General features: G+C 69.9%; 184 protein-coding genes and 1 pseudogene. 84 read left to right on the top strand and 101 right to left on the bottom strand.

Annotated features, from left to right (window positions below; genetic code table 11):
• The 14 genes from ABIC70_RS20955 to dxr form a co-directional block, all read left to right on the top strand.
• The coding region (locus ABIC70_RS20955; RefSeq protein WP_354440954.1) for a transketolase C-terminal domain-containing protein at positions 1-276 on the top strand (276 nt) is incomplete at its 5' end.
• A 311-nt stretch (positions 277-587) separates the two neighbouring features.
• Positions 588-1,337, top strand: a complete 750-nt coding sequence (locus ABIC70_RS20950; protein ID WP_354440952.1) for a pyridoxine 5'-phosphate synthase — start codon at positions 588-590, stop codon at positions 1,335-1,337.
• A complete protein-coding gene (acpS, locus tag ABIC70_RS20945; protein ID WP_043758808.1) occupies positions 1,334-1,744 on the top strand; it encodes a holo-ACP synthase in 411 nt (136 codons plus the stop codon). Before ABIC70_RS20950 ends, acpS begins: the two co-directional genes overlap by 4 nt.
• A gap of 191 nt (positions 1,745-1,935) precedes the next feature.
• The gene (gene lepB, locus ABIC70_RS20940; protein WP_100793996.1) at positions 1,936-2,721 is read left to right on the top strand and encodes a signal peptidase I; all 786 of its coding nucleotides are present in this window, start codon (positions 1,936-1,938) and stop codon (positions 2,719-2,721) included.
• Entirely contained in the window at positions 2,718-3,497 is a 780-nt protein-coding gene (gene rnc, locus ABIC70_RS20935) for a ribonuclease III (protein WP_081948668.1), read from the top strand. Before lepB ends, rnc begins: the two co-directional genes overlap by 4 nt.
• Positions 3,494-4,492: a GTPase Era gene (era, locus tag ABIC70_RS20930; RefSeq protein WP_043351189.1), complete on the top strand. Its 999-nt coding sequence runs from the start codon at positions 3,494-3,496 to the stop codon at positions 4,490-4,492. The genes rnc and era overlap by 4 nt, the downstream gene beginning before the upstream one ends.
• A 149-nt stretch (positions 4,493-4,641) precedes the next feature.
• Positions 4,642-5,547: a class I SAM-dependent methyltransferase gene (locus ABIC70_RS20925; protein ID WP_043351191.1), complete on the top strand. Its 906-nt coding sequence runs from the start codon at positions 4,642-4,644 to the stop codon at positions 5,545-5,547.
• A complete protein-coding gene (locus ABIC70_RS20920; RefSeq protein WP_043351196.1) occupies positions 5,544-6,284 on the top strand; it encodes a pseudouridine synthase in 741 nt (246 codons plus the stop codon). Before ABIC70_RS20925 ends, ABIC70_RS20920 begins: the two co-directional genes overlap by 4 nt.
• Before the next feature lie 265 nt (positions 6,285-6,549).
• Positions 6,550-7,617 carry a 30S ribosomal protein S2 gene (locus tag ABIC70_RS20915; RefSeq protein WP_012320390.1) on the top strand — a complete coding sequence of 356 codons (1,068 nt, stop codon included), beginning with the start codon at positions 6,550-6,552 and terminating at the stop codon, positions 7,615-7,617.
• A gap of 118 nt (positions 7,618-7,735) precedes the next feature.
• The gene (gene tsf, locus ABIC70_RS20910; protein ID WP_354440949.1) at positions 7,736-8,662 is read left to right on the top strand and encodes a translation elongation factor Ts; all 927 of its coding nucleotides are present in this window, start codon (positions 7,736-7,738) and stop codon (positions 8,660-8,662) included.
• Between the two features lie 457 nt (positions 8,663-9,119).
• Positions 9,120-9,842, top strand: a complete 723-nt coding sequence (gene pyrH, locus ABIC70_RS20905; RefSeq protein WP_043351203.1) for a UMP kinase — start codon at positions 9,120-9,122, stop codon at positions 9,840-9,842.
• Between the two features lie 115 nt (positions 9,843-9,957).
• Complete coding sequence (gene frr / locus ABIC70_RS20900) at positions 9,958-10,521, top strand: ribosome recycling factor (protein ID WP_043351205.1); 564 nt, start codon at positions 9,958-9,960, stop codon at positions 10,519-10,521.
• 20 nt (positions 10,522-10,541) lie between these two features.
• Positions 10,542-11,399 (top strand): phosphatidate cytidylyltransferase, encoded by an 858-nt coding sequence (locus ABIC70_RS20895; protein ID WP_354440946.1) that lies wholly within the window; start codon positions 10,542-10,544, stop codon positions 11,397-11,399.
• A 19-nt stretch (positions 11,400-11,418) separates the two neighbouring features.
• Complete coding sequence (gene dxr / locus ABIC70_RS20890) at positions 11,419-12,597, top strand: 1-deoxy-D-xylulose-5-phosphate reductoisomerase (protein ID WP_354440944.1); 1,179 nt, start codon at positions 11,419-11,421, stop codon at positions 12,595-12,597.
• 9 nt (positions 12,598-12,606) lie between these two features.
• On the opposite strand, the gene ABIC70_RS20885 is transcribed toward dxr, so the two are convergent.
• Complete coding sequence (locus ABIC70_RS20885; protein WP_278305863.1) at positions 12,607-13,245, bottom strand: TetR/AcrR family transcriptional regulator; 639 nt, start codon at positions 13,243-13,245, stop codon at positions 12,607-12,609.
• Between the two features lie 138 nt (positions 13,246-13,383).
• Between ABIC70_RS20885 and ABIC70_RS20880 the strand changes: the two genes are divergently transcribed.
• The 9 genes from ABIC70_RS20880 to lpxB all read left to right on the top strand — a co-directional run bounded on the left by ABIC70_RS20880 (position 13,384) and on the right by lpxB (position 25,119).
• Positions 13,384-14,625 (top strand): HlyD family secretion protein, encoded by a 1,242-nt coding sequence (locus ABIC70_RS20880; RefSeq protein WP_354440942.1) that lies wholly within the window; start codon positions 13,384-13,386, stop codon positions 14,623-14,625.
• 8 nt (positions 14,626-14,633) lie between these two features.
• The gene (locus tag ABIC70_RS20875; protein ID WP_043758796.1) at positions 14,634-16,244 is read left to right on the top strand and encodes a DHA2 family efflux MFS transporter permease subunit; all 1,611 of its coding nucleotides are present in this window, start codon (positions 14,634-14,636) and stop codon (positions 16,242-16,244) included.
• A gap of 166 nt (positions 16,245-16,410) precedes the next feature.
• The gene (locus ABIC70_RS20870) at positions 16,411-17,565 is read left to right on the top strand and encodes a M50 family metallopeptidase (protein ID WP_043351211.1); all 1,155 of its coding nucleotides are present in this window, start codon (positions 16,411-16,413) and stop codon (positions 17,563-17,565) included.
• Positions 17,566-17,985: 420 nt separating this feature from the next.
• Positions 17,986-20,556 carry an outer membrane protein assembly factor BamA gene (bamA, locus tag ABIC70_RS20865; protein WP_043351213.1) on the top strand — a complete coding sequence of 857 codons (2,571 nt, stop codon included), beginning with the start codon at positions 17,986-17,988 and terminating at the stop codon, positions 20,554-20,556.
• 50 nt (positions 20,557-20,606) lie between these two features.
• A complete protein-coding gene (gene lpxD, locus ABIC70_RS20860) occupies positions 20,607-21,668 on the top strand; it encodes a UDP-3-O-(3-hydroxymyristoyl)glucosamine N-acyltransferase (RefSeq protein WP_354440939.1) in 1,062 nt (353 codons plus the stop codon).
• Positions 21,669-21,777: 109 nt separating this feature from the next.
• Positions 21,778-22,254 carry a 3-hydroxyacyl-ACP dehydratase FabZ gene (fabZ, locus tag ABIC70_RS20855; RefSeq protein ID WP_043351216.1) on the top strand — a complete coding sequence of 159 codons (477 nt, stop codon included), beginning with the start codon at positions 21,778-21,780 and terminating at the stop codon, positions 22,252-22,254.
• Positions 22,251-23,069, top strand: a complete 819-nt coding sequence (lpxA, locus tag ABIC70_RS20850; RefSeq protein ID WP_043351218.1) for an acyl-ACP--UDP-N-acetylglucosamine O-acyltransferase — start codon at positions 22,251-22,253, stop codon at positions 23,067-23,069. The genes fabZ and lpxA overlap by 4 nt, the downstream gene beginning before the upstream one ends.
• An 11-nt stretch (positions 23,070-23,080) precedes the next feature.
• Positions 23,081-23,944, top strand: a complete 864-nt coding sequence (locus ABIC70_RS20845; RefSeq protein WP_354440936.1) for an LpxI family protein — start codon at positions 23,081-23,083, stop codon at positions 23,942-23,944.
• Positions 23,941-25,119, top strand: coding sequence for a lipid-A-disaccharide synthase (gene lpxB / locus ABIC70_RS20840; protein ID WP_345819505.1), 1,179 nt, complete (start codon positions 23,941-23,943; stop codon positions 25,117-25,119). Before ABIC70_RS20845 ends, lpxB begins: the two co-directional genes overlap by 4 nt.
• 9 nt (positions 25,120-25,128) lie before the next feature.
• Here lpxB and ABIC70_RS20835 read toward each other — a convergent pair whose 3' ends face one another.
• Both ABIC70_RS20835 and ABIC70_RS20830 read right to left on the bottom strand, forming a co-directional pair.
• On the bottom strand, positions 25,129-25,803 hold the full coding sequence (locus ABIC70_RS20835) for a peptidase inhibitor family I36 protein (RefSeq protein WP_279900485.1): 675 nt from the start codon (positions 25,801-25,803) through the stop codon (positions 25,129-25,131).
• 22 nt (positions 25,804-25,825) lie between these two features.
• Positions 25,826-26,458, bottom strand: a complete 633-nt coding sequence (locus ABIC70_RS20830) for a 2OG-Fe(II) oxygenase (RefSeq protein WP_043382815.1) — start codon at positions 26,456-26,458, stop codon at positions 25,826-25,828.
• 290 nt (positions 26,459-26,748) lie between these two features.
• Between ABIC70_RS20830 and ABIC70_RS20825 the strand changes: the two genes are divergently transcribed.
• Positions 26,749-27,066, top strand: coding sequence for a hypothetical protein (locus tag ABIC70_RS20825; protein ID WP_043758785.1), 318 nt, complete (start codon positions 26,749-26,751; stop codon positions 27,064-27,066).
• Between the two features lie 149 nt (positions 27,067-27,215).
• Entirely contained in the window at positions 27,216-29,327 is a 2,112-nt protein-coding gene (locus tag ABIC70_RS20820; protein ID WP_043382818.1) for an ABC transporter ATP-binding protein/permease, read from the top strand.
• A gap of 205 nt (positions 29,328-29,532) precedes the next feature.
• On the opposite strand, the gene eda is transcribed toward ABIC70_RS20820, so the two are convergent.
• The 3 genes from eda to ABIC70_RS20805 all read right to left on the bottom strand — a co-directional run bounded on the left by eda (position 29,533) and on the right by ABIC70_RS20805 (position 33,478).
• Entirely contained in the window at positions 29,533-30,168 is a 636-nt protein-coding gene (gene eda, locus ABIC70_RS20815; RefSeq protein ID WP_354440933.1) for a bifunctional 4-hydroxy-2-oxoglutarate aldolase/2-dehydro-3-deoxy-phosphogluconate aldolase, read from the bottom strand.
• A gap of 22 nt (positions 30,169-30,190) precedes the next feature.
• Positions 30,191-32,017: a phosphogluconate dehydratase gene (gene edd / locus ABIC70_RS20810; RefSeq protein WP_354440931.1), complete on the bottom strand. Its 1,827-nt coding sequence runs from the start codon at positions 32,015-32,017 to the stop codon at positions 30,191-30,193.
• Between the two features lie 339 nt (positions 32,018-32,356).
• Positions 32,357-33,478, bottom strand: coding sequence for a type II asparaginase (locus ABIC70_RS20805; protein WP_043350954.1), 1,122 nt, complete (start codon positions 33,476-33,478; stop codon positions 32,357-32,359).
• A 170-nt stretch (positions 33,479-33,648) separates the two neighbouring features.
• Between ABIC70_RS20805 and ABIC70_RS20800 the strand changes: the two genes are divergently transcribed.
• Positions 33,649-33,867 carry a hypothetical protein gene (locus ABIC70_RS20800; RefSeq protein WP_043350951.1) on the top strand — a complete coding sequence of 73 codons (219 nt, stop codon included), beginning with the start codon at positions 33,649-33,651 and terminating at the stop codon, positions 33,865-33,867.
• Positions 33,868-33,970: 103 nt separating this feature from the next.
• On the opposite strand, the gene ABIC70_RS20795 is transcribed toward ABIC70_RS20800, so the two are convergent.
• From ABIC70_RS20795 to ABIC70_RS20760, 8 genes are all read right to left on the bottom strand, one after another.
• Positions 33,971-35,290, bottom strand: coding sequence for an MFS transporter (locus tag ABIC70_RS20795; RefSeq protein ID WP_354440928.1), 1,320 nt, complete (start codon positions 35,288-35,290; stop codon positions 33,971-33,973).
• A gap of 147 nt (positions 35,291-35,437) precedes the next feature.
• On the bottom strand, positions 35,438-36,838 hold the full coding sequence (locus tag ABIC70_RS20790) for a sigma-54-dependent transcriptional regulator (RefSeq protein WP_043758779.1): 1,401 nt from the start codon (positions 36,836-36,838) through the stop codon (positions 35,438-35,440).
• A complete protein-coding gene (locus ABIC70_RS20785) occupies positions 36,823-38,286 on the bottom strand; it encodes a sensor histidine kinase (RefSeq protein WP_278305852.1) in 1,464 nt (487 codons plus the stop codon). Before ABIC70_RS20785 ends, ABIC70_RS20790 begins: the two co-directional genes overlap by 16 nt.
• Positions 38,287-38,522: 236 nt before the next feature.
• Positions 38,523-38,726 carry a hypothetical protein gene (locus tag ABIC70_RS20780; protein WP_043382839.1) on the bottom strand — a complete coding sequence of 68 codons (204 nt, stop codon included), beginning with the start codon at positions 38,724-38,726 and terminating at the stop codon, positions 38,523-38,525.
• Positions 38,727-38,863: 137 nt separating this feature from the next.
• Complete coding sequence (locus ABIC70_RS20775) at positions 38,864-39,217, bottom strand: hypothetical protein (RefSeq protein ID WP_354440926.1); 354 nt, start codon at positions 39,215-39,217, stop codon at positions 38,864-38,866.
• A 72-nt stretch (positions 39,218-39,289) separates the two neighbouring features.
• Positions 39,290-40,075 carry a YfdX family protein gene (locus tag ABIC70_RS20770; RefSeq protein WP_182591793.1) on the bottom strand — a complete coding sequence of 262 codons (786 nt, stop codon included), beginning with the start codon at positions 40,073-40,075 and terminating at the stop codon, positions 39,290-39,292.
• Between the two features lie 199 nt (positions 40,076-40,274).
• The gene (locus ABIC70_RS20765) at positions 40,275-40,598 is read right to left on the bottom strand and encodes a low molecular weight protein tyrosine phosphatase family protein (protein ID WP_053609496.1); all 324 of its coding nucleotides are present in this window, start codon (positions 40,596-40,598) and stop codon (positions 40,275-40,277) included.
• Positions 40,595-41,572 carry an ATP-binding cassette domain-containing protein gene (locus tag ABIC70_RS20760; RefSeq protein WP_274926877.1) on the bottom strand — a complete coding sequence of 326 codons (978 nt, stop codon included), beginning with the start codon at positions 41,570-41,572 and terminating at the stop codon, positions 40,595-40,597. Before ABIC70_RS20760 ends, ABIC70_RS20765 begins: the two co-directional genes overlap by 4 nt.
• Positions 41,573-42,080: 508 nt before the next feature.
• On the opposite strand from ABIC70_RS20760, the gene ABIC70_RS20755 reads away from it, so the two are divergent.
• Positions 42,081-42,422, top strand: a complete 342-nt coding sequence (locus ABIC70_RS20755) for an Hpt domain-containing protein (protein ID WP_043354763.1) — start codon at positions 42,081-42,083, stop codon at positions 42,420-42,422.
• Positions 42,423-42,443: 21 nt separating this feature from the next.
• Here the strand turns inward: ABIC70_RS20755 and ABIC70_RS20750 are convergent, their stop codons facing one another.
• From ABIC70_RS20750 to ABIC70_RS20730, 5 genes are all read right to left on the bottom strand, one after another.
• Complete coding sequence (locus ABIC70_RS20750) at positions 42,444-43,685, bottom strand: sensor histidine kinase (protein ID WP_053609494.1); 1,242 nt, start codon at positions 43,683-43,685, stop codon at positions 42,444-42,446.
• A gap of 265 nt (positions 43,686-43,950) precedes the next feature.
• Positions 43,951-45,582 carry an ABC1 kinase family protein gene (locus ABIC70_RS20745; RefSeq protein WP_043382852.1) on the bottom strand — a complete coding sequence of 544 codons (1,632 nt, stop codon included), beginning with the start codon at positions 45,580-45,582 and terminating at the stop codon, positions 43,951-43,953.
• 548 nt (positions 45,583-46,130) lie between these two features.
• Complete coding sequence (locus tag ABIC70_RS20740; RefSeq protein WP_354440922.1) at positions 46,131-46,832, bottom strand: molybdate ABC transporter substrate-binding protein; 702 nt, start codon at positions 46,830-46,832, stop codon at positions 46,131-46,133.
• Between the two features lie 119 nt (positions 46,833-46,951).
• Complete coding sequence (locus ABIC70_RS20735) at positions 46,952-47,782, bottom strand: NAD-dependent epimerase/dehydratase family protein (protein ID WP_354440920.1); 831 nt, start codon at positions 47,780-47,782, stop codon at positions 46,952-46,954.
• 355 nt (positions 47,783-48,137) lie between these two features.
• On the bottom strand, positions 48,138-49,445 hold the full coding sequence (locus ABIC70_RS20730; protein ID WP_354440918.1) for an alpha-hydroxy acid oxidase: 1,308 nt from the start codon (positions 49,443-49,445) through the stop codon (positions 48,138-48,140).
• A gap of 223 nt (positions 49,446-49,668) precedes the next feature.
• Here ABIC70_RS20730 and ABIC70_RS20725 point away from each other — a divergent pair, with 223 nt between their 5' ends.
• From ABIC70_RS20725 to ABIC70_RS20715, 3 genes are all read left to right on the top strand, one after another.
• Positions 49,669-50,709: a LacI family DNA-binding transcriptional regulator gene (locus tag ABIC70_RS20725; RefSeq protein WP_053609491.1), complete on the top strand. Its 1,041-nt coding sequence runs from the start codon at positions 49,669-49,671 to the stop codon at positions 50,707-50,709.
• Between the two features lie 86 nt (positions 50,710-50,795).
• Complete coding sequence (locus ABIC70_RS20720; RefSeq protein ID WP_053609490.1) at positions 50,796-51,467, top strand: aspartate/glutamate racemase family protein; 672 nt, start codon at positions 50,796-50,798, stop codon at positions 51,465-51,467.
• 3 nt (positions 51,468-51,470) lie between these two features.
• Positions 51,471-52,268: a hydroxypyruvate isomerase family protein gene (locus ABIC70_RS20715; protein WP_053609489.1), complete on the top strand. Its 798-nt coding sequence runs from the start codon at positions 51,471-51,473 to the stop codon at positions 52,266-52,268.
• A 16-nt stretch (positions 52,269-52,284) separates the two neighbouring features.
• Here ABIC70_RS20715 and ABIC70_RS20710 read toward each other — a convergent pair whose 3' ends face one another.
• The 3 genes from ABIC70_RS20710 to ABIC70_RS20700 all read right to left on the bottom strand — a co-directional run bounded on the left by ABIC70_RS20710 (position 52,285) and on the right by ABIC70_RS20700 (position 57,155).
• The gene (locus tag ABIC70_RS20710; protein ID WP_354440915.1) at positions 52,285-54,288 is read right to left on the bottom strand and encodes a TonB-dependent siderophore receptor; all 2,004 of its coding nucleotides are present in this window, start codon (positions 54,286-54,288) and stop codon (positions 52,285-52,287) included.
• A 619-nt stretch (positions 54,289-54,907) separates the two neighbouring features.
• Complete coding sequence (locus ABIC70_RS20705; protein ID WP_354440913.1) at positions 54,908-55,945, bottom strand: hydroxyacid dehydrogenase; 1,038 nt, start codon at positions 55,943-55,945, stop codon at positions 54,908-54,910.
• A 4-nt stretch (positions 55,946-55,949) separates the two neighbouring features.
• Entirely contained in the window at positions 55,950-57,155 is a 1,206-nt protein-coding gene (locus ABIC70_RS20700) for an amino acid aminotransferase (RefSeq protein ID WP_043761359.1), read from the bottom strand.
• Between the two features lie 202 nt (positions 57,156-57,357).
• Here ABIC70_RS20700 and ABIC70_RS20695 point away from each other — a divergent pair, with 202 nt between their 5' ends.
• From ABIC70_RS20695 to ABIC70_RS20685, 3 genes are all read left to right on the top strand, one after another.
• On the top strand, positions 57,358-58,494 hold the full coding sequence (locus tag ABIC70_RS20695) for a branched-chain amino acid ABC transporter substrate-binding protein (protein WP_053609486.1): 1,137 nt from the start codon (positions 57,358-57,360) through the stop codon (positions 58,492-58,494).
• A 224-nt stretch (positions 58,495-58,718) separates the two neighbouring features.
• Complete coding sequence (infA, locus tag ABIC70_RS20690; protein ID WP_012320343.1) at positions 58,719-58,994, top strand: translation initiation factor IF-1; 276 nt, start codon at positions 58,719-58,721, stop codon at positions 58,992-58,994.
• Positions 58,991-59,959, top strand: coding sequence for a DMT family transporter (locus ABIC70_RS20685; RefSeq protein WP_051976076.1), 969 nt, complete (start codon positions 58,991-58,993; stop codon positions 59,957-59,959). Before infA ends, ABIC70_RS20685 begins: the two co-directional genes overlap by 4 nt.
• Here ABIC70_RS20685 and ABIC70_RS20680 read toward each other — a convergent pair.
• Complete coding sequence (locus ABIC70_RS20680; protein ID WP_043382873.1) at positions 59,929-60,231, bottom strand: hypothetical protein; 303 nt, start codon at positions 60,229-60,231, stop codon at positions 59,929-59,931. The genes ABIC70_RS20685 and ABIC70_RS20680 overlap by 31 nt on opposite strands.
• A gap of 159 nt (positions 60,232-60,390) precedes the next feature.
• Here ABIC70_RS20680 and ABIC70_RS20675 point away from each other — a divergent pair, with 159 nt between their 5' ends.
• Entirely contained in the window at positions 60,391-60,996 is a 606-nt protein-coding gene (locus ABIC70_RS20675; RefSeq protein WP_043758763.1) for a sulfite oxidase-like oxidoreductase, read from the top strand.
• Entirely contained in the window at positions 60,971-61,720 is a 750-nt protein-coding gene (locus ABIC70_RS20670) for an FAD-binding oxidoreductase (RefSeq protein ID WP_081948670.1), read from the top strand. The genes ABIC70_RS20675 and ABIC70_RS20670 overlap by 26 nt, the downstream gene beginning before the upstream one ends.
• Positions 61,721-61,853: 133 nt before the next feature.
• On the opposite strand, the gene ABIC70_RS20665 is transcribed toward ABIC70_RS20670, so the two are convergent.
• The gene (locus ABIC70_RS20665; RefSeq protein ID WP_354440910.1) at positions 61,854-62,951 is read right to left on the bottom strand and encodes a calcium:cation antiporter; all 1,098 of its coding nucleotides are present in this window, start codon (positions 62,949-62,951) and stop codon (positions 61,854-61,856) included.
• 349 nt (positions 62,952-63,300) lie between these two features.
• On the opposite strand from ABIC70_RS20665, the gene ABIC70_RS20660 reads away from it, so the two are divergent.
• The gene (locus ABIC70_RS20660; protein WP_043382876.1) at positions 63,301-65,052 is read left to right on the top strand and encodes a DEAD/DEAH box helicase; all 1,752 of its coding nucleotides are present in this window, start codon (positions 63,301-63,303) and stop codon (positions 65,050-65,052) included.
• 53 nt (positions 65,053-65,105) lie between these two features.
• On the opposite strand, the gene ABIC70_RS20655 is transcribed toward ABIC70_RS20660, so the two are convergent.
• Positions 65,106-65,993 (bottom strand): hypothetical protein, encoded by an 888-nt coding sequence (locus ABIC70_RS20655; RefSeq protein WP_043382878.1) that lies wholly within the window; start codon positions 65,991-65,993, stop codon positions 65,106-65,108.
• Between the two features lie 277 nt (positions 65,994-66,270).
• Between ABIC70_RS20655 and ABIC70_RS20650 the strand changes: the two genes are divergently transcribed.
• From ABIC70_RS20650 to ABIC70_RS20620, 7 genes are all read left to right on the top strand, one after another.
• Entirely contained in the window at positions 66,271-67,752 is a 1,482-nt protein-coding gene (locus tag ABIC70_RS20650; RefSeq protein ID WP_274927729.1) for an ATP-binding protein, read from the top strand.
• The gene (locus ABIC70_RS20645) at positions 67,749-68,423 is read left to right on the top strand and encodes a response regulator (RefSeq protein WP_043346723.1); all 675 of its coding nucleotides are present in this window, start codon (positions 67,749-67,751) and stop codon (positions 68,421-68,423) included. Before ABIC70_RS20650 ends, ABIC70_RS20645 begins: the two co-directional genes overlap by 4 nt.
• A gap of 3 nt (positions 68,424-68,426) precedes the next feature.
• Positions 68,427-69,125 (top strand): TenA family protein, encoded by a 699-nt coding sequence (locus ABIC70_RS20640; RefSeq protein WP_170861868.1) that lies wholly within the window; start codon positions 68,427-68,429, stop codon positions 69,123-69,125.
• Between the two features lie 16 nt (positions 69,126-69,141).
• A complete protein-coding gene (locus ABIC70_RS20635) occupies positions 69,142-69,951 on the top strand; it encodes a DJ-1/PfpI family protein (RefSeq protein ID WP_354440907.1) in 810 nt (269 codons plus the stop codon).
• Between the two features lie 114 nt (positions 69,952-70,065).
• Positions 70,066-70,527: a tellurite resistance TerB family protein gene (locus ABIC70_RS20630; protein WP_043346719.1), complete on the top strand. Its 462-nt coding sequence runs from the start codon at positions 70,066-70,068 to the stop codon at positions 70,525-70,527.
• 15 nt (positions 70,528-70,542) lie between these two features.
• Entirely contained in the window at positions 70,543-70,947 is a 405-nt protein-coding gene (locus ABIC70_RS20625) for a CidA/LrgA family protein (RefSeq protein ID WP_354440905.1), read from the top strand.
• A 3-nt stretch (positions 70,948-70,950) separates the two neighbouring features.
• Entirely contained in the window at positions 70,951-71,667 is a 717-nt protein-coding gene (locus ABIC70_RS20620) for an LrgB family protein (RefSeq protein ID WP_043346714.1), read from the top strand.
• A gap of 4 nt (positions 71,668-71,671) precedes the next feature.
• On the opposite strand, the gene ABIC70_RS20615 is transcribed toward ABIC70_RS20620, so the two are convergent.
• A complete protein-coding gene (locus ABIC70_RS20615; RefSeq protein ID WP_354440903.1) occupies positions 71,672-72,769 on the bottom strand; it encodes an NAD(P)/FAD-dependent oxidoreductase in 1,098 nt (365 codons plus the stop codon).
• Between the two features lie 312 nt (positions 72,770-73,081).
• On the opposite strand from ABIC70_RS20615, the gene ABIC70_RS20610 reads away from it, so the two are divergent.
• On the top strand, positions 73,082-73,489 hold the full coding sequence (locus tag ABIC70_RS20610) for a Ros/MucR family transcriptional regulator (RefSeq protein ID WP_182591780.1): 408 nt from the start codon (positions 73,082-73,084) through the stop codon (positions 73,487-73,489).
• A gap of 39 nt (positions 73,490-73,528) precedes the next feature.
• Here ABIC70_RS20610 and ABIC70_RS20605 read toward each other — a convergent pair whose 3' ends face one another.
• The 3 genes from ABIC70_RS20605 to ABIC70_RS20595 form a co-directional block, all read right to left on the bottom strand.
• Complete coding sequence (locus tag ABIC70_RS20605; protein ID WP_354440901.1) at positions 73,529-76,201, bottom strand: MGH1-like glycoside hydrolase domain-containing protein; 2,673 nt, start codon at positions 76,199-76,201, stop codon at positions 73,529-73,531.
• A 103-nt stretch (positions 76,202-76,304) separates the two neighbouring features.
• Positions 76,305-77,087 carry a fumarylacetoacetate hydrolase family protein gene (locus ABIC70_RS20600; protein ID WP_179697016.1) on the bottom strand — a complete coding sequence of 261 codons (783 nt, stop codon included), beginning with the start codon at positions 77,085-77,087 and terminating at the stop codon, positions 76,305-76,307.
• Positions 77,088-77,196: 109 nt separating this feature from the next.
• Positions 77,197-77,862 (bottom strand): HAD-IA family hydrolase, encoded by a 666-nt coding sequence (locus ABIC70_RS20595; RefSeq protein WP_354440899.1) that lies wholly within the window; start codon positions 77,860-77,862, stop codon positions 77,197-77,199.
• A gap of 210 nt (positions 77,863-78,072) precedes the next feature.
• Between ABIC70_RS20595 and trpA the strand changes: the two genes are divergently transcribed.
• The 4 genes from trpA to ABIC70_RS20575 all read left to right on the top strand — a co-directional run bounded on the left by trpA (position 78,073) and on the right by ABIC70_RS20575 (position 82,355).
• Positions 78,073-78,912, top strand: coding sequence for a tryptophan synthase subunit alpha (gene trpA, locus ABIC70_RS20590; RefSeq protein ID WP_053609478.1), 840 nt, complete (start codon positions 78,073-78,075; stop codon positions 78,910-78,912).
• 80 nt (positions 78,913-78,992) lie between these two features.
• Entirely contained in the window at positions 78,993-79,889 is an 897-nt protein-coding gene (accD, locus tag ABIC70_RS20585) for an acetyl-CoA carboxylase, carboxyltransferase subunit beta (protein ID WP_043346702.1), read from the top strand.
• A 7-nt stretch (positions 79,890-79,896) separates the two neighbouring features.
• Positions 79,897-81,222 (top strand): bifunctional folylpolyglutamate synthase/dihydrofolate synthase, encoded by a 1,326-nt coding sequence (locus ABIC70_RS20580; protein ID WP_043346700.1) that lies wholly within the window; start codon positions 79,897-79,899, stop codon positions 81,220-81,222.
• A gap of 233 nt (positions 81,223-81,455) precedes the next feature.
• Positions 81,456-82,355, top strand: coding sequence for an outer membrane protein (locus ABIC70_RS20575; RefSeq protein WP_043346698.1), 900 nt, complete (start codon positions 81,456-81,458; stop codon positions 82,353-82,355).
• A gap of 120 nt (positions 82,356-82,475) precedes the next feature.
• Here the strand turns inward: ABIC70_RS20575 and trxA are convergent, their stop codons facing one another.
• Both trxA and addA read right to left on the bottom strand, forming a co-directional pair.
• Positions 82,476-82,799, bottom strand: a complete 324-nt coding sequence (gene trxA / locus ABIC70_RS20570) for a thioredoxin (RefSeq protein WP_010682902.1) — start codon at positions 82,797-82,799, stop codon at positions 82,476-82,478.
• A 204-nt stretch (positions 82,800-83,003) separates the two neighbouring features.
• A complete protein-coding gene (gene addA / locus ABIC70_RS20565) occupies positions 83,004-86,501 on the bottom strand; it encodes a double-strand break repair helicase AddA (protein WP_354440896.1) in 3,498 nt (1,165 codons plus the stop codon).
• Between the two features lie 211 nt (positions 86,502-86,712).
• Between addA and minC (ABIC70_RS20560) the strand changes: the two genes are divergently transcribed.
• The 5 genes from minC (ABIC70_RS20560) to ABIC70_RS20540 all read left to right on the top strand — a co-directional run bounded on the left by minC (ABIC70_RS20560) (position 86,713) and on the right by ABIC70_RS20540 (position 90,528).
• On the top strand, positions 86,713-87,381 hold the full coding sequence (minC, locus tag ABIC70_RS20560) for a septum site-determining protein MinC (RefSeq protein WP_354440965.1): 669 nt from the start codon (positions 86,713-86,715) through the stop codon (positions 87,379-87,381).
• A 198-nt stretch (positions 87,382-87,579) separates the two neighbouring features.
• Positions 87,580-88,308: a septum site-determining protein MinC gene (minC, locus tag ABIC70_RS20555; RefSeq protein WP_043382925.1), complete on the top strand. Its 729-nt coding sequence runs from the start codon at positions 87,580-87,582 to the stop codon at positions 88,306-88,308.
• A 13-nt stretch (positions 88,309-88,321) separates the two neighbouring features.
• Complete coding sequence (gene minD / locus ABIC70_RS20550) at positions 88,322-89,137, top strand: septum site-determining protein MinD (protein WP_043346690.1); 816 nt, start codon at positions 88,322-88,324, stop codon at positions 89,135-89,137.
• Positions 89,134-89,475, top strand: coding sequence for a cell division topological specificity factor MinE (minE, locus tag ABIC70_RS20545; RefSeq protein WP_043346685.1), 342 nt, complete (start codon positions 89,134-89,136; stop codon positions 89,473-89,475). Before minD ends, minE begins: the two co-directional genes overlap by 4 nt.
• 168 nt (positions 89,476-89,643) lie before the next feature.
• Positions 89,644-90,528: an alpha/beta fold hydrolase gene (locus ABIC70_RS20540; protein WP_043382924.1), complete on the top strand. Its 885-nt coding sequence runs from the start codon at positions 89,644-89,646 to the stop codon at positions 90,526-90,528.
• Here ABIC70_RS20540 and ABIC70_RS20535 read toward each other — a convergent pair.
• Both ABIC70_RS20535 and ABIC70_RS20530 read right to left on the bottom strand, forming a co-directional pair.
• Positions 90,518-91,954 carry a cytochrome P450 gene (locus ABIC70_RS20535; RefSeq protein ID WP_051976078.1) on the bottom strand — a complete coding sequence of 479 codons (1,437 nt, stop codon included), beginning with the start codon at positions 91,952-91,954 and terminating at the stop codon, positions 90,518-90,520. The two genes, ABIC70_RS20540 and ABIC70_RS20535, sit on opposite strands and share 11 nt — an antisense overlap.
• 77 nt (positions 91,955-92,031) lie before the next feature.
• Positions 92,032-94,680, bottom strand: a complete 2,649-nt coding sequence (locus ABIC70_RS20530; RefSeq protein WP_182591775.1) for an ABC transporter transmembrane domain-containing protein — start codon at positions 94,678-94,680, stop codon at positions 92,032-92,034.
• 429 nt (positions 94,681-95,109) lie between these two features.
• Between ABIC70_RS20530 and typA the strand changes: the two genes are divergently transcribed.
• Entirely contained in the window at positions 95,110-96,933 is a 1,824-nt protein-coding gene (gene typA, locus ABIC70_RS20525; RefSeq protein WP_043346753.1) for a translational GTPase TypA, read from the top strand.
• Positions 96,934-97,355: 422 nt separating this feature from the next.
• Here the strand turns inward: typA and ABIC70_RS20520 are convergent, their stop codons facing one another.
• The 5 genes from ABIC70_RS20520 to cysK form a co-directional block, all read right to left on the bottom strand.
• Positions 97,356-97,514 carry a hypothetical protein gene (locus tag ABIC70_RS20520; RefSeq protein WP_164706369.1) on the bottom strand — a complete coding sequence of 53 codons (159 nt, stop codon included), beginning with the start codon at positions 97,512-97,514 and terminating at the stop codon, positions 97,356-97,358.
• The gene (locus ABIC70_RS20515) at positions 97,511-97,825 is read right to left on the bottom strand and encodes a hypothetical protein (RefSeq protein WP_053609474.1); all 315 of its coding nucleotides are present in this window, start codon (positions 97,823-97,825) and stop codon (positions 97,511-97,513) included. The genes ABIC70_RS20520 and ABIC70_RS20515 overlap by 4 nt, the downstream gene beginning before the upstream one ends.
• Positions 97,825-98,004 carry a hypothetical protein gene (locus ABIC70_RS20510; RefSeq protein WP_053609473.1) on the bottom strand — a complete coding sequence of 60 codons (180 nt, stop codon included), beginning with the start codon at positions 98,002-98,004 and terminating at the stop codon, positions 97,825-97,827. The genes ABIC70_RS20515 and ABIC70_RS20510 overlap by 1 nt, the downstream gene beginning before the upstream one ends.
• A gap of 91 nt (positions 98,005-98,095) precedes the next feature.
• Positions 98,096-98,593 (bottom strand): hypothetical protein, encoded by a 498-nt coding sequence (locus ABIC70_RS20505; protein WP_179697009.1) that lies wholly within the window; start codon positions 98,591-98,593, stop codon positions 98,096-98,098.
• Positions 98,594-98,897: 304 nt separating this feature from the next.
• Complete coding sequence (gene cysK / locus ABIC70_RS20500; protein WP_075380693.1) at positions 98,898-99,872, bottom strand: cysteine synthase A; 975 nt, start codon at positions 99,870-99,872, stop codon at positions 98,898-98,900.
• A gap of 338 nt (positions 99,873-100,210) precedes the next feature.
• On the opposite strand from cysK, the gene ABIC70_RS20495 reads away from it, so the two are divergent.
• Complete coding sequence (locus ABIC70_RS20495; RefSeq protein ID WP_354440891.1) at positions 100,211-101,101, top strand: TAXI family TRAP transporter solute-binding subunit; 891 nt, start codon at positions 100,211-100,213, stop codon at positions 101,099-101,101.
• Positions 101,102-101,113: 12 nt separating this feature from the next.
• Here ABIC70_RS20495 and ABIC70_RS20490 read toward each other — a convergent pair whose 3' ends face one another.
• Entirely contained in the window at positions 101,114-101,650 is a 537-nt protein-coding gene (locus ABIC70_RS20490; protein ID WP_502916033.1) for a GcrA family cell cycle regulator, read from the bottom strand.
• A 435-nt stretch (positions 101,651-102,085) separates the two neighbouring features.
• On the opposite strand from ABIC70_RS20490, the gene ABIC70_RS20485 reads away from it, so the two are divergent.
• Positions 102,086-103,273 (top strand): patatin-like phospholipase family protein, encoded by a 1,188-nt coding sequence (locus tag ABIC70_RS20485; RefSeq protein ID WP_043382908.1) that lies wholly within the window; start codon positions 102,086-102,088, stop codon positions 103,271-103,273.
• 97 nt (positions 103,274-103,370) lie between these two features.
• On the opposite strand, the gene ABIC70_RS20480 is transcribed toward ABIC70_RS20485, so the two are convergent.
• The 3 genes from ABIC70_RS20480 to ABIC70_RS20470 form a co-directional block, all read right to left on the bottom strand.
• On the bottom strand, positions 103,371-103,499 hold the full coding sequence (locus ABIC70_RS20480; protein ID WP_043354815.1) for a hypothetical protein: 129 nt from the start codon (positions 103,497-103,499) through the stop codon (positions 103,371-103,373).
• Between the two features lie 95 nt (positions 103,500-103,594).
• A complete protein-coding gene (gene pyk, locus ABIC70_RS20475) occupies positions 103,595-105,007 on the bottom strand; it encodes a pyruvate kinase (protein ID WP_043382905.1) in 1,413 nt (470 codons plus the stop codon).
• A 139-nt stretch (positions 105,008-105,146) separates the two neighbouring features.
• Positions 105,147-105,641, bottom strand: a complete 495-nt coding sequence (locus tag ABIC70_RS20470; RefSeq protein WP_279900536.1) for an SRPBCC family protein — start codon at positions 105,639-105,641, stop codon at positions 105,147-105,149.
• Between the two features lie 134 nt (positions 105,642-105,775).
• On the opposite strand from ABIC70_RS20470, the gene ABIC70_RS20465 reads away from it, so the two are divergent.
• Positions 105,776-107,071, top strand: coding sequence for a lytic murein transglycosylase (locus ABIC70_RS20465; RefSeq protein ID WP_354440888.1), 1,296 nt, complete (start codon positions 105,776-105,778; stop codon positions 107,069-107,071).
• A gap of 7 nt (positions 107,072-107,078) precedes the next feature.
• On the opposite strand, the gene ABIC70_RS20460 is transcribed toward ABIC70_RS20465, so the two are convergent.
• From ABIC70_RS20460 to ABIC70_RS20420, 9 genes are all read right to left on the bottom strand, one after another.
• Positions 107,079-107,867 carry an aldolase gene (locus ABIC70_RS20460; RefSeq protein WP_354440886.1) on the bottom strand — a complete coding sequence of 263 codons (789 nt, stop codon included), beginning with the start codon at positions 107,865-107,867 and terminating at the stop codon, positions 107,079-107,081.
• A 94-nt stretch (positions 107,868-107,961) separates the two neighbouring features.
• Complete coding sequence (locus ABIC70_RS20455) at positions 107,962-108,978, bottom strand: 5-oxoprolinase subunit C family protein (protein ID WP_354440884.1); 1,017 nt, start codon at positions 108,976-108,978, stop codon at positions 107,962-107,964.
• Positions 108,978-109,709 carry a 5-oxoprolinase subunit B family protein gene (locus ABIC70_RS20450; protein WP_043354799.1) on the bottom strand — a complete coding sequence of 244 codons (732 nt, stop codon included), beginning with the start codon at positions 109,707-109,709 and terminating at the stop codon, positions 108,978-108,980. The genes ABIC70_RS20455 and ABIC70_RS20450 overlap by 1 nt, the downstream gene beginning before the upstream one ends.
• Positions 109,706-110,467 carry a LamB/YcsF family protein gene (locus ABIC70_RS20445; RefSeq protein WP_278305816.1) on the bottom strand — a complete coding sequence of 254 codons (762 nt, stop codon included), beginning with the start codon at positions 110,465-110,467 and terminating at the stop codon, positions 109,706-109,708. The genes ABIC70_RS20450 and ABIC70_RS20445 overlap by 4 nt, the downstream gene beginning before the upstream one ends.
• Before the next feature lie 28 nt (positions 110,468-110,495).
• On the bottom strand, positions 110,496-111,767 hold the full coding sequence (locus tag ABIC70_RS20440) for an MFS transporter (protein ID WP_053609469.1): 1,272 nt from the start codon (positions 111,765-111,767) through the stop codon (positions 110,496-110,498).
• A 43-nt stretch (positions 111,768-111,810) separates the two neighbouring features.
• On the bottom strand, positions 111,811-112,632 hold the full coding sequence (locus ABIC70_RS20435; protein WP_502916035.1) for a putative hydro-lyase: 822 nt from the start codon (positions 112,630-112,632) through the stop codon (positions 111,811-111,813).
• A gap of 159 nt (positions 112,633-112,791) precedes the next feature.
• Complete coding sequence (locus ABIC70_RS20430) at positions 112,792-113,685, bottom strand: LysR family transcriptional regulator (RefSeq protein ID WP_354440879.1); 894 nt, start codon at positions 113,683-113,685, stop codon at positions 112,792-112,794.
• A 504-nt stretch (positions 113,686-114,189) separates the two neighbouring features.
• Positions 114,190-115,056, bottom strand: a complete 867-nt coding sequence (locus ABIC70_RS20425) for an outer membrane protein (protein WP_043758726.1) — start codon at positions 115,054-115,056, stop codon at positions 114,190-114,192.
• Between the two features lie 586 nt (positions 115,057-115,642).
• The gene (locus ABIC70_RS20420; protein ID WP_354440877.1) at positions 115,643-115,957 is read right to left on the bottom strand and encodes a hypothetical protein; all 315 of its coding nucleotides are present in this window, start codon (positions 115,955-115,957) and stop codon (positions 115,643-115,645) included.
• A 707-nt stretch (positions 115,958-116,664) separates the two neighbouring features.
• Between ABIC70_RS20420 and ABIC70_RS20415 the strand changes: the two genes are divergently transcribed.
• Positions 116,665-117,366 (top strand): GntR family transcriptional regulator, encoded by a 702-nt coding sequence (locus ABIC70_RS20415; RefSeq protein WP_043389194.1) that lies wholly within the window; start codon positions 116,665-116,667, stop codon positions 117,364-117,366.
• A gap of 10 nt (positions 117,367-117,376) precedes the next feature.
• Here ABIC70_RS20415 and ABIC70_RS20410 read toward each other — a convergent pair whose 3' ends face one another.
• Entirely contained in the window at positions 117,377-117,793 is a 417-nt protein-coding gene (locus ABIC70_RS20410; protein WP_354440875.1) for a nuclear transport factor 2 family protein, read from the bottom strand.
• A 197-nt stretch (positions 117,794-117,990) separates the two neighbouring features.
• Between ABIC70_RS20410 and ABIC70_RS20405 the strand changes: the two genes are divergently transcribed.
• From ABIC70_RS20405 to ABIC70_RS20390, 4 genes are read left to right on the top strand one after another with little or no spacing between them, the layout of a single operon-like run.
• Entirely contained in the window at positions 117,991-119,172 is a 1,182-nt protein-coding gene (locus tag ABIC70_RS20405; protein ID WP_043758721.1) for an ABC transporter substrate-binding protein, read from the top strand.
• Positions 119,173-119,180: 8 nt separating this feature from the next.
• Complete coding sequence (locus ABIC70_RS20400) at positions 119,181-120,050, top strand: branched-chain amino acid ABC transporter permease (RefSeq protein WP_354440873.1); 870 nt, start codon at positions 119,181-119,183, stop codon at positions 120,048-120,050.
• 4 nt (positions 120,051-120,054) lie between these two features.
• Positions 120,055-122,523, top strand: a complete 2,469-nt coding sequence (locus ABIC70_RS20395) for a branched-chain amino acid ABC transporter ATP-binding protein/permease (protein ID WP_354440871.1) — start codon at positions 120,055-120,057, stop codon at positions 122,521-122,523.
• 12 nt (positions 122,524-122,535) lie between these two features.
• Positions 122,536-123,426, top strand: a complete 891-nt coding sequence (locus ABIC70_RS20390) for a polysaccharide deacetylase family protein (RefSeq protein WP_354440869.1) — start codon at positions 122,536-122,538, stop codon at positions 123,424-123,426.
• A gap of 27 nt (positions 123,427-123,453) precedes the next feature.
• On the opposite strand, the gene ABIC70_RS20385 is transcribed toward ABIC70_RS20390, so the two are convergent.
• The 5 genes from ABIC70_RS20385 to solA form a co-directional block, all read right to left on the bottom strand.
• The gene (locus ABIC70_RS20385; RefSeq protein ID WP_354440867.1) at positions 123,454-124,233 is read right to left on the bottom strand and encodes an amino acid ABC transporter ATP-binding protein; all 780 of its coding nucleotides are present in this window, start codon (positions 124,231-124,233) and stop codon (positions 123,454-123,456) included.
• Between the two features lie 4 nt (positions 124,234-124,237).
• Positions 124,238-125,089: an amino acid ABC transporter permease gene (locus ABIC70_RS20380; RefSeq protein ID WP_053611263.1), complete on the bottom strand. Its 852-nt coding sequence runs from the start codon at positions 125,087-125,089 to the stop codon at positions 124,238-124,240.
• On the bottom strand, positions 125,086-125,835 hold the full coding sequence (locus tag ABIC70_RS20375) for an amino acid ABC transporter permease (protein WP_053611262.1): 750 nt from the start codon (positions 125,833-125,835) through the stop codon (positions 125,086-125,088). Before ABIC70_RS20375 ends, ABIC70_RS20380 begins: the two co-directional genes overlap by 4 nt.
• A 37-nt stretch (positions 125,836-125,872) precedes the next feature.
• Entirely contained in the window at positions 125,873-126,715 is an 843-nt protein-coding gene (locus ABIC70_RS20370; protein ID WP_043348808.1) for a transporter substrate-binding domain-containing protein, read from the bottom strand.
• A 71-nt stretch (positions 126,716-126,786) separates the two neighbouring features.
• Positions 126,787-127,950: an N-methyl-L-tryptophan oxidase gene (gene solA / locus ABIC70_RS20365; RefSeq protein ID WP_274926906.1), complete on the bottom strand. Its 1,164-nt coding sequence runs from the start codon at positions 127,948-127,950 to the stop codon at positions 126,787-126,789.
• Between the two features lie 203 nt (positions 127,951-128,153).
• Here solA and ABIC70_RS20360 point away from each other — a divergent pair, with 203 nt between their 5' ends.
• Positions 128,154-129,110 (top strand): GlxA family transcriptional regulator, encoded by a 957-nt coding sequence (locus tag ABIC70_RS20360; protein ID WP_354440864.1) that lies wholly within the window; start codon positions 128,154-128,156, stop codon positions 129,108-129,110.
• Positions 129,111-129,134: 24 nt separating this feature from the next.
• Here the strand turns inward: ABIC70_RS20360 and eutC are convergent, their stop codons facing one another.
• The 13 genes from eutC to uraH all read right to left on the bottom strand — a co-directional run bounded on the left by eutC (position 129,135) and on the right by uraH (position 141,425).
• Positions 129,135-129,929 (bottom strand): ethanolamine ammonia-lyase subunit EutC, encoded by a 795-nt coding sequence (gene eutC / locus ABIC70_RS20355; protein ID WP_354440862.1) that lies wholly within the window; start codon positions 129,927-129,929, stop codon positions 129,135-129,137.
• The gene (locus tag ABIC70_RS20350) at positions 129,926-131,329 is read right to left on the bottom strand and encodes an ethanolamine ammonia-lyase subunit EutB (protein WP_354440860.1); all 1,404 of its coding nucleotides are present in this window, start codon (positions 131,327-131,329) and stop codon (positions 129,926-129,928) included. Before ABIC70_RS20350 ends, eutC begins: the two co-directional genes overlap by 4 nt.
• A 140-nt stretch (positions 131,330-131,469) precedes the next feature.
• Entirely contained in the window at positions 131,470-132,174 is a 705-nt protein-coding gene (locus tag ABIC70_RS20345) for a L,D-transpeptidase (RefSeq protein ID WP_354440858.1), read from the bottom strand.
• Between the two features lie 315 nt (positions 132,175-132,489).
• A complete protein-coding gene (locus tag ABIC70_RS20340; RefSeq protein WP_043352173.1) occupies positions 132,490-133,251 on the bottom strand; it encodes an SDR family NAD(P)-dependent oxidoreductase in 762 nt (253 codons plus the stop codon).
• A gap of 21 nt (positions 133,252-133,272) precedes the next feature.
• Entirely contained in the window at positions 133,273-134,265 is a 993-nt protein-coding gene (locus ABIC70_RS20335) for an acetamidase/formamidase family protein (RefSeq protein ID WP_053610608.1), read from the bottom strand.
• A 33-nt stretch (positions 134,266-134,298) separates the two neighbouring features.
• Positions 134,299-135,009 carry an ABC transporter ATP-binding protein gene (locus ABIC70_RS20330; protein WP_043356375.1) on the bottom strand — a complete coding sequence of 237 codons (711 nt, stop codon included), beginning with the start codon at positions 135,007-135,009 and terminating at the stop codon, positions 134,299-134,301.
• On the bottom strand, positions 135,002-135,748 hold the full coding sequence (locus ABIC70_RS20325) for an ABC transporter ATP-binding protein (protein WP_354440855.1): 747 nt from the start codon (positions 135,746-135,748) through the stop codon (positions 135,002-135,004). The genes ABIC70_RS20330 and ABIC70_RS20325 overlap by 8 nt, the downstream gene beginning before the upstream one ends.
• Entirely contained in the window at positions 135,745-136,809 is a 1,065-nt protein-coding gene (locus tag ABIC70_RS20320) for a branched-chain amino acid ABC transporter permease (RefSeq protein WP_502916032.1), read from the bottom strand. Before ABIC70_RS20320 ends, ABIC70_RS20325 begins: the two co-directional genes overlap by 4 nt.
• 4 nt (positions 136,810-136,813) lie before the next feature.
• Positions 136,814-137,686 (bottom strand): ABC transporter permease subunit, encoded by an 873-nt coding sequence (locus ABIC70_RS20315; RefSeq protein WP_043356373.1) that lies wholly within the window; start codon positions 137,684-137,686, stop codon positions 136,814-136,816.
• Between the two features lie 62 nt (positions 137,687-137,748).
• Entirely contained in the window at positions 137,749-138,996 is a 1,248-nt protein-coding gene (locus tag ABIC70_RS20310; protein ID WP_043385770.1) for an urea ABC transporter substrate-binding protein, read from the bottom strand.
• A gap of 34 nt (positions 138,997-139,030) precedes the next feature.
• Positions 139,031-139,672 (bottom strand): ANTAR domain-containing response regulator, encoded by a 642-nt coding sequence (locus tag ABIC70_RS20305; protein ID WP_354440851.1) that lies wholly within the window; start codon positions 139,670-139,672, stop codon positions 139,031-139,033.
• The gene (locus tag ABIC70_RS20300; protein WP_043385775.1) at positions 139,669-140,823 is read right to left on the bottom strand and encodes a transporter substrate-binding domain-containing protein; all 1,155 of its coding nucleotides are present in this window, start codon (positions 140,821-140,823) and stop codon (positions 139,669-139,671) included. The genes ABIC70_RS20305 and ABIC70_RS20300 overlap by 4 nt, the downstream gene beginning before the upstream one ends.
• Before the next feature lie 248 nt (positions 140,824-141,071).
• Entirely contained in the window at positions 141,072-141,425 is a 354-nt protein-coding gene (gene uraH, locus ABIC70_RS20295; protein WP_053610606.1) for a hydroxyisourate hydrolase, read from the bottom strand.
• A 339-nt stretch (positions 141,426-141,764) separates the two neighbouring features.
• Here uraH and ABIC70_RS20290 point away from each other — a divergent pair, with 339 nt between their 5' ends.
• The 6 genes from ABIC70_RS20290 (at position 141,765) to ABIC70_RS20265 (ending at position 148,050) form a co-directional block, all read left to right on the top strand.
• Complete coding sequence (locus ABIC70_RS20290) at positions 141,765-142,382, top strand: glutathione S-transferase family protein (RefSeq protein WP_354440848.1); 618 nt, start codon at positions 141,765-141,767, stop codon at positions 142,380-142,382.
• Positions 142,383-142,438: 56 nt separating this feature from the next.
• On the top strand, positions 142,439-144,502 hold the full coding sequence (locus ABIC70_RS20285; RefSeq protein ID WP_354440961.1) for a 2Fe-2S iron-sulfur cluster-binding protein: 2,064 nt from the start codon (positions 142,439-142,441) through the stop codon (positions 144,500-144,502).
• A 121-nt stretch (positions 144,503-144,623) separates the two neighbouring features.
• Complete coding sequence (locus ABIC70_RS20280) at positions 144,624-145,088, top strand: nuclear transport factor 2 family protein (RefSeq protein ID WP_075380669.1); 465 nt, start codon at positions 144,624-144,626, stop codon at positions 145,086-145,088.
• Between the two features lie 79 nt (positions 145,089-145,167).
• Positions 145,168-146,058: a LysR family transcriptional regulator gene (locus ABIC70_RS20275; protein WP_043356396.1), complete on the top strand. Its 891-nt coding sequence runs from the start codon at positions 145,168-145,170 to the stop codon at positions 146,056-146,058.
• A gap of 280 nt (positions 146,059-146,338) precedes the next feature.
• A complete protein-coding gene (locus ABIC70_RS20270) occupies positions 146,339-147,487 on the top strand; it encodes an acyl-CoA dehydrogenase family protein (RefSeq protein ID WP_179696989.1) in 1,149 nt (382 codons plus the stop codon).
• Complete coding sequence (locus ABIC70_RS20265) at positions 147,484-148,050, top strand: cytochrome b (RefSeq protein ID WP_502916031.1); 567 nt, start codon at positions 147,484-147,486, stop codon at positions 148,048-148,050. Before ABIC70_RS20270 ends, ABIC70_RS20265 begins: the two co-directional genes overlap by 4 nt.
• Positions 148,051-148,077: 27 nt before the next feature.
• On the opposite strand, the gene ABIC70_RS20260 is transcribed toward ABIC70_RS20265, so the two are convergent.
• The 3 genes from ABIC70_RS20260 to ABIC70_RS20250 all read right to left on the bottom strand — a co-directional run bounded on the left by ABIC70_RS20260 (position 148,078) and on the right by ABIC70_RS20250 (position 151,741).
• A complete protein-coding gene (locus ABIC70_RS20260; RefSeq protein WP_043356402.1) occupies positions 148,078-149,568 on the bottom strand; it encodes an HWE histidine kinase domain-containing protein in 1,491 nt (496 codons plus the stop codon).
• A 147-nt stretch (positions 149,569-149,715) separates the two neighbouring features.
• Positions 149,716-151,056 (bottom strand): LLM class flavin-dependent oxidoreductase, encoded by a 1,341-nt coding sequence (locus ABIC70_RS20255; protein WP_354440845.1) that lies wholly within the window; start codon positions 151,054-151,056, stop codon positions 149,716-149,718.
• 157 nt (positions 151,057-151,213) lie between these two features.
• Complete coding sequence (locus tag ABIC70_RS20250) at positions 151,214-151,741, bottom strand: DUF4188 domain-containing protein (RefSeq protein WP_236952971.1); 528 nt, start codon at positions 151,739-151,741, stop codon at positions 151,214-151,216.
• 848 nt (positions 151,742-152,589) lie between these two features.
• Between ABIC70_RS20250 and ABIC70_RS20245 the strand changes: the two genes are divergently transcribed.
• The 3 genes from ABIC70_RS20245 (at position 152,590) to ABIC70_RS20235 (ending at position 155,238) form a co-directional block, all read left to right on the top strand.
• Entirely contained in the window at positions 152,590-153,570 is a 981-nt protein-coding gene (locus ABIC70_RS20245) for an aliphatic sulfonate ABC transporter substrate-binding protein (RefSeq protein ID WP_182591754.1), read from the top strand.
• Between the two features lie 8 nt (positions 153,571-153,578).
• Positions 153,579-154,358: an ABC transporter permease gene (locus ABIC70_RS20240; protein WP_287091008.1), complete on the top strand. Its 780-nt coding sequence runs from the start codon at positions 153,579-153,581 to the stop codon at positions 154,356-154,358.
• Positions 154,359-154,455: 97 nt separating this feature from the next.
• The gene (locus ABIC70_RS20235) at positions 154,456-155,238 is read left to right on the top strand and encodes an ABC transporter ATP-binding protein (RefSeq protein ID WP_053610602.1); all 783 of its coding nucleotides are present in this window, start codon (positions 154,456-154,458) and stop codon (positions 155,236-155,238) included.
• 42 nt (positions 155,239-155,280) lie between these two features.
• Here ABIC70_RS20235 and ABIC70_RS20230 read toward each other — a convergent pair whose 3' ends face one another.
• The 3 genes from ABIC70_RS20230 to ABIC70_RS20220 all read right to left on the bottom strand — a co-directional run bounded on the left by ABIC70_RS20230 (position 155,281) and on the right by ABIC70_RS20220 (position 160,142).
• The gene (locus tag ABIC70_RS20230) at positions 155,281-158,448 is read right to left on the bottom strand and encodes an efflux RND transporter permease subunit (protein ID WP_354440842.1); all 3,168 of its coding nucleotides are present in this window, start codon (positions 158,446-158,448) and stop codon (positions 155,281-155,283) included.
• Positions 158,441-159,550 (bottom strand): efflux RND transporter periplasmic adaptor subunit, encoded by a 1,110-nt coding sequence (locus ABIC70_RS20225; protein WP_354440840.1) that lies wholly within the window; start codon positions 159,548-159,550, stop codon positions 158,441-158,443. Before ABIC70_RS20225 ends, ABIC70_RS20230 begins: the two co-directional genes overlap by 8 nt.
• Positions 159,551-159,743: 193 nt before the next feature.
• Positions 159,744-160,142, bottom strand: coding sequence for a hypothetical protein (locus ABIC70_RS20220; protein WP_043351879.1), 399 nt, complete (start codon positions 160,140-160,142; stop codon positions 159,744-159,746).
• 418 nt (positions 160,143-160,560) lie between these two features.
• Here ABIC70_RS20220 and ABIC70_RS20215 point away from each other — a divergent pair, with 418 nt between their 5' ends.
• Positions 160,561-161,910, top strand: coding sequence for an O-antigen ligase family protein (locus tag ABIC70_RS20215; RefSeq protein ID WP_354440838.1), 1,350 nt, complete (start codon positions 160,561-160,563; stop codon positions 161,908-161,910).
• A 144-nt stretch (positions 161,911-162,054) separates the two neighbouring features.
• Positions 162,055-162,741: a glycosyltransferase family 25 protein gene (locus ABIC70_RS20210; protein ID WP_502916034.1), complete on the top strand. Its 687-nt coding sequence runs from the start codon at positions 162,055-162,057 to the stop codon at positions 162,739-162,741.
• A gap of 346 nt (positions 162,742-163,087) precedes the next feature.
• On the opposite strand, the gene ABIC70_RS20205 is transcribed toward ABIC70_RS20210, so the two are convergent.
• From ABIC70_RS20205 to ABIC70_RS20185, 5 genes are all read right to left on the bottom strand, one after another.
• On the bottom strand, positions 163,088-163,615 hold the full coding sequence (locus tag ABIC70_RS20205; protein ID WP_236952967.1) for a hypothetical protein: 528 nt from the start codon (positions 163,613-163,615) through the stop codon (positions 163,088-163,090).
• Complete coding sequence (locus tag ABIC70_RS20200; RefSeq protein WP_354440836.1) at positions 163,612-165,756, bottom strand: M48 family metallopeptidase; 2,145 nt, start codon at positions 165,754-165,756, stop codon at positions 163,612-163,614. Before ABIC70_RS20200 ends, ABIC70_RS20205 begins: the two co-directional genes overlap by 4 nt.
• 1,161 nt (positions 165,757-166,917) lie before the next feature.
• Entirely contained in the window at positions 166,918-167,283 is a 366-nt protein-coding gene (locus ABIC70_RS20195) for a hypothetical protein (RefSeq protein ID WP_274926921.1), read from the bottom strand.
• Between the two features lie 712 nt (positions 167,284-167,995).
• Positions 167,996-168,229, bottom strand: coding sequence for a hypothetical protein (locus tag ABIC70_RS20190; RefSeq protein WP_043385796.1), 234 nt, complete (start codon positions 168,227-168,229; stop codon positions 167,996-167,998).
• 264 nt (positions 168,230-168,493) lie between these two features.
• Positions 168,494-168,859: a hypothetical protein gene (locus ABIC70_RS20185; protein WP_075380664.1), complete on the bottom strand. Its 366-nt coding sequence runs from the start codon at positions 168,857-168,859 to the stop codon at positions 168,494-168,496.
• A 443-nt stretch (positions 168,860-169,302) separates the two neighbouring features.
• On the opposite strand from ABIC70_RS20185, the gene ABIC70_RS20180 reads away from it, so the two are divergent.
• The 4 genes from ABIC70_RS20180 to ABIC70_RS20165 all read left to right on the top strand — a co-directional run bounded on the left by ABIC70_RS20180 (position 169,303) and on the right by ABIC70_RS20165 (position 172,662).
• The gene (locus ABIC70_RS20180; protein WP_354440833.1) at positions 169,303-170,556 is read left to right on the top strand and encodes a cation:proton antiporter domain-containing protein; all 1,254 of its coding nucleotides are present in this window, start codon (positions 169,303-169,305) and stop codon (positions 170,554-170,556) included.
• Positions 170,557-170,741: 185 nt separating this feature from the next.
• Entirely contained in the window at positions 170,742-170,921 is a 180-nt protein-coding gene (locus ABIC70_RS20175; RefSeq protein WP_043758682.1) for a hypothetical protein, read from the top strand.
• A 3-nt stretch (positions 170,922-170,924) separates the two neighbouring features.
• Complete coding sequence (locus ABIC70_RS20170; protein ID WP_354440830.1) at positions 170,925-172,142, top strand: acetate/propionate family kinase; 1,218 nt, start codon at positions 170,925-170,927, stop codon at positions 172,140-172,142.
• A gap of 73 nt (positions 172,143-172,215) precedes the next feature.
• Positions 172,216-172,662 carry a hypothetical protein gene (locus tag ABIC70_RS20165; protein WP_502916030.1) on the top strand — a complete coding sequence of 149 codons (447 nt, stop codon included), beginning with the start codon at positions 172,216-172,218 and terminating at the stop codon, positions 172,660-172,662.
• Positions 172,663-172,997: 335 nt separating this feature from the next.
• Here ABIC70_RS20165 and ppk2 read toward each other — a convergent pair whose 3' ends face one another.
• The 4 genes from ppk2 to ABIC70_RS20145 all read right to left on the bottom strand — a co-directional run bounded on the left by ppk2 (position 172,998) and on the right by ABIC70_RS20145 (position 179,020).
• Positions 172,998-173,843 carry a polyphosphate kinase 2 gene (gene ppk2, locus ABIC70_RS20160; RefSeq protein ID WP_043385808.1) on the bottom strand — a complete coding sequence of 282 codons (846 nt, stop codon included), beginning with the start codon at positions 173,841-173,843 and terminating at the stop codon, positions 172,998-173,000.
• Between the two features lie 40 nt (positions 173,844-173,883).
• A complete protein-coding gene (locus ABIC70_RS20155; protein ID WP_354440828.1) occupies positions 173,884-177,066 on the bottom strand; it encodes an efflux RND transporter permease subunit in 3,183 nt (1,060 codons plus the stop codon).
• Between the two features lie 4 nt (positions 177,067-177,070).
• The gene (locus tag ABIC70_RS20150) at positions 177,071-178,189 is read right to left on the bottom strand and encodes an efflux RND transporter periplasmic adaptor subunit (protein ID WP_043385813.1); all 1,119 of its coding nucleotides are present in this window, start codon (positions 178,187-178,189) and stop codon (positions 177,071-177,073) included.
• A gap of 216 nt (positions 178,190-178,405) precedes the next feature.
• The gene (locus tag ABIC70_RS20145; protein ID WP_083936028.1) at positions 178,406-179,020 is read right to left on the bottom strand and encodes a hypothetical protein; all 615 of its coding nucleotides are present in this window, start codon (positions 179,018-179,020) and stop codon (positions 178,406-178,408) included.
• Positions 179,021-179,631: 611 nt separating this feature from the next.
• On the opposite strand from ABIC70_RS20145, the gene ABIC70_RS20140 reads away from it, so the two are divergent.
• Positions 179,632-180,021, top strand: a complete 390-nt coding sequence (locus tag ABIC70_RS20140; protein ID WP_139231656.1) for a hypothetical protein — start codon at positions 179,632-179,634, stop codon at positions 180,019-180,021.
• Positions 180,022-180,360: 339 nt separating this feature from the next.
• On the opposite strand, the gene ABIC70_RS20135 is transcribed toward ABIC70_RS20140, so the two are convergent.
• The 3 genes from ABIC70_RS20135 to ABIC70_RS20125 all read right to left on the bottom strand — a co-directional run bounded on the left by ABIC70_RS20135 (position 180,361) and on the right by ABIC70_RS20125 (position 181,647).
• Complete coding sequence (locus ABIC70_RS20135) at positions 180,361-180,636, bottom strand: hypothetical protein (RefSeq protein WP_139231657.1); 276 nt, start codon at positions 180,634-180,636, stop codon at positions 180,361-180,363.
• 336 nt (positions 180,637-180,972) lie between these two features.
• Complete coding sequence (locus tag ABIC70_RS20130; protein WP_354440825.1) at positions 180,973-181,287, bottom strand: Crp/Fnr family transcriptional regulator; 315 nt, start codon at positions 181,285-181,287, stop codon at positions 180,973-180,975.
• A gap of 6 nt (positions 181,288-181,293) precedes the next feature.
• Complete coding sequence (locus tag ABIC70_RS20125; protein ID WP_354440823.1) at positions 181,294-181,647, bottom strand: cyclic nucleotide-binding domain-containing protein; 354 nt, start codon at positions 181,645-181,647, stop codon at positions 181,294-181,296.
• A gap of 185 nt (positions 181,648-181,832) precedes the next feature.
• Between ABIC70_RS20125 and ABIC70_RS20120 the strand changes: the two genes are divergently transcribed.
• Positions 181,833-182,633 carry a pentapeptide repeat-containing protein gene (locus tag ABIC70_RS20120; RefSeq protein ID WP_075380654.1) on the top strand — a complete coding sequence of 267 codons (801 nt, stop codon included), beginning with the start codon at positions 181,833-181,835 and terminating at the stop codon, positions 182,631-182,633.
• An 88-nt stretch (positions 182,634-182,721) separates the two neighbouring features.
• On the opposite strand, the gene ABIC70_RS20115 is transcribed toward ABIC70_RS20120, so the two are convergent.
• A complete protein-coding gene (locus tag ABIC70_RS20115) occupies positions 182,722-183,606 on the bottom strand; it encodes an MBL fold metallo-hydrolase (RefSeq protein ID WP_053611027.1) in 885 nt (294 codons plus the stop codon).
• Between the two features lie 140 nt (positions 183,607-183,746).
• Complete coding sequence (locus ABIC70_RS20110) at positions 183,747-184,532, bottom strand: sulfite exporter TauE/SafE family protein (RefSeq protein WP_053611026.1); 786 nt, start codon at positions 184,530-184,532, stop codon at positions 183,747-183,749.
• A gap of 215 nt (positions 184,533-184,747) precedes the next feature.
• Between ABIC70_RS20110 and ABIC70_RS20105 the strand changes: the two are divergent.
• Positions 184,748-186,429 (top strand): annotated as a pseudogene (locus ABIC70_RS20105) (bifunctional protein tyrosine phosphatase family protein/NAD(P)/FAD-dependent oxidoreductase).
• A gap of 42 nt (positions 186,430-186,471) precedes the next feature.
• Here the strand turns inward: ABIC70_RS20105 and ABIC70_RS20100 are convergent.
• From ABIC70_RS20100 to ABIC70_RS20085, 4 genes are read right to left on the bottom strand one after another with little or no spacing between them, the layout of a single operon-like run.
• Entirely contained in the window at positions 186,472-186,918 is a 447-nt protein-coding gene (locus ABIC70_RS20100) for a DUF6691 family protein (protein ID WP_354440820.1), read from the bottom strand.
• Positions 186,915-187,334 carry a YeeE/YedE family protein gene (locus ABIC70_RS20095; RefSeq protein ID WP_354440818.1) on the bottom strand — a complete coding sequence of 140 codons (420 nt, stop codon included), beginning with the start codon at positions 187,332-187,334 and terminating at the stop codon, positions 186,915-186,917. Before ABIC70_RS20095 ends, ABIC70_RS20100 begins: the two co-directional genes overlap by 4 nt.
• The gene (locus tag ABIC70_RS20090; RefSeq protein WP_075380650.1) at positions 187,331-187,720 is read right to left on the bottom strand and encodes an ArsR/SmtB family transcription factor; all 390 of its coding nucleotides are present in this window, start codon (positions 187,718-187,720) and stop codon (positions 187,331-187,333) included. Before ABIC70_RS20090 ends, ABIC70_RS20095 begins: the two co-directional genes overlap by 4 nt.
• Entirely contained in the window at positions 187,720-188,373 is a 654-nt protein-coding gene (locus ABIC70_RS20085) for a peroxiredoxin (protein ID WP_053611022.1), read from the bottom strand. Before ABIC70_RS20085 ends, ABIC70_RS20090 begins: the two co-directional genes overlap by 1 nt.
• Positions 188,374-188,791: 418 nt before the next feature.
• Between ABIC70_RS20085 and ABIC70_RS20080 the strand changes: the two genes are divergently transcribed.
• The gene (locus ABIC70_RS20080) at positions 188,792-189,346 is read left to right on the top strand and encodes a sigma-70 family RNA polymerase sigma factor (protein WP_043350396.1); all 555 of its coding nucleotides are present in this window, start codon (positions 188,792-188,794) and stop codon (positions 189,344-189,346) included.
• Complete coding sequence (locus ABIC70_RS20075; RefSeq protein ID WP_354440816.1) at positions 189,343-190,038, top strand: anti-sigma factor; 696 nt, start codon at positions 189,343-189,345, stop codon at positions 190,036-190,038. The genes ABIC70_RS20080 and ABIC70_RS20075 overlap by 4 nt, the downstream gene beginning before the upstream one ends.
• Before the next feature lie 91 nt (positions 190,039-190,129).
• Here the strand turns inward: ABIC70_RS20075 and ABIC70_RS20070 are convergent, their stop codons facing one another.
• The 6 genes from ABIC70_RS20070 to ABIC70_RS20045 all read right to left on the bottom strand — a co-directional run bounded on the left by ABIC70_RS20070 (position 190,130) and on the right by ABIC70_RS20045 (position 197,238).
• Positions 190,130-190,693, bottom strand: a complete 564-nt coding sequence (locus ABIC70_RS20070; RefSeq protein ID WP_043350407.1) for a fasciclin domain-containing protein — start codon at positions 190,691-190,693, stop codon at positions 190,130-190,132.
• A gap of 320 nt (positions 190,694-191,013) precedes the next feature.
• Positions 191,014-191,322, bottom strand: coding sequence for an SCP2 sterol-binding domain-containing protein (locus tag ABIC70_RS20065; RefSeq protein WP_051044774.1), 309 nt, complete (start codon positions 191,320-191,322; stop codon positions 191,014-191,016).
• 49 nt (positions 191,323-191,371) lie between these two features.
• Complete coding sequence (locus ABIC70_RS20060) at positions 191,372-193,162, bottom strand: acyl-CoA dehydrogenase C-terminal domain-containing protein (protein ID WP_043350411.1); 1,791 nt, start codon at positions 193,160-193,162, stop codon at positions 191,372-191,374.
• A gap of 5 nt (positions 193,163-193,167) precedes the next feature.
• Positions 193,168-195,489 (bottom strand): 3-hydroxyacyl-CoA dehydrogenase/enoyl-CoA hydratase family protein, encoded by a 2,322-nt coding sequence (locus tag ABIC70_RS20055; protein ID WP_354440814.1) that lies wholly within the window; start codon positions 195,487-195,489, stop codon positions 193,168-193,170.
• Positions 195,489-196,625 (bottom strand): thiolase family protein, encoded by a 1,137-nt coding sequence (locus ABIC70_RS20050; protein ID WP_354440812.1) that lies wholly within the window; start codon positions 196,623-196,625, stop codon positions 195,489-195,491. Before ABIC70_RS20050 ends, ABIC70_RS20055 begins: the two co-directional genes overlap by 1 nt.
• Positions 196,626-196,821: 196 nt before the next feature.
• Positions 196,822-197,238: a MerR family transcriptional regulator gene (locus tag ABIC70_RS20045; RefSeq protein WP_078947327.1), complete on the bottom strand. Its 417-nt coding sequence runs from the start codon at positions 197,236-197,238 to the stop codon at positions 196,822-196,824.
• A gap of 821 nt (positions 197,239-198,059) precedes the next feature.
• Between ABIC70_RS20045 and ABIC70_RS20040 the strand changes: the two genes are divergently transcribed.
• The gene (locus ABIC70_RS20040) at positions 198,060-199,379 is read left to right on the top strand and encodes an OmpP1/FadL family transporter (protein ID WP_274926934.1); all 1,320 of its coding nucleotides are present in this window, start codon (positions 198,060-198,062) and stop codon (positions 199,377-199,379) included.
• 1,770 nt (positions 199,380-201,149) lie between these two features.
• On the opposite strand, the gene ABIC70_RS20035 is transcribed toward ABIC70_RS20040, so the two are convergent.
• Entirely contained in the window at positions 201,150-201,413 is a 264-nt protein-coding gene (locus ABIC70_RS20035; RefSeq protein WP_354440809.1) for a hypothetical protein, read from the bottom strand.
• Positions 201,414-201,854 lie beyond the last annotated feature (441 nt).

Below are 201,854 nucleotides of genomic sequence, written 5' to 3'. Positions count from 1 at the left end.
GATCTGGCGCGGGACCACGAGGTCCTGCTGACGATCGAGGAGGGCTCGCGGGGCGGGTTCGGCGCGATGGTGCTGCACCTGCTGTCGGAGACGGGCGCGCTGGACGCGGGCGGGGTCCGGGTGCGGACGCTGACGCTGCCGGACACCTACCAGGACCACGACAGCCCCGAGAAGATGTACGCCGAGGCCGGCCTCGACGCCAAAGCCATCGTCAAGGCGGTCCTCGATGCCCTGCCCGAGCGGAAGGACGGCCGGTCGCGCCTGCGCCTCGCCTGAGTGGAGGGCCCTTCGGCCCCTTGGATGACCGGGCGGGCCGCCTGTCGGGAAGGCCCGCCCAGGGATCTTGCTCCCTCGGCGCCGCCAATCCCGGCGGCGCCAGATCCCCGGAGTGACGATCCTCGTCCCCCGGATCGCCGTCTTCCGCGATGACGGGCGCGCCAGCCGATCGGTAAGTGTCGCGGCCCCGGCCGTCTTGCCGGCGCGCGCGATCCTCCGCATATCGCCGACACGGGGTGAGGGCGCGCCGCGCCTTCCGAACCCTGCCGGTAAGCCTGTCGCATCGCGCCGACATGGGGACGAACGAGCGGATGACCTCCGAAAAGCTGCGCCTCGGCGTCAACATCGATCACGTCGCGACCGTCCGCAACGCCCGCGGCGGCGATTACCCGGACCCGGTGCGGGCGGCGCTGCTCGCCGTCGAGGCGGGCGCCGACGGCATCACCGCGCATCTGCGCGAGGACCGGCGCCATATCCGCGACACCGACATCGCCGCGCTGAAGCGCGGACTGTCCGTGCCGCTCAATTTCGAGATGGCGGCCACCGACGAGATGGTGGCGATCGCGCTGGCCACGCGGCCCCATGCCGCCTGCCTCGTCCCGGAGAAGCGCGAGGAGCGCACCACCGAGGGCGGGCTCGACATCGTCGGCGGCCGGGAGCACCTCGCGCCGCGCATCCGGACCCTCGCGGAAGCCGGTATCCGCGTCTCGCTGTTCGTCGAGCCGGAGCCCGCGGTGATGAACGCCGCCCATGCCCTGGGGGCGCCGGTGGTCGAGTTGCACACGGGCAGCTACTGCGAGGCCGCCCTTGAGGACGATGAGGGCCGCACGGCCCACGAACTCGCCCGCCTCCGGCGCGCAGCCGAGCACGGGGCCGGCCTCGGCTTGGAGATCCATGCGGGTCACGGGCTGACCCTCGGCAGCGTCGGGCCGGTGGCGGCGCTGCCGCAGATCCGGGAGCTCAATATCGGCCATTCGCTGATCGCCGACGCGATCTTCGTGGGGCTCGACCAAGCGGTGCGCGACATGCGGGCCGCCATGGATCGGGCCCGGCTCGCATGATCGTCGGGATTGGCTCGGATCTCTGCGACATCCGTCGGATCGCCCGGACCCTGGAGCGGCACGGCGCGCGCTTCACCCACCGGGTCTTCACCGAGGGCGAGCGGGCCCGCTGCGACCGGCGGGCCGCCCGTGCCGAGGGCTACGCCCGCCGTTTCGCCGCCAAGGAGGCCTGCGCCAAGGCACTGGGGACGGGTTTCAGCGCCGGCGTGTTCTGGCGTGACATGGAGGTGGTGAACCTGCCCTCCGGACAGCCGACCCTCCGGCTGGCGGGCGGTGCGGCCGCGCGGCTCGCGGAACTTCTGCCGGCCGGACACGCGGCGCGCCTGCATGTGAGCCTCACGGACGATCCACCGATGGCACAAGCCTTCGTGATCATTGAAGCTCTGCCGGTCTCTGTCGCCGGTTGAGGCGGCCATCGCGGATTAGCCGGCCCCGGTCGCGCGTTGCGGGGGGCTCGCGCATGGTCTAGACCGCCGCTCACAGCGGACACGATTGCGGCGCATTCCTCGGGCCAACCGCACATCAGCAAGCCGCGCGCGGCGGGGCTGCGCCCCGCTGGCGGCAGGTGACGAACCTCAACCAAAGACGGAACGCGCGCGTGGATTACGACGGCAAGCCGCTCAGGAAACCCGCCGAGACCGGCACCTGGGCCAGCATCCGCGAGACGCTGAAGGTCGGCATCCAGGCGCTGCTGATCGCCCTGGTGGTGCGGACGCTGCTGTTCCAGCCGTTCAACATCCCCTCAGGGTCGCTGGTGCCGACCCTGCTGATCGGCGATTACCTGTTCGTATCGAAATATTCCTACGGATACTCCAAGTATTCGCTGCCGCTGTCGGAATACATTCCGATTCAGGCCGAGGGCCGGATCTGGGGCGCCGATCCGAAGCGCGGCGACATCGCTGTGTTCAAGCTGCCCAAGGACAATTCGACCGACTACATCAAGCGCGTGATCGGCCTGCCGGGCGACAAGATCCAGATGATCGACGGCGTGCTCAACATCAACGGCAAGGCGGTGAAGCGCGAGCGGATCGCCGATTACGAGACGACCGATCCCTACGGGCAGCCCACCAAGGTGCCGCAATATATGGAGACCCTGCCCAATGGCGTGGTCCACCGGGTGATCGAGCGCGACGGCGATAATGGTTTCTGGGACAAGACCGAGCTGTACACGGTCCCGCCCGGTCACTTTTTCATGATGGGCGACAACCGCGACAACTCCACCGATTCGCGCGACCTCGCCAATGTCGGCTACGTGCCCTTCGCCAATCTGGTCGGGCGCGCCGAGATGATCTTCTTCTCGATCGACGAGGGGACCCCGGCGTGGCAGGTCTGGAACTGGCCGGCCCACGTGCGCTGGTCGCGCCTGTTCACGACGATCCATTGACCGGTCCGGACTTGGACGACGCCGCGCAGCCCCGGGCCAACGCCCGATCCCGTCGGGCCCACAAGCCGCGGCCGCCCCTGAGCGCGCTCGAGGAGCGGATCGGGCACAGCTTCGCCGATCAGGACCTGCTCACCCGTGCCCTGACCCATACCAGCAAGTCCAGCGGTCGGGGCGGCAGCTACCAGCGCCTGGAATTCCTCGGCGACCGGGTGCTCGGGCTCGCGGTCGCCGATCGCCTTTACGGCGCCTTTCCGGAGGCCGACGAGGGCGATCTCTCCCGGCGGCTCGCCGCCCTGGTCCGGCGTGAGACCTGCGCGGTTGTGGCCGCGTCCTGGGAGGTCGGACCGCACCTGATCCTCGGCCAGGGCGAGGTGATGGGTGGCGGCCGGCGCAATCAGACGATCCTCGCCGACGTCTGCGAGGCGATCCTGGGGGCGATCTACCTCGACGCCGGCTTCGACGCCGCCCGGGCGGTGGTCGAGGCGCATTTCCGCCCGGGCGAGCCGACGGCTGCGGCACGGGGCCGTGACGCCAAATCGGCCTTGCAAGAATGGGCCATGGGCCGCAGCCTGCCGATCCCCACCTATGCGGTGGTCGAACGCACGGGTCCCGACCACGCGCCCCGGTTCCGCATCGCCGTCCAGGTCGAGGGCCTCGAGCCCGGCCTCGGCGACGGCACCTCGAAGCGGATCGCCGAGCAGGCCGCCGCCCGGGCGCTGATGGAGCGAGAGGGAATCGGAGCCTCCGCGGATGCGGGGCCGACGGAGACAGCATGAACACGCACGAACCGGACGATCACGACGCGCAGGACGGCCCCGGCGCCATGCCGGGCCAGGAGCCCGCGCGCGATCCGTCCATGCTCCCGGGCACGCCCGCCGACGCCCGGGCCGGGTTCGTCGCGCTGATCGGCGTGCCGAATGCCGGCAAGTCGACCCTGCTCAACAACCTCGTCGGCACCAAGGTCTCGATCGTCTCCCGGAAGGTGCAGACGACCCGTGCGCTGGTGCGGGGCATCCTCATCGAGGGCTCGGCCCAGGTCGTGCTCGTCGACACCCCCGGCATCTTCGCGCCCAAGCGCCGCCTCGACCGGGCGATGGTGCATTCGGCCTGGAGCGGCGCCGCCGATGCCGACGCGGTCTGCCTGCTGGTCGATGCGCGCAAGGGCGTCGATGCGGAGGTGGAGGCCGTGCTCGGGCGGCTCGGTGAGGTGAAGCGCGAGAAGCTGCTGATCCTCAATAAGATCGACCTGATCCCGCGCGAGCGCCTGCTCGACCTCGCCGCCAAGCTCAACGCCGCGGCGCCCTTCGCCGAGACCTTCATGATCTCGGCGCTGAACGGCGACGGCGTGGACGATCTGCGCCGCGCCCTCGCGGCCCGGATGCCGCCGGGCCCCTGGCTCTATCCGGAGGATCAGGTCTCGGACGCGCCGCTGCGCATGCTCGCCGCCGAGATCACCCGCGAGAAGATCTACGACCGGCTTCACGAGGAACTGCCCTATCGCTCGACGGTGGAAACCGACCAGTGGCAGATCCGGCCCGACGGGTCGGTTCGGATCGAGCAGACGATCTTCGTCGAGCGGGAGAGCCAGCGCTCCATCGTGCTCGGCAAGGGCGGCCAGACCATCCGGTCGATCGGGCAGGCGGCCCGCGTCGAGATCGCCGAGGCGGCCGACGCCAAGGTCCACCTGTTCCTGCACGTGAAGGTGCGGGAGAACTGGGCCGACGATCCGGCCCGCTACCGCGAGATGGGCCTCGAATTCCCGCGCGGCTGACGACGGGGCCGCGCCCGGGAGGCTGGGCTTCCCGGCCGGTTCCGGTATAAACGCGGTGTTCCCCCGGATGAACCGAGTCGGGCGCGGGCTTGCCCCGCTCCGCCGCGGATTCGCGTTCCGGCGTTGGCTCTCCAGATCCCGAACCGTTCATGCGCCATGCCGTCTACGGCCTGCCGCCGGCCGACCTCGCTGAGGTTCCCGGCGACGCCGTCCAGCTTTCCCCCATGATCCCCGGCGCCGCACGGCTTGAGGATCTGTCCGAGAACAGCCTCGACGCGGCCACGGTGCTCGCGCCGCCCGGAACGGTCGAGCGGCGCTACGTGCTGGCCCAGGTGCTGCGCGCCCTCGGGCCGGGCGGGCGCATGGTCGCCCTGGCCCCGAAGGACCGGGGCGGCACCCGTCTCGCCAAGGAGCTGACGACCTTCGGCTGCGCCGCCGCCGACCAGCCGCGCCGGCATCACCGGATCTGCACGGCGGAGCGCCCGACAGAGCCGGCCGGACTCGCCGAGGCGATCGACGAGGGCGGTCCGCGCCATGTCGACAACCTCGCCCTGTGCACGCAGCCCGGAATCTTCTCGTGGGACCGGCTGGATGCCGGCACGGCGCTGCTCCTGGCGAATCTGCCGGCCTTCAAGGGCCGCGGCGCCGATTTCGGCTGCGGCCTCGGGATCCTGTCCCGGGCAGTGCTGGGCTCGGACGCGGTCACCGCCCTGACGCTGGTGGAGATCGACCGCCGGGCCGTCGAGATGGCCCGGCGCAACGTCGCCGACCCGCGGGCCACGATCCACTGGGCGGATGTCCGGACGCCCGGCGTGGTGCCGGACCAGCTCGACTTCATCGTCACCAATCCGCCGTTTCACGAGGCCGGAACCGAGGACCCGTCCCTCGGCCGCGCATTCATCGCCCGGGCATCCGAGGTTCTGCGGCCGGGCGGCACGCTCTGGCTCGTGGCCAACGCGCATCTGCCTTACGAGGCGCCCCTGCGCGCGGCGTTCCGGAGCGTCTCCGTCGCCGTGCAGGCGAACGGCTTCCGCGTCTACGAGGCGCGCCGGTGAGCGCAGCCAAGTCCGTCCGGCTCGACAAGCTCCTCGCCAATCTCGGCTATGGCTCGCGCCGCGAGATCCAGACCCTCGCCCGCGCCGGCGCGATCCGCCTCGATGGCGCGGATCTGGACGATGCCGGCGACCGGATCGCCCTCGCTCCGGATCTGCCGGACCGGCTGACGATCGACGGCGCGCCCGTCGATCCGCTGCCCGGCCTGTGTCTGATGCTGCACAAGCCGCTCGGCGTGACCTGCTCGCACAAGGAGGCCGGTCCGCTGGTCTACGGGCTTCTGCCGGAGCGCTGGCGCCGCCGTGACCCGCCGCTCTCGACCGTCGGGCGGCTCGACAAGGAGACCTCGGGCCTCCTGCTGCTGACCGACGATGGCGCTCTGCTGCACCGGATCATCAGCCCGAAGGCGCAGGTGGCCAAGCGCTACCGCGTCACCCTCGACCGGCCGCTGACCGGCGGGGAGGCGGCGGTCTTCGCCGCCGGCACGCTGATGCTCGAGGGTGAGGACCGCCCGCTGCTGCCGGTGCACCTCGACGTCGCCGATGCCACGCATTGCGCGGTGACGCTGACGGAGGGCCGCTACCATCAGGTCCGCCGGATGTTCGCCGCCATCGGCAACCACGTCACGGCCCTGCACCGGGATCGGGTCGGCGGCCTCGACCTGCCGGCGGATCTGGCGGCGGGGGATTACCGGGTGATGACCGCCGGGGACGTGGCGGCGGTGTTTGCGGCTGCGTGAGCCGTCCCGTGTTCGAGGGCGACCAGCGCGGCGACCGGGCAAGATTGACGCAAGACTGACGATTGCGCCGACGACGGCCGGGGCCTGGATGCCGATCGCGCGGGCCCCGTTCCGCGCCTTGCCTTCGCACCCGGCCTCTGCTAAGCGCCGGCCCATCCCACACGCGGAGCCGGCCTCATGCCTGAATGAGGCGTTTCCGGTGGTCGTCCGAGATCTCGGCCGGCCGCATCCCTCCGCGGCGGATATAACCGGAGAGTACACAGACATGGCCGTCGATTTCTCTATGCGTCAGCTCCTCGAGGCGGGGGCGCATTTCGGTCACCAGGCGCACCGCTGGAACCCGAAGATGCAGCCCTACATCTTCGGAACGCGCAACAACATCCACATCATCGATCTGGCCCAGACCGTGCCGGCGATGCACCAGGCGCTGCAGGCGGTGAGCGACACCGTCGCCAAGGGCGGCCGCGTGCTGTTCGTCGGCACCAAGCGCCAGGCGGCCGACACGATCGCCGAGGCGGCCAAGCGCTCGGCCCAGTACTATGTCAACTCCCGCTGGCTGGGCGGCATGCTCACCAACTGGAAGACGATCTCGGGTTCGATCTCGCGCCTGCGCAAGGTCACCGAGACGCTGGAGACCGGCGGCCCGGGCCTGACCAAGAAGGAGCGCCTGATGCTCTCCCGTGAGAAGGAGAAGCTCGAGAAGGCGCTCGGCGGCATCAAGGACATGGGCGGCGTCCCCGACCTGCTGTTCGTGATCGACACCAACAAGGAGCAGCTGGCGATCAAGGAGGCGAACCGCCTCGGCATCCCGGTGGCCGCCATCGTCGACACAAACTGCAACCCGGACGGCATCAGCTACATCGTCCCGGCCAACGACGATGCGGGCCGCGCCATCGCGCTCTACTGCGACCTGATCGCCAAGGCCGCCATCGACGGCATCTCGCGCGCCCAGGGCTCGTCGGGCATGGATCTCGGCGCCTCCGAAGAGCCGATGGCCGAGGAGCTGCCCGCCAACGACGACGCAGCCGTCACGGTCGAGTCCGACGCCCTCGACCCGGCCGACGTGGCGATGCTCGCCGAGTCGACCGAGCATTTCGAGCTGCTCGCCGCCCCGCGCGGCGCGCCGGACGATCTGACCAAGCTCAACGGCGCCGGCCCGCAGATCGTCCAGAAGCTGAACGACGCCGGCATCTACCACTACTGGCAGCTCGCCGCGATGACCCCCGAGGACGTTGCCAAGGTCGATGCCGACCTGAAGCTCAACGGCCGCATCGACCGCGATTCGTGGGTCTCGCAGGCCCGTGGCTTCGTCGAGGCCGCCGCCGCAGCCTGATCCATCGGGACTCCGCGGCGGCACCGTCATCGGGCCGTCGCGGTTCCAGGCATACCGGGCCCGGCCGCTCACCCGCGCGCCGGGCCTCTCGCATCCAGACCACACGAAAGGGACCGCCATGGCCAACATCACCGCCGCGATGGTGAAGGAGCTCCGGGAGAAGACCGGCGCCGGCATGATGGACTGCAAGGGCGCGCTCAACGAGACGCAGGGCGACATCGAGGCCGCCGTCGACTGGCTGCGCAAGAAGGGTCTCGCCAAGGCCGCCAAGAAGGCCGGCCGCGTCGCCGCCGAGGGCCTCGTGGCCGTCGAGTCCGCCGGCCACCACGCCGCCGTGGTCGAGGTGAACTCCGAGACCGACTTCGTCGCCCGCAACGACGCCTTCCAGGCCTTCGTCCGCGAGGCCGCCAAGATCGCGCTCAACACCGACGGCACGCTGGAGGGTCTGCAGGCCGCCCATTTCCCGGGCGCCTCCGAGACCGTCTCCGAGAAGCTGCAGAACCTGATCGCCACGATCGGCGAGAACATGAACCTGCGGCGCGTGGCCAAGCTCGAGGTCAAGAAGGGCGTGATCGCCTCCTACGTGCACAACCAGATCTCCGAGGGGCTCGGCAAGATCGGCGTGCTCGTGGCTCTCGAGTCCGAGGGCGACGTCGAGGCGCTCTCGGCCCTCGGCCGCCAGATCGCCATGCATGTCGCGGCGACCAACCCGGTGGCGCTCGACGCCTCGGGCGTCGACACCGCCACGGTGGAGCGCGAGTCGAACATCCTGCGCGAGAAGAACGCCGGCAAGCCGGACCACGTCCTCGCCAAGATCATCGAGAGCGGCCTGAAGAGCTACTACAAGGAGGTCACCCTCTTGGAGCAGCCCTTCGTGCACGACGGCTCGAAGACGGTGAGCCAGGTTCTCAAGGAGGCCGGCTCGAAGGTCGGCGGTCCGGTCACCCTGACGGGCTTCGTGCGCTACGCCCTCGGCGAGGGCATCGAGAAGGAAGAGGGGCCGGACTTCGCCACCGAGGTCGCCCAGCAGGCCGGCCGCGCCTGATCATCGTCCGCGATCGCCCGGCGCGCCGGGCCGCAGAGAGACGAGCCCCGTCCGGCGCGAGCCGGGCGGGGCTTCGCATTTTCGGGCGCGCCAAAGCGTTCCACGCCGGACCGTGTTGCGGCGCACACGCCGTTTCGCGGCGCTGCGCTATGTCGTGCCCATGCCTTTGAAACCCTTCTCCTACCTGATGATCGGCGTGTTCGCCTCAGGTCTCGTCATGACCGTTCTCGGCGCCGTCGGCGTCCTGACCGGCAGCTGAAAACCGGGCGCCGGCCTGATCCACGATCAGGCCGGCGCCTCGCCCGTTGACGGATGGTCCTCCCGGGATTGGGCCATCTCTCCCGTATGATTCGACCGATGTGCCCCGCCGGATCGGCCCGAACCCCTCGACGGAACTCCCGCGCCTGACGTAGAAGCCTCCCGGTTTGCGCGACGCGGGATGGAGCCGGGAAACCCGATGCCGGATACGACGCCGTTTCGCCGGATATTGCTGAAGCTATCGGGCGAGGCCCTTGCAGCCCCTGACGGGTACTGGTTGCATCCGCCGACCCTGGCGGGGCTCGCCGAGGACATCGCCCGTACCATCGAGGCCGGCGCCGAGATCGCCATCGTGGTCGGCGGCGGCAACATGATCCGCGGAGCGCGGATCTCGGCGGCCGGCTGGATCGACCGGGCCACCGGGGATTCGCTGGGGATGATGGCCACCGTCATGAATTCCCTGGCTATCGAGACCGCCCTGAACGCCGCGGGCGTCCAGGCCCGCACCATGTCGGCGGTGTCGATGCCGACCATCTGCGAGACCTACGCCCGCCAGCCGGCCTTGCACCACCTCGACAAGGGGCAGGTGGTCGTCCTCGCGGGCGGCACCGGGAACCCGTTCTTCACCACCGACACCGCCGCCGTCCTGCGCGCCGCCGAATTGCGCTGCGACGCGGTTCTGAAGGCGACGCAGGTCGACGGCGTTTACACGGCCGATCCCAAGAAGGATCCGAGCGCGACCCGCTACGACCGCATCACCCATGACGAGGCCATCGCCCGCGATCTCAAGGTGATGGACACGGCGGCCTTCGCGCTGGCCCGGGAGAGCCGGCTGTCGATCCTCGTCGGATCGCTCCATCCGCCGAGCTCGATTGCCGGCATCCTGTCGGGCGAGGCCCCCTCGACCCTCGTGGCTCCCTGACGACGCGGCTGTGATGCCGCCGCGACCGTTTGCGGCCCTGAAAAAATTCGTCCATTGAGGCCGCGATTGCCCGCGCCGGGCTCAAGATACCGTCAGACGTCTCGGGACGACCACCATGGCCACACCGGAATTCGATCTCAACGACCTCAAGCGCCGGATGCAGGGCGCCGTGTCCTCGCTCTCGAAGGATCTCGGCTCGCTGCGCACCGGGCGCGCCACGCCGTCGCTCCTGGATCCGATCCAGGTGGATGCCTACGGATCGATGATGCCGATGGCGCAGGTCGCCACCGTCAGCGTGCCGGAGCCCCGGCTCCTGTCGATCTCGGTCTGGGACCGCAGCATGGTCACCGCCGTCGAGAAGGCGATCCGCGAATCCGATCTCGGACTCAACCCACAGACCGAGGGGCAGACCATCCGGCTCCGCATCCCCGAGATGAACGAGCAGCGCCGCAAGGAGATGGTCAAGGTCGCCCACAAGTACACCGAGGAGGCCCGCGTCGCCGTGCGCCACGTCCGCCGGGACGGCCTCGATCATCTGAAGAAACTCCTGAAGGACAGCGCCATCTCGGAGGACGACGAGAAGCGCCAGGCCGCCGACGTGCAGAAGGCGACCGACCAGTTCATCGCCGAGATCGACGGCGTGCTGGCCTCCAAGGAGAAGGAAATCATGCAGGTCTGAGGCGAAGGGACGGGACGCGCGTGACCGCCGCCGCCGCACCGGCCGCGCGTCCCTCGGGACGGCGCGAGCTGTGGCTGCGCGTCGCCTCGGGCCTCGTGCTCGGGGCCGGCGTGCTGGCCGCACTCGTCTATGGGGGCTGGCCCTTCGCGGGGATCTGGCTCGCCGCCGGCATCATCGGATTCGGCGAGGGGATGGTGATGAGCCGCACCGAGCCCCGCGAGGTTCTGATCGCACTGGGCGCTGCGACGCTGGGCGCCCTGCTGCTCTGCCAGCGCGGCGGTGCCCCGACACCGGCCTGCATCGCTGTCCTTGTACTCGGCGCCGCCGCCTGCGCCACGGTGGCGCGGACGCCTGGGGGCCGGTTCCGCGCGTTCGCCGGTGTGCTCGGCGCGGCGGCGATCGCGGCGGTGCCCGTGGCCCTGCGCGACGATCCCGCCATCGGTCTCGTCGGTCCGGCCTGGATGTTTGCGGTGGTCTGGTCCACCGACATCGCTGCCTATTTCGCCGGCCGGAAGATCGGCGGCCCGAAGCTGATGCCCCGGGTCTCGCCCAACAAGACGTGGTCGGGGGCCCTCGGCGGCCTTGTCGGCGCGGTCGCGGCCGGGACGCTGGTCCCGGTGGTCGCCGACCTTGCCGGGATGCCTCTGCCCAGCGCCGCCTCTCTGCCGGTTGTGGCAGGCGTCAGCGCGCTCGCCTCCGTCCTGAGTCAGGCGGGGGACCTGATCGAATCCGGTCTCAAGCGCCATTACGGCGTGAAGGATTCCGGAAAGATCATCCCGGGCCATGGCGGCGTCATGGACCGGCTCGACGGATTCTTCGCGGTCGCCGTGCTGGCGGCCCTCTATCTCGCCCTTCGCGGGGGCGGTCTGATCGCGTGACGATGAGGGAGTTGAACCCGTGACCCAGGTCGTCACCGTCTTCGGCGCCACCGGCTCGATCGGCCGTTCCACCGCCGACCTCCTCGCCCAGCATGCCGACCGGTTCCGGGCCGGCGCCCTGGTGGGGGGCAAGGATCCCGTCGCCCTGGCCAAGGTCGCGCGGGAGCTGAATGCGTCCTTCGCGGCACTGGCCGATGAATCCGCCGGCCCGGCCCTCGCCGAGGCCCTGTCGGGCTCCGGCATCCCGAGCGGGGCGGGGGAGGCGGCCGTCATGGAGGCGGCCGCCCGCGACGCCGACATCGTCGTGGCGGCGGTGAGCGGGGCGGCAGGGCTGAAATCGACCCACGCCGCCCTTCGGCTGGGCCGCAAGGTCGCGCTCGCCAACAAGGAGAGCCTCGTCTGCGCCGGCGACGCCTTCATGCGCGACGCCGCGCGCTACGGCGCCACGATCCTGCCGATGGATTCCGAGCACGACGCCCTGAGCCAGGCGCTGGCCGGCCGGCCGCTCGCCGACGTCCGCACCATGATGATCACGGCCTCGGGCGGCCCGTTCCGGACCTGGACCCACGAGCGCATCGCCGCCGCCTCCGCGGCCGAAGCGGCCGCTCATCCGACCTGGTCGATGGGCATGAAGATCAACATCGATTCGGCGAGCCTGATGAACAAGGGCCTCGAACTGATCGAGGCGCACCATCTGTTCGGGATCGAGCCCGAGCGCCTGGACGTCGTGGTGCATCCGCAATCGGTGATCCACGGCCTGGTCTACTGGCTCGACGGGGCGGTGACCGCCGAGCTGGCGCTGCCCGACATGCGCGTGCCGATCTCGCACTGCCTCGGGCTCGGGGACCGGCTCGCCATCGAGCGCGGTCGGCCCCTCGACCTCGTGACGCTGGGCTCGCTCACCTTCGAGGAGGCGGACGAGGCGCGTTTCCCCTGCCTGCGGATCGCCCGGGCGGCGCTGGCCGCCGGCGGCGCGGCGCCGACCGTGATGAACGCGGCCAACGAGATCGCGGTGGCGGCCTTCATTGCCGGCCGGATCGGCTTCTACGGGATCAGCGATCTGGTCGAGCGCGCCTGCACGCACTTCGCCGGCTCATACCGCACCGCGCCGGCCGACGTGGACGAGGCGCTCGCCATCGACGCCCACGTCCGGATCTGGAGCGCCGAGGCCCTGCCGGAGCTGCGCGCCGCCGGCTGAACCTTCGCCTCAGCGCGCCGGGCCGTAGCCGGCCAGGAACACCCGCACCGCCTCGTCGATCTGATGGCGCATCTCGGCCTCGCCGGCGATGCCGCCTGCCGCGAACAGCAGGCGCGTCAGCAGACCGGCCTGGCAGAGGTGCAGGAAGTGTCGGGCCGCGAGTTCGGTGTCGGCGATGGTCAGGCGTCCCGCCTGGACCTGCGCGTCGAGATAGCGGGAGAGGCGGTCGACGCCGCAGGCCGGACCGGCCTGATAATAGACCTGCCCGAAGCGGGGAAACTTCTCGCTCGCACCGATCACCATGCGGACCAGCGAGACATGCTCCGGCCGGCACATCTCGGTCAGGAAGCTCACCCCCAGCCGCGTGAGCACGCCCGGCACGTCGGGATCATCCGCATCAAGCGTGAACAGGGCTTCGGCGAGGCTGGCCTTCTCCTGCGTCGTCAGCGCCTCGAACAGCCCCTCCTTGCTCTCGAAATAGACGTAGAGCGTGCCCTTCGAGACGCCGGCCGCGCGGGCAATCTCGCCCATGCTGGCACCGTCGAACCCCGCCGACAGGAACACAATCCGCGCACCCTCGAGGATCTGCTGCCGCTTGTCGCCCTCGTGCTGGGCCTGACCTCGCTCCAGAACCGCACCCTGAGCCATCGTCCCGCTCCGCGCCCGTGGCGCCGCCACGCTTGACCGAACCGTTCGGTCAACATAATCTGCGGCTTCTGCGGAGGCACGTCAAGCCGTGCCTCGTTATTGACCGAACCGTTCGGTCATTGAGGTCGAGGCGCTGATATGTCCCTTCGCGAGGACGCGGATCGGCTCAATTCCAGTCTTGAGGCCGGAATCGAGGCCAGAGACGAGGAGCGCGCGGAGCACCCTGCGCAGGCCTCAGTCACGGCACCTCTGCCGAAGCCCGTGCCGGACGAGGCGGTCCCGGCGCGCAAGCGTCCCGTCAGGCGGCTCCTCCTGCTCGGCCTCCTGACGGCCGCCCTTGGCGGCGGAGCCTATGAAGGGTGGCAGTGGTGGACCGTCGGGCGGTTCTTCGTCTCCACCGACGATGCCTACGTCCAGGCCGACATCTCCGTCCTCGCGGCCAAGATCCCGGGCTACCTCCAGTCGGTCCCGGTGGTGAACGGCCTCGCGGTGAAGAAGGGCGACGTCATCGCCCAACTCGACGACGGCGACTATCGCCTCGCGCTCCAGGCCGCGCAGGACAAGCTCGCCACGCAGGAGAGCACCATCGCGCGGATCGCCCGGCAAGCCGAGGCGGCCCAGGCGCAGGTCGCCCAAGCCGCCGCGCAGCTCGACGCGAGCCGCGCCGACGCCGTTCGCGCCCAGGCCGATTTCACCCGGTCGATGCAGATGCAGGCGGATTACGTCGCCAAGTCGCGCATCGACCAGACGCGCGCCGACCGCGACCGCACCGAGGCCTCCGTCAAGGCCATGGAGGCCGGCCTCGTCGCGGCCCGCGCCAATGTCGACGTCCTCCACGCGCAGAAGCGCGAGGCGGAGAGCCTCGCGGCGGAACTCCGCACCGCCGTCGACCGGGCCCGCCGCGACCTCGACTTCACGGTGATCCGCGCGCCCTTCGACGGGGTCGTCGGCAACAAGGCCGTGGAGGCCGGCGCCTATGTCGGGCCCGGCACGCGGATCGCCGCGCTCGTCCCGCTCCAGAGCGTCCGGATCGACGCGAACTTCAAGGAGACCCAGGTCGAGCGCATGCGTCCCGGCCAGCCCGTGACCGTCACGGTCGACGCCTATCCGGACCGCGAGATCCACGCCGTGGTGGAATCGTTCTCGCCGGCCTCCGGCTCGGTGTTCAGCCTGCTGCCGCCCGACAACGCCACGGGCAACTTCACCAAGATCGTTCAGCGCCTGCCCGTCCGGGTGAGGGTGCCCGAGGAGGTCGCCCGCGAGGGCCTGCTGCGGCCGGGCCTGTCGGCGGTGGTGCGGGTCGATACCCGCATCGGCGCGGACCGCTCCGTCCTCGACCGCGCTTCCGCGCCGCGGCCGGTCAACACCGCGAGCCGCTGAGACCCGCGATGGCCGCCAGTGCCGCCACCTCCGCGGGCGATGCCGCCGCCCCGACGCGCGGCGTGACGGCCCGCGCCGCCGAGCCGCCCCTCGACCGCCGCCGCATGGTGGCGTTCGTCTGCATGGTCTTCGGGATGTTCATGGCGATCCTGGACATCCAGATCGTCTCGGCCTCCCTGAACGAGATCCAGGCCGGCCTCTCGGCCTCCGGCGACGAGATCCCCTGGGTCCAGACCAGCTACCTGATCGCCGAGGTCATCTCGATCCCGCTCTCTGGCACCCTGTCGCGGGTGCTCTCGACGCGCTGGATGTTCGCCATCTCGGCGGGCGGCTTCACCCTGATGAGCCTGATGTGCGCCACCTCCTCGTCGATCGGCGAGATGATCGTCTGGCGGGCGCTCCAGGGCTTCATCGGCGGCGGCATGATCCCCACCGTGTTCGCGGCGGCCTTCACGATCTTCCCGCCCTCGAAGCGGACCATCGTGTCGCCGATGATCGGGCTCGTGGCGACGCTGGCGCCGACGATCGGCCCGACGGTGGGCGGCTATCTCACCGATCTCATGTCGTGGCACTGGCTGTTCCTGATCAACGTCGTGCCGGGCATCTTCGTGACCGTCTCGACCTGGATCCTGGTCGATTTCGACGAGCCCAATTACGGCCTGATCAAATCGTTCGACTGGGCCGGTCTCGCCTTCATGGCCGGCTTCCTCGGCTGCCTGGAATACGTGCTGGAGGAGGGGCCGAACCACGATTGGCTGCAGGACGAGGCGGTGTTCGCCTGCGCGGTCATCTGCGGAACCTCGGCGCTGCTGTTCTTCTGGCGGGTCTTCACGGCGAAGCAGCCGATCGTCGATCTGAGGGCCTTCTCGGACCGGAACTTCGCCAGCGGGTGCGTGGCGAGCTTCGTGCTGGGCATCGGGCTCTACGGGCTGACCTACATCTATCCGGTCTATCTGGCCCGGGTGCGCGGCTACTCGGCGCTGATGATCGGCGAGACGATGTTCGTCTCAGGCCTGTGCATGTTCGCCACCGCCCCCATCGCCGGCCGGCTTTCGGGCAAGGTCGATCCCCGCATCATGATGGGGATCGGCTTCGTCGGCTTCGCCTGCGGCACGTGGATCGTCACCGGCCTGACCAAGGACTGGGACTTCTACGAGCTGCTCCTGCCCCAGATCCTGCGTGGCTGCTCGCTGATGCTGTGCATGATCCCGATCAACAACATCGCGCTCGGGACGCTGCCGCCGGCGCGGATGAAGAACGCGTCGGGGCTGTTCAACCTGACCCGTAACCTCGGTGGCGCGGTCGGCCTCGCGCTGATCAACACGATCCTCAACGACCGGTGGGACCTCCATCTCGCGCGGCTGCACGAGCGCTTCACCTGGGCGAACACGGCCGCCCTGGAGCGCCTCGATACGATGCAGCGCGGCTTCGAGGCCTATGGAAGTGCCGCGTCGGGCATGGCGCTGAAGGCGATGACCAACACCGTGCGGATCCAGGGCCTGGTCATGGCCTTCGAGGATGTATTCCTGGCGCTGACGGTCCTGTTCCTGGCGATGGCCTGCGCCGTTCCCATGATCCGGCGGCCCCAGGCCGGTGCGGGCGGCGGGGCCGGCCACTGACGGGCTGCCCCGATCCCGGGCGGTCGGCGGGTGCGGAATCGGACCGCGCGTGCGACCTTCCGCAGCCGCCCCGCAGGATTGCGTTGGCGGTCGGCCCCGCCGATCTGCTAGACAGGGCGGATGGCCGGCCCGAGAAGCCGGCGCCGAGACGGCCAGGATACGGCGTATGGACTTCCTCAACGCGATGGGCGGAACCGCCGGCGGCTTCTTCGGCGCAGTGATTCCGTTCCTATTCGTGCTCACCGTCGTGGTGTTCGTGCACGAGATGGGCCACTTCCTGGTCGGGCGCTGGTGCGGGGTCGGGGTTCACGCCTTCTCGCTCGGCTTCGGCCCCGAGCTGTTCGGCTTCAACGACCGCCGCGGCACCCGCTGGAAGCTCTGCGCCATCCCCCTCGGCGGCTACGTGAAGTTCCACGGCGACGTGAACGGCGCAAGCATGCCCGATCCCGAGGCCGTCGCCCGGATGAGCCCGCAGGAGCGGGCGATCAGCTTCCCGACCCAGCCCGTGTCCAAGCGCGCGGCGATCGTCGCCGCCGGCCCTGTGGCGAACTTCATCTTGGCGATCCTGCTCTTCGCCGGCGCGATCTGGCTGGGCGGTCGCTACGAGCTGCCCGCCCGGGTCTCGTCGGTGGAGCCGAACAGCGTCGCCGCCCAGGCCGGCTTCCAGCCCGGCGACGTGATCACCGCCATCGACGGCGAGAAGATCGGCGACTTCAACGCCATGTACCGTACGGTGACCGGCAGCGCCGGGACGCCGCTGACCTTCACGGTGGAGCGCAACGACCAGCCCATCACGATCCAGGCGACGCCCGCCACCTTCGAGGAGAAGACGCCGTTCGGCCGCCACCGGATCGGCCGGCTCGGTATCCGGTCGCCCGCGGGCTCGGAAGCCCGCCTCGTGACTTACGGGGCGCTCGATTCGCTCAATCTCGGCGTGAAGGAGACCTACTTCGTCGTCGAGCGCACCTTCTCGTATCTCGGCAAGCTCGTCACCGGCCGGGAATCCGCCGACCAGCTCTCGGGTCCGATCGGCATCGCCCGCGTCTCCGGCGAAGTCGCCAAGACCGGCGGCGTCGGCGGTCTGGTCGGGCTCATCGCGCTGCTCTCCGTCTCGATCGGTCTGCTCAACCTGTTCCCCGTGCCGTTGCTCGATGGCGGACACCTGCTGTTCTACGCCTTCGAGGTGGTGCGCGGCCGTCCGCTCAGCGAGCGGGCCCAGGAGATCGGATTCCGTATCGGTCTCGCCCTGGTGCTGATGCTGATGCTGTTCGCCGCCTGGAACGACATCCTCAATCTCGGCGCCTCCTGGCGGAACACCTGATTGCGGGCCGGCGGGATCCTGTGATTCCGCCGGATCTCCACCGGAAAGGCTGCCCCAATCCCGCCGCGGTCTCGCCCGGACGCCGCCCGGATGGCACCGCTCCGACGGGGTGAAACCGGGTTAAGATCCTGTTCACGGGATCGCGATCGGGTCTGAAAACCTCCGACAGTCCAGACATTTACGTGGCGTTCACCACGATCTGCGGTTTGTCTTCATGCTGACCGCACCGTTAAGTGGCGCGAAGGCCACGACCCCCCAAAATCCCCTGACGATGGCCTCCCGCGCGTTTGCTTGGCTGGGGAATCCCGGTAAGAGCTACGCTTGGACCGAAGCCACGCTTGGACCAGGTGACGGGACGGCCGATCAACGGTCGCCTGTGACGGGCTAACCCCCGCGACCAGAACAGAAACGGGCGATTGCATGATGTCGTTGACGGGGAAGCCCCGACGTAAGTCGGTGCGGAAAACCATCGTCCTAGTCACTGCGGGTCTTGGCGTTGTCCTGAGCGGGGCCGCCCAGGCGCAGCAGATCGTCGTCCAGGGCAACCAGCGCGTCGATGCCGACACGATCCGGTCCTACGTGACCGGGACGGCGTCCGGCTCCGCCGAGGAGGCCCGCCGCAACCTGCTCGCGAGCGGGATGTTCTCCGACGTGAAGGTCGCCCAGTCGGGTGGCCGCACGGTGGTGACGGTCCGCGAGAACAACCTGATCAACCGCGTTGTCTTCGAGGGCAACAAGAAGGTCGAGAAGGCGACCCTCGAGGGGATCGTCGAGGCCAAGGCCCGCGGCCCGTACAGCGAGGCGATCATCAACGCCGACCTCGCCCGCATCCGCGACGTCTACAAGCGCTTCGGGCGCGGCACCGCCAAGGTGACCTACCGGACGGTCGACCTGCCCAACGGCCGCGTCGACGTGATCTACCAGATCGACGAGGGCGATAAGACCGGCATCCTCTCGATCAACTTCGTCGGCAACAACGCCTACTCGGAGCGGACGCTGAAGGGGCTGATGAGCTCCTCGGAGATGAACTTCCTGTCGTTCATCAAGACCTCCGACGTCTACGATCCCGACCGCATCACCAACGACCTCGACCAAGTCCGCCGCTACTACCTGAAGAACGGCTACGCCGACTTCCAGGTGGTCAGCGCCGACGCGCGCTACGTCGAGGGCGACAAGTCCGGCTACGTCATCACCATCACGGTGAACGAGGGCGAGCAGTACAAGGTCGGCGCGGTCCAGGTGGATTCGCGTCTGCCGGGCCTCGACACCACGAAGCTCGACACCGACATCGCCACCTCAGTGGGCGACATCTACAACGCCGACGACGTCGAGAAGACGCTCAACAACGTCACCCGCGAGGTCAACCGCGCCGGCTACCCCTTCGCGCAGGTTCGCCCGACCGGGCAGCGCGATCCGGCCAGCCATCAGGTCTCCCTGGGCTTCGTGGTCGAGGACGGCCCGCACGTCTACGTCGAGCGCATCAACATCCGCGGCAACACCCGGACCCGCGACTACGTCATCCGTCGCGAACTCGATATCGCCGAGGGCGACGCCTACAACCGCGTGCTGACCGACCGCGCCGAGCGGCGCCTGAACGGTCTCGGATTCTTCAAGAAGGTCCGCTTCTCCAACGAGCCGGGCTCGGCCCCGGACCGCGTGGTCATCAACATCGACGTTGAGGATCAGCCCACGGGTTCGTTCTCGGTGGCGGGCGGCTACTCCACCCAGGACGGCATCATCGGCGAGGTCTCGGTCTCCGAGTCGAACTTCCTCGGCCGCGGCCAGTACGTCCGCTTGGCCGGTACGGGTGGCCAGTACTCGCGCGGCGTCGACTTCTCGTTCACCGAGCCGTACTTCCTCGGCTACCGGCTGGCAGCGGGCTTCGACGCCTTCTACAAGTACTCCGACCTGACCCGGTACTCGCGCTACGAGACCACGGTGTATGGCGGCCAGCTCCGCCTCGGCCTGCCGATCACCGAGGAGTTCGGCATCACGCTGCGCTACTCGCTGTACAACACCGAGCTGAAGGTCCCGAACACCCTCAAGCGGCCGTACAACGACTGCTCGATCCCGATCCCGGGCTACACCGCCACCTACGCGGCGGGCACGATCGACCCGAATACGGGCCGGAACATCGGCGGCCAGGCGATCTACCCGAACTGCGCGTATGACGGCGAAGCCTCGATCGCCATCAAGGGTTCGCAGGGCAACACGCTGACCTCGCTGGCCGGCCTGACGCTCGCCTACTCGACCCTCGACGTGATTGGCGCGCCCCGCAACGGCCTCTACGCCGAGCTGAAGCCCGACGTCGCCGGCCTGGGTGGCGACTCCAAGTTCTTCCGCGTGACGGCCGATGCGCGGTACTACAAGGAGATCTTCGAGGACGTCGTCGGCTTCATCCGCTTCCAGGGCGGCCACATCTCGTCGCTCAACAACGACCCGCTGCGGGTGACCGACCAGTTCTTCCTCGGCCCGTCGCTGGTCCGCGGCTTCGCACCGAACGGCATCGGTCCGCGCGACGTCGGCATCGCCGATGCCCGCTCGAACGCGATCGGCGGTTCGACCTACGTCGGCGGTACCCTCGAAGTTCAATTCCCGCTGCCCCTCATTCCGCGGGATCTGGGCCTGAAGGGCGCGCTCTTCGCCGATGCCGGCACGCTGTTCGGTTATCACGGCCAGCGGAACTTCAACGTGAACGGCGACGCCTTCATCAACGGCATCTCGCCGACGACCGGGAAGTGCAACTTCAACGCCTTCACGATCGGCGTGGAGCCGGAATGCGTGAACGTTCGCGACACGGCGGCGATCCGTTCCTCGATCGGCGCGTCCATCCTGTGGAACTCGCCGCTCGGCCCGATCCGGTTCGACTACGCCTACGCTCTGTCGAAGGATGAGGGTCAGAAGGTGTTCGTCCCGATCCTCGGCAAGTTCGGCCATATCGGCGCGGATCAGGTCCAGGCGTTCCGCTTCTCCGGCGGCTCGCGCTTCTGATAAAAATTGCGCGCGCCGGCCGGATTGTCCCGGCCGGCGCGTTATTGAGCATGTCAGATTCCATCTTCTTCACCGCCGCCGCCGATGGCCTCACCCTGGCCGAGATCGCGGCAGCCGCCGGCGCCAGCCTCCCCGACGGAGTAAATCCGGAACTCCGGTTCAGCAGCGCGGCCTCCCTGGAGAGCGCCGGTCCGGAGCACCTCGCCTACATGGACAATGCCCGCTACGGCGACGCGCTCGCCGCGACGCGGGCGGGGGTGTGTCTGGTCTCCCCCCGGTTCGCGGCGCGTTGTCCCGCGGCCACCGTCGCCCTCGTCAGCCGCGATCCCTACCGCGCCTATGCGGCCCTGCTCGGCCGTCTGCATCCCGATGCCCTGCGTCCCGGCTCCCAGTTCGCCGTCCGCGGCGTCGCGTCCGGCGCCCATGTCCATCCGGAAGCCCGGCTCGAGGACGGCGTCACGGTCGATCCCGGCGCGGTCGTCGGGCCGGGTGCCGAGATCGGCGCAGGAACGGTGATCGGGCCGAATGCCGTGATCGGTCCCGGCGTCCGCATCGGGCGGGACTGTGCGATCGGCGCCGGCACCACGCTCAGCCACGCCCTCCTCGGGAACCGGGTGATCATCCACCCGGGTGCGCGCCTCGGCCAGGACGGGTTCGGCTTCGCCATGGGCGCCAGCCACCTCAAGGTCCCGCAGGTCGGGCGGGTGATCGTTCAGGACGATGTCGAGATCGGCGCCAACACCACGATCGACCGGGGCGCCTCGCGCGACACGGTGATCGGGGAGGGGACCAAGATCGATAATCTCGTGCAGATCGCCCACAACGTCGTGATCGGGCGGCACTGCGTCATCGTGTCGGGCGTCGGCATCTCGGGCTCGACCACCCTGGAGGATTACGTCGTCCTCGGCGGTCAGGTCGGCGTCGTCGGCCACCTGCGCATCGGCCGCGGTGCGCAGATCGCAGGCTCGTCCAACGTCAACCGCGACGTGCCGCCGGGCAGCCGCTGGGGCGGAACGCCCGCCAAGCCGGTCCGGGCCTGGTTCCGGGAGTTGACGACGCTGGCCCGCCTCGCCGAGCGCGGCGGCAAGGACCTGAGCGGCGAGGACACCTGACCGGGAAGGCCTTGCGCTTCCGGCGATTTCTTCCGAAGAGGGCGTTCGGCCCGCCAAGGGCGGCCGGATTGCAAGCCGCCCCGGGCGGCAAGTCGAGGTGCGGATTTCGATGAGTGAGGCGGCGCGCGAGACCGGCACCGAGCTGGGCATAGCCGATATCCAGACGTTGCTGGAATTGCTGCCACACCGTTACCCGTTCCTGATGGTGGATCGCATCGTCGAGATCGACAGGGACGAGTCCTGTGTCGGGATCAAGAACGTCACGGCGAACGAGCCGCAGTTCATGGGACACTTCCCGGACATGCCGGTCTTCCCGGGCGTGCTCCTGATCGAGGGCATGGCGCAGACGGCAGGCGCGATCTGCTGCCGCCACATCCGGGCGGACGGACGGAACACCAAGCAGGTGTTCTTCATGACCATCGACAAGTGCAAGTTTCGCAAGCCCGTCACCCCCGGCGACCAGGTGCGCTTCCACATGACGAAGCTGAATCAGCGCCGGACCATGTGGTGGTTCCGCGGCGAGGCCCGGGTCGACGGCAACCTCGTCGCCGAGGCCGAGATCAGCGCCATGCTGGTGACGGAGTGACCGCGCCGTTCATCCATGCGAGCGCCGTGATCGAATCCGGCGCCCGGATCGGCGACGGGGCCCGGATCGGCCCCTTCTGCCATGTCGGCCCCGAGGTCGTGCTAGGGCCGGATTGCGAACTCATCAGTCACGTCGTCCTGGCGGGCCGCACCACGATCGGCCCCCGCACCCGGATCTTCCCCTTCGCGTCGATCGGCCACCAGCCGCAGGACCTGAAGTACCGGGGCGAGGCCTCGACCCTGACGATCGGCGCCGATTGCCTGATCCGCGAGGGCGTCACGATGAATCCGGGCACCAGCGGCGGCGGCCTGGAGACCGTGGTCGGCGATCACTGCACCTTCCTGGCGAATTCGCATGTCGGCCACGACTGCCGGGTCGGCGCGCATGTGATCTTCTCCAACAACGTGATGCTGGCGGGCCATTGCAGCGTCGGCGACTACGCGATCCTGGGGGGCGGCGCCGCCGTGATCCAGTTCGCGCGCGTCGGTGCGCACGCCTTCGTGGGCGGCCTGTCGGGCCTGGAGAACGACTGCATCCCGTACGGTATGGTGCTCGGCAACCGGGCCTACCTGTCGGGGCTCAACATCATCGGGCTGCAGCGCCGCGGCTTCGCCCGCGACGACATCCACGCCCTGCGGCGCGCCTACCGCCTGCTCTTCGCGCCCGAGGGCACGCTGATGGAGCGGGTGGAGGACGTGGCCGCGACCTTCGAATCCCACGCGGCGGTCCGCGAGATCCTCGACTTCATCCGCCTCGGCGGCAAGCGCTCGATCTGCACGCCGCGCGAGATCCCGACGCCCATCAGCGCCGCCTGAGCGGCCGGGCCGTGACCGAGGCCGATCCGCACCCCGAGGGGGCCCTGGTCCTGATCGCCGGGGCTGGCCGGCTGCCGGAACTCGTCGCCGAGTCGCTGCGCCGGGCGCGCCGGCCCTTCCGCGTGATCGCCCTGCGCGGTTTCACGGGGGCGACCCTGCGGGCCAGTGCCGACGCCACGGTCGACCTGCTCGACCTCGCCGCCACCCTGAAGCTTCTGCGGCGCTGGGGGCCGGCGGTCGTGGTACCGGCCGGCGGCGTCTCACGGCCGAGCCCGGCCGCGATCCTCAATGCCGGAGCCGCCCTGCGCAACCGGGAGGCCCTGCGGGCGATCGCCGGCGGGGGCGACGACCGCCTCCTGCGCGCCGCCGTCACGCTGGTGGAAGAGGACGGCCACAGGGTCGTGGGCGTCCACGAGGCCGCGCCGGACCTGCTCTGTCCGGAGGGGCCCCTCGGGCGCCGGATTCCGGATGCCGAGGCGGCCGCCTCGATCCGCGCCGGGCGCGGGGTCCTCGACGCCCTCTCGCCCTACGATCTGGGACAGGCTGTGGCCCTGGCCGGCGACCGGATCCTGGCCGTGGAGGGGCCGGAGGGCACCGATCGCATGCTGGCCCGGGCGCGGGCCCTGGGGCGCCGTCCGTTCGGGTTCGGCCGGGCGATGCCCGCCACCGTGCTGGTGAAGGCCCCCAAGGTCGGCCAGGACCGTCGCATCGATCTCCCGGCCATCGGACCGCGCACCGTGCGCAACGCGGCCCAGGCAGGCTGCGTCGGCCTGGCGCTGGAGGCCGGCGGGACCCTGGTCATCGACAGGGTGGCCACGGCCGCGGAAGCCGACCGCCTCGGTCTCTTCGTCGTCGGCTACGGAGGGACGCCGTGACCGGCCGGCCCCGGACCATCTGGCTCGTGGCCGGCGAGGATTCCGGCGATCAGCTCGGCGCCAAGCTGATGCGGGCCCTGCGCGAGGCGGCGCCCGATGTGGTCTTCGGCGGCGTCGGCGGCGAGGCCATGGCGGAGGCGGGGTTCGCATCCCTGTTCCCCCTCGATGACGTGGCGGTGATGGGCTATCTGCCGGTCCTCGCCCGGGCCCGGACCCTGCTCCGGCGCATCCGCGAAACCGTCTGGGCGGCGGTCGACGCCCGGCCGGACGTGCTGGTGATCATCGACAGTCCGGGTTTCACCCACGCGGTGGCGCGGCGGGTGCGCAAGGTGGCCCCCGGCATCCCGATCATCGATTACGTGTCGCCGAGCGTCTGGGCGTGGCGGCCCTGGCGGGCGAAGGGGATGCGACCGTTCATCGACCACGTCCTGGCCCTGCTGCCCTTCGAGCCGGACGCGCATCTGCGGCTCGGCGGGCCTCCCTGCACCTATGTCGGACACCCGCTGATCGAGCGCCTTCCGGAACTGCGGCCCACCGCATCCGAGCAGCGGCGGCGCGAGTCCGTTCCCTACAGCCTCGTGCTGCTGCCGGGGTCCCGCCGGTCCGAGATCGAGCGGCTGATGCCGGTCTTCGGTGCGGCGCTGGCGCGGGTGGCGGAAGGCCTCGCGGTCGAGGCGGTGCTGCCCGCCGTGACGCGTCACAGGGCGCTGATCGAGCGGCTTTCCGCGGAGTGGACGGTGCCCGTCCGCATCGTCACCGGCGAGGCGCCGAAATACGCCGCCTTCCGGGAGGCCCGGGCGGCGCTCGCCGCCTCCGGCACGGTCACGCTGGAGCTCGCCCTCGCGGGCGTCCCGATGGTCGTCGCCTACAAGGTCTCGCGGGCGGAGGAATTCATCGCCCGCCGGCTGATCCAGGTCCCGAGCATCGTGCTGCCGAACCTGATCCTGGCCGAGAACGCCATGCCGGAATTCGTCCAGGCCGACTGCACGCCGGAGCGCCTGGCAGGCGCCATGCGGTCGCTCCTGGCAGGCGGTGCGGGCCGCGACGCACAGCTCGCTGCCCTCGCCAGGATCGACGGGCTGATGCGGCTCGCCGCGAATGACACGCCGAGCCGGGCCGCCGCGCGCATCGTCCTGCGCGCGGCAGAGCGCCACGCGTCCGATCCGAGGGCGTGACGGGGCCGCTCAGCCGGCGCGGCGACTGCAGCGGGTGTAGGTCGATGTCCCGCGATTACTCGACCACGTCAGGTGCTCGCCATCCACCAGCAGGCGGACCTGCGACGACCAGCGCCGGCCACGGTCGCTGCACTCGGCGGCGGCGACCCAGGCGCTGCCGACCCGTCGCATGTCGTGGAAGAGGCAGATCGTGCGGCCGGCGCGGGCGCGATCCTGCGTGATCGTGGCGGGGATGTAGCCCCGGCGCCGGGATCGGGTCCCGCAGGCTTCGGGAGTCGGACCCCAGACGCCAACATACTCAGCCGCAGCGGGGGCCGGGGCGGGGTGCGGCGCCGGTCGGGCATTCGCCGCGGCTCCCGGCATCGCGGTGGCCGTCTGGGGCGGCGGCGGTGTCGTGGGCGCCGCCATGGCGGTCTGGCCGGGCGGATCTTCCGCAGGGGCACCCGGGTCGGGCGCGTCGAGCATCACGACCCGCCGCGCCGTGGCGCGCGGACCGGCGGCGCCCCCCGCGGAGGGGCTGGCCTCCGGCGCCGTCGGGCGAAACGGCAGGTCCTCGGTCAGGTAGGCCGCGCTGTAGGCGAACAGGCCGACCCAGCCGAGGACGAGGAGCGCCGGCAGGGCGAAGCGACGCCAGGAGCCGGAACGCGCCCCGCCGCCCGGATCCGCCAGCACGACCGCACCCATGGTCCGCCCCCTTCTCGTTCGATCAGCGGCCGAAGATACCCTTCAGGAACTGCGCCGTACGGTTGCGCTTGCGCTTGCGCTCCAGTTCCGATGCGTCCCTGAGCCACGCGACCTGCACGACCCGACGCTCGCCCTCGAAGGGCTCGTGGCCGTGCCAGGAATTCTCCGCCCGCAGGAAGGCGAACATCGTGCCCATGGTGGGCGGCACCTCGACCGCGAAGGGCTCGTAGTTGCGCCCGTCGTAGAGCACCCGCAGGCGCCCCGCGGCCGGGGCGTCCCAGGCGTCGTTCATGTAGACGAGCAGCGTCAGCACCTTCGACGGCCCGTCGGTGTGGATCGAGCCGTATTTGAGCTGGCTGCGCCGCATGATCGTGGTCAGACGCGGGCAGGAGACGAGGTCGATGCCGAACTTCTCCCCGAGGATCTTGGAGAAGGCGTCGCTCTCCAGCTCGTCGATCAGCGCCTTGAACCGGCCCTTCAGGGCGACCTCGTCGACCGTGAGGTAGCCGGGCTTGGCGATCTCGGGGAAGTCGCGGCGGATGTCGTCGATCGCGTCGGGCTTCAGGACGTTGCTGCCGAGCGTGTAGGCGTAGGGCTCGTGGGAAACGGGCGCGGCGCGCACGGCGGAGATGTCGAGGATCGAGAGAGCGGACATCGCTGGGTCCCTTGACTCCGGCGCCGGTCGGCCGGCACGCCGGGCGCCGGAGACGCGTGCCGGAGGGCCGGTCGAGCCATCGTGCCCGGGTCGCCGCGCAGGCGTCCACGATCACAAATCTAAAGCGGCTTTCGGCAATCCCGGAATCTCCTAATCCGCCGATTGCGGCGGTCCGACGGCGAAAGCGGCCCGGTGGCGCATTCCGGTGACAGTCTCGGGCGGTCCGCTTGTGCAGGATGGTGCCAGACCCGCGGGCTTTCTTCCCGGGTGCGTACCGGAACCCGTTCCCGATGAGGCCGTGGGCCCTCGCCTTGCTGTTCAGCCACCTCGCCGTCGTTGCGGTCGGGTTGGAGGCCCGTGCGCAGTCGCGGCCGCCCCGCGGCTCGATGACGGCCCGCATGACCTGCTCCGAGGCCATGGCCCTGGTGAGGAACGAGGGTGATGTCATCATCGCCGCCGGGTCGGCCCCGGAGCGTTTCGTGAGCAATCCCGGCCAATGCAGCGCCTCCGAGATCGCCGAGCTGCGCTTCGCCCCCACGCGCGACAACCCGCAATGCCCGATCGGCTATCATTGCCGCGAGCCGGGCTTCGAGGAGTGGAACTGGTAGCCGCGCCGACCGCGTAAATCGCCGCACCGTCGGAACGTGACCAAAGTTTCACGCGACAGCCCGGGGCAAGTGCCACTATCTGGCCATCAGCCGGGGTCAAGGCCGCCGGCGGCGTCCCCAGTGGGCGCGCACGGATGGGGGATCGACGCGTGGCAGCACTCAGGACCGGACTGGGAATCCAGGCCGTGCTCACGGCTCTGGCCGCGCTGATCCTGCTGGCATTTCCCGGTATTCCGAGCCCGCCGCTCTATGTCTCGCTCGCCGGCTTCGCCATGGCGGGCATCCTGATCGCCGCGAACGGCATCTCGGCCTACCTGAAGGTCTTCGTCTCGGTTTACGGCGTCGGCTACCTGCTGCTGGCCGGATCGAAGACGATCGCCGCCATGGGCCTGCTGCCGCCGGTGATCGCGGCGCTTCTGCCGCCCGCCTTCGCCGCCACCGGTGCGGTGGTCTTCGCCGCCATCGTGCTCGGCATCTCGCATCTCGAGCCGATCCGGGCGATCACCAACATCGCCGACCCGTATTTCGCCAACCGCGACAAGCCCACCAAGGAGATCGGCCTGTTCCGCTGGTTCGGCACCACGGAGGGCCGGATCGGCCGCAACCTCGTGGCCCTGTCGATCTTCGTGAACTTCGCCGACGTTGCGCTGACGTTGCGGTTCAACTTCTTCTACCGCGACATCTACAACTCGCTTCAGGAATACGACGCGAACGCCTTCTGGTATCAGCTGCTCTGGGTGTTCGTGCCGCTGGCCACGCTGAACATCGCCATCGGCATGTTCGACCTGTTCGTGGATTCCTCGCTGCTGATCCGCTGGCGCACGTGGCTGACGCACAGCCTGTACGAGCGCTGGCTTGGCAACGGCACCCATTACCGGATCCCGTTCACCGACGAGGAGGCCGACAACCCGGACCAGCGCATCCAGGCCGACGTCAACAGCTTCATCGTGCAGACCACGACGCTGTCGATCCGGTTGCTGAGCCAGGCCGCGCAGCTCGTCTCGTTCATCGTGATCCTCTGGACCCTGTCGCGGGACTTCGTGGTGCCGTTCACCGACACGGTGATCCCGGGCTTCCTGGTCTGGCTGGTGATCGCCTACGCGGTGGTCGGCACGTGGCTCACCCACCTCATCGGCCGGCCGCTCATCGGGCTCGACTTCCGGCAGGAGCGGGTCGAGGCCGATTTCCGCTTCGCGCTGGCCCGCAACCGCATCTACTCCGAGCAGATCGCCCTGCTGCGCGGCGAGCGGGCGGAGGCCTCACGGCTCTCGACGCTGTTCCACAGCGTCATCGACAACTACGTCGGGATCATCTTCCGCCGCATCAAGCTGATCGCCTTCACGTTCAGCTACCGGCAGGCGAGCGTGATCTTCCCGATGGTGCTGGCGGCCCCGTCCTTCTTCGCCAAGAAGATCACGCTGGGCGCCCTCCAGCAGACCTCGCAGGCCTTCAGCCAGGTGCAGAGTTCGCTGTCGTTCTTCGTGGATTCCTACACGACGCTCGCCGCCTACAAGGCCAACACCAACCGTCTCGGATCCTTCCGCCGGGCCATGACCAAGGCCGAGGCCCTCGAGGCCGCAGGCTACGGCTTGATCCAGGGCAACGAGAGCACGGGCGACGTCACCGCGCGCGGCCTCGTCCTCGCCCTGCCGGACGGGCGCCCGATCGTGACCGCCGACACGCTGACCCTGCCGCGGGGCGGCGCGACCCTGGTCACGGGTCCCTCCGGCTCGGGCAAGTCGACCCTGTTCCGCGCGATCGCTGGGATCTGGCCGTTCGGCAAGGGCCGGGTCGACGTGCCCGCCGGGCAGTCGGCGCTGGTGCTGCCGCAGCGGCCTTACATCCCCCAGGGGACACTGCGTGGCGCCGTGGTCTACCCGAACACGACCGATCAGTTCTCGGACGCGGCGATCAAGGATGCGCTGACGGCCGCCCAGCTGCCGCACTTGGTCGACCACCTCGACCAGACCGACACCTGGGAGCGGCGGCTGTCGGGGGGCGAGCAGCAGCGGCTGGCCATCGCCCGTGCGCTTCTGTCCAAGCCGGAATGGCTGTTCCTCGACGAGGCGACGGCCTCGCTCGACGAACCCTCCGAGGCGGCCCTCTACCGGATGCTGCGCGAGCGCCTGCCCGGGACGACGATCGTGTCGATCGGCCACCGCTCGACGCTGGACGCGTTCCACGAGCGGCGCATCACGCTGGAGCCGGAGGGCGGTGTGTTCGTGCCGCGGGCGCGGCGGGAGGCGTTGCCGGCGGAGTAGCGGGCGGCGCCACAGCGCGCCTTCGGCGGCAGAGGGCTGCGAGCCTAAACGTCGCCGCCGGACGCCAGCGTCTCCGGGACAAGCGCGATCTTCATCCGCCGCACCGGCTGGCGGCGACATCTATCGGGATCGGCAGGAGACGCAGGAGACGCCGCGGCTCTACCTCCCCCGCGAGGGAGGAGGGTCGCCCTTCGGATGCGGCGATTTAGCGGTGAGCTCCTGTCCGCAGCCCCGCAGCGGCCCGGGCTGCCTGCTCGATCGCCGCCGGATCGGGCGTGCCGAGCTTCACCACCCAGCTGCCGCCGACGCAGAGCACGGACGGGAGCGCCAGCCAGTCGGGGGCGGTCGCCTCGGTGATCCCACCCGTCGGGCAGAACCGCACCGCGCCGAACACCGCCGCGTGCGCCTTCAGCGCCTTGATCCCGCCCGCAGCCTCGGCCGGGAAGAACTTGAACCGGTCGAGCCCGTGATCGAGCCCGCGCATGATGTCGGCCGCCGTGGCGACGCCCGGCAGATAGGGGACGCCGTTGGCCTTGGCGGCGTCGGTCAGCGGGTCGGTGAGCCCCGGCGAGACGATGAACTCCGCCCCCGCCCCCAGGGCGTTCTCCAGGTCGCGGGGGTTGAGCACCGTCCCGGCGCCCACAACCGCGCCCTCGACCCGGGTCATCTCCCGGATGATATCGAGGGCGGCCGGAGTGCGCAGGGTGACCTCCAGGGCGGTCAGGCCGCCCTTCACCAGGGCTTCGGCGATGGGCCGGGCCTGAGCCACGTCGTCGATCACCAGGACCGGAATGACGGGCACGGAGCGCATCAGCGCGTCGATGCTGGTCAGATCATTCATGGTCGGCACCTCCTCTATGAACTCAGAGACCGGCGGCGGCGAGCATCGCCGAGGCGCCCCGCTCCGCCGTATCGGCCCCCTGGCGCATGAACGCGAACAATTCCCGACCGGTGCCCTGCGCCGGCTCCGGAGCCTCGGCCTCCGGCCGGGCGGCCAGCTCTGCCTCGTCGACCAGCACCTCCAGCAGCCCGTCCGCCGCGCTCAGGCGGACGATGTCGCCGTCGCGGATCCGCCCGATCGGACCGCCGCCCAGCGCCTCGGGGCTCAGGTGGATCGCGGCCGGAACCTTGCCCGAAGCCCCCGACATGCGCCCGTCGGTCACCAGCGCGACCTTGTGGCCGCGGTCCTGCAGCACGCCTAGCGGCGGGGTGAGCTTGTGCAGCTCCGGCATGCCGTTGGCCTTCGGGCCCTGGAAGCGGACAACCACCACGACGTCCCGCTCCAGCTCGCCGGCCTTGAAGGCTTTGAGCACATCGTCCTGGTCCGAAAAGACCCGGGCCGGTGCCTCGATGGTCCGGCGGTGCTCCTCCACGGCGCTGGTCTTGAACGTCGCCCGGCCGAGATTGCCCTTCACCAGCCGCATGCCGCCATCCGGCTGGAACGGGTTCGCGGGCCGGCGGAGCATCGCGTCGTCGAGGCTCTCCGGCACGGCGTCCTCGAAGACCAACTCCTCGCCGGCGAGCTTCGGGTCGCGGGCGTGGTCGCGCAGCGACTGGCCCGCCACGGTGAGGATGTCGTCGTGCAGCAGGCCGGCATCCAGCAGCGCGGCCATGACGAAGCTCATGCCGCCGGCCGCCTGGAAGTGGTTCACGTCGCCGGAGCCGTTCGGATAGACGCGGGCGATCAGCGGAACCGCGCTGGAGAGGCGATCGATATCCGCCCAGTCGATCACGATGCCGGCGGCGCGGGCGATGGCCGGCAGATGGATCGCGTGGTTGGTCGAGCCGCCGGTGGCGAGCAGGCCGACCGCGGCGTTCACGATCGCCTTCTCGTCGACGCACAGGCCGAGCGGCCGGTAATCGTTGCCGGCTGCGCCGATCTCGGTGAGCCGGTGGATCGCCGCCCGGGTCACGGCCTGGCGCAGCTTGGTGCCGGGATTGATGAAGGACGCGCCGGGCATGTGCAGGCCCATCATGTCCATCATCATCTGGTTCGAGTTGGCGGTGCCGTAGAACGTGCAGGTCCCGGCGCCGTGGTAGGAGGCCGACTCGGATTCGAGCAGTTCCGCGCGGCCGACCTTGCCCTCGGCGTAGAGCTGGCGGATCCGCTGCTTCTCCTTGTTGGCGAGGCCGGAGGGCATGGGCCCGGCCGGGATCAGGATCGTCGGCAGGTGGCCGAAGCGCAACGCGCCGATCAGCAGGCCCGGCACGATCTTGTCGCAGATGCCGAGGAGCGCAGCGCCGTCGAACATGCCGTGGCTCAGGGCCACCGCGGTGGACAGGGCGATTGTGTCCCGGGAGAACAGCGACAGCTCCATGCCGGTCTGCCCCTGGGTGACGCCATCGCACATGGCCGGCGTCCCGCCCGCCACCTGCGCGGTGGCCCCGCGCTCCCGGGCGAACAGCTTGATCTGGTCCGGATAGCGCCCGTAGGGCTGATGAGCCGAGAGCATGTCGTTGTAGGCGGTGACGATGCCGATGTTCATCACCGTCCGCTCGTCGCGGATCGCCGCCTTGTCCTCGCCGGAGGCCGCGAAGCCGTGGGCGAGGTTGCCGCAGGCGAGCTTGCCGCGCCGGACCCCCGACTCGCGCTCACGGGCGATCAGGTCGAGATAGGCGCGCCGGGTCTCGCGGGAGCGCGCCACGACGCGCTCGGTGACCGCCGCGACCTCGGGATGAAGCTCGGTCATTCTCGTTCCTCCAGGCTCGGTGCCGACGGGCGCGGGGCTGAGGCCGTGATTCGGGCTCGGTCCGGCGGCCGCGTCGGTGGCTGGTATCTAAGGAGTGCACCGCGGGATGTAACCCGGGCGGCGCGCGGGAGCGCCCGGCCATTTCGGGAGCCGGCGTCCGATTCACGGCCTCATCCTGAGGCGCCGGGGCGCTCCAGGCATCGGGCGGCTCGCCGGAGCGCTCCTGCGAGGCGACGTCGCCGCACCTCAGAATGAGGCGCGGCTGATGGGACCGCCCGGGTTGCAGCGGCGCCGGAATCCGCGCTTGCGACCCGGGCGGCACGCGTCCGTCGCCGACCCTCAATACTCCCAGAAGATGCGCTGCAACTCCTTGGTGTCGGTCGTCTTTGTAAGCGCCACGGCCGCCAGGACCTTGGCCTTGGCGGGGTTCAGATCGTGGGCGACCACCCAATCGTACTTGTCGTCGGGCTGCTCGGCGTTGCGCAGGACGAATCCATCCGGCACCCGTGAGGAACGGATCACGAGCGTCCCCTTGGAGCGGATGTCCTTGAGCTTGTCGACGAGGTAGCCGGGGACCGAGCCGTTGCCGGTGCCGGCGTTGACGATCGCCTTGGCGCCCGCTTGGACCTCGGCATCGTAAACGCCCGGGATCATGTTGCCCGAGCCGTAGACGATGCCGACCAGCGGCAGGCTGTCGATCTGGTCGATGTCGAATTCGGAGCTCATGTTGTGCCGCTTCGTGAGCGAGCGGAAGAAATAGGTCTTGCCCTCGACGACCATGCCGAGCGGGCCCCATTGGCTGTAGAAGGCGCTGGGCACGATGTTGGTCCGCTTGTTCACGTCGCGGCCGGACTGGATGTAGTCGTTCATCGTCACGGTGACGCCCTGGCCGACCGCCTCCTTGCTGGCGGCGACCGTGACGGCGTCGAGCAGGTTGAGGGCACCGTCCGCCGAGATCGCCGTGCCCGGCCGCATCGAGCCGACCACCACGATCGGCTTGTCGCTCTTCACCACGAGATCGAGGAAGAACGCGGTCTCCTCCAGGGTGTCGGTCCCGTGGGTGATGACGACGCCGTCGACGTCATCCTGCTTCAGAAGCTGGGACACGCGCTTGCCGAGCTGGACGAGCTGGGCGTCGGTGAAGCTCTCGGAGGCGATCTGGAAGACCTGTTCGCCGCGGACATTGGCGATGGTGTTCACCTGCGGCACGGCCGCGATCAGCTTGTCGACCGGCACCTTCGCGGCCGTGTACGTGGCGCTGTTGGCGGCATCGGCGCCGGCGCCGGCGATCGTGCCGCCGGTGGCGAGGATCACGACGTTCGGCTTCTTCACCGCTGCGGCGGTGCCGGACTCGGGCATCTCGCGGGCGCCGAGGGGAGCCGCCCCGAATCCGCCGGCCAGGGCCAGGGCGAAGATCGCTCCGCGCAGGGGTAGGGCCGCACCGCTTCGGCAGGAGAACATCGGAAATCCTCGATGGTGGACGGGAGGACGAGTCGGACTCGACGCGGGGATGGTAGCCGCGCCTCGGTCCGAGGCAAGGATCATGCAGGGCTCGGACATGCAGGGCGCGGCGGATCGTTACGCCCGCTCGGGCGTTAGTCGGGGTTGTTGTCCGCTCGGAGGTAAGCCCCATGCTGAATCTCGCCGGCCTGCTCGAGGAACTCGAGCGGAGCGAGCCCGCACGGGCCGCGATGTCGATCCTCGAGGCGTCCCTTGCCCGCCGCTCGGTGGAAGAGCAGGGGGCCTTCTGGCGCGCCGTCGACATCTACTACGTCTCGCGGAAGGCCCCGCCGGAGGCGACCGACCCGGCTACGGCGACGGCTGCGCCGGAGCTGGCCGCGGTGTCGTAAGGCCCGGCCGACAGGAACGGCGCCGCTTTCGGCTTCGCCTGCGGCGCCAGGCATCGACACGGACGGCAGAAGCCGTCGTGGCTTCGGGGTCGAAGCGCCGCGTTCAGGCGCGCACCGGCACAGCCGGGGTCCTGCCCCCGCCGCTCTCGGGCTCGGTGCCCGCGCGCACCGCGCCACGGGTCTCGGGCATCAGTGCGAAGTACAGGACGAAGCCGAGCGCCGCGATGGCCGCCAGCGCCAGGAAGGCGGTGGAATAGCCGGCGGACACGATGATGACGCCGGCGAGCGTGGCGCTCAACGAGGCGCCAATTCCCTGAGCCGTGGCCACGGCGCCCTGGGCCGCGTTGAACCGGCCGCCGCCGCGGGTCAGGTCGGCCACCACGATCGGGAACAGCGCGCCGTAGACGCCGGCGCCGATCCCGTCGAGGAGCTGCACGCCCACCAGCCAGAACGGGTTGTCCGACAGGGTGTAGAGCACGCCGCGCAGCGCCAGGATCCCGAAAGCGCTCAGGAAGATCGGCTTTCGGCCGATCACGTCGGCCTTGGCGCCCACGAAGATCGCCACCGGCACCATCACGCATTGCGCCGCTACGATGCAGACCGCGATCAGCGACGTCGCGTGGTCCTTGCCCGACAGGTGCGTCAGGAGCTGGCCCACCGAGGTCAGCATTGCCGCGTTGGCGAGGTGGAAGATCGCGCAAAGCACCGCGAACAGGAGCAGCGCCCGGTTCTGCAGCAGGGTGGCGAGGCCCGAGGGCTTCTCCTGCGCCTGCTCCTCCTCCTCGGTCATGCCCCGGGCGAGGTCGTTGTCGATGGCGTCGGCCGGCACCATCAGCATGGCGCCGATCGAGAGCGCCGCCAGGATGCCCATCAGCCAGAACACGACCACGGGCCCGAAGAAATAGGCCAGTCCGCCCGCCAGCGCCGCGGAGACCGCGTTGCCGGCGTGGTTGAAGCCTTCGTTGCGGCCGATCCGCTTGGCGAACATTTTCGGGCCGACGAGGCCGAGGGTGATCGCGGCGAGCGCCGGAGGGAAGATCGTGCCGGCGACGTGGGCGATCGATTGGGTGGCGGTGACGAGGTAGAAGTTGGTGATGAACGGCAGGACGAGGCAGCTTGCCGTCACTGCGATGGCACCGCCGATCACCACCGCGCGCTTGTGGTTGGTGGCGTCGATCAGCGCCCCGGCCGGCGTCTGCGCTACGAGGCCAAGGATCCCCGCAATGGTCATCACGAGGCCGGTGGTGGCCTCGTTCCAGCCCTGGTCGGGACCGCGCACGGCGATCAGGTAGATGGCGAGGTAGGGGCCGAGGCCGTCACGCACGTCCGCGAGGAAAAAGTTGAGCGCGTCGAGGCCGCGCAAAGCCTTCGCGGAGGTGGTCCGGCTGCCGCGCGCGCCCGCGCCTGTCTCGATCCTGTCCATCCCGCCGCGATCCCCCGATCGACGAATGGCCCGGTCCCGATCCGGGCCGCGCCGTCGCATGCGGGGCTCGACGCCCGCGCGTGCCAACGGTTCCCGGCCGCGGCAGTCCTCACGCCGGATGTGAACGCTTCTCCGGTCCCAGAGGCGTCAGCTCGGGTCGATGTCCCGCGCAGCGTCCGGATTCCCGACAGCTTCTGTCGTCTCTTCCGACAGATCAGCCCCTGGCGCAGCGAGGCCATAGCGCTCGATCTTGGCGTAGAGGAGCTGCCGCTGGATGCCGAGGCGGCGGGCGGCGCGGGCGCGGTTGCCGTCGGCTTCGCGGAGCGCGGCGGCGATCATGGTCCGCTCCAGGCGGGCGACGGCGCCGGGCAGATCCCCGGCCAGCCAGCTGTCCGCCGTATCGCCGCCACGCCGGTCGGTCCGCATCGCCGGCAGGTCGATCGCCTCGGCCGCGATGGCGCCACCGCGCACCAGCATGGCCGCCCGCTCCACGACGTTGCGCAACTCCCGGACGTTGCCGGGCCATTCGTAGGCCAGCAGGCGCGAGGCGGCTCCACCGCTGAGGCGCTTGCCCGAGGGCACGAGGAAATGCTCGGCCAGGGGCACGATGTCGGCGAGGCGCTCACGCAGGGGCGGCAGGGTGATCGGCACGACGTTCAGCCGGTAGAACAGGTCGGCCCGGAACCGACCCTCGGCGACCAGCTGCGGCAGATCGCGATGCGTCGCCGCCACGAGGCGGACATCGACCCGGGTGGACCGACCCCCCAGCGGGGTCACGACGCAATCCTGGATCACCCGCAGGATCTTGGCCTGCATCGCCGCCGGCATGTCGCCGATCTCGTCCAGGAACAGGGTGCCGCCCTCGGCCTCGTGGAAAGCGCCGGCGCGGTCCGCGATCGCGCCCGCGAAGGCCCCCCGGACATGGCCGAACAGCGCGCTCTCCAGGGCATCGGCCGGGATCGCCGCGCAGTTCACCGGGATGAACGGCCGCGCGCGGCGCCGCGAGAAGGCGTGCAGGGCCCGGGCGACCTCTTCCTTGCCGGTGCCGGTCTCGCCCTGGATCAGGATCGTCGACGCGCTGTCGGCGACGAGGCCGATGGTCTTCTGGATCTTCCGCATGCCCGCGCTCGATCCGATCAGAACCGGATGCTCCGGCGGCGGGGCGGCGCTGCCCGGATCGAACCGGGCCTCGCGCAGCATCGCGTCGAGCACCGCGGCGAGGTCCGCGCGGCCGATCGGCTTGGTGAGGTGGTCGTGCGCGCCGAGGCGCATCGCCTCGATGGTGTTGGCCGGGCTCGCGAAGGCGGTCAGCACCGTCACGGGCGGGGGCTCCGGCAGGGCACGGATCCGCTCCAGCGTGGCCATGCCGTCGAGGTCGCCGGGCATGCGCAGGTCGAGGAGCACCGCCGCCACCGGCCCCTCGTGCAGCCGCGCCAGCGCCTCCGAGCCGGACGCGACCGGGACCGGTGTATGTCCGAGATCGGTCACCGTCTCGGCGAGCCCGTCGCGCAGGGCTCTGTCGTCGTCGACGATCAGGATGGTTGCCATGGCAGATCCAGGACAAAGGTGGTCTCGGGGGCGTCCGCGACCAGCCTGGCCTCGCCGCGATGCGCCAGGGCGATCTCGCGGACGATCGCGAGGCCGAGGCCGGTGCCGTCGGGCCGGCTGGTGACGAAGGGCTCGAACAGGCTGGCGCGAATCGCCGGATCGATGCCGGCGCCGGTATCGGCGACGCTGAGGCGCAGCCGCAAGGCGCCGTCGGCCGTGAGCCGTTCGGCCCCGAGGCGGATCCGGCCGCCCGGCGGCGCGTGCTGCAGGGCGTTCAGCAGCAGGTTGTCGAGGGCCCGGGCGATCTGCGCCCGGTCGAGATGCGGATGGTCCGTGGCGGGCAATCCGTCGGCGGCGATCGCGATCCGAACGGAGCGCGCGTGCGCCAGATCCTCGTGCAGATGCGCGCATTCCGCCAGGAGGGGCGCCACCGGCGTGGGAGTCCGGTTGAGCGCCCGCGCCTGCGTCAGGTTGAGGAGGTCGCGCAGCAAAGTGTCGACCCGGGCGATCTGGCCGAGCACCGTCTCGAGGGCGGAGGCGGCGCGGTGCGGATCGCCGCTGACCAGGGCGTTCTCGGCCTTCAGCCGCATCGCCGCGATGGGATTGCGGATCTCATGGGCGATGCTCGCCGCCAGCCGGCCGACCGCGGCCAAGCGCTCGGTCGCCACGATGCGGGACTGCGCCTCCCGCAGCCGACCGCCTGCGGCGTTGAGGGCGTCCACCAGCCGGTCGAGCTCCCGCTCGCCGGTGCGGTCGAGATGCGGCAGATCCTCGCCGTCCGGGCGCGGCGCTGCGAGTGCCGCTTCCAGGCGGGCGATCCGCCCGGAGAAGCCGTACAGGAACCAGCCCAGGAAGGCCGCCGATCCGAGCACGGTCGCGGCCAGGAAGCCGAGCCCGGCGAGGAAGCGCGTGTAGGTCGGGCCGTCGTTGACATGCGCCCGCGCCATCGCCCACGCCGTGAGGCCGGCCTCCGGCCCGTGAAGAGGGCAGGCCTGAAGCATCAGCACCTGGGTCCGGCTCGGCCGGCGGTCCGAGACCGCGTGGTCGACGCGCAGGGCCTGGGCGTTCAATGCCGCGATGGCGTCGTGCTCGGCCGCCGGAAGGTCGGTCTTCGGTCCGGTCCCCTCGTAGGTCGGATAGGCGTAGGCCACGGACTTGCCCGAGGCGCTCCAGATCCCGCCCTCGATGCCGGGGAAGCGCGCCAGCGCGGCGGACACGGTGCCGACGCGGTCGCCCTCTGTGATTCCGCGGCCGCGGGCGCGGACCAGGGCGGCGTAGCGGTCGATGATCTCGCGGCAGGCGCGGCCGACCGCGAGATCGGCCTGCGCCACCTGGACGCCGGTCGATTGATTGTACACGCCGAACATCAGGTAGGCGGTCGCAGCCGCGGAGGCGAGCAGCAGGACCCAGAGCGCGAGCAGCCGGGCGCGCAGGCTGTAGGCCGTCACGACGAAGTCCGACCGGGCATGGCGCTGGCTCCTGCGGCGGCGCCGTGCGCGCCCGGACCCATCCCTAAGCCAAGGCCCGGCCCGGTGACCACTCGAAGGCCGCACGCGGGCCGCGATGCCGAGTGCCCCGCGCGCGAGCCGTCCCGAGCCAGGCCCGGGACCGCCGGGAGAGGAGCACCGCGTCCGGTGTTCCTCTCGGTAGCAAGACAGTCAGTCGTCGACGGGAACGCGACCGCTCACTTGCGGTTCGTGATCAGGCTGTCGACGTTCTTGTTGGCTTCCTTATTCTCCTTCCGCTGCATCGCCACCTCGTGCTTGGTGTCCTTCATCGACATCTCATCACGCTTGCCCTGGGGCATCTCCTTCGGGGCCGCCAGAGCGGGCGTGATGGACCAGACGCAAGCCAGGCAAAGAGCAGCGCGAGCCGTAGTCTTGAACATGATGCCTCCTCCATTCAATAGATAGTGCAGGACGTCTTGGAGATGTCGCTGGTTCCTCATGCGTGGATCACGGACGTGCGATCCGTTGCGGCGTCGACATGGCGCGTGCAGGCGGGCGTCGCGCGGATGCCGTCGTCTCAGGGCGGACCCGACGGGTTGACCGGCAGCGCGTCGCTTCCGAGCTGCAGGCAGGTCAGCATCGCCACGTAGGATGGGGCGCCGCCGATCTGGCTCTCCGCCGCACAGGTCAGGCGCTCCGCCACGTCGAACGTGGCCCAGCGCCTGATCAGGGTGCGCCGCGCGGCAGCCTCGTCGGACAGGCAACCCCGGTAGCTCGCCCGATCGACGGCGCTGGATCCCGCCCGGTGCTCCGGCGCGCAGATCGCCCGGATATTGAAGTCCGGAACCCCCGACGCCCGCGCGGACGCCGTCAGGGTTCCGCCGAGGAGCAGTTCGAGTCCCAGGACGGCCGAGATCCAGAATCGCCGCACGCGACCCTCCCGTGTTCGTGCCGACCGGGCCGCGCCTGAGATCCATCGGGCGCGGCCGTCCTCAGCGGTCGGTCACTGGCCGGTCTTGGCACCCGCGGTCGTGCCGGTGGCCTGCGGCACGCCCTTGTCGGCCGCGGCGGCGGTCGCCTTCTGGGGCACCGCGACCGCATCGATGACGTCGAAGCGCATGTTGTCCTGGGCTGTCTTCAGAGCCGCATTCGCTTCGTAATACTTGCCCTGTCCGATCAGCGCCGCCGCCTGGTCGACATTTGCGATGGTCGTGTTCAGCGGCAGGACTGCCATCGTGAAATTGACGTCGACATGGGCGAGCTTGAGCTTCTCCAAGGCGCCTTTCTGGTCACCCTGTGCGAGGTTCTTGTTCGCCTCGGTCACCGCCGAGGCCTTGGTGGGCGTGGCCACGAAATCGTCGCCCAAGGTCAGCTGCGCGTCGACAGGCACCCAGGCGACCTGCTCCTTGGAAGCCGGCTTGGCTCCGGCCTTGTCCCCCGGCGCGGTCGCCTTGTGAGCGGCCATGTCGGCCGGCGACTTGAGCTCGGCCTCGGCCTTGGTGAACACCGCGTCGTCGGACTTGGCCTTCGCGAAGGCCGCCTGAGCCTTGGCGATCATGTCCTTGGCCTGGCCGGGATTGGCCTCGAAGATCGCGAGGCGGGTAAGCTGGAGATCCCTGAAGCCCTGCGCGCCGTCCTTCGAGAGCTTGCCGACATCCTTGTCGATCGCGGTCTGGCTCGCGCTGACCTGCGTGCCGTTGTGCTGGGCCGCCTGCTCCGCCGCGTAGGCCGTTCCGCCGACGATTGTGGTGAGCACGAGGGCCGCAACCATGGATTTATGGTAGGACATAATGAAATATCCCTCTATTGCCGGAGACAAGGCCTTCATCTGCATTGGCCTTATTCATTCCGTGTTCAGATAATAGACCGGCGATGATTTGGTGGCATGTCCGCATGATTAAAAAACGGCAATGCGGTGGACGGCATCGGAGACCGGGTGGCGATGGCGATCCGTCGGCCGGCGTCGCGGGTTCCTCCGCGGCGCGCGCTCAGCGCGGCAGGAAGCGGCCCGCGCGCGCTTCCAGCAGGCGGACCAACGCGGGCGCCATGAACGCGTAGGCGTCGGGGACATCGAGGCAGACGAGGCGGACCCCGCGCAGATGTGCCCCGAAGCGCCGCATCATCTTGCGCCGGTGCGCGGGCTCCATGACGACGACGATCTCGGCCCAGGCGAGATGGTCGACGTCCACCGGCTCGTCGGCGTCGGGCGACACGCCGGCGCTGGCCGTCTCGATCCCAGGGACGCGCGCGAAGATCTGCTCTGCAGTCGGGCTGCGGGCGCGCGCCCGGCCGCAGACGAACAGGATCCTCACACGCCCTCCGCCAGGACGGATTGCCGCTCGAACAGGGCCCGATACGCCCCGTTCGGGCGACGCTTCAGGGTTGCGTGGGGGCCGTCCTCGACGATGCGGCCGCGGTCGAAGACGAGGATGCGATCGAGGGCCCGCACCGTCGACAGCCGATGGGCGATGACGATGGCGGTGCGCCCGCGCATCAGTCGGATCATGGCCTCCTGCACCAGCGCCCCGGATTCCGAATCCAAACTCGAGGTCGCCTCGTCGAGGATCAGGATCGGCGCATCCGCCAGGAAGGCGCGGGCGAGCGCCACGCGCTGGCGCTCGCCGACCGAGAGCTTGACCCCGCGCTCGCCGACCAGCGTGGCGTAGCCCTTGGGCAGCCGCCCGATGAAGGCGTGCGCGTTCGCGAGATGCGCCGCCCGCTCGATCTCCTGCGCCGAGGTGCCGGGGCGGGCATAGGCGATGTTCTCGGCCAGGGAGCGGTGGAACAGCACCGGTTCCTGGGGCACGATGGCGACCTGAGCCCGCAGGCTCGCTTGGCTCGCCGACGCCACGTCCTGTCCGTCGATCGCCCACATGCCGCGGGAGATCTTCCGGACCGTGGAGCCCGAGAAGGTGTTGGCGTGCCACTCCGGGGAGAAGCGCTGGACCCGGCCGAAGCCGTTGCGGACGATGCCGCTCATGGTGTGCAGCGAGAGCGGCACCACCAGGCTCCACGCGACATGCCGCAGCACCGCGGTGGCGAGGCCGAGCCCGGTCATCGCCAGGAAGGCGGGCCACGCCGCCTCCAGCGCCGCGCGGCGCTCGTTGCCGGAAAGGGCATCGACCAAGCGGCCCGCGTAGAGCGGCAGCAACACTTCCGCCAGGGTGGCGAGCGTGATCGCGCCGGTGAGACCGGCGACGAGGGGCCAGCGCCTGTGCCAGCTGCGGACGACGAAGGCCAGGACGCGACGGACCGCGTCCGCCTGCCGGGGCGAGGACAGAGACATGCATGTGCCCAACGCGGGCAGGCGTCGGCTCCGAGCGACGCGGGCGCACCATCGCGAAGGATGCGCGCCGGCGAAATGAGACGGGCGTGTATTCAGGAGCGCCGGGCAGCGGGGCCGGGCGAAAGCGGGAAGCGTTTAGCCGACCCGCACGGGGGCGCGGTCAAGTCCTGCGGGGAGGACGGCAAACACAGCACTCATGCAGCTCCCTCCCGATGCCAGCGCGACAGTTCCCGAGGCTAGGAGAGCCCGAACTGATTCGCAACGCGCGGCGCACGGTCGTGCCAATGTGGGTTGCGCCGCGCCCGGAACGCTTCTCAGTCGACTGGGCGGCCGCCTCGCGCCGACCGGCGCGCCGGGATCCGTCCCGATGAGGGCGCCAACCGGTCACGCTTTGTTGAAAAGCTGACGCAGGCCGGTGTAAACATGTCTGTGCAAGTCTGGCCTCTGGCCAACGACCTGGTTGCGCGCTTCTTGATTGCTGCGACGCATCCGCAATTGGAGACGGACGGTGTCGCACTCCCTGGTGGACCGGGACGCGCTCGATGAACTCACGGCCGTCATCGGCGCGGAGAAGCTCGTCGGCCTCCTCGACCGGTTCGTCGTCAGTCTCACCACCGCCTTCGAGGGGCCGGATCGCGCCAATGACGATTACGGCCGCGAGGCGCATACGCTGGTCTCGATGTCGGGCATGCTCGGCTGCGCCGAGCTGTCCCGGGCCTGCCGCGGTCTCGAGGAATCCGCCAAGGCCGGCGACGATCTGACTGGATCGCTGATCGACCTCAGAACCCTGCGCGACCGGACGATCGCGGCCCTCCGGGACCTGCGGGCGCAGACCCGGCTCAGCGCCTAGCGCCGGGCAGCAAAGTCCGGATCAGGCCGCCATCACGGCGTCGAGGGGCGCCTCGAAGGTCAGCACCGCGCCCTCGCGGGGATAGCTCAGGTGGGCGGTCCCGCCGAAGCTGTGGGCGAGGCTGCGGGCGATGAGACGGGTGCCGAAGCCCGTCCGGGTCGGAGGCGTGACGGGCGGTCCGCCGCTCTCCTCCCACCGGAACCGGAGCGTCTGCCCGCCCGCCGCCTCCGCGACGTTCCAGGTGATGCGGACCCAGCCTGCGGCCACCGACAGCGCGCCGTACTTGGCCGCGTTGGTCCCGAGCTCGTGCAGCATCAGCGCCAGGGTCATGCCGTGCCGCGGGCCGAGCGTCAGATCGGGGCCGGCGATGCGGAAGCGGCCCGCCACGCCGTCCCCGTGGAGGGACACGGCCCCCTCGACCAGGCCCGTCAGTGAAGCCCGGGCGAAGGAGCCCTGCAGCAGGACGTCGTGGGCCTTGGCCAGGGCCAGAAGCCGCGCGGCCAAGGCCTCGCCGGCCGCCTCCAGCGAGGGCGCGTTGCGCATCGTCTGCGTGGCAACGGCCTGGACCATGGCCATCGTGTTCTTCATGCGATGGGCGAGTTCCTGCATCAGCAGCGTCTGGTTCGCCTCGGTCAGCTTCAACTCGGTGATATCGCGTGACACGGCCAGGATGCGCTCGGGCCGGTCCGGTGCCGCGCCGATCGGCGTGACGGCCACGTCCCACCACCGGATCGTGCCGCCGGTCTCCGACTGGGCCTGAAACCGGCTCGGGCGTCCGATCCGCGCCCGGTCCAGGGCCGCGGCCACGGCCTCCCGATCCTCGGCGCGCGTCCAGGCCTCGATCCAGGGCCGGCCGATCGCCTCCGCCTCGTCCGCGGCGGCGGACAGGGCCGGGCCGTCCTCGCTGGCGGTGATCAGGCACCCGTCACGGTCCAGCAGTTCCAGGAAATCGTTTGTGGCTTGCTGTGACCCCGACGGGAGCAGCCGGTCGGTGGCGCGTGGTGCCATCGCCGAGCCGAGCCCGGAAGATCCCCGGAATGTCGGCCTGTGCGGCGTCGCAATCCATTCGGCCGCCAGGCGCCCGGCTTCGACACGGCTCGCCGCTTCGACGATCCGACCGAGCCGCCGGCTCCGCTGCCGTTCCCGGTCCGCCTGCGTTGTGGCCTGGGAGAGCAAGTGGCGCAGGCGGATGTTCTCCGCTTCGAGCGTCTCGACGTGGCACTCAACCCCGTCGATCCGCGGCCGTACGATGTCCGCATCCATCGCCCGCCTTCCCCCCTCGTCGTCGCGACGGGGCGCCCGTGCAAGGCGCACCGCCGGAGGTCTCCCGATCACGCGGCGCGGCGACGCGAAGTCGGAGCCTGAGCGGCACTGGCGGTCTGAACCGCTTCTGGTGCCGTCTGGCCACTCGCAGCCAAGCGAATCGCTGGACGTGTCACGCTAGCATGGCGCGCGGGATAATCAAACGAGTACGGTATTCGGTCGCAGGTGAGACGGTTTTAATCGCCGAGTGCAGGCGCGAAGACGGTTACTTATTTCGCATCAGCAGCACGAGCCAGCCGATCCCCAGGATGAAAATAATTAATCCGATCGAGACGAAGACGGGGGTGCCGAGGTCGATCAGCCGGGGCGCGAGCTGGGTGGCGAAGGCCGCCACCACCAGGGCCACGGCGACCCGCGCGGCGGCGCGCTCGATGCCGCGGGTGACCTTGTCGAGGCCCTTCACCTCGATCTCGACGGTGACGCGCCCCTGCTTGAGGCGCACCAGCATCAGGTGGATCAGGGTCGGCAGCTCCGAGGCGGCGCCATACAGACCCACGCCCAGAGCCTCGGCCTTCTGCTTGAGGGCCGAGAGCGAGAACTGCGTCTGCATGCTGGCGCGCACCGTGGGACCGGCGGCGGCGAACAGGTCGAAGTTCGGGTCGAGGTGGCGCATCACGCCGTCGGCGGTCACCAGCCCCTTGAACAGGATGGCGAGGTCGGTGGGCATGGCGAGGTCGTTCTCGCGGGCCATGTTCATGAAGTCGGTGAGCACCAGTCCGAGATTCAGCGGAATCGACGAGTGGCTCTCCACGAAGGACTGGGCCGAGACCTGGAGGCGGGTCAGGTCCGGGTTGCTGGTGCCGGTCCAGTCGAGGAGCACGGCCATGAGGCCGTCGGCATCCTGCTTGAGCATGGCGCCGATCAGCACGAGCAGCTGCGAGCGCCGCCGCTGCGACAGCCGGCCGATGATGCCGAAATCGATGAAGCCGATCTTGTTGCCGGGCAGGGCCAGCATATTGCCGGGGTGCGGATCGGCGTGGAACACGCCCTCGATCAGCGCCATCTGCAGGAACGCGTCGGTGCCCTTCTGGGCGAGCAGCTTCTTGTCGATGCCCGCCGCGCGCAGGGCCGCCTCATCGTTGGGCGGGATGCCGTGGATGAAGTCCTGCACCAGCACGCGCTCGGAGCAGTATTCCCAGTGGATCTTCGGGAAGACGATGTCGTCGCGGTCCTCGAAGATCTGGGCCAGCAGCTCGCAGTTGCGGGCCTCGTTCAAGAGATCGAGCTCGCCGTTCAGCCCGTCGGCCAAATGGCGCATCTGCTCCCGCGGCTGGTAGCGGGCCATGTCGGGCCACTCGTTCTCGACGATGCGGGCGCCGTGCGCCATCAGACGCAGGTCCGCCTCGATGATCTTGCGCAGGTTCGGTCGCAGCACCTTGACGATCACGTCCTCGCCGGAGTGCAGCCGCGCCCGGTAGACCTGGGCGATCGAGGCCGAGGCGATCGGGTTGGTGTCGAACTCGGCGAAGACCTCGAAGGGCGAGCCGCCGAGATCGAGTTCGAGCTGCGGGCCGATCTGCTCCCACGTCACCGGGACGACCTGGCTGTGGAGCTTCTGAAGTTCCTCGGTCCAGGCCGGCGACAGGAGATCCGGCCGGCTGGCCAGGACCTGCCCGAACTTGATGAAGGTCGGCCCGAGCGCCTCGATCGCCCGGCGCAGCCGCTCGGGCTCGGACAGGCGGGTGACGTCGACCCGGGGCTGACGGCGCGGCACCAGCGGCAGGTAGCGCAGGCCGAGCCGGTCCACGACGCGGGTGACGCCGAAGCCGATCAGGATCGTGGCGATCTCGGACAGCCGCTGACGGTCGCGGGCGGCAACGAAGGCTGTCTTCAGCATGAGTGGGGCGATCCGGTCGGACGGGATTGGGCGTCCGGACAGCACGAGCATAAGGACTTTTTTGCGGTCGCGAACCCCGGGAAGCCCGTCGCGGCCGAGAGAGCCGTCGCCGCAGGCGTCAGGCGGGGGCGCGTTCCCGAACCTGCCGCCCGTGCCGGATGCGGACGATCAGGAGAGCCGCGCCGTCCGCGACAGGGTCGATCCCGTGCGCGTGCGAGTGGGGGCGCACGGGCGGTCCGACGTCCCACTGTCCAGGCGCCGTTCGGGGATGGGATGCCGGCATCCGGAACGCGTCGAACAGGCCGTCGCGGTGGCGCCCGCCGCGCAGGCCTCGGCGACGCTGTCCTGATCGCGTCGGACCGGGTCGCGCGCGCACAGTCACTCGCATGCCTTTCGCGGCCCGTATCGGCTGCGCTTCGGTTCCAGGCTCCATGGCCTCGGGATGGCCCCGGGCAGCGAGACGTTCATCCGGCCCCCCCCCTGCGCTCCGGGGCAGGTTGTGCCGACGACGATCAAGAGCTTGACCGGATCCGGCCGCATCGTGCGTTTCAGAAGGCGGGCTCCAGCCCGCTCGCCCGGTATGCCGCAGCCGCCGCCGGCGTCGTCAGGCCGGCCAGGAACCGGGCGGCGCCGGCCCGGTCGGTCGCATCGCGCAGGATCGCGGCCGCGAAGGTCGTCACCTCCTGCACCGGCTCGGGGAAGGGGCCGACCACCGCGATCCCCGGCACCACCATCAGCTCGCTGATCTGCTGGACCGCGATGTCCGCCTCACCGGAGACGAGTTTCTCGGCGGTGAAACCCTGCGGGATGATGGTCGCCCGGGCGTTGACCGCGTCGGCGAGGCCGAGCCGCGGCAGCAGGCCGGCGAAGTAGATCCCGCTGGCCCCCGCTCGGGAATAAGCCACGGACCGCGCCTCCACGAGGGTGCGTTTCAGCGCCTCGACGCTCGTGATGTCCGGATGAGGAGCGCCCGCCTTGACGGCGATGCCGTAACGCGAGCGCACGACATCGACCCGGCTCTCGGGCTCCACGCGGCCTTCCGCGATCAGCCGGTCCATGGCGTCCGACAGAACCACCACCGCGTCGGCCGGCTCACCCTCGGCGAGCGCCTTCATGATCACGGTGGTCGGCGCCCAGTGGATCGCCGTCCGGCCACCCGCGGCCTCGCAGGCCGGGATGACATGCGTGTCGAAGGCGCCGCGCACCACAAGGGCGCATTTCAGCCGTGTCACCGTCTGCCCGTCTGCCATGTCGTGTTCCATCGGGTTGCGTGGGCGACTGTCGATCCACCGATCGGATGGCCGCGCCCGCACTTCATCAGGATGCGGCGTCCGGAGGGGCGTGCCGTCGCCCGGAAGCCTGGGCGCCGTCACCGCGGTGGCGCAGCCCGTGAATAATCGATCCCCGCGAACCCGCCGCCCTGGTAGCGCTCGACCACCGGGTCGCCGCTGGTCTTGCCTTCCAGGGCCGCGGCGTAGGAATCCGCGCTGTCTTGCGGGGTCCAGCCGATCACGGCGCGCCCGTCCCGCCGCCACCATGTCATGCGGCTGTTGTTGGATGCGGCCCAGATCACCACCGAACCGGCCGGTCCGAGGCTCGGCGCCAGGGTGGCGCGGGCGATCAGCCGGGTCAGGTCGGCGTAGGACAGCCAGGTCGCCAGCATCCTGGCGTCGGCGGGCTCCGGGAAGCACGAGCCGATCCGCAGGAAGACGCTCTCCACCCCGTGCTTGTCGCGGTAGAGGCCACCCATAAGCTCGCCGTAGGCCTTGGACAGGCCGTAGAAGCCGTCCGGCGCGAGGCTGCAATCGTCGTCCAGCACCGCGGAGCGCGGGTGGAACCCGATGGCGTGGTTCGAGGAGGCGAAGATCATCCGCGCGCCCTCGCGGCGGGCCGCATCATAGACGTGGTAGAGGCCGCGGATATTGGGGCCGATCACCGTCTCGAACGGATGCTCCACCGAGATCCCCCCAAAGTGGAGGATCGTGCCACAGCCCTCGGCCAGCCGCAGGATCGCCGGCCCGTCTTCCAGGTCGGCAAGCTGGAAGCGCGCCCCCGCGGGCAGGGGGTCGGGGAAGGGGACGCGGTCGGTGAGCCGGAGGGTCCATCCCTGTTCGCCGAGGGCGCGGGTCAGCACGCGCCCGAGCGCGCCCGAGGCTCCGGTCAAGAGGACGGGTTTCTGCGGGACGGTCTCGGTGGTCATGGGATGCGGCTCCGGAGAGCGCTCTCGGCCGACGGTGTCCCCGGTGCGGCGTGGGAGAACGCGCGATCGATAGGGATAGACAGCTGCGCGCGGTGGCGGGGCCACGATACACGGCAGCGATGCAGTTCTCACCTCGCGACGCGCAGGGCCCCTCTCCCGTACGGGAAAGGGGATCCGCGCTCCGCTCGGATTCCGTCCGGTCACGCGGCCCGTTCGGAACGGACCGTGTCCCGGATGTCGGGTTTTGTCCCGCAGTCCGTGACGGTCGGCTGCAATCGGGTACGGCGATGCGAGCGGCGAGGGTGGCGGTGAGCCCCGCGGCTGCACGACGCTCATGGCCAACGGCGCCCCTGCCTCAGCCCCGCCGCGGGACGCGGCGGAGGAAATCGGGGTTGAGCTCCGACAGGCGGTTCACGCCGATCAGCGCCATGTCGCGGTCGAGCTCCTCCTTGAGGATCCGCATGGCGAGTTCGACGCCCGCCACCCCGCCCAGCGCCGCGGCGAACATGAAGGGCCGGCCGAGCAGGACGAAGTCGGCGCCGAGCGCCAGGGCCTTCATCACGTCGGTGCCCCGGCGGATGCCGCTGTCGACGATGATCTTCAGGCCGCCTTTCCGGGCGGCGATCTCCGGCAGCACGTCGAGGGGGGCGACGGCGTAGTCGAGCTGGCGGCCGCCATGGGTCGAGAGGATCACGCCGTCGACGCCGCACGACCGGGCGATCTCGACATCCTCCGGCGCCAGGAGCCCCTTCACCAGCAGGTTGCCGGACCAGCGCTTGCGGATCGCCTCCAGGTTCTTCCACGAGAGCTGGTCGCGGGCGATGGTGTTGCGCACCGCCCCCTGCGACATCATCGGCGGTCCGCGCGTCGCCTCGGTGTTCTCGAAATGCGGCGCCCCGTGCTGGAGGAAGGTCCGGGCGACGGTGCCCAGGAGCCAGCGCGGGTGCGTCGCGCTCTGCCACGCCACCTTGGGCGTCACCTTGATCGGCATGGAGAAGCCGCTGCGGGTGTTGTGCTCCCGGTTGCCCAGCGTCGGCGTATCGGCGGTGACCACGAAGGTCCGGTAGCCCGTGGCCTCGACCCGGTCGAGCAGACGGTCGATCCGGTTCTGATCCCCCGGCAGGTAGCCCTGGAACCAAGCCTGCGGGTTCTGGGCGTACACGTCCTCCAGCTTGATCAGCGAGGACGCGCTCAGACACATCGGCAGGTTCATCCGCCGCGCCGCCTCGGCCAGGACGAGGTCGCCCCGGTAGGCGATGAAGGCGGCGCCACCCAGCGGACCGATGCCGAAGGGCGCCGCGTAGGTCTGGCCGAACAGCGTCGTGGCGGTGTCGCGCCCTGAGGTGTCCCGCATCAGCCGGGGCAGAAGGGCGTAATCGGCATAGGCACCGCGGCTCTGCGCCAGGGCCGATCCGGTCTCGACCCCGCCGGCCACGTATTGAAAGATCATCGGCGGCAGGCGTTTGCGTGCGTGCCGCTCGAAATCATCGAGCGCCAGCAGGTCGCGGAACCGGTAGGGCGTGACCGCGTCGCTGCGCTTCAGGCTGGTGACGATCGCCTGCGGGGCGGCGATGCCCGCCGCCGACGCGTCGGCGCCGCCGATGGTTGGCGCCGCACGCTCGGGCGTTCTCAACTCGGACGCTGGCCGGTCGAGCGTCGCCATCGGATCCTCCTCCGGGCCGCCCCGATACACGGCTGTCTTGAAAGCGCTTTCAGATAGTCAGGAGGCGAGAGGGGTGTCAATATACTGCCGGTTCGCAGGTCCGGCCGCGTCACGCATCGACGCGATGCAGATATGCCGTCGATCCGGGATGATGCGCATCGCGCGGACCATCGATGCTGGCTGAGGGAAGCAGACGATTTCGACGCGGGAGCAGACCGGGGCTTTGCCTGGAGACATTCTCGACCCGCCATCCCGGGGCCCGGTGGCGCGGGATGTCGCCCGCCGCGCCGGTGTTTCCACCGCCACCGTCTCCCGGGTGCTCAACGGCTTCGCCGGTGTCCGGGCCGACAAGCGGGAGGCCGTGATGCGCGCCGCGCAGGACCTCGGCTTCGTCGCCAACGGGGCGGCCCGGGCGCTCTCGACGCGCCGGTTCATGGCGGTCGGCGCCGTCGTGCCTAACATCGAGAACGAAGCCTTCGTGCGTGTCCTGTCGAGCTTCCAGGACCGCCTGCGCCAGGCAGGCTACACCCTGGTCGCCGCCAATGCCGGCTACGATCTGGAGGACGAGCTGCGGGAGGCGACCTTCCTGCTGGAGCGCGGCGTCGACGGGCTGATGCTGGTCGGCGACATCCACCATCCGGACCTCCATGCGCGGATTGCCCGCGCCGGTATCCCGATGGTGCAGACCTTCAGCCTGTCCCGCGAGCGCCCCTGCGTGGGCTTCGACAACGCCGCCTCGGCGGCCCGGGCGGCCAACTATCTGATTGATCTCGGGCATCGCGGGATCGGTGTGATCTCCGGCCTGCGCAAGGACAACGATCGCGGCGGCGCCCGGGTGACGGGCATCGCGGCGGCGCTCGCTGCCCGCGGCCTCGGTCTCGCACCGGAGCACGACATCGAGATCTCCTACGGGATCGGCGGCGGCCGCGACGGATTCCGCCAGATGCTGGCCGGCGGAGAGCCGCCGACCGCGATCATCTGCGGCACCGACCAGATCGCCTTTGGGGCGATGATCGAGGCCCGGGCGCGGGGGCTCTCCATCCCCGGAGACCTGTCGGTGATCGGCCACAACGATTCCGACTTCGCGCCCTTCCTGGACCCGCCGCTCACGACGATCCGCATCCACTCCGCCGAGATCGGGCACGCCGCCGGCGACCACCTGATCGCTCGGATCCAGGGCAAGCCGGTGGTGCGCCTCACCGAGATCGACGCCGCGTTGATCCTGCGCGCCAGCACCGCTCCGCCCGGGCGTCGCGGAACCTGACCTGCGCTATCTTGCTACCCATTTGAAATCGCTTACAACACCACGACCGGCCGCGGGCCGGCGCTTCGACCAGCCCGGGACACGGCATGGCTCCCCGCATCGTCCTCCTGCACGCGACACCGGTCGCCATGGCACCGATCCAGACCGCCTTCGCGGAGAACTGGCCGGAGGCCGAGACGGTCAACCTGCTCGACGATGGTCTCTCGCTGGATCGGGCGAAGGAGCCGGCCGCGATCTCGGAGGCCATGATCGAGCGCTTCGTGCGGTTCGGCCGCTACGGCCACGACATGGGTGCCGACGGCATCCTGATCACCTGCTCGGCTTTCGGGCCGGCCATCGACCGACTGATGGAGGCCGTGCCGGTGCCGGTGCTCAAGCCGAACGAGGCGATGTTCCGTGCCGCCATCGCCAGGGGCGAGCGCATCGGCATGCTGGCGACTTTCGGCCCCTCGGTCGGCACGATGACGGACGAGTTCGAGGAATTCGTCGCCGAGACCGGACGTCCGGCGAGCCTGCGGACGATCCTGGTGGACGACGCGATGGCGCGTCTGCGCGCCGGCGACGCCGAGACCCACAACCGTCTGGTCGCCGAGCGGGCACCGGAGCTTGCCGATTGCGACGCGCTCATGCTGGCGCATTTCTCCACCTCCCGGGCGGCCGAGGCGGTGCGCAAGGCCGTGGACGTCCCGGTCCTGACTGCGCCCCATGCCGCGGTCGACCGGATGCGGGCGATGGTCGAGACCGGCGGGAGCGCCTGAACCATGAAGCTCGGTGCCTTCCAGGACCGTCTCAGCGGCCATTGCGGTTTCCTGTTCACGGAGCTGCCGCTCTCCGAACGCTTCGCGGCGGCGGCCCGGGCGGGGTTCCGTGCCGTCGAGCATCCCAACCTGTTCGCGACGCCGGCCCGGGAGGTCGCGGGCTGGCTGGAACGGGCGGGCGTGCCGCTGGTCCAGACCGGCTTCCCGGCAGGGGACGCCGCCAAGGGCGAGAAGGGCTTCGCGGCGCTGCCCGACCGGGTCGCGTACTATCGCTCCACCATCGAGCCGACCCTCGACTACGTCGCGCAGCTCGGCTGCCGGATGGTCCACCCGATGGCGGGCGTCCGTCCCGCGGGGGTCGAGCGGGCGCGGCTCTGGGACACCTACCTCGACAACCTCGCCTTCGCGGCCGATGCCGCCGGGGCGCGCGGCATGACGGTGATCGTGGAGCCGATCGGCCCCGGCTCGATCGCCGACTACGTGATCGACGACCCGCTGGTGGCCGTCGAGGCGATCCGGGCGATCGGCCGCGACAACGTCAAGCTGCTGTTCGACGCCTATCACTGCGTCTGCCTCGGCCACGATCCGGCGGCGCTGATCCGGGCGCACGCGCCGCTCATCGCCCATGTCCAGATCGCCGACGATCCCGGACGGCACGAGCCCGGGACCGGCACGATCGCCTTCGACCCGATCTTCGCCGCCCTGGAGGCGGTCGGCTATTCCGGCTTCGTCGGCTGCGAGTACCACCCCGCCGCCGGCACCGAGGCGGGGCTCGGCTGGATTCGGGCGGCGGCGGTCTAGGGTTCGGGCCGGATCCTCAGAACCGGGCGGCGACGCCGCCGATGATCGTGCGGGGCTGCCCCGGCGTCGCGTAGCGGTTCTGGAACGCGCGATCGTAGAACGTCGCGTCGAACACGTTGTCGACGTTCAGGTAGATCCGCACGCCCGGTGCGATCTGATAGTACGAGATCAGGTTGACCAGCGTGTATTGCGGCAGGTTGAAGGTCGAAAGCGCCGTTCCCGCGGCGCGCCGGCCGACGAAGTCGAGGCCGCCGCCGAGCCCGAGCCCTTTCAGGTCGCCGCTCTGGAACTCGTAGACGGTCTGGAACGCGAGGCTGTTGGCGGGCACGTTGGCGATGCGCGTGCCGACCGGCAGGGTGTTGTCGCGGGCGACGGTGGCGTCGACCCGCGTGTAGGTCCCGATCACGCGCCAGCCCGGGGCCAGGTAGCCGGCGGCGGTCAGGTCGAAGCCGCGGCTGCGGACCGTGCCGGTGGCCACGCTGAAATTCGGGTCGACCGGATCGGTGCTCAGGATGTTGGAGCGTCGGATCTCGAACAGGGCGGCGGTGGCATCGAGACGGCCGTCGAGGAGGCTGACCTTCGCGCCGGCCTCGTAGCCCTCGCCCGCCTCGAACGCGAAGGGCCGGCCGCTGCGATCCGTGCCGATATTGGGCCGGAAGGAGCGCGCGTAGTTGCCGTAGACCGCCACCGTGTCGGTCAGGTCGTAGAGCAGGCCGAAGCGCGGCGTCGCCACCAGGCCCTGCAGGCCGGTGGTGGCCTTGGTCAGGTTGTTCGTCGAGACCAGCCCGAGGTCCTCGACCCTGACGCCCACCAGGGCATGGAGACGGGGCGTGAGGTCGATCTGGTCCTGCACGAAGCCGGCGTAGCTCTCCGTCTTCTGCAGGAAATTCGTGACCCGCGCGGTGATCGGCGGCAGCGGCTGTCCGTAACGGGGCGCGAGCAGATCGAGGAGGAACGGGTTCGTCGCCACATTCGAGCGGTCGAACACCTCGCGATAGCGATAGAGCTCGTATTCCAGCCCGAGCAGGAGCGTGTGGCGGAACGGGCCGGTCTCGAACTTGCCCGCGAGGTTCACCTGCAGGTCGAGGTCGGACCACGTCAGGTCCCGCCATTCCAGCGTCCGCCTCTGGGTCCGCCCGTTCGGCAGCAGGCCGATGGCGCCGACCCCGTAGCCCGACAGGTTCCCGCCGAGCACCTGGGCCCCGGCATTCAGCACCCAGTCCTGGTCGAACCGGTGCTCGACCCGCAGCTGGCCGAGGGCGTTGTCGACATGGGCCGGGGGCAGGCCCGGCTCGCCGATGAAGCGGCTGCGCGGCAGGGCGCGCAGGTTGCCCCCCAACGGGACGACGCCGCGGTCGAAAGTCTGCGCCGTGCTGATGAAGTCACCCTCCAGGGTGATGGTCGTGTCCGCGTTCGGCTTCCAGGCGATGACCGGGGCGAGGGCGTAGCGGTCGCTGGTGACGAAGTCCCGGAAGCTGCCGTTGTCCTCGACGGCGCCGGTGACGCGCGCCAGAACCTGCCCGCTCTCGTCGAGGGCGCCCGTGGCGTCGAAGGTGCTCCGCTTTGCGCCGAAGCTGCCGTACTGCGTGCCGACCGTGAGGGAGCGCGCCGCGAGGGGTTGCTTGGTCACGATGTTGAAGGTGCCGCCGGGGTCGCCGCGGCCGTACAGGAAGGCCGACGGTCCTTTCAGCACCTCGATGCGCTCGATGGAGACGATGTCGGGGCTGTTCGGGTAGCCGCGGTTGATCGGGAACCCGTTGCGGTAATACTCGCCGGTGGCCAAACCGCGGATCGTGAATTCGGTCAGGCCGAGGCCGCCGAAATTGTTGCCGCGGCCGACGCCCGCGAGGTCGAGGGCCGTGTCGATCCGCGTGGCCGCCGCGTCCTCCAGCACCTCCTGCGGCACCGCCACGATGGTCTGGGGCACCTCGCGCACGGGCGTGTCGGTCCGCGTGGCGCTCACCGCCCGCGTGGCCCGGTAGCCGTCGATGCGGGACGGCCCGTCGCCGGTCCCGGCCACCGAGAGCTCCTCGAGCTGGACCTCCTGGGAGTTGTCAACGATAGGTTGTGCCCAGCCGGAAGTCGGAAGAAATACTGGAGCGAGGAAGAGAGAGATTCGGGCCGCGCGCCTGGAAACGCCGCGCGATGCCTGCGTGCAAGGTCTTGCACAGTTACGCCAAACCACGATGTCGACCGTTCTGTTTCGGATGGCGCCAGATACGGTGCAGAAACATTCACGGTCAAGCTTGATTGCGAAAGGGTTCGCAAAGCTAGATTTCGAATAATTACAATCTGATCGGGATCGACAGTTCGGCCGGGCTGGCGGAGCGCGCGGCGTACGGTTGAGCAGCTCCGTTGTTGCCTCGAACTTCCGGTGCTCGTGTGTGGACGAGCGAGCGGTGGATGTATCGGAGCCGTTCGGCCCCATCATCTCGGGCCGCTTCGCCGAGCCCGGGATCCGGCCCCACCGAGGCGAGAAGATCTCGCACGGACCCCGGCTCCGGATCGCCCGCCTCCGGCATGCAGCCTGCGGCAACGGGATCGCCTTCGACCCGGGATCACGGCGCGACGTCGCGGCTTAGCCGGCGTCCAATATCGACGCGGAGGCGAAGCTTCTTCAGCCCGGCACCGGCTCGCGGTCAGGCGCCGCCGAGCAGCCGAGCCCGACGCTCCAGCACGGCGGGCCAGACCTCCGGGTTGACGAGCCGCGGCGGCGTCTCGCCCCGGAGCAGGCCGATGATCTGCTCCGCGCCCCAGGCCGCTACGGTGCGCCGCGCCTCGTGGGTGACGCCGGCGGTGTGGTAGGTCGCCACCACGGTGTCGAGCTGCAGCAGGACCGAATCGAGGGGCGGCGGCTCCGGCGTCCAGACATCGAGGCCCGCCCCCGCGAGGTGTCCGGCGGTGAGCGCTGCGGCGAGCGCCGCCTCGTCATGGATGCCGCCCCGGGCCGTGGTGATGAACAGCGCCCCCGGCTTCATCACCGCGAAGGCCCGGGCGTCGAAGCTGCCCCGGGTCGTGTCGTCGAGGGGGCAGTGCAGGGAGACGATGTCGGACTCGGCGAGCAGCCGCGCCCGGTCCACCGGCTCTGCGCCGCGGGACCGGATCTCGGCGTCCGGGAGCAGGGGATCGTGGGCGAGGACCCGCATGTCGAAGCCGCGGGCCAGCTTGGCGACCGCCCGGCCGGTATGCCCGATCCCGATCAGGCCCAGGGTCGCGCCGCCGATCTCGTGGCCCATGAGCGATTCGCGGGTGAAGCCGCGCGCGGTCCGGAGCAGGCGATCCGAGACGCAGATCTTGCGCGAGACGGCGAGCATCAGGCCGATCGCCAGCTCCGCCACCGAGCGGGCATTGCCGCCCACTTGGTTGACCACCGCGACGCCGGCCCGGGTGCAGGCAGCGGCGTCCACCGTGTCGAAGCCCGCCCCGCCCGACGAGACCGCCAAAAGGTTCGGGCATTCGGCCAGCAGGGCGTCGCTCACGTGCCAGCGGAGCGGCAGCTCGTTCCGCGCCGGAGAGACGTGGAAGACGTGGGCCTGCGCCAGAAGCGCCCGGAGCTTGTCCTCCGGGCCCTGCAGGTCGCCCACCTGCAGGTCGATATCGGGCTCGGCCCTCAGGCGTTCGTCGAAGGCCGGATCGATCCAGACGTTGAACCGGCAAACGCGCTTGAGGGCCGCCACATGTTCAGCCCTTCACCACCGCGTCGATCGCATCGATGACGTGGTCGATGTTGTGGGTGTTGACCGCGGCCACGCAGATCCGGCCCGTCTCCAGGGCGTAGACCTCGTGCTCCTCGCGCAGGCGGGTGGCCTCCGCGGGGCTGAGACCCGTGTAGGAGAACATGCCCTTCTGCGTCTTGATGGCGTCGAAGCCGCGCTCGGGGTGGCGCTGCTGCAGGCTGTCGGCCATCCGCTCACGCATGGCGCGGATCCGGTCCCGCATCTCGCCGAGCTCCCGCTCCCAGTCGGCGCGCAGCTCCGGATCGGTGAGCACGATCTCGACGATCGCGGCGCCGTGGGTGTGCGGGTTCGAGTAGCTCGCCCGGACGAGGCGCTTGGCGAAGGACTCGACCTTGGCCTTCGCGGCCGGATTCTCGGCCACGATGGTGAGCGCGCCGACGCGCTCGCCGTAGAGCGAGAACGACTTCGAGAACGAGGAGGCGACGAGGAACTCCTGGCCCGACTCGGCGAAGAGGCGCACCGGCTCGGCATCGGCATCGAGGCCGTTGCCGAAGCCCTGATAGGCGATGTCGAGGAACGGGATCAGGCCGCGCTCCGCCATCAGGGGCACGAGGTCGCGCCACTCGTCGAGGCTCAGATCGGCGCCGGTCGGGTTGTGGCAGCAGGCGTGCAGCACCACGATCGACCCCTTCGGCAGATCCTGGAGATAGGCCTTCATGGCCGGATAGTCGGCGCCGCCGGTCTCGGCCGAGAAGTAGGGATAGTCGACCACGGTGAAGCCGGCCTGGGTGAACAGGGCCTTGTGGTTCTCCCAGCTCGGATTGCTCACCGCCACGGTGGCGTTCGGGAAGAGCTTAGCCAGCACGTCCGCGCCGGTCTTCAGGGCGCCGGTGCCGCCGATGCTCTGGAGCGTCGCCGCCCGGTTCTGGGACAGGATCGGCGCGCCCTTCCCGAACAGCAGCTCCTGGACCGCGTCGCGGAACGGCTTGGTGCCCTCGATCGGACGATAGGTCTTCGGCAGGCCCTTCTCGATCCAGCGCTTCTCGGCGGTCTGCACGGCGCGCAGGCGCGGCACCTTGCCGTCCGCATCCGTGTACACGCCGACGACGAGGTTGAGCTTCTTCGGGCTCGGGTCGGCGTTGAAGGCCTCGAACAGGCGCATGATCGGGTCGAGCGGCGCGTCCTGGATGCCGGCGAACAGCGAGGTCATGATCGTCAATCGTCCCAGAGGGTCTCGGCCGGCGACGCTTGGAGGGGCGCCGGCACGCCCGGCGACGGGCCGGGCCGACGCCCTTATTCCGCACATCGCGCCCGCCCGCCAGCGCTTCTGCGCGCATCAGCGTCCCGATCCGTTCAACGATCCGGTGACGTCGCTCTTCCGGATGGGGCTCCGACGGCCCTAGAGTGCCGCCATGATGCGTCGCCTCATCCCGATCCTCGCCGGTCTCCTCGCGGCTAGCCCGGCCGTCGCGCAGGCTCCGGTCCGGATCGGGCTATCGGCCCCGCTGACCGGGCCGGACGCCGCCTTCGGCCAGGGGCTCCGGCAGGGGGCCGAGCAGGCGGTGGCCGATCTCAATCGCGCCGCCGGCGGGCGCCCGCGCTGGGTCCTGGTCCCCGCCGACGACGGCGGCGAGGCCCGGCAGGCCGCCGCGAACGCCAGGAAATTCGCCGCCGACGGCGTGCGCCTCGTGGTCGGGCCGCTCGAATCCGGGGCGGTCGCGGCCGCGGCGCCCGTCTACGAGGAGGCCGGGGCCGTCATGGTGGCGCCCGCGGCGGCCTACGGGCCGCTCACCGGCCGGGGCCTGTGGAACCTGTTCCGCCTGGGCCCGAGCGACGCCCAGCAGGGCCGGGCGGCCGGAGCCTACCTGGCGAAGGCCTTCGCGGGGCGCCGGGTCGGGATCCTCAGCGACCGCTCCACCTTCGGCCGGGGCCTCGCCGACGCGGTGGCGGCGCGTCTGAAGGAGGCCGGCACGCCGGAGGTGCTGTTCGACGGCTTCGCCCGGGGCAGCCGCGATTTCTCGGACCTCGTCGCCCGGCTGAGGGCGGCGCGGCTCGATGCGGTGTATTTCGGCGGGCTCGCGCCCGATGCCGCCACCCTGCTCCGCGCTTTGCGCGCGGCCGGCCTCGGCACGACCCTGGTGGCGAGCGATGGCATCCTCGACCCGAGCTTCGCCGCGGCGGCCGGCGCAGACGGGGACGGGACCGTGATGACCCTGGCGCCCGATCCGCCGCGCCTGCCCGAACCGCGCGGCGCCCGCCCGGCGCCGCGGAGTCCCGAGGCCGAGAGCGTCGCGGCCGGGGCCTACGCGGCCGTGGAGCTCCTGACCCAGGCGACCGAGCGCGCCCGGGCGGCCGATCCGAAGACCGGCCGCATCGCCGACGGCCGCAAGGTGGCCGAGGCCCTGCGGGCGGGGCCGTCGCGGACGCTGCTCGGATCGGTGGCCTTCGATGCCCGGGGCGACCGCTCCGCAGCGCCGATCGCCCTCCGGATCTGGCGCCGGACCGCGGATGGGCGCCTCGACTATGCCGGCAACGACGCGGAGCCCTGAAAGCCGGCGATGAAAACCGGCGAAACGTGTCGATGACGGAACGGGTTCGGCGTCCGTGACTTGCGGCGGGTTCCCGCGGGGACTACATGCGGGCGGTGCTGCTGAGCTGGCGCGGGCGGTCCACCGGATCGGATCCGCGCCCTGCGGCGTTTCCCGAGCTCGATGACAGCTGAACACGCATTGCCGGAACGCCTGCTGCCGGACGGTCCGACTGGAGAAGGTGCATGGCGAAAGAAGAATTGATGCAGTTCGACGGTCTCGTGATCGAGATCCTGCCGGACGCGCGCTACCGCGTGCAGCTCGACCAGGGCCACGAGATCGTGGCCTACACGGCCGGCAAGATGAAGAAGAACCGCATCAAGACGCTGGCCGGCGACCGGGTCACGGTCGAGATGTCGCCCTACGACCTTGAGAAGGGGCGCCTCGTGTTCCGCCACAAGGACGAGCGCTCGTCCGGTCCCCGTCCGCCCGTGCGGGGCGGCCAGTTCCGCCGCCGGTGAGGATCCGGGGCGCGAGCCGGGCTTCCCCGGCCGCGTCCGCCTACCTGCTGCTGACCGTCACGGCGCTCCTCTGGGCCGGCAACGCCGTCACCAGCCGCTGGGCGCCCGGCCACGTCTCGCCCCAGGTCATCACGACGCTCCGCTGGGCGGTCGCCTGCCTGGTCCTCATGCCCTTGGCCGGCACCCGCCTCCTGGCCGCTTGGCCGGAGCTTCGGCCCCACTGGCTGCGCATCCTGCTGATGGGCGGCCTGGGCTACACGGCCTTCAACTGTCTGTTCTATGCGGCCGGCGTTCATACCGGCGCGATCAACCTCGCCCTGTTCCAGGGGGCGATCCCGGTCCTGGTGATCGTCCTGAACCGGCTCGCCTACCGGGTGCCGGTCACGCCTGGGCAGGTGCTCGGCGTCGTTCTGACGCTGATCGGCGCGGGGCTCGCCGCCACCCATGGCGATTGGTCGGTGCTGACGAACCTCGCCTTCAACCGCGGCGACGTGCTCGTCTTCGCGGCCTGCCTGCTCTACGCGGGCTACACGGTCGTCCTGCCGACGCGCCCGAAGGTGCCGGCGCTCGTGTTCTTCGCCGCGATGGCCATCGCGGCGTTCGTCACATCCCTGCCGCCCCTGGCCGTCGAGTGGGCGACGGGGCACGCCGTCTGGCCCAACCGCGCGGGCTGGATCATGGTCGCCTTCGTCGGCCTCGGGCCGTCGCTTCTGGCGCAGCTCTTCTTCATGCGCGGCGTCGAGCAGATCGGCCCGAACCGCGCCGGCCTGTTCGTCAACCTCGTGCCGATCTTCGGCGCGATCCTCGCCGTCCTGCTGGTCGGCGAGCCGTTCGGGGCGACGCAAGCGCTCGCCCTGGCCCTGGTGTTGGCCGGGATCGCCTGCGCCGAGCGCCTGAAACCGGCGCTCGCCGCGGAGGCGACTCCGGAAGCCGCTTATTCGCAGACGCGGACGCGGCGGATGTAGACGTCGCCGTAGGGATCGATGGTCCGGCGGCGCTCGAAGTGGCAGACCGGGCCGTAATCCTCCTCGACGTAGACCGGCGGCGGGGCGCGGTAGACCGGGCGGCCCGGATAGTAGCCGTTGTTGGCCGACGCGATGGCGCCGCCGACCGCCAGGCCGCCGAGCACGCCGAGGGCGGCCGCGCCGCCGGCACCGATCCCGTCGCGGGCCTGGGCGGCCGGTGCGAGGGTGGCGAGGCTCCCGACGACCAGGCTCGTCGCGAGAAGGTACTTCATGACATCCCCCTGAAAGCAGGCGATTCGCGCCGATCGATCGGCACAGTCCTGCTAGCACACCCGAGCTTTGGGGCGTTTGTTCGGCCGCACATGCCGGCTTGACGCGAGGTGCTCCGCCGCACCAAACCCGGGGGGAGAGCGAGAGGGGCGGCGACCGGCATGGTGACACGGGGCTTCGTCGGACGCAGGCAGCCGCCGGAAACGGGCGCGCGCCTGCCGCCGGGTCAGTATCTCACCGAGGATTTCCCGATCCTCCAGATCGGCCCCAACCCGACCGTTGACCTGGCCACCTGGACGTTCACGCTGCGCGCGGGGTCGCGGCCGATCAAGGCGTGGAGCTGGGCGGAATTCGAGGCGCTGCCTCGCACCACCTGGAAGGGCGACATCCACTGCGTCACCAAGTGGTCGAAGTTCGACACGACCTGGGAAGGCGTCAGCTTCGACGACCTGCTGGCGGATGCCGGGATCGAGGCGCCGACGAACTTCCTGCTCGCGGAATCCCACGACGACTACACCACGAACGTGCCGGTGGCCGACCTCGTGGGCGGTCGCGCCCTGGTGGCGACGCGCTACGAGGGCCAGCCGATCCATCCCGATCACGGCGGCCCGGCGCGGCTTTTCGTGCCGCACCTCTACTTCTGGAAGAGTGCCAAATGGGTGAAGGGCCTGCGCTTCACCCAGGTGGACACGGCCGGCTTCTGGGAGCTGCGCGGCTACCACATGTACGGGGATCCCTGGCGTGAGCAGCGCTACATCGGTGATTGAGTCGGTGATCGAGCCCGTCGTCTTCCGCTGGCACGAGGCGGAGATCACCGCGCTCTCGCCGGTCACGCCGCACGTGAGGAGCGTCCGTCTGCGCTGCAGCCTCGCCGAGGCTTACCGGGCCGGGCAGCACGTCGATGTCCGCCTCACCGCCGAGGACGGCTACCAGGCGCAGCGCAGCTACTCCATCGCCTCGGCCCAGGACGGCAGCGGCACACTGGAGCTGATGATCGAGGCCCTGCCGGACGGCGAAGTCTCGGGCTGGTTCTCGCATTTGGCCGAAATCGGCGACCGGGTCGAGCTGCGCGGGCCGATCGGCGGCTCGTTCTCCTGGGACGGCCCCGATGGCGGGCCGCTGCTCCTGGGCGGCGGCGGGTCGGGCGTGGTGCCGCTCCTGGCGATGCTGCGGCGGCGGGCGCAGGGCTGGCGGCAGATCCCGGCGGCGCTGATCTATTCGGCCCGCACCCGGGCGGAGGCCATCGCGGTGGCCGAGCTGGAGCGGCTCGCGGAAGCCGATCCCAACTTCTCCCTGCATCTTGCGACGACGCGCGAGCCCGGCGGCAAGCGGATCGACGCGCCCCTCGTCGCCGATGCCCTCGCGCGGATCGGGGCGCCCGGGAAGGTCTTCCTCTGCGGCTCCAACCGGTTCGTGGCCGCAGCCTCGGACCTGATCCTGGCGGAGGGCGTCGCGCCGGGCCTGATCCGCACCGAGCGCTTCGGCGCCTGAGCGCCGGGGCCCCGCGCCGGCATGGCGGGGCGAGGGCGGAGTCGATCGGGTCCCCGTCTTCAGGACCTGACGGAGCCCGTCACGGAGTGCGCAGAGGAAAGGCCGTCGGTGACGAACCCGATCCCCGCGAGGATCACGGGCTGAAGATCAGCACGAGGTAGACGAAGAACAGCACGAGATGCACCGCGCCCTCCAGCACGGTGGTGCGCGAACCCGAGAAGGTCTGCGCGCTGAGGATCAGCGTGACGGCGAGGAGGGTCATCTCGGTGGGCTTGAGGCCGAGCACCACGGTCTGGCCGGTGAGCAGCCCGATGGTCAGGATCGCCGGCACGGTGAGGCCCACCGTCGAGGTGGCCGCGCCGAGGCATAGATTGATCGCCCGCTGGAGTTCGTTGCGGGCCACCGCCTTCAACGCCGAGATCCCCTCCGGGGTGAAGACGATGGCGGCGATCAGCACGCCGCCCAGCGCCGAGGGCGCGCCGAGGGCCGCGATGCCGTGGTCGAGGATCACCGCGAGGCTCTTGGCGAGGATCACGATCGGCAGGACGTTGGCGAGCAGCAGCCCGATATGCTTGGCGATGCCGCCCCCCGAGATCGAGTCGGCGCCGTGGGGCGCCTCGGCGCTCTCGCGGACTTCCGCATCGATGAAGAAGTCGCTGTGGCGGCCGGTCTGGATCAGCAGAAACACGCCGTAGAGCGCGAGGGTGAACACCGAGAACGTCACCGCCTGCAGGATCGTCAGGGTGCCGTCGCTGGTGGAGCTGGTGAAGTTCGGGATGATCAGCGCGATGGTGGTGAGCGGGATGATCACCGACAGGAAGGCCGAGGCGCCCTGAAGGTTGTAGCGCTGCTGGTGATGGCGCAGGCCGCCGACCAGGAGGCCCAGCCCGACCACGCCGTTCAGCACGATCATCAGGACCGCGAACATCGTATCGCGTCCCAGCGTCGGCGCGTCCTTGGCCGACAGCATCACGGCGGAGATCAGCGCCACCTCGATGATGACGATCGAGAGGGTCAGCACCAGGGTGCCCAGGGGCTCGCCCAGACGGTGGGCCAGTTCCTCGGCCTCGTGCACCACCCCGAAGGCCGCCCAGACGATCACCGCGAGCAGCCACGCGAACAGGCCGCCGGCGAAGAGCGGCCGCGACAGGTTTCCGAGCCAGTCCTTGCCGAACCACGCGAAGGCCAGAACCGTCGCCCAGGCTACCGCCACCCGCAGGGCTGCCATCATGATGAACGTGTACTCCGGTCGGGGCGCGTCGCGGCTGCGACAGGCGAAACTTGACCGTGCCTTAGCAGGTCGCCGCACCAGAGTCGGCCCTTCGTCCCGGCTTCGTCCCGGCTTCGCACCGCTCGCAAGGACGCGGTCCACGGCCCATCGTGAGGGCGGAGGTTCGAGCACCCCGCAACCGGCGCGTCCCGGATTGAGCGCCTGCAACCGCCCCATGCTGCGGCGGGAGTGGTCAGGCGGCTCGCGACGCGTTACCGTCTTGGCACCCGAATAAAGTCCGGCGCCTGATTCCCCCGCCGCGCGATGGCGCGCTGCCGGGCGCGGCACGGCCGTTGAGAGTTTCCGAAGCTTGCCTTTCCCGACCCTGCCCGCCCCCCTCGCGCGGGCCCTGAGCGACCGCGGCTATGCCGATCCGACCCCGGTCCAGGCCGCCGTGCTTGAGGCCGCCGCCGGCTCCCGCGACCTCCTCGTCTCGGCCCAGACCGGCTCCGGCAAGACCGTGGCCTACGGCCTCGCCATGGCCAGTATCCTGATCGGGGAGGCCGACCAGCTGCCGCCCCCGGCGGCGCCCCTGGCCCTCGTGATCGCCCCGACCCGGGAACTCGCCCTGCAGGTGCAGCGCGAGCTGTCCTGGCTGTACGGGCCCGCCGGCGGCCGCGTCGCGGCCTGCGTCGGCGGCATGGACCCGCGCCGTGAAAGCCGGATGCTGGCGGAGGGCACCCACATCGTGGTGGGCACGCCGGGGCGCCTGCGCGATCACCTCGAGCGCCGCAACCTCGACCCGACGGCCCTGCGGGCCGTGGTCCTCGACGAGGCCGACGAGATGCTCGATCTCGGCTTCCGGGAGGATATCGAGTTCATCCTCTCGGCGACGCCGCCGGAGCGGGCCACCTACCTGTTCTCCGCGACCCTGCCGAAGGCGATCGAGACGCTAGCCGAGCGCTACCAGCACGGCGCGCTCCGTCTGGCGATCAAGGGCGAAACCAAGGGACATGCCGACATCGCCTACCGGGCGGTGCGGATCATGCCGCGGGAGACCGAGCACGTCGTGCTCAACCTCCTGCGCGAGGCCGATGCCGCGACCGCGATCGTCTTCTGCAACACCCGCAACGCCGTCCGCCATCTCCAGGCCAGCCTGACCGAGCGGGGTTTCTCCGTGGTGGCGCTGTCGGGCGAACTCGGCCAGGGCGAGCGCAATGCCGCGCTCCAGGCCCTGCGCGACGGCCGCGCCCGGGTCTGCGTCGCCACCGACGTGGCCGCCCGCGGCATCGACCTGCCGTCCCTGAGCCTCGTCATCCACGCGGACCTGCCGCACGATGCCGAGGTGCTCCAGCACCGCAGCGGCCGTACCGGTCGCGCCGGCCGCAAAGGCACCTCGGTGCTGCTCATCCCCAATTCCCGGCGACGCCGCGCCGAGCAGATGTTCGCCATCGCCAAGGTGAGCCCCGAATGGTCGGGGCCGCCCTCGGCCGACGAGATCCGGCGCCTCGACGGCGAGCGCATGCTCTCGGATCCGCTCTTCGCCGAGCCGCCCGCCGAGGAGGATGTCGCGCTCGCCGAGACGCTGCTCGCCGGCAAGAGCCCGGAGGAACTGGCTGCCCTGCTGGCCCGCGTCTACCGCACCCGCCTGCCGGCTCCCGAAGAGGTCAGCGATCCCGGAGAGGGCCGCGCTCCCCGGGGCGAGCGGCCGCCCTACGACCCGATGGATCCGGAGCGGATCGCCGCCATGGGGCCGGCCGTCTGGTTCCGCCTCAACCTCGGCCGCCGCGACAACGCCGACCCGCGCCGTCTGCTGCCGATGCTGACCCGGCGGGGCGGCATCGGGCGTCAGGAGATCGGCGCGATCCGGATCTTCGACCGCGAGACCAAGTTCGAGGTGCGGGGCAACGCGGCGGCACGCTTTGCCGAAGCGTTCGCCCGGAACGGCTCGCCGGATATCCAGGTCGAGGCGCTGGTGGGCGATGCGGGGCCGGATGAGCGCAGGGACCGACCGGGTGGTCCGAAGGGTTTTGCGAGCCCGCGCGCCGGGAAGCACCAGCGCAAGGTGGATCGCACCGGGCCGAAGAGCGATAAGGCCGGGCGCCATTCCGGACGGGCCTGAGCGCCGGATCGGAAGACTTGTCCGGCCCCCATGCGCGGGGCCGGAGCCGCGGGTCAGAACACGTTCTTTACGGCGTTGCCGAGAGCGTCGACGCTTTCCTTCAGCTTCCGACCGGCCGGTGCGAGGGACGGGAGCTTGATCCCGAGCACCTCGGTGTCCTCCGCCTCGGCGGGTTCTGCCTGAGCCACGGTCGCGGGCGCAGTGCCGGTGGCCTTCTCGGCCGCCCGCGCCGGCGCAGGCGCCTTGCGGGTCGCCACCGCCTTCGAGGCGGGCTTCTCGGGGCGCTCGATCTTCTGGGCGCGCTCGACCTTCTCGGCGCGCTCGACCGGCGCCGGGCGCTCGGTCCGCTCGGTCGCGGGAGCCGGATTCGGCACGGCCGGTTCAACGAGTTCGCGGGCCCGGACCGTCTCGGACGCGCGGGGCGTCTGGAGCGATGCCGTGCGGGTCGACGCCAGCGGCGCGACCTCCCGCGTGGCCGCCACCGGCATAACGGGGGTCGGGACCGGGATGCGCTGCGTCGGCGGGACCGGTGCCGCGGCGACCTTGGCGGGCTGTGAGGCGGCCGAGGGCGGGGCGGCGGGGGCCTTCGCGGGCGTCACGATGGGCGAGAAGGCCTCGGGCAGCGCGACCATCCGCAGGGCCGGCGCCTCGGGCTTGGCGGGCACCGCCGCCGCCGGCGCTGCCTGGACGGAGCCCTTGATCACGGGCAGCCCGTCCTTCAGCTCTGGCCAATCGGCGGCCTGCTTGGACGCGACGATCCGCACCGGCGTCGGCGCCGCGAGGCCGGCCATCACCGTCGAGGCGGCAACGCCGAAGCCCACCAGCGCGCCCGCGCCGGCTACGCCGAACAGCACGACCTTGAGGTTCAGCGACGGCCCGGGCTTGGCCGACGGCCTCCGGTCGGGCCGGGTCTCGGACGGGTCGAGGTTGAGATCGATCATGGTCCGGGGTCTCTGACTCGATACACGCCGCGCGCGACCGGGCTCCCCATGACCGGCCGCCACTCTTCGAGGATTCGAAGCTGGTTCGACTCTGTTGGCGATAGAGAAGCTGCAATACGGCGCAATGATGTCGGCCCGAATTGCCAGCCCAGCCAGTCGTGACCCGGCTATCCACAACATAACGCGCCGCCGCTTAAGAATCGGTATTCGGACCGCCCGTGCCGAAGCGTGCGTCGGGGTCCGCGCGGCCATGGCCCGGTCGGCCGCGGGGCGCGGCATGGACTTCGCCGGCACGGTCGCTATGCGTCACGGCGTGAATACGAGCCCGACCCTGACCCCGAGATCCGCGGTACCCGCCGCGCCGAAGAGACCCCGCCCCGGCCTTTGGCCCTGGTCCGGCTGGTCGACGCGCGCGCGGCTCGTCGCGGTGGTGCTGCTCATCGATGCCTTCGCGGCTTTGATCTCCTGCGCGGTCATCGTGCTGAACGCCCGGTCGGCGGTGCGCGTCGAGACCCGCGCCTCCCTCGCCACCGTCGAGTCGCTGGTGGCCGACACGATCCGCCTGTCCGACACGGCCTCCCCCGACACGCTGCTCCAGACGCTCGACCTCCGCTTCAAGGTCCTGCGGCATGTCCGGGTCGCGGTGCTCGATGCGGATGGCGACCAGATCGGCCGGCCGTTGCCGCCGACCCGCGCGGACCGGGAGGCACCCCACTGGTTCGCCGACCTGATCATGCCGCCGATCGAGCGCCACGCCCTGCCGATCGTCGTCGACGGGCGTCGCCTCGGGACGGCGCAGATCACCACGCAGCCGATGGACGAGATCGACGAGATCTGGGGCTATGCCCGTGCGCTCTCGCTGACCACCCTGGCGATCAACGCCGCGATGCTGATCGCCCTCTACATCGCCCTGGGCCGGATCCTCGCGCCGCTGCGGCGGCTCGGCGCCGGCCTGACCCAGCTGGAGCATCACGACTACACGGCCCGCCTGGAGCCGCCCGGTGCCCGGGAGCTGGCGGTGATCGCCGAGCGGTTCAACAAGGTCGCCGAGGCCCTGGGCGAGGTCCGGGCCGCCAACGGCCGCCTCAACCGCCAGCTTCTGACCGCCCAGGACGACGAGCGCCGCCGGACAGCCCTGGAGCTGCACGACGAGTTCGGCCCCTGCCTGTTCGCCCTGGAGGCCAACGCCGCCTCGATCGGCCGTATCGCCTCCGGCTCCGCCGAGCCCAGCCGCGAGAAGCTCGCCGCCCGGGCGGCCGAAATCAGCGCCATCGTCGGCCAGGTCCAGACGGTCAACCGGGAGCTTCTGAACCGCCTGCGGCCGCACGGACTCGGGCAGGCGCCGCTCGCGACTTGCCTGGACCTGCTCCTGCGCGGCTTCGGGCAGCGCCACCCCGGCCTCAGCTTCGTGGGCCGGTTCGACGGTCTGGCCAAGGGCTACGGCGACCTCGTGGACCTCACGGTGTTCCGCTGCGTGCAGGAGAGCGCCACCAACGCCGTGCGGCACGGCGCCGCGACCCGGGTGGAGGCCGAGGCGACCGAGGCCGAGGGCCGGCTCGACCTCACCATCCGCGACAACGGCACCGGAATCCCCCCGGAACACGGCACCGGGCTCGGTCTGTCGGGGATGCGCGAGCGCGTGGAGGCCCTCGGCGGCACCTTCGCCCTTGACAATGCCGGCCCCGGGGCGATCGTCCGGATCATGATCCCCGTTCCGCCTGACCGGGGCGACGAGACCAGCACCGCGCCGAGCGCATGAACGCCATCGCATCCCAGATCGACGCCGCCGCCACGCGCCTGCCGGTTCTCGTCATCGATGATCACCCCATCGTCCTGCAGGGCTGTCGACGCGTCCTGGAGGATTCCGGCGTGGAGACCATCGCGGAGGCGACCACCGTCGTCGGCGGCTACCGGATCTTCCACCGGCTCCGTCCGCCGGTGGTGATCTGCGACCTGACCTTCCAGGGCAGCGGCATGGCTGGCCTCGGCCTGATCCGGCGCATCCGGGCGGTGGCGCCCGAGACGCGCATCCTCGTCTTCAGCATGCACAACGACCCGGTGATCGTCGCCCGCGCCCTCGAGGCGGGGGCCCTCGGCTACGTCCTCAAGGATCACGCCTCCGCCGAACTGTTCGAGGCCTTCGCCAAGGTGCGTATCGGCGAGGTCTACCTCGACCGGCGGCTGGCCACCGAGGTGGCGATGCTGCGCGCCGACGCCCGCCGCGCACCGGAATCGCAGCTGACCCCCCGCGAGCAGCAGATCCTAGCGCGCCTCGCCCAGGGCCGCTCCTACGGCGCCATCGCGGCCGACCTGTCGGTGAGCTACAAGACCGTGACGAATGCCTGCTCGCAGATGCGCCAGAAGCTTGGCGTGCGCACCCTCGCCGAGCTGATCCACGTCGCCGTCACCCACGCGCAGCGGCAGGGCTAGGGCGTGGCGTCTCTCGGACTGGCCGAGGCGGGCGCGCCGGTCTCGTTCTCGCAGGAGGCCTGGGCGCGCAACGCCGCCGCCTACGAGACCATCCGGTCGATGCCGTTCAATGCCGAACTCGCCGCCGGAACGCTGCCGCAGGGTCGGTTCCGGCACTACATCGTGCAGGACGCGCACTACCTGATCGGCTTCGGCCGGGCGCTGAGCCTCGCCGCCGCGAAGGCGCCGGATCCCGACGCGATCGTGCAGTTCTCCCGGGCCGCGCAGGAAGCGATCGTCGTCGAGCGCGCGCTCCATGGCGGCTTCTTCCGCGACTACGGCATCGGCCCGGAGACCTTCGCGGCCACGCCCCTGACGCCGGCCTGCGATCATTACGTCTGCTACCTGCTCGCCACCGCCTATGCCGAGCCCTTCGCGGTGGTCTGTGCCGCGCTGCTGCCCTGCTTCTGGATCTACAAGGCGGTGGGCGACGACATCTTCGCCCGCGCCGCGCCCGGCAACCCGTACCGCGCCTGGATCGACACCTATGCGGGGGCTGACTTTGCCGAGGCGGTGGCGGCCATGATCGCCGCCACGGATCGGGCCGCGCGGGACGCGTCGGCGGCCGAGCGCGCGCGGATGCATCAGGCCTTCACGCAGGCCACCCGGCTGGAATGGCAGTTCTGGGACAGCGCCTACCGCGACGCGGCCTGGTCCCTGTGACCGGCCCGGCGCGCCCGTGACCGCGCCGGAGGCTCGCCGCCGGGATCTCGTCGCCGCGGCACTCGCCGCCGCCCTGGTCTGGCCGCTCCGTCCGGCGCAGGCCGCTGGCTCTGCAGACGCGCCGGACCCGATTTCGCCGGAGCCGATCCCGCCGGACCGCCCCGTCCGGATCGCCATGCTGCTCTATCCGGGCCTGACCGCCCTCGATCTCGTGGGCCCGCAGACCTTCCTGGCCGGCCTCGCTCCGGGCAGCCTCCACCTCGTCGGTGCGGAGACCGGTCCCGTCACGAGCGATACCGGCCTCGCCCTGGTGGCGACCCACAGCTTCGCGACCTGCCCGGCGGATCTCGACGTCCTGTTCGTGCCCGGAGGCGACGGCACGCCCGCCCAGATGGGCCATGCGGCGCTCCTCGCCTTTTTGCGCGACCGCGCCGCCCGGGCCGGCTGGGTCGTCAGCGTCTGCACGGGATCGCTGATCCTGGGGGCGGCCGGCCTTCTGCGAGGCTACCGCGCGACGTCGCACTGGAGCGTGCGCGACGCGGTGCTGCCGCTCCTCGGCGCCGAACCGGTGGCGGAGCGCGTCGTGTTCGACCGCAACCGCGTCACCGCGGCCGGGGTCTCGGCGGGGCTCGACCTCGGGCTGGCGCTCGCCGCCCGCCTGCGCGGGGCCGACTACGCCCGCACCGCGCAGCTCGTCGCCGAATACGCTCCGGCACCGCCGTTCCGGGCCGGCACACCGGCGGAGGCCGGTCCGGCCGTGGTCCGGGCCGCCGAGGTGATTCTCGCGCCGCTGGTGACGGGGGCCGAGGCCGTGGCGCGCCGTTGAGGGCCGCGCTGGCGATGCAACTTCGCCACGGTCGGGCGCCACGTGCGGCGCCGTGCTTGACGGAGCGACGCCGGGGACCGAACTGTTGCGCTGCACGATCCCCCCGGAGCCGCCATGTCCCTGATCGCACGCCTGCGCGCCTACGCGGCCGAGGCTCTCGGCGTCGGCAACCCCGAGACCGTGGACGAGACGCATCTCGCGGCCACGGCGCTCCTCGTCCACGTCGCCCGCGTCGACGGCATTCTGGCGCCGGCCGAGAGCGAGCGCCTGTCGCGCCTCGTCCAGGGTCATTACGCCGACGGGCCGGATGCGGCACGGGCCCTGATCGAGCGGGCCGCCGCCATGGACTCGGAGGTGCGCGACGTGGCGAGCCTCGTGGAGATGATCCCCCACGAGGCCGACCGGGCCGAGCGCGAAGAGCTGCTGACCATGGCGTGGTCGGTCGCGGCGGCGGACGGCAACGTCGACGAGTTCGAGGAGGCCCTGGTCGAGCGCCTCGGCCGCCTGCTCGGCTTCGACGAGGCCGCCATCTCGGCCGCCCGGCGGAGCGGTCAACAGGGTGTCGCGGCCGCCTAGCCCTCGCGTCCCGCCATGATCGCCAGTCTGGCGCTGATCCTGCTCGCCCAGTTGCTGGGCGAGGTCCTGGCGCGCGGCGCGGGCGTGCCGGTGCCGGGGCCGGTGATCGGCATGGGCTTGATGTTCGCGTTCCTGCTGCTGCGCGACAGCGCGGGGCTCGGCCTGTCGCGCTTCCTGCCGAAGCCGCTCACCGATGGGACGCTCGAAACGACGGCGCGCGGCCTGCTGATGAACCTGTCGCTCCTGTTCGTTCCGGCGGGGGTCGGCGTCGTCGGCCGCCTCGACCTGCTGCGGGCCCAGGGTGCCAAGCTCGCCCTCGTGCTGATCGTCTCGACGGCGCTGTCGCTGCTGGTGACCGTCCTGGTCTTCCGTGCCGTGGCCGCCCAGGTCGAACGGCGTCGACCCGACGGAGAGCCCTGACGCATGGGCGGCGATTTCTCGCTCTGGGTCTATCTCGCCAAGACGCCGCTCCTGTGGCTGACGGTGACGCTGACCGCCTACGTCCTGGCGGACCGGATCGCCGCGGCCACGGGCCGGCACCCGATCGCCAACCCCGTGCTCATCACCGTGGCCCTGGTCGGTGCGGTCCTGGCCATCACGGGCACGCCCTACGGGACCTATTTCGAGGGCGCGCAATTCGTCCACTTCCTGCTCGGACCCGCCACCGTGGTTCTGGCCATGCCCCTCTACGAGCGGCGTGCCACGGTCCTGCGCGCCCTCGCGCCGATGCTCGCGGCCCTCGCCGCCGGCTCGGCCACCACGCTCGCCGTGGTCATCGCCCTCGCGCGGCTCCTCGACATCCCGCAGCCGGTCCTCGTCTCGCTGGCCCCGAAATCCGTGACGTCGGGGGTGGCGATGGGTATCGCGGAAGCGCTGGGCGGCGATCCGACGCTCACGGCCATCCTGGTGATCCTCACCGGCATCATCGGGGCGATCCTGGTCACGCCGATGATGAACCTCCTGCGCATCCGCGACATGCGCGCCCGCGGCTTCGCGGCCGGGCTCGCGGCCCACGGCATCGGGACGGCGCGCGCCTTCCAGGTCAGCGAGGTGGCCGGGACCTTCGCGGGCATCGCCATGGGGCTCAACGCCTTCGTGACGGCGATCCTCGCCCCCCTGGCGCTGCACCTGCTGTTCTGAGGCCTCAGGCGTCCAGACGGTCGGCCACCGCCTCGGCGAGCGACAGGCTGGAGGTCAGCCCCGGGCTCTCGATCCCGAACAGATGCACGATCCCGGGCAATCCGTGCTCCGCCGGGCCGTCGATCCGGAAGTCGGCCGCCGCCTCGCCCGGCCCCGTCAGCTTGGGGCGCAGGCCCGCATAGTCCGGATACAGCGCCCCGTCCGGCAGACCGGGCCAGTACCGCCGGATCGCGCCGTAGAAGGCCTCGGCGCGCCGGGGATCGACCCGGTAATCGAACCCGTCCACCCATTCCACGTCGGGCCCGAAGCGGGTGCGTCCGGCGAGGTCGAGGGTCAGGTGGATGCCGAGGCCGCCGTCGATCCGCGGCGCCGGGTAGATCAGCCGCGAGAAGGCCGGCTTGCCGGTGCAGCCGAAGTAGTTGCCGCGGGCGAGGCGCAGCCTCGGGACGCGCTCGGCCGGGTAGCCCTCCGTGCGGGCGGCCAGGGTCGGGGCGCCGAAGCTCGCGGCATTGACGACCGCGTCGAAGGCCATTGTCCCCGGCTCGGCACCGCCGAACGCGGCCTGCCATTGCCCGTCCCGCTGCGTCAGGCCCTCCACCGGGGTGCGCAGGGCGAGGGCGCCGCCGTGATCCTCGATCTCGCCGAGCAGGGCGAGCATCAGCGCATGGCTGTCCACGATGCCGGTGCGCGGCGAATGCAGCGCCACCGTGCAGGTGAGATTGGGCTCCAGGCGCCGGGCCGCATCGCCGTCGAGCAGCTCCAGGCCCGCCACGCCGTTGGCCTCGCCCTGTCGGCGGATCGCCGCGATGGTCTCGGCCTCGGCATCGTCGGACGCGACGATCAGCTTGCCGCAGGCGCGATGCGGGACACCATGACTCGCGCAAAAGTTGTATAGTCGATGCGAGCCCGCGACGCAGTGATGCGCGCGTTCCGAGCCGCTTGGATAGTACATGCCCGCATGGATCACCTCTGAGCTTCGGGCCGACACGCCGGTTCCGAAGGCCTCCTCGGCTTCCGCCACCACGATGGCGTGTCCGCGCAGCGCGAGCGCCCGCCCGATGGCGAGACCGACGACGCCGGCTCCGACGACCAGGACCTCCATGTTTTCGGGCTCTCCATCGCGCCCCGACGGGCAGGTGAGTCTTCAATACCGCACTTCAATCGGAACCACGACGCGTCCGTTGATTCGTCATTGACCCTAAATCTCAATCCTAAGTAGAAATATCGGCGTCACAAATGCGCGTCTCGGTTGTGGCGACGGTGATCTGGCGCATAATGGGTCATTCACCGCCTCCGGCCGGGGCCGAAACCGTCTCACGAACACAGACCCGGCCGTCGGCGGCGAAGCATCCGACGGAAGCCACGAGAGCCACAACCGAACACAACCGAACAACGTCGAACCGAGGTGATGACCATGCCGACGACATCGCCGAGCGTCGAACTCGCCGCAAAGATCCTGAGCGCCTACGTCACGCGCAACAGCGTCCCGGCGGGAACGCTCCCCGACCTGCTCTCCGAGGTTCACCGCTCCATCACCGCCCTGGACCGGCCGGTCGAGCCGCAGGTGAAGCGCCCGACCGAAGCACAGATCCGCGCCTCGATCCGGCCGGACACGCTCATCAGCTTCGAGGACGGCAAGCCCTACAAGGCCCTGCGGCGGCATCTGACGATGCGCGGCCTCACGCCCGAGGCCTACAGGGCCAAGTGGGGCCTGCCGGTCGATTACCCGCTGGTCTCGGCGGTCTACAGCGCCCGCCGCTCGACGATCTCCCGCCAGATCGGGCAGGGGCAGCGCCTGCGGATGCAGCAGGCCGCGGAATAGCCGGCGCGATCCCTCGCCGGTGCCGGCGAGGGGCGACCGTCACGTCCAGTCCAGGGCCGGGACCTCGGCGCCCGCGGTCGCCACCTCCTGGATCAGCAGGGCCACGAGCCCCGACCATCCGGTCTGGTGCGCGGCGCCGACCCCGCGACCCGTGTCGCCGTGGTAATATTCGTAGAACAGGACCAGATCGCGGAAATGCGGATCCTCCTGTTCGATCCGGCTGTCCCCGTAGACGGGCCGTCGCCCGTCCGGGCCGCGGGTCGAGAGTCCGATCAGACGCCGTGACAGGTGGGCGGCGATCTCGCGCAGCGAATAGGTCCGTCCGGAACCGGTCGGTGCCTCGACCCGGAAATCCGGGCCGTAATAGTCGTGGAAGCGGTTCAACCCGGCGATCAGCAGGTAATTGACCGGCATCCAGACCGGGCCCCGCCAGTTCGAGTTGCCGCCGAACAGGCGCGAGCGCGACTCCGCCGGCTCGTAGGCGAGGCCCAGGTCGCTGCCGTTCCAGGCGAAACAGAACGGCGCGTCCGCATAGACGCGGGAGACGGCCCGCAACCCGTGCTTCGAGAGGAACTCGTTCGGATCGAGGGCGCGCTGCAGCAATGCCTTCAGCCGGTGCCCGCGCAGCAGCGACAGCAGCGCGGTCTGGCCCTCGCCGGGTTCGTTCCAGCGCGAGACCAGGGTCGCAAGGTCCGGGCGGTTCTTCAGGAAGAACAGCATCCGGTCGCGCAGCGATGGAAGCCGCTCCAGATCGCAGGCATTGATGACCGCCACCGCGAAGATCGGGATCAGACCGACCATGGTCCGGGCCCGGATCGGGAGGCGCTGTCCGTCACGGGTCTCGATCACGTCGTAGAAGAAGCCGTCCGGCTCGTCCCAGACACCGGCGCCGGTGGCAGCCGCGATGAGGAGGAAGTGCTCGAAGAACTTCTCGGCCATGTCCTCGTAGGTCGGGTCCTCGAGGGCCAGCTCGATGGCGATCCGCATCAGGTTGAGAGCGTAGGTCGCCATCCAGGCCGTCGCGTCGGACTGGGTCAGCGAGGCGCCGTCGCCCACCGGCTTCGACCGGTCGAAGATGCCGATGTTGTCGAGGCCGAGGAAGCCGCCCTGGAACAGGTTGCGGTCGTCGGAATCCTTGCGGTTCACCCACCACGTGAAGTTCAGGGTGAGCTTGTTGAAGATCCGCTTCAGGAAGGCGTGGTCCGGCGTGCCGGTCAGCGCCCGGTCCAGCTCGAAGACCCGCCAGGCGGCCAGCGCGTGGACCGGCGGATTGGCGTCTCCGAAGCCCCATTCGTAGGCCGGCAGCGCGGCGTTCGGATGGGTGTAGGCCTCGTCGACCAGGAGCAGGAGCTGGTTCTTCGCGAAATCGGGATCGATCAGCCCGAACACGATGGCCTGGAGGGCCAGATCCCAGGAGGCGAACCACGGATACTCCCAGGCATCCGGCATCGAGATGATGTCGTTGGCCCGCAGATGGGCCCAGTCGCTGTTGCGGCCGTGCCGCCGCTCCGGCGCCGGTGCGGGCTGCGCCGGGTCGCCGTTGAGCCATTCGCGCACGTCGTAGTGGTAGAGCTGCTTCGACCAGAGCATGCCGGCGAGGGCCTGCCGTTGCACGAGCCGCATCTCGGGATCGGCGATCGGCGCCTGAAGCGCCCCGTAGAAGTCGTCGGCCTCCTCTTCCCGGTCGGCGAAGACGGCGTCGAAATCCGCGAAGGGCTCGCCCGGCGCGGTCTCGGGGCGCAGGCGCAGGCGCAGGGTCCGCGTCTCCCCGGGGCCGAGATGGAGATCGTAGCGGGCGGCGCACTTGGTGCCCGACAGGGCGTTGGCGGCGGCCCGGTTTCCGCCCGCGACGCATCGGTCGATCCCGTCCTTGTAGAAGCCCTCGGCCGAACCGGTGCCGAACAGCCGATGCGTGTTCGTCTCGTTCTCGGTGAACAGCAACTCGCCCGCGCCCTCGGCGAAGAAGCGCAGGCCCGGCATCTCGGGGTGGCGCGCCCAGACCGAGCCATCCGAACCGGCCATCAGCTCCGGCTTCTGGACGCCCTGCTTCCAGGACCATGTGTTGCGGGCCCAGAGCTGAGGCAGAAGCGTCAGGTCGGCGGGGTCCGGACCGCGATTGGTGGCGGTGACCCGCATCAGGATGTCGTCCGGAGACGCCTTGGCGTAGGCGATCGCGACGTCGAAATAGCGGCCGGCGTCGAACAGGCCGGTGTCGAGGAGCTCGTATTCCGGGTCGTCGAGACCGCGCCGCGCATTCTCCTCGACCAGCCGCTCATACGGAAAGGCCGCCTGCGGGTACTTGTACAGCATCCGCATGAAGGCGTGGGTCGGGATACCGTCGAGGTAATAGTAGAGTTCCTTGACGTCCTCGCCGTGGTTGCCTTCCTGATTGGTCAGGCCGAACAGGCGTTCCTTGAGGATCGGGTCCCGCCCGTTCCACAGGGCGAGGGACAGGCACCAGTTCAGATGCCGGTCGCCGAAGCCGCCGATCCCGTCCTCGCCCCAGCGGTAGGCGCGGGATCGGGCGTGGTCGTGGGGCAGGTAGTCCCAGGCGTCGCCGCCCGGGCTATAATCCTCCCGCACGGTGCCCCATTGCCGGTCGCTGAGATACGGCCCCCAGCGGCGCCAGGCCGGGTCGGAGCGGGCCTCCACGAGACGGCGTCCCTCGGCGGTCTCGAAGAGGTTGCGCGGCACGCCGTTGGGCTTGGTCATAGGCTCGCTGCTCCTGCCCCCGCGGTCGCATCAACCGATAGTGCCGCGCCGCCGGCAGAGAAAGTCCGGGCCCGCGCCGCGGCCCGATCCGCGCGGGATCGGGTCACACGATGCGGATCGACAGGTCCGGCAGGCCCTCGATCGAGCCCGCGAGGATGTCTCCCCGCACCACCGGCCCGACATTCTCGGGCGTGCCCGAGTAGACGATGTCGCCGGCCTTGAGCTCGAAGGCTTTCGACAGTTCGGCGATCTGCTCGGCCACCGACCAGATCATGTCCGACAGGTCCGCGTCTTGCCGGAGCGTGCCGTTGACGGAAAGCCGGATGCGCCCGCGCCCCGGATGCCCGACCCGTGCGACGGGCAGGATCGGCGTGATCGGCGCGGAGTGGTCGAAGCTCTTGCCGATCTCCCAGGGCTTCTTCTGGTTGCCCATGCCGCGCTGGAGATCCCGGCGGGTCATGTCGAGGCCGGTGGCGTAGCCGTAGACGTGATCGAGCGCCTGCCCGACCGGGATGTCCCGGCCGCCCGATTTCAGCACGGCGACCAGCTCGATCTCGTGGTGATAGTTCTGCGTCAGCGACGGATAGGGATGGTCGGCGAGGCCGTTCGCGACCACCTGCACGGCGTCTGCGGGCTTCTGGAAGAAGAACGGCGGCTCGCGGGACGGGTCGGAGCCCATCTCGCGGGCATGGGCCGCGTAGTTGCGGCCGATGCAGTAGATCCGCCGGACCGGGAAGACCTGCGCCTCGCCCAGGATCGGAATGGTGACCTGTGGCAGCGCGAACAGCGTGCCCGGCTGCGCCTCCCCTGCAGCGGCCTGACCGAGGGTCCCGGCACCGCCCACGGCGACCGCCCCGAGCACGTGACGCCTGTTGATCGTGGCCATGACCTTCGTCCTTCTGCCCGGCTGCGTGCTGCCGCGGACCGCACAATTCGGTCGGCGATACGATGGGGCTGCCCCGGCCGCCAGCGGATGCGGGCCTGGTCGGGGATCCTCAGCCGGCCCGTGTCACCCGGATCCCGCTCCGGTCTGCCGCGACGCGTAGCTGGGTGTAGTCCGCGATCGCGGGATGGCCGGTCGTCACCGGCTCGTGATGGGTCGCGGTGACCACCACGATGCCTGCGCCCGCGGCTTCGGCCGCCCGGATGCCGGCCGGGGCGTCCTCGAAGACGAGGCACTCCGACGCCGCGGCACCGAGGCGTTCGGCCCCCAGCAGGAAGCAATCCGGCGCGGGCTTGCCCTGCGCCACGTCCTCGGCGGCGACCAGGAGGTCGGGGACCGGCATGCCGGCCGCCGCGAGCCGGCGCTCGGCGAGCCGCCTGGGCGCCGATGTGACGATCGCCCAGCGCTCGCGCGGCAGCGCCTCCAGGAACGACCGCGCGCCCGGGATCGCGATGATGTCGCCGACATCCTCCATCTCGGCCTCGGTGATCGCGGCGGCCTCGGCTTCGGGATCGACCCCGGGCAGGTTCAGCCGCCGGATCGTCTCCACCGAGCGCACCCCGTGGATCGTCGGCAGGAAGGCGGCCACGTCGAGGCCGTGCGCCTCGGCCCAGCGCGACCAGATCCGCTCCGCCGACGCAATCGAGCTGATGATCGTCCCGTCCATGTCGAACAGGAGCGCGGCCAGGGGACGTGTCGGGAAAAATGTCTCGGGCATGGGGGACCGCTAGGCCGCCGCCGCTGCCCCGGCAACCGACCCGCGCGCATGGCCGCGTCACGCGGGCTGGCGAGCCTCCGGTACCGACTCGGCGCGCGAGCGGCGCGCTGTCGCGGGAGCCCGGCCCGCTTCACGGGCCGATGCCTTTGGTGTAGCGCGGGTGCAACCCCGGGCCGTCGGCGGCCCTGCAACCGCGAATATCATCCGACCATGCCGAGCCGCATCGACGCCACCTTTGCCCGCGCCCGCGCGGAGAACCGGTCCGTCCTCGTCACCTACGTGATGTCGGGCGATCCCGATCCCGAGACCTCGCTGGAGGTGCTGTCGGCGCTCCCGGGCGCCGGCGCCGACATCCTGGAATTCGGCCTGCCGTTCACCGACCCGATGGCGGACGGCCCGGCGATCCAGGCCGCCGGCCTGCGGGCCCTGAAGGCGGGCCAGACGGTCGCGGGCACCCTCGACCTCGTGCGCCGCTTCCGCGCCGGCAACGACACCACGCCGATCGTGCTGATGGGCTACTACAATCCGATCCACACCTACGGCGTCGACCGCTTCCTCGACGACGCGGTGGCGGCCGGCGTCGACGGGCTCATCGTCGTCGATCTCCCGCCCGAGGAGGATTCCGAGCTGTGCCTGCCGGCCCTCGGCAAGGGCCTCGCCTTCATCCGGCTCGCCACGCCCACCACCGACGAGCGGCGCCTGCCGGCGGTCCTCGCGAACACGGCGGGCTTCGTCTACTACGTGTCCATCACCGGCATCACCGGCACGGCGACACCGGATTTCGGCAAGGTCTCCGAGGCGGTCGCCCGCATCCGCCGCCACACCGAGCTGCCCGTGGTCGTCGGCTTCGGCGTCAGGACCGGCGCCCATGCGACGGCGATCGCCAAGGGCGCGGACGGCGTCGTGGTCGGCTCCGCCCTCGTGGACACCCTGGTGCGCTCCCTCGACGGCGAGGGCCGGCCTCAGGCCGGAAGCGTCGCGGCGGTGACGGAGCTGGTGCGGGAACTCGCCGCGGGCGTGCGGGCGGCGGGCGTCGGACGGGCCGCCTGACGGCCGGATCGGGGACCCCTGGCGGCGGCGTGCGCCGCACCTGATATCTGCGCGGGCTTGAAGCGGACGGACGCAAGTCGATGGTCGAACCGATGAACTGGATCTCGGAGGTGGTGCGCCCCCGGATCAAGACCCTGTTCAAGCGCGAGACGCCCGAGAATCTCTGGGTCAAGTGCCCGGATACGGGGCAGATGGTGTTCCACAAGGAGGTGGAGGCCAACCACTGGGTCATTCCCGGCTCCGAGCATCACCTGAAGATGGGCGCCCAGGCGCGCCTGAAGATGATGTTCGACGAGGGCACCTGGATCGACGTGGCGCTGCCGGAGGTCGCCACCGACCCGCTGAAGTTCCGCGATGAGAAGCGTTACGTCGACCGGCTCAAGGAGGCCCGGGCCAAGACCGGCCTGCAGGACGCGTTCAAGATCGGGTTCGGCCGGGTCGGCGGTCTGCCGATGACGCTCGCGGCGCAGGAATTCGGCTTCATGGCGGGCTCCCTCGGCATGGCGGCGGGCGAGGCCTTCGTGCGCGGCGCCGAGACGGCGCTGGAGAAGCGCACGCCCTACGTGCTGTTCGCGGCGTCGGGCGGTGCGCGGATGCAGGAGGGAATCCTGTCCCTGATGCAGATGCCGCGGACCACGGTGGCGGTGCGCCGGCTCAACGCGGCGCGGCTCCCCTACATCGTGGTGCTGACGAACCCGACCACCGGCGGCGTCACCGCCTCCTACGCCATGCTGGGCGACGTCCACCTCGCCGAGCCGGGCGCCCTGATCTGCTTCGCGGGACCCCGGGTGATCGAGCAGACCATCCGGGAGAAGCTGCCGGACGGTTTCCAGCGGGCGGAGTACCTGCGCGAGCACGGCATGGTCGATCAGGTGGTCCATCGGCACCAGCTCAAGGAGACGATCACGCGTCTCTGCAGCCTCCTGACCCAAGCGCCCCAGGCCGCCGCGCCGGCGGCACCCTCCGAGGCGGCCTGACCCGGCGATGGCCTCGTCCGATGCCCTGATGGCGCGTTTCCTGGCGCTCCACCCCCGCACCATCGACCTGTCCCTGGGCCGGATCGAGCGGTTGCTCGCGCGGCTCAACCATCCCGAGCGCCGCCTGCCGCCGGTGATCCACGTCGCCGGGACCAACGGCAAGGGCTCGACCATCGCGTTCATGCGGTCGATCCTGGAAGCCGGCGGGCTGGCTGCGCATGTCTACACCTCGCCGCACCTCGTCCGGTTCCACGAACGGATACGCATCGGCGGGATCGGCGGCGGCCACTTCGTGGACGAGGATCGTCTCGCCGACGCGTTCGCCCGCTGCGAGACGGCCAATGCCGGCGAGCCGATCACGATGTTCGAGATCACCACGGCCGCGGCCTTCCTGCTGTTCTCCGAGAGCCCGGCCGACGTGCTGCTCCTGGAGGTCGGCCTCGGCGGCCGGCTCGACGCCACCAACGTGATCGACCGGCCGGCCTGCGCGGTGGTCACGCCGATCGGCCGCGACCACGCCGAGTATCTCGGCGACACGGTCGAATCGGTCGCGACCGAGAAGGCCGGGATCTTCAAGCGCGGCTGCCCGGCGGTGATCGCCGCCCAGGATTACGCCGAGGCCGATGCCGTCCTCTGCCGGCGTGCGGAAGCCGTCGGCGCCGGGCCGGTGTTCGTCGGCAACCAAGACTTCTCCGTGCACGAGGAACGCGGCCGCCTCGTCTATCAGGACGAGACCGACCTGTTCGATCTGCCGCGGCCGCGCCTCGCCGGGCGCCACCAGCTGGTCAATGCCGGCACGGCGATCACCGCGCTGCGCGCCGCCGGATTCGGCGATATCGGCACGGCGGCCCTGGAGCGGGGCCTCACCGAGGTCGATTGGCCGGGGCGTCTGCAGCGTCTCGGCCGCGGCCGTCTGGCCGCCCAGCTCGATCCCGGCACCGAGCTGTGGCTCGATGGCGGCCACAACATCGACGGCGGCCGGATCCTCGCGGCCGCCATGGCGGATCTCGGCGAGAAGAGCGACGTGCCGCTTGTCCTCGTGGTCGGCCTCCTCGGCACGAAGGACGCCGACGGGTTCCTGCGCAATTTCGTCGGACTCGCCCGCGCCCTCGTGGCCGTCCCGATCACCGGGACCATGGCCGCGCGCCCGGCCGAAGAGGTCGCGCGGATCGGCGAGGAGGTGGGTCTCTCCACCTACGCGGCGCCGAGCATCGAGGCCGCCCTCGCCCTGGTGCGGGACATCGCCTTCGAGCGCCCCCCGCGAATCCTGATCTGCGGATCCCTCTACTTGGCCGGCATGGTTCTCGCCGCCAACGACACGCCGCCGGTCTGAGTCGTCTCCAGTGCGGCCGACCTGCGCGCGGCCGCCGTATCAAGTGGCGGGAACGCCGGACATCTGTGAAGTCCGGATTTTGCATTCGAAAATCCGTCGAATCGCCGCAATCGCGCGGACGGAAACCCGTCCACGGCCACGCTTTCCTCCCGCTGTGGCAGCTAAGCTACATCCTCCCGGGGCTCGATCGCATAATTTCATCGGCGATCGGGCTTATGCTGGGGATCACAGTAATGAAGAAGCTTCTCACGTCTCTCGCGGCTTTCACCGCACTCACCGCTGCCGCTTCGGCCGCCGACCTGCCGCGCCGCGCTGCGCCGCCGCCGGTGTTCACGCCCGTTCCGGTGTTCACCTGGACCGGTGCCTACTTCGGTATCAACGCCGGCTACGCGTTCGACGCCAGCAGCAACTCGACCCGCGGCTTCGTGCAGACGCCCGGCAACCCGGTCGCTCTCGTCCCGGGCGGTCTCGTTCCCTACCAGGCCCTGCTGCCGAACGGCTCGTCGCTGATCTACAGCAACGACAGCCGCGAAGGTTTCTCGGGCGGTGGCCAGATCGGCTACAACTGGCAGCTGACCCCGGGCTCCGGCGCCGTGATCGGCTTCGAGGCTGACGCCCAGTACCTCGACTTCGGCCGTCGCGCTCGCTTCGCCACCAACGCCGTGGCGATCAACCCGGGCTTCATCCCGGTCAACGGCACGCTCAACACCATCGACTTCTTCGGCACCGTCCGCGGTCGTCTCGGTTGGGCCTTCGACCGGACCCTGGTGTACGCCACCGGCGGTTTCGCCTACGCCACCGGCACGGATGACGGCGCTCGCGTCGGCCTGCAGAACTTCGCTGGCCGCCGGAACGACTTCAAGACCGGCTGGACCGTCGGCGGCGGTGTCGAGTACGCCCTGCCCACCGACTCGTTCCTGAACTTCTTCCGCTCCTCGGCCGTCACGCTGAAGGTCGAAGGTCTGTACGTGAACCTCGACAACAACAACGGACGCGCCCAGGCGCCGCTGGTTGGTGCTGCGATCTCCCCGGTCGGCCTCGTGCCGGTGTACTCGCTCTCCGGCATCAGCCGGAACGAGAACGCCTTCGCCGTCGTCCGCGCCGGCCTGAACTACAAGTTCGGCTCGTACTAAGACCTGATACCGGATCCCGGGCTCGACCCCGGGATCCACCAATAATCTTGGGCTCGAAACCGAGAAAGCCCGGCCTCGCGGCCGGGCTTTCTTTTTTATCGTCTAGGTCTTGGGAGTGGCTCAGGCGGTCTGGGCGCCGATCCAGCGCGACAGGTCGCCCTTCGGGGCCGCGCCGACCTTCTGGTCCACACGCTCGCCGTTCTTGAACAGCAGCAGCGTCGGGATCGAGCGGATGCCGTACTGGGCGGCGATCTGCGGATTCTCGTCGACATTGACCTTGGCGATCTTCACCTTGCCCTGCAGGTCGGTGGCGATCTCCTCGAGCGCCGGACCGATCTGACGGCACGGGCCGCACCACTCCGCCCAGAAATCCACCACGACGGGCTCGGCGGACTTGAGAACGTCCTGCTCGAAGCTCGCGTCGGTTACCTTCACCGTCGCCATAACGTTACCTTTCGGAAGCCGCCGTCCGTCGGACGGCGTCGAACGGGCAGGGGCCCGTGCGGTCCCGCCAGAATTGGCGACGCCCCGGCGCGCGGTCAAGAAGTCCGACCGACCCGGCCCGGCGGCCGTCGCGGTGGGCGCACCACCCATGTGCGGTGCCGCATGCCGGTCGCCGTGCTCGCCCGGACGGCCGGAACGGACCATTCACGCCTCGATGCCGACCCGGTCCAGTGCCGCCGCAACGTCGTCGGGGCCGAGGGTGCGGATCACCGGGCCCGAGGTCCAGACGAGGATCGGCTGGATCGTCCGGCCCGGATAGATCTGCGCGAGAAGGCGCGCATAGAGGGCGATCTGGCCGGCCTCCGCCGCGGGGAGGGGGGCGTCGGGTTCGGGCGGGCGGCCGGTCTTGAAATCCGCGATGCGGACGACGTCCGCCGTCACAGCGAGGCGATCGACGCGTCCCTGAACCGCGCGCTCCGCGCCGGCCGCCCGGACACGCCCCGACAGGGCCACCTCGGCGCGGGCATCCGGGCTGAAGAGAGGCGCGAGATCCGGGTCATCGATGATTCGAAGGACCGCCCGGACGATCGCGCGCGGGGCCGCGCGCGGGAGGCCGGGCGCCCGGGACCGCACGAAGGCGAGCCCGGCCGCTTCCCGGCGGGCGGGCTCCACGCGGGGCAGGTGCTGGAGCAGGGCGTGGATCAGGATCCCGCGCCGCCGGGCCTGCGCGTCCGCGAGGCGCGGCGGCGGTACGCGCGCGCCGTCCGCCGCCTGGAGTGCGCCGGACGGGCTCAGGGCCTCGACCTCCGGTTCCGGCGGGACCGGGCTGCGCAGCCAGTCCGGCTCCGGCTCCGGAGACCGCGCAGCCGCGGAGGCCGCCGCCGCCGGGGCCGGCATCTGCGGGGCGCCATCCTGCCAGAACGTCGCCGGTCCGTAGGACAGGTCCAGCGTCCGGCCGGCCCCGAGCGCCGCTTCCAGGCCGGCATGGATCATCCGGCACCACGCCGCCTCGCTCTCGCGCTCGTGGCCGCGGAAGGGCGCGACGATGAGCCGGTCGGCGGCGCGGGTCATGGCGACGTAGAGCAGGCGGTTGTGCTCCTGCCGGGCCTTCGCGAGCAGGGCCGCCCGCGCGGCGTCGGTGGCGGCGCAATCCTGGGTCCGCCCGCCCGACCAGACCGGCGGCAGGGCGATCTCCGTCGCCGGGAGCGGCAGGAGGGGCGGATCGTTGCGGCCCAGGGGCTCGCAGCCGTCGAGGATCACCACGACCGGCGCCTCCAGACCCTTCGCGCCGTGGACCGTCATCACCCGGACCTCGTCGCGGCCCGATTCGAGGTCGCGTTTGACGGTGTGACCGGCCTCGGCACCGACGTAGCGGGCGAGGAAGCCGCCGAGGGACGGCGCGTCCTCGCCGGTCTCGGCCTGGGCGGCGGCTGCGAGGAACACGTCGATGGCGTCCCCCGCCTCGCCGCCGAGACGGGCCACAAGCTTCGCCCGGCCCCCCTGCGGTCCGAGAAGCCGCGCGTAGAAGCCGAACGGGCCGTGGAGCCCGGCCAGCGCGATCCACCCCGACAGGGCCTCGAGCCCGCGCCTTGCGGCCGGGTCGCCGGACGCGGCATGGCGGTGCAGGGCGTCCTCCAGAGTCTCTGCGAGGTCGCGGCGGGTGGCGATCCGCACGAGGTCGTTGTCGGTCAGCCCGACGAGCGGCGTCTTGAGGGCGGTGGCGAGGGTCAGGTCGTCGGCCGGCAGGAGACCCGCACGCCCGGCGGCGACCAGATCGGCGACCGCGATATGGGCGGAGACCTCCAGCCGGTCTTGCCCGGCGACCGGAACGCCCAGTCCCTTCAGGGCGCGGATCACCTCCTCGAAGGCGGGCCCGCGCTTCCGGACCAGGATCAGGACGTCCCCGGGGCGCCAGATCCGACCGGTGGCGTCCCCCGTCGTGGTCCAAGTCCGCACCGCCTGCGCAACCCGGCGGGCTGTGACGATCGCCGGGGCGCTGGTCTCCGGCGCGTCGACGGGAGCGGTCCAGGCATCCGGCTCGGCGGCGGGCTCCGGCTCGGCGATCGGCCACAGCTCCACGGCGCCGTGCGCCCCGGGCCGGGCGCTGGCATGCACGGTCGTGCGCACCGTGTCCTCGAAGGACAGGCCGTCATTGTGCGCATCGATGGCGAAGACCGCGTCGACGGCGCGCAGCACGAGGTCGGTCGAGCGGAACGACAGGGTGAGCGGCACGTCCTCGAAGGTCAGCCCGGCCGAGCGCGATTCCGCGATCCAGGATGCGCGGGTCAGGGCGAATTCCCGCGGCTCCGCACCCTGGAAGCCGTAGATCGACTGCTTGGGATCGCCCACCGCGAAGCGCGTGCGGCTGCCGGTCCGAGCGCCCTCGCCGGCGGCGAATTCCTGCGTGATCGCCCGCAGGATCGCCCATTGCTCCGGATTCGTATCCTGCGCCTCGTCGACCAGGACGTGGTCGATCCCGCGATCGAGCTTGTAGAGGACCCAGCCGGCCCCGACCCGTTCGAGCAGATCCAGCGCCTTGTGGATCAGGTCGTCGAAATCGAGGGCGCCGAGGCGCGCCTTCTGGGCCTCCACGCGGCGGTGGATCTCGGCGGCGATCCGGAACAGGGCCCGCGTCCGGGCATGGGCCCGGGCGGCGCGCAGGCGGTCGAACAGCGGCTCCAGCCGATCCCGCTCGGCGAGCAACGCCGCCTTGGCATCGGCCGGCACGCTCTTGGTCCCGAGGCTGCTGTCGGCCTTGGGCTCGTCCTTCTGGGTGAAGAAGACCGCGCGGTAGAGTGCCAGGGCCTCGGACCGGTCGGGAAGATCCGCGGAGCCGGCCCGCTCGGCCTCGGCGGCCGCCAGGGCGTCGGCGAGCTTCTCGTCGTTGGCCTTGCCGGTGCGGAGTGCTGCGATCAGCGCTTCCCGATCCTCCGGACGGCACCCGGGGCCGCCGTCCAGGATCCCGGCCTCGATCCGTTCGGCGGAATCCTCCGGCGCCAGGCCCAGCGCCCCGTGCAGCCGCCCGAAGGCCTTCTCAAGGCCTGCCGCGTCGCCGATGAAGCTCCGGGCCCGCATGGCCGAACGGATCGCGGACCGCAGGGTGTCGCCCGTCGCCTCGGGGGTGATCCGCGCCAGGGCGGCGCTGAGGGGCGTGTCGCCGTTCGCCACGGCATCGGCCAGCACGTTGGCCATCTCGATGTCGAACAGCTCCTGGGCCTTGGACTCGTCGAGCACCACGAAGCGGGCCGGCACGTTCGCCTCGAAGGGGAACATGTGCAGCAGCCGCTCGCACAGGGCGTGCAGGGTCTCGATCTTGAGGCCGCCCGGCGTCTCCACCGCCCGGGCGAAGAGGCGGCGCGCCAGCCGCAGGCGCTCGGGCCCGGCGCGCTCGCCGGTGAGGTCGGCGAGTTCGGCGGCGAGGGTCTCGTCGTCGAGCGTCACCCAGCGGCCGAGGAGCCGGAAGACGCGGATCGCCATGTTGGCCGCGGCGGCCTTGGTGAAGGTCAGGCAGAGGATCCGCCCGGGCGGGGCACCGTCGAGGAGCAGCCGCACCACCCGGTCGGTGAGGACCTTGGTCTTGCCGGCGCCGGCATTGGCCGAGACCCAGGCGGAGGCGCGCGGATCGGCCGCCCGCCGCTGGTTGGCGCGGGTGAGGTCATCGACGACGAAAGGGGCGGGGGCGTGCGAAGTGGAGCTGCTCAACGGTCCAATCCGGCTCGGCTGCCGGGTCTCTCTACAACAGAAACGCGCCCGCGGGCCCGCCAAGGCGTCACAGCGGGCATTGCGGGATTGCCCCCGGCGCGGCGCCGTCCCATGGATGCGGACGATCCTGTCCGTGACACCGAACACGCCCGTGACCCAGCCGACATCCGAGCCGGCGCGCCCGCCGATCCGCTTCCGCGGCCGCTCCTTCATGGCCACCGTCCTGGCGCCGATACCCCCGGTGGCCGAGTGGTTCGGCGACCTGGACGCCCTCAATCGCCGCGCCCCGAACTTCTTCGCCGGCCGGCCTGTGATCCTCGACCTGTCCGGATTGCGGCTCACCCGCGAGGATCTCGACGGGCTGCTCGCCGAACTGGCTGCGCGCAACATCGCCGTTCTGGGGATCGAGGGCGCTGCGCCGTCGCTCCTGGGGGCGGGCGCCCCGCCGGCCCTCGCGGGCGGCCGGCCCGCGGGCGAGGTCGCCACGCCGGACGAATCCGCCTCGGACGCGTCCGCGTCGACCGAGCCCCAGCCCAAGGAGACGGCCCGCTCGCTGATCCTCGACGCCCCCGTGCGCTCCGGCCAGACCGTGCTGCATCTCGAGGGCGACGTCACGGTCCTGGGCGCCGTCGCCTCGGGCGCCGAGGTCATCGCCGGCGGCTCGATCCACGTCTACGGCGCCCTGCGCGGCCGCGCGATCGCCGGCGCGGCCGGAAACCCGGCGGCGCGGATCTGGTGCCGCCGGTTCGAGCCGGAGCTGGTGGCGATCGACGGCCTGTACCGCGCCGCGGACGACCTCGACCCGGCCTTCAGAGGGCAAGCCGTCGAGGTGCGGCTGCTGGAGGATGCGATCAAGCTCAACCTGTTCGAGCGGGGTTGAGCGGCGTTTCCCCGCCGACGTTCGGGCCGTCGGTCGAAGGACGGGGCGCCTGACTCCGCTCGCGGTCGAGCCGTGAAAGCGTCCTCCGCTGCTCCGATACAAGGATCCCGGCAGAATTTGCCGACCGGATCAGAAACTTAACCCTTCGGTAACCATACCCGCCGTCAATGGTCCGGTAAGGACTCTTAACGGGCGGACATGAGCGAGACCCACCCCGAGCCGATCGATCCGGAGACCGCCCCCGCGGCGGCTCCTTCCGCGCCCCGGCCGCTCAGCCTGCGCGGACGGGCCTTCAAGGCCCTGGCCCTCTCCCCCGAGCCGCCGCTTCCCGAGTGGCTCGCGGGCCTCGACGCGGCGCTCAAGCGCTCGCCGACCCTGCTGAAAGGCCGGGCCGTCATCCTGGATTGCGCCCAGCTCAAGCCCGAGCCGGACGCCCTCGAAATGTTAATGAACGAACTCAAGGCCCGCGGCATCGCGGTCCTGGGCATCGAGGGCGCCGACACGGTCCTGGACGGCCTGCCGCCGCTTCTCGTCAAGGGACACCCGTCCGAGAAGGTCGAGATCCCGAGCGTCCCGGCCGAGCCGGAGCCGCAGGTGGTCACCTCGATCACCGTCGAGGGCTCGGTCCGCTCCGGCCAGAGCGTCATCAATCCCACCGGCGACGTGACCGTGATGGGTTCGGTCTCCTCGGGGGCCGAGATCCTGGCCGGTGGTTCCATCCACGTCTACGGCGCCCTGCGCGGTCGCGCGATCGCCGGAGCCGCGCGCAACCCGCGCGCACGAATCTACTGCCGCAAATTCGAACCCGAGTTGCTGGGGATCGACCGCCTCGTGCGGACGGCGGAGGACATGGGCACGGCCCTGCGCGGCAAGGCCGCCCAGGTCTGGCTCGATGGCGGCAACATCCGAATGGCAAGCCTGGATTAAGGGAGATCGACGCGTGGCAAAGGTTCTCGTCGTCACATCGGGCAAGGGCGGCGTCGGCAAGACGACGACGACCGCAGCCCTCGGAGCGGCCCTCGCCCAGGGCGGGCAGAGCGTGTGCGTCGTCGACTTCGACGTCGGCCTGCGCAACCTCGACCTCGTCATGGGCGCCGAGCGCCGGGTCGTCTACGACCTCATCAACGTGGTCAACGGCGACGCCAAGCTCCCGCAGGCGCTCATCAAGGACAAGCGGCTGGAGACCCTGCACCTGCTGCCGGCCTCCCAGACCCGCGACAAGGACGCGCTCACCGACGCGGGCGTCGCCCGGGTGATGGACGAGCTGCGCGACAAGTTCGACTGGGTCATCTGCGACTCCCCGGCCGGCATCGAGCGCGGCGCCCAGCTCGCCATGCACCACGCCGACGTGGCGGTGGTCGTGACCAACCCCGAGGTCTCCTCGGTGCGCGACTCCGACCGGATCATCGGCCTCCTCGATTCCAAGACCGCCAAGGCGGAGAAGGGCGAGGACATGGAGAAGCACCTGATCCTCACCCGCTACGACCCGATGCGGGCCGACCGCGGCGACATGCTCAAGACCGAGGACGTGCTCGACATCCTGTCGATCCCGCTGCTCGCGATCATCCCGGAGAGCCAGGAGGTGCTGCGCGCCTCGAACCTCGGCTGCCCGGTGACCCTCAACAACCCGCTCTGCGCCCCGGCGCGGGCCTATGCCGATGCGGCCCGCCGTCTCAAGGGCGAGACCGTTCCGATGAGCCTGCCGGTCGAGCGCAAGTCCTTCCTCGACAAGCTGTTCATGCGGAGGGCGGCGTGAGCATCCTCGGACTGTTCCAGAAGCGCAGCTCCGGCGCGGTCGCCCGCGACCGCCTGCAACTGATCCTCGCCCACGAGCGCGCGGAGTCGGGTCGCCCCGACCTCGTGATCCAGCTCCGGGAGGAGATCCTGGCGGTGATCGCCAACCATGTCGCGGTCGAGCCCGACAAGGTGAAGGTCACCCTGGAGCGCGGCGAGGGCGTCTCGACCCTCGGCCTCGACATCGAGCTTCCGCTCGGTGCCTCGGCCAAGCTCGACGCCAAGCTGGCGGCCAAGCTCGCCGAGGTCGCGGCCAACAAGGGGTCGGCCAAGCCGGCCTCCTCCAAGAAGGCCGCTTGAGCCGGGCGGGGACCATCCCCGCCGGCACGGTAGACCGCAAGCCGCGCTCGGCCCGCCGGGTGCGGCTTCGTCGTGCCGGTCCCCTGTCGATCCGCGACCTCGGCTCTCGACCGGGCGCGCCGTCGCACCATGTCGCAAATCTCGGGGGAGATTGGTGAAAGGGTAGCCATGCCGAGCGCCGCGACGGATGACGGGATCCGGCTCCACTACGAGGAGAGCGGTCGGGGTACGCCGCTGATCTTCGTGCATGAATTCGCCGGCGACCATCGCAGCTACGAGGCGCAACTGCGCCATTTCGGAAGGCGCTACCACGCGATCGCGTTCAACGCCCGCGGCTACCCGCCTTCCGACGTCCCGGAGGCCGTCTCCGCCTACTCGCAGGCGCGTGCCGCCGACGACATCCTGGCCATCCTCGACCATCTCGGCGCGCCGAAGGCCCATGTCGCCGGCATCTCGATGGGCGCCTTCGCAACCCTGCATTTCGGCCTCCGGCATCCCGACCGCGCGCTGTCGCTCTGTCTCGGCGGCTGTGGCTACGGCGCCGAACCCGAGCGGCAGGCGATGTTCCGCGCCGAGGCCGACGCCACCGCGGCGATGCTGCGTCGCGACGGCATGGCCGCTTTCGCCGAGCGCTACGCCGTCGGGCCGACGCGGGTGCAGTTCGAGGCCAAGGATCCGCGCGGGCATGCCGAATTCAAGCGGATGCTCGCAGAACACTCGGCCCTCGGCTCGGCCAACACCCAGGCCGGCGTGCAGAAGGGCCGCCCGTCGCTCTACGATCTCACGGACGCCTTGCGCCGCATGACCGTTCCGACCCTGATCGTCGCCGGCGACGAGGACTGGCCCTGCCTCGCCCCGAGCCTCATGCTGAAGCAGGTGATCCCGTCGGCGGCCCTCGCGGTCCTGCCCAATACCGGCCACGCCCTCTCCGTCGAGGAGCCGGATGCCTACAATCGACTCCTCGACGAATTCCTGGCGCAGGTGGAGAGCGGCCGCTGGCCGATGCGCGATCCCCGGGCGATCTCGGCGACGATCACCGGGATCAAGGGCTGACCGGATCCCGGGGGATCAGACGGAATCGCGCCGGCCGGTCCGGCTGCGTCGTCACCACCGCCTGGGGCAGGACCGGTTCGCGCTCGTCGAGCACGAGCCGGAACCGCGCCAGCAGACGCGCCAGGGACAGGACGGCCTCGCTCAGGGCGAACTGCGCGCCGATGCAGACCCGGGGGCCTGCTCCGAAGGGCAGGTAGGCGAAGCGCCGCGGCGCGGGGGCGCCCGGCAGGAAGCGGCCCGGATCGAACGCGTCCGGATCCGACCACAGCGTCCGGTGCCGATGGAGCACCCAGGGGCTGACCATGACGATGTCGCTCGCCTTCACCGCATGCCCGGCAACCGAATCGGGACCGAGTGCCCGCCGGACGACCACGAACGCCGCGGGATACAGGCGCAGCGTCTCGTCGATCACCGCGCGGGTGAGCGGCAGGCGCCCGTCGCTCTGGCAGCCGGTGGGATCGGTCAGGTCGGCGCTGCGCGCCTCGGCGGCGACCCGCTCCTGCATCTCCGGAGCGAGGGCCAGCAGGTAGGCCGCCCAGAACAGCGTGCCGGCCGTGGTCTCGTGGCCGGCCAGGATCATGGTGGCGACCTGGTCGCGCAATTCGTCGGCGGTGAAGGCGGCCCCCGTATCCGGATTGCGCGCCGCCGCGAGCAGGTCGAGGAGGTCGCCCGCGTGCGGCCTGTCCCGCTCGGCGTCCCGGCGCGCCGCAATGATCCGGTCGAGGAACGGGATCCAGCGGCGGCGGAACCGCGCGCGGGACCAGTCGAGGGGCACCGGCCAGCCCGGGGGGATCACGATGTCGAGGAGATGCGGCCGGCCCATCCGCTCGGCATATTCGGCGATGAACCGGCGCAGCTCCGCGCCGTGCTCGTCCATGCCCACCGAGAACATGGCGCGCCCGGCGATCTCGAGGGCGAGCCTGTAGAACGACGTGAACAGATCGACCGGCCCCGTCGCAGCCTCGGCGGCGATCCGATCCATCCCGTCCGCCACGGCGGCGTCGATATGGGGCACCAGCCCGTCGATGGCCCGTGGCGTGAAGGCGGGCGCAAGGGTCCGGCGCTGGTGCCGCCAGGCCGAACCCTCGCTGATCAGCAGTCCGTCGCCGAGGATCGGGCGCAGGATGCGGGTCGTTCCGGTGGTGCGGGCGTAGTTCGCCTGATTCTCGACCAGAACCCGGCGGATCGCCTCCGGGTCGCTCAGGACGAAGCTCGACCGTCCGAGAAGCCCCCGGCGGGTGACCGGCTCCTCGAAGGCGCGCCGGGGGAACCCCTCCAGCGCGTTGTCGCGGATCGAGCGCAGGTAGGCGGCGAGCGGCAGCTCCCGCTCCGGTGGCGCACGGTGCGGCGGCACCACGCGCGGCAGGCCGGCAAGGCTCGGGGTCGTCCGGTCCGGTCTCGCGCTCGCGTCCGAAAGTATGGGCATGTGGCGCCATCCTGTGCCGAAGACGGGCAAGCCTGTAAACCGCCGCCCGCACGCCGCGCGGACCGGTCACGCCTACGTCATTCCGCCGCCGTCCGCAGGCGCGTTTCGGCACTTCCGAGCGCCAATCGCGCGGGGAAGCGGGCCGGATCCGAGTCCGTCGAGAGGCTGGCCACCAGGCTGGCACGGGGCAGGGTGGCTTCCGTCACGTCGAGCAGCGTCCCGACGCCGTGCTCCAGATGCTCGTCCACCCGGTCGACCACGAGGATCTCCGGCTCGCGCAGGATCGCCCGGGCGAGGCCAATACGCACCCGGACCCGCTCCGGCAGGAGCTGCCCGCGATTTCCGACCTCCTTCTCGAGGCCGCGCCGCTGGATCGGCCGCTCCAGGTCGAATTCCCGGAACACCGCGCGGGCTTCCCGCTGGATCAGCGTCTCGCCGTGCATCCGCACCGTGTCGATGCGGCCGAACAGCAGGTTGTCCAGCACGGTGCTGCGCGGGTTGATCCGGTTCGGATCGTAGGATTCGACGTCGTATCCGTCGTCGCCGTGCATGAAGCCCTGCACGACACCCCGTGCGCCGACGATCCGCTTGGTTAGCGGTTGATTGAGGAGGCCGAAGCGCATCCGCGGCTCGACATAGGCCAGGGCCAGCGCCAGGAAGGCCACGCTGTCGGCTTCGCTGAGGCGCCCCGCCGCGGGCAGGCGACCGAGGCGGCGCAGATAATCCGGCAGCGCGTCCGGGGTGATCAGCGAGAACCGCCGGAACAGCGGGTGGCCCGGCGGCACGTCGGCGAAAATGTCCTTCAGGTTGCTGGCGATGGCGACGCCCATCCGGTCGAGTTCGTCGAGGAGCTTCACCTTCTCCAGCGCCTCGCGGAACATGGGCACGCCGGCGAGACGGCGCGGATCCGTCAGCGACGTATCCCGGGGGACGCCGAACAGCAGGTTCTCCGCCACGGTCGCCTGATCGTTGTAGCGGCCCCGGGCGAACGGGATCACGAGGTCGGCGAGGCCCTTCTGGGCGAAATGCTCCCGCAGGTGCTCCCGCGCCGCGATCATCCGCTGGCCCACCGGCGTGTCGTGGGCCACCGAACTGAGGGCGCCGAGCCCGAACCTGTAGAGATCGTCGCCGAGGTCGAGCCGGCCGAGCAGGTCGAGCAGACGATCGTCGAGATCCAGGGCGTCGCGAACCCCGAGGCGTCCGAAATCGATCCAGGGATCGTCGACGCTGTCGCAGGGATTGCCGGTCTTCACCGCCTCGTTGATCCGCGTCTTGCTGAGATCGAGGATGTGCGTGCGCAGCGGCTGGACGCGCAGCCCGTACAGGACATTGTCGCGCAGCGTTCCCGGGAACAGCACGGGTTGGATGCCGGCATACGCGATGCGGTGCGCGTGATCCCGTCGCGGCAGGGTGGACAGGTCGTGATCGCCGATCCGGATCGTGCCCCCGGGCGGTAGCTGCAGCCCGGCCAGGACCCGGGCGAATTCCTGCGCCACCGGGCCGGCCGGCACCAGGGCAAGCCGCCCCGGCAGGCGGATCTCGGCGTCGCCGACCTCGATCGGGGCGCCCCCCTGCGGATCGCGCAGGGACAGGCCTTCGAGACGCAGCGGGCTGCCGAGGCGTGGCGGCGGCAGCTCGGCTTCGCGCTCCACCGGCCGCAGGCGGTGCGGGCCGAAATGGGCCGCCACGGTCTCGTACTTGACCTCGACGTCGAGGCGCTGCTGATCCCAGTCGATCAGCTCCTTGAGGGGCGGGGGCAGATCGCGATAGGCGGCGAGCACCGCCACGAGCTGGCCGATGTCGAGCTCTCCCTTCAGGGCGAAGTACCCGCCGATCGCGTAAAACAGGAACGGCGTCACCTGCGCGAGCAGGTTGTTGAGGTACTTTACCGCGAACTTGCGGCGGTAGATTTTCAGCCGCAGGTCGTAGAGGTCGTAGAGCCGTCCGCCGATCTCGGCCCGCTCCCAGCGGCCGGTGTCGTTGAGCATCACCGCCTGCAGCCCGTCGAGCACTTCGGCGACGCGGCCGGCCAGGGCCCGGGAGGCGATCTGGCGCTGCCGGCTCAGGCGGATGATCTCCCGTCGCAGCCGCGGAATCACGATCATCTGCACGGCGACCATGCCGCCGGCCGCGATGCCGAGCCAGATGTTCTGCATCATGATGAAGGCCAGCGCGGTGGCGGCCTGGCAGCCCTGGAACACCGGCACCACAATGGCGTCGCCGATGAAGGCGCCGATCGGCTCGACCTCGTCGCGAATGATCGTCGCCGTCTCGGAGGATTTCACCTCCCGCTGCGTCTCCGGCGAGAAACGCAGCATCAGCGCGAAGAGCTGGAAGCGCAGGCGGCGCAGCATCCGCTCGCCGAGCATGCCCTTCTGCAGGTTGATCCAGAACTTGAACGCGCCGTTGATCAGGACGAGGCCGAGGAACAGGCTCGACAGGCTCAGGAGCAGCTCGAAGCGGTCGAGCTGGAAGCCCTCGAACAGGTGCGTCGTGCCGCCGCCGAGCGCCGCGGGCCAGTCCACGGTGAGTTCGAGGAATGGGGCGGTCGCCTCGCCATGCGCGTAGGCCTTGCCGGTGATCGCGTCGTTGACGATGCGCTTCGGCAGGTCGAGGGAGGCGAAGTAGAACGGGAGCGACGCCAGCACGACGGCGCAGATCCTGAGCTGATTGCCCTTCGAATAGCGCCAGATGTACGGGAACAGCCGCGGCTCAAGCGCGCGCATCGTGTCCTTCCGACGAAAGCCCGCCCTGGCGGCCCGAGGGCCGAATCGCCGCAGTCGGACGCTTGACCCTGGTCGATACGCTACCCGAGGGATCCGGTTTCATCCAATACACCCCGATACGGACGGCGGCGCGCCGGTCGCGGCGTGATCGCGCCGTCATATAGGGTATCCTGCGATGCGGGGGGCATGCAGATCTGCCCTGCAACGGCGGCTCGCGCCGGGCCCAGCCGCAGGCGTGGCGCCGGTGCCGCAGTCGAGAGCCGCCCCCAGCAATCCGGCCCGCGCGGTGCGCCCATGACGTCAGCGGCCTTGCTCAAGAGCGCGCGTCCTTATATTGCGACGCAACCACCACGACTCCGTACCTGAACCGGCGCGGACGGCCGCGCCGCGCGGCCGCCAGGGAGCCGGCACAACCCGTTTCGGGCCGCCATGAATCTGCGCAACATCGCCATCATCGCTCACGTCGACCACGGCAAGACGACGCTCGTCGACAAGCTGCTGGCTCAGTCCGGCACCTTCCGCGAGAATCAGCGGGTCGAGGAGCGGGCGATGGACTCGAACGACCTCGAGAAGGAGCGTGGCATCACGATCCTCGCCAAGGCGACGTCGGTCGTCTGGAAGGACACCCGCGTCAATATCGTCGACACCCCCGGCCACGCCGATTTCGGCGGCGAGGTCGAGCGTATCCTGTCGATGGTCGACGGCGTGATCGTTCTGGTGGATGCGGCCGAAGGGCCGATGCCGCAGACCAAGTTCGTGGTCGGCAAGGCGCTCAAGATCGGCCTGCGTCCGATCGTGGCGATCAACAAGGTCGACCGGCCGGACGCCCGGATCAACGAGGTGGTGAACGAGGTGTTCGACCTGTTCGCGGCCCTCGACGCCACCGACGAACAGCTCGACTTCCCGATCCTCTACGGGTCGGGCCGTAACGGCTGGATGGCCGACAGCCCGGAGGCCGACCCGTCGGTGGGCCTGGAGCCGCTGTTCGACCTCGTGCTGAAGCACGTGCCGCCGGCCAAGACCGAGGATGGGCCGTTCCGGATGCTCGGCACCCTGCTGGAGGCCAACCCCTTCCTCGGCCGGATCATCACCGGCCGGATCGCTTCGGGCTCGGTGAAGCCCAACCAGTCGATCAAGGTCCTCGACCGCACCGGCAAGGTGGTCGAGACCGGCCGCGTGTCGAAGATCCTCGCCTTCCGCGGCCTTGAGCGTGCGCCCATCGACGTGGGCGAGGCGGGCGACATCGTGTCGATCGCCGGCCTCATGAAGGGCACCGTGGCCGATACCTTCTGCGACCCGCAGGTCGACACCCCGATCCAGGCGCAGCCGATCGACCCGCCGACGGTGACGATGTCGTTCATCGTCAACGACAGCCCGCTCGCGGGCACCGAGGGCGACAAGGTCACGAGCCGCATGATCCGCGACCGCCTGTTCAAGGAGGCCGAGGGCAACGTCACGCTCAAGATCGAGGAGGCGGCCGACAAGGACTCGTTCTACGTCTCGGGCCGCGGCGAGCTGCAGCTCTCGATCCTGATCGAGACCATGCGCCGCGAGGGCTTCGAGATCGCCGTCTCGCGGCCGCGCGTCGTGTTCGAGCGCGACGAGGCCGGCGGGCTCCTGGAGCCGATCGAGGAGGTCGTGATCGACGTCGACGAGGAGCATTCCGGCGTCGTCGTGCAGAAGATGTCCGAGCGGAAGGCCGAGATGCTGGAGATGCGGCCGTCGGGCGGCAATCGCCTGCGCCTCGTCTTCCACGCCCCGACCCGTGGCCTGATCGGCTACCAGGGCGAGCTGCTCACCGACACCCGCGGCACCGCGATCATGAACCGGCTGTTCAAGGCCTACGAGCCCTACAAGGGCGAGATGCCGGGCCGGCGCAACGGCGTGCTGATCTCCAACGACCAGGGCGAGGCTGTCGCCTACGCCATGTGGAACCTGGAGGACCGCGGCCCGATGATGATCGAGCCGGGCTGGAAGGTCTACCAGGGCATGATCGTCGGCGAGCACAACCGCGAGAACGATCTCGAGGTGAACGTGCTCAAGGGCAAGAAGCTCACCAACATCCGCACCACGTCGAAGGACGAGGCCGTGCGCCTCACCCCGCCGATCCGTATGACCCTGGAGCGCTCGCTGGCCTGGATCCAGGACGACGAACTCGTCGAGGTGACGCCGAAGTCGATCCGCCTGCGTAAGGCGATCCTCGACCCGAACGACCGCAAGCGGGCGGAGCGCTCCAAGGAAAACGCCGCCTGAGCTGAACGACCGGCAACCGGGCGCTCAGGCCCGGTTGCTGATGCAGCCCTTATGTCCGGCTGATCTCGGGCCCATCGAACCCTTATGCCGGGGACAATACCTCGGTGCGGCGGACCCGAGAGGCCCGCGTGAACCCCGTGACACCGATGTCCGTCGCGTTGAATCCAATCCCGTCGCTCCCGCCTGCCGCCTCTGCGCCGCCCTCCTATCTCGTCGGTCAAGACGGCGAGGGGCATTGGGTGGCCGTGGAGGCTGGTGGGCGTGCCGGAGGCATCTTCCGCAGCCGTCAGGATGCGATCCGCTACGCCTGCCTCGAGACCGGCTGCCGCCCCGGCGACGTGCCGCTGGCGGTCGGACCGATCCCTCTCCGCCTCTCCTGAGCCGCGAGCAGCCGCACCGCGTCGCGGTGCGGCTCTGTCGCGTCAGCTGCCGCCGGGATCGGTCTCGTCGTTCTGCGTGCCTCCGGAGGGCGTGCCCAGGCCGGGCTTGCCCTCGGTCTTCTCGTTCGGGTCCTTCACCGCGTCGGGGGCGACGTTCTTCGGCTTCTCCGGCTGCGGATCGGTCTCGCGGCGCTCGGTCATTCCTGGGTCTCCTGCTCGGCGCGTGAATGGCCGCCCGCCACTTTGGTGTCCGCGGCCGGGCCCCGCGAGGCTTTCTGGTCCGAATGGCCGCCGGAAGAACCGCCGATGGCGGGCGGCGCGCGTCCGGGCTCGCCGGTCGAACCCCAGCCCTCCTTCGGCTCGCTCCGTGGCGTTCCACCGGATCCCATGTCGGTGATCGCCGCCTGCTCGGGTGTTTGGTGACCACCCCCGGCCGGCGGGGTTCCGCGCGACCCGACCGCGTCGTCAGGCTTGCGGGTGACCGTCTCGGACTCGCTCGTCGCTCGGCTCATCAGCGCTTCCCGTCGTCCTGACCGACGGCGGCGGTGGCACGGTCGATGGCTTCGCCAAGGTCGGTGCCACTCCTGGCCTGGTCTTCCATCTGGCCGAGCTTCTCGCGCGAGGTCCCGATCTCACTGGCCTTGTCGGCTTCAGGACTTTCCCGCGGCGTCTGTCCGGTCTGCTCTGTCATGGCTCGCCTCGCTGCCTCTTCGAGGGACAACGGAGGCGGCGCAGGAGGGTTGCGGGGGCCGAGGCGATCGACCGCCGGCGGTCCCCTGATGTCAGGGGCCGACGATCCGCGGCAGGACGGCCTCAGTCAGGCGACGCACGGAATCCTCGGCAGCCCCGCGATCCGCCGCGCGGGCCTCGATCGTCAGCAGATCGCCACCCCGGAGGATGACGGCGGTCGCGCCCGCACCGCGTTCCAGCGCGTAGACACTCAGCCAGCCGATCGCCGGGCCGGCCGGCAGGGCCGAGAGTCGGCAATCCGGGTTCCGCCGAACGCAGAGCGTCTCGAGCGCGCCGAGGGACGTCCTGCCGGAGCGCACCCGCTCTTCCGTCCCGTCGGTCAGGCGCCCGAGCTGCAGCTCGATCGTCGGCGCACCCCTGCAGGACGAACAATTCACGCCGAGATGAAGCGGTGCCGCCTGCGCGGCGGCCTCCGGCCCGAGGGCGGTTCTGGAAGCTTCGGCCAGCCCGGTCAGGTCGTGCAGCGCGAAGCCCTGCGCCAGCGCGGCCTGAGCCCAGAGGCTGAGCAGAAGGACAAGGAGACCGCGCATCAGAGAATCGCCACCCGATCGACGGGTCTGGCGTTACCGGAAAGGCTTTTCCGGATCTAGATGCGGCGCTTTTCGGAACGGCGCGAACTATATCAATTGGTCTGTAGTGTTTATAGGCAAAATGGACGGAACTGAAGTTTCCAAAGATCACTTTTACTATTCGAGGGTTCTATTGGCGTAGTGGTCCCGTTCAGGCGGTGCGCCAAATCCAGCGTCTGTGGGGTATATGTCTCGCGCCGAACGGTGCCGGCGCGATTCCCGGGACACCCGTGTTGGAGCGGCCCGAGGGCCGCTCCGATAGCGCCTAACCGATTCCGTCGAACAGGGCCGACGAGATGTAGCGCTCGGCGAAGGAGCAGGCGACGGTCACGATGCGCTTGCCCTGGAATTCGGGCCGCTTGGCCAGTTCCAGCGCCGCGGCGACGTTGCCGCCGGTGGAGATGCCGCCGGGGATGCCTTCCAGGCGAGCGAGGGCCCGGGCGGTCTCGAAGGCGGCCTGATTGGTGACCTTCAGGACGCCGTCGAGGATGTCGGTGTGAAGGTTGTCCGGAATGAAGCCGGCGCCAATGCCCTGGATCTTGTGCGGGCCGGGCTGGCCGCCGGAGATCACCGGGGAATCCTCCGGCTCCACGGCGAAGACCTTCAGGTTCGGCAGGCGCGGCTTCAGCACCTCGCCGACGCCCGTCACGGTGCCGCCGGTGCCGACGCCGGCCACGAACGCGTCGAGCTGGCCGCCGGTGTCGCTCCAGATCTCCTCGGCGGTGGTCTTCCGGTGAATCTCCGGGTTGGCGGGGTTCGAGAATTGCTGCGGCATCACGGCACCCGGGATCTCCTTCAGGAGTTCCTCGGCCTTCGCGATCGCGCCCTTCATGCCTTGTGCGCCGGGGGTGAGCGCCAGCTCCGCTCCCAGGAAGGCGAGCATCTTGCGCCGCTCCAGCGACATGGTCTCGGGCATCACCAGGATGAGCCGGTAGCCGCGGGCGGCGGCCGTGAAGGCGAGGGCGATGCCGGTGTTGCCCGAGGTCGGCTCGACCAGCGTGCCGCCAGGCTGGAGCTTGCCGGAGGCCTCCAGCGCGTCGATCATGTTGACGCCGATGCGGTCCTTGACGCTGGCGATCGGGTTGAAGAATTCGAGCTTGAGCAGGATCTCGGCCTCGACCCCATGCTCCTTGGGCAGCCGGTTGAGGCGCACCAGCGGGGTGTTGCCGATCGTCTCGGTGATCGAGCCGTAGACCCGGCCGTGGCCGACCTTCGCCGGTGCGTTGATGGTATCGGCCATCGGGGAACTCCTGCGCGTGTTGAAGGATCTGACAGATCTCGGGTCCGGGACGGGCCGCGCCAAGGGATCGCTCACGCGAGGCCGGCCCGGCCGGTTCCGGACGGGAGGCTGCGATATCGCGTTGCCGCGGCCGGAGCAATCGGGCTAAGTGCCCTTACCGAAAGTTCTTTTCATTATTTCAAGGGCATTGGCCCCCGGATGGAAGGTCTATATCGATTGGTCCAAGCCTGATGGAATTTCATTCTCCAGCCCCCGTCGAGACGACCGGCGGGATCGGCGCGTCGTCCGCATCGGGAGGGCTGGGACGGCCCCGAGGGCCGACTCGTCGGGTCGCTCTGTTGGCTGGCTTCGGGGTGATCCTGGCACGGCCGACCTGGGGGAGCGAGGTGGTCCGCCTCGTGCTCGCCACCGCGACGCCGGGCGGCGGCTTTCCAGCCTTCGGGGAGACGCTCGCCCACGCCATCGCAGCCGTCGACCCGACTTTGGCGATCGAGCGGCGTGCCACCGGCGGGTCCGCCGAGAATGTTGGCCTCCTCCGCACCGGCCGGGTCGATCTCGGCCTCGTACAGGGCGCGTACGCCTATCCGGCCCTCGCCGAAGGCGGCGACCTGACCGTTCTGGCGCCGATGTACCCGACGCCGGGCCTGTTCGTGGTTCCGGCCGGCAGTGCGATCCGCTCCGTGTCGGATCTGCGCGGGCGCAGGGTCGTGCTCGGCACCCATAATTCGGGGCTCACCGTCATGGGCCGGAGCGCCCTCAGCGCCTCGGGTCTCGATCCCGAGCGGGACATCAGCCCGATGCTGCTCGACCGGGCCGGCGACGGTCCGGCCCTGGTGCGGGAGGGCCGCGCCGACGCGCTCTGGGGCGGCGGCCTCGACTGGCCGGGCTTCCATGCTCTGGCCGCCGATCCGGGCGGAACCCGCTTCTTCGGGCCGTCCGAGGCGGGGATCGCGCGCCTCGCGCAGCCGGGCGCGGCGACGCGGCGCCTGACAGTACCGGCGGGCAGCTTCGCCGGCCAGACGGACCCGATCGAGACAGTCGGATCCTGGAGCTTCGTGCTCGCGCGGCCCGGACTCCGCGAGGACGCGGCCTATCGCGTCGCGGCGGCGCTGGCGCGCACGGACTTGCCCACCGCCCAGCCGAAGAACCTCGTCGGCCTCGTCCCGGCGGACAGGATCAATCCCGGGACCGCCCGCCTCCTCCGCGAAGCGGGCGTGAGCCTTCGCTGAGTCCGCCGGGCTTCAGCGGAAGGAGGCGACGCGGCGGTCGCGTTTCCGCTCGGCTGCCGGCTGGTAGGCGATCTCGGCGTGGTGGGTGCAATAGGGCAGCCCGGTGATCGACCGGGCGCCGCAGAACCGGAATTCCGGGGTCGTCGGATCGCCAAGCGGCCAGCGGCACATGGATTCCCGCAGGTCCATGATGGTCACGCGTTGCGAGACCGCCAGAGCCACTGGCTCCGGAGCCGGCACGGGCGCGGGCGCGGTAAATTCGGGGGCCGGACGATGGGCGAGGATCGCCACCGGCTCGGGCGCCTGTGTCTCGACCACCGCGATGGCGGTCTCGATCTCGACGGTCTTGGACGGTGGCGCGGCGGCGGGAGCCTCCTCGCCACCCCGGGCACGCCCGGCCAGACCGAGGCGATGGACCTTGCCGATCACCGCATTGCGGGTGACGCCGCCGAGCTGCGCCGCGATCTTGCTGGCGCTCTGCCCGTCCTCCCACAACCGGCGCAGCAGCGCCACGCGATCATCCGTCCAGCCGAGAACCGGTTCCATCATCCCCTCCGCCCCCTGCGGCTCGGCTGCGTTCCCGAAAGCGAGGCCGTGTGTTCAGGCCGCCGGACGCCTTATCTCGGCCGACCGTGTCGCCGCGCAGACCGCGCCCTCGCGCGCCGGCTGCCGCACTGCGTGCGACACCCTGTCTCGCCAGGCCACGGGGGAACCCTAGCGCGGCGTTCGCGAGCGTTGCAAGGGCGGCCGGTCCCCCGATGCGGGCCGCCGCGGCGCCTGTCCACCGGCAATGGCGGCGGCCGATGGCCCCTCGGCCGTGCGATCGAGGCGGCCACGCTTGTGCCCGGATCCCGTGGAAACGTGACCCCTCCGCAACAGCGCGGCCATATCGTCCTGCTCAGCCGGCTATGGTGGAACAGGCTGTACGGCCAAGCTCGTTCCGTGTGGCAGAGTGGGCGCGTTACGCGGTTCAAGGAAGCGACGATGGGTTTTCGTCAGGTCAGCCTGCGCATGGCAGTGGCGTTCGGGCTGGCGGGGCAGGTCGCGGCGTGCGGCAGCGTCCCGCGGACTCCGTACAGCGCCGAGCAGGCCGCGCTGGCGACCATCCCCGGCGTCCCCGGTGCGCGCGTCTTCGCCGACGCGTCGGTGGACACGATCGCGGCGCTCGCCGCCAATCCGGAGCGTCGCCTCAAGGGCTTCACGTATCTGGCCCTGTCGGGCGGCGGGGGTGACGGCGCCTACGGGGCGGGCGTGCTCAACGGCTGGACAGCCTCCGGCAAGCGCCCGGAATTCACCCTGGTGTCCGGTGTCTCGACCGGCGCGCTGATCGCCCCCTTCGCCTTTCTGGGACCGGCCTACGATCCCTATCTGACCGAGTTCTACACCAGCGGCGTCGCGGGTGAGCTGGTGGCCTCGCCCAACCTGGCAAACGTGCTGTTCGGCTCCGGATTGTTCGGTGACGGACGCCTGCGCAGCCTGATCGACCGCTACGTCACGGCGGATCTCCTCAAGGCGGTTGCCGAGGAGCATGCCAAGGGGCGGCGCCTCCTCGTGGTGACGACGAACCTCGATTCCCAGCGGGCGGTGATCTGGAACATGGGCGCCATCGCGGCGAGCGGCGTGCCGAACGCCCGGGAGCTGTTCCGCGACGTGTTGGCGGCCTCGGCCAGCATTCCGGCGGTGTTCCCGCCCCAGTTCATCGACGTTTCGGCCGGCGACACGCGTTTCCAGGAGATGCATGTGGACGGCTCGGTGGTGACGCCGGTCTTCACCCTGCCGCAGAGCCTCCTGTTGCGCGACGGACGGATCCGTACGGGCGGCAAGGCCGAGATCTACGTGGTGATCAACGGCCGTCTCGAGCCGGATTTCGAGGTCACGAAGGACAACACGCTCTCGATCGTCGAGCGCTCATTCACGACGGCGAGCCGGGCGCGCTCCCGGGCCACGCTCACCGCGACCTACGCGCTCGCGCGTGCCAACGGCATCGGCTTCAACCTGACATACATTGACGAGAACGGCCCCAAGGCCTCGGCCGCCAAGGGCTTCGACACCGCCTACATGCGCGCGCTCTACGATGCGGGCCTCGAGAAGGGCCGGAGCGGCACCTTCTGGCAGCATACGGTTCCGGCTTCGCCGGTCCTCAGAGAGACCGCGAGCGTCGTGGCGCACTGATCGAACGGGGTTTTGCCGCGCGCCCGGCAGGGCGCGCGGTGGACGATGTCAGGTCCCGGAGCCGGATTGCCGGCGCAGGCCCGGTCCTGCCGACCTCTTATTTGCCCAGGATCTTCGTCACGAGGCGGCCGAGCGGGGTCGCCGAGCTGGCGTTCCGGTCGTCGCGGTACACGGGACGGTTCTCGTTGCCGAGGATCTTGGTGACGATGCGTCCGATCAGGTTCATGGCTCGGCCCTCCGTTATCGCGCCCAAATGGCGCAGCTTCCTATCAACGGGTGAGATGTGGGCCGCGTTCCAGATCACGCTCCCGATCGGCCGGCTCAGATCTGCATCAGGCGGATGTTGTTGGTGTTGCCGGCCGAATGGAACGGGATGCCGGCGGTGACCACGATGATGTCGTTCGGCTTGGCGAAGCCCTCGTCCTGCGCATGGTGGCGGGCCTTCGTGGTCATTTCCTCGTAGCTGTCGACATCCTCCGTCAGGACGCTGTGCGCACCCCAGAGCAGGCTCAACCGCCGCGAGGTTGCGACGTTCGGGGTCAAGGCCAGGATCGCAGCGGCCGGACGCTTGCGCGCCACCCGTGCCGCCGTGGTCCCGCTCGCCGTGTAGGCGACGATCGCGGCGGCGCGCACGGCCTCGGCGAGATCGGCCGTGGCGGTCGCCACCGCATGCGGCGGCGTCTCCTCCTCGCCCGGCTCCGAGGCCGCGATGATCGAGTGATAGAGCTTGTGCCCCTCCACGCTGCGGATGATCCGGTCCATCATCGCCACCGCCTCGACCGGGTAGCGGCCGGTCGCCGATTCCGCCGAGAGCATCACCGCGTCGGCGCCGTCATAGATGGCGGTGGCGACGTCCGACGCCTCGGCCCGGGTCGGCGCCGGGGCGTTGACCATGGAATCGAGCATCTGGGTCGCCACGACCACGGGCTTCACGGCCAGCCGGCAGGCCCGGATCAGCTCCTTCTGCCGCGCCGGCACGTCCTCGTGCGGGATCTCGACGCCGAGATCGCCGCGGGCGACCATCACGGCATCGGAGAGCCGGATGATGTCGTCGATCCGGTCCAGCGCCTGCGGTTTCTCGATCTTCGACATGATGCCGGCGCGGTCGCCGATGATGCCCCGCGCCTCGATCACGTCGGAGGGCTTCTGGACGAAGGACAGGGCGACCCAGTCGACGCCGAGATCCAGTCCGAAGGCGAGGTCGGCCCGGTCCTTCTCGGTGAGCGGCGAGAGATCCAGCAGGGTGCCCGGCAGGTTCACGCCCTTGCGGTTCGAGATCGGTCCGCCGGTGATCACCTCGGCGGTGATGGAAGTCCGCTCGGGCCCTGTGACCCGCACCCGCACCCGCCCGTCGTCGATGAGGAGTTCCTGGCCCGGCACGACGGCGTCGAAGATCTCCGGGTGGTGCAGCGGGATCGCCTGCTTGTCACCGTCGGCGCCCTCGAGGACGAAGCGCACCGTCTCCCCGGCCTGAAGATCGAGCCGGCCGCCTTGCAGCGTGCCGATCCGGATCTTCGGTCCCTGGAGATCCTGCAGGATGCCGATCGGCCGGCCCACCTCCTTCTCCAGGTCGCGGATCGCCGCGTGGACCTTGGCGTGATCCGCCTGGACGCCGTGGCTGAAGTTCAACCGGAACGTGTCGACGCCGGCGAGGAACAGGGCGCGGAGCTGGTCCGGCGTGGAGCTGGCGGGACCGACGGTGGCGACGATCTTGGCGTGGCGGTGACGGCGCATGCGGGTCTCGCCCTCCTGGGGCTGTCTCTGGGAATCGAGCCGGGCGCTCGGTCGCGCCGCCGCCGCACATAACAGTGCCCGGCACCGCCGCGGCTCCGGCCAGGCGATGTTTGGCGCGGCGGACTGATTCGGCCGGCGCCTATCTGGCCGTCTCCCGGGCGATCCCGGCAAGCCCGGCGTCGAACACGCCCGTGATGTCGGCGACCGCGTCGGCGTCGCTCATACCCTCGGCGTCGAAGGTCGCGCTCCAGATCACCGTGGACCCTTCACCGTTGGGGCGGACCGCCAGTGTCGCGTTGTAGGCGCGCACCGGCAGGGGGCCCTGGATGAAGCTGTAGCTGTAGCTCATGCCGGTCTCGTCGCGCGCGGTCTCGACTTCCGCGATCGTGCCCAGGCCGCCCTTGACGACGAGGCCGCGGATCTGCGCGCGGATGCCGTCGTCGTCGTCCTCGCCCGACAGGATGCAGCGCTGGACCTGCGGGTGCCAGTTCTGGATCGCGCAGAAATCGCCGATCAGGGCCCAGACGGCAGCCGGCGGGGCCGGGATGTCGCGGCTGCGGGTGACTTCCAGGGCGCTGGCTGGTCCGGCGGACAGGAGGGCCGCACCAATCGCCGTGAGATAAGCACGTTGCACGGTTCGGTCTCCTGGCGTTCGGGCTGACGTGACGCGACTTGGGGCGGAGCCGCCGTCGCGGCGAGTCCCCGTTGAAGGTGCCGTCGCGGGCTCGGTGTGCTACGTCGCGCGCATCTGGATCACCGGAGATGCCCATGGACGATCGCGCTGCGCCGATGCGGCCCGCGACCTGGAGCGGCCCCCTGCGGACGGTCCTGACGACCGGAGCCTCACTTCTGATCGGTCTGGTGGCGCCGACGCTCGCCGCCGCGGGGCCGGACCAATCCCCGCCGGCCACGCCCCAGCCCTTCGAGACCTGCCGGGCCGATCTGATCACCTGGGTCACGGCGCGGGCCGTGCCGCAGAGCCTCGCCGAGGCGCAGCTCGCCACCCTGACGCCCGATCCGGACGTGCTCGCCGCAACGCAGAGCCAGGGGGAGTTCGTCCGGCCGATCTGGGACTACATCGAGGCCAGCGTCACGCCGGCCCGCATCGAGGCCGGTCAGCGCAAGCTCGCCGAGCACGCCGACACGCTCGCGGCCATCGAGGCCCGGTACGGGGTCGACCGCCACATCCTGGTGGCGTTCTGGGGCGTGGAATCGAGCTACGGCGCCGTGCTCGAAAACGCGGCAGTGGTGAAGCCGGTCGTCCGCTCGCTGGCGACGCTCGGCTGCAGTGATCCCAATCGCGCCACCTACTGGCGCGACGAACTGACGGCAGCGCTCCAGATCCTGGCCTGGAACCAGGCGCCCCTCGACCGGATGCAAGCGGGGCTCACCGGATCCTGGGCCGGCGCCATGGGGCACACGCAGTTCATGCCCAGCGTCTACCAGCGCGAGGCGGTGGATTTCGACGGCGACGGACGACGCGACATCTGGACCTCGGTGCCGGATGCGCTCGCGTCGACGGCTCATTACCTCATCACCCACGGCTGGAAGCCCGGAGAAAGCTGGGGCGCCGAGGTGGCGCTGCCCGAGAATTTCGATGCGGCCCTCGCCGACGAGACGACGGTCCGCACCATCGCGGCATGGCGGGCGCTCGGCGTGAAGCCTGCGCGTGACCGCGCGATGCCGGACGAGGCCGAGGCGACCCTGGTCCTGCCCGCCGGAATCCGCGGCCCCGCGTTCCTGCTGCAGCCGAACTTCGCGGTGATCCTGCGCTACAACACGGCCCTGGCCTACGCGCTCACCGTCGCGCTCCTGTCGGATCGCCTGAGCGGCGACCCGGGCCTGGTGCACGACTGGCCGCGGGGCGACCGGCCGCTCACGGCCGACGAGCGGCGCGATCTGCAGACCCGGCTCACGGAGCGCGGCTTCGCCACCGGCGGGGTCGACGGCAAGATCGGCCCCAAGACGCGGGCGGCACTGCGCGCCTTCCAGGGGTCGATCGGATTGCCGGCGGACGGCTATGCCGACGCCACGCTGCTGGACCGGATCCGGGCGACGCCCTGAGTGGCGTCTACGCCAGGTAGGCGGGCTCGTCCCGGGCCAGCACCCGCTTGACGCTCTCCAAGTGCAGCCGCGCACTCTCGGCGCGTCCCGCCGCCTCCTGGGCCGCCACGTGCCTGACGATCGCCTCGGGCACGGTCTTGAGCGTGCGCCCCGTGCTCATGGCCAGGACCTGCGCCTGCGCGGCGCGCTCCAGATAGTAGAGATCGTCCCAGGCCTCCGCGATGGTCTCGCCCAGCACCATCACGCCGTGGTTCTTCAGGAACACCACGTCCGCCTCGCCGGCGCTCTCGGCGATCCGCCGGCCCTCGGACGCGTCGAGCGCCAGCCCGTTGTAATCCTCGTCCACGGCGATCCGGCCGTAGAAGCGCAGGGCCGTCTGGCCCGCCCATAGCAGCGGCTCGCCCTCCAGCATGGCGAGGGCCGTCGAATAGGGCATGTGGGTGTGGAACGCCGCCCGGGCGCGGGGCTTCAGCCGGTGCAACTCGGCATGGATGTGGAAGGCGGTGGCCTCGGGCTGACCTTCGCCCTCGACGACGTTGCCGTGGAAGTCGCAGAGCAGAAGGCTCGACGCGGTGACCTCCGCGAAGGCGAGGCCGTAGGGATTGACCAGGAACAGGTCGGGCCGCTCCGGCAGCACCGCCGAGAAGTGGTTGCAGATCCCCTCTTCCAGACCGTTCCGGGCGGCCCAGCGCAGGCAGGCGGCGAGGTCGATCCGGACGCGACGCACGCTGTCGGCGTTCAGGGGCTCGTTGCTGCGGGCGGGCGGGCTCCCCGGGGCGGTAACGGCGTGCGCCATGCGTGCGGGCTTTCCTGTGTCTCGGGATCGGGCCGGGGACTCGGCCGGTGCCGCACTCTATCTGCTTGCGCCCTTGAGCGCAGCCGATCTGCGCTCAGCTGCGGCCGTCGGTGACGCCGCCGACGAGGTTGAGGCCGAGCAGGAAGTCCGACGCGAAATCCGTGCGGATGACCGGCTCGCGGGACACCGCCTCGCGCAGGAGATCGCGCTCGGCGCGCCGCGCCGCGACCGCCTCCTCCACCGACACGCGCCGGAACGACAGGCGCGCCCCGCCCCGGACCTGCGCCAGCCGCCCGAGATCCGGTCCGATGACCGTGGCGATCTTCGGGTAGCCGCCGGTGGATTGCCGATCGGCCATCAGGATGATCGGCAGGCCGTTGCCGGGGACCTGGATCGCCCCCATGGCGACTCCGTCGGAGACGATGTCGTGGCCCTTGGCGTGCTTGAGCGGCGTGCCGTCGACGAAGCAGGCCATCCGGTCGCCCCGCGGCGAGACCGTCCAGGGACCCGCCAGGAAGGCCTCGATCTGGTCGGGGGCGAAATAATCGTCCTGCGGGCCCAGCACCACCCGGATCACCCGGCCGTCGCGGTCGAGCCAGGGGGCGACGAGCCGCTGCGGCGCCCCGTCCAGGGTCCGGCCCTCGGCGACGGGCAGGCGGTCGCCCGCAGCGAGGCCGCGCCCGTCGAGGCCGCCGAGCCCCGAGCGGGTATGGGTCGCCGCCGATCCGAGGACCGGCGCCACGTCGAGCCGCCCAGCGACCGCCAGATAGCCCCAGGCGCCCGCATCGCCGGCCCGCACGACGAGCCTCTGGCCGGGTTCCAGGGTGAGCGCGACCGTATCGGGCAACGGCACCCCGTCCAGCGCGACGCGGAAACCCGGCGCGAGCAGGACGATCCCGACGGGTTCGTCCTCCGCCGAGACGGTGACGCCGCCGGTGGAGATCTCGACGGCGGTGGCGTCGAGGGCGTTCGATGCCGCCCGGTTGGCGGCGGCGTGCATCAGCGGGTCCATGGGACCGGCGGCCGTGATGCCGTAGCGCAGGTAGCCGTGCCGGCCCCCGTCCTGCAGGGTTACGCCGGGTCCGGCGGACTCGATGACGAGGGCGGGCATCAGTGGGGCTCCCCGCGCCGGGCCACCGGCTCGCCTGCCGCCTCCCGGGCCGTCAGGGCGTCGAAGGTCGCGGAATCCACCGGCTCGAAGCGGATCTGGTCACCCGCGGCGACGAAGAAGCTCGGGTCGCGCTCGGGCGCGTAGAGACGGGCCGGCGTCGCGCCGAGCACGTACCAGCCGGTCGGCATCGGCACGGTCGCCACGGCGGCGAGACCCCCGCCGATCATGACGGCGTTGCGCGGATGCGGCGGCCGCGGGCTCGCGCGCCGGGGCACCGCCAGGGCCTCCGGCAGGCCGCCGAGATAGGCGAAGCCCGGCGCGAAGCCGTACATGTAGACCCGGAAGGTCGTGGCGGAATGGGTCGACACCACCGCCTCCGGCGACAGCCCGCTGCGCTCGGCGACCTGCGCGATGTCCTCGCCATGCGGAGAAGCGTAGCAGCAGGGCAGGGTCCACAGGGTCGGACTGGACGCGCGCGCGGTCGCGCCCGACACCAGCGCCCGGACCCGTTCGGCGAGCGTCGCGCGGTCGAGCACCAGCGGATCATAGTGCAGCATCAGGGAGCGGTAGGTCGGCACGCGCTCCCGCAGCCCCTCGGGCGGATCCGCCCCGAGGGCGTCGTCCAGCGCCAGGACCCGGTCGCTGATCGCCGGGTCGACCGTGCTGCCGAACTCGACCACGAGGGCCGCCTCGCCGGCGTCGAGAAGCCGGGGCTCCGCGACCGCGCTCACGGCCGGAACGGCGCCAGCGTGACGCCCGCGCCCTCCAGTCGGGTCCGCACCGCGCGGGCCGTGGCGACGGCGTGGGCGGAATCGCCGTGGACGCAGATCGAGCGGATCGGCGTCGGCAGCGTCCGGCCGTCCGCCGTGAAGATCGCGCCCGCCTCGACCATGCGCAGGACCCGGTCGGCCGCCTCGCCGGCATCGGTGATCATCGCGCCGGGCTGGCTGCGCGGGATCAGGAGCCCGGTCGGCGTGTAGCCGCGATCGGCGAAGATCTCCTGATGCACGTCGAGGCCGCAGGCTTCGCCCGCCGGCACCTGGGCGGTCAGCGCGATGGCGAGCAGCGCGAGGTCGCGGTCCACGGCACGGACGGCCCGGGCGATGGCGTCGGCCACCGGCCGCTCCTCGGCGGCGACGTTGGCCAGCGCCCCGTGCGCCTTCACGTAGGTGATGCGGTGGCCGGCATAGGCGGCCAGCGCCTGGGCGGCGCCGATCTGGTAGGCGACGAGCCGCTCGATCTCGTCCGGGCTGAACGGCATCCGCCGCCGCCCGAAGCCCCAGAGGTCGGGGAAGCCCGGATGGGCGCCGACCGCGACGCCGCGCGCCTTCGCCAGCGCGAAGGTACGGGCCATGATCTCGGGGTCGCCCGCATGGAGGCCGCAGGCGACGTTGGCCGAGGTGACGATCCCGAGGATCGCCGCGTCGTCGCCGCAGGCATAGGCGCCGTAGCCCTCGCCGAGGTCGGAATTCAGGTCCACGCTGGTCATCGCCGCCGCTCCGCGTGCCGATCGGGTCTCATAGGGCCGCAACGGGCTCCGGCTCGCTCGGATCCGCGCTGCAAGAATCGAGCGCGCGGCCCGCCGTCTCGGGCAACAGAAGCGCCGCGACGATCACGAGGCAATAGGCGCCCGCCGCCACGACGCCGATGGCGATGCCGAGTGTCAGCGAGCCGCTGAGATGGCCCACCACGGCCGGGCAGATCGCGCCCGTGGCGCGCCCGAAATTGTAGCAGAAGCCCTGTGCGGAGCCGCGGATCCGGCTCGGGAACAGCTCGCTCAGGAAGGCGCCCATCCCGGAGAAGACGCCGGAGAGGAAGAAGCCGAGGGGGAAGCCGAGGACCAGCATCACCGGATCGGTGATCGGAATCAGCGTGTAGGCCAGGACGAGGAGACCGGCGCAGAAGCCGAACAGGATGAAGCCCAGGCGGCGCCCGATGCGGTCGGAGAGCCAGGCGCTGGTCAAATACCCGACGAACGATCCGAAGATCAGCATCAGCAGGTAGCCGCTGGTGTTCAGGACCGAGAGGTTGCGCTCGGTCTTCAGGTAGGTCGGAAGCCACGTGGTCACCGCGTAGTAGCCGCCCTGCATGCCGGTCGCCAGCAGGCTCGCCAGCACGGTCCGGCCGATCAGCGGCCGGGAGAAGATGTCGAGGAAGCTGCCCGTATCTCCGACGTCCCGCATGGCGGCGCGCGTCTGCCGGTAGACTTCCGGATCCTCGATGTTGCGGCGGATCCAGAAGATCAGCACCGAGGGGAGGGCGCCGAGCCAGAACAGGATCCGCCACGCCACGGCGGGCTCCGCCAGGGCGAACACGGCCCAGAAGGCGATCGCCGCGCAGGCCCAGCCGACCGCCCAGCTCGACTGGACGAGGCCCACCGCCTTGCCGCGGTAGCGGGCCTGGATCGTCTCGGCGATCAGCACGGAGCCCACCGACCACTCGCCGCCGAAGCCGAAGCCCTGCAGCGCGCGGGTGACGAGCAGTTGCTCGTAGGAGTGCGTGAAGCCGCTGAGCACCGTGAACAGGGTGAACCACGCGACGGTGGCCTGCAGGACGACCACCCGGCCGTAGCGGTCCGCCAGGATCCCGGCCGCCCAGCCGCCGATGGCCGAGGTCACCAGCGCGGCGGTGGCGATGTTGCCGGCCTCGACCTTGGTCAGGCCCCAGACCACGACCAGCGTCGGGATCAGGAAGGTGTAGACCATGTAGTCGAACGCATCGACGCCGTAGCCCGCGAAGGCCGCGCCCAGCACCCGGCGCTCCGCCGGACTCGTGTCTTTCACCCACATGGCGCAACTCCTTGGCGGACAGGCCGTCATGCGGCCGGGAGGGTCACAGGAACGGCAGGTCGCGGTTGAGGAGGTCGGTGATCAGCATGTGACCGGGCGCGTGGGTGATGCAGAGCGGCAGCCGCGCCGCCATCGCCACCGCCTGGGGGGTGACTCCACAGGCCCAGAAGACCGGGAGCTCGTCGGGCTCGATCGGGACCGGATCGCCGAAATCCGGCCGCGCGATGTCGCGGATACCGATCAGGCTCGGGTCGCCGAGATGGATCGGCGCTCCGTGGACCGCCGGCATCCGGGCCGTGACCTGCACGGCCTTGATGGCGTCCGCCGCCTTCATCGGCCGCATGGAGACCACCAGGGGGCCGTGGAACGGGCCCGAGGGCCGTGTGGCGATGGAGGTCCGGTACATCGCGACGTTGCGGCCGAGGGCGACGTGGCGGAGCGGGATGCCCGCCGCGATCAGGCCGGCCTCGAACGAGAAGGAGCAGCCGAGGACGAAGGTGACGAAGTCGTCCCGCCACACGCCGGTCAGGTCGGGCAGCTCCGCCACGAGTTCGCCGCCCTCGTAGACGCGATAGCCGGAAACGTCGGTGGCGAGGTCGAGATCGGCGCCGAGCGTCGGAAGCGTGCGGGCGCCGGGCTGCGAGACGCCGAGGATCGGGCAGGGCTTCGGGTTCTGCTGGCAGAAGCGGTGGAAATCCTCCGCCATGGCCCGCGGCAGGATCATCAGGTTGCCCTGCGCGTGGGCGGGGACGAGACCCGAGGTGTGGCCCCGGAACTGACCCGCGCGAATCGCGCGCCGCGCTTCCGCCGCATCGGCGAAGACAGGTGCTGCGCCGTCGGCGCCCAGGTGCTGGCTCACCGCGATGATCTCCCTGGCTGGTTGTCGAGCGCCGGGCCGGCATCGTCGGCAGCCCGGATTCCGCAAGATCCCGATCGCTTCAGCGATTCATGTCCTGCCGCAACGATTTCATCGCGCCGCAGGGCACGCCAATCGTGATTGCGAATGAGGCGCGATAAACCAGTCTTATCGGCCGGCGGCCCAGCTTTCGGCCACGTCCTGGGCGAGGCGGGCCGCATCCGCCACGAAATGGTGGGCCGGCCGCTTCATGTGCATCGCCGTGAAGGTCAGCTCCGAGAGCAGCGGCTCGGCCGGCAGGACGCGGAGGGTGCCGGCGCGGATCTCGGCCTCGACCACCGCCGGCGGGATCACGCAGATCCCGAGGCCCTCGATGCCCATCTTCACGATGGTGGCGAGCGAGGCGCTGGTGTGGATCTGGCTCGGCAGGAGGTTCTCCTGCAGGACGAGGTCGCGCAGCTCGACATAGGGGCTGGTGTTGCGCGGGTAGGTGATGAGCGGATGGTGCAGGAGCGCGCCGAGGCTCAGGGGCGCGTCGCCCGGCAGCAGGCCCGGCGCGGCGATCCACGCGACAGGGGTGCTGAACAGGGCACGGTTGACGAAGCTCGGCAGGGTGATCGGACCCACGAGGAGTGCCAGATCGATCTCGTCGGCGACGAGGGCGGCCTGCATGTTCGGCGAGATGTCCACGGTGATGTCGGCGCCGATCCCGGGATGGGCGGCGCGCATGCGCTCGATGAAGCGCGACAGCCACAGATGGACGATCGTCTCGGACACGCCGAGCCGCAGGGTGCCCCGCGTGCGTCCGGTCTCGTGAAGGGCCGCGCTCATCTCGTCCTGCAGAGCCAGGAATCGCTCCGCGAAACCCAGGAGGAGACGCCCCCGCTCCGTCAGGGCGACGTCCCGGCTTCGGCGCTCGAACAGCGTGCCGTATTCATGCTCCAGGGCCGCGATGCGCTGGGAGACGGCCGGCTGGGTCGTGTTCACCTTCTCGCTGGCGCGGCGAAAGCTGGAGAGTTTCGCAACCCAGTAAAACACCTCTAAGCTGCGGAAATCCGCCATCCCGCGATTGTCCCGCTCCGCCGTCGTGGCCGATCATATCGCGCCCTCGCGCGCTGGCATGCAAGTTGTCGGCTGTCGCGTGTCGGCGCGGGATCACCCCGTCCTGCCGCGAGGTCCGCCCGCCCGCCCGGATGACAGCGGCGCGGTTCAGGGCGATGGAAAATCCGAAAGCCTGGCGCTCCCGTGGCGCTTCGGGCGGCATCGATTAGCGCAGGCGCGAAGCCTGAGGGCCTCGTGAAATCCCTTCCAGAGGCACCGACGAGGGCCCGACATCGCGAGCGCAATGGTCAGGTGTGGGCGCAACGGTTTCGGGTGGCCCCACACATGCGGAAACCCCGGGAGCGGAATGCTCCCGGGGTTTTGTCGACCTCGCGACCAGGTTGATCGGGCTGGGATGCAAGGGTCGAGCGAGGGGCATCGCCATCCCGCGGCGACCGGCATGCAGAGGACCAGTCCCATGCCAAGTCTCCGCGAGGGGCGATGGCCCCTCGAGTCACGCTCGGCTTAGTACGAGCCGAACTTGTAGTTCAGGCCGGCGCGGACGACGGCGAACTCGGTCTTGGCGGCGGCGCCGTTGAGGTAGGCGGTGCCGTTCGGGGGCAGGAGGTTGCCGTAGAAGACGCCGCCGGCGGAGTTCTTCTGGCGGTCGAGGCTGACGTACAGGCCTTCGACCTTCAGGGTGACGGCCGAGGAGCGGAAGAAGTTCAGGAAGGAGTCGGTGGGCAGGGCGTACTCGACGCCGCCGCCGGCGGCCCAGCCGGTGCGGAAGCTGTCGCGGAAGCGGTTGCCGGAGAAGTTCTGGTCGTCCTGGCCGGAGCCGTAGGCGAAGCCGCCGGTGCCGTACACGAGGGTGCGGTCGAAGGCGTAGCCGAGGCGGCCGCGGACGGTGCCGAAGTAGTCGAGGCCGTTGCCGCTGGTGGCGACGAAGGCGGGCGGGTTGGAGAAGGCGACGCCGGGGAAGCCCAGGAAGCTGTAGTTCTGGGTGGCGTTGGCGCGGCGGGCGAAGTCGACGTATTGGGCGTCGGCCTCGAAGCCGATCACCACGCCCGAGCCCGGCGTGAACTGGTAGTTGTAGCCGATCTGGGCGCCGCCCGAGAAGCCGTCGTTGTTGTTGCGGTTGTTGACGCTGACGACGCCCGAGGTGCCGGGGGAGTTGATCAGCGAGCCGCCCGGCAGGGCGTAGCTGGTGGTGTTGCGGCTGTTGGCGTCGAAGCCGTAGCCGGCGTTCACACCGACGTAGAAGCCGGTCCAGGTGAACACCGGCACCGGCGTGAACACCGGCGGCGGCGCAGCGCGGCGCGGCAGGTCGGCGGCAGACGCCGCAGCCGTGAGAGCGGTGAATGCAGCCAGAGAGGCCAGGATCTTGGTCATGTCCGTGTTGGTTCCGTTAGCAGCGTCTGCTGATCTCGACGTATCAGGCGCGCGATCGGGAAGATGTAGCTCGCCGGCAACACTTGGAAATTCGCGCGCGTCCCGATCTCGGCATCCTTAACGGTTCTATACCGCAGAAATGTTACTCAAAGACGAACAGGAAGATCTGTCGTCGTCTACGGGTTGTCCTCCGAGCCGCGGCGCGCAGGATTGCGCCGGCCTGCGTTTGGTCGGCGTGCCTGACCAAGCAGCCTGGAGGCCTGCGGCGAAGATTTTTGACGAAGACCTGCGCGGTGGCGCCCGGACGCACGTCGCCGGTGTCGCCCAGGGTCAGCCGCACGCCGTCCGTCCGCGGTCCGGCACGACGGCCCCTGGCGTACGTCTCGACGTACGCGGACGGATCGAAAGCTGCTCGATACGGTACGGCCACTTTGCGATTGCAGCTTTCGGGATCGGATCTCGTGGCGGCGTCGCGGGCCGCGGATGCGGCCGATCGCCGGCCGGCGGCGCCTCGACCCTGTCCTGCGGTCTCCGAAGCGCTGGGATAGAGGTGGGCGCCCCGCGATGACGATGCGCCGGGGTCGACTTACCGGCGCGGGGGCTGCGGTTCGAAGTCCAAACCGCATCTCTTCTCGACAGAGGCCTGCTCCAATGCCTTCACCGCTCCCTTGCGGCGCGTGAGTTCGGCGGTCTGATGGTTGTCGCCATCGATGAAGAGAAGGGCCGGCAGGACGATGACCGCACCGACTGTCGTGGCGACTTGGTCGCTGCGGCGCTTTTCATCCTGCGGCCCAACCGCCTGTGCCGCCCGCGCGGAGACCCGTCCCGCCTCTTCGCGGATCTGCGCACAGGTTAAATGGCTGAGCTGAATCGGCGAAACCGACGTCGCCGCGACCTTCACGTCGTAAGTTTCTGCGGAGATCCTTAAGATACGGTCCAAATATCGGCTATGGCGTCGTCTGCACAAATCGGCCGTTATCAAATTACAGGGACGCAAAGGACCGGACCTGAAATAGAAATTTATGTCGAAGAAAGTTTCGGCCGGGTCGATCTATCGCGATCGTGTGACCGATCGCACGGGTTGCACCGGGACGGTTGGACCGATGACGGATGACTTCCAGACAATGTTCGGGCCTCCGAGCGGCATTCCCGCGGCTCCTCGCCGGTTGCGACGCGGACTGTCGTTGCGCGGACCTCGATGGGCGGTCAGGCTCATCGAACATGGCGCGTGTCGAGGGGGCATATCCGGGGACGAATCGGAACGCCCCGGGCTTCGCCGTCGACCCGCCCGCCGGCGGCCCGCCCCTGCCGCTCCGTGATCGTTCGCGGCTCGATCCGGGCCGCCGGCGGGCGGGCGCCGCCTGCGGGATCGGACCTGAGCGCCGGACGCCCCGTTCCGCCCGGATCCCCTCGGCGTTCGGCGCAGCCCACCGCGGTTCCGCTGCCACCGATCCGGTGGCGCTGGCGTGACCGTTGCACCTGAAGGTCTCCATCGGCAAAGACCCTGCCGCGATACGTCTGCGAACGCATCGAAGCGTCTCGCGACCGAGAATGGACCATGACGCACCAATGCGCAGAGGTATCGGCGATCGGCCGCGGACGGCATCGATGAAGGCGGCCGACGAAGGCGATCGCGTGGGCGCCATCTGCCAAGCCCTGCGCCGGGCCATCGTGGAACGCGCGCTGGCCCCCGGCGACCGCCTGCCCGAGGATGCCCTCGGCGAACGGTTCGGCGTGAGCCGCACCATCGCCCGGCAGGCCCTGTTGCGGCTGGCCGGGGAAGGCCTGGTCGACCTCCGCCGCAATCGCATTGCCGTCGTGGCGACGCCGAGTTGGGAGGAGGCGCGTGACACCTTCGACGTGCGCCTCGGTCTGGAGCGGCTCGTGGTGCGCCGCCTCGCCGGACAGCTCAGCCCCGAGCAGCGTCAGATTCTGCTGGATCAGATCGCCCGCGAGGAGGCCGCCCGGGGCGGGCCCGAGGCGCTCTCGATCCGGCTCGCGACCGAATTCCATCTGATGCTCGCCGAGATGACCGGCAGCGCCGTGCTGACCCGGTATGTCGCCGAACTCGGCTATCGCTGCGCCCTGATCCTGTCCCTCTACAGCCGGCCGCATTCCTCGGACTGCGCCGTGAGCGAGCACCGCGACATCGTCGCCGCCCTGGTCGCGGGTGATGCCGAACGCGCCGCCGCGCTCATGGACCACCACCTCGATGCGGTCGCCGAGCGGGCGCGCATCGTGCCCCCGACCCCGCGCGAGCGCGATCTCGGACGCCTGTTGGCGCCCTACGTCGCGGGCGGCGGAGCCTGAGCCTTCGGCGTCAGGCCGTGAGGCCGTGCTTCGTCAGCAGACGCTCTGCGCTGTCGTTCCAGACCTCCATCCCGACGATCAGGCCGTCGCGCACGGTGAAGCGGTCGACGTAGCGGTTGCCCTCGAAGGGCGTGCCGTCCGGCCAGGCGCCGTAGAGCGTCCCGAGGCTGTAGACCGTTGTGACGCCGTCGCCCGGGACCACGTCCAGCCGCTCCATCCGCTTCTTCACCCAGGCGTAGCGCCGGGCATTGAAGGCCGTGACCTCGGACGGATGGTTGAAGACCCGCGCGCCGGTGAACACGATCCGGGTGCCCGGCGCCATGTAGCGGGCGGCCGTCTCGGGGTCCGGGACCATCGAGGCCTCGAGATAGGCGGTGACGTTGGCGGCGTCGCGCGCGGTCGCCGCGCTGTGGGTCACATCGGTCATGGCAGGCCTCCTGTCGGCCCTAACGTGCCGCAAAAGGCCGGTCCGTGCATGCAGGAAGTGTATGCACTTTGACACGTGATTGAGCACAATATGCCTCCGAGGGTGCACGCACGCGGCGCCGGGAGCGGCCGAGCACCGGAATCTCGCTGGCATGGAGGTTGCGGTCTTCTGGGGCGACCCGCCCTCGGAGACACGCCATGGCCTCCTTCCTGCCCCCGACCCTGCGCCGCTTCGCGGTGACGACGAGTGCGCTGCTCGGCCTCGCGGTCTCGACCGCGCAGGCGGCCGACACCGTCAAGATCGGCCTCGTGACCGCCCTGAGCGGCCAGTCCGCGAAATCCGGCGAGGCCATCTCCCGCGGGATCGGGCTTGCCATCGACGAGATCAACGCCAAGGGCGGGGTGCTCGGGCGTCCGCTCGAGCTGGTGGCCCGCGACGACGAGGCCAACCCGTCCAAGGGCGTGCTGGCGACCCGAGAGCTGATCCAGCGGGTCGGCGTCGTCGCGGTGGTCGGCGGCCTCGACACGCCGGTCTCGATGGCGATCGTGCCCATCGCCAACCAGATGAAGGTGCCGTTCATCGGCCCCTGGGCGGCCGGCACCGGCATCACCCGCAACGGTGCCGCCGACAATTACGCCTTCCGGGTCTCGGCGGTCGATGCCCTCGTCGACGAGGCGCTGGTCGCCTACGCGGTGAAGACCTACGGGGCGAAGAAGCCCGGCATGATCCTCGTCAACAACGCCTGGGGCGAGTCGAACCAGAAGGGCCTCAAGGACGCCCTGCAGGCGGCCAACCTCCCGGCGGCGGGCATCGAGAAATACGAGGCCAACGACGTCGACATGGTGCCCCAGTTGTCGCGGCTGAAGGAGGCCGGGGCCGACGCGCTGTTCCTCGTCGGCAATGTCGGCCCCTCGGCCCAGGTGGTGAAGTCCCTCGACCGGATGGGCTGGTCGGTGCCGGTCGTCTCGCATTGGGGGCCGGCAGGCGGCCGCTTCGACGAGCTCGCCGGCCCGAGCGCCGCCAAGGTCCACTTCATCCAGACCTTCACCTTCGCGGGCAACACATCGCCGAAGGCGAATACGGTGCTGGACGCGCTCAAGGCCAAGTACCCGGCGATCAAGTCGATGGCCGACGTCACCCCCGCCGTCGGCATCGCCAACGCCTACGACGCCACGCACCTGCTGGCGCTCGCCATCGAGGCCGCGGGTTCCACCGAGGGCCCGAAGGTCCGCGACGGCTTCTACAAGATCGGCACCTATCCGGGCCTGATCAAAACCTACGACAAGCCCTTCGCCCCCGGCCAACACGACGCACTCGGCCCGAACGACTACGTGTTCACCCGCTTCAAGGACGGTGAGATCGTCGCGGTGACCAACTGAGCCCCGCGATGCTGACCTCCATCCTCGTCAGCGGCCTCGGCCTCGGCAGCATGTACGGGCTCGTGGCGCTCGGCTTCCACGTGACCTACGCGGTGTCGGGGACCGTGAACTTCGCGCAGGGCAGCGTCGTGACCCTGGGCGCGGTCCTGGCCTATGCGCTGGGCGTCACCCTCGGCTGGCCGATGCCGGCCGCCATCGTCCTGGCGCTCGCCGGCTGCGCCCTGTTCGGCCTCGTGATCGAGCGGGCGCTGGTCCGTCCGTTCGTGGCCCGCGGCTCGGATGCGTGGCTCCTGGCGACGGTGGCGGGGGGCATCGTCCTCGACAACACCGTGCTGTTCACCTTCGGCAAGGAGCCGCGCAGCCTGCCCTCGCCGCTGGCGACGAAACCCGTTGAGATCCTAGGGACCGGCATCTACCCGCTGCAGCTCGTGATCCCGGTGGTCGGGATCGCGCTCGCCTTCGCGATCCGCACGGTGTTCCGCCGGACCGATCTCGGCCGCGTCCTCCTCGCCGTGGCGCAGAACGCCGACGCCGCCCGCCTGATGGGGATCGACGTGCGCCGCACCGTGGCCTGCGCCTTCGCGCTCTCGGCGGTGCTGGCCGGCATCGCGGGCCTGCTGATCGCGCCGCTCTTCTCGGTTTCGGCCGAGCTCGGCACGCTGTTCGGCATCAAGGCCTTCGCGGTGGCGATCCTCGGCGGCATCGGCTCCGCCACCGGGGTGATCCTGGCGGGGCTGCTCTACGGCCTCGTCGAGGCCGGCGTCACCGCGACCCTCGGCTCGACCTACACGCAGCTCGTGGTGTTCTCGGTGATCGTCCTGGCCCTCACTCTCCGCCCCGACGGCCTGCTCGGCCGCGCCGCGGTCAACAAGGTCTGACGCGATGCCGTACCTGCGCTCGGCTCCGGCGATGCGGCTTGGCATCGCCGGCCTCACCGCCGCCGCGCTCGGCCTCGTCGCGCTGACCGCGGGCTACAGCCACTTCGTGATCGCCCTCGTGGCGCTGACGACGGTGGCGGGGGTCGGCCTCAACGTGCTCCTCGGCCTGACCGGGCTGATCTCGTTCGGCCATGCCGGCTTCTACGCGATCGGCGCCTACGCGAGCGCGATCCTGACGCTCCACGGCGTCAGTTTCTGGCTGGCACTCCCGGCGGCGGCGCTGATCGCGGCGCTCGTCGGCGGCCTCGTGGCGGTGCCTGCGATGCGGGTGAAGGGCCCCTACCTCGCCATGCTGACGATCGCCTTCGGGTTCATTGTCGAGCACGGCCTGATCGAGGGCGGCGAGCTGACCGGCGGCCAGAACGGCTTGGTCGTCACGGACGCGCCGACGCTCCTCGGCGAGCCGGTGAGTGCGGCCGGGCTCGCGGTGCTGGCGGTGCTCGCGGCCGGCGCGAGCCTCGCCGGGTTCGACCTCCTCGCCCGCAGCCGCCTCGGCCGGGCGATGCGCGCCGTGCGCGACGCCGACGTCGCGGCCGCGGCGCTGGGCTTCGATCCGGTCCGGGTGAAGACCCTGGCCTTCGCGATCTCCGCGGCCCTGACCGGCCTCGCGGGCGCTGTCCTGCCGCCGCTGATGCTGTTCATCGCGCCGAGCTCGTTCCCGTTCTCGCAGTCGATCCTGTTCGTCCTGTCGGTGATCGTCGGCGGTGCCGGCACGGTGCTCGGCCCGCTCCTCGGGGCGCTCGTCACCGTGCTGCTGCCGGAGGCGCTGTCCGGCCTCGCCGAGTACCGCCTGCTGTTCTTCGGGGTCGCGACCCTGGCGGTGCTCTGGCTGGTGCCCTCGGGGCTGGTCGGCAGCCTTGCCCGGCTGCTGCCCCGAGGCCGCGACGCGCCGGCCGCCGGGGACAGCGAAGAGGTGTCGCTGCCCGGCACGACGGCGCGCGATCCCATGGTCCTCGAGGGCATCGGCATCCGCTTCGGCGGCATAACGGCTGCGGAGCGGGTCGACCTCACCGCCCAGCCGGCGGCGGTCACCAGCGTGATCGGCCCGAACGGGGCCGGCAAGACCACCGTGCTGAACATGATCTCGGGCTTCTACCGCCCGACCGCCGGGGCGATCCGGCTGGGCGGACGCGACCTCGCCGGACGGCCGGCCCACGTCGTCGCCCGCGCCGGCATCGCGCGCACCTACCAGACCACGCGCCTGTTCGGCTCGCTCCCGGTGGTGGACAACGTCGCCCTCGGCTTCGCGCCGGGCCGGCTGTGGCGCCGCGCGCGGGCGCAGGACCGCGCGACGGCCGCGTCGCTCCTCGCGTTCGTCGGCTACCGGGGCGCCCTCGACCGCTTGGCCGCCGAATTGCCCCATGTCGACCGGCGGCTCGTGGAGATCGCCCGGGCGCTCGCCGGCGGCCCCACGGTGCTGCTTCTCGACGAGCCCGCCGCCGGCCTGTCGCGGGCCGACACCGACCGGCTGGCCGGCCTGATCCGCCGGATCGCCGACAGCGGCGTCGCGGTCGTCCTGGTCGAGCACGACATGCCGCTGGTGATGGGCATCTCCGACCACATCCTCGTCATGGATGCCGGGCGCCCGATCGCACGCGGCACGCCCGCCGAGATCCGGCGCGACCCGGCCGTCCTGCGCGCCTATCTCGGCGGCGCCGACACGCCCGCCCGGCCGCGAAGCACGCCGTGGCAGGGGCCGGCGGATGCCGTCCTCTCCGTCCTCGACCTGACGGCCGGCTACGGCGCCGCGCCCGTCCTCGATGGCATCCATCTCGACGTGCGGCCGGGCGAGACCGTCGCCCTGCTGGGCGCCAACGGCGCCGGTAAGTCCACGGCCATGCGGGCTCTCGCGGGACTGCTGCGCCCGGTGGCGGGATCGATCGTGTTCGACGACCGGCGCGTCGAGGCGCTGCCCGCGCACCGGATCGCCCGCAGCGGCCTCGTCCTGGTACCGGAGGGCCGACAGGTCTTCCCGGAGCTCAGCGTCGTCGAGAACATCCGCCTCGGCGCCTTCGGACGCGGGACGCCGATCGACCCGGCCGAGGTCGAGCGCCTGCTCGACCGGTTCCCGCGGCTGCGGGACCGGGCAGCGAGCCGGGCGGGCCTGCTCTCAGGCGGCGAGCAGCAGATGCTGGCCATCGCCCGCGGGTTGATGGCGCATCCGCGCATCCTGCTCCTCGACGAGCCGTCGCTGGGCCTCGCCCCGGCGATGATCAACGCCCTCTACGCTACCGTGGCCGAACTGCGCGACGAGGGCGTCACCATCCTGATCGTCGACCAGATGGCCGCGCTCGCCCTCACGGTTGCCGACCGCGGCTACGTGCTGGAGCAGGGCCGGGTGGTCGCGCGCGGAACCGCCGCGGCACTGTCGGCGGACAAGGGGCTGGAAGCGGCCTATCTCGGTGCGGCGTAACAGGGTCTCCACATGGACACGAATGCGGGCCACGGCCGCTACAGCTTCAGCGCGCTCCCGGACCGGCCGGTCTACGACTGGCCGGAGGGCAAGCGCCTCGCCGTCTATGTCGGGCTGAACCTGGAGACCTTCGCGTTCGGCGAGGGCCTGGGCGCCGAGCTGGCGCCGGGCGGCCCGCAGCCGGACGTGCTCAACTACGCGTGGCGCGACTGGGGCAACCGGGTCGGCGCGTGGCGGATCGCCGAGATGCTGGACGCCCTGGCGATGCCCGCGAGCGTGCTGGTCAATAGCAACCTCTACCGGGACTGCCCCGGGCTGATCGAGGCGTTCCGCGCCCGCGGCGACGAGATCGTCGGCCACGGGCGGACCAACGCGGAGCGGCAGGGCACCCTCGACGAGGCCGCCGAGCGGGCCCTGATCGCCGAGACGACGGCGGTGATCGCCGCGCAGGAAGGCCGCCCGCCTTCCGGCTGGCTCGGCCCCTGGATCTCGCAGTCGCGGGTGACGCCCGACCTGCTCGCCGAGGCAGGCTACCGCTACCTGCTGGACTGGGACCACGACGACCAGCCTACGTGGTTCTCGACCCGCAACGGCGGCCGGATCCTGACGGTGCCGTACCCGCAGGAACTCAACGACATCCCCGCCATCGTCGCCCGCAAGGAGACGGGTCGCCAGTTCGCGGACGCCATCGTCGACGCCTTCGACGAGATGTTGGAGCAGTCCCGGCGTGCGCCCCTCGTCATGGGCATCGCGCTCCACCCCTACATCGTCGGACGACCGCACCGGCTGCGGCCCCTGCGGCGGGCGCTCCAGCACATCGCCGACCACCGCGGCGACATCTGGCTCACCACCGCCGGGGCGATCGCCGACCACATCGTCGCGCAGGAGGCCGGGCCGCGCTGACGCGGTCCCAGTCCGGACCGGAGGGCCTCAGAGCACCTGCGAAAGGAACCGGCGCGTGCGCTCGTCCTGGGCGGAGGCGAAGAAGGTCGCGGGCGGGCCGTGCTCGACGATGACGCCGCGGTCGGTGAAGTAGATGTGGTCGGCGACGTCGCGGGCGAAGTTCATCTCGTGCGTGACGAGCATGCAGGTCATGCCCTCCTCGGCGAGTTCCCGGATCGTCACCAGCACCTCTTTGACCGTCTCCGGATCGAGGGCGGCGGTGACCTCGTCGAACAGCATCACGTCCGGCCGCATCGCCAGCGAGCGGGCGATGGCCACGCGCTGCTGCTGGCCGCCGGACAGCTCGCCGGGATAGGCGTTCTCCTTGCCGGCCAGCCGGACCTTGGCGAGGAGCGCCCGCGCCCGCGCCTCGACCTCGCGCTTCTCCTGACCGAGGACGTGGATGGGAGCCATCATCACGTTCTGCAGCGCGGTCTTGTGCGGGAACAGGTTGTATTGCTGGAACACCATGCCGACCTTGCGGCGCAGCGCCAGCTTGTCGAGCCGCGGATCGGTGACGTCGGTCCCCTCGACCTCGATCGAGCCCGCGGTGACCGGCACCAGCGCGTTGATGCAGCGGATCAGCGTCGACTTGCCCGAGCCCGAGGGGCCGATGATGCAGACCACCTCGCCCTTGCGGACGTCGAAGCTGATCCCCTTCAGCACCTCGAACGTCCCGAAGGACTTGTGCACGTCGGCGATGCGGACGATCGGCTGATCGGGCGTCCAATTCGGGGACGGGGTTTCGGCCAGGGTCGCGCGCGTCATGGTTTCAACGGGTCTCGAAGCGGCGTTCCAGGGCGGCGGTGAACCGGTCGATCGGGTAGCAGTAGAGGAAGAAGCAGAGCAGGGCGAAGCCGTAGAGCGGGGCGAACAGCTCGGGGCGGCCGCCCTCGGCGGCGTGCACCTGTGCGGTCAGCGTCAGCATCTCGGTGACGCCGACGATCGACGCCTGCACCGTCGCCATCGCGATCAGCGAATAGACGTTCATCCAGGGCGGCAGCATCCGCTTTGCGCACTGGGGTAGGATGATGCGCCACATCGTCTGCCGACGGGTGAAGGCCAGCGACTCGGCGGCCTCCCACTGGGTGTTCGGCACCGAGCGCACCGCGCCGCGGACGATCTCGGCGACGTTGGCCATGACCGGCAGGCTGAAGCCGAAGGTCGCCTTCACCCAGTCGGGCAGCGGCACGCGCAGGCCGAACACCGTGATCTGGAACGGCACGAGGAACATCACGAAGAACAGCAGCACCAGCCAGGGCACGTTGCGGAACACCTGCGTGGCGCACCACGCGAGGCGGGGCAGGATCCGCCCCTCCGCCAGCATGGCCAGCCCGAGCCCGATGCCCGCCACCGTGCCGATCGCCATCGCCATCAGCGAGATCGCGACGTTGAAGGCGAAGCCCGTGAGCAGGAGCGGCGCCCACTTGATCACGACCTCCAGCGGCGACAGCGCGGCGGCCCCGCCCTGCGCCCAGGCCGGGACGGCGACGAGGGCGAGCCCGGCGAGCAGCCAGAGATGGGCCGGGCGCAGGCGCGACGCTGCGCGGTCCTTCGGGAGCGCGAACGGCAGGAGGACCGGTAGGTCCCCCGGTCGCTGGCCCTGCGAATCTGGGGCGCTCATCGGCCGTATCCCGGGATGCGCAGGGCGCGCTCCCAGCGGTGCATGATCCAGACGAGCACGCCGACGAGGACCGCGTAGGTCGCGAGCAGCACCAGCATCATCTCCAGGACGTTCTGCGACTCGGACCAGATCTGCTTGACCGCGTACAGGGTCTCCGGGACCGCGATGGCGTAGGCCAACGTGGTGGTCTTCAGGAGGTTGATGAGGTTGTTGTTCAGGGCCGGCAGGCACACGCGCAGGGCCAGCGGCAGGACGACGTACCGGTAGGCCTTGAAGCGGGTATAGCCCAGGGCCTCGGCGGCCTCGATCGTGGTCCGGGGCACGGCCTCGATGCCGGAGCGGAAGATCTCGACGTTGAACGCGCCCGCGAACAGCGACAGCGAGATGATCGCCCACTGGACGTTGTTGAGGATCGGCGCGCGCAGGCCGTCGGCCGAGCGGATGTCCGGGAGCAGCGTCCCGAGGCCGAAGTAGAAGAAGAAGATCTGCACGAGCGGCGGCGTGTTGCGGAACACCACCACGAAGCCGTTGACCAGCGCCCGCAGGACGCGCGACGGCCCGCTCTGCAGGAGCGCCCCGACGGCGCCGATGACGAGGCTCGCCAGGATGGTGCTGATCCCGAGGAGCAGCGTCATCCGCAGGCCGGCCACGTACCGGTCCCAGTCGTAGGGATCGTAGAAGATTGTGAAGTTGAAGCCCGTGGTCTCGTAGAGCTGCTGGAACCACGCCTGGATCGTGGCGATCATCGCGGGTGAACGCCCGGCTTCGTCGTGCAGGCGCGCATCAGTTGGTCGCGTTCTTGTACTTCTCGTACATCGCCTTCGAGTAAGCGGTCGGCTCGATGCCCCACTTCTTCTCCTCGTTGACAATGAAGCCGGTCTTCATCCAGTCCTTGGTGGCGTCCTCGACCGCGGCCTGGAGCGTGGTGTTGCCCTGCGCCACCGCCATCATCCACGGGGCGTCGAGGATGCCCTTGAGCGGCAGCGCGTAGTTGGCCTTCCAGTCGTCGTCGAGCAGTTTACCCTGCAGCATGCTCTGGTCGTAAACGTAGCCGATGCAGTTGCCCTGCTTGAGCGCGAAGAGCGGCTTCTCGGATCCGTCGAAGGCGACGATCTCCGCCCCGTAGGTCCGCGCGACGTCCTTGTTGTACCAAGCCCCCGAGGTGGCGCAGACCGGCTTGCCCTTGAGCTGCGCCCAGTCGGTGATCCCGGACGACTTGGGCAGTAGGACGTTCACGAAGTCGGAATAGTAGTTCGGGTCGATCGCCTGGACGACGCGGCGGCGCTCCGGCTTGTCCGACAGGGTGGCGATCAGCAGATCGACCTTGCCCTGCTGCAGGAACTCGATCCGGTTGGCCGAGACGACCGGCACGAGTTCGAGCTTCACGCCCAGGCGCTTGGCGAGGTCGGCGGCAAGGTCGGGCTCGAGGCCGATAATCGTCCCACTCGGGTCGCGGAAGCCGAACGGCTTGTAATCCGCCTTCACGCCGACGATCAGCGTCCCGCGCTTCTTGATCGCGTCGACGCCGTCGGCGGCCGTGGCCCGGCCGGGCAGCGCGACGGCCGAGAACGCCGCGAGCGCGGCCAGCGCACCGGTCGTCAGAAGGGTGCGGATCGTGAGGCGCATCGGATCTTTCCTGCTCGGGTCAACCGATCTTGGCATGGTTTCTAGCAATCCACGAGCCATTAGCCGGCGCATCAACTGAAACGTGCCAAGGCGAAGGGCGTGAGATCGACTGTGCCGCCGGTCCCGGCCAGTTCTGCCGCGACGGCCTCGCCGATGCCGGCCGAGTGCTTGAAGCCGTGCCCCGAACAGGCGGAGACCACCGTGACCCGGTCCATCGCGGGATGCCGGTCGATGATGAAGCCGCGGTCGGGGGTCACCGTGTAGACGCAGGCCGCGGCCTGGACGACCTCCGGGGTCGCGCCGGCCACCCGGTTCGCGACGCGCAGCCGGTACATCTCGGCGGATTCGGACAAGTCGACGCGGCGCTCCACCCCGTCTGCACTGGTAATGGTGTCGTACTGCTCCGTGGCGACCTTGATGGACCCGTCGAGCGGCGGGAAGCCGTAGAGGTATTCGGTGTCGCCCGTCCCGTACATCCAGATGAAGACCGGCGAATGCGGCCCGTAGGCGGTCTCGTCCGCCAGCGCGTACCAATGCAGGAGCTGACGGCGGACGGTCAGGAGCCGGTCGAATGGGCTCCCGAGCAGCGGGGCCGTCCAGGCGCCCGCGGCCACGACGGCGCGGTCGGCCAGGATGGTCCCCTCCGCGGTGTCGATACGGACGCCGCTCCCGTCCTGCTGCAGCCCGACCACCGCGCAGTTCGTGCGGATCTCGGCGCCCGCGGCCCCCGCGCGGCCGAGCTGCACCGCGAGGCAGCGCTCCGGGAACACGTAGCCGCCGCCCGGCTCGTAATAAGCCTTCTCGTCGCCCGCGAGGTTGAGGAATTGCGGGAACCGGCGGGCCACCGCCGCACCGTCGAGCACCTCGTGGGCGATGCCGGCCCCCTGTGCCGCGCTAATCGAGCGTCCGACGAAATCCGGCTTCCCGTGATGGGACGAAGTGCCGTGGCCGGGTGCCATGACGAGGGCGCCGCAGGCGTTCAGCAGGGTCTCGCCGGTCTCGGCCTCCAGCTCGCGCCAGATGCGGTGCGAGGCGGTGACGAAGGGAACGTAGTCGGCGCCCTCACCGACCGCCTGCCGGGTGATCCGCGTCTCGCCGTGGCTGGACCCAAGCGCGTGGGGCGGCGCGAAGCGGTCGAGCCCGATGACCGCGGCGCCCCGCTTCGCCAGCTGGTAGAGCGCGGCGCTGCCCATCGCGCCGAGTCCCAGAACGGCGACGTCGTAGCGGCGGCTCACGGCCGGCACTCCTGGAGGCTGCCGGGACGGGACGCCGCCGCAGCGCGGAACGGGGGCAAGTCGGCAGGTCGAGGCATCCGGAGGCGGTCTCGCGCGGCACGGGAAGACGACACACAGGATGATGGATGCCACGCATCGCGTTTGACCAGGACGGACGGTTTCTTGCACGGCTGAGCCGTGTGAGGCCGGAGAGCGCTGGCGGAATGGCTGCAGAGACCGCGGATTCACCGCAGGAGATCGGCTTCATCCTCGTGCCCGGCTTCGCGCTGATGTCGTTTGCCTCGGGCTGCGAGCCGTTCCGCGCGGCCAACGATCTCGCCGGGCGGCCGCTCTACCGGCTGCGCTACTTCGGCGAGGCGGAGGGCCGGGTCGCCGCCTCGTCGGGCGCGGAGGTCCCCACCGAGGCGCTGCCGCGCCAGCGCGGCCATCTCCATACCCTCTTCGTCTGCGCGGGCGGCGAGCCGACCGGGTGGGACAGGCCCGAGATCCACGCGACCCTACGGCGGATGGCTCGGCTCGGCGTGCGCATCGGCGGCATCTCGGGCGGTCCCTACCTGATGGCCGCGGCGGGCCTGCTGGCCGATCACGCGTTCACGCTGCACTGGGAATATGCCGGCGCCACGGTCGAGACCTTCCCGGACGCGCGCCTGAACCGGGCGCGCTACGTCGCCGACGGCGATCGCCTGACCTGCGGCGGCGGCGTCGCGCCCCTGGAGATGGCCCACGCCTTGATCGCCGAGCGCATGGGTGAGGCCTTCGCCCGCCGCGTCTCCGACTGGTTCCTCCACACCGCCATCGGCGCCGCCGACGACCCGCAGCGGGCCTCCGCGGTCGAGCGCTATGGAATTCACCATCCGGCCCTGCTGACGGTGCTGGAGACGATGGAGAAAACGGTGGAGGCGCCGCTCGGCCGCCTCGCCATGGCGCGCCTCGCGGCGATCAGCCCGCGTCACCTCGACCGGCTGTTCCTCGAGAAGCTCGGCTTGAGCTTCTCGGCCCAGTACAAGGCCATCCGCCTCGCCCATGGACGGCGTCTGCTGCGCCAGAGCCCGCTCCGGATCGGTGAGATCGCAACCGCCTGCGGGTTCGCGAGCGCGGCCCATTTTGCCCGCTGCTACCGGTCCCAGTTCGGCTGCAGCCCGTCCGCGGAGCGAGCGTGACGACCGTTCGGGCAATCCGAGCGGTCAGTCCCGGGCGTCCGGGAGAGCCTTCGGATCGGCGGGATCCTCCCGGCGCAGCGCGACGCCGCTGGTGCCCTGGGCCAGCATCGCCCGCAGCAGCGCCTCCATCTGCCCGGCGGCCGCCTCGACCGAAAGGCCGCCCTCCCGGATGTTCGAGATGCAGTTGCGCCGGGAATCGGCTAGCCCCGGCTCCGGGCCGAACGTCACGTAGCAGCCGAGGCTGTCCGAGGCTGACAGGCCGGGCCGCTCACCGATCAGCACCACGACGCAGCGCGCCCCGAGCCGGGCCCCGATGGGATCGCCGATCGCCACCCGCCCCTGGCTCGCGACGACCACCGGGGCGAGGCTCCAGCCCGCCCGGCGCACCCGCGCCGCGAGCGCCGCGGCGGCGGGGACCGCGTTCAGCGCGACCGCCGTGGCCGAGAGCCCGTCCGCGATCACGATGGCGACGTCGAAGCCCGGCCCGTGCCCGTCGAGCACCGTGGCGGATTCCGGAGCGAGGCTGCGGCCCCGGTCCGGCCGGCGCAGGTACTCCGTCCGGTCGGACGCGGCGGAGCGGACCTCGACCGACTCCAGGCCCTGGGCCCGCAGAGCTGCGCCGATCGCGGCCGCGTCGAGGGGCGTCCAGACCGCCTCGCGGGCGCGGGCATGGTCGAGGCCGAAGGCGAGCGCCGCGCCGGTGGGAAGGCCGGCGCCGTGCGCGCCCAGGGCGATGCGGGCCTGGGTCAGCCCGCGCAGATCGCGCAGCGTCGGGGTGCCCGCGTGGGCCGGCTTGGCCGGCTTGGCCGGGTCGCTCACGCGGCCCGCCCGGGCAGGAGCCGGGAGGCCGCGGCGAGGGCCGGGGGCAACTCACCCGTGGCGCTGGTGAGCCGGCCCTGCGCGTCCGTGATGCGCACGTCGCGCAGCCACGCCTCGAATTCCGGGGCTGGCGGACGGCCCAGGGTCTCGCGGGCGAAGACCGCGTCGTGGTGGGACAGCGACTGGTAGTTCAGCATCACGTCGTCCGCCCCCGGCACGGTGATGACGAAGTTGACGCCGGCCGCGCAGAGCAGGGTCAGGAGCGCGTCCATGTCCTCGCCGTCGGCATCGGCATGGTTGGTGTAGCAGACGTCCACGCCCATCGGCAGGCCGAGCAGCTTGCCGCAGAAGTGGTCCTCTAGCCCGGCCCGGATGATCTGCTTGCCGTTGTACAGGTATTCGGGGCCGATGAAGCCCACGACCGTGTTGACGAGGAGCGGGTTGAACTCGCGCGCCACCGCGTAGGCGCGCGCCTCCATGGTCTGCTGGTCGACGCCCCAATGGGCGTCGGCCGAAAGGGCCGAGCCCTGCCCGGTCTCGAAATACATGACCTGGCCGCCCGCCGGGCAGCGGCCCAGCGCCCGCGCCGCCTCCGAGGCCTCGCGCAGGACGGCGAGGTCGACGCCGAAGCCGGCATTGGCCTTCTGCGAGCCCGCCACCGACTGGAACACGAGATCGACGGGCGCGCCTTTCGCCATGGCCTCGATCGCCACGGTGACGTGGCCGAGGCAGCAATGCTGGGTCGGCACGTCGAGGCGCAGCCGCAGGGTCTCCAGAAGCTCGACGATGCGGATGTAGTCCGGCAGGGAATCGGTGGCCGGATTCACCCCGATGACCGCGTCGCCCGAGCCCATCAGCAGGCCGTCGAGGGCCGAGATCAGGATGCCCTCGGACGAATCGGTCGGATGGTTCGGCTGGTTGCGGGTGGCGAGGCGTCCGGGCAGGCCGATCGTGGAGCGGAAGCGCGTCACCACCGGCCGCTTGGCGGCCACCGCGACGAGATCCTGCAGCCGGCAGATCTTGGAGACCGCCGCGACCATCTCGGGGGTGAGGCCGGGCGAGAGGGCGGCGAGCGCCCGCGCGTCGGCGGCGGGGGAGAGCAGCCACTCGCGGAAGGCGCCGACCGTGAGGGACGAGACCGGCGCGAAGGCCGCCGCGTCGTGCCGGCGGGCGATCAGGTCGGAGACCTCGTCCTCCTCCGAGGGGATCAGCTCCTCGGCCAGGAAGGTCTTGAGCGGCAGGTCCGCCAGCGCGATCTGCGCGGCCAGGCGCTCGACCGGCCCGTCGGCGCAGAGGCCGGCGAGCTGGTCGCCTGACCGCTCCGGCGTCGCCTTGGCGAGCAGGCGGCGCAGGTCGGGGAAGGTGAAGCGTGTGCCTTCGATCGTCGTCGCGTAGGCCATGGCGGGCGCTCCCGGCGCGCTGTCGGACGTCAGGGAACCCGATCCTGCAGCATGTCGAGGCCGCCGGGGAGCGGGAACGGCACCGCCATCGGCGAAACTGACGCGTTCCGTCCGGGATCGCGCGCGGCGGATGCCCGCCCTCAGGCCGGGAGCACGACCACCTTCGTCTTGACGGGCGTCTGCGCGTAGAGATGGATCATGTCCTGGCTGAGCAGGCCGACGCAGCCGCTGGTGATGCCCGTGCCGATCGATTCGGCGTCGCTGCTGGCGTAGATCGTGTAGAGCGTATAGGCGCCGTTCTGGTAGAGGTGGAGCGTGCGGGCGCCGAGCGGGTTGTCGAGTCCGCCGGGCATGCCGCGGGCGTATTTCGCCGCCTCGGGCTGGCGCCGGATCATCTCCTTGGGCGGGGTCCAGGTCGCCCATTCGGACTTGCGACCGACATACGCGTTGCCGTTCCACAGGAAGCCCTGACGGCCGACATTGGCGCCGTAGCGCGTGGCAGCGCCGTCGCCCTCGATGCGGTAGACGTAATAGTTGGCGGGATCGACGACGATCGTGCCGGGCGCCTCCGACGAGGCGTACTGGACGGTCCGCCGATAGTATTTCGGGTTGACCTTGCTGATGTCGACCGCCGGGATCGGGAACTTCTCGTTCGGCATCGGCCCGTAGGTCTTCGCCGCCTCGGCCATGAGCAGGGTGTCGGTCGTCCCGCACCCGCCGAGCGAGAGGGCGCCGATCCCGAGAGCCGAGCCGGCCAGGAACGACCGGCGGCTGAGAAGCCCCGCGTCGAGTCCGGGGCGCCCGCGCTCGTCGAGCCCGCCGGCCATGCGATCGTCCGTCATCATCGCCCTGGACTTCCCTGTCCTGCAGCCCGGCGCGACCGCGCAACGTGCCTCCGTCGCGCGAACGGCCAAGCTTGAGAGTGCCGCGTGGCAGCGCGCCTGGCAAGCTTGTCTCTACAGAGCCGAAAGCAGGCGAATTGCGTCGCAAGTGTGGTCGATATCCGCGATCTCCAGACTTCGCCGCCGAACATCCGATGCGCATGGGCCGGCCGCGCGTGTCCTTCGGGACGGTGTCCCGATCCCGCCTGCCGACGCGCGGCAGACCGGTCCCGTCGCCGGTTCAGGCTTCCGGATGTCGCCTGAGGGCGTTCGAAAGCCTCAGAACTGCACGCCGCGGGTCAGGCTTCCATCCACAACGAGATTGGTGCCGGTGATGAAGCTCGCGGCAGGGCTCGCCAGGAAGACGGCCGCGCGCGCCACCTCCTCCGGACGCGCCATCCGGCCGGTCGGGTTCAGCCGGAGCGCCTCGGCGAACAGCGCCGGGTTGCCGGTCTCGATCTGGTGCCAGACGCCGCCCGCGAAATAGGTGTTGCCGGGCGAGACCGAGTTGGCGCGGATGTTTCGGGGCGCGAGCTGGAAGGCCAGCCCCTGCGCATAGTGGATCAGCGCCGCCTTGAAGGCGCCGTAGGGTCCGGCCGCGAAGTCGATCTCGCGCCCGGAGACGCTGGAGATGACGACGATCGCGCCGGCCTCGGAGCGTTCGAGGAACGGCATCGCCGCCTCGACCGCCGTGACGGTGCCCATCATGTCGACCGTGAAGCCGCTGCGCCACGCCGCCTCGTCGCTTCCGACGGCCAGCGCGCTCACGTTCGGCACCACGATGTCGAGGCCGCCGAGCTCCCCTGCGGCCTCGGCGACCCAGCCGCGCAGGGCGGCGGGATCGGCGACGTCGAGGGCGCGCCCGGTCGCCGCCACGCCCTTGGCGCGCAGGGCGTCGACCTTGGCGGCGACCTCCGCGGCGTTGCGGGCGCAGAGGGCGACCGCCGCCCCCTCGTCGGCAAGCAGGTCGACGATCGCCGCGCCGATGCCCTTGGTGCCGCCGGTCACCAGCGCCCGGCGGCCTCTGAGCCCGAGATCCATGCCATCCTCCTCCGTCGCCGATCAGGCGTGGGCGATCGCCTTCGTGATCGAGGCGCCGAGCGTGTACTTCGGATCGACCATGTTGCCGAGCCGCACGCGCCCGCACTGCGTGAGCAGCATGTAGGCGTCGATCTCGTCGAAGCCGAAATCGGCGGCGAGCCAGCGGACCAGCTCCCGGTAGGCGATGCGCGCGGCGTCCTCCATCGGCCGGGCCGAGCCGATCGTCATGTAGAAGTCGGCGGTCTCCAGCCGCGGCCAGCGGAAGGTCCAGCCCTTGATCAGGTCGATCTGCACCGTCGTGTGGGTCGGGTGCTCCACCGCTACGCCGCAGAGCTCGCCGTCGCCCTGCGCGGCGTGGCAGTCGCCGAGATACAGGAGCGCGCCCTCGGTATTCACCGGCAGGTAGATCACCGCGCCGACGCCGACGTCGGGCAGATCCATGTTGCCGCCGTAATAGTCCGGCTGCAGAGAGGAGATCGCCTCGATCTCCGGCGAGGTGCCGATCGTGCCGATGAACGGCTGGTAGGGCAGCGTGATCCGGTCGTTCCAGCGCACGCCGTTCTCGGCCGTCACCTCGAGCTTGCGCACCCGCTCGGGCAGGGACGGGTTGAGGAGCGCGGTGTCGCCGGTGGCGACGAGGCCGCCGAATTCCGGCATGATCAGCGTCGTACCGCAGGGCTGCGGGCCGCGCGGCCGGATCGAGCGGATCGCCACCGCAAGGCAGTCGCCCTTCTCGGCGCCGTTGACGTAGATCGGCCCGTTCTGCGGGTTGAGATAGGGGAAGTTCAGGATCTGCGTCGGGCTGTCGGTCTCGTGGCGGATCTTGCCCTCGAAGGCGTCGTGGGTCTCGACGGTGACCACGGCGCCCGGATCGACGGTGAGGACCGGCTCGGCGAAGGGCCCGTAGACGTAGTGGTAGCGGCCCTGCTCGGCCTCGGTGATCGTGTGCTCCTGGCCGGACTTGCCGCCGGCGACACCCTTGCGGGCCATGATGGACTGATCGAGCCACTGCATGGTCGTCTCTCCCTTGGTTGACGGATTGAGGTGTCAGACGGCGAGGTGGCGCCGGACGAGGTCGCGGTCGTCGAGGTCCCGGGCCGTCAGCTCCGCGACGATCCGGCCCTTGTCCATGACGTAGCTGCGCTGGGCCATGGCGCGGATCAGGTCGAGGTTCTGCTCCACGAACACGATCGTGACCCCGGTACGGCGGTTGAGATCGACCAGGGTGCGGCCGATCTGCTGCACCACCGAGGGCTGGATGCCCTCGGACGGCTCGTCGAGGAGGATCAGGGCGGGTCCGCCGACGAGGACGCGGCCGATGGCGAGCTGCTGCTGCTGGCCGCCGGAGAGGGTTCCGGCCCGCTGCCCGCGCCGCTCCCGCAGGATCGGGAACGGCCCGAAGGCGCGCTCGTAATCCGGCCGCTCGCCCTTCGGCAGCAGGGACGCGCCGACCGTCAGGTTGTCGGCGACGCTCATGCGCGGGAAGACGTCGCGGCCCTGGGGCACGTAACCGATGCCGAGGCGGGCGCGCCGGTGGGCGGCGAGGCCCTCGACCGCGGCGCCCCGGAAGGCGATGCCGCCCCCGGAGGCGGGCAGCAGCCCGACGAGGCTGCGCATCAGCGTCGACTTGCCGACGCCGTTGCGGCCGATCACCGCCACGATCTCACCGGGCCGGACCGCGAGGTCGACCCCCTGCAGCACGGGCTTGCCGCCGTAGCCGGCCCGCAGGCCGGTGGTCGCGAGAAGCGGCTCAGGCATCGGCGACACTCCACAGGGGTGGCGCATCCGTCTCGCCGAGGTAGATCGCCGCCACCCGCTCGTCCGCGATGATCGCGTCGGTGGTGCCCTGGGCGAAGATGCGCCCGACATGGAGCACGGTCACCCGCTGGGCGATCTGCCGGACGAAGGCCATGTCGTGCTCGATGGCCAGCACCGCGACGCCGTCGCGGTTGAGGGCCTGTACCATCGCGCCGGTGGCGAAGGTCTCGTCCGGCGACATCCCGGCGGTGGGTTCGTCGAGGAGGAGCAGGCGCGGCTTGAGGCTGATCGCCATGCCGATCTCCAGCCACTGCTTCTGCCCGTGGCTGAGATTGCCGGCCCGCTCGGAGGCCGCCGCGCTGAGGTTGAGGAAGGCGAGCAGCCGGCGGATCTCGGCGCCGAGCGAGGCCCCCTCGAGATGATGCTGGAGCGCAATCTCCAGGTTGTGGGCGACCGACAGGCTCGGGAAGATGCCCGGCACCTGGAACTTGACGCTCATGCCCCGGCGGATCCGCGCGAAGGGCTTGAGCGCGGTGATGTCCTCGCCGGCGTAGAGGATCTGCCCCCGCTCCGGCGTGTACTCGCCCAGCAGCAGGCGGAAGAAGGTGCTCTTGCCGGCGCCGTTCGGCCCGATCAGGCAGTGGATCTCCCCCGCCGCGAGGGCGAAGTTCACGTCGTTGGTGACGTGGAGGCCGCCGAAATGCTTGCTGAGAGCGCGGGTCTCGAGGAGCGGAGTCATCGGCCGGCCTCCCGGTGGCGCAGGCGGCCGAGCCCGCGCATGGCTGCCACCACCAAGCCGTCGGGCGCCGCCAGCACCACCACGACGAGGAGCAGGCCCATCACCACGAGGGCGTACTGGCTGCCGTAGATCGTCAGCGCCTGGAAGCCGCCGAGGACCACGAGCGTGCCGATCAGCGTGGCCGTCAGGTCGCCGCGGCCGCCGACCGCGACCCAGATCACCGGCAGCGCGGCGGCGGTGAGGCCCATGCTGGAGGGCGTGATGTACTGGCCCCACGCGGTGTAGAGGGTACCGCTCAGCCCCGCGAGGGCCGAGCCGATCACGAAGGCGGCGAGCTGGTAGCGCCGGACGTCGTAGCCCAGCATCTCGGCCCGTTCCGGGTTCTCGCGGATCGCCACCAGAACGTTGCCGAACCGGGCGTTCACCAGGATGCGCAGCGCGAGGTAGACGACGAGCAGCAGACCCAGGAGGCCGTAATAGAGGGCGACGTCGGGAAACAGCACGATTTCGCCGTCGAACCACGGCACGGTCAGGGGCGGCATGCCGCTCATGCCGTTGTAGCCATTGAGGCGCGCCGCCCCGATCTTCCATTCCGGGCCGGCGGTCTGCGCCATGAAGCGCTCCAGGGCGAGCGTCACCGACAGGGTGATGATGCCGAGAAACACGCCGCCGATCCGGCCGAAGAACAGGAAATAGCCGAGGAGGGCCGCCATGACGGCCGAGAGGGCCACCGCCAGCACCAAGGCCGCCAGGGTGAAACCGTAGGCGGCGCCGACATTGAGGGTGAGCACCCCGTAGGCGTAGCCGGAGAGGCCGAAGAAGGCGGTCTGGCCGAAGCTCAGCGCGCCGCCATAGCCCCAGATCAGGCACAGGCCGAGCGCCATGAACACCCAGCAGAAGAAGTAGGCGGTGTTGCCGACCGTGTAGCCGTCCGCGAACCACGGATAGGCGATGGCGGCGGTGATCACGATCGCGAACGCGCTCCAGAAGGCCGGCCCGCGTCCCAGGGTCTGCGGGCCTTCGAGGCGCCGGAGCAGGGTCATCGCCAGACTCATCACCATGGCCTCACGCCCGCTCGCGCAGGATCAGGCCCGAAATGCCCCGCGGCAGCACCCGGATCACCAGGATCACCGCGACGAGGAGCCCGATCTGCCCGAAGAGCTGGCCCTGCCACGTGGTGAGCAGTGCCCGCACCGTGCCGAGTACGAGCGCCGCCGGCGCCGTGCCGAGGAAGATGTCGGCGCCGCCGACCACCACGGTGACGAAGGCCTCCATGATGAAGGTCGTGCCCATGGTCGGCACGATGGTCATGGTCGGCGCGTAGAGCCCGCCCGCGAGGCCCGCCAGCGCCGCGCCGAGGCCGAAGGTCAGGGCGTAGACGGTGCGCGTGTCGACGCCGAGGGCCTCGGCCATGTGCGGCACCTGGATGGTGGCCCGCGCCAGGGTGCCGAAGCGGGTGGCGTTGAAGGCGAGGTAGAGCCCGGCCAGCACCGCAACGGCGGCGACCATCAGGACCACGCGATAGGTCGAGTAGGAGTAGCCGCCAACCGCGAAGCTGCCGAGCGGCGTGCCGATCCCCGGCATGCTGGAGCCCAGCAGGATCAGTGTGCCCTGCGTCGCCGCGAGGCTGATGCCCCAGGTTGCCACGATCGTGTCCAGGGGCCGGCCGTAGAGGTGGCGGATGACGAGGCGCTCCATCACCATGCCGACGGCGCCGGCCGCGAGCGCCCCCGCGAGGATGCCGAGGGGCAGGGGCAGCCCGGCCCGCGTCGTCGCCGCGGTCACGTAGGCCCCGCACATGATGAGTTCGCCGTGCGCGAGGTTGATGACGCCCATCATGCCGAACACCACCGCGAGACCGCAGGCGGAGAGCACCAGGAACGAGAACGCGTCGCCGATCTGGTAGAGGAACGTGAAGGCGTGGGTCAGCAGATCCATCCAGGAGGCCCGATCATGACGGAGGGGGCCGGGGCGCACGGGCCCCGGCGGTATCGTGCGCCTCAGGGCTTGGGCGGGTTGCTCGGCGTATACTGCGCCATCGGATCCTTCTGGGTCAGGTCGCAGCCGGCCTTCCCGAGCCAGTAGGGCTGGATGTTGTCCCAGGTCTTCGGGAACGAGATCGCGTGCTTCTCGTCGACCTTGGCGAGGGAGATCGTGTGTGAGGCGTGCTGGCTCTTGGGGTCGATGCAGACCTTGCCCTCCGGCGCGTCCACGCAGACGTCGCCGGCCGCGATGACCTTGCGCAGGTCGGCCCGCTTGGTCGAGCCGTTCGCCCGCTCCACCATCTGCTTGTAGAGGTAGACCGCGAGGTAGGAGTTCTCGGCCTCCTGGTTGACGTAGGGCTCGTTCGGGAACTTCGCCTTCCACTTGGCGAGGAAGGCCTTGCTCGACGGGCTGTCGACCTCTTCGATGTAGTTCGTGGTCACGTACATGTTGGCGAGGCTCGGGGGCTGGAAGCGCTTGTGCTCGTAGCCCTGGCCGATATTGACCGAGGACCCCATCGGGATCTTCAGGTTCGCGGCCGCCGCCTGCTCGTAATAGGAGGCCTGCGCGGTGCCGACGAGCAGCGTCATCAGGATGTCGGGCTTGGCCTTCTGGATGTTCTGGATCGTCTGCGAGAACTGCGACACGCCAAGGGGGATGAATTCCTCCCCGACCATCTCGCCGCCGTTCTCCTTCACGATGTTGCGCACCCACTCGGCCGAGATCTGACCGAAATTGTAGTCGGCCGCGATCGTATAGACCCGCTTGCCGAACTTCTCCATCATCCACGGGATCAGCGTCGAGAATTGCTGCTCCGGCACCGCGCCCGTGATGACCATGTGGCCGTCGCAGACGCCGCCCTCGTACTGATTGTTGTAGAAGGCGAAGCCGTCGAGCTGGTCGACGATCGGCCTGTAGGCTTCGCGGGACGCGCTGGAGAAGCCCGCGAAGACGGCGTTGACCTTGTCGCGCTGGAGCACGCGGCGCATGAATTCCTGATAGCGCGTGTTGTCCGACTGCGTGTCGTAGATCACGAGTTCCAGCTTGCGCCCGGCGATGCCGCCGGCGGCGTTGATCTCGTCCGCGGCGAGTTGGATTCCGTGGACCTTGCCGATCGTGGCGAGGGCGAAGTCGCCGGACTGGTCCTCGAGGACGCCGAGCTTGATCGGGTCGGCGGCGCGGGCCGCGGGGGCGGCCAAAGGTGTGCTCAGGAGCAGGGCGGCCGCGAGGGCGGACAGGCGGGATCCGCGGGGCGTTCTCGGCATCAGGGCATCCTCGTCTTCGGGGGGCGAAAGAACTTCAGGAGCGGGCCAGTCGCGTCGCCACGGTGGGCGCCACGGGGGACGGCCGGGCGCGGATGAGCGCTTCGCAGTACGCTTCGAGGGGTTGGCGGGCGCGCATCGCTTCGCGGCGCAGGGCCTCGTAGGCCGCGTCGTCGTCGAGGCCGTGCTCCTGCATCAGCCGCAGGATCGCCTTGACGACGTGGCGCCGGCCGCGCCGCCGCTCCTCGTGGCGGGCCAGCTGTTCCTCGAGCACGCGCCGTCGGTTGTGCTCGTTCACCGCGAGGAACAGAGCGGCGTAGACCGAGGCACCGTGGATCGGCTTGCGCAGCAGCCCGGTGGCGCCGAGCTGGAGCAGCCCCTTGAGCCGGCTGGGCGCCTCGGCGCCGACGAGCCCGACCACGGGCACTGGCGGCAGATCGGAGACGGCGCTCGCCGCGATGCCCGGCAGCGGCAGGTCGCCGTCCACGATGACGATGTGGCGCTCGGGGTCGAGGCTCTCGAAATCGAGCCAGGGCGCTTCGCCGGCCGGGACGACCGAGGCGACCGTGAGCCCCAGCTTCAACAGGGTGCCGGCGAGAACCTCGGTGGCGGTGCCCGGCGGCGCGATCAGCAGGGCCTGCGCGCCACTGAAGTTCTGGATCAGGCGGGGATTCGTCATGGCACCACCCGCAGGCGCGGACGCCGGCTCACCGGCACGACGCGCGGGTCGCTGCGCACGAGATAGGGATCCGGCGCCACCGGCTCGTCCGCTTGCGCCACGATGCTGAAGCGGGCCGCCGCCGTCGAGAGGCCGATCCGGGGCGTCAAACAGGCATGGAGCGTGGTCTCGTCGAGACGGACCGGCCCCTGCGGCGCGTCGAACGCGTCCATGCAGGCGGTCCTGCGCACCGTCGCGGCGTCCTCCGTCCCGGCCCGCGCCAGCGCCCGCGCCAGGAGATGGACCGCGATGTAGGAGGATTCGGTATCGGCCGACGCGGTCGGCCCGTCCGGAAAGCGCGCCGCATAGGCGGCCGTGAAGGCCCGGTTTCGGGGAGAGTCGATCGACGTGAAGTAGACGCTCGACGACAGGTGACCGTCGACCGCCTCCGGCCCGATCGCCTCCAATTCCGGCTCGGCGAGGCTGCAGCTCGCCACCGGCAATGTCCGCGGCTGGTCGATGCCGCGCGCGCGGCAGGCGTTCCGGAAATCGCGGAAGAAGCGATACGCCGACGTCCCGATCAGGGTGTTGAAGACGAAGTCCGGCTTCGCGTCCAGAATCGCCTCGATCACCTGCCCGAGGGCGGTCTCGCCCACTGCGAGATAGCGTTCACCCGTGACCTGGCCGCCCGCGATCGCCAGCGTCTCGCGCAGGATCCGGTTGTTCTCCCATGCCCAGATGTAGTTGGACCCGACGCAGAAGGCGGTACGGCCGCCCCGGGCGAGCAGGTATCGGACCAGGGGGACGATGTGCTGATTCGGTGCGGCGCCGGTGTAGATCACATTCGCCGACGTCTCGAAGCCTTCGTAATGCGATGGATACCAGAGCAATCCATCCCGCTTCTCGAAGATCGGGATGATCTCCTTGCGGCTCGACGAGGTGTAGCAACCGACGACGTGGCGGATGCCCGCGCCGAGGAGCTGTTCGGCGCCGGCGACGTATCCGGCGAGGGCGCCCTGCGGGTCGCAGATCACCGGCTCGAGGGTGATGTCGCCCTGCGCGTTCACTTCCTCGACCGCCAGCCGTGCCCCGTTCAGCATGGCCCGCCCTACGAGGCCGTAGGGACCGTCCGTGGAGAACAGGATGCCGATGCTGTGATGGCTGAGGCCCATGCAATCCTTCAGAACGCAAAAAGCCCGCCAGTGCGTGAGCACTGCGGGCGGCATCGCCGGGAAAGGTCGAGACATTGTGGCGCGAAACTGGGCAGCTTTGCCCCGCGCCTGAAAACTAGGCTCTTCGGTTATGAAGCCCGTGTCAAGGCCCGCGCGGTCCTTTCGGAGGTTGCGTCCCGCCCCTCTCTTCGCGGCCTTCGACGCGGCTCTTCAGCCCTGCCACCGGTCCTGTCCGGCGCGGGACCACGTCAGCTTCCGCGATAGGTCGCGTAGCTCCACGGCGTGACGAGCAAGGGGACGTGATAGCGCCCGTCCGGGTCGCAGACCCCGAATCGGACGGGGATGACATCGAGAAAGGGTGGCGATCCGTCCAGGCCCGTCCGGGCGAAATACGCGCCGACGTGGAAGAGCAATTCGTAGGTGCCGGCCGACAGGGTCGCCTCGTCCAGCAGGGGACCGTCGGTCCGCCCGTCGGCATTGGTGACGGCCGAGGCGATAGGCTCCGCCGTCCCGTCGGCGGCGAGGCGGCGCAGTTCGATGACCACGCCGGCAGCCGGCCTGCCCGAGGTGGTGTCCAGCACGTGCGTCGAGAGATGGCCCATGGCGAGAATCCTATCGACGACCCGTCCGCGGGCCCGGCGGAGGCGAAGGCGGGTGAGACGAGCACGCGGATCCCGCAGGTGCAACCCGAAAAGAGGACGTCATCCCTCCAATCGCTCCTCACGTCCCCGAACCTTCGCGCGCGGCATCGGCGCGCCGGCACGGATCCGAGGACTGGTCGCGATCCCGGCTCTCATGCGAGGCCGGCGACAGGCGCCGATGATTATTCCGATTTCCGGAATGATGTGCTGCGCAGAACGCGCATTCCGCCGAAGCCGCGACGGCAGCATTCTACCGTCGCGGCGCGGGGCAATCCCGGCCCCCGACGGAGAACCGCCACCATGAAGCTCTACCATCATCCCCTCTCGGGCCACGCGCACCGGGCTCGCCTGTTCCTGTCCCTGGTCGGCGCGCCGCATGAGCTGGTCGAGGTCGACCTGAAGGCGGGCGAGCACAAGACGCCGGCCTTTCGCGCGATGAACCCGTTCGGTCAGGTACCGGTGCTGGACGACGACGGCGTGATCGTCTCCGATTCCAACGCCATCCTGGTCTACGTCGCGAAACGGCTCGGCCGGTCGGATTGGCTGCCCGAGGATCCGCAGGGCGCGGCGGCGGTCCAGCGCTGGCTGTCGGTCGCGGCGGGTGAACTCGCCTACGGACCGGCCGCGGCCCGGCTGATCACGGTCTTCGGCGCCACGTTCAATCCGGAGGAGGTGATCGCCCGGGCGCACACGCTTCTGGCGCGGCTCGAGGCGCATCTCGACGGGCGGGACTGGCTCGCGGCCGAGCGGCCGACCATCGCGGATGTGGCACTCTACAGCTACCTGGCCCGGGCCCCGGAGGGCAACGTGGATCTGTCGAGCTATGCGAACGTCGAGGCGTTCCTGCGCCGGGTCGAAAGCCTGCCGGGCTTCGTCCCTCTCGCGAAGACACCCGCCGGCCTCACGGCCGCGGGGTGACCGGCAGGCCTGGATGCAACCGCATCCGGGAGCGGACTCGAGCGGAGGGCGCCATGATGGATAACGGTCAGACCTTTGCGAAGCTGCCGACCTGGCATGCCGGCGAAAAGTCCATTCAGGAGACGGTCGGCGCCGCCGAACGGATGGAAATGATCGGACAGAGGGTGGTGCGGGACTTCATGCCCGATCAGCACCGCGCCTTCTATGCCCAGATTCCCTTCGTCGTTCTCGGCAGCGTCGACCGGCGCGGCGATGCCTGGGCCACGCTTCTCGCCGGCGGCCCGGGCTTCATCACCTCACCGACACCGACGGCCCTCGACATCGCCGTGCGGCCCGACCCGGGCGATCCCGCGGCTGAGGGTACGGGGGAGGGCGACGCGATCGGTCTCCTCGGGATCGAGCTGCACAGCCGTCGACGCAACCGCGTCAACGGGATCGTCCGGTCCACGGCCGGCGGGATCCTGCACTTCGACGTCGATCAGAGCTTCGGAAACTGTCCGCAGTACATCCAGCTCCGCGACATGACCGTCCTCGGGGATCTTCGCGCGCCCGTCGCGGCCCCAATCGAGGAGCGCGCGGACCTCGACGAGGCGGCGCGGTCCCTGATCGCGGCGGCCGACACGTTCTTCGTGGCGTCGTATGCCGACCGCGAGGGCCGGCGCCAGGTCGACGTCTCGCATCGCGGCGGCAAGGCGGGCTTCGTCCGTGTCGCTGCGGACGGTACGCTCACGATCCCCGACTTCGCCGGAAACCTGTTTTTCGCCACCCTCGGCAACATCCACCTCAACGGCAGGGCAGGGCTGGTCTTCACCGATTTCGCGACGGGTGATCTTCTCCACCTGACCGGCGACGCCGCCGTGATCCTGGATTCGCCCGAGCTCGCCGCCTTCCAGGGCGCCGAGCGTCTCTGGAGCTTCCGGCCGCGCCGGGTCATCCGTCGGCGGGGCGCCCTCCCGCTGCGGTGGTCGTTCCAGGCGGACGGATGGTCGCCGAACGCGCTGATGACCGGCGACTGGGTGGAGGCGGCCGATCGCGTCCGGGCGACCGAGCGTGCCGCGCATTGGCGGCCCTTCCGGGTGACGAAGATCACCGACGAGAGCCGCTCCATCCGGTCCTTCCATCTGGCTCCGGACGACGGAGCCGGACGGCTCCCGCACCGTGCGGGCCAGCATCTCCCGATCCGCGTGACGCTGCCCGGAGCGGACGCGCCGGTGATCCGCACCTACACGCTCTCGGTCGCGCCCTCCGACCCGACCTACCGCATCAGCGTGAAGCGCGACGGCATCGTCTCGCAGCACCTGCACGACCGCCTCCAGGTTGGGGACATCATCGAGGCGCGGGCGCCCGGCGGCGATTTTTCCCTCGATGCCCACGCGGCGCGCCCCGCGGTGCTGCTGGCCGGCGGCGTCGGGATAACGCCGCTCCTGGCAATGCTCCGGCACGTGGTCTACGAGGGCCTGCGCACCCGCAACATCCGACCGACCACGCTCATCTACGCCGCACGTGCGCGGTCCGATCGCGCCTTCGACGCGGAATTGTCCGAGCTGGCCGCAGCGGCACAGGGCTCCGTCCGGATCGTGCGCGTCCTGAGCGACGTCTCCGACGCCCGGGCCGGCGTCGATTACGAGGCCGCGGGCCGGATCGACATGGCGCTGCTCACGCGCTTCCTGTCTTTCGCCGATTACGACTTCTACCTGTGCGGGCCGCCGACCTTCACGCAGGCGCTCTATGACGGGTTGCGCGGCTACACCGTGTCGGACGACAGGATCCACGCGGAGGCGTTCGGCCCCTCCGCGCTGGTCCGGACGGCGGGGTCGGAGGGCGCCACGCCGCCCCGCCCGCCACCCTCAACGAAACCGGTGCCCGTCGCCTTCCTCGACACCGGCAAGGAGGCGCGCTGGACCCCCGAGTCCGGTAGCCTCCTCGACCTCGCCGAAGCCCGCGGCCTCGCACCCGCCTTCAGTTGCCGGGAAGGCAGTTGCGGGACCTGCCGCACAAAGCTGCTCGCCGGCGCCGTGACCTATCGCAAGGAACCGAGCGCCGCCGTAACTGAGGACGAAGTGCTGATCTGCTCGGCCGTGCCCGCCGAAGGCACGGACCGGGTGCAGCTCGCGCTGTGACGCCCGGCACGCTTCACCCGACTCCGTTTTCCACCTTCCGGGATCGTCGGCGGCCGATCATTGTGCGCGGCGTCGATATCGGGCCCGGGTCCCGCAACCTCGCGCACCCCAGGAGTACACCATGTCCCGTCCCCCGCTGCCGCCCTTCGATGAGCAGAGCGCGATCGCGAAGGTCCGCCTCGCCGAGGATGGCTGGAACGGCCGCGACCCGGCCAAGGTCGCCCTGGCCTACACGACCGATACCCGCTGGCGGAATCGCGCCGAGTTCCTGAACGGACGCGCGGAGGTGGAGGCTTTCCTGACCCGCAAGTGGAACCGGGAGCTCGACTACCGCCTCATCAAGGAGCTCTGGGCCTTCACCGGTAACCGGATCGCCGTGCGCTACGCCTATGAGTACCACGACGACAGCGGCCACTGGTTCCGGGCCTACGGCAACGAGAACTGGGAATTCGCCGATGACGGGCTGATGCGCTACCGGCACAGCAGCATCAACGAGCTGCCCATCGCGGAAGCGGACCGCAAGTTTCACTGGCCCCTCGGACGCCGGCCGGACGATCATCCGGGCCTGAGCCATTTCGGGTTCTGATCACCGGCCCGGCGGGTGAGGGGAGCCTGGACCGGGCGTCGGCGGCGCGGTCCGTTTCGCGAAGCCCAGGAGCGAGGCCTTGGATCGTTGGCAAACCATGCGCGTCTTCGCCAAGGTCGCCGAGACGGGGAGCTTCGCGCAGACCGCCCGCCTCCTGCACATGAGCCCGCCGGCCGTCACGCGTGCTGTGGCGGCCCTCGAGGAGACCATCGGCGCCCGGCTCCTGATCCGGACGACGCGCTCCGTGAAGCTCACGGAGGCGGGCAGCCGCTACTACGAGGATTGCCGGCGGATCCTGGCCGACATCGCCGAGGCCGAGTCGGCGGCGGCCGGCTCCAATGCGACGCCCTCGGGGACGCTCGCGGTCACGGCCTCCGTGCTGTTCGGGAAGATGCACGTCCTCCCGATCGTGACCCACTACCTCGACACCTACCCGACCATGTCGGCGCGGACCCTGTTCGTCGATCGGCCCGTCAACATCGTCGAGGAAGGGATCGATGTCGCGATCCGGATCGGCCGCTTGACCGATTCCGGATTGACGGCGGCCCGGGTCGGGTCGGTCCGCCATGTCATCTGCGGCGCCCCGGCCTATTTCGCGCGCCACGGCGTGCCGACGACGCCGGCGGATCTGAAGCGGCACCGGATCGCAGTCTCCACCGGCGCCTGGGCGTCGCCGGAATGGCGGTTCGCGGGGAACGAGCGGGTGGTCGTCCATCCCACCCTTCAGAGCAACACCAACGAGGTTCCGATCGCCGCCGCCCGGTCAGGCTGGGGGCTGACGCGGGTCCTGCACTACCAGATTGGCCCGGATCTGCTCGAAGGCCGCCTCAGGATCGTGCTCGACGAGTACGAGGAGGCACCGATACCCGTCCACGTGCTGTATCCCGAAGGCCGGCGCGCACCCGCGAAGGTGCGGACCTTCGTCGACCTCGCGGTGTCGCAGCTGCGCGCCAACCGGACTTTGAACTGAACCATCGCGGCGCAGCCGCCGACCCGGCGGAATGCGGTCGCATTGGTCGCAGCCCCGGATGAGGAAAGGGTGCTTCACTCTCAGGTTAGCTTTCTATGATCTTCCGCATCCAGTGCGGGTAGGAGGCGAGACGTGACGACATCCGAGCGCCCGACCCTGCGCAGCTGCGCTCCTGTAACGGGCCGCGCGGATCGCGATGCTAGGCGCTCAGCGTGCACGGATCGGCGGTGCGGTCTGCGCACTCCGCCGCGCCCGGCCGCGACCTGAAGGGGAAAGACGCATGGACCAGTGGACCCGTCTGGACCCGATCTACGATTCCGAGGCGGCCGCCCGAACCATTGCCGCCGCCGCCGCGGCGCGCGCGGATGCCCAGGACCATGACGGCGGCTTCCCGCAGGACGACGTTGCCGATCTCGCGCGGCTCGGGCTGCTCGCCGCCCCGGTCCCGGTGGAACAGGGCGGGGCCGGCCTGGGGACGGAGCCGGGAGCCGGCGCGCTGGCCGAGGTTCTGCGGTTGGTCGGCTACGGTAGCCTCGCCCTCGGCCGACTCTACGAGGGACACGTCAACGCCATCCAGCTCATTGCCCGGTACGGCACGCCCGACCAGCGAAGCCGCCTGTTCGCCGACGCGCGCGCCGGTCATCTGTTCGGAGTCTGGAATACGGAGCCGGCCGAGGGCGGCTTGCGGGTCGAGGCCCGCGATACCGACGGACGACTCCTCGGCGTGAAGACCTTCGCGTCGGGCGCCGGCTACGTCACCCGCGCCCTCGTGACCGCCCGGCATCCGGACCGGGCCGGCGTGGCGATGATGGTGGTGCCGCTCGAGGCCGGCACCCGGGCCGATCTCTCGGCCTGGCGCGCGCAGGGCATGCGCGCTTCGGCGACCGGCACGGTCGATTTCACCGGTCTCGCCGTCAATGCCGGCGACATCCTGGGCCAGCCCGACGATTATTTCCAGCAGCCGGCCTTCTCGGGCGGCGCGTGGCGTTTCGCGGCGGTCCAGCTCGGCGGCATCGAAGCCGTGTTCGATGCTTGGCGCGGCCACCTGAACCGGACCGGCCGGGGCGGCGACCCGCACCAATTGGCCCGCCTCGGCGAGGGAGCCATCGCGGTCGAGGGGGCGCGGCTCTGGATCGAGCGCGGCGCGCAGGTCGCATCGGACGCCGGGATGCCGCCCGCACGCGTGGTCGCCTACATCAACCTGGTCCGCCTCGCGGTCGAGCGTGCCGGCCTCGATGTCCTCCAGCTGGCCCAGCGCTCGGTCGGCTTGCAGGGATTCATGCGCGGCCATAGGCTGGAGCGGCTCGCGCGCGACCTCGCCACCTATCTGCGCCAGCCCGGACCGGATCATGCGCTCACCGCCGCGGCGTCCGAGATCCTGCAAGCCGACGCCATGGCCGGAGACCTGTGGACCGAGACCGCGGCATGACCAGCCCGATGAGCCGCGAAGCCGCGTCGCAGAGTGTCTGGCTGGACACCCCGCACCGCTACGGCCGCATCAGCCGCGGCTTCCACTGGCTGATGGCCGCCCTCTTCGCGTGGCAATTCACGGGCGCGCTGCTCTACGTCGCGATCGGTGACACCGCGCTCACGCGCCTCGTCGGCGGGAGCCACTTCACCCTTGGCTTCACGCTGTTCGTGCTCGTGCTCCTGCGCGGGGCCTGGGGACTCGCGAATCTCCACCGGCGCCCGTCGCATCCGGGCGCTCCGGGGCGCGCCGCCGTGGCCGGTCATGGCCTGATCTATCTGCTGATGATCCTCGTCCCCGGCCTCGCGCTGCTGCGTCAGTACGGTTCGGGCAAGCCCTTCGCGCCCTACGGCCTTCCCCTGATGCCGGAGCGGGACACGAAGATCGCCTGGATGATGCTTCCCGCCGATCTGTTCCATTACTGGCTGGGCTTCACGCTCCTGGCGGTCGTCCTCGGCCATGCCGCGATGGCCTTCCTGCATCGCAGGTTCTGGAACGAGGCCGTCCTGACGCGCATGACGTGAACGGCGGCGCGCCGGCGCTCGAGGTCCTCAGGCCGTTGGGTCCTCCGCTGCGGCCGGTCTCCGGTCGGGCAACGGCGCGTCCAGGGTGAAGACGACGCCGCGGGGGCGGTACTCGATTTCCGCCGAGCCTCCCATCTCGGCGGCCAGCGCCCGCTCGATCAGGCGCGTGCCGAAGCCGCCGCGGGCCGGCGCCGTCACCGCAGGTCCGCCGATTTCCTCCCAACGGAACCAGAGGTGGGCTGGCCTCGCCCCATCCACCACGTCCCAGTTCAGGATCACCCGTCCCCTGTCGTTCGACAGGGCGCCGTACTTGACTGCGTTGGTCGCCAGCTCGTGCAGAGCCATCGTGAAGGCGAGGGTCAGGCGCGGCGTCAGCCACACCTCCGGGCCGTTGATCAGGAACCTCTGCCCCGCGCCGCCGCGGAACGGCTGCAATGTGCCCTCCACGATCACGGTCAGCGTGGCGCCGATCCAGCTCTCGCGGGTCAGAACGTCGTGGGCGGCCGAGAGCGATTGCAGCCGTGCGTCGAGGGTCTTGTGCGCTTCCTCCACGGAGGATGCGTTGCGCAGAGTTTGGTGCGCGATGGACTGCATGGTCGCCATCGAGTTCTTCACCCGGTGGTTCAGCTCGTCGGCCAGGAGGGTGCGGTGCTCCTCCGCGCGCTTGCGCTCGGTCACGTCGATGGAGACGCCGGCCATGCTCAGCGGCTGGCCGACCGCGTCGTAGAAGGTCTGGCCGCGGATCTGCAGCCAGCGCAGCTCGCCACGCGGCGTGCGCGCCCGGTACTCGATGTCGTAGTCGCTGTGCTCGCGGATCGAGGTCTGCACCGCCGCCTGCATGCGGGGGCGGTCCTCGGGATCGATCGCCGCGATCAGATCCTCGTAGCTGAACGGGTCGTCGGCCGCCCGTCCGAAATTCTCCTTGCAGGTTTCGGAGGCCACCAGGCGCATGTCGGCGAGATCGAGGGTCCAGGAGCCGAAGCGTCCGGCCTTCAGGATGAAGCGCAGCCGCTCTTCGCTGCGGGTGAGGTCGCTGGTGCGACGCTCCACCTCCAGCTCCAGCGCCAGCCGGTCGCGATGCATCCGCGCGAGCTTGTCCCGCTCCAGGGTCACGTCGAACTGCGACGCGAAGAAATAGGTCAGCTCACCGTCGCGATCGAAGACCGGCGAGATCAGGAGCCGATTCCAGAAGAGCTCACCGCTCTTCTTGTGGTTCAACAGCTCGATCTCGATCGGCACCCGGCGCGCGATGGCCGCTCTGATCTTGGCGATATCGGCGCGGTTGGTCTCGGGCCCCTGCAGGAACCGACAGTTCCGCCCGATGATCTCGTCATGGGCGTAACCGGTCAGCGTGGAGAAGGCGGCATTGACGAAGACGATGGGATTGTCCGGCTGATTGGGATCGGTGATCAGCATCGGCATCCGCGTCGCCCGAACGGCGGATACGAACGGGTCGGAACTCGCGCCGATGCGCGCAAACTCCGCTTCGAAGCGGGTGCGTTCCTGCTGATCCGTCAATGCCCCGTCGCCCCTGCCACGACCTGCACATGGCGGCCTTCGACCGTGATGGCTCCTCGTATCACAGGGATTATCGCTTGTGCGCAATCATCTTAATGGCCAAGACGCCGCAGGCCGGTCGCTGCACGCGGCGACCGGCCGCCACCCCTAGGTCCTGGCTGGATGAGGCCCGAATCCTGCCGGCGGGCGCGAGCCGAGATGGTCCCGCAGGGTTCGGCCCTCGTACTCGGTGCGGAACAGGCCGCGCCGGCGAAGCTCCGGCAGGACCAGCGCGATGAAGTCGTCGAGGCCGCCGGGCAGCGTCGGGGGCATGATGTTGAAGCCGTCCGCCCCGCCAGCCCGGAACCGCTCCTCCATCTCGTCCGCGATCTGGGCGGCCGTGCCGATGATCTGCGAGTGGCCGCGGGCGCCCGCGATGCGCAGGTAGAGCTGACGCAGGGTCAGACCTTCGCGACGGGCGAGATCGACCATCAGCTGCTGGCGGGACTTGATGCCGTCCGTCTCGGGCAATTCCGGGACGGGCCCGTCGGGATCGTAGCCCGACAGGTCGTGGCCGCCGATCATGCGTCCGAGCAGCGCGAGGCCGACGACGGGATCGATCAGGTCCTGCAGGGCTTCGAACTTCGCCCGCGCCTCGGCCTCGCTGCGGCCGACGACGGGAAACAGGCCCGGCATCACCTTCAGATCGTCCGGGGCGCGGCCGAACCGCGCCATCCGCTCCTTCAGGTCGCCGTAGAAGGCCACCGCCTCCTCCAGCGTCTGATTGGCCGTGAACACGATCTCGGCGGTGCGCGCCGCCAGATCCTTGCCGGGCCCGGAGGAGCCGGCCTGCACCAGCACGGGCTGTCCCTGCGGGGTGCGCGAGATGTTGAGCGGGCCGCGCACCTCGAAATGGCTGCCGCGGTGGTTCAACGGGCGGAAGCCATCCGGCTTCGAGAATTGCCCGCTGGCGCGGTCGATGATCACCGCGCCGTCGTCCCAGGTGTTCCAGAGGCCGAGGACCACGTCCACGAACTCCTCCGCGCGCTCGTAGCGGTCGGCGTGGCGGGCGATCCGGTCGCCGCCGAAATTCGCCGCCTCGGCGTCGGTCGCGGAGGTGACGAGATTCCAGCCGGCCCGTCCGCCGCTGAGGTGGTCGAGGGACGCGAACCGGCGCGCGACGTTGTAGGGCTCGTTGAAGCTGGTGGAGGTGGTGGCGACGAGACCGATCCGACTCGTCACCGCCGCGAGCGCCGACAGGAGCGTCACCGGCTCGAAATGGGTGGAGCGCGCGGTGCGCTCGCTGGATCGGAGATCGAGGTCGCGGATGCCGGTGCCATCTTCGAGGAAGATAAGATCGAACTTGGCGGCTTCGGCCCGCTGCGCCCAGCCGACATAGCGCTCGAGGACCAGACCGCCGTCGGCTTCGCTGGAGGAATGGCGCCAGCCCGCAACATGGTGGCCGGTCGCGTAGAAGAATGCGCCGAGGCGCAGGGTGCCCTGTCTCATCGAACCGACCGTCATCGAGGCTGATCTGCTCCGTGCCGCGTGAGCGGGCCGGAGTCTAGCCGACCCACCCGTGCAAGCGAACCCAGCGTTGCACGCGCGAGGCTCATCCCGCTTCCGCTGGGACGGTACCGGCCGGCACCGGGGCCCATGGCGCGCGTCAGCGGGACACGGACGTTTCCGGCGCATTCCCCGAGGGAAGGTCGTGCAGATCGGACGTGGCATGCCGCGCGTGCCGCGTCGCCAGGGAGCCGCGCGCCTCCTGCATCGGCATGAAGGCCGAGAAACCGACCGCGCCCGGGACGGCGTTGTAGATCGCCTCCATGCCGCCGCGCATGTGGTAGGTCTCGTGCCAGATGCCGACGCCGCGCGTGTCCCGCAGGAAATCCCGCCACCAGATCCGATGGGGCTCGGATTTCGCCCAGGCGACCATGCTGTCGATGTCGCGCCAGTACCAACGCATGCCCAGATGCAGCGGGCGCAGGCTGAAGATGATGTTGTTCTCGTAGTGCAGCAGGCCGTCCGGGCGTTCCGCGCCGACCGTGGCGATCCGCGGTCCGAAGCCGAGGAGAGTCCTGACGCCGGCGAGCGTCCGGACCTTCATGCCGAGATAGATCACGACGAGATCCGGATAGCCCGAGAAGTCCGGGACCCGCTCGTGCCGGTTCGCGCCCATGCTCGTCCCCATGATCGCGCCTGTATCGCCGCGTGACTCGCCCGAACCCGTAAACCGATAATATTCACCGGCCTTTCTGCAAATCAATATTCGCGCACGAAGGGTCGGCACATCTCGTGATCGAGCGATGAATGACGAAGGCCGATCCCGACGCCATGTGCCGGGCCCCCCGGGGGGACGACGCACCGGCTCTGCCATCGACGTTACTGGAGGGTCGCATCCAATCCGACGTCGGTTCAGGCTGGGGCACGCCGGCTGCCGGACGTCCGCCCGGGATTCCGCGTGGCGCAGACCGGTCGCGATGAACCGGGATGCGCGACCGCCAGGAGGCTCGACACGCTTGCGCGCCGCGCACGTCCCCGATGGCGCCGAGCGGCCCCCGTCGTCGGACGCAGGGCGTCTCGCTGGCCTGAATGGGCGCCGAGAAGGGTCGGAGAACCGCAGTGGCATCGCCGGTCCGTTCAAGCGCAGAATATTCTCGTGCCGTCGCAAAATGACGAACATTCTTGCTTTCATCCAGCAAAGTAGAGAAAGCCGTTTCGTTGACTCCTTGGCCGACCGACAGGATCTTGTATTCACTGTCACGGTAAGGGCAGCGCAGGGAAGATGAAGACGCATGGGCGGTCCGGTCGTGTCCCCGGGACGAACAGGGACGCCGTCCGGATCGGGTGGACGGTTCGCGCTCGAACCTCGCCGCGGTCCGAAAGACCCGTCCGGCTGATCTGCCGCCGCTGCTGACTCCCCGAACGCGGCCGCCTCGAAGGAACCGGCTCGGATCGCACCGCGAACCGGGACCTGTGCTACGGCGCCGCAGACCGAACGCCTCCCGCCGCACCCACTTCAGACGCCAGGCCCGATTCATGATCCCGAACCGCCGATCCCTCCTGGCCGCCGGCCTCGCCCTGGCGTGCCTGGGCAGCCTCTTGTCGCGCGAGGCCCGGGCCGAGGATCCGAAGGAGGTCCGCCTGGACTGGGCGACCTACAATCCGGTCGGCCTGCTCCTGAAGGAGAAGGGCTTCCTCGAGGAGGCGCTGGCGCCGCGGGGCATCAAGGTCCGCTGGGTCCAGTCGCTCGGCTCCAACAAGGCGCTCGAATTCCTGAACGCCGGCGCCATCGATTTCGGCTCGGCGGCCGGCGCCGCAGCCCTCGTGGCGCGGATCAACGGCAATCCGATCAAGGCGATCTACGCCTATTCGCGCCCGGAATGGACGGCGCTCGTCACCCGCAAGGACAGCGGCATCGCCAAGCCCGCCGATCTCAAGGGCAAGCGCGTCGCCGTCACCCGGGGCACCGATCCGCACATCTTCCTAATCCGCGCGCTCCAGAGCGCCGGCCTCACCGAGCGCGACGCCAAGCTCGTGCTGCTGCAGCATCCGGACGGCCGGACCGCCCTCGATCGCGGCGACGTCGATGCCTGGGCCGGCCTCGATCCGATGATGGCCGCCGCCGAGATCGAGAACGGCGACGTGCTGTTCTACCGGGATGCCGCCGCGAACACCTGGGGCCTGCTGGACGTCCGGGAGGAGTTCGCGACGGCCCATCCCGACCTCGTCCGGACGGTGATCGCCGCCTACGAGCGGGCCCGCGCCTACGCGCTCGCCAACCCCCAGGCCCTCGCCGCGTCCCTCGTTGCGGCCACGAAGCTGCCCGAGCCGGTGATCGCCCGTCAGCTCGAGCGGACCGACCTGTCCCAGCCGGCGATCGGCGCAGCCCAGGCCCAGTCGATCAAGGCGGCCGGAACAGCCCTGCAGCAGGCGGGCGTGATCCCGGCGGGTACCGACGTGGCCGCGGCCGTCGACGGCCTGCTCGACGCGCGCTTCAATCCCGTCGCCGGACAGTGAGCGGCAGCGTGCCGCTGCTGCGGCGGGGCGGCCGCGCGGGTTTGGGGCTTCTGTTGCCGCTCGTCGCGGCGATCGGTTGGGAGATCGCGGTGGCGACGGGCGCGGCCTCCGGACGGCTGCTCCCGCCGCCGAGCCGGATCGGCGCGACCCTCTGGGAGCTCGCGGTGTCGGGCGATCTCTGGCTTCACGTCGAGGCGACCCTCGTGCGGGTCGGCCTCGGCTTCCTGTGCGGGGCGGCGGCCGGGATCATCGCGGGTGCCCTCGTCGCGACGATCCCGCTGCTGCGCTGGCTCATCGATCCGAGCCTGCAGGCCCTGCGCGCCGTCCCGTCTCTGGCCTGGGTGCCGCTCTTCATCCTGTGGTTCGGCATCCTGGAGACGCCGAAGGTGCTGTTGATCGCCGTGGGCGTGTTCTTCCCCGTCTATGTCGGCGTCTCGGGGGCGATCGCCTCGGTGGACCGCAAGCTGGTCGAGGTCGGGCGGATCTTCCGCCTGTCCCGCCTTGCCCTCGCCCGCCGGATCCTGTTGCCGGCCGTGCTGCCGGCGACCCTCGTCGGCCTGCGCACGGGGCTCGGTCTCGGCTTCCTGTTCGTCGTGGCGGCGGAACTGATGGGCGCCTCCGAGGGCCTCGGCTATCTGCTCGTCGACGGCCAGCAGTTCAGCAAGCCGGATCAGATCGTGGCGGCGATCATCGCCTTTGCCCTCGTGGGCAAGGCGGCCGACATGGCCCTGCTGACGCTGACACGGCCCCTGACCCGATGGCAGGATACCGTGCGGGACAGCCTGTGACCGCAGGATTGGGGCTGACGCGCGGCGCGGAACCGGGGACGGTCCCGCGCCGCGGTTCCAATCCGATCCCCATCCCGCGACCGCGCGAGAGACGCCCGTGCTGACCGTCGACGACCTCTCCAAGACCTATGCCGACGGCACGCGGGCCCTGTCGGCCATCGACCTGTCGGTTCAGCAGGGAGAGATCGTCGCGCTGATCGGCGGCTCGGGCTGCGGAAAGACGACTCTGCTCCGGCTGATCGCGGGGCTCGATCAGGCGAGCCAAGGCGCCGTGCAGGTCGACGGCGAGACGATCCGCGCGCCGCATCCGAGCGTCGGCGTCGTGTTCCAGGAGCCGCGGCTGCTGCCCTGGCTCGACGTGGCCGGCAATGTCGGCTTCGGCCTCGCCGACCTCCCGCGGTCCGAGCGCCGGGCGCGCGTGACCCATGCTCTGGAGCGGGTCGGCCTCGCCGAGCACGGTGGCCGCTGGCCCCGGGAACTGTCCGGAGGCCAGCAGCAGCGCGTGGCCATCGCCCGGGCCTTCGTGGCGCGGCCGCGAGTCCTGCTCCTCGACGAGCCGTTCTCCGCCCTCGACGCCTTCACCCGGAAGGGATTGCACGAGCAGCTCCTCGATCTCTGGGCCGAGTCGAAGCCGACGATCCTGATCGTCACGCACGATGTCGGAGAGGCCGTCACCCTGGCCGACCGAGTGGTGGTGATGCGGCCGCGGCCGGGACGCCTGGACGAGACCGTGCCGATCGGGCTCGCCCGGCCGCGCGAACCGGTGGCGGCGACCTACGAGGACGCCGTGCGCCGCGTGCTGGCCGCCCTCGATCACTCCCTGCGCCCGGCCTCGGCCAACCGGCCGGCCGCCCCCGAGACCCGCGCGAGCTGGTGGTAGGACCAGCGGCGACCTGCGGCGCGAGGCCGGATCGGCCCGCCGTCAGGACCCGATCGCGGTCAGCTCCAGATCCGCGGGATCCACGCGCCGGAACCGGGCGAAGCGGAGCGCCAGCACCGGCAGGATCAGCAGGTTCAGCACCGTCGAGGTGACGAGGCCGCCGAGGATCACGAGCGCCATCGGGCCCTCGATCTCACGGCCGGGCTCGCCGGCGCCGAGCGCCAGCGGCAGCAGGCCGAGACCCGTGACCAGGGAGGTCATCAGGATCGGCACCATCCGGTCCGCGGCGCCCTCCGCCGCCGTGGCCGCGTCCCAGGATCGCCCGTCCCGGGTTACCATCTGCTCGTAATGGGCGATCAGCATCACGCTGTTACGCAGCGAGATGCCCGACAGGGTCACGAACCCGACGATCGAGCCGAGCGACAAGACCCCGCCGGTCAGCGCCGCCGCGGCCACGCCGCCCACGAAGGCGAAGGGCAGGTTGACGAGCACCAGCAGCAGGTTCGCCGCCGAACCGGTCACGATGGCGAGGAGCACCACGATCCCGAAGCCGGCGAGCCCGGCATGGACGAGGAGGTCGCGGCGGGCGGCCGCCTGGGCCTCGGCAGCGCCCGAGAAGGTCACGTAGACCCCCTCGGGCAGCCGAACCTCGCGGGCGATCTTGCGCTTGGCCGCCGCCACGAATCCCGCCAGATCGCGGTCGGCGACATTCGCGGTTACCGCCTGCACGCGCTGTGCTCCGAGATGCTGCACTTGGTATCGGCCGGCGCTCTCATAGACGTCGGCGACCTGCGACAGGCGGACATAGCGCCCGCCGGGGGCCCGCAGGGGCAGGTCCCCCACCGCGCTGAGGCGATCCCGCACGCGTGCGTCGAGGATCACCAGCACGTTGAACACGGCGTTGCCGCGATAGGTCTGGCCCACCGTGTCGCCCTGGTAGGCGGTGCGCACCGCCTCCAGCACCTCCACGGGATCGAGGCCCCAATGCCGCAGATCCACCGGGCGCAGCGCCACCGTGACCTGCGGCAGCCCGGCGGGCGAGGCCTGCTGGACGTCCCGGGCGCCCTTCACCTCCGAGAGTTCCTGCGCGACCGAGCGGGCCGCCGCTTCGATCCGGTCGAGATCGCTGCCGATCACATTGACCACGACCGGTGCGGTGAAGCCCGAGACGGTCTCCTCGATGCGCTCGGTCAGGAAGGTCTTGAGCGAGAAGGCCGCCCCCGGGAAGCCGGCGATCAGCGTCCGGATGCCGGCCTCGACGCGGCGCTGGGCAGCCCCGTCGAGGCCGGGCTCCAGATCGATGTGGATCTCGCTGTAATGCGGCCCGGCGGTATCCTCGGCGGCCTCGGCGCGCCCGATCTGCGCCGCCACGGCGCGCACGCCGGGGATCTCCTTCAGATCGCCGGTGATCAGGGTCCCGAGCCGCTGCGATTCCTGCAGGGAGGTGCCGGGAATGGCCACCATGTGCAGGATCATGTGTCCCTCCTTCAGGTCGGGGAGGAACACCGCTCCGAGGGTCGGCAGGATGGCGGCCCCCGCAAGGGTCACCAGCAGCGCGCCGGCCATGGCGATCCGCGGCACCCGCCCGATGCCGGCGAGCAGCCGCAGATAGGCCGCCCGGCTCCAGCGCACCACCGGCGGGTCGGGCGGAGCGGCGCCCGCATGGCGCGTCAAACGACTGCCGAGGAGCAGGATCGCGAGGGCCGGCGTGACCGTGAGCGCGACCAGAAGCGAGGCGACGACCGCCGCGATGTAGGCCAGCGCCAGCGGACCGAACAGCCGGCCGGCGACGCCGGTCAACGCGAGGATGGGCAGGAACATCAGGATCACCGCGAGCGTCGCGTAGGCGACCGACGTCCGCACCTCGAGCATCGCGGCCAGAACCACGCGGGGGATGCTGCGCCGTCCGCCCCGCGCCTCCCGCAGGCGGCGGGAGACGTTCTCGACGCCGATCACCGCGTCGTCGACCACCTCCCCGATGGCGAGGGCCAGCCCGCCCAGCGTCATGGTGTTGAGGCTCTCGCCCCAGGCTTGGAGAACGAGCGCGGCGGTGATCAGCGACAGCGGGATCGCCGCTGCACTGATCACCGCCGCCCGCCAATCCGCCAGGAAGACGAGGAGTACGATCATCACCAGCACGCCGCCCAGCGCCAGCGCCTGGATCACGTTGCCCGTGGCGACATCCACGAAGTTCGCAGGCCGGAACAGGTCCGCCCGCAGGCTCACGCCCTCGCGCTTCAGAACCGGGCGCAGCTCGTCCAGGGCCGCCTCCAGGCGGGCCGTCACGGCGCGCGTGTCGACGCCCACCTGGGCGCCGACCATCAGCAGCACGCCGGGCTTGCCGTCCACGAGGGCCGCGCTGATCGCCGGCTCCGGGGCGGCCGTGACGGTGGCCACATCCGAGAGCACGACGCTCGCCCCGCCGTCGTTGTGCAGCACGATCTGTCCGAGCGCCTCCGGCGTGAGGGACTGTCCCTCCGTCCGGAGCAGGACACGCTGGTTCGGCGTGTCGACGAAGCCCGCCCCGCGCACGCCGGTCCCCTTTCGGGCGGCCGCCAGGACGTCGTTGAGGCCGATCTGGAAGCGGATCAGGTCGTCGGAGCGGACCTGAACCTGCAGGGCGCGCACGCCGCCGCCATAGAGCGAGACCTGGGCGATGCCGGGCACCGCCTGGAGCCGCCGGCGCACGGTCCATTCCGCGATCTGGCGCAGGTCCATGGCGTCGCGGGCCTCGGCGGTCAGCCCGACGAGGAGGACGGTGAGCGTCGAAGAGGTGAGCGGGGTCATGGCGGGGGCTGCCACGCCGTCGGGCATGCGGCCGGCCAGCGCCGCCAGACGCTCGTTGACCCGCTGGCGGATCCGGTCGACGTCGCTGCCGGGCCTGAACGCCGCGGTGATCACCGACAGGCCCTGGATCGAGGTGGAGCGCAGGGTCTCCAGGCCCGGCAGGCCGCCGACTGCCACCTCGACGGGCTGCGTGACCAGCATCTCGACCTGTTCGGAATCGAGGCCCGGTGCTTCGGTCTGGATCGTCACAGTCGGCGGCGCGAACTCGGGGAAGACATCGTACCGGGCCCCCGAGAGGACGTAGAGCCCGAAGACGAGGACCGCGCAGGCCAGCGCGAGGACCACCCGCGGCAGGCGGACGGCGAAGCCCACGAGGGCGGCCTGCAAACCGCCGCGACCGGCTGCAGGGGAGGGCTCAGTCATCGTCGTCGCCCACGACGCGGATGCGGTTCTTCATCTCCTCCGAGAGGAGCGCCTGCGCCCCCCGCAGCACGATCTCGCTGCCGTCCGGCAGGTCCTCGACGACGAAGGCATCGGCCGACATCGGGGCATCCGGCCGGACCGGATGGCGCACGTAGGCGCCGTCGCCGGTGCCGCGATACACCCAGGTGCCGCCCTCTCCGTGGACGACGGCATCCTCCGGCACGAGGACGCCCTTGACCGCGCGGGACGCCGGCAGGAACGCCATCGTGCTGGTGCCGGGCAGGAGGCCGCTGTCGCCGGAGACCAGGTAGAAGAAGCTCTGCCCCTGGATCCGCGGATCGGTCCGCGTCGCGGGCGAGACCGGCCGGAGGGCAACCCGCGCGCTCTGGGGCGGCACCTCGGCGAAGGCGGCCTGCGGCGCTTCGGAAAGCGTCTCCCCGGGCGGTAAGGTGACCTGCATGAGGAAATCGGTCCGCTCGATCAGGCGCGTCACCAGCGGAGCTCGCTCGATGATCGCCTTGCCGAGCACCGAACCCCATTCCTGGCGCGCCGTGGCGGCGAGCGTGCGCAATTGCGACTCCGCCACCGTCATCGACGCCTGATCGGTCAGGAGCGTGCCCTCGGCGGTTTCGATCTGCGCCACCGCCACCACGCCGGCGCCCAGGTTACGGGCCCGGCGGGCAGCACTGGCCGAGACTTCGACACGGGCGCGCGCCGTCTGGAGCGCCGCGACGGCGCCCGCATAGCTGTTGGTGAGTTCGGTGATCCGGGCGAGGTCGAGGACGCTGCCGTAGGCGGTCAGCTCCTGCCGGTGAAGAACGGCCGGCCGCGACTCGGCCACGAGCCCGATCCGCGCGCGCTCGGCTGCCGTCAGCCGCACCACCGTCCGTCCATCCTCGACGGCGGTGCGCGGCGCCGGAAGCTGTGCCGCTGCAGGTGGACCATCGCGCCAATCAGGGACGAGCGCCGTTGCCCGCGCCCGCATCTCCGCGATGATCGGGCCCGCATCCGCCCGCAGCCTTTCGCCCGGTGGCGTGACGGCGAGACCGGCCGCGGCGAGCACCATCCCTCCGATGAGCAGCATCGCCCGGCGACCACCCACGTCGCGCTCCTCCCCTAACCTCGATTGCCGAATCTACCCGGTTTCGATGCCAGATACACCCGAACTTGGCCGGTTCAAACCGGTTCGCTCAATCGGGAGCCAGGGTTCGCCGCGGCCGGAGGACAGGAACGAAAAAGCCCGCCTCGACACTGCGAAGCGGGCTTCCATAGAGCGGGAAAGGGTACGGTTCGGATCAGCAGCCGTCGTCGGAGACCGGAGCGGTCTGCCTGTCAGCAGCGGCCTTGTTCATGGCGCCCACCGTGCCGGGCGAGGCGGGCTGCTGGCCACCAGCCAAATTCGCGGCAGCCGGGTCCGTCGACTTCGACTTCGCACCCGCATCGGTCGGGGCCTGTCGATCCGCGGTCTGCGTCGCGCCGGCGTTGTTCATGGCGCCGACCGTGCCGGGCGAGGCGGGCTGCTGGCCGCCGGCCAGATTCTTGCTCGACTTGTCGACATCGGAGCTGTTCGGGTTGGAAGCCTGCTGATCAGGGGTCTTCGATTTTGTGGTTCCAGTGCTGCACGGGGCCGCGAAAGCGGGACCGGCAGCGACGGCCAGAAGCGCAACCGCGCCCGCCAGACGTGAGACCTTCATCAAACGCTCCTCCAAGATTCAACGAACGTCCAAGTGCCTAATCGTCCCATGAGTTCCGTGCCGATTGTCTAAGATCTTCGAAACGGTCGGGTCCGATCGGGACATCTGCGCGTTTGACGTGCCCCGAGCTGATGAAAACAGACCTTCGTCGCAGGGGGCGCGCGCATGGGGCGCCCCGCCGGGCCTGGGTGCGGCATCGTAACTCGGGCGGTGCCGCCGGAGCGTGATCCGGCGTCGGTTCGGCCGATCAACGGCGTCCGCCGCGCGAGCCGCCCCTACCTCGTTTGGTCGAGTTCAGCGCCCGCATCGGTCGGGCTAGCGTCGGATCGCGAGGGGCCGAGTCCGCGGCTGCGTCGGGCCGTAGAGGTCTCGCGCGTCCGAGATGGCACTGCCTCATCCGGGGACCCGAGATCGAACGATGGCGTTTCCACGCGACTTGGCCACCCTCGAAACCGGACATGCGGCGGGCGTGGCGTGGTCACCGTTCGGCCCGTCCGGCGTCGGTCCTCGCTGGAACGGCGCGGCGCGCGACGAAGGCGCGACCGATGCCATGCCGAAGCTCGGCGTCGCCGCCATCCCGTGGATCGCCCTGTTCGTCTTCGCGCCCGTGATCGGCGAGCAGATCAAGCTGCCGGGTCTCGAAAGGCTGATCTGGGCCTGTGCCGATCTCGCCGCCCTGGTGTTCCTGGTCCTGCGCCGCGACCTTGCCGCGACCCTGTTCGGAAGTCGGTTGCTGCTGCTGACTTGGCCGCTCCTGGCGATCGTGTCGGCTCTGTGGTCCCTGACACCCGGCCTCTCGGCCTATTACGGATTGCAATTGCTCGCGACCATCGTGGCCGGCATTGCGCTGCGCACCACGATGGGTCTGTCGCGCATTATCCGGATTGTCTTCCTGGGTCTTCTGTTCGCTCAGATCCTGTCGGCCATCCTCACGGTCGTGGCCCCGAGCCTCACACGCGGGATGAACGGCGACTGGGCCGGCATCTATTCACATAAGAACGTTCTGGGCTCCATGGCGAGCTTGCAGATCCTGTGCGCAGCCTGCCTGTTCCTCCAGGGTTGGAACCGACTCCTCACCGCTGTGGGGTTCGGCCTCGCGCTGGCGCTTCTCGTGGCAACCCACTCGGCCACGGCGCTGGTGGCGGCGATGGTGGGACTGGCGCCCCTTGCCGCGATCTTCGCGTGGCGGCAGGGCAAGCACGTGACGGGCTTCTGCCTCGGCCTCGTCATCGCACTCGCGGGCATTGGCATTGTCGTGCTCGCCGCGCGAGGCGCAGACATCTCGGCGAGCCTGCTCTCCGACCTCGGCAAGGACAGGACGCTGACGGGCCGTACGATCCTCTGGCAGTTCGGACTCGATCAATTCTGGCGCGAGCCGCTGATCGGTGTCGGATACAGAGCTTACTGGGACAGCCCGCTCACAACGGCCGCATATCTGCATTTCGTGACCAAGCAAAAGCTTTGGTTTTTCCACAACAACTTCATCGACGCCGTCGTCGCGTTCGGCATCGTCGGTCTCATCGTCTTTACGGTGACGTTCCTCGATATGGGGCGCCGGGTTATCGCGCACTTCGCGCGCTCGTCCGGATATGTGGAGGCTTGGCCGATCCTGTTCATGAGCCAGCTCTGCGTCCTCATCTGCCTGGAATGCCCGCTCTTCATCAATCACGGTCTGCACCAACTTCTGTTCGCAGCGCTCTTGCCGGTCATGGGGTCAGGAGACGTCGCGGGGCGGATGATTCATGGGCGTGCGGCCTTTCGGGCTTGAGCCGTGTCTGACTGTGGCGGCGGGGCCTGGACGCGGGCACGAACTCCGTCGGCCCCCCGTCTCGTGAGCCGGCACCACACAGAGGTGAACACGATGTATTGTTTTGGAATTTCCTTGCGTCGTTTTCCGGAACGGCACGCGTACATCTCCCGTCATCTCGCCGCAGCCTGGGGGCCGGATTTCGAGGTTGCCGGGTACGAGGGCGCGGTCCCGGATCCGCGTCTTCCGCCCCCGCCTCATCTGTCGCCTGGGCAGATCGGCTGCGCGATGTCCCACATGGCCGCCTACGAACGCCTGATCGCCCGCGATCTGCCCTATGCGCTCATCGTCGAGGATGACGTCGTCCTGCCGCCGCAGATCCACGGGATCGTGGCTGGCATCGAGGCCGCCCTTCGACCGGGCGATGTCGTCTTGATGTTCAACTGGCCGAAGAACGTCGGGGTTTTCAGTACCGTCGATGCGGTGCAGATCGGAAGTCACCGCTTGTGCTTGCCCATGCAGATGAGCGGTCTCGGCTCCACGGCAGCCTATGTGATCACGCGGGAGGCCGCCGAGGGAATCCTGCGCGTCAATCGACCCGTCGTGGTCACGTCAGACAACTGGAACTATTTCTTCGAGAACGGCGCACTCACTCGCGGTCGCGTGATTTCACCGAATGTCGTCGCCTTGAAGCCGTTCGAGTCCACGATTTTCGTGTCCGGCTCGAAGCTCGGCGCATTCTTGAAGAGCAATGCCCTATTCAAACCCCTGCTTGCTGCGCGGCGCAGAGTCCTGACGGAAAAGATGCCCGTCAGCATGACCTTCACGAACGAGATTTCACCCTTCGCGTGACATGAGCCGTACCCGAGCCCGGATCGGGTCGAAGGAAAATTCTACGCTGTCTTTACGATTTTAAGACTGGCTGCGCAGGCTGCCCGTCCGTCAAAAATATTTAAACAAATTCGTTTTATGTGCATTAATACTGGATGACCATACGTTTCAATGAGGGTCTGTCCGGGTCTGTCCGGGTCTGTCGCTCCACCTGTCCGCCGTGATGCGCGGCGGAAGCGTCCGCTCGACGTTCGCAGCCGGAGGCCGCCATCCGCCGCGGCGAAGACCAGCATCCTGTCCCGTCGACGGCTTGCGCAGCGGCAGCCCCCCTGATCGCCCGGTGTGGTTCGGCCGAGCGGTTTGCCGGTCACATGGCGACCCGGAAGGCCGCGCGCCCGTTGCGGATGATCGACACCAACGCTCCGACGATACAGGCCAAGATGGCTCCATCGATCACGAGAAGGGTGATGGTCCGATTCCATAACCGGTCGAGACCGAGATTTGTGGTGACGATATCGGGCCGCGCCGGGTCGGCCATCACCACGAGGTCGAAATTGGCGGCCTGCGGGCCGGAGAAGACGTAGTTCACCCGCCGTGTCGTGCTGCCCCGAGGCGTGGATAGCGTCAGTGTCGCATTGCAGATGTGGATGACGAGCTTGGCGTTGCACTTGCCATCTGCCACCCGTGCGCGCGGGACAGGCTGCGCCGTCTCGCGGACCTGCCAGTCCGAAATCAAGACAGGCGCCGTGTAGAGCGCGCTGGCTGCCAGGATGCCGCTGAACAGGACGAAGCCGAACAGCACTCCGAAGATCACGGTCCAGCTGGTGCGCTCCGATGGCAGCCGCAGGGTTTCCTCGGCCTCTGTCTTCGCAGGGGGAGTCATGGCGATCCTCAAGCAGGATGGGTTTCGAGAGGGACGGCGGGGGTCGCGATCGGCGCACGTTCGGCCAGAAGGCGGCGAGCCTGATGGGCCGCTTGATAGCGGGCGATCAGATCGGCGAAATCCTGCGGCTTCATCTTGCGCGGCAGCCCGACCGTGAGGGTCACGATGCGGCGCTTGGGGTCGAGCTTCATCGCGTGCCGGCCTGGTGCCCGCTCCGGCCAGTCGGCGCCGGGCGGCAGCAACAGCCGCATTGCGATCCCGCCGCGGCTCAGCGTCATGTCGAGATCCGCGATGGCCGCCCAGGGTATCACGCGGTCGAGGCCCGGCGCCGTCAGCCCGGTCGGACTCAGGATCAATGTGATCGGCTCCCCCCGCGCCAGCACGAAGGTGCCGGCAACGCAGAAAACAGCGGCAAGGGCCAGCATCACGACCAGAAGTACGCGGGCCTCGTAAGACGACAGGCCGGGAATGCGGACCAGCGCGAGCGGCAGCGCGGCGGCGGCGAAGAAGCCGCCACTCACCGCGAACGCGAGGCCGCGGGCACGGTGGCTGGCGCGCAGCACCCGATCCTCGGGACCGACTTCCGCGGCGGTGGCCTCCAGATGGGCGCGCGCGGCTGCCTCGCGCGCCTGGACTGCGCCAAGGAAGTCCTGCGTTGCGGCCCGGCACAGGCCGGACGGATCGGTGAAATAGGCTGCGAGCTGTTCGCGGGCGCGAGCCGGAGGCGGGGCTCTAGCCGCCGTCAGCAGGTCCGCATCGACCGCCAGGCCGAGGGCCGCGATGCGCTCGCGGGTCGGCGGATGGGTGTCGGTCGGGTGGGCCTGTCCGTCTTCGAGACGCGCTGCCGGGTCGTCGAGGCCGCGCGCCATCGCCCGGTCGAGAGCCGCCGCCACGAGATCGGAAGAAGCCGCGGCCGGCGCAGCGGCAGCGGTCTCCAGAACGTCCACGATGCCCGGACGCACGGCGCCGGAGCGGAGGAGCGCCCGGGCCGAGGCGGCGGACGAGGTCGCAGCCGCGCCGGCTGCATCGGCGGCGAATTCGCGCTTCCGGCTCCAATGGCGCACGGCAAGGTGAAAGCGCTCCATCACGAACAGGCCGAGCCGCACCGACGGTCCGAGCAGGCCGAGACCGCCGCGCTCGCGCTCCAGGAGCGCATCGAGGGAACGCCCGACGCCCGTGTAGATCGGCAGGAAGCGCTGACTGTAGGCGGTGTCGCCGCCGGCATAGTGAGCGAGTTCGTGCCCGATGATCGCCGCCGTCTCGTCCACGCGCATCAGGGCCAAATAGGGAAGCGGTACGTAGAGGATCCGGCCCTCGAGACGCGTGCCGCCCGGTTCGAGTACAGCCGGACCCGCGCTGACGAAGAAGCCCTCGGTGAGGCCGACGACCAGGGCCTCGGGCTTGAGCGCGCCCATCCGATCGGCAATCGCTTCGACGAGGCGCCAGAGACCCGGAGCTTCCGCCGGCGCGATCTGGCGCCCGAGGATCGGCAGAGGCTCGGGCTCGAAGGCAACGAGCGCTTGGCGCAGGCCGATCAGTGCGCCCCCCGCGGCGATGATCGTGCCGCCGGCCGCAGCGGCCGCGAGGCCCAGGAGCTTTGCGCCCCCGCCGGTGAAGCCGCCCTGGATGAGCAAGCCTGCCTCGAAGAGAACGATGGCGACGAAGCCTGCGGTCGCCGCGACGATCTGAGCGGCGAGCACGACGGGGAGCAGCCGCCGCACCAGCGAAAAGCCATGAACCAGCGTCTGGCGGGAGGTGCGTCCGACCCGCCCGAGCACACCGCCGACGACCAGGACGAGCAGGGAGAGCGTTGCCGCGATGCCGCCACCGAGGACCGCCACCGGCGGCAGCGTGCGGCGCCAATCCATCACCGCAGCGAGGGTGCCGGCTTCGTCGCGGGCCTCGCGCGCCTTCACCACGGCGTAGGGGCCGCCATAGAGGTGGCCGTCGTGGCGGAATTGCAGGCGGAAATCGGGGCGCCCGTCCCGGGGAGCGCGGGCCTCCAGATCCGCCACAGCCGCGGCGAGCCGGTCATGCTCGGTCGCGAATTCCCTCCAATCGTCGGTTCCGCGCTGGCCCTGCCAGAGTCCGAGCAGCAGGATTGCGAGGGGCAGCAACACGGTGGCCGCGATGAGGCTCGCGAGGATGCGCATACGCGAGCGCTCTGGCAGGGACGTTTCCTCGGCGATGGCTCGCTCCTGAAGTGTCGTCGGCACGATGGCCGTGCGCCCAGCCAATAGGCTGGCCACGCGGATGATCAGTCAACGTGGAGACCGAGATTGGACCAGATATAACCATGACGAGAGGCAATAAAGATTGGGCGCAATCGATCTGATATCCGACATGGGTTCCGGATTTCTACCCGATCCATGAATCGCGTCAATAGAATGCTGCCGGGTTCAGTCGGATCTGCCGGCGCGTCCCGCCGGTGCGCGTCGCCGAACCTGGCTGTGGGCAAGGCCGTGATGAGCGCCGTCCAATCTCGCGCGTCTCGCGCTCCGGGCTCAGCTCCGGCTGTCGCAGATCCATTCGGCGCGGTCGGCCGGCGCGGTCATCGGAGACATCGGATGCATTCCGAGCGGTCGGTCGGCCTGTCGGTCGGCCTGTCGTTCGGCCGATGTCGCGGGGCACATGCTGCCGGCTCGTCTGAATCCGACGGGTGGGCGGCGGCGCAGTATATTGAGAGAGATCAATGCTCAGCTGTGGTATTATGATCAAGGATGCCGCGATTGCGAGTTGCGACCCGGCGCGGCTGTTCAAGCGATCTGCGTCGCAGCGCGCTCAGGCCAGCTTCTCGCACGAGACCCGTCTTCTTCCGCCGCGAGGAGAAACCTTGATCATGGCGCCGAGCCGACACAGGCCCCCTCCGGAGTATCTGCCCGCACCCAGCCATTCCGCCGCGGCAGCGCAAGGCGACGTGTCGATCCAGCGCAGCCCAGGGTGAGGCCGGGGCGGGGAAGCGCGCGGCGACCGGCGCGTCTGTCCGTGGCGGGTGCGCGCGGGGTGCACGGGTGCGGCGCATGTGCGCCTCATCCCGCAGGCCCGGTTGCAGAAATCGCGGCGCTTCGCGCCGACGGCCTGCACGTCGGTCGTCGAGCAGAAAATTCTCCTGACGCGGGACAGAGCGGCCCGGCTTCGAACGGCTCTCGGCCGGTTCGTCCGAATCGTCGATGGCACGCGTGCAGACGGGTTCGGGATATGCAATCGATGCAGTCTCGACGAATAAAATTCGGTGCCGATCAGCACGAGAATATTTGGATCGGTTGCAGATATAATAATCGGAGGGGTCCGTGACAGGCAAAATTGCATCACCTTCAGCCGATATCGATCAGGCCGTCGTGCAGTCCAAAGCCGCCCGCGTCGGTGCCGACGTCTTGGCCCTGTATCGCCAACTTGCCGCGACGCTTCGACAGAAAGGCCGGTCCGAGGCAGCCGCCATGGCCCACCTCTCTGATCCCACCGCGCGTGCGGCGCACCGGTGCGCCTTTCAGCTCTACGGTACCGCAGCCTCCGAACTCGACGATGTCATCGCGGATCTCCTCGCCAGCCTCGAACGGCCGTTCACGGAGGTCTCGACGGGTCCGATCTTGACCGTTGTGGTTGGTGACGGGACGGGCCCGTAGATCGTGATCGCAGTGGCGCAGAAAGCAGGCCGCTGGCAGAGGCTGCGGTTTGGACACGCGTCAGGTCGGCCAGGGCTTGGGCAGATGCCGCGGACAGGCCGGTCTCAAGCCGCGGGCGCAGAATGGTCTGGGTCTCGATGCTCGTCTCTGCGATCTGCGGGCGCGTTGCACTGGACAGGACATCTTGCAGACGGTGTGGTGTCTCGAGATTTTCAGCGGGAAAGTCCCACTCCCGGTGGGATCTGTTCGTGAATTATCGGCATTCGTCGGTGCGCTTTCAATCGACCTGCATTGAAGAGGCAGCGTCTCAAGCAAACGGCATCCCTGCGCACGATCGCCCCGCCTGATCGCGACCCGTCGCGCGCTGGTTGCGGGCGTGCGGGCGATCACGGTGTGACCGACTTCGATGCGAAGGCGGGCGTGGGAAAGCTGGCTCGTGCCAGGGCTCTGAAGGCTCTGCAGACGGGACATGATCGGCGCCGTTGCCGCCAAGGCTTGTGCGACGCTCAAGCGCAACCCCGAGGGGCACTCTCTCGATACAGGGTCGACGGGGCCGCTTCGGTCGCCCCTCTATAGCAGCGCGTCATCGCGGATTATGCCGAACGGCGTTGTGTCCGTGCTCGGCGATCGGGCTCAGCCGCTTGGGTACGATGGCCGGCTCTTGTTGTGCCGGTCCTGTGCGCGCCCGGCATCTGACGATGTTCGATGTGCGGCCAAGTCCGTGTCGGTACGGATCATCGCCCCGGGCGGTGCCCATTCTCCGCCGGGCTCAGGCGCAGACGTCGTGGAAAAGATAGAAGCCGAGGCGGCTATTCGCCTCCTGGGCCGCTTTGGACTGGAAACTGACCGGCCCATCCGACTTGCTGCGGACCGTGTAGCCGAATGCCCAGCTCTCCGCGTCGAGGAAACTCGGAACCGGACGGTCCTCGCGCACGGCGCAGCACAGGCCAGGCTTATGCTTGCGGCAAAACACGTTGTAGGCGTCGCGCAGTTGCTCTCGCATCGGCAGGGCCCTCCCTCAGGATTGCCCTTTTGGCGGAAGACCGGCGTCCCAGTCGTTGATCCAGCGCAATGATCGAACTTTCGCCTCCCGAGCCGCCGGGAGGATCGACCGGATCCGCCTGCTTCGGCTCATGGGCCTCCCATACGGGCTACGCTTCCCTGTCGTCCGAAGTCGCGCCCTGCTTTCGCCGGACAGAAGATCGATTGCACGCGCTCGGTCGAGCGGGCCGCGCCGATGGCCATCGAGAACTGATCCATCCCCGTCTCACAACGGTGGAATGGCCCGAATGGTGTCTCGCGTACCCTGCATGGTCAGCACAGGGCCGACTTGGCTGAGAGTGGACACAGGAACGCCGATCTCTCCGCCTCCCAACAAGCGCCGGCGGGCGACGATCGCCAGGAGCGTGGTTCCGTCCTGCCCGACCCTAACTTCGCGGACGCGCCCGACGCGCACACCCTGATCGGCATAGAGATGCCGCCCGCGCAGCGTGGGCATCAGAGACGCGGCGTTTTCCTGGATCACGGAATTTCCGCGGTCCATGAGCGGCGAGCGAAGCTCCTGGGCGCTTGCCGTGCGCGCAAGCGCGATCAGAGCCAGCAGGCATATCCAGCCGGTATGATGTCGCGACATCTGACGCGCCTTCCTGGCTACGGGCAGACAGCGTTCCGACGCAGGCCCGGTGAGGCATTCGGATCGATCCGGGCTGCCCTCCCGCCATCTCGGCGGGGGCTGACCTCAGAGTGTCCGTCCTCCCGCCGTCGAAAACGCGGTCGATCCGAATTTTTCCGCACCGCGCTTGAAGCGGCACATTGCCAAATGAAACGATTCAAGCGGAGCCGGAATATCGATCGCGACTGGCATATGAGGCTGATGAAAGAAACTTATTATCGTGTTTCACGCGAAATTTTTTAAGTCCAGTTCCTGCGCTGTCATTTTCAAATTGCGAAACAATTTTTCTCGCGCCTTGACCTAGATCAAATCACGTCCTCGATAAATACGCTTTCCGGAATGTCAAAACCGTAATCCGACAACGGTCACCGCCGCAAGACAACGGCGGCCTATCGGTTTTGTTGATGTACCAGACCATCGCGGTCCTGTTCGCATTCGTCTTCGCCTACAGCCTCGTGGCGGTCCCGCTGGAGCGCAGTCCACTGGCCGGCGCCGTGATCTTCGCCGCCTTCGGCTTCGCTGCAGGGCCGGCCGGGTTGCGCATCTTCACGGTGAACGCCGAGGCCCATCTTCTTCAACGGTTGGCCGAGTTCACGCTGGCCCTCGTACTGTTCACGGATGCCGCCAAAGCCGACCTCGGCGTGCTGCGACGCTCATACGCGATCCCCGGACGTCTCCTGCTCATCGGATTGCCGCTTACAATCCTGTTCGGCTTCCTGTTCGGTACCATTCTATTCCCGGAATTGGGCTTCCTCGAATGCGCCCTTCTCGCGACGATCCTGGCGCCGACGGATGCGGCCCTCGGAAAGGCAGTGGTCACGAATCCGGACCTCCCGGGCCCGGTGCGCGAAGGGCTGAATGTGGAGAGCGGCCTGAATGACGGCATCTGCGTCCCGGTCCTTCTGATCTTCCTGACGCTCGCCGCGGGATCCGATCCGGGGCGGCCCCCGCTGGATCTTACGGTCCACCATTTCGGCACGGAGATCGGTGTCGGCCTCGTCGTAGGCGGCGGGTTGGCCGTTCTGGGCGTCGGGGCCCTGCGCTATGCCGGCAATCGCGGCTGGATCGACTCGGCTTGGCGGCAACTCCCCGCGGTGGCGCTCGCGCTTACGGCGTTCGCGGCAGCGCAGGCTCTGGGCGGCAGCGGCTTCATTGCATCCTTCGTCGGCGGCCTCGTCGCCGGTGGCATGGCGCGGCACCGCGTGGTCAAGCACGAGCTGCTCTGCGCGGCCGAGGGGGCCGGCGACGTCCTGGCCCTGTCGACCTGGGTGCTCTTCGGGGCCGTCGTGATCGCGCAGGTCCCGCAGCGGCTGACCTGGGCGGTCATCGTCTACGCCGTCTTGAGCCTCACCGTGATCCGCATGCTTCCGGTCTGGCTGGCTCTGACGGGCACGGGCCTGAAGACGGACGGCAAGCTGTTCATCGGCTGGTTCGGTCTGAGAGGGCTCGCCAGCGTGGTCTTCGCCGTCATCGTGCTCGCGGCCGATCTTCCGGGACGTCAGGCCCTGACGACGACGGTCGCGGCCACCATCATCCTCAGCATCCTCGCGCACGGCTTGACCGCGAACGCGCTCTCCGCAGCCTTCGCGCGCCGCGCCGCGCCGCGCCACCGCCGCCGATCCGGCGCAAGCCGGCAAGGCTCCTTCGGCCGGTCCTGAGACGGCCCCTGAACGGAGCGTCGCGCGCCGACAGGGGCCACATGCTGTCTCGGCCGATCAAGCGGGCGACCGGTGACGCCATACACTGCGGTGCGCTTCGGAGAGCGAGGGCGCCTGATCCTTGATCTCGCTCAAGGGGGCGCTGGCGAAGCGGCGTACTGTCTCTCCCGCCAGGAGAATTCACGATGCCGACTTTGGCTCCCGCACGGCCATCGTCTGACACGCGCCGCCACGAGAAGGACGATCGGCTGATCGCGGCCGCGCAGGCGCTGCCGGAGCTTCGGGTGGCGGTCGCCCATCCCTGCGCCGTGGCCTCCCTGTTCGTCGCCGGGCAGCGGGCGGCGCGTCTGATGCCCGAGGTCTAGCCGATGACCCCGGTCCTGCTCGTCCTGAATGCGGGCTCGTCGAGCCTCAAGTTCCAAGTCTTCATCCTCGGCGATGGCGAAGAGCCGCAGCGTATCTTCCGGGGCCTGTTCGAGGGGCTCCGTGAAGCGCCCCATCTGCGGATCCGTGATCGGACCGGCACGACGGTGGCCGACGAGGACTTCGGCAGCGACGGGGCGTTCGGCCACGAGGACGCGCTCCTGCACGTGGCCGCCTGGATGCGCGCGCACAGTGGCGGCTTCGAGCTGGTCGCCGTCGGGCACCGGATCGTCCATGGCGGGATGACCTATTGCGAGCCCGTGCGCGTGACTGCGGAGGTCCTGGAGGCCCTGGAGCGCCTCGTGCCGCTGGCTCCCCTCCACCAGCCGCACAATCTCGAGCCGATCCGCATCTTCCGGCGGCGCTTCCCCGATCTGCCCCAGGTCGCCTGCTTCGACACGGCCTTCCATGCCGGTCAACCGGAGATCGCCCGGCTTTTCGCCCTGCCGCACGCGATGATGGAGGGTGGCGTGCGCCGCTACGGCTTCCACGGCCTGTCCTACGCCTACATCGCTTCGGTGCTCCCGGAGTATGATCCCGCCCTGGCGGCCGGACGCGTGGTCGTGGCCCATCTCGGCAACGGCGCCAGCCTGTGTGCGCTGAACCGCGGCGCCAGCGTCGCCACCACGATGGGCTTCTCCGCCCTCGACGGGCTGCCCATGGGGACGCGCTGCGGCAGCCTCGATGCCGGCATCGTGTTCTACATGCTCCGCGAGATGAAGCTCGGCCCGGACGAGGCGGAGCGCATGCTCTACACGCAGTCGGGCCTGCTGGGCGTGTCCGGGATCTCGAACGACATGCGCACGCTGCGCCGCGTCGCGGCGCGCGAGCCCGATGCCCGCCGAGCCATCGACCTGTTCGTCTATCGGATCGGTCGTGAACTCGGCTCCCTCGTCGCCGCACTGGGCGGCATCGACGCTCTCATCTTCACGGCCGGCATCGGCGAGAACGACGCCGCCACCCGTGCGGAGGTCCTGCGGGGTGCCGCCTGGGCGGGATTCGAACTCGACGACGCGGCCAACGCTTCCGGCGGCCCCCGCGTGACCCGAGGTCCCGGGCCGACCGCCTGGGTCATTCCGACGGACGAGGAACTGATGATCGCGCGCGGCACGCGCGCCGTGTTGTCTTGGCCCAGGAGCAGCCGGCCGCAGCCGGCGCTTTGAACAACGGGAGCTTGCCATGGACGCCGTGAGAACCAGGTCGCCGGCCGATCTCGAACTCGCCGACGAGACCTTCATGTCGGCCGCCGAACTCGGTGCCTACACGGCCAAGTTGAAGGCCGCCAAAGCCATGAAGGCGCTGAAGGCCGAGGACCAAGCGAGTCAGGCGCGGGCCGAGCTGATCAAGACTCTGTCCAAGACCATCGAGCTCACGCCCGAGAAGGTGCAGGAGATCACGCGGCCTCTCCTGCACAAGCTCCGGGTCGCGGCCGAGCAGGGCAAGAACGAGTTGCTGGTCATGCGTTTTCCGAACGCGATGTGCACCGACAGCGGGCGAGCCATCAACAATGCCGAGGCGGACTGGCCCGACACCCTGACCGGGCGGCCCCGGCAGGCATACGAGTTCTGGCGCGAGCGACTGCGCCCCCTCGGCTATGGCTTGTCGGCGATGATCGTCGACTGGCCCGACGGCATGCCGGGCGATGTTGGTTTCCTCCTGACCTGGGAAAAACTCCGCGTGTGATTCAGGACGCCCCGGGATGGCGATCATGACCGAGCAGCGGACACAGACCGCCACCTCAGCGGGTGAACGACCTGCGCTCCCGGATCTCTTCGCGTTGCTGAGCGCTGGCTGAGGTCACGGCGAAGCGGGTGACCATCCTGGCCGCGCGGGTTCTCTCCGTCGAGGAGCTGAACGGCGATTAGATCGACGCGGAGATCCTACAGCTCCAGACGCAGCGGGATGCGACGCGTGACGAGGCGACGCGGGCCCGTTTCGATGTCTCGATCGCCCGGCTCGAAGAGTTCAAGGCCGGGCTCGGGCTTTGAAGGGTCGATGTCCGGGCGCGCGGCCTCCCCTCAGTGCAGTTCCGGAACGAAATGCCCCTTGGTGAGAGTGTCGTCGTAGGCCTTGTCCTTGAGGCGCTTCGGCAAGACCACGGCCTCGCGCTTCACTTCCTTGTAGGGGATCAGGCTCAGCAGATGGGCGATGCAGTTGAGACGGGCGCGCCGCTTCTCATCTGAGCGGACGATATGCCAGGGCGCCTCATCGATATCGGTCGCCGCCAACATCTCGTCCCGGGCGATCGAGTAGTCGTACCAGCGACTGTAGGACTCGAGGTCCATGGGACTGAGCTTCCACTGCCGGAGAGGGTCATCGATCCGGGCCAGGAAGCGGCGCTTCTGTTCCTTCCGGCCGACTTCGAGCCAGAACTTGATCAGCTGCGTTCCGCCGCCCACGATGAAGCGCTCGATCCGCGGGCACAGATCGAGGAAGCGGCGATATTCAGCGTCGCTGCAGAACCCCATGACGCGCTCGACGCCCGCGCGGTTGTACCAGCTCCGGTCGAAGATCACGATCTCGCCGGCCGCCGGGAAGTGCTCGATGTAGCGCTGAATGAACATCTGGGTCTTCTGCCGGTCGGAGGGGGCCGGCAGCGCGGCCACGCGAAACACCCGCGGGCTCACCCGCTCGGTGAGCGCCTTGATCGTGCCGCCCTTGCCGGCAGCGTCACGTCCCTCGAAGACCACGACGATGCGCGCGCCGGATCTCCGGACCCAGTCCTGCAGATGGCAGAGCTGCACCTGCAGCGCGCGGAGTTCCCGCTCGTACGCCTTGCGCTTGAGCTTGGGCTGCGCCAGCCCCTCGTCGGTGGCTTCGTCGTCGGTCTCGGGCTCCTGTGCCCGCGTCGCATCGTCCGTCACCGCCCAGCCTCCTCATCCTGCCCGGCTCGACCGCGCACGGTCACTCGGCCGGCATGTGCTCCTGCGTTCCGGCCGGCTCCGCCGCCGCGTCGTGCCGCGTCCCGTTCCCGCCCAGAAGGCCCCAGGCCCGCTCACGCAGGCTCTGGAACAGCACGTAGAGGGGCGGGATCACGAAGATCCCGATGAAGGACGCGGCGATCATTCCGCCGAAGACGGGCGTCCCCACGTTGCGCCGCGCGAGTTGCGAGGCGCCGGCGGCGATGACCAGCGGAAACAGGCCGAGGATGAAGGCGAAGGAGGTCATCATCACGGGCCGGAAACGCAGGCGCGCGCCCTCGGTCGCCGCCTCGTGGAGCGGCACGCCCCGATCGCGCTGCTCCTTGGCGAACTCGACGATCAGGATGCCGTTCTTGGCTGCGAGTCCGATCAGCACCACCATGCCGATCTGCGCGTAGAGGTCGAGGGTGAGCCCGCCCCACACCATCGCCGCGTAGGCGCCCAGGATCCCGACGGTGACCGACAGCAGCACCGGGACGGGGATCGTCCAGCTCTCGTAGAGGCCGACCAGGAACAGGAATGCGAACAGGACGGCGAAGCCGAGGATGATCGCGGTCTTGCCCTCGGCCCGCTTCTCCTGGAACGCCGTGTCGGTCCACTCGCCCGCGAACCCCGCCGGCAAGGTGCGGCCCGCGACCGCCTCCATGGCGGCGAGCGCTTGGCCCGACGAGATGCCCGGCGCCGGAGAGCCCTGCACGGTGACCGCCCGCAGGTTGTTGTAGCGGATCAGCGCCGGCGGTCCGACCACGATCCGCGCTTCCGCGAGGGAGCGCAGCGGCACCATCTCGCCGTCCTTGTTGCGCACGTTGATGCGGTAGATGTCGTCGATCCGCGTGCGATCGGCGGCCTCGGCCTGGACCTGCACCTGCCACGTGCGGCCGAACAGGTTGATGTCGTTGACGTAATAGCCGCCCAGCGAGGCCTGCAGCGCCTGGAAAACGGTCTCCAGCGGCACCCCGAGGATCTGGACCTTGTTGCGGTCGATGTCGAGAAACACCGAGGGGTTCGTGGCCGAGAACGTGCTGAAGACGCGGTTGAGCTTCGGCTCGTCGTTCGCCGCCACGATCAGCCCGCGCACGACCTGGGCGAGGTCCTTCGGATCGCCGCCGCGCAGGTCCTCCAGGACGTAGGCGAAGCCGCCGCCGGTGCCGAGGCCGATGACGGGAGGCGGCGCCAGGGGCACTACGGTCCCGCCCGGGATGTCCCGGAACTGACGGCCCAGCCGGGCGATCACGGCCGCCGCCCCGTCCGCAGCGCCGGTGCGTTCCTCGAACGGCTTGAGAGTCACGACCAGGAAGGCCGCGTTGCCCTGCGAATAGTTGTCGATGAAGTTGAGGCCGATCACCGATGTCGTGTCGGCGACCACGTGCTCCTGCCGCAGGATCGCCTCGGCATGCGCCACCACCTCGGCGGTGCGTCCCACCGCGGCGCCCTCGGGCAGCTGCACCACGACGAAGAAGGCGCCCTGATCGTCCTCGGGCAGAAAGCCGGTGGGGGTCATCTTGGCCAGCTGCAGCGCGCCGTAGGCGGCCGCGCCGGCGAGTACGAGCCCGATCACCGAGAAGCGCACGATCCGCGCCACCACGGCACCGTAGCCGTCGCGCACCCGGTCGATCGCCCGCATGACGACGCCCATGATCCCGCGGCGGGGACCCTGATGCGGCCGCAGAAGCACGCCGCACAAAGCCGGCGACAGGGTCAGCGCGTTGACGGCCGAGATCAGCATCGCGACCGCGACGGCGACCGCGAATTGTCGGAAGAGCTCGCCGGAGATGCCGGGGACGAAGGCGACCGGCACGAAGACCGAGAGCAGCACCAGGGTGATGGCGATGATCGGCGCCGTGATCTCGGCCATCGCCCGCTTGGTGGCCTCCCGCGGGGAGAGATCGGGATGCTCCTCCATCACGCGCTCGACGTTCTCGACGACCACGATGGCGTCGTCGACGACGATGCCGATGGCCAGCACCAGGGCGAGGAGCGAGACGGAGTTCGCCGAGTAGCCCACCGCCTTCAGGGCGATGAAGGTCCCGATCAGGCTCACCGGCACGGCGAGCGTCGGGATGAGCGTCGCGCGCAGGCTGCCGAGGAACAGGAACACCACCACGACGACGAGCACGAAGGCTTCGATCAGGGTCTTGCGGACCTCGCGCACCGTCTCGGTGATGAAGGTGGTCGGGTCGTAGGTGACCTTCCAGGCGAGCCCCTCGGGGAAGGACTTGGCCAGCGCGCCGACCCGGGCCTGGACTTCCTTCAGGGTCGCGAGGGCGTTCGCGCCGGGGGACTGGTAGATCGCCACCACCGTGGCGGGGCTCCCGTTCAGCCGTGTCTCGCGGTCGAGATTGGCGGCGCCGAGCTCGATGCGGGCGACGTCCCCGAGCCGCAGCACGGACCCGTCCGGATTCGTGCGCAGGATGACGTTGCGGAACTGCTCCGCGGAGTTCAGGCGCCCCTGCGTCTGGATGCTGAGCTGGAGCTGCTGCTCGTCCGAAATCGGGCGTGCGCCGATCCGGCCCACGGGAGCCTGCACGTTCTGCGTGCGGATCGCTGCGATGACATCGCCCGTGGTCAGGTTGAGACCGGTGAGCTGGTCGGTCCGGACCCAGGCCCGCATCGCATAATCCTGCGGCCCCCACAGGGTCGCGTCGCCGACGCCGGGCGTGCTCTTGATGCGGTCGAGCAGGTTGATCGTCACGTAATTCGAGATGAAGAGCGGGTCCTGCATGCCCTTGGGCGAGTAGACCGCCAGCACGCCCAGCAGCGCGGAAGATTTCTTCTTGACCGTGACGCCCTGCTTGCGGACGTCCTCGGGCAACTTGGCCAAGGCGATCTGAACCCGGTTGTTGACGTTGACGGCGTTGATGTCCGGATCGGTGCCGAGTTCAAAGGACCCGGTGAGCGTGTAGCTGCCGTCGTTGCCGCTGACGCTCTTCATGTAGATCATCTTGTCGACGCCCACGACCTGAGACTCGATGGGCTGTGCGACGGTCGATTCCACCACCTCGGCGGAGGCGCCGGGATAGGTCGTCGTCACCGAGACCTGGGGCGGCACGATGTCGGGGTACTGGGCCACCGGGATGGTGAACAGCGCCAGCGCTCCGGCGATCGACGTGACGATCGCGATCACCACCGAGAGGCGCGGCCGGTCGACGAAGATCGCCGAGACCATGGCGTCAGATCCTGCCGGCCGACTGGGCGATCGGGTTCGCCTGCACGGTGATTCCGGGCCGCACCCGCTGCAGGCCGTCGACGATGACGAGCTCCCCGGCCGACAGGCCCTCGTCGATGACGGCATCCGGGCCGGTACCGGCGGAACCGAGTTTCACGCGCCGGGTCACGGCCCGCCCGTCCTCGACGACGAAGACGTAGACCCCGCCCTGGTCGGCGATGAGCGCCGCTTGCGGGACGACGATCTTCTGCTCGGGCTCCCCAATCTGAAGGGCGACCTGGACCAGCTGCCCGTCGCGCAGCACGCCCGCCGGGTTCGGCATGACGGCGCGCACCAGGACCGTGTCGGTCGTCCGGTCGACGCTGATGTTGACGAAATCGACCCGTCCCACTTGGCCGTATTCCGATCCGTCCTGGAATCGGATCCGGATGCCGACCTTGCTGCGGTCGGGGCTTTTCGCGCCCTGCTGGTAGCGCAGGAACTCGCGCTGGCTCACCGGGAAGGTGACGTAGATCGGGTCCTGGCTGACGATCGTGGTCAGCACGCCGCTGTCGGGCCCGACGACGTTGCCCTTCGTCACGCTCGTTCGGCCGATCTGGCCGGCGATGGGGGCGGTGATATCCGTGTAGCCGAGGTTGATGCGGGCGGTCTGGAGATTGGCCTCGTCGCCCGTGACGGCGCCCTTCGCCTGATCGAGGGCGGCCCGTGCTTGATCGCGGGCAACGACGGTCCCCGAATTCCGGTCGAGCAGCTCCTGTGCCCTCTGCAGTTGGATGGCGGCCAGAGCCTGCGCCGCCCTGCCGCGCTCCAGGGCGCCTTCGGCTTGCCTGACGGCGGCCACGAACAGATCGCGCTCGATCCGGTACAGAGGGGCTCCTGCCTTCACCGGATCGCCCTCCTTGAACAGGACCGCCTCGAGATAGCCGGTCACGCGGGCGCGCACCTCGACGCGCCCCACCGCCTCGACCCGGCCGACGAAGTCCAGCGCCCTGTCCAAGGCCTTGCGCTGCGCCGTCACCGTTCCGACCGCCAGCGCGGCAGGGGGCTCTCCTTCGCCACGCGCCGAGGGGCCGGGACCGGTGATCAGCAGGGCAACCAGCACGAGAAGGGGGACGCGGACCATCGCAAAGCCTTGCCGCACCGTCTCACGGCTGCGGGGTGGTATTCTGGCAGCTTTCCGCGGGATCGCTTGATCGAGCGAGACGCGGCCGAGCCGAAGCTGCGGCCTCCCCCAGCGCGTTTCGGTCCGTGACCGACGCTCCCGCATGAAACGCCCCGTGCCAGGGTGAGCGTGGTCGTGCGCGCTGGCCGCGTGGCGGCTGCTGCGACATCCGGCGCTTCAGCCCCGTCCGGCCTTGTCCTGATCCGGCAGGTCCAGGTGACTCCCGTCGCGAAACAAGAGCGCCTGCAACCGCCCAGGGCCGAGCACGCGGCCAAGCTCTCGAAACGTGAAATACGGGATCAGGGCGACGGTCATGATCAGGACGACGGACGCCCAGCCGAGGACGCCCCCGCCGCCGATCATCGGCACGCTATCGACCAGCGTCTTTCCCCGCCAGAGCCCGATTGCCATATCCTCAAGCGCGTAGAAACAGACCATCAGCAACGCGAAGAGGCCGGACCGGGTCAGGATCGGATAGAGCAGTGGACCGCTCCGAACGGCTGTCCGGGTGTCGAAATGCTCGGCAATCAACATGATCTTCGCCAAGATCCACGCATTGAGGAAGGCCAGCCCATAAAATCTATAGACGATGCCGTGCCGCGACAGGACGGCATGCTCGTGCAGGATCAGAATGCCAAATATGACCCATAAATAAACAAATATACCGATAAAACTCTTTAGTTCTGCTAAAATTCTTGTTCCGATGCCTTTCATTCGATTGCGGCGGTTGGATTTCGGATGATTTGATCCGTCGGCATCGCCTTCCGAAATGCGAGGGTGTGAAGTGATCATGGTTCGATCCAGCGACCGAGCGTCAGGCTATTGTCGGCGCCTTCGGGCGATGTGTCGTCCTTTCAAGGTGTTTCACGGTGAAGCCCGTCCGATGGCTCGCGTCTCGATCTATGCCTGACGCGGAACGGACGCGCGGCTGGATGCGACACCCGCCGGACAATTTTCGACAGGGTTCCTGTCTGGCCGCTCCGCGGTATTGGCTAAGCCCCATGTTGGATTTGACGCAGCGCGAGCCTGTTCAGGATTGCAGACATTCGCGTGGGCGGCTTGATCGGGTGAGACGTCGTGAATTCGAGGGAGCACCCGATTCATGGCGTGTCTGCTTTCCGGCTCCGATCGCGATCGTATGCCGGCCGATGTGGTTCGACCGCGCCATCCCGGCGTTCGGCAGCGCCGCTCGGCAAGGCGTTGCCGGGGTCTGACGGGTGCGTTGAACCTGTCGGAACGGCGCCGCGGACCGGTCTTGCCCCCGCAACATCCGGGCGCTGCTGGGAGGGCGCCGACACCAAAACATCAAGATTGTCCCAAATCATCAAGCATCAAATTCGGCTTGTCTCTATGTAAACATTCGTACTGATCGTGGCATTTGCTGCAAGGCTTCGGAGGGCGTCATGATTGCTCGTCGGTCACCTGCGCTGTCGGCCTTGTCCGGAGCCATGCTTGCGGCCGTAAGCTGCTTCGCCTGCTTTCCGGCATCTGCCCAACCGCTCATCGTCAGGGTCAATCCGCGTCTGGCCCAGCAAGGTGTCCTCATGTTCGGCAACGAACCCGGCACGATCCAAACGCTTTTCGACACGGGGCCGCGGTATAGCGATCCGAGCGGTGTGCGCGTCGGCCGGGGCAGTCAAATTCCGGGATGGCTGGAACTCGGATCGTTCCAGAACGTCGCGATGCCCGGCCTGAACCCGGTCGGTTACTACGGCTATTACATTTCTCCCGATGATCGCGCGGTCATCGTCGACCTGGATTCGCGTCAGGTCGTACAGGTCCTCCGTCGGTGAATAGAGGGACATGCCGGGATCCGCGGCGCCTGGAACTTCCCTGACGGGTCAAGTCGGGCGGCGCGCCGTCGAAACTCCCGGGGATGGGGCCACCAAGCCATTTCCAGCGCGACGAGGGCGCGAGCCGGAACAGGGGCCCGACCGACGGGATCGTTCGGCCGCCCGACCTTGCCGGATGCCCGGTCTTCGAGACGGGAAGCCGCTCTCCGCCCTGGGCCAAGGGTGGCCGATAGCGATCCCGGATCGGCGCGCCGGTTCGATCGCATTGTGACGCCCGCCCGTCGCGAGACAAAGGTCAAGCTTCGTCCGGCGACCCGAATTCGGGTGTCTCTCACAGGATCAGTGCAAGCGCTGACTGTGACGATGATAGAGATTGAACAGCAGCAAACCACATATCGCCGCTGCATTCACGAAGAGGGCCCAGCCATAGCTGCTGATATGGGGCGCCACAGGATACTCGATCGCGCCGAGGCCCAGCAGTAGGCCGAAGCCTGCCATGGCTGAAAAAATACCAGCGAATACAATCATATCCGCCTCCAAAAGTATTTTTTCCTTACGCTTCACCGTTCGAAGCGATTTCATTAAACTATTATCAGGACGGACGAGCATACTCAAGCGGTGTTTATCCGGTTCCACGAGGCGGTGCGCGCCCAGGGCTTGCAGACATGCGAGCAGGGCCAAGCTGTCGCGACGATGCAGGGCCAAGCTGTCGCGACGATTATGAAGTCTTCAATCCACCTTTTCTCGGTCCCGCCCGTCGCGATCGGGGCGCGTGCGACGTTCAACCTGCGCCAATGATCGCACTGGCCGATACGAGGCCCCGCCACGCGTTGGCGCGTGACGGTCACATCCCGTGCCGGGCCAGCGCGAGGAAGTCATCGGATGGGACTGGAAGCGGCCGGTCCGTCCCGCAGGGCCCGCCTGCCAGGCGGATCCGAATGGCCCGGCAGGTCACCGCCGGCCGGCCGCTGCCAAGCTGGTTCGGTCGACGATCTCGACGGCACCTCGCCGCAACGCGATCAGACCGGCCTCGGCCCATTGGGCCAGGATGCGGCTCACCACCTCACGTACGCTACCGATGTCGTCCGCGAGCTTCTGGTGGGTTACCGCGGCCACGCCCTGCGGACCGGCTTCGGACAGAAGCCGCTGGGCGAGCCGCTGTTTGAGCGGCGAGAACGCGACCTCGTCGATCAGCGTGAACAGGCCGGTCATCAGCCGCGTGTAGTCGCCGAGAACAAAGCTGCGGAAGGCTGCGCTTTCACCCATCAGGTGTTAAAAGGTGCCAACCGGAAGGGCTGCGAGTTCGGTTCTCTCCTCGGCCACGCTCTGGGCCGGGAAAGTACCGCCGGACAGGAGGCACTGCGTCGTCAGCGCACAGGTGCCGCCCGGCCCGACCTTGTAGATCAGAACCTCACGCCCGCTCTCCGACATGCGAAAGATACGCGTCCGTCCTTCGAGACACATCAGGTAGTGGGCACACTCGTCATGGAGTTCGTAGGCCGTCGCGCCGGCCTCGAGCACCGGGAATTGCACGGTGCCCCGCGCGATCTGAAGATGCGCGGAACTGAGCGCCTGAATCGGAGGAAAGCGCGCGATCCAGCGCTCGAGCTTCTGCGCGTCCGTCATGGCTGGCGTCGTTCTCCGGCCGTGACGACGGGCTGATCGTCCGGCACGTGGTGCGTGTTTCTCCCGCCACGTCGGACTTGTGTGACCGGGGTCACCGACCGGGCGCGGCGGCTCGGGATAGCATTGCGGCACACTGAACACGATATGGACGCCAGCGTTGCGTGGCGTCTGCCGGGAGTGAACCGATGCGCCGTCTCGCCTTCAGCTTCATGATCGCTGCCCTTGCCGCCGGCCCTGCTGCGGCCGAACAGGATCTGCTGCTCGGAGCCGACATGGCCTCCCCCGCGATGACGAAGGCAGAGATGAGCCGCGCCGACATCGAGGCGATGATCAGGGCCTCGGACGGCAAGCCCCTCGACCTGCACGACAAGGCGTTGTCGGGCCTCGACCTGTCCGGGCTGAACCTCCGGGGCGCCAACCTGCGGACGGCGCGCCTGAACGGCACCAATCTCCGCGGGGCGGATCTCAGCGGGGCGAACCTCGAACAGGCGTGGTTCCTGAAAGCCGATCTCTCCGGCGCGAAACTCGCCGACGCGAGGATGTTCGGCATCACCGCCCGGGATGCCAACCTGAGCGGCGCCGATCTCAGCCGATCCACGCCGATCGGCGACTTCAAAGGCGCCAATATGAGCGGTGCGATGCTGGTTGACCTCAAGGGCGGCGCCGACATCAGGAACCAGTCCATGGGCCTGATGCGGGCGGTGTTCACTTCGGTGAACCTCTCGGGGGCAAACCTCAAAGGGGCCGACCTGGGCCGGTCGCGCCTGGAATATGCCGACCTCAAGGATGCCGACCTGACCGACGTGGTGCTGATGGGCTCGGACCTGTCCGGTGCGAACCTGACCGGTGCCACGGTCGCCGGCGCGGACTTCAAGAACGTCGATGTCAGCGGCGCCAAACTGATCGACCTCAAGGGCGAGGCCAGCGCCAAAGGCTGGGCCCAACGCGTGAATGCCGACCGCGCCGTCACCCGGGTTTCCCCGTGAAGCTCCGATCGGCGGCCGCTCCGGCCGGCTCCGTGGATCGAGACATCGGAGGCCGTTGGCCGTCCGGGCTCACGAGCCCGACGCGAAGTTACAGACCGGCCTCGGCCCCGCCCTTCAGCTTGACCGGGATGGTCAGGTAGCGGACGCCGTTCGCCTCCGCCGGGGGGAACTTGCCGGCGCGGATGTTCACTTGGATCGACGGCAGCAGCAGGCGCGGCGCCGCAAGCGTGGCGTCGCGGGCGGTTCGCATCGCGGTGAACTCCGCCTCGGTCACGCCCTCCTTCACGTGGACATTGCGTGCGCGCTGCTCGCCCACCGTGGTCTCCCAGGCGTACACGTCACGCCCGGGCGCCTTGTAGTCGTGGCACAGATGCAAGACCGTCTCGGGTGGCAGCGCGAGGAGCTTGCGGATCGAACGGTAGAGGGCGTGTACGTCGCCGCCGGGGAAATCCGCACGCGCGGTGCCGAAATCGGGCATGAACAGCGTGTCGCCGACGAAGACATGGTTGCCGATGCGATAGCAGATATCGGCCGGCGTGTGGCCGGGCGTGTAGAGCACCTCGACGGCGAGATTGCCGATGTGGAAGGTTTCCCCGTCGGCAAAGAGGCAATCGAAATCGCTGCCATCGGTCTTCAAATCCGTGGCATTGAAGACCGGACGGAAGATTTTCTGAACGTCCTTGATGTGCTCGCCGATGCCGATCCGCGCGCCGGTCTTCGCCTTCACAAAGGGTGAGCCGGACAGATGATCGGCATGGGCGTGAGTCTCCAGCGTCCAGACCACCGAAAAGCCCGCCTCCTCGGCCGCCTTCAGCATCGCCGTGACGGAGCGCGTGTCGACGCTGCCGCCATTGTGGTCGTAGTCGAGCACGGGATCGATGAAGGCGGCCTGTTTGGTCTCGGGATCGGCCACGATGTAGCTCACCGTATTGGTGGGCTCATCGAAGAAGGCGCGGATGACGGGTTCGGTCATGTGATCTCTCCTGTCGGCGTCGGGCGTTCCGGGATTGACGCGTGGCGGATCTGGCTGCGACAGATGCGGATCTCAGCGGACGTGGCGGCCGGGCTGGCGCCCGCCAGCCCGGCCCCGCGCAAGTCCCGCGCCCGCAACGCTCACGGAGCTGCGGCGAAGGCACTGCCATTGCGGTACAGCATGAAGCCGGCGACGCCGAAGATCACGGTGGCAAAGACTGTATTCAGCGCGCCCTTGTAGCCGGCGAGTCGGTTGGCAAGGCGCATGCCGATGACGCCGCCGGCAAGGCCACCGGCTATGAACTCGCCCGCGACCGTCCAATCGACCAGGCCCGACAGGGCGTAATTCAGCGCGGTCGCGAGGCCGAAGGCGCCGACCGCGAGCAGCGAGGTGCCGACCGCTGTGATGAGCGGCATGCCGGTCGCGAAGACGAGGCCCGGCACGATCAGAAACCCGCCTCCGATCCCGAAGAATCCCGATAGCATGCCGACCGCAAAGGCGACGGCCACCACTCTTCCGCTCGGTGTCGGGCCGCAGCCGACCGGCTCGGCCGAGCCCTCCTGTCGGGTCCGGCCCCGCAGCATGTGGATGCCGACGATCACCATCAGAAGCGCAAAGAGGAACAGCAGGCGCTGTCCGTCCACGGCCTTGCCCAGGGATGACCCGACGAGGGCGCCCAGGATGCCGACGAGGGCGAAGACAAGGGCGCAGCGCCAGCGCACGTTGCCGGTCCTGGTATGCCCGATGAGCGTCAGGAACGCGTTGGCTGCGACCGCGAGCGCTCCTGTCCCGATGGCGAGGTGCGGTTGGGCAATGCCCACCACGTAAAGCAGCAGCGGCGTTGCCAGGATCGAGCCGCCGCCGCCGATCAGCCCGAGCGTAAATCCGACCCCTGCGCCGGAAAGAACAGCAGGAAGAGCGCTCATCGGCAGTGTCTCTCCGACCTTCCGCTAGACCGACATCTGGCGGGCGGCAGGGCAGGACCCGCCCTGAGCCGTCGTTCATTTAACATAAGAATATATCGATAGGCCCGAGCCCTAGTCTCTCCGTGCATATGATGATCTGTTGCCGCTGCTGTCAATATGCGATCTTATCGATTCAGCCTATCATATACGTATAATATAGAATGATGGATGCGACGATGGAATCAAAGCGCCTGACGCCGGATCTGTCGGTCGCGGGGCAGATCTTTCCTGCCAATCTCGTGCATATCGCGCAGGCCGGCTTCCGGGCCGTAATCTGCAATCGCCCGGACGGAGAGGGCGTGGATCAGCCGAATTTCGCGGAGATCGAGGCCGCTGCTCACGCCGCGGGGCTCGAGGCCCACGATCTGCCCGTCGTGTCCGGCAAGGTCTCCGACGAGAACGCGGCGGCATTCGGCGTCGCGCGCGCGGCGCTGCCCAAGCCTCTCCTCGCCTATTGCCGCACGGGAATGCGTTCGGCGACGCTGTGGTCGTTCGACGAGGCGGCCCGCGGCCGTCCTCTGCCGGAGATCCTGTCAACGGCGAAGGCAGCCGGCTACGACCTGTCCGGCGTTGTCGGGCGCATCGCCGCGGGCGGCCGCATCCGGAAGGCATCGGCCGATCTGTTCCACAGCGTGGTCGTCATCGGCGGTGGGGCCGGCGGCATCGCCGTGGCGGCCAGTCTCAAGGCGCGCAAGCCCGATCTCGACATCGCGCTGATCGAGCCCGCCGATGTGCACTATTACCAGCCAGGCTGGACCATGGTCGGCGGCGGAATCTTTTCGCCCGCCGTCACAGCCAGGACCATGGCCTCGCTGATTTCCACAGGCGTATGCTGGATCAAGGACGCTGTGGCTGCCTTCGAGCCGGATCGGAACACCGTGATCCTGGAGGGGCACCAAACTGTGCGCTACGATCGACTGTCGTCGCGCCCGGTCTGACGCTCGATTGGGCCGGTGTCGCGGGGTTGACCGAAACCCTCGGGCGGAACGGCGTCACCTCGAATTACCGCTACGATCTGGTGCCCTACACCTGGGAACTCGTACAGACCCTGCGGGCCGGCCGCGCCCTGTTCACGCAGCCGCCCATGCCGATCAAATGCGCCGGCGCGCCGCAGAAGGCGATGTATCTCTCGGCCGATCACTGGCTACGCCAGGGCCGGCTCAAAGATATCGACGTCGAACTCTACACGGCCAGTCCGGCGCTGTTCGGCGTCGAGGATTATGTCCCCGCATTGATAACTTATGTGAATCGTTACGATGCGCGCCTGAACTTTCGCCATACGCTGACGCGGATCGACGGCCCCGCCAAGCGCGCGTGGTTCTCCCGCCAGACCGAGACCGGCATCTGCGAGACGATCGAGACCGATTTCGACATGATCCACGTCGTGCCGCCGCAACAGGCGCCCGATTTCATCCGTGCGTCCCCGCTCGCCGACGCGGCCGGCTGAATCGCCGTTGATCCCGCGAGCCTGCGCCACGCGCGCTTTCCCGCGATCTACGCCTTGGGCGATGCGATCGGCGCTTCCAATGCCAAGACGGCCGCCGCCGCGCGCAAACAGGCCCCGGTCGTAGCCCACAATCTCCTCGTCGAGATGGGGCATCTGCGCGGGGCCGAGGTCGCCTACGACGGCTACGGGTCGTGCCCCCTGACGGTTGAGCGCGGGAAGATTCTGCTCGCGGAAGTCGGATATGGCGGAACGCTGATGCCGAGCTTCCCGGCTTGGCTGATCGACGGCACGAAGCCGAGCCGCGTGGCGTGGCTGCTCAAGGAACGGATGCTGCCCCCGCTGTACTGGAAGGCTATGCTGAAGGGCCGAGAGTGGCTGGCGAAACCGCAGCGAGCCGAACGGACCGCCTGATCGGGGAGGCCGGTGCCCGCCTACGGGCTGGCGCCTCCGCCCTCAGCGGCTCACCGTGATCGGTCTCGTCGAGCGCGGGGCGGTGAACCGAAAGAGCAGCATCCCGGCGAGCATCGCCGCAACGAACAGCGCGACCTCCGGCAGGCCGAGTGTCAGACCGGCCAGGGCCGGGCCAGGGCAGAAGCCGGCGAGTCCCCAGCCGATTCCGAACAGGACGGCGCCCCCGAGCAGGCGGGCATCGACGCTCCGGTTCGCCGGTATCTCGAACCGGTCCGCGAGGGCAGGCCGGGGCATCCGGGCCTTGACCGCGTAGCCGAGGGCCGAGATGCCGACGGCCCCGGCCAGGACGAAGGCGAGGCTGGGATCCCAGGCCCCCGCGACATCGAGGAAGCCCAGCACGCGTGTGGGGTCCATCATGCCCGAAAGGGCGAGCCCCGCTCCGAAGAGCAGGCCGCTCGCGAAGGCTGCGAGGAGGCGCGGGGTGTTCATCGGACCAGGCCGTGCCGAACGAGGAAGACGGTGACGATCGCGGCGGCCATGAACGTCGCGACTGCTGCGAGGGAACGCGGCGAGAGCCGCGCGAGACCGCAGACCCCGTGACCGCTGGTGCACCCCGACCCCAGACGCGTCCCGAACCCGACCAGAAGCCCGGCCCCGACAAGCATCGGCCAGGAGGCATCGATGCGGATTTGCGGCCAATGGCCCGCCGTCGCTCTGAATAGGGCAGGGCCGGCGAAGAGCCCCACGAGAAAGGCCACCCGCCAAGCCCAGTCCCGAGAGGCCGGGCCGAGCAATCCGCCGACGATGCCGCTGATCCCCGCGATGCGGCCATTGGCGAGGAGCAGCAGGGCCGCCGAGGCGCCGATCAGGGCACCACCGGCGAGGGGGGCGAGAAAGGCATTCATGGCGCGTCTCCGATCTGGCCGAACATCGCGGCCTGCCCGAGGGCCCGTTCGCGCGCGTCGGGGCTGCGCGCCGCCAGGCGCCGCTGCGGGCGGTTGACGATCAAGATATCCTCGATCGCATCGAGGAGCGCACGCGTGCGGGCCTCCGTCAGGCTGTAGAATACGACCTTGTGCGCGCGCCGTGTGGTGACGATCCCGGCGTTGCGCAATTCGCCGAGCTGCTGCGACAGGGTCGGCTGACGGATGCCGAGGCGCTGCTCGATGTCCGAAACCGAGCGCTCGCCGTCCGTCAGCAGGTAGAGGATGCGCAGCCGGTTGGGGTTTGCGACGAGCTTGAGCAACTCGGCGGCCGCGCTCGCCTTGGTCTCGTCCGTGCCGGGTGCCATCAGACGCTTTGCAACCTGTAATACCAATCGGTCCCGCAGCCGCCGATCTCTTCGCTCGTCATCGGTGGATTCGCCAGCACCGGCTCGCCCGGTTGCCATCCCTCGGGCGTCGAGACGTCGGCTGCGTCGGAGGCCTGAAGCGCCCTCACAAGCCGCAGGATCTCGGCGACGCTGCGCCCTACCGTCAGCGGGTAGGTCACGAGGGCGCGCACGATCCCCTCCGGATCGATGACGAACGTGGTGCGCACCGTGGCGCTCGACGCCGCTCCCGCCGGCAGCATGCCATAGGCACGGGCGATGCCCATGGCCGGATCCTCGACGATCGGGAACGGCATTCGCACACCGAAACGCTGCTCGATGCTCTGTTGCCACGCCAGGTGCGACGACAGGCTGTCGACGGAGAGGGCGAGGAGGTCGCAATCCAGGGCCTGGAAAGCCTCGTGGGCCCGGGCGAAAGCCACGAACTCGCTGGTGCAGACCGGCGTGAAGTCCGCGGGGTGCGAGAAGAACACCAGCCAGCGGCCTCGATAGGACGAGAGCGTGCGCGGGCCCATCGTGGTGCGGGCCCGGAAGTTCGGTGCGCCGTCCCCGATAATGGGCGGGCCGGCGGGTTGAGGCACAGCGGTGACGCCACTGTCGATATCGATAGCCATGAAGCGACCTGAGGGGAGGCGCGGCTCTGATCGTTGATGAGTCGAACCGGTCAATCTCGATTTTATATGGATCAGTGCTTCAGACAACGCGAAATATGGATTGACGCACTGGCGATGCCGGGAGGACCATGGCTCAGTGTCCCGCGCCGCGTCTTGGGACGATTCGAGGCTTGCGCGAATTTGCGCCGCGAACCGGCCTTCAGCGAAGATCGATCTCTCTCCGCCCCTGGGTGGCCATTCCGGCACCGGGCGAACAAGCACGCCGACGCCCTGTGACTTGGACCGGCGGCCGGATCGTCCGTCTGTGGCGCCCCCTCCGGCCGCATGCGAGGGGGATCGTCAGAGTCCCGAGGCTTGGTCTAAGAGCATCATCCGGGAGGGCGTCCGATGGCAGGCGCCTCGAACTATGCGGGGGCCCATGTTGGCCGACGACGCCACGCTGCGCCGGCTGCTTGCAGGAATCGCTCGAGGTGAGGCGGACCGGCTCGCTGAACTCTACGATGTCTCAAGCCCGAAACTTTACGGGCTGATCCTGCGTATCCAACGCGACCGCGGCTTGGCCGAGGACGTACTCCAGGACGTCTACATGCGGATCTGGCAGGCAGCGGGCAGCTATCGGCCGGAAGCCGGGCCGCCGCTGCCCTGGCTTATTACCATCGCACGGAACCGCGCCATCGATAGCGTACGCCGGAAGGCGGAGGTGCAGGGGCCGGAATTGGACAGCGGCGAGGATTGGGTGGACCTGCTGATCGATCCGCACGACGAGGCGGGCGCGTTTCAAGACCGCAATGCCCTCGTGGCATGTCTCGGCCGACTCGAACCGTCGCACCGGGATTGCGTCGTGCTGGCCTATTGTGAGGGGCGCTCGCGTGAGGAACTGGCCGCACGGTTCGATCGTCCCGTGAACACGATCAAGACCTGGCTCCACCGGGCGCTCGCCGCCTTGAAGACCTGCCTGGAGACGGTGTCGTGAGCGGTACGAGGGCGCCAGACCCCGACGATCCCGATCTGCGTGCGGCCGAGTACGTCCTCGGAACGCTCGACGCGCAGGAGCGTGCGGCCATGGAGGGCGAGGTCGCGCGCGATCCGGTCGCACGGGCACGGATCCAGGCTTGGGAACGCCGCCTCGGCCCGCTCGCGATGGTGATCCCCGTCGAGACACCGCCGCCGCATGTCCGCGCTGCACTCTTGCGGAGGCTTCCGGCGGCGGGACGCGCGGAGTTGCATCAAATCGAAGCCCTGCGCTCCCAGCTTCGGCGGTGGCGAGTCGCCGCGGGCGGGGCCGGGCTGCTGGCGGCTGGCCTCGCTCTGGTCCTGACGCTCGGACCCTGGCAGAGGCCGTCGGATGGCCGCTATCTGGCCGTGGTGCAGGGCGGGGGTACGCTCCCGGCGCTGATCGTGCGCGTCGATACGCGCACCGGCGTCGCAATGGTGAGGCCCGTCAGCGCCGAGGCACCCGCGGATCGAAGCCTGGAAGTGTGGTATGTCGGTGCCCAGGGGCCGCGGCCGCTCGGCCTTGTCGGCACGGCGGCGAGCCAGATGAGGCTGCCGGCGGGGGCCGCTCCGGATGGCGTGATCGCGGTCTCGGTGGAGCCGCCCGGCGGCTCGCCCACCGGCCAGCCGACCGGTCCGGTGGTCTACACCGGCAAACTCATCGCGGACTGACGCGATCTCGGCAGCCGCAGCGGTCAACGTTTGCGAGAAATCGGCGTCGGCAGCCGGATCAGGGCCGCCGACGCCGGACCGTCCGGGTGGATCAGGGCATCAGCACCGCATTGACGACGTGGATGACGCCGTTCGATTGCATGACGTTCGGAATGGTCACCGTGGCGGTGTTGCCCTTCACGTCGGTCACATAGACCTTCTTGCCCTGCACCTCGACGGCGAGAGGCTCGCCCGCCACCGTGGTGAGCGTGCCCTGTCCGCCGCCCTTCTTGGCGAGCGCCATCAGATCCTTGGCGGTGTAGACACCCGGGACCACGTGGTAGGTCAGGATCTTCGTCAGCGTCGCCTTGTTCTGCGGCTGGACGAGGTTCTCCACCGTGCCCGGCGGCAGCTTGGCGAAGGCGGCGTTCGTGGGGGCGAACACCGTGAACGGACCCGGACCGTTCAGCGTGTCGACCAGGCCGGCGGCCTTCACGGCGGCGACCAGCGTGGTGTGATCCTTCGAGTTGACCGCGTTCTCGACGATGGTCTTCTGGGCGTACATCGGCGCGCCGCCGACCATCGGGTTCTTGGCGTAGGCTGCGCTGCTTGCTCCGAGACCGAGCGCGAGGGCCAGAGCAAGCGCCTTCATGCGGTGGCTGTTCGCTGTGGGCATCGTTTTTCCTTCCATCCGACCCCGACGCAGGGGTAGCACCCGCCCTTACGGGGGCGCCGGACGGAAAGTTTCGTAGCGGTCGCAGACCGGCGCCGGTCGGCTCGGCGGCGCTCCCCCTTAATGGGAGCATGGCCATCGTCGTGGCGGCGATGGGCCCCCGGAGCCGCCGGCCTTCACGCGGGTCTCGATGTCGCCATCGCGACCCAAGCGGCGGGCACCTGCACCGCCACGGCTCATTCTTCGGACGGTCTCGCGGATCCTCCGGTGGCGCCTCCCGCGATGGCCGGGTGCGGATGAGGGGGGCGCACCCGCAGGGACGGCTACTGATCGAGCAGACCGGCGAGCTTCAGCGCCACGCCCTGCGAGCCCTGCACCTTCAGGCGGCCGGTCGAGAAGGCCATCATCGGGCTGAGCCGGCCCTCCACGAGCTTGAGCAGATTGTCGGAACTCAAGCGCATCACGGCATCGGCCTCGCCCTCTTCGGCGATCGACACGGCGACCGTGCCGCCGGTGGCGTCGAGCAGGATGCCGCCGCCATCGGTGAGGTCGAACCGCACCCGGTATCCGAGCGCGCTCAAGGCGCCCGACCGTTCCTCGATCGAGTCGACCAGCAAGCCGAGATCCGCCATCCGTTCCACTCCATCAGTCGCATGAGGATTCCCCGGAGGTCTGGGGCTGTCAGAACATCGCCTCGTCGAGGGCCATCATCGCGCCCTTGCCGGACTTGATCGCCGCCAGCAGGCCGGCCACCTGGGGCAGGATGCGCTCGATGAAGAAGCGGGCGGTGGCGAGCTTGGCCTCATAGAAGTCCCGCTCCGGCGTTCCGTCGGCCAGCGCCGCCTGCGCCACCTTGGCGGCGCGGACCCACATGAAGCCGAGCGCCACCAGGCCGAACAGCCGCAGGTAATCGGTCGCGGCGGCGCCGGCCTCGTCCGGATCCTTGAGGCCCCGTTGCGCGATGTGGGCGGTGGCGAGCTGGAGCGCTCCGAACGCCTTGGACACGGGCAGGGCGAGGGGCGCCAGGGCATCGTCCTCCAGCGCCGCGTCGAGGAAGGCGAGGACCGGGTGGAAGAAGCCGCGCAGCAGCCGGCCGGCATGGGCCGGGAGCTTGCGGCCGACGAGATCGAGGGCCTGCACGCCGTTGGTGCCCTCGTAGATCATCGAGATCCGGGCATCGCGGACATACTGCTCCATGCCGTGGTCTCGGATGAAGCCGTGGCCGCCGTAGACCTGCAGGCCGATGCTGGCCGCCTCGAAGCCGAGATCGGTGAACAGCGCCTTCACCACCGGCGTCATCAGGGCCGAGAAATCCTCCGCCCGCCGCCGTTCGGCCGGATCGGGATGGCGCTCCATCACGTCGAGGCTCCGGGCGACCCAGCCGCCGAGCGCCCGGGCGCCCTCGTTGTAGGCGCGGATCGTCATCAGCATGCGCCGCACGTCCGGATGTACGATGATCGGGTCTGCGGCCAGGTCCGGCCGCTTGGCACCCGAGAGCGCGCGCCCCTGCAGGCGCTCGCGGGCATAGGCGACGGCGCCCTGGTAGGCCGCCTCGCCGGCGCCCAGCCCCTGGATTCCCACCGACAGGCGCTCGCTGTTCATCATCGTGAACATCGCGCGCATGCCCTTGTGCGGCTCGCCGACGAGCCAGCCGACGGCGTCGTCGAAGGAGAGCTGGCAGGTGGCCGAGGCCTTGATGCCCATCTTGTGCTCGAGGGCGCTGCAGGTGACGCCGTTGCGCGCCCCCGGCGTCCCGTCCGGCGCGGGCAGGAATTTCGGCACCAGGAACAGGCTTATGCCCTTCACGCCCTTGGGGGCATCGGGCAGCCGCGCGAGGACGAGATGCACGATGTTCTCGGTGAGGTCGTGATCGCCCGCCGAGATGAAGATCTTCGAGCCGGTGATCCGGTAGGAGCCGTCGTCCTGCGGCACCGCGCGGGTCCGCAGCAGGCCGAGATCCGTGCCGCAATGGGCCTCGGTCAGGCACATGGTGCCCGACCACGTGCCGTCGACGATCTTGGGCAAGTAGGCCGCCTTCAGCGCCTCCGACGCATGACCGGCGATCGCCTTGTAGGCACCGTGGCTCAAGCCCGGATAGAGCCCGAAGGACAGGTTGGTCGAGCAGATCATCTCCTCGACGAGCTTGTTGATCGTCTCCGGCAGGCCCTGGCCCCCATAGGCGGGGTCGGAGCCCATCGCGGTCCAACCGCCCGCGCGGAACGCCGCGTAGGCCTCGGGAAAACCCTTCGGCGTCCGGACGACGCCGTTCTCCAGGCGGCAGCCCTCCGCGTCACCGGAGGCGTTGAGCGGCAGGAGCCGCTCGGTGCAGAACTTCGCCGCCTCCTCAAGGATGGCGTCGGCGACGTCGGGCGTGATCTCCTCCAGGCCGGGCAGCGGCTCGGAACCCGGATCGGCGTGCAATTCGTGCAGCACGAAGCGCATGTCGCGCAGCGGGGCCTTGTAGGTCTGCATGATCGTCAGTTCCTCACCGGCCGGCCGGTCTCGAGCACGCTCTCGAACCGGTCGAGGGTTGCCTCGGTGCGGACGAGGCGCATGAAGCTGTCGCGCTCGAGTTCGAGGATGGCATCCTCATCCAGGGTATCGAGGATGTCGGCCTCTCCTCCGGACAGGACGGAGGCGAGTTCGCCCGACACCACGAGATCGTGCTTCGTGGCGATGCCGCGCCGCGCGAAGCCCTCGGCGGCCATGCGCAGGGCGAGGCCGCCCGCGGAACCCGGCAGGGTCAGAGGTACGGGCTTCGGCGGCGCATAGCCTGCGACCAGGGACAGCGCTCTGGCCTTGGCATCGGCGAGCAGCCGGTCGCGATTCATGGTGATGCCGTCATCTGGGCGCAGGAACAGGAGGTCCCGCGCCTCCTCGGCCGACTTCGCTACGGTTGCGGTCGAGACCGTCTCGAACACCCTGGCGACGGCCGGCATCGGCCCCTTCGGCAGTGTGCCGGAAGCCTGCCAGCGGCCCAGCATCTCCGTGCAGCCGCCCCAGGCCGGCACGAGGCCGACGCCGCACTCCACGAGGCCGATATAGCTCTCCGCATGGGCCTGGACGGCATCGCTGTGCAGCAGGATCTCGCAGCCGCCGCCGAGCGCCATGCCGGAGGGTGCGCTCACCACCGGAAACGGCGCGTATTTGAGCTGCCGATAGGTCTGCTGGCCGAGATGGACCAGCTTCTCGATCTCCCCCCACGCCGCGATATTGGCGGCGAACAGGGCCAGCCCGAGATTGGCGCCAACCGAGAAGTTCGTGCCCTCGTTGTAGACGACCAGAGCCTTGTAGCGGTCCTTCACGAGCTTGATCGTCTTGCCGAGCAGGACCATGACCTGCTCGTCCAGGGCGTTGCTCTGCGACGTGAACTCGAAGCACACCACGCCGTCGCCGATGTCCCACAGGGCCGCCGAGCCGTTCGTCAGGAGCGGCTCTCGGCCGAGCTTGATGTCTGCGAGCCGCAGCACGCCGTCGGGCCGGACGATGTCGCGGTAGCCGCCCCCGGGCTGGAGCACCTGCCGGCGGCCGTTCTCGACCCGGTAGAAGCTGCGGCCGTCGAGACCCGCGAGGAGCGGCGGGACCGGCCGACCGTCGCGGGCGAGGCGATCGGCCAAGTAGGCGCCGCCGATCCGGTCGATCAGCTCGAACGGTCCCCATGTCCAATTGTAGCCGAGGCGCATCGCCTCATCGATCGCCGCGACGTCGTCGCTCGCCTCGCCGACGAGCCCGGCGGCGTACGACAGGGTCGCGCCGATGACGCGCCACGCGTAGGCGCCCGCCCGGCCGGGCAGGTCGAGTACCGCGCGGGGGCCTTTCGCGTCCTTCAGCTCCGGCAGGTCCGCCTTCCGGGCGGGCCGGTAGGCGCCGCTCGCGAGATCGATGGCCTCCTTGGTCTTCTGCCCGCCCGTGCGGTTCAAGCGGTAGAATCCGCCCTTGCCCTTACGCCCGGTGAAGCCCGCGGCGATCAGCCGGCTGACGAGCGGCATCTCGCGGTAGGAGTCGTGGAAGGCGTCGTCCGGCGGCAACGCCGCGCGCAGGCTCGCGGTGGTGTGCGGGATCAGGTCGAGGCCGACGAGATCGACGAGGCCGAACACGCCGGTCTTCGGGATGCCGAAGGGGCGTCCCATGATGGCGTCGGCCTCCTCGACCGGGACGCCGAGGTCGTCGGCGGCCGTGATGGCGTTCTGGATCCAGGTGATGCCCAGGCGGTTGGCGATGAAGCCCGGTCGATCCTTGCAGCGCACGACGCTCTTGCCGAGCCGGCGGTCGGCGAAGTCGGCGACCGTCTCGGCGAGGGCCGGATCGGTCTGCGGGCCGGTCACCAGTTCGAGCAGCCGCATGTAGCGCGGCGGGTTGAAGAAGTGGGTGATCAGGAAGTCGCGCCGGAAGGATTCGGGCATGCCGTCGACCAGCGCATCGAGCGGAATCGTCGAGGTGTTCGACGAGACCGCCGTGCCGGGCCGGCGCACGGCGTCGATCCGCCGATAGAGCGCCCGCTTCGCGTCGAGGCGCTCGATGACCACCTCGATGATCCAGTCGACTTCGGCGAGGCGGTCGAGATGGTCCTCGACGTTGCAGGCCTCGACGCGCTTGGCAGCCCGCGGGGTCATGAACGCCGCCGGCTCGGTCTTGAGCATCCGGGCGATGGCAGCCGCCGCAAGACCGTTCCGGTCGGTTGCGCCCTCCGGCACGATGTCCATGAGCAGGACCGGCACTCCGGCATTGGCCACATTGGCGGCGATGCCGGAGCCCATCACTCCGGCGCCGATGACGGCGACTTTGCGGATCCCGCTCATCAGACACGCTCCAGAAGGGTGGCGATGCCCTGGCCGCCGCCGATGCACTGGGTCGCCAGCGCGAAGCGGGCGCCCTCGCGGTCGAGCAGCGCCGCTGCCTTGCCGACGATGCGCGCCCCCGTCGCACCGAGCGGATGGCCGAGCGCGATCGCGCCGCCGTCGATATTGACCGTCTCCGAGCGCAGGCCGAGTTCCCGGATGCAGGCGAGCGCTTGGCTGGCGAAGGCCTCGTTCAGCTCGACGACGCCCACCGCGTCGACGGCGATGCCGGCGCGGGCCAGCGCCTTCCGGGACGCGGCCACCGGACCGATGCCCATGATCTCCGGCTCGCAGCCCGAGACGCCGATCGCGGCGATCCGGGCGAGCGGCTTCAGCCCGTGGCGTTGGGCATAGACCTCGCTGCAGACGAGGACCGCCGAGGCACCGTCCGTCAGCGGCGACGAGGTGCCGGCCGTGACGCTGCCGTCCTGCTGGAACGCGGGCTTGAGGGCGGCGAGTCCCTCGGCGCTGGCTTCCGGCCGGATGCAGCCGTCCGTCTCGGCCGTGCCGGCCTTCGTGGCGATCGGGACGATCTCGGCGGCGAGCCGTCCGGCGGCCTGGGCCGCGGCGGCCTTGCGGTGGCTCGTCACCGCGAAGGCCTCCTGGTCGGCCCGGCTGATCTGCCAGCGGCGCGCCACGTTCTCGGCGGTGTCGCCCATGCCCATGTAGGCACCAGGGTGCGCTGCATGGAGCGCGGGGTTGGGCATCGGGTTGAAGCCCATCATCGGCACGCGGCTCATGCTCTCCACGCCCGCGCAGATGAAGGCCTCGCCGGCGCCGAGCTGGATCTGCCCGGCGGCGATGTGCACCGACTGCATCGAGGAGCCGCAGAAGCGGTTCACCGTGACGCCGCCGACGCTGAGATCGAGATCGGCCAGCATGCCGATCAGGCGGGCCACGTTGAACCCCTGCTCGCCCTCCGGGAAGGCACAGCCGACGATCAGGTCCTCGATGGTGTTCGACGAGATGCCGGCCTCGGCGACGAGCCGGCGCACGACCTGCGCGGCGAGGTCGTCGGGGCGGATCCGGGCCAGGGCGCCCTTCTTGGCGAGGGTGAAGGGCGAGCGGGCGTAGCTCACGATAACCGCTTTGGTCATGCTGTCCTCTCGGAACGATCGCGATGGATCTGCGACGCCGGCGGCCTGCCGACCCGGACGTGCCCTGTTCCGGCGCGCACAAGCCCGGCGTGGGAGCACGCACGAGAACGGGGAAAGAGGTTGTGAGACGCGCGGGCCGATTCCGGCCGCGCGGCCTCGGCCCGCGGAACCGGTCGCCCTAACGACGCGGTATGCCCTAGCGGGCGCGGCGTGATTTCGCCGGCGCCTCGGATGAGGCCAGAGCCGCGAGGGCGTCCTGGGCCTGCTGCTCGATGGCGCGCAGCTCGGCCAGCGTCTCGACGAGGGCTTGCTCCTGATCGACGAGGCTGCCGATCCGGGTCTGGATCCGCTTCAGCAGGGCGCGCAGCTGTTCCTGCTGGGTCGGATCGGCGTCGTAGAGGTCGAGATATTCCTTGATCTCGCGCAGGGAGAACCCGAGCCGCTTGCCGCGCAGGATCAGGATCAGTCGCGCCCGGTCGCGATGCGTATAGACCCGCGTGTTCCCGGCCCGTTGAGGCGTCAGGAGACCCTTGTCCTCGTAGAAGCGGACCGTTCTCGCCGTCACCCCCAGGTCCTTGGCGAGCTGGGTCACGGTGTACAGCGTATCGGACACAGGTGACCTTCTCTTCGGAGAATTCACCGTATTCCCGGTGCGCGCGAGCGGTCAACGTCGTGCCGATACTCGGATGTTGATGGGCCCCGCATCGGCCCGCCGGCGCTCGTCCACCACGCGCTCCGTCTCCGACAGCCTGCCGACCCCGGTCTTGGGCAGGATCGTGCGGATCTCGATCGCCCATCGCCGGAAGCGTCTCCGGAGCGTCGTCGCAAAGCGTCCGTCGATGGCGCGGACCCTGAGCGTCGGCTTCGCCGGCCCATTTCCTTATGCCCTGCTGGGTTCCCACCTTCCCCTCCCTTCACCGGCCTCGCTCTCTCGCGGAGCGTGCGTGATTGGCCGGGCCAGGATTGACGTATAGGTTAGCTTCTATCCCAAAGCGTCAGCCGGTCGCAAGCGGGTCAGACGATGTCGCGAGGGCCGCTGTGACACTCGGCGAAGCTTTGTATTCGCGCCGCCGCACCCGAAGCCCTGTGCCGTACAAGGCGGCCCATCGGCGTCCTCGACGCGGTCCGCCGCCCGCCATCCAGCGCCTCCGCCTCGCGGCGTGAAACCGATTTGTCACACCAGCGCCTTCCCTGCGCCGGCCGGACGCCGGAGTTCATCGGCGCACCGCTTCGCGCTTGCATTTTCTTGCCGCTTTCGGCAGCGTCCTGACCTATTGGGAAGGGGTAATGCCTGCGCGTACCGGCAGTATCGTGACAGTGGCGGCCGCGCAAAGTGTCGGTGTCGCCGATGGTTCTGGCGGCACAGAATTCAGAAAACATGACATCCGCCGGAAACCGGAAGTGGATGCGCGGTAAACCTTGGGGAGGATCGTGATGAGATTTCGGTTTCTGGTGGCCGCCGGAACGGCGTCACTCTGTGCGTCTGTCGCCACGATTGCCGAGGTTCAGGCCGGGGCGTTCGGTCTGCGGGAGCAGAGCACGCAGGCGCAGGGGCTGGCGTTTGCGGGCGCGGCCTCGGGATCGGGCGGCGTGTCGTCGATGTTCTGGAACCCCGCGACCATCACGATGAACCCGGGCTTCGTCGCGGAGCAGAACTTCACCTATATCGGCCTGTCCTCGGAGATCCGCCCGGCGCCGGGCACCAATCCGGGCTTCGCGCGGCTGGGCGGCTCGGGCGAGATCGGTCAGGGCGCCCTCGTGCCGGCGGGCGCGACCTCGTACCAGCTGAACGACCGCCTGTGGCTCGGCCTCTCGACCGGCGCGCCCTTCGGGCTCGTGACCAAGCCCAACCAGGTCTGGGCCGGGGAGGTCTACGGACGCTCGTCGCGGATCTTCTCCCTGGCGATCAACCCGGTGATCGGCTTCAAGGTCAACGAATGGCTGTCGATCGCGGCCGGGCCGAACATCGAGTATTTCCGCCTGACCCTGCGGCAGGCGCTGCCGGTCCCGGGCCTTCTGCCGACCGCCTATCCGAGCTCCTTCCTCAAGGGGGAATCCTGGGGGGTGGGCTTCACCGCGGGCGCCACGCTGACGCCCCGCGACGGGACCGTGCTGGGCATCGGCTACCGCTCCTCGGTGCACCACGACATCGATGGCTCGATCGGCGTGCCGTTGCTCGCCCTGGCCCCGCTCGCCGGCCAGGTCCGGGCGAGGCTGAACACCCCCGACAAGCTGAGCGTCGGCCTGACCCAGGCGGTCTCGCCGGTGGCGCGGGTGAACCTCGGCTTCGAGTGGGACAACTGGTCGAGGCTCGGGACCATCGGCATCGTCTCGAAGACCCTCGGCCTGCCGGTGAACACCCTGCCGCTCAACTACAAGGACGGGTTCACCTATGCGATCGGCGCCGAGTACGATGCCTCGCCGAACCTGACGCTGCGCACGGGCTTCGCCTACGAGACCTCGCCGATCGACTTCCGCAACCGCTCGGTGCGGCTGCCGGACGGGGACCGCTACATCGCCTCGGTGGGCGCCAGCTACCGCTGGAGCCGGCAGCTGACGCTGAACCTCGCCTATTCGCACTTCTTTCTGGACCGGTCGCGGATCCTGGCGGGCCTCGGCCGCGACTACAACGTCGGCAACATCGCCTTCGCGGGGGTGGTGGATTCCAGCGCCGACATCGTCTCGGTGGGCTTCCGCTACGTGTTCGGCGCGCCGCCCGCCCCCGCCCCCGCGCCCCTCGTGCGGAAATGGTGATGCGCCTGCGCGGATCGCCCGGGCGACGCTCGCACTCGAGGACGGCCGTGATCCGCGCATCGACCTCACGGTCGACCGGCACATCCTGAAGCGGTCAGGCGGCGACGGCGAGTTTGCCGCCTGACTGCCTTCCACGACGAGGGAATCCCCGACGACGCGGCGAACCGCCGGCTGCTCGGACCCTGGTTCTGATAGGGTCTGGTCGCGATGGCCCCAGAAGGCGGCGTCGGCCGCCAGGGCGACGGCCGAGGCGTCCTTGTGGGCGAGCTTGTCGTTGCGGGCTGCGAAGCGGCGTCGGTCCTTGCTTCGGTTGAAAAGGACCTCACGCATTCGCGGGAGCGGGGCCCACCGTGCCGGATCTTCCGCTTGTGGCCGCGCGTGCCCCGGATGACCCGCGTGATCCTGCCCTTGCGTCGGTTCGCGGACAACCAGACGGCATCGCAGCCTGAGCTGGGGGCCAAGCGCCGTGTCCGGCTTGGCGCTTATTCCAGTGCCGCCGGGACGATTGTCACGTCCCGACGTTGCCGGGCGTCAGCGAGCGGATGCGAGGGCAGCCGCGGAGATCGGTGAGCGTATGGGTCTCGGTGATCCGGTTACGATCGCCGCCATGCTGGCTATCCGGGGTGCCGTCCGGGACATCATCAAACGGACCCTGACGTCGCTCTTCGCCGTGCCGCAGCCCGTCGGCGTCGACAACAAGCTCGCCTTCGAGGTCCTCGCCTCTCCGCTCGCCAAGCCCGTGGCTCCGTCAGACCCGCCGAGCTTTCGGCGCCGAAGTCGCAGATTCCACGCCGGCCACGGACGCGGTCGCCGCGCTCGACCCGGTCCACGCAAAGGAGCGCATCGCGTATGACGATGCATGCTCGCCCGACGGCCCGGACGACGAGCTTTTCGCCGAGGGGGCAGATGAGACCGCGGACGCGGCGCCTCACCGCCTCGCAGAGACCCCAATTGACGCCTCTGCGCGGTCACCGCCCGGGCCGTGACAGTCTCGAACCAAGCGGCGGCGACTTCCTTCCGAAGCCGGGCGACCTCCGCGCAAAGCGCGACGGATCCATTGATCGCGTTCCGAGGGGAGGCGTTGGCAGGTGACAGACGCCATCGCGGGAGAGGCGGCAGATGGGTCGCGCGGGGCCTTCTCGAAGCCGAGATCGGCTTGGACGACGCGCCGCTCCGCAACCCTCGTCGGGGGAAGCGCGCGTGTCAGGCGAGCGCCGTGGATGGGCGAGGCGATGGCGTCGCCGCTGAGCGCGGGGCTCTCGGTCGTTTGTGGTGTGATCCCGCCATTCAGCTGATGAGCGCGCGATCATTGCTCCCCATCAATCCGTGAATATACTGGTTGCAAGCGCATGATGGAACCAGCTATGGCCGCCTACGGCAAATTCTCAATGCTGATTTGGGCGTCAATGATTTATCTTGCCACAGTATCGGGGGCGACGGCCGATATTGGTGTAGCGGACGCCAAGGTCACTGGTGGCGAACTCTGGATTATAGGATATTCAGACGAGAAATATACGGATATTAGTCTGGATGGCCGCTTTTCACGTCAGATCGACCATCGAGGCTACTTCGAATTCCGCGTCATCTATCACCCGGCGACGTGTATCGCGACGCTGCGCACAGCGCGTCAAGAGCGCAAGATCGTGGTTGCCAATTGCGGCGAGCAAGGACCAGCCGGACCTCCGGGACCTCCGGGCGCTGCGGCCGCGACTGGACACAGCAGCAGGGTCGAACAGGGAGACAGGATGGACGGTACCAAGCCGTCCGAGCTCAGCGGATCAGGGGCATCCAGAACGGCCATTGCCGGCCCCCCCTGGCCACCCGGACCGAGCGGGCCGCCAGGGTCCGTTGGCCCACCGGGGCCCGCCGGCCCACCGGGACCCGCTGGCCCGCCGGGGCCCGCCGGCCCACCGGGACCCGCTGGCCCGCCGGGGCCTGCTGGCCCACGAGGGCCTGCCGGGCATGCAGGCCCCGCCGGCAAGGCTGGTCCACCAGGCCGACCTGCAACAGTGCGGCCCACAGTAGCCCGGACATTGCCCCTTCGTCCGGCGCCGAAGGCCGCTCCCAACCGGCAAGGCGCGAGCACCCCCAATCTTGGTGAAGAACCCGAAGCGAGTGATGGTGTGAGCCCGGAAGACAGGTACTGATCTCTGCACAATCAGGATCCGTCCGTGCCGACACCGAAGCGGATCGTCTCGCCCTGTTCCACCGAGGACGGCGACGCCTCCCTGCTCAGAACGAGCGGCCGAACTCTCTTCCTTACAGAACGCGCGGAGATGCCCGGCGGGCCCGAAAGGGATGACGGGCTTAGCGGCTCTGTTCATCGTGCAGCCTTACCGGCTGCGCACTCCGCTTTCCGTGCCTTGAAATCCAAGCGATCCTAGGGTGTGAACCGAACCAAGGCGTTGCAGGGTTTGTCGTTTTGTGATTCCAGGCGGCCGTTTTGCGGCCTGGAGGTAGCGATGGCGGACCTGT

The organism is Methylobacterium sp. 1973 (assembly GCF_040545035.1).
Taxonomy (GTDB): domain Bacteria; phylum Pseudomonadota; class Alphaproteobacteria; order Rhizobiales; family Beijerinckiaceae; genus Methylobacterium; species Methylobacterium fujisawaense.
The sequence above is the reverse complement of the archived record's forward strand: the minus strand, read 5'-3'. Positions and strand labels throughout refer to the sequence as shown.

Coding starts and splice junctions, on each gene's coding strand:
- ABIC70_RS20950 (WP_354440952.1), top strand. CDS start 588: ATGACCTCCGAAAAGCTGCGCCTCGGCGTCAACATCGATCACGTCGCG.
- acpS (WP_043758808.1), top strand. CDS start 1,334: ATGATCGTCGGGATTGGCTCGGATCTCTGCGACATCCGTCGGATCGCC.
- era (WP_043351189.1), top strand. CDS start 3,494: ATGAACACGCACGAACCGGACGATCACGACGCGCAGGACGGCCCCGGC.
- ABIC70_RS20925 (WP_043351191.1), top strand. CDS start 4,642: ATGCGCCATGCCGTCTACGGCCTGCCGCCGGCCGACCTCGCTGAGGTT.
- ABIC70_RS20915 (WP_012320390.1), top strand. CDS start 6,550: ATGGCCGTCGATTTCTCTATGCGTCAGCTCCTCGAGGCGGGGGCGCAT.
- tsf (WP_354440949.1), top strand. CDS start 7,736: ATGGCCAACATCACCGCCGCGATGGTGAAGGAGCTCCGGGAGAAGACC.
- pyrH (WP_043351203.1), top strand. CDS start 9,120: ATGCCGGATACGACGCCGTTTCGCCGGATATTGCTGAAGCTATCGGGC.
- frr (WP_043351205.1), top strand. CDS start 9,958: ATGGCCACACCGGAATTCGATCTCAACGACCTCAAGCGCCGGATGCAG.
- ABIC70_RS20885 (WP_278305863.1), bottom strand. CDS start 13,245: ATGGCTCAGGGTGCGGTTCTGGAGCGAGGTCAGGCCCAGCACGAGGGC.
- ABIC70_RS20880 (WP_354440942.1), top strand. CDS start 13,384: ATGTCCCTTCGCGAGGACGCGGATCGGCTCAATTCCAGTCTTGAGGCC.
- ABIC70_RS20875 (WP_043758796.1), top strand. CDS start 14,634: ATGGCCGCCAGTGCCGCCACCTCCGCGGGCGATGCCGCCGCCCCGACG.
- ABIC70_RS20870 (WP_043351211.1), top strand. CDS start 16,411: ATGGACTTCCTCAACGCGATGGGCGGAACCGCCGGCGGCTTCTTCGGC.
- bamA (WP_043351213.1), top strand. CDS start 17,986: ATGATGTCGTTGACGGGGAAGCCCCGACGTAAGTCGGTGCGGAAAACC.
- lpxD (WP_354440939.1), top strand. CDS start 20,607: ATGTCAGATTCCATCTTCTTCACCGCCGCCGCCGATGGCCTCACCCTG.
- fabZ (WP_043351216.1), top strand. CDS start 21,778: ATGAGTGAGGCGGCGCGCGAGACCGGCACCGAGCTGGGCATAGCCGAT.
- ABIC70_RS20835 (WP_279900485.1), bottom strand. CDS start 25,803: ATGGGTGCGGTCGTGCTGGCGGATCCGGGCGGCGGGGCGCGTTCCGGC.
- ABIC70_RS20830 (WP_043382815.1), bottom strand. CDS start 26,458: ATGTCCGCTCTCTCGATCCTCGACATCTCCGCCGTGCGCGCCGCGCCC.
- ABIC70_RS20825 (WP_043758785.1), top strand. CDS start 26,749: ATGAGGCCGTGGGCCCTCGCCTTGCTGTTCAGCCACCTCGCCGTCGTT.
- eda (WP_354440933.1), bottom strand. CDS start 30,168: ATGAATGATCTGACCAGCATCGACGCGCTGATGCGCTCCGTGCCCGTC.
- edd (WP_354440931.1), bottom strand. CDS start 32,017: ATGACCGAGCTTCATCCCGAGGTCGCGGCGGTCACCGAGCGCGTCGTG.
- ABIC70_RS20805 (WP_043350954.1), bottom strand. CDS start 33,478: ATGTTCTCCTGCCGAAGCGGTGCGGCCCTACCCCTGCGCGGAGCGATC.
- ABIC70_RS20800 (WP_043350951.1), top strand. CDS start 33,649: ATGCTGAATCTCGCCGGCCTGCTCGAGGAACTCGAGCGGAGCGAGCCC.
- ABIC70_RS20795 (WP_354440928.1), bottom strand. CDS start 35,290: ATGGACAGGATCGAGACAGGCGCGGGCGCGCGCGGCAGCCGGACCACC.
- ABIC70_RS20790 (WP_043758779.1), bottom strand. CDS start 36,838: ATGGCAACCATCCTGATCGTCGACGACGACAGAGCCCTGCGCGACGGG.
- ABIC70_RS20780 (WP_043382839.1), bottom strand. CDS start 38,726: ATGTTCAAGACTACGGCTCGCGCTGCTCTTTGCCTGGCTTGCGTCTGG.
- ABIC70_RS20770 (WP_182591793.1), bottom strand. CDS start 40,075: ATGTCCTACCATAAATCCATGGTTGCGGCCCTCGTGCTCACCACAATC.
- ABIC70_RS20760 (WP_274926877.1), bottom strand. CDS start 41,572: ATGTCTCTGTCCTCGCCCCGGCAGGCGGACGCGGTCCGTCGCGTCCTG.
- ABIC70_RS20750 (WP_053609494.1), bottom strand. CDS start 43,685: ATGGATGCGGACATCGTACGGCCGCGGATCGACGGGGTTGAGTGCCAC.
- ABIC70_RS20745 (WP_043382852.1), bottom strand. CDS start 45,582: ATGCTGAAGACAGCCTTCGTTGCCGCCCGCGACCGTCAGCGGCTGTCC.
- ABIC70_RS20740 (WP_354440922.1), bottom strand. CDS start 46,832: ATGGCAGACGGGCAGACGGTGACACGGCTGAAATGCGCCCTTGTGGTG.
- ABIC70_RS20735 (WP_354440920.1), bottom strand. CDS start 47,782: ATGACCACCGAGACCGTCCCGCAGAAACCCGTCCTCTTGACCGGAGCC.
- ABIC70_RS20730 (WP_354440918.1), bottom strand. CDS start 49,445: ATGGCGACGCTCGACCGGCCAGCGTCCGAGTTGAGAACGCCCGAGCGT.
- ABIC70_RS20720 (WP_053609490.1), top strand. CDS start 50,796: ATGGCTCCCCGCATCGTCCTCCTGCACGCGACACCGGTCGCCATGGCA.
- ABIC70_RS20715 (WP_053609489.1), top strand. CDS start 51,471: ATGAAGCTCGGTGCCTTCCAGGACCGTCTCAGCGGCCATTGCGGTTTC.
- ABIC70_RS20700 (WP_043761359.1), bottom strand. CDS start 57,155: ATGACCTCGCTGTTCGCCGGCATCCAGGACGCGCCGCTCGACCCGATC.
- ABIC70_RS20695 (WP_053609486.1), top strand. CDS start 57,358: ATGATGCGTCGCCTCATCCCGATCCTCGCCGGTCTCCTCGCGGCTAGC.
- infA (WP_012320343.1), top strand. CDS start 58,719: ATGGCGAAAGAAGAATTGATGCAGTTCGACGGTCTCGTGATCGAGATC.
- ABIC70_RS20680 (WP_043382873.1), bottom strand. CDS start 60,231: ATGAAGTACCTTCTCGCGACGAGCCTGGTCGTCGGGAGCCTCGCCACC.
- ABIC70_RS20675 (WP_043758763.1), top strand. CDS start 60,391: ATGGTGACACGGGGCTTCGTCGGACGCAGGCAGCCGCCGGAAACGGGC.
- ABIC70_RS20665 (WP_354440910.1), bottom strand. CDS start 62,951: ATGATGGCAGCCCTGCGGGTGGCGGTAGCCTGGGCGACGGTTCTGGCC.
- ABIC70_RS20655 (WP_043382878.1), bottom strand. CDS start 65,993: ATGATCGATCTCAACCTCGACCCGTCCGAGACCCGGCCCGACCGGAGG.
- ABIC70_RS20650 (WP_274927729.1), top strand. CDS start 66,271: ATGGACTTCGCCGGCACGGTCGCTATGCGTCACGGCGTGAATACGAGC.
- ABIC70_RS20645 (WP_043346723.1), top strand. CDS start 67,749: ATGAACGCCATCGCATCCCAGATCGACGCCGCCGCCACGCGCCTGCCG.
- ABIC70_RS20630 (WP_043346719.1), top strand. CDS start 70,066: ATGTCCCTGATCGCACGCCTGCGCGCCTACGCGGCCGAGGCTCTCGGC.
- ABIC70_RS20625 (WP_354440905.1), top strand. CDS start 70,543: ATGATCGCCAGTCTGGCGCTGATCCTGCTCGCCCAGTTGCTGGGCGAG.
- ABIC70_RS20620 (WP_043346714.1), top strand. CDS start 70,951: ATGGGCGGCGATTTCTCGCTCTGGGTCTATCTCGCCAAGACGCCGCTC.
- ABIC70_RS20615 (WP_354440903.1), bottom strand. CDS start 72,769: ATGGAGGTCCTGGTCGTCGGAGCCGGCGTCGTCGGTCTCGCCATCGGG.
- ABIC70_RS20610 (WP_182591780.1), top strand. CDS start 73,082: ATGCCGACGACATCGCCGAGCGTCGAACTCGCCGCAAAGATCCTGAGC.
- ABIC70_RS20605 (WP_354440901.1), bottom strand. CDS start 76,201: ATGACCAAGCCCAACGGCGTGCCGCGCAACCTCTTCGAGACCGCCGAG.
- ABIC70_RS20600 (WP_179697016.1), bottom strand. CDS start 77,087: ATGGCCACGATCAACAGGCGTCACGTGCTCGGGGCGGTCGCCGTGGGC.
- ABIC70_RS20595 (WP_354440899.1), bottom strand. CDS start 77,862: ATGCCCGAGACATTTTTCCCGACACGTCCCCTGGCCGCGCTCCTGTTC.
- trpA (WP_053609478.1), top strand. CDS start 78,073: ATGCCGAGCCGCATCGACGCCACCTTTGCCCGCGCCCGCGCGGAGAAC.
- accD (WP_043346702.1), top strand. CDS start 78,993: ATGGTCGAACCGATGAACTGGATCTCGGAGGTGGTGCGCCCCCGGATC.
- ABIC70_RS20580 (WP_043346700.1), top strand. CDS start 79,897: ATGGCCTCGTCCGATGCCCTGATGGCGCGTTTCCTGGCGCTCCACCCC.
- ABIC70_RS20575 (WP_043346698.1), top strand. CDS start 81,456: ATGAAGAAGCTTCTCACGTCTCTCGCGGCTTTCACCGCACTCACCGCT.
- trxA (WP_010682902.1), bottom strand. CDS start 82,799: ATGGCGACGGTGAAGGTAACCGACGCGAGCTTCGAGCAGGACGTTCTC.
- minC (WP_354440965.1), top strand. CDS start 86,713: ATGGCCACCGTCCTGGCGCCGATACCCCCGGTGGCCGAGTGGTTCGGC.
- minC (WP_043382925.1), top strand. CDS start 87,580: ATGAGCGAGACCCACCCCGAGCCGATCGATCCGGAGACCGCCCCCGCG.
- ABIC70_RS20540 (WP_043382924.1), top strand. CDS start 89,644: ATGCCGAGCGCCGCGACGGATGACGGGATCCGGCTCCACTACGAGGAG.
- ABIC70_RS20535 (WP_051976078.1), bottom strand. CDS start 91,954: ATGCCCATACTTTCGGACGCGAGCGCGAGACCGGACCGGACGACCCCG.
- ABIC70_RS20530 (WP_182591775.1), bottom strand. CDS start 94,680: ATGCGCGCGCTTGAGCCGCGGCTGTTCCCGTACATCTGGCGCTATTCG.
- typA (WP_043346753.1), top strand. CDS start 95,110: ATGAATCTGCGCAACATCGCCATCATCGCTCACGTCGACCACGGCAAG.
- ABIC70_RS20520 (WP_164706369.1), bottom strand. CDS start 97,514: ATGACCGAGCGCCGCGAGACCGATCCGCAGCCGGAGAAGCCGAAGAAC.
- ABIC70_RS20515 (WP_053609474.1), bottom strand. CDS start 97,825: ATGAGCCGAGCGACGAGCGAGTCCGAGACGGTCACCCGCAAGCCTGAC.
- ABIC70_RS20510 (WP_053609473.1), bottom strand. CDS start 98,004: ATGACAGAGCAGACCGGACAGACGCCGCGGGAAAGTCCTGAAGCCGAC.
- ABIC70_RS20505 (WP_179697009.1), bottom strand. CDS start 98,593: ATGCGCGGTCTCCTTGTCCTTCTGCTCAGCCTCTGGGCTCAGGCCGCG.
- cysK (WP_075380693.1), bottom strand. CDS start 99,872: ATGGCCGATACCATCAACGCACCGGCGAAGGTCGGCCACGGCCGGGTC.
- ABIC70_RS20490 (WP_502916033.1), bottom strand. CDS start 101,650: ATGATGGAACCGGTTCTCGGCTGGACGGATGATCGCGTGGCGCTGCTG.
- ABIC70_RS20485 (WP_043382908.1), top strand. CDS start 102,086: ATGGGTTTTCGTCAGGTCAGCCTGCGCATGGCAGTGGCGTTCGGGCTG.
- ABIC70_RS20480 (WP_043354815.1), bottom strand. CDS start 103,499: ATGAACCTGATCGGACGCATCGTCACCAAGATCCTCGGCAACGAGAAC.
- pyk (WP_043382905.1), bottom strand. CDS start 105,007: ATGCGCCGTCACCGCCACGCCAAGATCGTCGCCACCGTCGGTCCCGCC.
- ABIC70_RS20465 (WP_354440888.1), top strand. CDS start 105,776: ATGGACGATCGCGCTGCGCCGATGCGGCCCGCGACCTGGAGCGGCCCC.
- ABIC70_RS20460 (WP_354440886.1), bottom strand. CDS start 107,867: ATGGCGCACGCCGTTACCGCCCCGGGGAGCCCGCCCGCCCGCAGCAAC.
- ABIC70_RS20455 (WP_354440884.1), bottom strand. CDS start 108,978: ATGCCCGCCCTCGTCATCGAGTCCGCCGGACCCGGCGTAACCCTGCAG.
- ABIC70_RS20445 (WP_278305816.1), bottom strand. CDS start 110,467: ATGACCAGCGTGGACCTGAATTCCGACCTCGGCGAGGGCTACGGCGCC.
- ABIC70_RS20440 (WP_053609469.1), bottom strand. CDS start 111,767: ATGTGGGTGAAAGACACGAGTCCGGCGGAGCGCCGGGTGCTGGGCGCG.
- ABIC70_RS20430 (WP_354440879.1), bottom strand. CDS start 113,685: ATGGCGGATTTCCGCAGCTTAGAGGTGTTTTACTGGGTTGCGAAACTC.
- ABIC70_RS20425 (WP_043758726.1), bottom strand. CDS start 115,056: ATGACCAAGATCCTGGCCTCTCTGGCTGCATTCACCGCTCTCACGGCT.
- ABIC70_RS20415 (WP_043389194.1), top strand. CDS start 116,665: ATGAAGGCGGCCGACGAAGGCGATCGCGTGGGCGCCATCTGCCAAGCC.
- ABIC70_RS20410 (WP_354440875.1), bottom strand. CDS start 117,793: ATGACCGATGTGACCCACAGCGCGGCGACCGCGCGCGACGCCGCCAAC.
- ABIC70_RS20405 (WP_043758721.1), top strand. CDS start 117,991: ATGGCCTCCTTCCTGCCCCCGACCCTGCGCCGCTTCGCGGTGACGACG.
- ABIC70_RS20400 (WP_354440873.1), top strand. CDS start 119,181: ATGCTGACCTCCATCCTCGTCAGCGGCCTCGGCCTCGGCAGCATGTAC.
- ABIC70_RS20395 (WP_354440871.1), top strand. CDS start 120,055: ATGCCGTACCTGCGCTCGGCTCCGGCGATGCGGCTTGGCATCGCCGGC.
- ABIC70_RS20390 (WP_354440869.1), top strand. CDS start 122,536: ATGGACACGAATGCGGGCCACGGCCGCTACAGCTTCAGCGCGCTCCCG.
- ABIC70_RS20385 (WP_354440867.1), bottom strand. CDS start 124,233: ATGACGCGCGCGACCCTGGCCGAAACCCCGTCCCCGAATTGGACGCCC.
- ABIC70_RS20380 (WP_053611263.1), bottom strand. CDS start 125,089: ATGAGCGCCCCAGATTCGCAGGGCCAGCGACCGGGGGACCTACCGGTC.
- ABIC70_RS20375 (WP_053611262.1), bottom strand. CDS start 125,835: ATGATCGCCACGATCCAGGCGTGGTTCCAGCAGCTCTACGAGACCACG.
- ABIC70_RS20370 (WP_043348808.1), bottom strand. CDS start 126,715: ATGCGCCTCACGATCCGCACCCTTCTGACGACCGGTGCGCTGGCCGCG.
- ABIC70_RS20360 (WP_354440864.1), top strand. CDS start 128,154: ATGGCTGCAGAGACCGCGGATTCACCGCAGGAGATCGGCTTCATCCTC.
- ABIC70_RS20350 (WP_354440860.1), bottom strand. CDS start 131,329: ATGGCCTACGCGACGACGATCGAAGGCACACGCTTCACCTTCCCCGAC.
- ABIC70_RS20345 (WP_354440858.1), bottom strand. CDS start 132,174: ATGATGACGGACGATCGCATGGCCGGCGGGCTCGACGAGCGCGGGCGC.
- ABIC70_RS20340 (WP_043352173.1), bottom strand. CDS start 133,251: ATGGATCTCGGGCTCAGAGGCCGCCGGGCGCTGGTGACCGGCGGCACC.
- ABIC70_RS20335 (WP_053610608.1), bottom strand. CDS start 134,265: ATGCAGTGGCTCGATCAGTCCATCATGGCCCGCAAGGGTGTCGCCGGC.
- ABIC70_RS20330 (WP_043356375.1), bottom strand. CDS start 135,009: ATGCCTGAGCCGCTTCTCGCGACCACCGGCCTGCGGGCCGGCTACGGC.
- ABIC70_RS20325 (WP_354440855.1), bottom strand. CDS start 135,748: ATGACTCCGCTCCTCGAGACCCGCGCTCTCAGCAAGCATTTCGGCGGC.
- ABIC70_RS20320 (WP_502916032.1), bottom strand. CDS start 136,809: ATGGTGATGAGTCTGGCGATGACCCTGCTCCGGCGCCTCGAAGGCCCG.
- ABIC70_RS20315 (WP_043356373.1), bottom strand. CDS start 137,686: ATGGATCTGCTGACCCACGCCTTCACGTTCCTCTACCAGATCGGCGAC.
- ABIC70_RS20310 (WP_043385770.1), bottom strand. CDS start 138,996: ATGCCGAGAACGCCCCGCGGATCCCGCCTGTCCGCCCTCGCGGCCGCC.
- ABIC70_RS20305 (WP_354440851.1), bottom strand. CDS start 139,672: ATGACGAATCCCCGCCTGATCCAGAACTTCAGTGGCGCGCAGGCCCTG.
- ABIC70_RS20300 (WP_043385775.1), bottom strand. CDS start 140,823: ATGGGCCTCAGCCATCACAGCATCGGCATCCTGTTCTCCACGGACGGT.
- uraH (WP_053610606.1), bottom strand. CDS start 141,425: ATGGGCCATCTCTCGACGCACGTGCTGGACACCACCTCGGGCAGGCCG.
- ABIC70_RS20290 (WP_354440848.1), top strand. CDS start 141,765: ATGAAGCTCTACCATCATCCCCTCTCGGGCCACGCGCACCGGGCTCGC.
- ABIC70_RS20285 (WP_354440961.1), top strand. CDS start 142,439: ATGGATAACGGTCAGACCTTTGCGAAGCTGCCGACCTGGCATGCCGGC.
- ABIC70_RS20280 (WP_075380669.1), top strand. CDS start 144,624: ATGTCCCGTCCCCCGCTGCCGCCCTTCGATGAGCAGAGCGCGATCGCG.
- ABIC70_RS20270 (WP_179696989.1), top strand. CDS start 146,339: ATGGACCAGTGGACCCGTCTGGACCCGATCTACGATTCCGAGGCGGCC.
- ABIC70_RS20265 (WP_502916031.1), top strand. CDS start 147,484: ATGACCAGCCCGATGAGCCGCGAAGCCGCGTCGCAGAGTGTCTGGCTG.
- ABIC70_RS20255 (WP_354440845.1), bottom strand. CDS start 151,056: ATGAGACAGGGCACCCTGCGCCTCGGCGCATTCTTCTACGCGACCGGC.
- ABIC70_RS20250 (WP_236952971.1), bottom strand. CDS start 151,741: ATGGGGACGAGCATGGGCGCGAACCGGCACGAGCGGGTCCCGGACTTC.
- ABIC70_RS20245 (WP_182591754.1), top strand. CDS start 152,590: ATGATCCCGAACCGCCGATCCCTCCTGGCCGCCGGCCTCGCCCTGGCG.
- ABIC70_RS20230 (WP_354440842.1), bottom strand. CDS start 158,448: ATGACTGAGCCCTCCCCTGCAGCCGGTCGCGGCGGTTTGCAGGCCGCC.
- ABIC70_RS20220 (WP_043351879.1), bottom strand. CDS start 160,142: ATGAAGGTCTCACGTCTGGCGGGCGCGGTTGCGCTTCTGGCCGTCGCT.
- ABIC70_RS20215 (WP_354440838.1), top strand. CDS start 160,561: ATGGCGTTTCCACGCGACTTGGCCACCCTCGAAACCGGACATGCGGCG.
- ABIC70_RS20200 (WP_354440836.1), bottom strand. CDS start 165,756: ATGCGCATCCTCGCGAGCCTCATCGCGGCCACCGTGTTGCTGCCCCTC.
- ABIC70_RS20190 (WP_043385796.1), bottom strand. CDS start 168,229: ATGCGAGAGCAACTGCGCGACGCCTACAACGTGTTTTGCCGCAAGCAT.
- ABIC70_RS20185 (WP_075380664.1), bottom strand. CDS start 168,859: ATGTCGCGACATCATACCGGCTGGATATGCCTGCTGGCTCTGATCGCG.
- ABIC70_RS20180 (WP_354440833.1), top strand. CDS start 169,303: ATGTACCAGACCATCGCGGTCCTGTTCGCATTCGTCTTCGCCTACAGC.
- ABIC70_RS20175 (WP_043758682.1), top strand. CDS start 170,742: ATGCCGACTTTGGCTCCCGCACGGCCATCGTCTGACACGCGCCGCCAC.
- ABIC70_RS20170 (WP_354440830.1), top strand. CDS start 170,925: ATGACCCCGGTCCTGCTCGTCCTGAATGCGGGCTCGTCGAGCCTCAAG.
- ABIC70_RS20165 (WP_502916030.1), top strand. CDS start 172,216: ATGTCGGCCGCCGAACTCGGTGCCTACACGGCCAAGTTGAAGGCCGCC.
- ABIC70_RS20155 (WP_354440828.1), bottom strand. CDS start 177,066: ATGGTCTCGGCGATCTTCGTCGACCGGCCGCGCCTCTCGGTGGTGATC.
- ABIC70_RS20150 (WP_043385813.1), bottom strand. CDS start 178,189: ATGGTCCGCGTCCCCCTTCTCGTGCTGGTTGCCCTGCTGATCACCGGT.
- ABIC70_RS20145 (WP_083936028.1), bottom strand. CDS start 179,020: ATGATCACTTCACACCCTCGCATTTCGGAAGGCGATGCCGACGGATCA.
- ABIC70_RS20140 (WP_139231656.1), top strand. CDS start 179,632: ATGATTGCTCGTCGGTCACCTGCGCTGTCGGCCTTGTCCGGAGCCATG.
- ABIC70_RS20130 (WP_354440825.1), bottom strand. CDS start 181,287: ATGGGTGAAAGCGCAGCCTTCCGCAGCTTTGTTCTCGGCGACTACACG.
- ABIC70_RS20125 (WP_354440823.1), bottom strand. CDS start 181,647: ATGACGGACGCGCAGAAGCTCGAGCGCTGGATCGCGCGCTTTCCTCCG.
- ABIC70_RS20120 (WP_075380654.1), top strand. CDS start 181,833: ATGCGCCGTCTCGCCTTCAGCTTCATGATCGCTGCCCTTGCCGCCGGC.
- ABIC70_RS20115 (WP_053611027.1), bottom strand. CDS start 183,606: ATGACCGAACCCGTCATCCGCGCCTTCTTCGATGAGCCCACCAATACG.
- ABIC70_RS20110 (WP_053611026.1), bottom strand. CDS start 184,532: ATGAGCGCTCTTCCTGCTGTTCTTTCCGGCGCAGGGGTCGGATTTACG.
- ABIC70_RS20100 (WP_354440820.1), bottom strand. CDS start 186,918: ATGAACACCCCGCGCCTCCTCGCAGCCTTCGCGAGCGGCCTGCTCTTC.
- ABIC70_RS20095 (WP_354440818.1), bottom strand. CDS start 187,334: ATGAATGCCTTTCTCGCCCCCCTCGCCGGTGGTGCCCTGATCGGCGCC.
- ABIC70_RS20090 (WP_075380650.1), bottom strand. CDS start 187,720: ATGGCACCCGGCACGGACGAGACCAAGGCGAGCGCGGCCGCCGAGTTG.
- ABIC70_RS20085 (WP_053611022.1), bottom strand. CDS start 188,373: ATGGCTATCGATATCGACAGTGGCGTCACCGCTGTGCCTCAACCCGCC.
- ABIC70_RS20080 (WP_043350396.1), top strand. CDS start 188,792: ATGTTGGCCGACGACGCCACGCTGCGCCGGCTGCTTGCAGGAATCGCT.
- ABIC70_RS20070 (WP_043350407.1), bottom strand. CDS start 190,693: ATGCCCACAGCGAACAGCCACCGCATGAAGGCGCTTGCTCTGGCCCTC.
- ABIC70_RS20065 (WP_051044774.1), bottom strand. CDS start 191,322: ATGGCGGATCTCGGCTTGCTGGTCGACTCGATCGAGGAACGGTCGGGC.
- ABIC70_RS20060 (WP_043350411.1), bottom strand. CDS start 193,162: ATGCAGACCTACAAGGCCCCGCTGCGCGACATGCGCTTCGTGCTGCAC.
- ABIC70_RS20055 (WP_354440814.1), bottom strand. CDS start 195,489: ATGAGCGGGATCCGCAAAGTCGCCGTCATCGGCGCCGGAGTGATGGGC.
- ABIC70_RS20050 (WP_354440812.1), bottom strand. CDS start 196,625: ATGACCAAAGCGGTTATCGTGAGCTACGCCCGCTCGCCCTTCACCCTC.
- ABIC70_RS20040 (WP_274926934.1), top strand. CDS start 198,060: ATGAGATTTCGGTTTCTGGTGGCCGCCGGAACGGCGTCACTCTGTGCG.
- ABIC70_RS20035 (WP_354440809.1), bottom strand. CDS start 201,413: ATGTCCGGGCTACTGTGGGCCGCACTGTTGCAGGTCGGCCTGGTGGAC.